Source organism: Pararhizobium arenae (assembly GCF_001931685.1).
GTDB classification, from domain to species: Bacteria; Pseudomonadota; Alphaproteobacteria; order Rhizobiales; family Rhizobiaceae; genus Pararhizobium; species Pararhizobium arenae.
Map to the genome: position 1 here is coordinate 337,899 of NZ_MOOY01000004.1, position 168,983 is coordinate 506,881.

Below are 168,983 nucleotides of genomic sequence, written 5' to 3' on the forward strand. Positions count from 1 at the left end.
CGCTCTCGATGTTTGCACGGGCTTTCACTTCGATGCAGGCCACCAGATCGCCCTTGCGGGCGATGATGTCGATCTCGCCGAGTTTGGTGCGATAGCGGAAGGCGGCGATGCGATAGCCCTTGAGCAGGAGAGCGAGCACAGCGCGATATTCGGCGATCGCGCCTTTGCGCAGCGCCCTGATCTTGCGGATATCGGCCGGCTCAGGCGCCATCGCGCGCCTTCAACTCCAAAAGCCGATCGTAAAGGTCCTTGCGGTTGAGGCCGGTTCGTTTTGCGGCTTCGGTGGCGGCCTTGCCGGTGGACATGTCTTTCGCGAGCGCAGAGAGGAGAGCGTCGACATCCTCTTCCTTCGGCGGCGCTGGTGCATCCGGCGGGGCGACGACGAAGACGATCTCGCCTTTCACGGTAGCGCCTTCGTCATAGAAGGTTTTCAGCTCGGCAAGCGTGCCGCGACGAAATTCCTCGAAGGTTTTCGTGAGTTCGCGGCAGACGCTGGCGCGGCGGGTTTCGCCGAGCACATCGCAAGCGGCCGCGACGGTGGCGGCGATGCGGTGCGGGGATTCGAAGAAGATGAGGGTTGCGGGTACGGTGGCGAGTTCGGCGAGGCGGTCGCGACGGGCCTTGTCCTTGGAGGGCAGGAAGCCGGCGAACAGGAAGGTGTCGTTGGAGAGGCCGGAACCGACAAGGGCGGCAAGCGGCGCCGAGGGGCCTGGGATCGGGATGACGCGGTGACCGGCTTCGATGGCCGCCTGGCCGAGGCGATAGCCGGGGTCCGACACGAGCGGCGTGCCGGCATCGGAGACGAGAGCCACGGATTTTCCGGCCTCAAGCGCCGCAATCAGGCGCGGCCCGGCCTCGTCGGCATTGTGCTCGTGATAGGCATAGGGGCGGTTGACGATGCCGTAGCGGTCGAGCAGGACGCGGGTGACGCGGGTGTCCTCGCAGGCCAGCACATCGGCGCCGGCCAGGGTTTCAAGGGCGCGGAGCGTGATGTCGGCGAGATTGCCGATGGGGGTGGCGACGAGATAAAGCGCCGGCTCCAGCGGGCGGGCGGGAACGGCGATGTTATGGATGCGATAGGTCTTTTGCCTGTCGCCGGGGGTGCCGTCTGCCTGATGTTCCAAGGTCATGGTCTTTCCGAGTGCTGTTGCCGGCCTTTATGGGCGAGCGGGGCGGTGGCGGCAAGGGCCGGCATGCCGGATTGCATCGAAGGTCGCGAAGCTGGCGGTGGCCGTCACCCGTCCGCGATCACTCTGCCGTGGGGCGGATGGATGAGCGCATCTTGGTAACCGTTGCCGGAGATGGTGCTGCAGAGCTCGAACCATTCGCAGCCGGCACAGGCTGTCCGGGTATCTCCTGCCGCGAAGCCGGCACGCATCCGCTCGATCAGGGACGGTCGGGGTTCGATCAGGGTGCCTGCCGAAAGGGCAAGATCGAGAATGCGGCCGACATCTTCGGCTGCCTTGATGTCGCGCCTGCCCACGCTCTCATGGTGGCAATGGGATTCTCTTTCATGAAGAAGCGGCGCGCAGATATCGTCCGGTCCATCGACAATCAGGATTTCTTCCCCGGCAGAAAGCCGCGCCGCGATCCGATCGTAGTTGGCGACGAAGGTGGGGGTATATCCCTTGCCGACATAGGTGAGCAGGCAGAGGAGGTGGTGCGCGCGCAGGCGAACGGTCATCTGTCGGGGGTACGCTGCCCGGGGCGGACGCTCGGGGCTGAGGTGTCAGGTTTGGCTTTCATCATGCCGCACAGATAATGAAGGATGGCGATCCCGTCGAGCGGGTGTTGCTGTGGGATACTGGGGACGAGCGCCCATTCCGGCCCCAAATCGTCCTTTCTTGCAGGCGATAGCGCTTGCTTTTGGCGGCTTCTTTCTGCCATTTTGCCCGTCCACATCTCTGTGGGCCCGATGGGGCGTCTAAGGTAAAGGCCGGGAGGCTTCTTCCGGTGTTCGTTGAAAGCGGTAGCATCCCATGCGTATTACGATCGAGCGGTCCAATCTCCTGAAGTCGCTGAACCACGTTCACCGCGTGGTCGAGCGTCGCAACACCATTCCGATCCTCTCGAACGTGCTGTTGCGTGCCGATGGCGCTAGCCTCGACATGAAGGCGACCGACCTCGATCTCGAAATCACCGAAGCGACGCCTGCCCAAGTGGAGCAACCCGGCGCGACGACGGTGCCGGCGCATCTGCTCTACGACATCGTGCGCAAGCTGTCCGATGGCTCCGAGGTTGCTCTTGCCACCAACACCGAAGGCACGGCGATGACGGTGCAATCGGGCCGCTCGAAATTCTCGTTGCAGTGCCTGCCGCAATCCGATTTTCCGGACCTTACGGCCGGCGCCTTCAGCCATACTTTCCGCATCAAGGCGACGGACCTGAAGATGCTGATCGATCGCACGCAGTTTGCGATCTCCACGGAAGAGACGCGCTATTACCTCAACGGCATCTATATCCACACGATCGAAAGCAAGGGCCAGCTGAAGCTGCGTGCCGTTGCAACCGACGGGCATCGTCTCGCCCGCGCCGATATCGAGGCGCCGTCGGGCTCGGAAGGCATGCCGGGTATCATCATTCCGCGCAAGACCGTCAGCGAATTGCAGAAGCTGGTCGACAACCCCGACGTCGTCGTGACCGTCGAAGTGTCGGACGCCAAGATCCGCCTCACCATCGGCTCGATCGTCATGACCTCGAAGCTGATCGACGGCACCTTCCCGGATTACCAGCGCGTCATCCCCGCCAACAACGAGAAGGAGCTGAAGATTGACTGCCAGTCCTTCGCCCAGGCCGTCGATCGCGTTTCCACCATTTCGTCCGAGCGCGGCCGCGCCGTAAAACTCTCGCTCACCGACGGGCAGCTGACGCTGACCGTCAACAACCCGGATTCGGGAAGTGCGACGGAAGAACTGCCGGTGGGCTATGAAAGCGACCCGCTGGAAATCGGCTTCAACGCCAAGTACCTGCTCGATATCACCGCTCAGCTTTCCGGCGACGAGGCCGTGTTCATGCTGGCCGATCCGGGCTCGCCGACGCTGGTGCGCGATCTTGCCGGCGATGATGCTTTGTACGTCCTGATGCCCATGCGCGTCTAGCATTCAGCCCAGGCTGGTCTGCACAGACTGCGGCGCGTCCTTCTCCCCGCGCGCGGGGAGAAGGTACCCGAAGGGCGGATGAGGGGCCAAAGCCGCAAGGTTTTCGGAGGAGGACAGTTTCGCCCCTCACCCTCTCCCCGCATGCGGGGAGAGGGGACTACTGTCGTTGCCGTTTGCCCTTTTAGCCGGCGAAGCAGATTTACGGAATTCCCGACATTTAACGACGCGGAAAGACTTGTTTTTGTCGCAAAGCACGTCAAATATTCGGTACGTCGAATACGCTGCATGAGGGCGGCGGGTTCTGCGGGGCTCAATGGCTCGCGGGGAGAAAAATGAATTTTCGTCTGAAGCAGCGTTTCGAACAGAAATTTGACGAGGAAATCCGGTTCTTCAAGGGCTGGAAGCAGAACATGAAGGCGGTCGGCTCGATTATCCCGACCTCCGGCGTGACCGCCCGGCGCATGGCGAGCGTCGTCAATCCCCATTCGGGCCTGCCGGTTCTCGAGCTCGGCCCCGGAACCGGCGTGATCACCAAGGCAATCCTCGAAAAGGGCGTGAAGCCGGAAAACCTGTTCTCGGTCGAGTTCTCGACGGATTTCTACGAGCATCTGATCGGCCGCTTCCCCGAGGTGAATTTCATCAACGGCGATGCCTTCGATCTCTCCACGACGCTCGGCGAACACAGGGACCGGCAGTTCGACTGCGTGATCTCGGCGGTACCGCTTCTGAATTTCCCGATGTATCGCCGCGTGGCGCTGATCGAGGACCTGTTGAAGCGAATCCCTGTCGGCCGTCCGGTCATCCAGATTTCCTACGGGCCGCTTTCGCCGATCGTCGCGCTGCCGGATCGCTACCAGATCTCCCATTATGATTTTGTCGTGCGCAATATTCCGCCAGCGCAGCTCTGGATCTACCGCAAGGCGCATTGACGGCCCATGTTTGCCGTTTACATCACCCACCCGCAGGTGCGGATAGACCCTGCCGTTGCGGTGCCGCAATGGGGGCTGTCCGAGCTTGGCGTCGCGCGGGCGCGGCAGACGGCCGGGCATGGCTGGGTGCGTGACATAGGCCGGTTTTTGTCGAGCGATGAGGTGAAGGCCAAGGAGACGGCGGCGATCCTTGCAGACGGGCGGCCTGTCGAAATTCTTGAGCACTCCGGGGAGAACGACCGCTCGGCGACGGGCTTTCTGAAGCCCGATGCCTTCGAGGACGCGGCGGACTGGTTCTTTGCCAACCCCACGGAAAGCTTTCGCGGCTGGGAAAGGGCGGTGGATGCGCAGGCGCGGATCGTATCGGCGGTTTTCGGCGCGCTGGAGACGCATGATCCAGCCGTTCCGGTCGCTTTCGTTGGGCATGGCGGGGTCGGCACGCTCTTGAAATGCCATCTGGCCGGTGTGCCGATCGCGCGCCACGACCAGCCGGCGGGCGGCGGCAATCTCTTTGCATTTTCCCTTGCGGATCGAGCGCTCGCATGCGACTGGACCCCCATCGAAACATGGCGGGGATGGATGGCATGACAAGTGCACGCGACAGGCTGATCGTTGGTCTCGATATTCCGACAATCGGCGAAGCGGAAAAGATCGTGGCCACGATCGGCGACGAGGCGATCTTCTACAAGATCGGCTACCAGCTGGTCTTCGCCGGTGGTCTGGAATTCGCTAGCGATCTCGCCAAGAGCGGGAAAAACGTCTTCCTCGACATGAAGCTGCTCGACATCGACAACACGGTGGCCAAGGGCGTGGAAAACATCGCCAGGATGGGCATGTCGATGCTGACGATGCACGCCTATCCCAAGGCGATGAAGGCGGCGGTCGAGGCGGCGAAAGGCTCCGGCCTTTGCCTGCTCGGCGTGACCGTCCTGACCTCGATGGATGCCGCGGATGTGAAAGATGCGGGTTACGCTCTTGATCCCAAGGCGCTGGTGCTCCGCCGCGCCGAACAGGCACGCGACGCCGGCATGGGCGGCATCGTTTGCTCGGCAGAGGAAGCGGCTGCGGTGCGCGGCATCGTCGGGCCGGATATGGCTGTCGTGACGCCGGGCATCCGGCCGACAGGCAGCGACCACGGCGACCAGAAGCGGGTGATGACACCGGGCGATGCGCTGGCCGCCGGATCGAGCCACCTCGTCGTCGGCCGCCCGATCGTCAAGGCCGCCGACCCGCTGGCGGCGGTGAAAGCGATTGTCGCGGAGATGGATGCGGCGTTGAAGGGGTAAGTATGAGGTGGGATGCCTTTGGGCGTCTTGCTCCTTATGACGGAAAATATCCGCTTTGAGACACGTTCGGGTGCTGTGGAATGGCTGCGCCAACGCGGTTACAGCCTTTCCAGATCATCGTCCGGCCGAACAGCGTTGCTTTAGCGCCAGTCTTGGCTCGACGGTCCGAAGCGATCAGCTCTGCGATATTCTCTCGATGGGTTATGCGGTCTGACGATTAGGGTGCGTCTACTGGAATAGCTTCTCCCAAGATCAGATATGATGGTCAAATCGCATTGAATTTTCCTTGGATCGATTATGGCGAGGCGCACAATGGCGTCCGCGAGCCAGCTGAGCGGCATCGCATTCGATGCCATCATTCTTAGAACAGTGGTTTTATAAAACTTTGATGCGAGTTCGAACGGCCCATTCTCTGGCGGATTGATGTCGCTTGCCAAATGTAACTCAATTTGATGCTGTTCCATCCGCTCAAGGAACGATCGATATTGGCCCAAGGCCCAGTACCCGTCGAGATCATTATACCTGCTGACAAACGTCTCAAGAACATCATGGGAGATACCCCGAAACTGGCTTCGGCGCGCCATTTTATGCTATCCGTTAAATTGAACGATCTGCACGTTTCAGCGGTGCAAAAGGACCATCATAAAGGTTACTCGGATTCTGTTCATAGAGTACCTCTTCGGTAAGATTCAAGAACCTGATGATGCGCTGAATGGGTGAACGCCAGGCTCGCCTTGGTTTCAAGCCTTTCGCAGCGCTGACAGGTCGCCTTCCGTCAGGGCGACCAGATTGGCTTCGATCTTGTCCAGCGGCCAATCCCACCAGGCGATTTCGAGAAGTTCCGCGATGACTTCTTGCGGATAGCGCATCCGGAGGACGGTTGCCGGATTTCCGCCGACAACGGCATAGGGCGGGACGTTTCGGGCAACGACCGAAGCCGCGGCAACAATCGCGCCGGTACCAATCTGCACGCCCGGCATGATCGCGGCGACATGGCCGATCCAGACATCGTGGCCGACAATCGTATCCCTTACCGGCAAGTCCTTGTAGCCGAAGGTTTCTGGCTTGAAGATGCGGAAGGGATAGGTGCTGAAGCCGCTCATCGGGTGATTGGCCGAGCTGGTAATGAAGTAGCTGCCCCGCGCGATTTGTACGAATTTGCCGATCACAAGCCGTTCCCGACAGCCGTGGCCGAGGTACGGGGCGAGTATTTGGGCTGTGTCTTCAGGCTTTTCGGAATGCGTGAAATAGCTGTAATCGCCCACTTCGATGCGCGGATGGTCGATGACGTTCTTCAGGTGGACGGTATCGCGATAGACAGTGCCATCCGGCAGGACAATCGGATGAATGGCGTCTGCGTCGAGAAGTGGCATGGAACTCCCTTCCGTGAAACGGCAGCCTGATCTTGGTCAGAAGCCTACTGTCTGGCATCGCCGGGATCGATGGCTTCAGACAAATGCTTTCATGAAATATCTGAATGGAAGCAGCGACCGGGATCGACCGGCAATGCTTCCATCTCGGGCACAGCGACAGCAAGCTTTCAAAGCCTTGATGTGCTGTTACGATGCGGCGTATCGCAACACTGGCTGGGCCCATCACTGATGCTTACCGAAAAACAGCGCGGGGTCTTGAGGGGTATGATGGGCGGCCTGATCGCCGCCTTGCTCGCCCTTTCGCTCGCGATCATTCTCGCGCCAGACGCTTTTCTTCCGGATGACGAGACGGCCCTGTCGGCAATTTTACATGCCCTTCGGTGGGATGCCCTCGTGGTAGTGTGGCTTGCCGCGAGCATAGCGGCTCTGGCGCGGCACCGGTTCTTCAATCCTTCGGATATCGATGGCGGGGGGCTCACCGAGGGTACGTCTACCGCAAAGGTTCTCCAGTCGATGCTTCAGAATACGCTGGAACAGGTGGTGCTGGCACTTGCGACCCATCTTCTATGGGCAGCCGTCATGCCATGGCGGTGGCAAGCGGCAATTCCCGTGGCGGTAATGCTGTTCTTTCTTGGTCGTGCCCTTTTCTGGCGGGGCTATGGGCATGGGGCACCGGCCCGTGCACTCGGCTTCGCCCTGACTTTTTATCCCACGGTCGTCATGCTTTTTGGCGTCGTCGTGAACCTCGTCTGGATGGCAATCACCGGCTAATCACCGGGGCCTTAGCTCAGATCCCCGAGCCGTCGAGTTCCTCGTCGTCCTTGCCTGCCCAGGCGGGCGGCATTGTCATCTGGTCGAGGTTGGCCGAGGGCATCGGCATCCAGCATTTCAGTTCCGGCTCCGCATATTCAATGATCCGGCCGGGGGCGGAATCGGAGGAGCGCCAGGCTTCGCCGCCGTATCGATCGCCATGCGACCAGTAGGCGACATCGACAGCACCCGGTCCCTGTTCGGTCGCGCGGATCGTGACCAGGATACGGCTGCCGTCTCTCGGCGCGGTTCGCATCTGTCGCCAGGGGCCCAGGTTTTCCATCGTCGTCTCCTCCGTCCGAGATGATCAAGTGTCGCCTTGCGCAGAGGTACGGTCAACTCGTTGTTTTCAGAACAAGGCGGTGTCGATTGCCCGGCGTCCCGTTCGGGCCCGCGGACGCACGACATTCGCCCGTCCGGTCCCATCGCAACCGGGCCATCCTATTCCGCTGTGTTGCCCTTGACCGTGTTCGTTCGGTCATCGTCGCGGATCAGCGAGAGAGCGCCGCCCTTCAGCGTGTTGCCGGAGACCGTGTTGTTGTCTGCAAAATCCCTGGCGCTCAATCCGCTGCCGAAGGGGGCGGAGGGGGCTGTCAGGCAATAGAGGCGGGCGCCGTTGCGGGAGTTGAGCCAGACGGCAGGCTCGGCGTCGCGGCTGCCTTTCGGATAGGAGAAGATATTGCCGGCGATCTCGTTGCGCTGCGGTTTCTGGTGGCGGATGGTGCCGCCTTCGCCGCAGTTGCGATAGACGAAGATGCCGCCGTTCATCGGGTTGTTGAAGCTGTTGCCGACAATTCGGTTATGGGCCGAGCCGTCGATGGCGATCTGCTCGCGGTGGTCGGTGCGGACGGAAAAGCTGTTGTCGAGGATGGCGTTCTCAGCAGATTCCGAATCCAGATAGAGCGCGGTGCCGTCGCTTTTGCCTTGAAACCGGGAATTTCTGACAGTCAGGCCGGTGATGCCAGGGCCGGCATAGAGGGGGATCTGGCCATCGGCGACGAACGTCATTGCTTCGAGAACGATGTTTTTCGGGGCGGCTTGCTGGGCGTTTTTCGTGTGGTCGGCTTTCAGGGATGAGAGGCGAACCTCTTCGGTCTGGCCGTTTCGACCAAGGCCCTGAAGGCGAATGGCGCCTTTGACGACGCAGTTCCTGACGGTGATGTCGGTGGGAACGCTCCAGCGGCCATCCTTGGTCTTTGTCGAGCGGATCTGGACCGTCGGCCGGCCGTAATTGACCGTGCCGCGGGAGGTGTCGAGTGTGGCGCCAGCGCAGTCTATGGTAATGCCGGATGCCCGTTCGCCGGAGAGGATCAGTCGCTTGCTGATGACGTCGGCTTTGTCGAGCGTGAGCGAGCAGCGGATTTCGACGGCGGCCTTTTCCTTCGAGGCGGGCTCGCGCAGGGCGGCGTACTGTTTTGGAGAGCAGGCGGCGATGGCGGGTTTCGTCTCTGCGCGTGCCGAGAGGACGGCGGCTGGCAGAACGGCGGCAAGCGTCAGGATTGCGATCGATAAAGCCGATGTTTTCCGCATGTTATGCAAGCCTGCCATTATAAGTTTTCCGATTGGTCGGTGCTTGACCGCACCCGTGATTTGCCGGATCACAGTAATCCCATGCTTGCGGCGATAAAGAGGAGAAGGCAATGGCAAAGGGATACTGGATTGCGCGCGTCGATGTTCGCGATGCCGAACGCTACAAGGATTATGTCGCAGCCGCCAAGCCGGCCTTTGAAAAATACGGGGCCAATTTCCTGGCGCGTGGCGGGGAATATGAGCGGCTGGAAGGGCAGGTCCGGGCACGCAATGTGGTGATCGAGTTTCCCTCGCTGAAGGCGGCGCATGACTGCTATCACTCGCCTGAGTACCAGATCGCGGCGGCCATCCGGCAACAGGTTGCCGATGCCGAGATGGTGATCGTCGAAGGCGTGTGATCGATCTTAACAAGCCGCGTCTTTTCGCGGCGCAAAACCCTGTCGGATAAGCCTTCACCTTGGCTGGCGATTGGGCTATGTAGCCGTAAGTTACCAAGCAACGCGCCCGCGCGATTTTCAGGAGTGCCTGTGCCATGACCTTGTCCAATATTCCGCCGCTCGTCACGGTTTTCGGTGGGTCTGGCTTTGTCGGGCGTCATGTGGTGCGCGCGCTTGCCCGTCGCGGCTATCGCATCCGCGTTGCGGTGCGCCGCCCGGATCTCGCCGGCTTCCTGCTGCCGCTCGGCAATGTCGGCCAGATTTCGCTGGTTCAGGCCAATCTGCGCTATCGCGCCTCGGTCGATGCCGCCGTCCAGGGCGCAAGCCATGTCGTCAACTGCGTCGGCGTTCTGTTCGAAGCCGGCCGCAACACGTTCGACGCCACCCAGGATTTTGGCGCGCGCGCGGTTGCCGAAGCGGCGCGCGCGGTTGGCGCCAAACTCGTGCATATCTCGGCGATCGGCGCCGACGTGAAGAGCGAATCGCTCTATGCCCGCTCCAAGGGGCGTGGCGAAAAGGCGGTCTTCGACACGCTTCCCGATGCCATCGTGCTGCGTCCTTCCGTCGTCTTCGGTCCGGAAGACCAGTTCTTCAACAAATTTGCCGAGATGGCCCGCTTCTCGCCTGTGCTGCCGCTGGTCGGCGGTGGCGAAACGGTGTTCCAGCCGGTTTATGTGACCGATCTCGCGGAAGCGGTCGCCGGCGCGATCGACGGCAAGGTCGAGGGCGGCAAGGTCTATGAGATCGGTGGCCCTGATGTGCTGACCTTCCGCGCCTGTCTCGAGATCATGCTGAAACAGATCAACCGCAAGCGCACGCTGCTGCCGCTACCCTTCGGTGTCGCCTCGCTGATCGGCTCTGTCGCATCGCTCGTGCCGTTCATCCAGCCGCCGCTGACGGCCGATCAGGTTATCTTGCTCAAGTCCGACAACGTGGTTTCGGATGCGGCCGGCAATGAAGGTCGTACGCTGCAGGCCTTCGGCATCGAGCCGACCTCCGTGGAAGCCATCCTGCCGTCCTATATCGTGCGCTACCGCCCGCAGGGCCAGTTTTCGCGCGGATTGGCGTAAGCAGTCTCTTTTCTGAAGGTGGGGTGACCCAGGATCGGGTCGTCCCCTCTCCCCGCATGCCGGGAGAGGGCTAGGGTGAGGGGCAATTCTTACCCTTGATGCTGCCGAGGCTTTCGCCCCTCATCCGCCCTTCGGGCACCTTCTCCCCGCAAGCAGGGAGAAGGACCGGGCCGCCGCATTACCGCCTTTGTATCTTCCCACCCAGCCCAAACGTTGCACTTCTGCCTCACTCGTTTTGAGGTTTCGCATTTACCTTGGATTCAACATGCTGCCGTATTGATAACGGCAGTCGCAACGCTTAGACAGCAGCCGCGCTGAGCCTTGCAAATCTTCAAGGCGCGGCACGTCAATTCCTATCGAGAGGCAGACAGTTCATGGGCAAGTCGATCGCAATCTTTTTTGCGTGCGCGGCACTCGTCATCGTGGCCGGTTCCTTCGCAGCGCCGAAGACCGTTGCGGGACATCACGGCGATTGCTCGCCGGCCTATGGCGTCGACCCGTGCACCACGGCCTCGATCGGCAAGCTTTCCGAAAACTGAGTTCTAAATCGTACTCTGAAAAGAGTACGTGACGTTTATGGCGGGGGCCAGGAACCGCGTGCAGCTTTCTATGGGAGCTGCGCGCGGTTTTCGTTTTTCGGTCGATCAGCCGAAGATGAAAAGGCCGATAATGCCGGCGGTGCCGACGACGATGCGCCAGATGGCGAAGGGTGCGAAGCCCCGGTTTGAAACAAAGTTGAGCAGCGAGCGCACGACGAAGAGCGCGGAGACGAAGGCGGCGATGAAGCCGATCGAAATGACCGTCACGTCGTTGAAATCAAGGGCGTTGCGGTTCTTGTAGAGATCGAGCGTGAAGGCGCCGAGCATGGTCGGCATGGCGAGGAAGAAGGAAAATTCCGCCGCCGAACGCTTGTCGGTGCCCATCAGCAGCGCGCCGGCAATGGTCGCGCCGGAGCGCGAGGTGCCCGGGATCATGGCAAGGCACTGGCAGAGACCGATTTTCAGAGCGAGCGAGGGTGGATAATCCATGACGTCGCGGTATTTCGGTTGCAGCGGCAGCTTGTCGATCGCGTAAAGGATGACGCCGCCGACGATCAGCACGATGCAGATCAGCATCGGCGTTTCGAAGAGCACGGACTTGATGAAATCGTGGGCGATGGCGCCGATGATGGCGGCCGGCAGGAAGGCGATGAGCACCGACAGCACGAAGCCGCGGGCCTTGGCGCTCGAGGGAAGAGCAAGCGCAATCGACAGCAGCCGCTGGAAATAGACGAGCAGGATCGCGAGGATGGCGCCGAGCTGGATGAGGACGGCAAAGGTATTGCCCGGGGATTTGAAGCCGAGAAAATGGCCGGCGAGCAGCACATGGGCGGTGGAGGAAACGGGAATGAACTCTGTCAGGCCTTCAATGAGGCCAAGGATAAGCGCGCTGATGATCGATTGATCCGCCATAAGTTAAGTATCCTTGAAGTTTTAATGATTAGCCTGAGCGCCGAAGAGGCATTGGCTGATTCGCTTGAGTTTGAGGCTGCAAATTTCTATAGCTTTTTCCGGTCCGCCACGGAACGGCCGGTTTCAGGCAATAGCACGCGGCCTTTACCCGACAGATAAGACCCGGACGTTGCCCTGATGGCCGTCCTCTCCTGATAGAACCGACGAAGTTCCTTATGCCGACATTGTATCATCACCCCATGTCCACCTCGTCTCGCTTCGTCCGGCTGATATTGTCCGAATACGGCTATCAGACGGAACTTGCGGAAGAGCAGCCCTGGGAAAAGCGCCGCGACTTTCTGGCGCTCAATCCTGCCGGCACATTGCCTGTTTATGTCGACGACAGCATGCGGGCGCTGTGCGGCGCGATGGTGATTTCCGAATATCTGGACGAAACCAACGGCGTTTTGAAGCGCGATCGCCGGCTGCTGGCGGAAGACCCCTTCCAGCGCGCGGAAATCCGCCGGCTGGTCGAATGGTTCCTGCAGAAGATGGAAGCCGATGTGACGCGGCCCCTGGTGCGCGAACGCATCTTCAAGCTGCAAATGACGCCGGATCAGGGCGGTGGCGCGCCGGATTCGAAGGCGCTGCGCACCTCGCGGGCGAATATCCGCCAGCACATGAAATATCTGTCGTGGCTTGCGGGCTCGCGCACCTATCTGGCGGGCGACCGGCTTTCCTATGCCGACCTCGCGGCGGCGTCTGCCGTTTCGGTGCTGGACTATCTCGGCGAGATCGACTGGACGGAATCGCCGATGGCCAAGGACTGGTATCAGCGGCTGAAATCGCGACCGTCCTTCCGGCCGCTGCTGGCCGAGAAGGTGCGTGGACTGACGCCTGTTTCGCATTACGCGGATCTGGATTTTTAAAGGGTAGGTTCCATGACCGGCGGCCTTCCATCGCAGGACAGGCAGGACGCCAGACGCTTGAAACTGACGGCGTTCCTGAGGCAAGAAGCGCGCGACAAGGGGTTCGACCTCTGTCGCGTGACGCTGCCGGATTCCATTCCCGAAGCCCCGGGGAGGCTCCGGCAGTTCATTGCCGAAGGCCAGCACGGGACGATGGAATGGATGGCCGAGACGGCGGATCGGCGTGGCGATCCCCGGGTGCTCTGGAGCGATGTGCGCTCGGTCGTTGTCTTCGGCATGAATTACGGGCCGGAGCACGATCCGCGCGATGTCCTGTCGATGCCGGATCGCGGGGCAATCTCCGTCTATGCGCAAAACCGCGATTATCACGACATTGTAAAGGGCAAGCTCAAGGAAGTCGCGACCCGCTTTGCGGCGCGGGCGGGCGAGGATGTGAAAGTCTTTGTCGATACCGCGCCCGTCATGGAAAAGCCGCTGGCGGAGCAGGCCGGGCTTGGCTGGCAGGGCAAGCACACCAATCTCGTCAGCCGCGACTTCGGCTCCTGGCTGTTTCTGGGCAGCATGTTCACGACGGCCGATCTCGAAGTCGATGCGCCGGAGGTCGATCATTGCGGCTCGTGTCGGGCCTGTCTTTCCGCCTGTCCGACCGACGCCTTTCCGGCGCCCTACCGTATCGATGCGCGGCGCTGCATTTCCTATCTGACGATCGAGCACAAGGGGCCGATCGATCCCGCGCTTCGGCCGTTGATCGGCAACCGCATCTATGGCTGCGACGACTGTCTGGCGGCCTGTCCATGGAACAAGTTTGCCGCGACCGCCTCCGAGATCAAGCTGAAGGCGCGCGACGAGCTAAAGGCACCGAAGCTTGCGGAACTGATGGCGCTCGACGATCCGGCATTCCGGGCGATGTTTTCGGGCTCGCCGGTCAAGCGCATCGGGCGGGATCGCTTCGTGCGCAATGTGCTGATGGCGGCGGGGAATTCCGGGGATCGGGAGATGATCGCCTCCTGTCTCGCGCTGAGCGAAGATGCCTCGCCGGTGGTGCGGGGCATGGCCGTCTGGGCGCTGTCGCGTCTGATGACCTCTGGCGAATTTTCCGAATTTGCGGCAAGACGGAAAGATGAGACCGATCCGGATGTGATCGGGGAATGGACGTATGCAGGAGTGATATGATGCGCGTTTTGATCCTGGGGGCCGGGTATTCCGGCAAGGCGATTGCCAGGGAACTGTTACCTCTGGCCTCCCGCATCACAGGTACGACGCGCTCTCTTGAAAAACGGGCTGCACTGACGGCAATCGGCATCGAGGCGCTTGTTTATGACGGCAACGAAATTTCGCCGGAACTGGCCGCCGAGATGGCGCGGGCGACCCACCTCATCCAGTCGATCGCGCCGGGACGTGAGGGCGATCCGATCATCCGGCTCGGTTTCACCCGCATGCGGGACCTGATGCCGGCGCTGGAATGGGTCGGCTATCTCTCGACGGTCGGCGTCTATGGCGACCACAAGGGCGGCTGGGTGGACGAGGAGAGCGAATGCAAGCCCGTGTCGCAGCGCTCGCGGGAGCGGGTCGAGGCGGAGGACGGCTGGATGGCGTTCGGTGAAGCGTCAGGCATACCTGTTGCCGTTCTGCGGCTTGCCGGCATCTATGGGCCGGGTCGCAATACCTTCCGCAATCTGGAAGAGGGAACGGCCAAACGGCTGATCAAGCCGGACCAGGTGTTCAACCGCATCCGTGTGGAGGATATTGCCGGCGCGACGGCGTTGCTGATCGATAAGCACGCCGATGGTATCTTCAACATCACCGACAACGAGCCGGCACCGCCGCAGGATCTGGTTTCGATGGCAGCCGATATGATGGGTGTCGAGCCGCCGCCGGAAGTCGCCTTCGAAAGCGCCGAGCTGACGCCGATGGCGCGCTCTTTCTACGGCGAGAACAAACGGGTCTCCAACAGGAAGCTGCGGGACGCGGGTTACGTCATGCGATTTACAGACTACCGGGCGTCGCTCGCCGACCTCTGGGAGGCAGGACGCTGGCGCGGATAGACAGGCTTTCGATGGTCTCCAGCACTGCCACATTTTGAGGGTTGAGTACAATCAAAGCGAGAGTAGAAGATTTTCTAGCCTGTGGATTGGTGCCTTCAGAGGCATCTAAAAAAATTTAATCCCGTTTTTATTCGATAACCGCATTAAACTTCCACGTTTGAGGCAGGTTTTTGCTTCGGCTTTGAATCTAAACGGAATCTTCTCGAATGGTGCGCAAATTCAATTTTTGACAATCTTTAAAACCCCCAGAAATGCCGGAAATCCTAACGGAGGGTAAAAGGTTGAGGCACGTTTTCGCCACTTTTGCCCCTGAAAAGCCGAGCCTTCGTAAGACTTGACTAAATTTCAGGCCTAGGGGTTCACGTTTGGCTAACCGAAAATTCTCGGCAATTGCAGGTGCAATTGTCTTTGCCTTGGGGGCAACTCTCACAACGACAACGACGGCGGAAGCCAAGAGTGCAGCCTGTGGCGGCGCATCCTGGTATGCGCTGGGATCGCGCACCGCGTCTGGCGAGCGCATGAACGCTGCCAAGCTCACCGCTGCCCACCGCAGCCTGAAGTTCGGCACCAAGGTTCAGGTCACCAACAAGCGCAACGGCAAGAGCGTTGTCGTTCGCATCAACGATCGTGGCCCCTTCATTCGCGGCCGAGTCCTCGATCTCTCCAAGGGCGCGGCCTCCCAGATCGGCATGATCCGTTCTGGTACCGCCAGCATCTGTTATCAGGTCATCGGCTAGAACCGAACGGCATTCAGCCCATGCCGGTCTGCAAATGGTGCCTTCCCGCGCTTCCGGTGCTCACGTACCGAAAGTACGCTGCGCTCCGGCTCACGGAAAATCACCATTTTCGACTCGTCCTGAACTGAATGCCGATCGGTTCTTGATCATACGGAAAGGCGAACGGACCTGACCGGAAAAGGTTCCGGGAAGGGTTAGACGGTTGGAGAGCATCGCTCTCTGACACTCGGAGCCGAATAAGGCTCCAACCCGCTGCCAATGCCGATGGCGGCTTGCTCTTCGGGCTCATCGCCGCTACCACGGCGGAAAATGGAGTGATGAAGATGCGATTGGGTGGCAGGCTTGCCGGCGCCGTTGAAGTTCTGGCCGATATCGAAGCGCGCAAACGTCCGGTGGCCGATGCCCTGAAGGATTGGGGCCTGGCGCACCGCTTTGCCGGATCCGGCGACCGCGCCGCGATCGGCAACATCGTCTATGACGCGCTGCGCATGAAACTCTCCCACGCATTTCTGATGGACAGCGACAGCGCGACCGCGCTCGGCCATGCCGTGATGTTCCGCCAGTGGGGTGTTTCGCCCGAGCAACTGGCTGCCGAACTGGAAGGCGACAAGTTTGCGCCCGAGCCGCTGACGGATGCAATGAAGGCCGCCTTTGCCAGCCGCAAGCTGGAAGACGCGCCGCTGCATGTGCAGGGCGATATCCCCGAGTGGCTGCAGCCGTCCTTCGAGGACAATTTCGAGGACGAGTGGCTGGCGGAAGCGCAGGCGCTGGCCGGGCGTCCCTCGCTCGACCTGCGCGCCAACACGCTGAAGGCGAGCCGCGACAAGGTTTTGAAGGCACTGGAGCGCAGCGGCGTCGAGCCGACGGTGATTGCCCGCAATGGCGTGCGCGTGAAGGCTGGCGAAGGTCCGTCGCGGCTGCCGAACGTCACGGCGGAACTCTCCTTCCAGAAGGGCTGGTTCGAGGTGCAGGACGAGGGCTCGCAGATCGTCGCCGATCTCGTCTATCCGCAGGAAGGCGATCAGGTTCTCGACTATTGCGCCGGCGGTGGCGGCAAGACGCTGGCCATGTCGGCAGCCATGAACAACAAGGGCCAGATCCACGCCTATGACACCGACCGCAAGCGGCTCGCGCCGATCATCGAGCGCCTGAAACGCGCCGGCACCCGCAATGTGCAGGTGCATGACCGGTTTGAAGAGCTTGCCCAGTTCATGGGCCGTTTCGACAAGGTGCTGGTTGACGCGCCTTGCACGGGTACGGGCACATGGCGGCGTCGCCCGGACACCAAATGGCGGCTGACACAGAAGAGCCTGGAAGAGCGCATGGGCCAGCAGCAGGAAGCGCTGATGAGCGCGGCGAATTTCGTGAAGCCCGGCGGCCAGCTCGTTTACGTTACCTGTTCCGTGCTGCCGGAGGAAAACGAGGCGCAGGTCTACGCCTTCTGCGAGGCCAATCCCGATTTCGAGATGATCTCGGTTGCCGATCGCTGGGCCGAGCTGTTCGGTGAGGACAAGCCGCAGCCGTGGTCCGCCGACATGATGAGCGTGACCCTGACGCCGGCCGCGACCGATACGGACGGCTTCTTCTTCTGCGTGATGGAAAAGGCGTCCTGATACAGATGATCGCCGCGATGGAAGCCACGCGGCGATCAGCACATATCAACCCGCTTAGATGACGATAAAGTCGGCGTAGGTCAGGGACAGGTTCTTCGACAGCGTGGCGAAATGCACCGAGCCGCCGGAAGCACTGCCGTTGGAATCGTAGAAAAGCTTGCCGGTGTCGGTTTCATAGATGATGCGGTCATTGGCATCATGCGCCTTGCCGGAGGTGCTGGCGTAGAAGGCGGACGAGGCAAGCGGGCCCGCCTTCGTCAGCTTGGTGAAGACACCGTTTTCCAGATGGATCGTGTCATCCTTCACATTGAAGTCGGTAATCGTATCGATATTGGTGGTGGCGCTCAGGGCGGTATCGAAGATGAACGTGTCCTTGCCCGTGCCCCCGGTCAGTTTGTCGTTTCCGGCCTGAGCGCGCAGGAAGTCGTTACCTGTTCCGCCGTTTAGCGTATCGTTTCCGGTTCCGCCGTCCAGCCAGTCATTGCCGTCCTGACCGTAAACGACGTCGTTGCCGCTGTCGCCGTCGAGATCGTCATTGCCCTTGCCCCCAGAGAGCGTGTCGTTGCCCTTGTCGCCCCAGATCATGTCGGCATAAGCGGTGCCGGTGATGGTGTCGCTGCCGGACAGCAGGGCGGCGAGGAATTTTGCCGAGCTGCCGCTGTCGATGGCCGCGTTGAGCGTTTTGGCAGAAAGAGACAGTCCGGTCTCATTGATGATCGTGAGGCCGTCGGCGACGATCTTGAACGAGGTCAGTGTTCCCCCGGTGATCCCGTAGATTTCGCCGTTGACGAACTTGTAGGTCAGGTTGGTGCCGGTGAACTGCATGTAGTTCTTGGCGTCGTCCTTCAGGAGGATGCCGGTCTTGGTGAACTTTTCGGTGTCGTAATCCATGATGTCGTCGAGTTCTTCACTGAGAAAATCCTCGAAACTCAATCCCCGGGTTTTGACGAATCCGCCAACTGTAATTTTTGCCATCGTGCGCGCTCCTTGCGATATTCCCCCGCGGATTGGCTAGCATGGCGAAACGGCTGGTTCAATTTGGGAACGATCGCGCTACTGCTGATTGTTGAAACAAGGTTATCCGTGCATTAAACCCTTTATTTTCAATATTCTTATACACGCTTCGGTGATGGATCGGCCGATACCGCCGAGACAGGTGTCAGGCGCCCGCGCGCCCGGGTTTCGCACGTCGCGAGACCAAGTTGGAACCTTGAAAACGTTCTAAACTATACTCTTTGACACCAGTTTGCTTTTGGTTCATGAAAGCCGGGTTGTGAGAGCGGTGCCTTATGAACGGCGCCGGGGGCTGCCCGCCGGGTCCGCGACGGGCGGTGGGGATACCGAAGATCATTCGGAAAAAGACATCAGGAGAGGTCATGACCACATCATTCCTTCGCAGCGCCATGCTGGCGCTGGTGACCGCGACGTCCGTGCTGGCGATCACGCCGGCCAGCGCCGCGACCGATGCTGCCGCCGTGGTAAAACACTATGCAGAGGTGGCCCACGCCAAGTTCGAAGATGCGCTGACCACGGCGCAGGCGCTCGACAAGGCCGTGGACGCGCTGATCGCCACCCCGAGCGAGGCGACGCTGAAGGCGGCCCGCGAAGCCTGGTTTGCCGCCCGCAATCCCTATCAGGAAACCGAGGTCTACCGCTTCGGCAACCCGATCGTCGATGAATGGGAAGGCAAGGTGAACGCCTGGCCGCTCGACGAGGGCCTGATCGACTATGTCGACCCGAGCTACGGCACGGAAAGCGATGAAAACGCGCTGTTCACCGCCAATGTGATCGCCAACAAGACGATCAAGATCGACGGCAAGGATGTTGACGCCACCAACATCACGCCGGAATTCCTTTCCGGCACCCTGCAGGAAGCAGGCGGCATCGAGGCGAACGTTGCGACCGGCTACCACGCCATCGAATTCCTGCTCTGGGGCCAGGACCTGAACGGCAACGGCCCGGGCGCCGGCAACCGTCCCTACACCGACTACGACAAGGCCAATTGCACCAATGGTAATTGCGACCGCCGCGCCGCCTATCTGAAAGCGGCAACTCAGCTGCTCGTTTCCGACCTCACGGAAATGGTTGCCAACTGGACGCCGGATGGCGCCGCCACCAAGAACGTGGAAGCCGACCCGAAGGCTGGCCTCGTTGCCATCCTGACGGGCATGGGCTCGCTGTCTTACGGCGAACTGGCTGGCGAGCGCATGAAGCTCGGCCTTTTGCTGCACGATCCGGAAGAAGAGCATGATTGCTTCTCCGACAACACCTACAATTCGCACCTGCACGATGCGATCGGCGTTCAGGCCGCCTATCTCGGTGATTACACCCGCACCGACGGCACGAAGCTTTCCGGCCCGTCGCTCTCGGAAATCGTGGCTGCCAAGGACCCGGCGCTCGACAAGGAAATGAAGGAAAAGCTGGCCGCCACCATCACCGCGATGGAAGCGATGGCCAAGCGCGGCGAGACGGTCGAGAAATACGACCAGATGATCGCCGAGGGCAATGCCGAGGGCAACGCCGCCGTGCAGGCCGCGATCGATGGGCTCGTTGCCCAGGCCAAGACCGTGGAGCGTGTGATTGCCGCGCTCGATCTCGGCACGATCGAGCTTGAAGGTTCCGACAGCCTGGATAATCCTAACGCTGTCTTCCAATAAGAGAAAAGGCGGGCGGCAGCTTTTGGCAGTCGCCCTGTTTTCGCGCATGCGTTTCTTGATGGTTCGCCGTCTCCTTCTGCCGTCCGTTGCCGCCCTGATGCTGGCGACGGGCGGTTTTTCCGTTTTGGCGGGATTTGCGTATTCATCCGCACTTTCACAGGTCGCCGCAGTACCCCCCTCTGTCCCTTCGGGACATCTCCCCCTCAAGGGGGGAGATCGGGAGCAAGCGGTTTTTTCCGGCGATACGGTGAACTGCCATCATTGCGGCAGACCGATCTCCCCCCTTGAGGGGGAGATGTCCGTCAGGACAGAGGGGGGTGAAGCCCCGATCTCCGTACCCGTTACTGTTCACGCGGAATCGTTTGGCAAACCTCAAAAGATCGACGCGGCCACCGAACCATCCGCCAGCCTTTCCGAGCCGCGCACCGATCTCTCGGACGCCGATCGTACCCGCGTAAAAACCGTCACCCGGCCAACATCCGATTTTTCCAAGGCTGAAAACTTCGAAGCCATGTCGGCAGGCGCCGCGACCTCCATCGCGCCGGTCAATCAGGACAGCTTTTCGCAATTCTCCGGCAATCTCAGCTTCGATGAAGAGGGCAGCTTCAGGCTCGGCAAGGCGCTGTTTCAGAAGCTCTGGGTCTCCTCGCCCTCCTCGACGCAGGCATCGGATGGTCTCGGGCCGCTCTACAATGCGCGGGCCTGCCAGACCTGCCATATCCGTGACGGGCGAGGTCATCCGCCGGACGGCAAGGCGGATGCGACCTCGATGTTCCTGCGGCTGGCGCGGGCGCCGAAGACGGACGCCGAGAAGGCTGCGATTGCGGCCCATGATGTTCTGAATTTTCCCGATCCCGTCTATGGGCGGCAATTGCAGGACAGCGCCGTGGTGGGGCTTCCGGCCGAGGGGCGGATGGTGATCTCCTACACGGAAGAGCCCGTGACGCTGAAGGGGGGCGACGTCGTTTCGCTCCGGCGGCCGTCCTATAGCGTTGCCGATCTAGGCTATGGGCCGCTCGGGACCGACACGACGATCTCGCCGCGGGTCACGCAGGCGATGACGGGGCTGGGGCTGATCGAGGCGATCCACCCCGGCGATATCCTTGCCCATGCCGATCCGGATGACCGGGATGGCGACGGCATCAGCGGGCGGGCGGCGATCGTGCGCGACCCAGTGACCGGCGAAAAAGTGCTCGGGCGATTCGGCTGGAAGGCGCAGAGCGCCACCGTGCGCCAGCAGAGCGCCGATGCCTTTGTGACCGATATCGGCATTTCGACGCCGCTCTCGAAGAACAGCCATGGCGATTGTACGCAGGCGCAAACGGCCTGTCTTGGCATGGCCGATGGCGTGCAGGCGCGGCTGGGCGATACCGAAGCGCCTGATCCGGTGCTTGATCTCGTGACCTTCTACGCCGAAAACCTTGCGGTGCCGGCGCGGCGAAAGGCGAGTTTTTCCGATATCTTGGCCGGAAAGAAGCTGTTTTACGAAACGGGCTGCATTGCCTGCCACACTCCTAAATTCGTGACCCGCCGCGACGCCGCCAACAAGGCCCATGCCTTCCAGCTGATCTGGCCCTATTCCGATTTCCTGCTGCACGACATGGGCGAGGGGCTTGCCGATGGGCAGGGTGTTGGAGAAGCCTCGGGGAGGGAATGGCGCACGCCGCCGCTTTGGGGTATCGGTTTGACGAAGACCGTCAGCGGGCACACGTTTTTCCTGCATGACGGCCGCGCCCGGAACCTTACCGAAGCCATCCTCTGGCACGGCGGCGAGGGGCAGACAGCACGCGACCGCTTTGCCGACCTTGAAAAAGCCGACAGGCAGGCCCTCGTCACCTTTCTGGAGTCTCTTTGATGCGTCTATTAACGCTTGTCACTCTCGGATTTTCACTGCTCGCGACCGTTGCCGTCGCGCAGGATTCGAACGGGATGACGCCACGGGTGGTGAACGAGGCGGCGGTGCCGGCGGTTCTGGCAAAGGCCGTGGATGACTTCATCCGGCCGGGCTATCTCGATCTGATGGAGACGACGGCCGCCCTTTCCGAGGCAAGCCATCTCTTCTGCGAAGAACCTTCGGAAGAAAGCCTCGGCAACCTGCAACTCGTCTTTGACGACACGGTGCAGAAATGGTCGACCATCGAGATCGTGCGGGTCGGGCCGGTGCTCGAGCAGAACCGGTTCGAGCGTTTCCTGTTCTTTCCGGATCGTAAAAGCACCGGCCTGAAGCAGGTGCAGCGGATCATCGCGACCAAGGACGAGACGGCGACCAAGCCGGAAACGCTGAAGATCAAGAGCGTCGCCGTGCAGGGCCTGGGCGCGCTGGAATATGTGCTTTATGGCACGGGCTCGGAGGAACTGCCGAACGAGGCGAACGGGTTCCGTTGCCGCTATGGCGCAGCGATTGCCGATAACCTCGCGGAGGTGGCAGCCGAACTGCACGATGCCTGGGAAAAGCCGGATGGCGTGCAGGCCGAGTGGAAGAAGCCGGGGCCAGACAATCCGTCCTTCCGTGACAACAAGGAAGTGGTAACGGGGCTGCTCGGTATTCTCGTGCATGGCGTGGAGACCGTGAAGGACCAGCGCATCCGGCCGTTCTACGCCGGCATCGTCGATGGCGTTCCCGACAGGGGACATCCGAAGCTTGCCGTCTACTGGCGCTCCGGCAACACCATGCCGTCGCTGTATGCGAACTTCACGGCGCTTGAGACGCTGTTCAACATCTCCGACATGCGCTCGCTTTTGCCTGCGGATAGCAAATCGGTGGCGGGATCGGCGAATTTCGTCTTCAAGTCGCTGGTGCGGGTGAGCGAAGAGATCGACCTGCCGATCGACGAGGCGATCGCCGATGACGAGCAGCGGGCAAAACTCGATTTCATCGTGCTCAACGCCGACGATCTTCTGCAGCGGCTGAACAAGGATTTCGGCGGGGCGATCGGCCTCAGCGCCGGCTTCTCCTTCGCGGACGGGGATTGATGGCTGGCGCTTCCAAATCGGCGCGCGCGGCGGGTTCCCTCTTCTCCCCAGCGGGGAGAAGGTGGCGCTTAGCGCCGGATGAGAGGGCGGCTGGCTCTGAATTTGCGGCAAAGCCCCCCTCATCTGCCCTTCGGGCATCTTCTCCCCGAGGGGAGAAGGGGGAAATCGCGGCAATGTCCTTTGCACGAACAGCGCCGCTGATCGAGCGTCGCTCGTTCCTGAAGATGGCGGGTGCCGCCTGGGCGGCAACGCTTGCGCCGGGATCGGCCTTTGCGCTGGCGCGTACCGATGCCGTCTATGCCTCCGGCTTCATGGCGCCGGATGGCTCCTATGGCATCGCCACGGTGACGGAACAGGGCGAGATCGTCGAGAAAGTCGCATTGCCGGCGCGGGCGCATGGCATGGCCTATTCGGTCGCGACGGGAAAGAGCGTCGCCTTTTCCCGCCGGCCCGGCACCTATGCGATGATCTTCGATCCGGCCGGGCGTTCCGAGCCGATCGTGATCAGTGCGATCGAGGGGCGGCATTTCTTCGGCCATGGCTGCTTTTCGGCGGACGGACGGCTGCTCTATGCGACCGAAAACGATTTCGCGGCCAATCGCGGCATGGTCGGGATTTACGATGGCACGAATGTTTTTGCGCGGATCGGCGAGTTTCCAACCTATGGCATCGGCCCGCACGATATGACGCTGTCGCCAGACGGCAAGCTGCTGGTGATCGCCAATGGCGGCATCGAGACCCATCCGGATTTCGGCCGCACCAAGCTCAATCTCGACCATATGGAACCCTCGCTGGCGCTGGTCGATACAGAGACCGGGGCGCTGGTCGAGCGTCACACCATGCCCGACCGCTGGCGCCAGCTTTCCACCCGGCATGTCGATATCGATGCGAAGGGGCGCATCTGGTTTGCCTGCCAGTATGAGGGGCCGCGCAACGACCTGCCGCCGCTCGCCGGCTCCTTTGCGCCGGGCGAGGATATCCGCTTCGTCGATCTGCCGGAGGAGGCGACAATTGCTCTGGCGAATTATGTCGGCGCGATCGCGGTCAACCGGGCCGAGGGGCTTGTCTGCCTGACCTCGCCGAAGGAGGGCGTGGCCGTGACGCTGGATGCGGTGACGGGTAAGCTCATCCGGCAGGAAACGATTTTGGATGCGGCCGGCGTCGCCGCCTCGCCAAAAGCTTTTGCGGTTTCCAGCTATGACGGCGATTTTGCTGGCCGGCACAGCGACGTCGCCTGGGACCAGCATATCGTGCGGATCGGCCGCGTTTAATCAGATCTCTGCTAGTTCCACGAGGTTTGGCCAGAGATAGGCGAGTTGCTCATAGTCCCTGTTGCCAACGTGGACAGAACCTTTGGCCACAACTTTAGCGCCCAGCCGTTCGTAGAAGCCGCGATTGGGATTGTCTGACAGGACCCAAGCGAACAGGCCGTTCGCACCTTGGCTCCGGCAATCCTGTGCGACAGCCTTGACCAGCGCCTTGCCGAGGCCAGCGCCTTGCGCTGCGGGGCGGATATAGAGCGCATACAGCTCCATGACGCCGGCGATGGCGGGGCCGCGGGCCGTGCCGTAATTAGCAAAGCCGATCAACCCATCGGCATCGACACCCGCCTGATAGGCAACGCCCGGCGTGCCCATGCGCCGGGTATGGCGGAGCGCCTGATCGTCCTCGCTCATGCCGGCGAGATAGGCATCCTCAATGATGCCGCGAAACGCATGCCGCCATGTCTCGACGAGAATTTCGCCGATCATGGGCAGGTCCTCGGCGTCGGCGGGGCGGATGCGGAAGGCTTGGTGCATGAGGGGGATATGGGGTGAGCGAGGAAGGGTTGGAAGAGCGCTGCCGGAGCACTCGTCTCCTGCGATGCCGCTGTAAGGTCAGACCTCCTTCAGCGACATCGATCCGCTGATGTTGTCGATCAGGGTGGTGCTCGCCTGGTTCAACCCGAGGACATCGGGGATTATGCCGTGGGCTTTGAACCGTTCCACGACTTTGTCGAGAGCCGCAACGGCCGTGATGTCCCAGAAGTGAGCCTGCGATACGTCGATCGTGACGGTCATCCCGGTCGTTTCCTCGATATCGAAGGCGTCGATGAAGATATCGGCTGACGCGAAGAAGACCTGACCGGAAACCTGATATGTCAAGTGCGTTCCCTTGTCGTCGATTTCGGTTTTCACGCGCAACAGCCTCGCGACCTTGAACGTGAAAAACACGCCGCTCAGGAGAACGCCGACGGTGACGCCGAGCGCGAGATTGGCGCTGAACACCGTTACGATCACGGTCACGACCATGACAGCGCTCGACATCTTGGGATGGATGGCTACCGTCTTCAGCGACGACCAGTCGAATGTGTCGATGGAAACCATCACCATGATGGCGACCAGCGCCGCCACGGGAACCTCAGAAACCCACGGCTTGAGCAGCACCATCAGGACCAGCAGGAACGCACCGGCAAACAGGGTGGAAAGCCGCCCGCGTCCACCGTATTTCACGTTGCTGACGGTCTGTCCGATCATGCCGCAGCCGGCGATGCCGCCGAACAGGCTGGCGGCAGCATTGGCGATGCCGAGACCGGTGGCTTCCCGGTTTTTCGAGCTTGGCGTTCCCGTCAGGTCATCAACCACGCTGGCTGTCATCATGGATTCCAGAAGGCCGACCATGGCGATGGCAAGCGCCGGGCCTGCAATGATCTTCAGGGTTTCCAACGTCAGCGGAACGGCGGGCCAGCCAAAGATGGGGAGGGAATCCGGCAGCTTGCCGAGATCGGCAATGGTCGCGACAGGGAGCTGAAACGCCATGGATGCCGTTGTCAGAACCAGGATGCAGATCAGGGGCGAGGGTACGGTGGTCGTGATTTTGGGGGCGAGATAGATGACCGCCAGTCCGGCCGCCAGCATACCATAGGCCAGCCAGTCGCCGCCGATGATATGGGGCAGCTGGGCGGAGAAGATGAGGATTGCGAGTGCGTTGACGAAACCGGTGCGGACAGATTTCGAAACGAAGCGCATAAGCACGCCGAGGCGCAGCAGACCGAAAACAATCTGAAAGAGGCCGGCCAGCAATCCGGCCGCCAGCAGATAGGCAAGCCCGTGGGCGTGCACCAGAGGTGCTGCAACAAGCGCCACCGACCCGGCGGCAGCCGAGATCATCGCCGGCCGTCCGCCCGTAAAGGCGATGACGATGCCAATGACGAAGGACGCAAAGAGGCCGACCTCAGGATCGACACCCGCCACGAAGGAAAAGGCAATGACTTCAGGAATGAGGGCAAAGGTAGCGACGGCTCCGGCGAGCATTTCGCGCATGGGATTGGCTGACCAATCCCGACGGAAGGAAGAAAATTGCATGGGTAAATCTCGCAAAGCATGATGACCACGCTCTGTTGAGCGGTCACGAAAGGACATGCAGGTTTTGCGTGGTCTGGCGGATCGGCGGCCAGAAGAGCCACCCGGAGTTTCACCGGGTCCGTGGTGAGTGGCTTTTCTTTACCGGATTCATTCGGCAATGCAACATGAAAGCCCGCTTTCCTCGCTGAGCCTGGTGTTCCGGATCCTGTATCTCGATCGCTGCAACTGGGCTGGACGCAGCATCCCTCCGCGCTATTTCAAGCTCCATGTCAAAAGCTCTCGTCTACATCCTCTTCATCATCCTCGTCGTCGGCTGCGGCCTTTTGATCGGCATCAACAATGTGCCCGGCGAATGGTATCAGGCGCTGGCGAAACCGTCGTTCAATCCGCCGAACTGGATTTTCGCGCCGGTCTGGACGGCGCTTTATGTGATCATCGGTTTCGTCGGGGCACGGGCCTTTCTTCATCATCGTGAGACGCCGATGATGCGATGGTGGGTCACCCAGATGGTGTTCAATTTCGCGTGGTCGCCGCTGTTCTTCGGGTTTCAGGAGATCGCGCTAGCGCTGATCGTCATTCTGGCTCTTCTGATCTCGATCATCGGCTTTGTGGTCGCAAGCTTCGGGCGGGATCGGCTGTCGTTCCTGCTGTTTCTTCCCTATCTTGCCTGGGTCGCCTTCGCGTCGCTGCTCATCCTTTCGATTTTCCTCATGAATTGAGCTTGCCGGGTCAGGTCGTGCATGCCAGTGTCGGCACCGAAGACGACTGAGAACGGGATTGCGACCAACGCCATGCAGGACGACAGGCCGACGGATTTTCGGAACCGGATCCGCAAGAGTTTCGACAGGCAGGCGGCGATGCGTACGATAGGGGCGGAGCTGACGCGGGTCGAGCAGGGGACTGTCGAGATCGAGCTTCCCTTTGACGAGAAGCTGACCCAGCAGCACGGCTTCCTGCATGCCGGCATTATCTCTGCGGCACTCGATGCGGCCGGCACCTATGCCGCCTATTCGGTGCTCGATCCGGATGCCTCGATCCTGACCATCGAGTTCAAGGTCAACCTGATGTCGCCGGGGCGCGGCGAACGCTTCTTGTTTCGCGGCGAGGTGACGAAGCCGGGCACGACGATCATCGTGTCCGACGGGCGCGGCTACGCGATCTCGCCGGACGGCCCTGCCAAGCTGATCGCCTCCATGACCGGCACGATGATGGTGATCCGCGGACGCGAGGGGATCGAGGGATGAGTTTCGAGCTGAAACCGGTCGCGGACAAGACGCTGCTCTATGTGATGGCGGCGGATGCCGAATATGGCGCGCATCTACGGGCCCGCATCCTGCCCCTGATGACCGGCGTCGGGCCGGTCGAGGCGGCGGTGGTGCTGACGCGCACGCTGGCGGAACTGAACGGCCAGGGCGTTCTGCCCGATCTCGTGGTGTCGCTCGGGTCGGCGGGCTCGGCGAAGCTGGAGCAGGCGGAGGTCTATCAGGCGACATCCGTTGCCTATCGCGACATGGATGCCTCGGCGTTCGGTTTCGAGAAGGGAGCGACGCCGTTTCTCGATCTGCCCGTCGTCGTCGATCTGCCGCTGAGGATACCGGGCGTGCCGGAGGCAAGTCTTTCGACCGGGGCCAATGTCGTCTCCGGTGCCGCCTATGATGGGATCGCGGCTGATATGGTGGAGATGGAGACCTTTGCCGTGCTGCGGGCCTGCCAGTCGTTCGCCATCCCGCTGATCGGGCTGCGCGGGATTTCCGATGGCAAGGCCGAGGTCAGCCATATCCATGACTGGACCCAGTATCTCCACATCATCGACGAGAAGCTGGCTGCCGCCGTCGATGCGCTGGAAGAAGGGGTAGAGTCGGGGGCGATAGCGCTTTAGCCGCGATCTCCCCCTTCTCCCCGCGCGCGGGGAGAAGGTGCCCGAAGGGCGGATGAGGGGCACACCCGGCAATATCGAGGAGGAGAGTTTGCCCCTCACCCTAGCCCTCTCCCCGCAGGCGGGGAGAGGGGACGACAGCGCCCGGAAATTGTGCGGGTGCAATGTAATCGTTGCACTTCAGCGAGGCTTTAATTAAAGGCTCGCCATGATCCCGCTTGCTGAAAGATCCCCCATGACCCAGACAGCGCATCCCGATACCGTCCTCATCATCGATTTTGGCAGTCAGGTCACCCAGCTGATCGCGCGCCGCGTTCGTGAAGCCGGCGTCTATTGCGAAATCGTGCCGTTCCAGTCCGCAGAAGAAGGGTTTCACCGGCTGCAGCCGAAGGCCATCATCCTTTCGGGCAGCCCCGCCTCGACGCTGGAGATCGGCTCGCCGCGGGCGCCGCAGATCGTCTTCGATTGCGGCCTGCCGGTGCTCGGCATCTGCTATGGCCAGCAGACCATGTGCGAACAGCTCGGCGGCAAGGTCGAGGCCGGCCATCATCGCGAGTTCGGTCGCGCCTTCTTGGAAATCAACAAGGACTGCGCCCTTTTTGACGGCATCTGGCCGGTCGGCTCGCGCCATCAGGTCTGGATGAGCCACGGTGACCGCGTGACCGCGATCCCCGAAGGCTTCGAGGTCGTCGCGACCTCGGCCAACGCGCCGTTTGCCTTTATCGCCAACGAGAAGCGTCGCTTCTACGCCGTGCAGTTCCACCCGGAAGTGGTGCATACGCCGGATGGCGCGAAGCTTCTCTCCAATTTCGTGCACAAGGTTGCCGGCCTCAAGGGCGACTGGACGATGGCGGCCTACCGCGAGCAGGCGGTTGAGCAGATCCGCAAGCAGGTTGGCGACAAGCGGGTGATCTGCGGCCTCTCCGGCGGAGTGGACTCGTCCGTTGCGGCGCTGCTGATCCATGAAGCCATCGGCGACCAGCTGACCTGCATCCTCGTCGACCATGGCCTGATGCGCAAGAACGAGGCGGCGGATGTCGTTGCCATGTTCAAGGAACATTACGAAATCAAGCTCGTGCATGTGGATGCGGCCGACCTGTTCATCAATGCGCTGGAAGGCGAAAGCGATCCGGAAAAGAAGCGCAAGACCATCGGCAAGCTGTTCATCGATGTGTTCGAGGCGGAAGCCAGGAAGCTCGGCGGCGCGGATTTCCTCGCCCAAGGCACGCTCTATCCGGACGTCATTGAAAGCGTGTCGTTTACGGGCGGTCCTTCTGTCACCATCAAGTCTCACCACAATGTCGGCGGCCTGCCCGAGCGCATGAACATGAAGCTGGTCGAGCCGCTGCGCGAGCTGTTCAAGGACGAGGTTCGCGTTCTTGGCAAGGAACTTGGCCTGCCGGATTCGTTTATCGGCCGCCATCCGTTCCCCGGTCCGGGCCTTGCGATCCGCTGCCCCGGCGGCATCACCCGCGAGAAGCTGGAAATCCTGCGCGAGGCGGACGCCGTCTATCTCGACGAAATCCGCAAGGCGGGTCTCTATGATGCAATCTGGCAGGCCTTTGCCGTGCTGCTGCCGGTGCAGACCGTCGGCGTCATGGGTGATGGCCGCACCTACGAATTCGTCTGCGCGCTGCGCGCCGTGACCTCGGTCGATGGCATGACGGCGGATTTCTATCACTACGACATGGAATTCCTCGGCCGCGCGGCGACCCGCATCATCAACGAAGTCCGCGGCATCAACCGCGTCGTCTACGACGTGACCTCGAAGCCGCCGGGCACGATCGAGTGGGAATAAGGTTTATCCGCCGACGCTTGTCCGGCGGGGCCTCTCCAATGACAGACAACAGTGACAGACGAGGCTGCCGTTATGACCTGACGGCGGCCTTGTCTCGTTTTGCGAGAGAAATGATCTGAACTGTCAGGCCGACGATCAGCATCACCAGAAGGGCGCCCTGTGCGCCGAGCAGCAGCGGCGAATTCAGATCGGTGACGAAGGGATGGCCATCGGGTACGCGCCGAAGCGTCTCGGTGACCGTCGGGACCATCAGGAAAAAGACGCTGAGGCTCAGACAGATCGTTTCGATGTATCTCACCTTGCGCGTCGGCCCAAGCAGGCGCTCTGCGCCATAGCCGGCGAATAGAAACAGGATCGTCAAGATGGCGATGACGTAGCCCAGCGGCTCATGGGCGACGAGAAACACCGTGATGGCGCCGATCATCATCGACACGAAGTAGACTTTGCCGGGTCGCGAGCGCGGCACGATGCGGCCGTGCCGGGCCAGCATGTAGATGGCGAGCGGGATGGCCGGCAGGCTGCCGAGCGTGTGTATCCAGCCGAGGGGAGAGATTCCGAACATGAGCATTGCCTTTCAAAGCGATGACGGGGCGATTTAGCTATCTACTAGTTGATAGGTATTATGGTACGCGTTTACGAGTATTAGGCTTCTGGTCAAGCGGTCATGCGGTTGAGCAATGGCGCCGTGACCGCCCCGAAGGCGGCGGCATTGCCGTAGGCCCGTGCCGAGAGCATGGCGCCATGGACGGTTGCCATAAAAGTTTCTGCTGTTTCCCGAGCGGTTCCCGTCAGCTTGACGCTGCCTTCGGCAGCACCGCGTTCGAAGGCAGCGGTGAGCCAATCCGACAGTTGGCGGAAATGAGCGCGCACCTCGACGACCACGTCCTCGGGCAGGACCGGGATTTCACCGGCCAGCAGGGCGCAAACGCAGAACGGATGCGAGGCGTCGGAGATGCAAGTTTCCCAGTATCCGACATAGGCGCGGAGCTGTTCGTGGGGATCCGGTATATGGCTTTCCAGTGCCGTAAGAGCCGCTGCCGCCTCCTGCCGGTACTGGGCAACGACCGCACGGACGAGATCGGATTTCGCGGGGAAATGATGGTGAATGCTTGCCTTGCGAATACCCACCACATCCGAAATATCCGCGTAGCTGAAGCTGTTGTAGCCCCCTTTGATGATCAGGGAGCGGGCACAGCGCAGGATGTCGTCGGCAGTGGTAGAGGAACTGGACATAAGTTCGTCTACCAACTGGTAGGTAGCTTGTCAAGGCGGGCGTAAACTTGGCTTGTCTGGTCAATGTCATCGGCCAGGCGGGAACTGATAAAAAAATTGCAAAAGCCTGTCGATTCCGGAAACTCCCGTTCGTCGTTTGGGTGCGAGGTCATTCAGGCCTTCTGAACAGGGAGACGGACGATGCGTGTGATGGTGCTTGTGAAGGCGACTGCAGAGAGCGAAAAGGGCTTTTCGCCCACGCCGGAAACCATGGACATGATGGAGGCGATGGGGCGGTTCAACGACGAACTGGAAAAGGCCGGCATCCTCGTGACTGCCGATGGCCTGAAACCCTCTTCCGAGGGCAAGCGGGTCGCATTCGATGGTACCGGCCGCACCGTCATCGACGGGCCTTTTGCCGAAACGCGTGAGCTGGTGGCCGGTTTCTGGCTCTGGAACGTCAAGGATATGGACGAGGCGGTGGCCTGGGTGAAACGTTGCCCGAACCCGATGCCGGGGCCGAGCGAGATCGAAATCCGGCCGCTCTACGAGATGTCGGACTGGCAGTGATGGCCGGCGGTTCCCGGCAAGAGGCGTTTTTCATCCGGTGTTGTGCTGCGGGTCCGGGAAAAATCTGCGCGTTGGACGAGGGTGGTTCTCAGCGAGGTGGTCGGCTTCAGGACGCCTTGTGTAGCCACTCTCCGTGCGCTTCCAGTGGTGGTTTCGATGCCCGAAGCTGTTGCCTTAAAAGACTGCTGGAAGATCAATGAAATAGGAATAAATTCGCATAAGTTCCTATTTTGTTCTTGATGGAATCACGCGATCCGATATACTCCGGGCATCAATCGAGAGAGGAATTTACGATGCTTGGACAGTCCGGGAAAGAAGACGTGCGCCCTCGGCAGGGTTCGCTTTGGGATGCTTCGCCGCAGCTTGGCAAGGCTCGCCGTTACGGGGAACAGACGCGCTCCAATATGTTTCTGGCGGTCATGCCGGATCAGGCGGCCGCAATGCAGGCATCCGAGATCGGCCGTCGCCTGTTGCATGCGCGGGGTGTTGCCGCCTGTCTGAGGCCGCTTGACACCCTGCATGTGGCGCTCAATCCGGTCGGCTCCTATCTGAAACTCTCCGAGGCGGATGTGTTTGCGGTTTCGGAGATGATGTCATCGATCCGGGCCGCGCCCTTCGAGGTCAGTCTCGATCGCGCCTCCAGCTTTTCCCATGGCGAGCGCAAGCTGATGGTTCTGAGCAATGCCATTCGCAGCGAGGAACTGATGGATCTGCATGTGCAGCTTGCCAAGGAGATGTGGGGTGCGGGCATGATCTTCACCTACAATCCGCGGTTCATGCCCCACATGACGCTGAGCTATGGCGAAGCGGACATCGCCGAAACGGTGCTTGCCGAGCCGGTGCGCTGGATGGCGCGAGAGGTGGTGTTGATCCACAGCCTCGTGGGCGAAAGCCGTTACGAATATCTCGGCCGCTGGCCGCTGGCGGACGATGGCGTGGCTGCAAGCCTCGGATAATGAGGGTATCGGGACCCTGGTCGCCGGTCCCGATGTCACCGCGTTTGGGTGATTGGCGCGCAATAGCAGCTTTGCGCGTCTTGCGCGGCGGGGAGACAATGCCCTAGATCATCGCCGGAATTCTTTGAAAGGCGATACATCAGTGCAGATATCCGAGATCGTGATTGCCGGCGATACGCCCGGTCTTGAGTGGCGGCTTCCGGTCATTCGGTTCCAAGGTGGAAAACGCGGGGCGCCGTCCGTCTATATACAGGCGGCGCTGCATGCAAACGAGCTTCCGGGAACGGCACTTCTGCATTTCCTCTGCGCGCGACTGCGCAAGGCGGATGCCGAGGGCGCGATCCTCGGCGATATCACCATCGTTCCGCAGGCCAACCCGATCGGCGCGGCGCAATCGCATTTCGGCGACATGCAGGGCCGTTTCGATCTGGCGTCGCGCATCAATTTCAATCGCGAATTTCCGCTGATTGCGCTCGATGATCGCGACAGTCTCAGGGAGGGTATCGAGACGCAGACCGCGGTCAACCGGCTGAAGCGCGAATTGCTGCACATGGCTGTCGACGCCGACCTGATGCTCGACCTGCATTGCGACGACCAATCGCTGCAATATGCCTATATCGACGATGCCTTCTGGCCGGAAGCGGCCGATCTTGCCGCGGCATTGAAAATGGAAGCCGTTTTCCTCTCGGATGGCGAAAGCTCGGCCTTCGAGGAAGCCGTCGGATACGCCTGGAAGCATCAGGGCAGGGGCGCCAGGAAGACCAAGCTGCCTGGACGACTTGCCGTAACGGTGGAACTGCGCGGACGCTGCGATGTCTATCCGGGCATGGCGAGCGCGGATGCGGAGGGGCTCTGGGCTTTTCTTGCCGGGCGCGGCGTCGTTGCCGATACCGCCGCAGGGCCGCTGGTGTACGAAGGGCCGGCCTTTGCGCTCGACAATATCGAGATGATCCGGGCGCCTGAGGCGGGGACGGTGCTGTTCCATCGCGATATCGGCGAGCATGTGAAGGAAGGCGACCTGCTCGCGACGCTGCTTACGCGGCCGGGCATGGCGGACGGCGATATCGAAATCCGTGCGCCGCAGGATGGCCTGATTGCCACTCGGACGTCCACCCGCTTCGCGCGCCGCCGGGACGACCTGATGAAAATTGCCTGCGCCGGGCCGAGCAAGGCCAAGCGCAAGGCCGGAACACTGGAAGACTGAGCATGACGATCAGAATCTACGGCATCAAGAACTGCGATACCATGAAAAAGGCGCGGACGTGGCTCGAGAGCCACGGCGTTGCTTATACCTTTCATGATTACAAGAGCGAGGGCATCGATCGCCATACGCTGGCGGCATGGTGCGAGGCGCTGGGATGGGAAACGGTGCTGAACAAGGCCGGGACGACCTTTCGGGCGCTGCCCGAGGCGGACCGGGAGAATCTCAATCAGGACAAGGCGATTGCGCTCATGCTGGCGCAGCCGTCGATGATCAAGCGGCCGTTGCTCGACCGTGACGGGCATTTCACCGCGGGCTTCAAGCCGGAACGTTACGCGGCGGAATTCAAGGTCTGAGAGCGAGGGAGCGAAGCCATGTCGAAGACGACGCGTGCGACACAGTTTCTGAGCAAAGCCGGCGTGGCCTTCAGCGTTCATGCCTATGACTACGATCCGTCGGTTGATCGTATCGGCATGGCGGCGGCGGACGCGTTGGGCGAGGCGCCGCAGCGGGTGTTGAAGACGCTGATGGCGGAAGTCGATGGCAAGCCGGTCTGCGTCGTCGTGCCGTCCGATCACGAGGTCAGCATGAAGAAGCTGGCGGCGGCTTTCTCGGGAAAATCGGCCAATATGATGAAGCCTGCCGATGCCGAGCGCCTGACCGGCTACCATGTCGGCGGCATCAGCCCTTTCGGCCAGAAGAAGCTGGTGCCGACGGCGATCGAGGAAGCGGCGCTATCCGAGCCGCATGTGTTCATCAATGGCGGCCAGCGCGGGCTGCAGGTACGACTGGCGCCGGCGGATGCGAAAGCGGCGCTGAAGGCGGTCGCGGCACCGCTGGTGGCGTGAGAGGACGGCTGCTTTTCGGGTGTTATCTAGCCGCAACGTCGGGCGATCAATAAAACAGCTCGGGAAAAAGGGTCGCTACGGCACCCCCAAAGAGAAACGCCAATAAAGAGGCGATCAACCCGAAAGTGCCCGCGTTATCACCCATGTCGAACTGACCAAACATTCGGTAACGAAGGTACATGCCGCCACCGGCGGCCGCCATCAACATGATCAAAAGAACGATCTTCTGGCCAAATGTCATGCGGTCTCACATTGCCGGCTCTCGCGCTCGCGAACCGCAATGCGGGGCGTTCTTTCGTGCGACAGTTCGGTATTTCCGATGAATGGAGGGAGACGTCCGCCTCCCTCTGATACAATGGCTACGCTTGACCGGCGGCTAAGCTCTACCGGCAGGGCGCTTCGTAGCGGCGGCCGTAGCGGTCGCGGTAGATGCAGTAGCCTTGACGCTCCTGGGAGTTGCCGATCGCAGCACCGATAGCGCCGCCGGCTACGGCACCGATGGCCGCGCCGCCCCAGCTGTCGCTGACGAGGCCGCCGATGATGGCGCCGGACCCTGCGCCGATGGCCGCGCCCTTTTCAGTCTGTGTGCAAGCGGAGAGGGTGGCAATCATTCCAATCAAAACAATGAGCTTACGCATGATTTTGCCTCTTTGCATACGCGGGATGACGATGCAGCATCTACGCAATGGTTGCATTTGTCGAGAGCGTCGATCTCGCTTTCTTTGCGGATGGCTCTTGCTGCACTGCGAGACCATTTGAGCATTGAGATCAATGGTGTGCGCGGATGCCCAGTAAGATGGCGGAGAGTGGGCCGTGTTGACGCAGGAACGTTTGACGCGGTTACGACGATGGTTTCACGCGGTAGGCCATTCCAAGGGATTTCGGCGCCGTTTCCACAAAACCAAATTGCTCGTAGAGCCTGTTTGCGGGCACGTCCGCGATCAGGCTGACATAGGCGGAGGCCGGGAGCTTTTCGTTCACATGCTGCATCAGCGCCGTCATGATTGCCCTGCCGAGGCCGCGCCCCTGATGTGCCGGATCGACAGCAATGTCGGTGACCTGGAAGAAGCAGCCGCCGTCTCCGATCACGCGACCCATGCCGATGGTGGAGCCTTCATGCACAACCTGAACCGCGAAAACTGAGCGCGGCAGCCCGATTTCGGCGGCCTCGCGTGAGAAGGGGCTCAGGCCGCACACGGCGCGCAGCCGCAGGTAATCCTCGACCGACGGCGTTTCGGCCACGACCGAATAGGTGGGGTCAATCATGTGGGCGTCTCCGGTTTTGTGGTCCGCGCACGTGGTCTACCATGACATGCGGCTTTGCCGGCCCTCGCCGCCAACCGGAGAGGACATTGTCCACAGATCGGTTTCGGCTTCTGTTTTGTCCGTGGCCGGGCTAGAACTGGCCATCGCAAATGAAGCAGGAGCAATCCATGGACGCGACCCTGACCAAAACCATCATCGATCCCGTCAAGCTCGAAAAGCTCGCCGAAGTTGCCGTCAAGGTCGGCCTTCGGCTGGAGCGCGGGCAGGATCTTATCATCACGGCGCCAATCGCTGCCCTGCCTCTGGTGCGGCTGATTACCAAACATGCCTATATGGCGGGCGCCGGTCTGGTCTCGACCTTTTATTCCGACGAAGAAACGACGTTGGCGCGCTACGAGTATGCACCGGACGACAGCTTCGACCGCGCGTCCGGATGGCTCTATGACGGCATGGCGAAAGCCTATGACGCAAATGCGGCCCGACTGGCAATCTCCGGCGACAATCCGATGATGCTGGCGGCGCAGGACCCGGCCAAGGTCGCCCGCGCCAACAAGGCAAACTCGATTGCCTACAAGCCGGCACTGGAGAAGATCTCCAACTTCGACATCAACTGGAACATCATCTCCTACCCAAACCCGGCCTGGGCGAAGCAGATGTTTCCGGATTTGCCGGAGGACGCGGCGGTTGCCAAGCTGGCGGAGGCGATCTTTACGGCGTCACGCATCAACACGCCCGATCCGGTGGCGGCCTGGGCCGAGCACAACGCCAACCTGCACAAGCGTTCCGCCTGGCTGAACGGCGAGCGGTTCTCCGCCCTGCATTTTACCGGTCCGGGCACCGACCTGACGGTTGGCCTTGCGGATGGACACGAGTGGCATGGCGGCGCCTCCACCGCCAAGAACGGCATCACCTGCAATCCGAATATCCCGACCGAAGAAGTGTTCACCACGCCGCATGCCCTGCGTGTGGAAGGCCATGTCTCAAGCACCAAGCCGCTGTCGCATCAAGGCACGCTGATCGACGAGATCCAGGTGCTTTTCGAAGGCGGCCGCATAGTCGAGGCAAAGGCCTCGAAGGGCGAAGAGGTGTTGAACAAGGTGCTGGATACGGACGAGGGCGCGCGTCGTCTTGGGGAAGTGGCACTGGTGCCGCACTCCTCGCCGATCTCCGCCAGTGGCATCCTGTTCTACAACACGCTGTTTGACGAGAACGCCTCCTGCCACATCGCGCTGGGGCAATGCTACTCCAAATGCTTCCTCGATGGTGCGTCGCTGAGTCAGGAGCAGATCAGGGCACAGGGCGGCAATTCCAGCCTCATTCACATCGACTGGATGATCGGTTCCGACAAGGTGGATATCGACGGCATCCTGTCGAATGGCGGCAAGGTTGCCGTCATGCGCAAGGGTGAATGGGCTTGATACGGTATCGCTGCGCCAGCAGATTGGCGCGGCTCCCCCTCAAAGATCGAGACTGCCGATCGCCCTTACAATATCCGGCGTGTTGAACGGCTTCGTCAGAAGCGCGGTGTTGGACGGATCGCTCATCGGCGGCGCTTCGTTGTGGCCGGTGGCGAAGATGATGCCGATGTGCGGGTAGCGCTCCCGCACCAGCCGCGCCAGATCGGTGCCCGACATGCCGGGCAGGCCGAGATCGGTGATGAGGACGGTGATCGGCTGCGTTTGCAGGATCGCGAGCGCCTGCTCCGCGGTCGTTGCCTCGTCCACCACATGGCCGAGGTCGGCGAGCATGTCGGCGGTTGACATGCGAATCAGGAAATCGTCCTCGACAAGCAGCACGCGCAGGCTGGTCTGGCCCGGCGCCGGCTCAGCCGGCGCCGTTTCTGTGTGTGTTGTTGCCACAGGCTCCATGCCTTTCGAGCGGTCGAGCGCCTGCAGGCGCTGCCGGTGGTTGTTGAGCACATGGCGGATTTTCCGCGCGAGAGCCTCGCGGGTGTAGGGCTTGGTCAGGAGTTCCACGCCCTCGTCCAGGCGTCCGCCGTGAACGATCGAATTTTCGGTATAGCCGGAGGTGAAGAGCACGGCGATTTCCGGCGAACGCTCGCGCACCTTCCGGACGAGTTCCGTGCTGCGCAGCGGTCCGGGCATCACGACATCGGTAAAGAGAAGATCGATGGACGCGCCGCTTTCGATGATCGTCAGCGCGCCGGCGGCATCCTTTGCTTTCAATATGCTGTAGCCGAGATCGCCGAGAAGCTCGACCACGGTGTTGCGCACCTGGTCGTCATCTTCGGCCACAAGAATGGTCTCCGTGCCGCCGGTCGCGGGGCCGAAATCCCCTTCCACGATAACGTCTTCAGTCTGAAGGATACGGGGAAAATAAAGCTTGATGGTCGTGCCCTGGCCGACCGCGCTGTAAATCTTCACATGGCCGCCGGATTGCTTGACGAAGCCATAGACCATGGAAAGGCCAAGGCCCGTGCCCTTGTCCATCGGCTTGGTTGAGAAGAATGGTTCGAAGACCTGGGCAAGAACCTCCGGGGTCATGCCGCTGCCGGTATCGGTGACCGCCAGCATCACATATTGGCCGGGCTGCACATCGTCGTTCTGGCGGGCATAGGCGGCGTCAAGATAGGCGTTGGCGACCTCTATGGTGAGTTTTCCCGCGCCTTCCATGGCATCGCGGGAATTGATGGCGAGGTTCAGCAGGGCGTTTTCGATCTGGGTCGGATCAACCAGGGCGTTCCAGAGACCGCCCGACTGGATGGTCTCGATCTCGATGGCCTCGCCCAGCGTTCGTCTCAGCATGTCCTCGATGCCGCCGACGAAACGGCCGATGTTGATCGCCTTGGGTTCCAGAGGCTGGCGGCGACCAAAGGCGAGCAACTGGCTGGCGAGCTTGGAGCCGCGGCTGACGCCGGCAAGGGCATTCTCTATGCGTTTCTGGGCGCGCTCGTTGCCCTGAATGTCGCCGGTCAGGAGCTGGAGATTGCCGGACACGACCTGCAGCAGATTGTTGAAATCATGGGCGACGCCGCCGGTCAGCTGGCCGAGCGCCTCCATCTTCTGCGACTGGCGCAGGGTTTCCTCCATACGCAGGCGCTCGGTGATCTCGTCGGCCACGCGCTGTTCCAGGTTGTTGTTGACCCGCAGAAGCGCCTCTTCGGCGCGTTTGCGCTCGGTGAGTTCCCTTTCCAGCGCCTGAAAAAGCCGGGCATTGTCCATGCCGATGGCGGCGAGCCCCGCGGCGCTGATCACCAGATCCTCGTGCTCCTGCTTGAAGATGCCGGGCTCCGGATGGCCGAAGAACAGGCCGCCGATGACCTCGCCAGAGCGCGAGACGACCGGCACGGCGAGATAGCTGCGCACCGGCAGATGACCCGTCGGCATGCCGCGATAGGGCCCGCTCTTGCCATAGCGGGGATCCCTCTGGATATCGTCCGAGCGGATGACGCCTTCGCCCTTGAAGGTGGGTTGGAAAACCTCCGTCGCACGCGGCATGGGAAAGCCGGCAAAGCTTTCCCGGGAGATGCCGGAAAGCGAATACAGCATGTAGCTCTCGCCGTCCTCGTCCAACACATTGTAGAAAAAGGCGCCGAATTTCGCGCCGGTCATGGCAACGCCGGCATCGGTGATCATCTGCACGACCTTGTCGAGATCGCGCTCGGCGGCGAGATCGGCTCCCAGCTTGTTCAGCACGCCGAGAACACTGGTTTCGTGGCGAAGCGCAAGTTCCGCCCTTTTCTGCTCGGTGACATCGCTGCCCTGAACAAAAATGCCGATATGGTTGCGCTCCTCGTCAACGATCGGCTGATAGATGAAATCGAGATAGCGCTCCTCGACGATGCCGGCGCGTTGCAGCAAGACCGCTGTCGACTTGCCGACATAGGCTTCGCCGCTTTCCGCCACGCGGTCGAGCAGGCTTTCGAAACCCTGACCTTTCAATTCGGGCAGCGCCTCAAGCAAAGGCTGTCCGATAATATCACGCCCGCCGATCAGGTGCAGGTAGGCTTCATTGGCCATTTCGAAACGATGATCGCTGCCGGTCAGCATCGCCATGAAGCCCGGCGCCTGTTCAAACATGCGCTTCAGTCGCTTTCGCTCGCCTTTGAGCGCCTTCTCGGCCTTCACGCGGCGGGTGGTCTCCACCACGATGGCCATGACGGCAGCGGGTTTGCCGTCCTCGCCGATGATCGGCGAATAATCCAGGTTCATCCAGACCGGCTCGAGCTGGCCGCGCCGCTGCAATGCCAGTTCCTGATCCTTGTAGGCAAGCGTGCCGCCGGCCAGCCCCACCTTCATGACGTTGTCGTTAAAATCGGCGACTTCCGGCCAGCCCTCGCGCACTTTGGAACCGAAGAGCTGCGGGTGACGGCCGCCCGCGAAGACCGAGTAGGCATCATTGTAGATCATGATGCCGTCTTCGCCCCAAAGCGTGACGATCGGCACCGGCGACTGCAAGATCAGCGCGACCGTCGTCTTCAGGCTCTGGGGCCATTGCGTGACGCAGCCCAGCGGCGTCGATGGCCAATCATAGGCCCTGATCAGCCGGGCGAGTTCCCCGTTATGGGCGAGAAAGGCAAAGTCGTCATGACGCATGGGAAGCGAAAGCCATGTTGGGGAATATGAAGCCCTTATCTAGGCGCGAAGGTCACGCCGGAAAGAGGGGAGGACCCGCTTTCCGGCTGGAAAACCACTTAATTTTCAGGAGTGTTGCGGTGTAGACTGCAAGCAGTCAGCAGGCGAGATCCGCAACCACGGCATCGAGGATCAGCATGCCCGCAGGCGTGCAGCGCAGGCGGGAATTTCCGAGCCGCTCGATGAAGCCGTGCTCGATCAGGAACTGTTCGCGCTCCGGGTCCGGTTCGCGGCCCGAAAGGCTTTGCCAGCGCACGAGATCGATGCCTTCCTTCAGGCGCAGGCCCATGAGCAGAAGTTCGTCGGCCTGCTCGTCATAACCCAGGATTTCCTGATCGATCATGCCGTGGCCGTTTTCTTCCACCAGCTTTAGCCACTCTTCCGGCTTGCGCTCGGTGGCGGTGGCGATCTTGCTCGCCCCCATCGTCAGGCGGCCATGGGCGCCGGGGCCGATGCCGGCGTAGTCGCCATAGCGCCAGTAGGTGAGGTTGTGGCGGCTCTCAGCACCGGGGGCGGCGTGGTTCGAAACCTCGTAGGCCGGCATTCCGATGGCGGCCGTGATGTCCTGCGTTGCCTCGTAGAGCACGGCGGATTGCTCTCCATCGGGCACGATCAGCTTGCCGGCCTTGTGCAGGCCGTAGAAGGGCGTGCCTTCCTCGATCGTCAGCTGGTAAAGCGACAGGTGATCGACGGCGTAGGAGACGGCTTCCTTCAGTTCTCTTTCCCATTCCTCGACTGTCTGTTTCGGACGGGCATAGATGAGATCGAAGGACATGCGCGGAAAGATGTCGCGGGCGAGCTTGATCGCCTTCAGGGCATCCTCGACGTTGTGGAGGCGACCAAGGAATTTGAGGTCAGCGTCGTTCAGCGCCTGGACGCCGAGCGACACACGGTTGACGCCGGCGGCGCGGTAGCCACGAAAGCGGGTCGCCTCGACGCTGGAGGGGTTTGCCTCCATGGTGATCTCGATGCCGTCAGGCACATGCCATTCTTTCGCAATGCCGTTCAGCACGGCTTCGACGGTCGCCGGGTCCATCAGCGAGGGCGTGCCGCCGCCCATGAAGATGCTGGTAACGGTGCGCGGGCCGGAGAGGCGACGGGCCTCCGCCATCTCTTTCAAGAAGGCTTCGACGAAGCGCGGCTGGTCCACCGGCTGGTGGCGGACGTGGCTGTTGAAATCACAGTAGGGGCATTTGGCGGCGCAGAAGGGCCAATGCACATAGACCCCGAAGCCGGGGTCCGTGTGGTCGCCGATGGAAGTGAAAGTGGCCATTCCGTTCGTTTCTTCGGACATCAGTCCGTTTGTAATTGCTTAGACGCCCTTGGGCGCGTCAAGGCAGGTTTCGGCAAAGAGCTTGAAGGCGCGGGCACGGTGCGAGAGCGCATGGGCGTCGCCCGGTTTCCAGCCGTGTTTTTCCTCGGCGGTCATTTCGCCGAATGTGGTGTTGTAGCCGTCCGGTTGAAAGACCGGATCATAGCCGAAACCGCTTGTTCCCCGGGGCGGCCAGACCAGCTTGCCGGCAACTTCACCGCGGAAGAGCTCGACATGCCCATCCGGCCAGGCAAGGCAGAGCACCGAGACGAAGCGGGCGGTGCGGGCGTCCGGCGTGGTCGCGCCCTTTTCCTGCAGCGCCGTTTCGACCTTCTGCATGGCCATGGCGAAATCGCGGGTGCCATCAGCGGTTTCCGCCCAATTTGCCGTATAGACGCCCGGCGCGCCATCCAGCGCATCGACGACGATGCCGCTGTCATCAGAGAGGGCCGGCAGACCGGAGGCGTGGGCCGAGGCCAGCGCCTTGATCGTGGCGTTTTCCTCGAAGGTGGTGCCGGTTTCGTCCGGCTCGATGAAGTTGAGGTCGGCGGCGGACTTGGCGGAGAAGCCGAGCGGGCCAATGAGATCGCGGATTTCCTGGATCTTGCCGGCATTGTGGCTGGCGACAATCAGGGTCTTGTCTTCAAGCTTGCGCATGGGTTTCTCTCTCAGTCGATGTTCCAGAGGCCGGGTTCGGCGCATTCGAGGCTGTTGCCGGCGGGGTCGCGGAAATAGAAGGAGCGCGCGCCCGTCGGCCAGCGGATGTCGGCCTCGATGGAGATGCCGGCGGATGTCAATTTTTCGGCCCAGAGGTCGAGGTTTTTCGCCGCGACGCGGAAGCAGGCGTGGCCGTGGCCCGTGGTACCGTGAGGCGGGACGGGCAAGCTGCCTTCATGGGGCGGCTTCACCGTCTCTTCCGGGTTGAAGATTAGGAGCACGCCCGGGCCGCAGCGGAAGAAGACGTGGCGGTTGGCGACGCGGGTGATTTTTTCGAGACCCAGGATGGTGGCGTAGAAATGTTCGGCGGCGTCGAGGTCTTCGGCGTAGAGGGCGGTTTCGAGGATGCCTTCGAGGGGGCTAGGCATAGGCAAGCACTCCTCGATGTTTGGAATATGCCGCCTCACCCCCCTCTGTCAGCCTTGCTGACATCTCCCCCTCAAGGGGGGAGGTCGGGAGCGAGAGGCGACCCCCAACTGATCTCCCCCCTTGAGGGGGAGATGCCCGACAGGGCAGAGGGGGGTAGGCGGATTGCTCAGTCTTCGACAGGACGCACCAAATCTTCCCTCGCGAGAGGGGGAGATTGAGGGGCAATCCTGTCGTCAAATTCGCCATAGGTCCTAAAAATCAGCCTGCGACGGCCTGCTTCTGCAGCGTCACCAGTTCGGCGATACCGTTCTTGGCGAGGCCCATCAGGGTTGAAAACTCATCTTCCGAGAAGGGCTTGCCTTCGGCCGTGCCCTGGATTTCGACGATGCCGCCGGAGCCGGTCATGACGAAGTTGGCGTCGGTCTCGGCAGCGGAATCCTCGAGGTAATCGAGGTCGATGACCGGCTGGTCGGCGAAGATGCCGCAGGAGATCGCGGCGATATGGTCCTTCAGCACCTTCTCCACCTTGATCATGTTGCGGGCTTCCATCCACTTCAGGCAGTCGTGAAGGGCGATCCATGCGCCGGTGATCGAGGCCGTGCGGGTGCCGCCATCGGCCTGGATGACGTCGCAGTCGATCGAGATCTGGCGTTCGCCGAGTGCCTGCAGGTCGACGACAGCACGCAGGGAGCGCCCGATAAGGCGCTGTATTTCCTGGGTGCGGCCGCTCTGCTTGCCGGTGGCGGCTTCGCGCTTCATGCGCTCGCCGGTGGCGCGCGGCAGCATGCCGTATTCGGCGGTGACCCAGCCCTTGCCGCTGTTGCGCAGCCACGGCGGCGTCTTGTCTTCGAGGCTTGCGGTGCAGAGAACGTGGGTATCTCCGAACTTGACCAGACAGGAGCCTTCGGCATGCTTGGAAACATTGCGCTCGAAGGAAACCTTGCGCATCTGGTCGGTTTTTCTGCCGGAGGGCCGCATCATGAAACTCCATGTGATGTTTGTGCAGCCTTCTATCCTATCGCGAGGAGAAGGGAAATCTTTTCGGCAGCGTGTGTCGAAAGGGTTCCCGGCGCATTTTCCGTTTTGCACTCGCGCACGGGATCACTATATTTTCCGTAGGCGAAACAGCGTGGAATTTGCAGCGTAAATGGTGATCAACAGATCTGGGATGCGTGACGCGCCCTCTTCGCTCGATGAGCGCTCGGGGGAAATCTTCCGCCGGATCGTCGAGAGCTATCTCGATAGCGGCGAGCCGCTCGGTTCGCGCAGTCTTTCGCGCCTTCTGCCGATGTCGCTGTCGCCGGCGTCCGTTCGCAATGTCATGAGCGATCTCGAGGATCTGGGTCTCATCTATTCGCCGCACACCTCCGCCGGTCGCCTGCCGACCCAGGTGGGGCTGCGGTTCTTTGTCGATGCTTTCATGCAGGTGGGCGACCTCTCGGCGGAAGACCGTGCATCGATCGACCGGCACGTGCGCCGCGACGGCCCCGTGCAGCCGGTGGAAACGCTGCTTTCCGAGGCGAGCCAGATGCTCTCGGGCATGTCGCGTGGGGCAGGGCTGGTGATCACGGCGAAATCCGATCCCGTCCTGAAGCACGTCGAATTTATGCGGCTGGCGCCGAGCAAGGCGCTGGCGGTTCTCGTCGGCGAACATGATCAGGTTGAAAACCGCATCATCGAGCTGCCGAGCGGCATCACCAGTTCGCAGCTGACCGAAGCGGCCAACTTTCTCAACGCCCATCTTGCCGGCCGCACCCTGAACGAGGCGCGCGGCGAGATGCAGAAGGTCAAGGACGCCGTTCGTTCCGAACTGGATGCACTCTCGCAGGATCTGGTGGAACGCGGGCTTGCCATCTGGTCGGGCAATGCGTCGGACGACAAGTCGACGCAGCTCATCGTCCACGGCCGGGCCAATCTGCTGGAAGGGCTGGCCGGCGCGGAGGATATCGACCGGCTGCGCATGCTGTTCGACGATCTCGAAAAGAAGGATAGCCTGATCGAAATTCTCAATCTGGCGGAGACGGGATCGGGCGTTCGCATCTTTATCGGATCGGAAAACAAGCTGTTTTCGCTTTCCGGCTCGTCGCTGATCGTCGCGCCCTATAAGGACAGCGACGAGAAGATCATCGGTGCTGTCGGGGTCATCGGACCGACGCGCCTCAACTATTCCCGCATCGTGCCTATGGTGGATTACACAGCACAGGTAATGTCGCGACTTTCCCGCCGGACTTAGGGCCACTTACGCCCTTGATTTTTGAGCCTTGAAGCTCGATATCGGCACCATCTAGACTTTCCGGAGACCGGTATGACCGAAGACACCAACAAACACGGCCCCGAGGCCTACACCGAAGAAGAAGCCCGCGCCGCAGAAGCCTCCGCCGAAGCCGATGCGCAGGCTGCTGCCGAAGAGGCCCGACCCGACCCGCTTGAAGCCGCACGCGCCGAAGCTGCCGAGATGCGCGACCGCTATCTGCGCCTTGCCGCCGAAATGGACAACCTGCGCCGCCGCACCGAGCGCGATGTGAAGGATGCCAAGTCCTATTCCGTCGCGGGCTTTGCCCGCGACATGCTGGCCGTTTCCGACAACCTGCGCCGCGCGCTGGACGCCATCCCGGCCGAAGCCCGCGCGGCCGGCGAAGCCGGTCTCAATGCGCTGATCGAAGGCGTCGAGATGACCGAGCGCTCGATGCTGTCGGCCCTGGAGCGTCACGGCGTGAAGAAGCTGGAGCCGGAAGGCCAGAAGTTCGACCCGAACTTCCATCAGGCAATGTTCGAGGTTCCAAACCCGGATGTGCCGAACAACACCGTGGTTCAGGTGGTTCAGGCAGGCTACACGATCGGCGACCGCGTGCTGCGGCCGGCCATGGTCGGCGTCGCCAAGGGCGGCCCGAAGATCGCGATCGTCGAAGGCGAGACGCCGGCGGCGTAAGGCTGCTGTAGTTTCCTTCTCCCCGCCTGCGGGGAGAAGGTGCCCGAAGGGCGGATGAGGGGCGGTTTTCGCCCCTTTTTCTTTTGTGGCTTTGCCCCTCACCCTAACCCTCTCCCCGCAGGCGGGGAGAGGGGACGATCGAGTTTGCTGCGGCTTTCCTCTTCTCCCCAGTGGGGAGAAGGTGGCGCGGAGCGCCGGATGAGGGGGCGGCTTGCTCCGAATACGCGGCGAAGACCCCCTCATCTGCCCTTCGGGCATCTTCTCCCCGCTGGGGAGAAGAGGGAGTTTGCCGCACCTTTTATCCAAACAACTGCTTCAGGTGGTTGTTGAGAAAACGGCCTTCCGGGTCGAGCTTGTTACGCAGTGCCTTGAAATCCCCCGCGCGCGGATAGAGCGCCGTCAAGTCGTCCGCGCCGAGGAAGTGGAGCTTGCCCCAGTGTGGGCGCGAGCCGAACTGGCGCAGGATATCGTCCACGTCCTTCAGGTAGTTCCAGTAATCCGTGCCAGGCTCGCCCGAGACCGACAGCGTGATCGAATCCTGCTCGAAGAACGGGCTGATCCAGCCGGGATCGCCGGCGGTGAAGCGGTATTCGATCGGGTAGATGCAGGTCGGATGCTTTTCCAGCATCAGCTTGCGCACCTCCATGCAGGCCTGCTTGCCGTAGCGCAGCGGCAAGGCATATTCCAGTTCGTGGAAATTCGGCACGTATTCGATCGGATAGATTTCCGAGGAATAGGCGATTTTCTCGAAACCGCGCTCCATCGGCGCTTCGGTGGTGATGTCGATGGTCTTCATCTCGCAGACATCCGAGAGGCTGTCGGTGGTCGAGACGGAGGAGGTGTCCGGCAGGCAATAGCAATGGCGGCTTTCCGGCACGGGGCACCAGAAAAAGCCGAAATGGCGGTGGTTGGCGGCGAGATCGTCGTGTTGCTCCATGCACTCGTCGAAGGTGCAGCGCCAGAGCCTTTCATGGAGATTGTAGCTCTCCATGGTCTGCAGGGTGATTTCCGAGATCACGCCCAGCATGCCGACGGAGACACGGGCGGCGTTCAGGAGATCTGGTTGGCTTTCATCAACGACGAGGATACTGCCGTCCGGCTGGACGAGCCGCATGCCGACGATCTGCGAGGCCATGTTGCCGAGCTTGATGCCGGTGCCGTGGGTCCCGGTGGTCAAGGCGCCGGCCAGCGCCTGGCTGTCTATGTCACCCTGGTTGATCAGCGAGAGGCCCGCTTCCTTCAGTGCCTTGCCGAGCGTGTTGATGGTGGTGCCGGCATGGACCGAGACCCGCTTGCGGGTCGTGTCGATATGGGTGATGCCCTGTAACCCGGAAAGGGTGAGGTGCAGGCCGCTGGTGAGCGCGACCGGGGTGAAGGAGTGACCCGAACCGGCGCAGCGCACGTTCAAGCCGTTCGATGTCGCCTCCCGCACCATCTCGGCCAAGGCCGCCTCGCTGCTCGGTGCGCCTCTGTGTCTGACGATGCACGACTGGTTTCCGACCCAGTTGCGCCAGTGTCCGCCTGCTTCCATCATATCTCTGCCTTCCTTGCTCAGACTGCGGTGAAGCAGTTGTCGACGAAAAGATGGGTGCCGTTGACGAAGCTGGATTCATCGCTGGCGAGGAAAAGGGCGGCCTGCGCCACTTCCATCGGATCGCACATGCGGCCCTGCTGGGCGGCGATTGCGGCATCGGAGACATCGACGCCGTATTTGGCAAGGCCGACCAGTTCACGCTTGCCGTGGTCGGTGGCGATGAAGCCGGGGCAGACGGCATTGGAACGAATGCCGCGGTCGCGGAATTCCACGGCGATGGCGCGGGCGAACATATGGCAGGCGCCCTTGGTCGTGTCGTAGAGCACTTCCATCGGGGTTGCGGCGACGGCTGAGATCGAGGACGTCGAGACGATGCTGCCGCCACCGGCCGCCAGCATGCCGGGCAGCACGGCCTTGGTCATCAGGAACATCGAGCGGACATTGACGGCCATCAGGCGGTCCCACTCGTCTTCTTCCGTTTCAAGGAAGGGGCCGACGGCGAGAATGCCGGCGTGGTTGAAGAGCACCGTGATGGCGCCGAAAGCTTCTTCCACGGCCTTTACGGCTGATTTGACCTCGGAGGAAACGGAAACGTCGGCTGGTGCGAAGATCGCCTCGCCACCTTCAGCGCGGATTGCGGCTGCAACTTCCTCACCCTTGCTGCGTGGCAGGTCGACGATGCCGACGCGTGCGCCTTCGCGGGCAAAAAGCTGGGACGCGGCAAGTCCGCAGCCCCCCGCGCCGCCGCTGATCAGGGCGGTTTTTCCCGAAAGTCTGCCTGGCATGCGGTTCTCCTCGTCTTGTTGTTGCGAGGATATTATCGACAAAACAAAAGCTGTCGATATCCGGGATACCGACAGCTTTTGAGATCAAGCAGGTAAGGGAGATCAGGCCGCGTTGGAGGCTTGGTCGTCGCTGAGGAAGGCGTAGATGGCCGAGGCCGAATCCGTGGCGCGCAGTTTTGCCACCATGTCCGGGTCACGCAGCACGCGGGCGATGCGCGACAGCGCCTTCAGGTGATCGGCACCCGCACCTTCCGGGGCGAGAAGCAGGAAGACGAGATCGACCGGCTGGTCATCCAGCGCCTCGAAATCGACCGGGGATTCGAGCCGCGCAAAGATGCCGATGATCGAGCCGAGATGGGACAGCTTGCCATGCGGAATGGCGATGCCATTGCCGACACCCGTCGAGCCCAAGCGCTCCCGCTGGAGAATGACATCGAAAATTTCCCGCTCGGGAAGTCCGGTGATCTTGGATGCCTTGGCCGCCAGCTCCTGAAGCAGCTGCTTCTTGGAGTTGGCCTTCATGGCCGGGATTATTGCATTCTGTTGCAGCAAGCCTGCCAATGCCATTCTTGTTATCCTCGTTGCCCCGGTAGAGTTTAGCGCCCGGCGACGTGCCGGTCAAAGCCCTACGGATCGTCTGTCAACGGTTTCGACGGACCGGTCTAGGTCCGCATCACCGCCAGGAAGGCAGGGCGCGGGAGCGGCTTTCACCGTCCCCGCGCTCGTCTGCTCAGCCCTTGATATTGGCGGCGTCGATCCAGCCAATATTTCCATCGTTGCGTCGATAGACGATATTCAGATGCTCATTGCCTGGGCTACGGAACATGAAGACGGGTTCATCGGTCATGTCGAGCGCCATCACGGCGGTTGCGACAGACATCGTCTTCAGCTGTTTCGAACTTTCCGCGACGATCGTCGGTGCGTAATCCTCCGGAAGCTCATCGTCTTCGTCGGGTACGGAATCCATCACGGTATACGCTACTTCGGCAAATCCAGCATGGCCATTGCCATTGTGGTGATCCTTGAGCTTGCGCTTGTAGCGGCGGATGCGCTTTGCAATGCGATCCGACGCGGCATCGAACGCCGCTTGCGGGTCATTCGCTTCGCCGCTTGCCTGCAAGGCAGCCCCGCTATCGAGGTGAATCTTGCAATCGGCATTGAAACGAGATCCGGATTTTTCCACAGTGACTTGGCTTGAATATCCTCCGTCAAAATATTTCGTAACGGCTTGCTCTATCTGGTCTTCAATCCGCAGACGGAAGCTTTCGCCGATTTCCATATGTTTACCGGATACACGCACACTCATGGAGTTTCCTCTCTTTTCGTGATTTGCGTAGCCAGTCTATTCCAACCGCACCCGTCATCCAAGCATTTCACGCACGCAAAGAAATTTTGCGCCGATCAGCTTGAAATGTACGGGATCGCTCTATTGCCGGGTCTCAAACCCTGCCTTTAGCGGCGGCCTATTACAGGCGATGTCGCGGGAAGTCAAGCCAATGGTTAAAAAGCGACTAATCGTGAGGACGAGCCTTGAAGGTCCAAAGAGGACGTTGAAAGGCCGGGTCAGGCCGATACCTTGGCCATCGCGCGTTTTTCACGGCGGCGCTGCACCGATGAGGGGATGTTCATCGCCTCCCGGTATTTGGCAACCGTGCGGCGGGCGATGTCGATGCCGCCCTTCTTCAGGAGATCGACGATATCGTCATCCGAAAGCACGGCATCCGGGCTCTCCAGGGTGATCATGTTGCGGATGCGGTGACGGACGGATTCCGCCGAATGCGCATCGCCGCCCTCCGCCGAGCCGATCGATACCGTGAAGAAGTATTTGAGCTCGAAAAGGCCTCGTGGTGTCAGCATGTATTTGTTCGACGTCACGCGGCTGACGGTGGATTCGTGCATCTTGATCGCATCGGCCACGGTCTTCAGGTTCAGCGGCCGCAGGTGATCGACGCCGTGGACCAGAAAGGCGTCCTGCTGGCGCACGATCTCGGTCGCAACCTTCATGATGGTGCGGGCGCGCTGATCAAGGCTGCGGGTCAGCCAGTTCGCCGTTTGCAGGCATTCCGAAAGAAAGGCATGGTCCTCGCTGTTCTTCGGCGTATGGCGGCAAACGGTCGTGTAGTAGCTCTGGTTGACGAGCACGCGCGGCAAGGTTTCCGGATTGAGCTCGATTGCCCAGCTGCCATCGGCCGCCGCGCGCACCACGATATCGGGAATGATCGACTCGGACGTGCCGGCCTCGAAGCCGGTGCCGGGCTTGGGATCGAGCCGATCACGCTGGCGCAGCTGGATTGCAAGGCATTCGCTCAGGTTTCTGGCGAATACGCCGGGAGGATCGAGCTGCTGCAGGTTTTCCAGCACCCGGGCGACATCGGCCCGCGTGGTGCCGAGGCGGTCGGCGATTTCGCCGATATCCGCATGCAGGTAGCCGGCATCATCGAGGTGGTCGGCAAGCTGCTGAGCGATCAGGCGATCTGTCGGGCCGTGAACGCAGAAAGGAATCTGGGTATCGAGAAAGTCGCGCAGCGTTGTCTGGTTGGCGACGAAATCCTCAAGATCGTAGCCTTCCTCGCCGCCGCTGCCCGGCATGGATTTCCACTGCCCCAGCAGTTCGGGCGCATCCGCGCGTTGCGGCCCCATGTCGTCGGGAAAGACGTTTTCGAAATTGGAATCCAGCTGCTCGCTCATCCGCTCGCTGGTTGTCGCGGTGGTGCTGTCGTAGACGTCGCCGAGCGCCTCGAAGGCGGGCGCGCCGTCGTTTGCCGATCCGTCCTCGGAGGCGTGAAAGTCCTCCTTGCCGTGCCGGTCGCCACCCAAGGACTCATCGCCGGATACGAACTCCAGCAGGGGGTTTTTCTCGACTTCCTGTTCGATGAAATGGGTCAGCTCCAGATGCGTCATCTGCAAGAGCTGGATCGACTGCATCAGTTGCGGCGTCATGGCCAGTGTCTGGCTCTGGCGCAGGAAGAGGCTGGCTGACAATGCCATTCGGACGCGAAACTCCCCTCGAATTTAAGGGCGTAACGACGCTTGGCATGCGTTGGCCAGCGGTCGATCCCTCAACTGGCCCAAAAATTGCTTATTCCAAAGGTTTGGTCAAGCGCCCGTCGTAAATAAGATGAAACGGGTCGAAAATCGTTCGCAATATTGCGCTTGACGTCCTGACTTGCGTAATTTCGTTTCAGAGCGCCGTTTTGTCAAAAACCGCACCTCGTCCTCAAAGGCTGAAATTATCGCCAAGATAAAGGCGTCGGACATCGGGGTTCGTCACGATGTCGTTCGCCCGGCCATGGGTCAAGACTTCACCGGCATGAATGATGTAGGCGCGGTCGATCAGGCCCAGCGTCTCGCGAACATTGTGATCGGTGATCAGAACGCCAATTCCGCGGGATGTGAGATGGCGGACGAGCGCCTGGATGTCCGCGACCGAAATCGGATCGACGCCCGCAAAGGGTTCGTCGAGCAGCATGAAGGTGGGGTCGGTCGCCAGCGCGCGGGCGATTTCAAGGCGCCGGCGCTCACCGCCCGACAGGGCAACGGCCGGCGATTTGCGCAGGTGGGAAATGTTGAACTCGCCCAGCAGCTCGTTCAGCTTGCTCTCGCGTCGCTCGCGGTTCTTGTCGTGAAGCTCGAGAACGGCGCGGATGTTTTCCTCGACCGTCAGCCCGCGAAAGATCGAGGCTTCCTGCGGGAGGTAGCCGACACCGAGGCGGGCGCGGCGATACATCGGCATCGTCGTCACGTCGTTGCCGTTGATTTCGATCGAGCCTTCATCGACAGGCACGAGGCCGGTGATCATGTAGAAGCAGGTCGTCTTGCCGGCTCCGTTCGGACCGAGCAGGCCGACCGATTCACCGCGGCGCACGACCAGCGAAACGCCGCCCACGACACGACGGCCGCGATAGGATTTGGTAAGACCGCGCGCGATCAGCGTTCCGTCGTAACGGGCCTTGTCCGTTGCCGGTTTTGCCGATGCCGCAGCCGCGGTTTTGGCGCGTTTGCGCTTGTGGAGAAAAGGAATATTCACGGGGGCCGCGTCAGTTGGTCTTCTGGGATTTCGGGTCCAGCTGAATCTGGACACGACCGCCACAGGCCTGAAGCTGTGCCTCGCCGGTGTTCATCTGGACATTCAGCTGGCAGCCGGTGAAGACGTTCTTGCCCTCAGACAGCACGACCTGCTTGCCCTTCAAGACAAGCGTCTGGGCCGTCATGTTGAACTCGCCGTTATCGGCGGTCGCCTGCTGGGTGCCGGACTGGAGGAAAACCTTGTCGTTGACCTCGATACGGTCGATATCGGCATTGCCGCTGGAGATCGCGCCGCCGCCCTTTTTGTAGAAAACGACCATGCTGCCGGCTTGCAGGGTGGTGGTGCCCTGAACAACCTTGACGTTGCCGGTGAAGATCGCCTTGCTCTCGGGATCCTTGATCTCCAGCTTGTCGCTTTCGATCTGGATTGGGGCGTCGTTGGAGAGCTCCAGGCCCTTCATTCTGCTCTGGGTTTCCTGCGCAAGCGCGGGCGTGGCGACAATCGGGGCTACGCCGAGAAAAAGGACTGCTGCAGCGACGCGGAATGCTGAAAAGGAATGGGCCGACATGGGTGCACCGGTTTTCTAGTTGGCTGTCTTGCGGATGGCGCTGGGGTCGACAACGACCTTCACCATGCCCTCGAATGTAACAATGCGTCCCTTATCCGTCATTCTCAGCTGCTGTGCAACAATGGAACCACCGTTGATGCTGATCGCGACGGGCTTGGTGGTGTTCATTTCGCCGGCATTGATATCGAGATAGGCGGAGCGGAAATCGGCGACCATGCCGTTGTTCATCGTTATGCTGAAAGGCGCGTTCATGTCGAGCGTGTTCTTGCCGCGATCATAGACGCCGCTCTGGGCCTCGACTGTCGCCTTCAGGGTATCGTTGACCGGCATTTCCGCATGGATGGTTTCCAGCGTGATGATGTCGGGATTGGCGATATCCTGCAGGGCGCGGGCCGCTTTCATGGAGTAGCTGATATCCTGCTTGTTGCGGCCGGAGATCGCAGGGTTCTGCATCACGATCTTGCCGTTTTCGATCGTGGCGTTTTCGATCTGCAGCTCTTCCGGCAAAAATGCGCGAACGACGGAGACGGCGATGAACATGATTGCGATCACCGTTGCGAGCAGAGGCAACAGGATTTTCAATCGAGTGACCCGGCGCGAATGGCGCACGGCCTCGGAATAGGGGTCCGGCAGAAGCGCTCCGGAGTTGGCAAGCGCCCCGGTAAAAGGCATTTCGTTCATAAAGAAACCTGTCGTCGCCGCGTCGGGTTCCACGATGCGCAGCCGGCTTAATCACAAATTCAAATATATGACTTGCGGGGAATATGGAGATTTTTTTGACCTTGTACAAGGAAGGCTCGAAAAACTTCAAAATCAGGTTACATCCGTCTCGCTCGACGCTATGGATTGCGGGACGAAAACGCGAGGAAAGACTTATGGATCAGCTGGCTATCGCCGACCGGCGGCAACTGCGGCGCAAACTCGGATTTTGGCGCATCCTGTGCATTCTCCTCATTCTTGTGGCTGCCATCGGCACCTATGTCGCGATCAACGCGCAATCGGCCGGATTGGCCGCGCGTCCGCAGATCGCCCGCGTCGCGATCTCGGGTATTGTCCAGGATGACCGTGAGCTTCTGGACCGGCTTGAGCGCATCGCCAATGCAGATGCGGTCAAGGGGCTGGTGGTGACGATCGAATCGCCCGGCGGCACGACTTATGGCGGCGAGACCATCTACAAGGCGATCCGCAAGGTGGCCGAGAAGAAGCCCGTGGTGTCCGATGTGCGCACGCTGGCTGCCTCCGCCGGTTACATGATCGCCATTGCCGGCGACCAGATCGTCGCGGGCGAGACCTCGATCACCGGCTCGATCGGCGTGCTGTTCCAGTATCCGCAGATCAAGACGCTAATGGACCGGCTGGGCGTATCGCTGGAAACCATCAAGTCTGCGCCGCTGAAGGCCGAGCCGAACCCGTTCAATCCGCCGAGCGAGGAGGCAAAGGCCGTCATTCAATCCATGATCAATGACAGTTTCGACTGGTTCGTCGATCTGGTGGCCGAGCGCCGCAAGCTTGCAAGGCCGGAGGCGCTGCGCCTTGCCGATGGTCGCATTTTCACCGGCCGTCAGGCATTGAAAGAGAAGCTGGTTGACGTGCTCGGCGGCGAGGAGGAGATCAAGGCCTACTTCAAGAGCCGGAAGGTCGATGCCGACCTGCCGGTCGTCGACTGGAAGGCGCCGGACAATTCCTGGGGCTTTGGCCTCGGGTCGATTGCCTCGGAATGGGTCAAATCATTGGGATATGAGGTTTTTCCTGCCCTTGGAGGGCTCGAAAAGTTGGGTGGAGACAAGTTGTTTCTTGACGGTCTTCTCTCGGTTTGGCAGGTTGGCAACAACTGAAAGCCGACCGGGAGGCGGTGAAGGCTCCTCCCGATGGTTCTGCAAAGACCTTTCCGGCCCAAGGGTTGAATCCCGTACCGCCTGCTATACGTAAAATACGAAGAACAAACGATAAAACCGAGAGGGGGCAACAGTGATCAAGTCAGAGCTGGTGCAGATTGTCGCGGCCCGCAATCCGCATCTCTATCACCGTGACGTCGAGAATATCGTCAACGCGGTGCTCGACGAGATCACCGACGCACTCGCTGCCGGAAATCGTGTGGAATTGCGCGGCTTTGGTGCTTTCTCGGTGAAGAATCGTCCGTCGCGCTCGGGCCGCAACCCGCGTACCGGCGATTCCGTCTTCGTCGAGGAAAAATGGGTGCCGTTCTTCAAGACCGGCAAGGAACTGCGCGAGCGGCTGAACCCCGGTTCGGACGATCAGGACGACGAATAGTCGTTTCCCGTGAAGACAGCGGTCCATCGCCCGCCGCTTCGCAGCCGCCGATCTGCCGTGACGGCCAACCGTGATCCGCGCGCATCGGAGTGCATCATAAAATGAAGAAGATCATCAATTTCGTCGTCTTGATCCCGATCGGGATCATCCTGATCGTGCTTTCGGTTGCCAACCGACAGAGCGTGCGGCTTGCGCTGAACCCCTTCAATCCGGATGACAGCGTACTCTCTGTTTCGGCGCCGTTCTTCGTCTTCCTGTTTCTGGCGGTGATTTTCGGGCTTGTCGTCGGGTCTTTCGCGACCTGGGTCAGCCAGCACAAATACCGCAAGCGTGCCCGCAACGAGGCACACGAGGCGGTGAAGTGGCATACGGAAGCTGAAAAGCAGCGGGTGCGGGCGGAGAATATTGCGTCGCAGGCGCTTGTTCCGTCCCGGTCGGTTTGATCAGGTTGAGCTGATCATGCTCCGGCGCGCTCGCTGACAGCGGCGTTGAAGTCGTCGAAGAAGCGTTGGGCGAGTTTGCCGACAGTTGAATCGATCAGTTTGCCGCCCATCTGCGCGAGCTTGCCTTCGACATCGGCCTTTGCGTCGTAGGTCAGAAGCGTTTCGTCCCCCTCCGGGATCATCATCACATCGGCGCTGCCCCGCGCAAAACCGGCGAGACCGCCCTGACCTTCGGCCGAGATCGTGTAGCTGTCGGGTGCGTGGATGTTGCTGAGCAGAATCTTGCCGGCGAAGGTGGCGGAGAAGAAGCCGAACTTGACCTTGACGGTGGCCAGCGTTTCCGTCTCGGAAAGGCGCTCCATCGACTGGCAGCCGGGGATCAGGTCTTTCAGAAATTCGGGGTCGTTGAGCGCCTCCCAGACGATCTGCGGCGGTGCTGCAATCCTGACGTCGCCTCTCATGTCGCTGACATCGTTCCTTTTCCGTGCGTGTCCGTCCTATATGCGAGGGCAAAACCGCTTTGCCAAGTGCGGGAGCGGTGCTATTTGCTCGCAGCAAGAGATTGAGAGATCGTGAACGGATGACGGCGTGAAAGACAAGGGCTCCAAGGGAAAAGGCAGTGGCAAGGGCGGCGTGGGCAAGCCTGCGGGACGTTCTTCCGCGTCAGCGCCATTGCGGGCCGGCGCCAACCGCGTTGCTGGCCGCCCGGCACCAAAGCCGCGCGTGCAGGCCGAGGAGCGGAGTTTTCGCCCCGGCAATGTTCAGCCCGCGAAAGCCCGTGCCGAAAAGCCCCGCCTCGCGAAAAATGCCGAGCGATCGGCAGCGGCGGAGAGCGAACAGCGCCCGCCTCTTCCCCTGCGGGATGGCGAAAAGCCCGGCGAACGCATCCCGATCATTCTCGAAACCAAGGGTTCTAGCGATTATCACCTGATCGACAGCGGTCATGGGCTGAAGATCGAGCAATACGGGCCTTACCGGATCGTGCGGCCGGAGGCACAAGCGCTGTGGCCGCCGGCTTTGCCCACCCATGTCTGGGAAAAGGCCGATGCGATCTTTACTGGCGATACGGACGAAGACGGCATCGGACGCTGGCGGTTTCCGAGGGAGGCGCTCGGCGAGAGCTGGCCGATGCGCATTCTGGATGCGGATTTCTATGGCCGGTTCACCGCTTTCCGCCATGTCGGCGTGTTTCCCGAGCAGCTGGCACACTGGAGCTGGATGAAGGAACAGATCGAGACAGCGGGGCGCCCGCTGAAGGTTCTGAACCTCTTCGGCTATACCGGCGTTGCCTCGTTGATTGCGGCGAAGGCCGGCGCGGAAGTGACCCATGTGGATGCGTCGAAGAAGGCGATCGGCTGGGCCCGGGAAAACCAGACGCTGGGCCGGGCGGAAAGCCTGCCGATCCGCTGGATCTGCGAAGACGCCATGAAGTTCATCCAGCGCGAGGCGCGTCGCGGCAGCCAATACGACATCATCCTTACCGATCCGCCGAAGTTCGGGCGTGGTCCCAACGGGGAAGTCTGGCAGCTGTTCGATCATCTGGCCGAGATGCTCGACATCTGCCGCGAAATCCTGTCGCCCAAGGCACACGGCCTCGTGCTGACGGCCTATTCCATCCGGGCGAGCTTTTATTCGATCCACGAGCTGATGCGCGACACCATGCGTGGGCGCGGCGGCGTGGTTGAATCGGGCGAGCTTATCCTGCGCGAAGGCGGCCTTGACGGCACGACGCCGGCGCGCGCGCTTTCCACCTCCCTCTTCAGCCGATGGGTACCGAAATGAGCCATGACAACCACCACCACGATGGCGGCCCCCGCCGTGTCGGCCAGGTGAAGGAGGTCACCAGCCTCACCAACCCGATCATCAAGGACATCAAGGCACTCGCCCAGAAGAAGAGCCGCGACGAGACCCGTAGCTTTATGGCAGAGGGCCTGAAGCTGGTGATCGACGCACTGGAACTCGGCTGGACGATCAAGACACTTGTTTACGCCAAGGCTGCCAAGGGCAAGACGCAGGTGGAGCAGGTCGCATTGAAGACGGTTTCGACCGGCGGGCTGGTGCTGGAAGTCAGCGAAAAGGTTCTGTCCTCGATCACCCGGCGGGACAACCCGCAGATGGTCGTCGGTATTTTCGAGCAGCGCTACAGGAGCCTGCGGGATGTTAAGCCGGCGGCAGGCGAAACCTATGTCGCCCTCGACCGGGTGCGCGATCCCGGCAATCTCGGCACCATTATCCGCACCGCCGATGCAGCCGGAGCTTCCGGCGTTATCCTGCTTGGCGATACGACCGATCCGTTTTCGCTCGAAACCGTGCGCGCCACCATGGGCTCGGTCTTCGCCATGCCGGTGATCCGCGCCAGCAATGCGGACTTTATCAAGTGGCATAAGTCTGCGGGCGTCCGGGTCGTCGCCACGCATCTGGCCGGCGCTGTCGACTATCGCACCATCGATTACCGCTCCAAGCCTGTCGTTATCCTGATGGGCAACGAGCAGGCCGGTTTGCCGGACGAACTGGCGAAAGAGGCCGATGCACTCGCCCGTATCCCACAGCAGGGCAGGGCGGATTCGCTGAACCTCGGCATCGCCACCGGCATCATGCTGTTCGAAGCACGCCGCCACCTTTTAGACCTGGACGCCAAGGCATGAGCGAACGCGTGGCACTTTTTTCCCGGCCGCTGCCGATTGCGGTCTTCATCATTCTTGCCGTCGTTCTCGATCAGCTGGTTAAGGTGGCGGTCGAGATGTGGCTGCCCTTCGGGGAGGATGTGGCGCTGCTGCCTGTTCTGGCGCTGCACCGCATCTACAATTACGGCGTCGCCTTCTCGATGCTCGATCATATGGAGGGCTGGTTCATCGTTGGCATGCGGCTGATCGTCGTGGCCTTCGTGCTTTGGCTGTGGCGACGCACGCCGGGCGACCGGACCTTTGCCCATTTCGGCTATGCGATGATCATCGCGGGTGCCATTGGCAACCTGATCGACCGGCTGTTGTTCGGTTACGTCATCGATTACATCCGCTTCCACACGGAAACTTGGTCCTTCGCCGTATTCAATCTGGCCGACAGTTTTATCACCATCGGTGCCGGCGCGATCATTCTCGACGAGCTGCTGCAGTCGAAAAAGAAAGTTCCTTAAAAGTTTAAGGATCGCCAAAAGGCAATCGGAACCCTTGCCGTGCTAGGCCTCTATTCCGGAAAAGCTCTGGATTGAGAGGAGGGGGTGTGCGTGGTCTTCGCCCGCGGCCCCAAGGACGACATGGGCGAATTGTCGAACCTTCACCAACGTCTGTCGCGCGAACTCGTCGCGCAGAACCGCTTGTCAGGCGCTCGCTACCGGATGCACGAGCATGCGGACGACGAAGCCGATGATATAGACGCCGCAGAAGACACGACGCCGGTATCGGAACGTTACGCGGTTCTCAAGCCCGCGGTCGCCGGCGCGGGTCTGCTTTGCTCAGCGGCGATCCTTGGTACCGGCGCGGATGCGGGTCTCGAACTCCTGTCCGGCGGGCTTGCCTTTGCCGGTGCAGCAGGCGCGGCTGTTCTTCTGGCAGACTGGTATCGTTCGTTGAAATCCCGCTCCGTTGCTCTTGAGGTCGCGCCGAATGAGCGGGCGAGCGATCGCAAATGGGAGCGCAGCGAAGCCTCCGGGCTGCTCTCGACCATTCACGATGCACTGGGCGATATCGCTCTCGTGCGCGAGCCCGGCGGCAGGATCGTTGAGGCCAACAGGGTTTTTCGCCGTGTGACAGGCCAATCGCGCCCGGAAGGCATGACCTGTGAAGCGCTGGGCATAGATTTCGAACCGATGCCGGAGCCCGATCACTACCGCGTGCGCATCGCCGGTGCGACGGGGCCACGCATTTTCGACTGGCACGACGTCATGGCCCGCCAGTCGGGCAGCGGTGCGCTGATGATGCACAGCATCGCCCGCGATATCACCGAGGAAAGTCGTGCCGCCCGCGAAAGCGAAAACGCCCGCCGCCGCGCCGAACAGGCAAGCCAGGCAAAATCCCGGCTGCTGGCGACCGTCAGTCACGAAATCCGCACGCCGCTTTCCGGCATTCTGGGCATGAGCCATCTCATCAGCCAGACCAGATTGACGGGCGAGCAGAAGAACTATCTTGCCGGCATGCGCCAATCGGGCCACGCGCTGGTGCAACTGGTGGACGACCTGCTCGACTTTTCCTCGATCGAGGCTGGACGTTTCCAGCTGCGCCCATCGGAGGAAGCCGTGCGCGACACGATCGAAAGCGTTGTCGAGATGCTGTCGAGCCGGGCGCACGAAAAGGGCATCGAGATCGGCGCGACGGTTGCGGCCGCGGTTCCCGGCCTCATGGAGTTCGATGCGGCCCGCCTGCGCCAGGTGCTGTTCAACGTCATCGGCAATGCGGTGAAGTTCACGCACAAGGGCGGCGTCTTCGTCAGCGTCGATCTCTCCGGCAAGGCGCTATTCGTGCGCGTGGAGGACACCGGCCCCGGTATGACGGCAGAGGAACAGGCCCGTATTTTCGACGAGTTCGAGCAGGCGGGCGACAATGTGCAGCGCAGCGGCGGTTCGGGCCTTGGGCTTGCCATTTCCCGCCACATCATGGAGCAGGTCGGTGGCAGCCTGACGCTCACCAGCGAGCTCGGCAAGGGTACGACCTTCGAAATCCGTTTCCCGGTCTGCATCGAAAATCTGTCGGCGTCTGCCCGCAGCCGGCGGGGTACGCTGGAAGGATCGCGGGTGTTGGTCATGGCGCCAAAGGGGCCGGCTGCACGCGCGCTTATGGAAACGGTGACGACGCTAGGCGGGCATTGCGTTCTGGCGGACACGTTTGCCGAGGCGCGAATCCATGCTGGACGGGCGGCCAGCGGCAAGGCTCCCCTGACCGATATCGTCGTCGACCATCGCCATGCGGCGCAGTTCCGGCGGCTGATCGCCGATCTGCCCGGCCTCGCGCAACTGAAAATCCGCCGCATCTATCTGGTGAACCCGGAAGAGCGCAACGGACGACCGATGAACCAGATCGACGGATACCAGGCCTGGCTGATCCGTCCGCTGCGCGAGCGCTCGCTTGTCGAGGTTTTGCGCGGCCGCATGAAAGGCATGGAAGTGAGAGACGCGATCAACGACAACCGGCCCATGCTGCGCGAAGTGCCGACCATCCGCTCGGAGTCCCTGCGCAAGGGTATTCTTCTTGCCGAGGATGATCCGGTCAACGCGCTGATCGTTCGCTCGGTGCTGGAAAAGTCCGGGCATACGGTGCGGCCGGTCAGCGATTTCTCGGCGCTCGGGAAGCTGCTGTTCGATGCGCCGAAGGACGAGCGCATGACGCCGGAACTGATTGTCAGCGACCTCAACATGCCGGGCGGCGACGGGCTGAGCATGATCATACGGCTGCGCAAGGAAGAGCGCGGCAACGGCAGGCGACCCGTTCCCGTCATCGTGCTGACGTCGGATACGCGCCCCGAAACGAGCGAAGAGTTGCTGAAGGCCGGCGCCTCTGCCGTGCTTGCCAAGCCTGTCGATCCGGCCCGGCTGATGGCTGAGGTGAACCGCCTGCTGGGCCTGTAGCCACAATCAATCCGGGCTGTTTTGCGCTGTCGATCATGTCACTATGCTGTCGCAGAAACATGGTTTAAGCCCGGCAGAACGAAGTGGTCAGGATCACCAGCGATGACGATAGAAATCTTGGATCGGGCGGGGTTGATTGAGCAGCCACAAACGCGCATCCGGACGACTGTTGCACCGGCTTCCGATGTGCTGGGTCGCATCGGCACGCTGGAGACCCGGTTGGCGCGCACCGCGTCTGAAATCGATGCCGCCCAGGCCGTTCGCTACCGGGTTTTCTACGAGGAAATGAAGGCTCAGGCCACCGCTGATATCGAGCGGCGTCGGCGCGACATCGACGCCTGGGATGCCGTCTGCGACCATCTTCTGGTGCTCGACACAGCGATCGAGGGCGATGCCGAGGAACAGATCGTCGGCACGTACCGTCTGCTACGCCAGGATGTCGCCCGCCAGACCGGCGGCTTCTATTCGGCTTCCGAATTCGGGGTCGATGCGTTGATCGAGCGTCATCCAAACAAGAAGTTCATGGAACTCGGCCGCTCCTGCGTGCTGCCGGAGTATCGCACCAAGCGCACGGTCGAACTGCTCTGGCAGGGCAACTGGGCCTATGCGCTGAAGCACGGTATCGACGCCATGTTCGGTTGCGGCTCTTTCCCGGGCCGGATCCCTGCGGAACACGCGCTTGCCCTGTCCTTCCTGCACCATACGGTGCGGGTGACGGACGAGTGGCAGGTGTCGGCCCGACCGGAGCTTTTCCGGACCATGGACCTCATGCCCTCGGAAGCGATCAATGCGCGCAAGGCGCTGGCAGCACTGCCGCCGCTGATCAAAGGATACATGCGTCTCGGCGCGATGGTCGGCGAAGGGGCCGTCGTCGATCATGCCTTTAATACAACTGATGTTTTGATTGTTCTGCCGATCAACAACATCTCCGGCCGCTACATCAACTACTATGGCGCGGATGCAACACGCTTCGCAAGTTAAAATGCTGCAGTGCAAAATGTCTTGACGCATCGCAATAATTTTGGTTCAATTTCAGCCGTGAGTAGCAGCTTTTGATCATCGACTGGTAATGCGTGCCTTTTATTGAGGGACATTACGTCCCATTATTTTGATCAAGATCAGCATTTCGCATGAAAAAGCCCGCGCCGGATTTCCGGGCGGGCTTTTTTCGTTTTTTATCGTTGGAGATGTTTTACATGCCGGCGTTGTGCGCCGCCAGTGCTGCCATGTTGACGATGTCACTGTCCTTTGCGGTCATCGATACGATCTGCACGGATTTGTCGAGACCGACGAGCAACGGGCCGATGACGGTCGCATTGCCCAGCTCCTGCAGCATCTTGGTCGAGATCGAGGCCGAGTGGAAGGCCGGCATGACCAGCACGTTTGCGGGGCCGGAGAGGCGGCAGAACGGATATTGCTCCATCACCTTGGGATTGAGCGCGACATCAGCCCCCATCTCGCCGTCGTATTCGAAATCGACGCGGCGCTTGTCGAGGATGCTGACGGCCTCGCGTACTCTCTCCGAGCGCTCGCCGGACGGATGGCCGAAAGTGGAGTAGGCGAGCATGGCGACGCGCGGCAGGTAACCCAAGCGGCGGGCGAGGCCGGCTGCTTCCTCCGCGATATCGGCAAGCTCTTCCGCCGACGGCATGTCGTGCACGGCGGTATCGGCAACGAGCACTGTACGGCCACGGCACAGCGCAATCGAGACGCCGATGACACGGTGCCCCGGCTTTGCGTCGATGCAGCGGCGGACGTCGTCAAGCGCCGTCGAGTAGTTGCGGGTGATGCCGGTGACCATGCCGTCCGCATCGCCCATCGCCACCATGCAGGCGGCGAAGTGGTTGCGGTCGTTGTTGATCAGGCGCTGGGCATCGCGGAAGAGATAGCCCTTTCGCTGCAGCCGGGCGTAGAGATAGTCGGTGTATGCGCCGGTGCGCTTCGAGAGCCTTGCGTTGACCAGCTGGATGCCGGGACGATCCAGGTCGATACCTTCCTTCTCGGCGGTTTCGCGCATGCGGTCCTCGCGACCCAGCAGCAAGGCGGTGCCGAGTTCCTGGTTGGCATAGGCAAGCGCCGAGCGCATCATCTGCACTTCCTCGCCCTCGGCGAACACGATCCTCTTCGGCTGGCGGCGGACGCGCTCGTAGATGCGCTGCAGGGTGGAGGCGATCGGGTCGCGCCGGGCGGAAAGCTGGCGGCCATAGGCGGCAAGATCGGGAATGGGCTTGCGGGCGACGCCGCTTTCCATCGCGGCCTTGGCGACGGCGACGGGAATGGCCGAGATCAGGCGGGGATCGAAGGGCACGGGGATGATGTATTGTGGGCCGAAGCGGGGCCGGTTGCCCTGATAGGCGGCAGCGACGTCGTCCGGCACGTCTTCCTTGGCAAGGCTTGCCAGCGCCTGTGCGGCGGCGATCTTCATCTCCTCGTTGATCGTGCTGGCATGCACATCAAGCGCGCCGCGGAAGATGTAGGGGAAGCCAAGGACATTGTTGACCTGGTTCGGATAGTCGGAGCGGCCGGTGGCAACGATGGCGTCGTCGCGGATGTCGGCCACTTCTTCCGGCGTGATTTCCGGATCGGGATTGGCCATGGCAAAGATGATGGGACGCGGTGCCATCGAGCGGATCATGTCCTGCGACAGCGTGCCCTTGCCAGAGAGGCCGAACACCACATCCGCGCCGTCCATGGCTTCGACCAGCGTGCGCTTGTCGGTCTTGATGGCGTGGGCGGATTTCCACTGGTTCATGCCCTCGCTGCGGCCTTGGTAGATGATGCCCTTGGTGTCGCAAAGCGTGATGTTTTCGGGTGCAAAGCCCATGGACTTGATCAGCTCGACGCAGGCGATGGCAGCAGCGCCTGCGCCGTTGCAGACGAGCTTCGTCGTCTTGAAATCGCGGCCGGTAAGCGTCAGCGCGTTGATCAGGCCGGCGGCGGCGATGATCGCGGTGCCGTGCTGGTCGTCGTGGAACACTGGAATGTCCATGACCTCACGCAGCTTCTGTTCGATGATGAAACAGTCCGGTGCCTTGATGTCTTCGAGATTGATGCCGCCGAAGGAGGGGCCGAGGAAACGCACGCAGTTGATGAACTCGTCGACATTTTCGGTATCGACTTCGAGATCGATGGAATCGACGTCGGCAAAGCGCTTGAACAGTACCGACTTGCCTTCCATGACCGGCTTGGAGGCGAGTGCGCCGAGATTGCCGAGGCCGAGAATGGCAGTGCCGTTGGATATGACGGCGACCATGTTGCCGCGGGTCGTGTAATCATAGGCGGTGGCAGGATTGGCGGCGATCGCCTTCACAGGTACGGCAACGCCGGGCGAATAGGCCAGCGACAGGTCGCGCTGGGTGGCCATCGGCTTTGTCGGGGAAATCTCAAGTTTGCCGGGACGGCCCTGGGAGTGGAAGTCCAGCGCCTCCTGATCGGTGACGCTGCGCGCATTGCGGTTGGCTTTGCCGTCTTCGGCCATGAAACCTCCTCCAAGTCCTGTGGGCGAAGGCTCCTCCCCGCCGCTTTACAGTTGTCTTCTATAAACGCGCGTGAATAGTGTGGCACCTGTTTTCTGGGGCAAAAATGACTTTTCTGACCAACGCCACGAACCAAGATTCCGACGTGCTTTCCGCAGCCCAACTGGCGACGGAAGAGAGCCGCTCCTCGGCGACGCCGATGATGGAGCAATATATCGAGATCAAGGCGAACAACCCGGATTCGCTGCTGTTCTATCGCATGGGCGATTTCTACGAGCTGTTCTTCCAGGATGCGGTGGAAGCCTCGCGTGCGCTCGGTATCACCCTGACGAAGCGCGGCCAGCATCTGGGGCAGGATATTCCGATGTGCGGCGTGCCGGTGCATGCCGCCGACGATTATCTGCAGAAGCTCATTGTGCGCGGTTTTCGCGTGGCGGTCTGCGAGCAGGTGGAAGATCCTGCCGAGGCAAAGAAGCGCGGTTCAAAATCGGTGGTGAAGCGGGATGTCGTGCGGCTGGTGACGCCGGGCACGATTACCGAAGACAAGCTGCTGTCGCCGTCCGAAACCAACTACCTGATGACGCTCGCCCGGATCAGGAGCGGCAGCGAGCCGTTGCTGGCACTGGCATGGATCGATATTTCGACCGGCGTCTTCCGGCTGGCAGAAACGACGGAAAGCCGGCTGCTTGCCGATATCCTGCGCATCGAGCCACGCGAGTTGATCCTGGCCGATACGGTTTTCCACGATCCTGAGATGCGTGCGGTCGTTGACGTGCTTGGCCGGGTGGCGGTGCCGCAGCCATCCGTGCTGTTTGACAGCGCCACGGCCGAAGATCGTATCAGCCGATATTACGGCGTGAAGACGCTCGACGGTTTCGGTGGTTTTTCCCGGGCGGAAATGGCCGCCGCGTCTGCGGCAATCGCCTACGTCGAGAAGACCCAGTTTTCCGAGCGCCCGCCGCTCGGCATTCCCGAGCGCGAAAGCGGCGCCTCGACACTGTTCATCGATCCTGCGACGCGCACCAATCTCGAGCTGGTGAAGACACAATCGGGCGACCGCAACGGCACCCTGTTGAAAGCGCTTGACCGCACCGTGACGGGTGGCGGCGCGCGGCTTCTGGCCGAGCGGCTGATGTCACCGCTGACGGACCCGGAACGTATCGTCGAACGGCTGGATTCGATCACCGCACTTCTCGACCAGCCGCAGCTTTCGGCTGATCTACGGCAGGCCTTGAAGCATGTACCGGATATGCCGCGGGCGCTTTCACGCCTTTCGCTCGGCCGCGGTGGGCCGCGCGATCTTGGCGCCATTCTTTCCGGAACGGCGGCTGCAGGCGAAATTCTGCGTCTGCTGAAATCCGGTAATCTGTCGGAGGAATTGAGGCTCGCGCTCGATTCCATCGCCGGCTTACCGGGCCAGATTTTGGAGCGCCTTTCATCGACGCTGTCCGATGAACTGCCGCTTTTGAAGCGGGATGGCGGCTTCGTTCGGGAAGGGGCGAGCGCCGAGCTGGACGAGTTCAGGGCACTGCGCGACCAGTCGCGCCGGGTGATCGCCGGCTTGCAACTGAACTATGCCGAGGAAACCGGCATCAAGTCGCTGAAGATCAAGTACAACAACGTGCTCGGCTATTTCATCGAGGTCACGGCCGGCAATGCCGGGCCGATGACCGACAGCGACGCGGCCCGCGCGCGCTATATTCACCGCCAGACCATGGCAAACGCCATGCGCTTCACCACCACCGAGCTTGCCGATCTGGAATCCAAGATCGCCAATGCGGCGGACAAGGCTCTCTCGATCGAACTCGAAGCCTTCGACGCACTGACGGCGCTTGTCGTTCGCGAGGCTGAAGCGATCAAGGCGGCTGCTTTTGCGCTGTCGATCATCGATGTTTCTGTCGGACTCGCATCCCTCGCGGAAGAGCAGAACTATTGCCGGCCTGTCGTCGATGGCTCAAAAATGTTTGCCATTGATGGTGGCCGGCACCCTGTTGTCGAGCAGGCGCTGCGGCGCCAGTCGGCAACGGCCTTCGTTGCCAACAGCTGCAATCTCTCGCCCCATGATGGCGAGGGAGATGGTGCGATCTGGCTGCTGACCGGTCCGAACATGGGCGGTAAGTCGACGTTCCTGCGCCAGAACGCGCTGATCGCGATCATGGCGCAGATGGGCTCCTTCGTGCCGGCGGCATCCGCCCATATCGGCATCGTAGACCGTCTGTTCTCCCGCGTTGGTGCCTCCGACGATCTGGCGCGTGGGCGCTCGACCTTCATGGTTGAGATGGTCGAAACGGCCGCGATCCTCAATCAGGCGACGGATCGCTCTCTCGTTATCCTCGATGAAATCGGCCGTGGCACGGCGACGTTCGACGGCCTGTCGATTGCCTGGGCGGCTGTCGAGCATCTGCATGAGGGCAACCGCTGCCGCGGGCTGTTCGCCACCCATTTCCATGAGCTGACGGTGCTCTCCGAAAAGCTCGGCCGGCTTTCCAACGCCACGATGCGCGTCAAGGAATGGGATGGCGACGTCATCTTCCTGCACGAGGTTGGACCGGGTGCCGCCGATCGCTCCTATGGTATCCAGGTGGCGCGTCTGGCCGGTCTGCCGGCTTCCGTCGTTGCGCGGGCTAAGGACGTTCTCGCCAAGCTCGAGGACGCAGACCGCAAGAACCCGGCAAGCCAGCTGATCGACGATCTGCCGCTGTTCCAGGTGGCGATCCGCCGCGAGGAGATCGCCAGGGCCGGCCCGTCGAAGGTCGAGGAAGCGTTAAAAAGCCTCAATCCGGATGATATGACCCCCCGCGAGGCCATGGAAGCGCTCTATGCGTTGAAGAAACAACTTGGCAATGCTTGAACGCTACAGTCCTCGCCCATCCCGGTACTGTCCATTTCCGGGCGAAAGGTCTAAAGCATGCAGCAGCAACAGCGGCGCGCTGATATCGCCGGCCATCAAGACGAACGGCAAGCGATGAGCAGGAACGATCTCGATTTTTCCGACATTCTCAATGTTCCGGCATTGCGGGCGAAATGCGATTTCATTGCGTCTGCCTATGCCGAGCAGCGCGATCCGATGCGGCAGGCGCTTCTGGCGGCCTTTCGCGAAGCCAATCTCAAAGGTCGTGAGCGGGCGCGAGAGCTCTTGAATATCGATGGCAGCGGTCTCAACTGCGCCATGCGGATATCCTGGCTTCAGGACCAGCTGATCACCGTTCTCTATGACTTCGCGCTGAACGAGGTTTTCGACGCCGCCCAAACGCCCGCGGCCTCGCGGCTCGCGGTTGCGGCTGTCGGTGGATATGGCCGCGGAACGCTGGCGCCGGGGTCGGATATCGATCTGCTCTTCATCCTGCCGGAGAAGAAGGCCGTCTGGAGCGAACCGGCGATCGAGTTCCTGCTTTATATTCTCTGGGATCTCGGCTTCAAGGTCGGTCATGCGACGCGCTCGATCGAGGACTGCATTCGCCTTTCGCGCAGCGACATGACGATCCGCACGGCCATTCTCGAGGCGCGCTATATCTGCGGTTCGCGGATGCTTGTGGATGAGCTTTCCCACCGCTTCGATGAGGAAATCGTCAAGAACACCGGCCCCGCGTTCATTGCCGCAAAGCTTGCCGAACGCGACGAGCGCCATCGCAAGGCCGGCGATACGCGCTATCTGGTGGAGCCCAACGTCAAGGAAGGCAAGGGCGGTCTTCGTGACCTGCACACGCTGTTTTGGATCGCCAAATATTTCTACCGCGTCAAGGATCAGGCCGATCTTGTCAAGGTTGGCGTTCTGTCGCGGCAGGAGCTTAAGCTTTTCGAAAAATCGGACGATTTTCTCTGGGCGGTGCGCTGCCACATGCACTTCCTGACCGGCAAGGCGGAAGAGCGCCTGTCTTTCGATATCCAGCGCGAAATTGCCGAGTGCCTCGGCTATCACGACCATCCCGGCATGACGGCGGTCGAGCGCTTCATGAAGCATTATTTCCTCGTCGCGAAGGATGTCGGCGATCTCACTCGCATCTTCTGTGCGGCTCTCGAGGACCAGCAGGCCAAGCAGCTTCCGGGTTTTACCGCAGCGCTTTCGCGCTTTACCCATCGGGTGCGAAAGATCGCGGGATCTCTGGAGTTTGTCGATGATGGCGGGCGCATTGCGCTGGCAAGCCCGGATGTCTTCAAGAAGGACCCGGTCAATCTGATTCGCATCTTCCATGTGGCCGATATCAACGAACTGGAATTCCACCCGGCGGCGTTGAAGCAGGTTACACGCTCGCTGGCGCTGATTGGTCCCTCGGTGCGCGACAACGAGGAAGCCAATCGTCTCTTCATCTCGATCCTGACCTCGAAGCGCAAGCCGGAACTGATCCTGCGACGCATGAACGAGGCCGGCGTGCTCGGTCGCTTCATTCCCGAATTCGGCAAGATCGTCTCGCTGATGCAGTTCAATATGTACCACCACTATACGGTGGACGAGCATCTGTTGCGCACGGTGGATATCCTCTCCAGCATCGACCAGGGACGTGACGACGACGTGCACCCGCTGGCCGTCAAGCTGATGCCGGGCATCGAGGATCGCACCGCGCTGTTCGTGGCGGTTCTCCTCCACGATGTGGCCAAGGGGCGGCCGGAGGACCATTCGACGGCCGGCGCCAAGGTGGCAAGAAAACTTTGCCCGCGTTTCGGCCTGACGCCGAAGCAGACGGAAACGGTGGCCTGGCTGATCCAGGAGCATCTGACGATGTCGATGGTCGCCCAGACGCGCGACCTGAACGACCGCAAGACGATCATCGATTTTGCCGATCGCGTGCAGTCGCTCGACCGGCTGAAGATGCTGCTGATCCTGACGGTCTGCGATATCCGTGCCGTCGGCCCCGGCGTGTGGAACGGCTGGAAGGGGCAGCTTCTGCGCACGCTCTACTACGAGACCGAGCTCCTGCTCTCCGGCGGCTTTTCGGAAATGCCGCGCAAGGAGCGGGCGGCCCACGCGGCTGATGTGCTCTACGAAGCGTTGTCGGACTGGAGCCAGAAGGATCGCAAGACCTATACCAAGCTGCACTACCAGCCGTATCTGCTCTCCGTGCCGCTGGAAGACCAGATCCGCCACGCGAAATTCATCCGCGAGGCCGATAAGGCGGGCAAGGCGCTGGCGACCATGGTGCGCACGCATCAGTTTCACGCCATCACCGAAATCACCGTGCTGTCGCCGGACCATCCGCGCCTTGTCGCCGTCATCGCCGGCGCCTGCGCTGCGGCGGGGGCAAACATCGTCGATGCGCAGATCTTCACGACCTCGGACGGGCGCGCGCTGGATACGATCCTGGTCAACCGCGAATTCTCAAACGACGAAGACGAGATGCGCCGGGCGGCCAATATTGGCAAACTGATCGAGGACGTGCTGTCCGGCAGGAAGCGCCTGCCGGAGGTGATCGCCAGCCGCACCAGGAGCCGCAAGCGCACCAAGGCGTTCACCGTCACGCCGGCCGTGACGATCAGCAACACGCTGTCCAACAAGTTCACCGTCATCGAGGTGGAGTGCCTCGACCGCACCGGCCTGCTCTCGGAAATGACGGAAGTCCTGGCCGATCTTTCTCTCGATATCGCCTCGGCCCATATCACCACCTTCGGCGAAAAGGTCATCGATACCTTTTACGTGACCGATCTCGTGGGGCAGAAGATTGTCAACGAGAACCGCCACAGCCATATCGCCGCGCGGTTGAAGGCCGTGATGTCGGATGAGGCGGATGAGGTGCGCGATCGCATGCCGGCTGGCATCATTGCACCCCAGAATACGGCGCGTGCTACCGCGCCGCGTAAAGCCAAGGCCGAATAAACATGAGTCTCGTTCGCAAATTCGCAACCGTCGGCGGCGCCACGCTCGGCAGCCGTGTGCTCGGCTTTGCGCGCGAAACGCTGATGGCGGCCGCCCTTGGTACAGGGCCGATGGCGGACGCCTTCTATGCGGCGTTCCGGTTTCCGAACCTGTTTCGCCGGCTCTTTGCCGAAGGTGCCTTCAACGCCGCCTTCGTCCCGCTGTTTGCCAAGGAGATCGAAGCGAACGGCGTCGAGGGCGCCAAGCGGTTTTCGGAAGAGGTGCTGGGCGTTCTCTTTACGGTGCTGCTGCTGATCACCATCGTCATGGAACTGGCGATGCCCTGGCTGGTGTCCTGGATCATCGCGCCGGGCTTCGAGGTCGGCACCGAGAAATACGATGTTACCGTCAAGCTGGCGGCCGTGATGTTTCCGTATCTGATGTGCATGTCGCTGACGGCGATGCTGTCGGGCATGCTGAATTCGCTGCATCATTATTTCGCGGCGGCGATTGCGCCGGTTTTCCTGAACGTGGCACTGATTGCGGCTCTCGGCTATGGGCTCTGGACGGGTGCCGATCCGCTGGCGACGGCCTGGTATCTTTCCTGGGGTGTACTGGTTGCCGGCTTGTTGCAGATGGCGGTGCTTTATGTCGGGGTACTGCATGCCGGCATGCGCTTCGGTCTGCGCCGTCCGCGTTTCACGCCGAATGTGAAACGGCTTTTGTGGCTGGCGCTGCCAGCTGCCGTCACCGGCGGCATCACGCAGATCAACCAGATCATCGGCCAGATGATTGCCTCGACCAAGGATGGCGCAATCGCGGTGCTGCAATATGCCGACCGCGTCTATCAGCTGCCGCTCGGTGTCGTCGGCATTGCTGTCGGCGTGGTGCTTCTGCCGGAACTGTCGCGGGCGTTGCGCGGCGGGCATGAGCGGGAAGCGGCAAACCTGCAGAACCGCTCGCTGGAATTCGTGCTGTTCCTGACGCTACCGGCGGCCGGCGCGCTTTGGGTGATTTCCGACGAGATCGTGCGGGTGCTTTACGAGCGTGGGGCGTTTTCGGCGGAGACGACCGGCACCGTTGCGGCGACGCTGGCGATCTATGGTTTGGGACTTCCGGCCTTCGTGATGATCAAGGCGCTTACCCCAGGCTTCTTCGCCCGCGAGGATACCAAGACGCCGATGCGGATCACCGGGCTTTCGGTGGCCGTCAACTGCGCTCTCGCCGTCTCGCTCTTCCCGCTCTTCGCAGAACGTGGCATTGCCACGGCCGAGGCAACCTCAGGCTGGCTGACTGCGACGCTGCTGTTCGTAACACTTGTCTGGCGTGGACACTGGAACTGGGAAAATGCGCTGGCCTTCCGGGTTCTGCGGCTGCTGATCGCGACGGTCATCATGGCGGTCTCGCTGAATTACGCATCGATCGCGCTGTCCGACTGGCTGGCACCTGAAAGTCCGCTGCTGATCCAGCTCACGGCCCTGATGATGCTGATTGGCCTGGCGATGGTCGTGTATTTCGCCATTGCCTTCCTGATCGGTGGCGCGGATGCCTCGATGATCCGCCGCAACATCAAGCGCAAGGCCAGCACACCACCACCGATAGAGCCGTGAGATCTGTCCCATGAAGCAAATGATTGCGCGTATCGCTCTCGTCGTGCCGGACTATGACGAAGGCATTGCATTCTATTGCGGCAAGCTCGGCTTTGAGCTGCTCGAAGACGTTGATATGGGCGACGGCAAACGCTGGGTCGTCCTTCGCCCGAAAGGCGCGACAGAGACGGCGCTCTTGCTCGCCAAGGCCGATGGCGAACGTCAGCAGGCGGCGATCGGCAACCAGACGGGCGGCCGGGTCGGCTTCTTCTTGTTCACGGATGATTTCGCCCGTGATTACGAGGCAATGCTGGCTGCCGGGGTCACATTCCTCGAACAACCTCGTCACGAAGTCTATGGCAGTGTCGTGGTCTTCACCGACCCGTTCGGCAACACCTGGGACCTGTTGCAGCCGGCGGGCTGAGCCCTGAACGCAATTCCGCTTGATCGCATTCGATGCCTTGTGCATAAGCGCGGCCATCTTCAACAGAGCCAGAGCAATCTAGGCCCTCCACAAGCCTGATCGAGGACACGATGTCAGAATTCAAGCCGCTCGTCTTTTCCGGCGTTCAGCCGACGGGCAATCTCCATCTCGGCAATTATCTCGGTGCCATCAGAAAGTTCGTGGCGCTGCAGGAAAACAATGACTGCATCTATTGCGTCGTCGATCTGCATGCGATCACCAACCAGCTGGTGCATGAGGATATGCCGGGCCAGATCCGTTCGATTGCGGCGGCCTTCATTGCCTCGGGCATCGATCCGAAGAAGCACATCGTCTTCAACCAGTCGGCCGTGCCGCAGCATGCCGAGCTTGCCTGGATCTTCAACTGCGTGGCGCGCATCGGCTGGATGGAGCGCATGACCCAGTTCAAGGACAAGACCGGCGGCAAGAATGCCGAACAGGCCTCGCTCGGCCTGCTCGCCTATCCGAGCCTGATGGCGGCTGACATCCTTGTCTACCGCGCCACCCATGTTCCGGTCGGCGACGACCAGAAGCAGCATCTGGAGCTGGCCCGCGATATCGCCATGAAGTTCAACATCGACTTCAAGGAGCATATCGCCCGCACCAGCTACGGTATCGATATCAAGGTCGGCGAAGAGCCGGTGCATGCCTATTTCCCGATGGTCGAGCCGCTGATCGGCGGCCCGGCGCCGCGCGTCATGAGCCTGCGCGACGGCACCAAGAAGATGTCGAAGTCGGATGCGTCCGATCTCTCGCGCGTCAACCTGATGGACGATGCCGAGACGATCTCGAAGAAAATCCGCAAGGCCAAGACCGATCCGGATGCGCTTCCAAGCGAGACCGACGGCCTGAAGGGTCGCGCAGAAGCGGAAAACCTCGTCGGCATCTATGCGGCGCTGTCCGACAAGACCAAGCAGCAGGTGCTGGACGACTTCGGTGGCCAGCAGTTTTCGACGTTCAAGCCAGCTCTGGTCGATCTTGCGGTCAACGTTCTCTCGCCGATCACGCAGGAAATGCGCCGCCTGATGGACGATACGAGCCACATCGACGCTATCCTGCGGGATGGTGGCGAGCGGGCGCGGGCACGGGCGGAAGTCACCATGAAGGAAGTTCGCGAGATCATCGGCTTCCTGCAGTAAGTCGGAAAAAGGCCTCTTGCAGCCGTTCGGAACGAGTGTAAGAGTCCGGCCATGGTTTCGACACGACTCTCACGACTGGAAGGTCACCGCCGTAAATTCATGGCGGTGATCGACGACACCCCCGAATGCGGCCGCGCCGTCCACTATGCGGGCATGCGCGCCAAAAACTCCAATGGCGGCCTGGTTCTGCTCTATGTCATCGCCGACGGCGATTTCCAGCAATGGCTGGGGGTCGAGGCGGTGATGCGGGCGGAAGCGCGGGCGGAAGCGGAGGCGACACTCGCCAAAATCGCCCAGACGGTGCGCGAAACGATCGGCATCGAGCCGGAAATGGTGATCCGCGAGGGTAGCGCCACCGAGCAGATCTACGGGCTGATCGAGGAAGACCGCGATATCGCCATTCTGGTTCTGGCAGCCGGATCCGCCAAGGATGGTCCGGGGCCGCTGGTCTCGTCTATTGCCGGGAAGACGGCAGCTTTCCCCATCCCCGTCACTGTCATTCCCGATATCCTCACGGATGAGGAGATCGATGCCCTGAGCTGATGCCAGCATCAGGCGATTTGATCCTTCGGCCAGGTAAATGCAGCCCGGTGCATCTTGAAGCGCTCCGGCAAACAGATTATATTCTTTTGAATAATTCTAAACAGGCTGGTTGAACGCGATCCCGGCCGACGCGGAGAAAACGATGTTCATTCAGACCGAAGCGACGCCGAACCCGGCAACCCTGAAATTCCTGCCGGGCAAGGTGGTCTTGGAAAATGGCACAGCCGAGTTCCGTGACAGCGAAGAAGCCGCTGCCGGCTCCTCGCTGGCTGCCCGTCTGTTCATGATCCCGGGCGTGACCGGCGTTTATTTCGGCTACGACTTCATCACCGTCACCAAGTCGGATCAGGAGTGGCAGCACCTGAAGCCCGCCATTCTCGGCTCGATCATGGAGCACTTTATGTCCGGTCAGCCGGTCATGGCGATCCATAACCGTGCGGAAGAAAGCGATCAGGAAGGCGAGTTCTTCGACGAAGGCGACGAGACCATCGTCGCGACCATCAAGGAACTGCTGGAGACGCGCGTACGTCCGGCCGTGGCCCAGGATGGCGGCGATATCACCTTCAAGGGTTTCCGCGATGGCACCGTCTTCCTCAACATGAAGGGTGCCTGCTCGGGCTGCCCGTCTTCGACGGCAACGCTCAAGCATGGCGTCCAGAACCTGCTTCACCACTTCGTGCCGGAGGTTCAGGCGGTCGAAGCCGTCTGATTTGACCTCCATGCAGGTGTCCCGCGTCCCATGATCGTTCTCGCTTTCGATACGGCCGGAACGGGCTGCTTTGCTGCACTGTATGACAGCGCGGAAGACCGTGTGCTCGCCTCTGCCGGTGCCGATATTGGCCGTGGCCATGCCGAGCAGCTGATGGCGTTCGTTGACGAGGCGCTGGACGTCTCCGGCAAGTCGCTTTCCGATGTTGACCGGGTTGCCGTGACGATCGGTCCAGGCTCGTTTACCGGTATTCGTGTCGGCGTTGCCGCGGCCCGTGGTTTTGCGCTGTCGCTCGGCGTGCCCGCCGTCGGCGTTTCGCGGCTTGCAGCGCTTGCTGCTGCTGCTGCACGCGACAATCCAGGGCGTCCGGTTGCGGTTGTCATGGATGCCAAGCGGGAAGAAGTCTATGCGCAGATGTTTTCAGCCGGGCTTGTCGAACTGACGCCGCCGCAAGCACTGGATATTGCCGAAGCCGCGTCCCGGTTCCAAGGCTATGACGGCATCGTCTGCGGTTCCGGGGCGTCGCTTGTCTCGCCCATGCCCAATGTCAGCGACCTGACCGAGATCGGCATCGTTGCGAAACTCGGCGCTTACGCTGATCCAGCCCAGGGCAAGCCGAAGCCGCTTTACTTGCGAGGTCCCGACGTGAAGCCGCAGGCCGGCTTTGCCGTTGCCCGAGCGTGAGTGTGGCCCATGGCCTTTACCGACTATTTTGTCCGCAAACCTGAATTTGATGTGTTCGCTTTTGAGGCCGAGCATCTGTCTCAGGCTGCCGCCATTCATAAGCAGAGATTTACGCATTCCTGGAGCGATGGCGAACTGCATCGTCTTCTGGTGCAGGATACGGTTTTCGGTTTCGTTGCCGGCCAGACCAATGCGTCGAAGCCCGGGATCGGTGGTTTCGTTCTGGCGCGGGTTGCGGCCGGCGAGGCGGAAATTCTGACGATCGGCGTCGATCCGCGTTATGGGCGTAGCGGCCTCGGCTGGCGGTTGATGCGGGCGGCGCTGCGCGAGGCGCGGGATCGGTCGGCGGAAAGTATGTTCCTTGAAGTGGATGAAACCAATCTCGCGGCCATCGGCCTTTATCGCAAGCTGGGCTTTGCCAAGGTCGGCGAGCGGCGCGCCTATTATCAGAACGCTGATGGTGTTCGCACGGCAGCGCTTGTCATGCGGCTTGATCTTCTTTAGGGCCAACCGATATTCAGCCCGTTCGATAACGGTTGGGAAAGCTGAGACGCCCTTGCAGAGTTCAATCATCCCCGCGTTCTTCCCTTGCTTGAAGGCATGTGCGCCGTGAGGTTTGATCCCGGAGCCGCGCTCAACTGGCTGCGCATCGTCGTGTGCCTCGCGATCTTGGTTGCCGTCACGGCGGTTCTGGCGCCGGTTCAGGTGGTGCTTCTTTGGCTGGACTGGCCGCTTCGACGCCGCTTGCCCCGGTATTGGCATCGGCTCGCCTGCCGTATGATCGGTGTTCGTGTCACCGTGCATGGCGAGCCGGACAGGCAGCGCCCGTTGATGCTCGTTTCCAATCATGCGAGCTGGAAGGATATTCTCGTTCTTGGCTCGATTGCGGATGTGGTCTTCGTTGCCAAATCGGATGTGAAGTCCTGGCCGGTCTTCGGCCTTCTGGCGCGACTGCAGGCCACCATTTTCGTGCGGCGGGAAGAGAAGCGGACCACGGGAAACCAGGTGAACGAAATCGGGCAGCGGCTGGCGGCTGGCGAAATCGTCGTTCTCTTTCCAGAGGGCACGACCTCGGACGGCAACCGGCTGCTGGAGATCAAGACCTCGCTCTTCGGCGCTGCGGCTGCCGCGGTGCCGCTGTCGCCGACGGGGATCGTCCATGTGCAGCCATTGGCGATCGCCTATACCGGCGTGCATGGCATGCCGATGGGGCGGTATCATCGGCCGATTGCCGCATGGCCGGGCGATATTCCCATGCTGCCGCATCTGCTGGGTATTCTGAGGGAAGGGGCCGTGGATGTCGATGTCATCTTCGGCGAACAGATCACCTATACCGCCGACAGCAATCGCAAGCAGGTCAGCCGAGGGATCGAAAAGCGGATGCGGGATATGCTGTCCCTGAAGCTGCGCGGCCGCTAGCGCTGATCGACATTCAGCCCACGCCGGCCTGCAAATGGCGCTTTCCCGTGCTTTCGGTGCTCACGTACCAAAAGTACGCTCCGCTCCGGGTCCCGGAAAAACACCATTTTCGGCTCGGCCTGAACTGAATGTCGATCAGCCCTAACCCTAAAAACGCTTCAAATCCGGGCTTTCATGCTCTATGGAAGCCGCATGACCGACGAAATTGCAACGCTCTCAAGCGCGCCGGACGCGCCCATCGCTCACCAGAACACCCGCAAGGTCTTCATCAAGACCTACGGCTGTCAGATGAACGTCTATGATTCCGATCGCATGCAGGATGCGCTGGCCAAGGACGGCTATGTCGCGACCGACGTGATGGAGGACGCCGATCTCGTCCTGCTCAACACCTGTCATATCCGCGAGAAGGCAGCCGAGAAGGTCTATTCCGCGCTTGGCCGTCTGCGTGAGCTGAAAAAGAAGAAGGCCGGTGAGGGCCGCGAGATGATGATCGGCGTTGCCGGCTGCGTCGCGCAGGCGGAAGGCGACGAGATCCTGCGCCGGGCACCGGCTGTCGATCTGGTCATCGGCCCGCAGACCTATCACCGCCTGCCGCAAGCCCTTGAGCGGGTGAAGCGCGGCGAGCGCGTGCTTGAGACCGATTATGCGATCGAGGACAAGTTCGAGCATCTGCCGGCTCCGGAAAAGGCGAAGACCCGCGCCCGCGGCGTCACCGCGTTTCTCACCGTGCAGGAAGGCTGCGACAAGTTCTGCAGCTTCTGCGTCGTGCCCTATACGCGCGGTTCGGAAGTGTCGCGTCCCGTCGAGCAGATCGTCGCGGAAGCCCGCAAGCTGGTCGAGGGCGGCGTGCGCGAGCTGACGCTGCTCGGTCAGAACGTCAATGCCTGGCATGGTGCCGGCCCGGATGGCGTCGAATGGGGCCTGGGCGAGCTTCTGCACCATCTGGCCGGGATCGAGGGTCTTGCCCGGCTGCGCTATACGACCAGCCATCCGCGGGACATGGATGACGGCCTCATTGCCGCCCATCGTGACTTGCCTCAGCTCATGCCTTACCTGCATCTGCCGGTGCAATCGGGCTCGGACCGTATCCTAAAGGCCATGAACAGGCGCCATACGGCGGCCGAATATCTGGCGTTGATCGAGCGCATCAAGAAGGCGCGGCCCGATCTCGCCCTGTCGGGCGATTTCATCGTCGGTTTCCCCGGCGAGACCGACGAGGACTTCGAAGACACGCTGAAGCTTGTGGAAGCCGTGGGTTATGCACAGGCGTTTTCGTTCAAATATTCGACCCGTCCGGGAACGCCGGGCGCGGATCTGAAAGATCAGGTCCCGGAAGACGTAAAGGCCAAGCGATTGGAAAGATTGCAGGCTTTGCTCCTGAAACAGCAGCATGCCTTCAACGAAATGTGCATCGGGCGCGAAATTGACCTGCTTCTGGAGAAGCCCGGCCGCATGCCCGGCCAGCTGATCGGTCGCTCGCCCTGGCTGCAGTCTGTGAATGTTGATGCAAAGTCATCGCAAATCGGTGACATTATAAGGGTACGAATCACAGGCACCGGCCCTAACAGTTTGTTTGCCGAAGTGGCAAGCTGAGGGCTGAACCTTTAGGGAGCTTTGCCGCTTGAACGGACACGAATTGGTTTCTTCTTCGCCGCGCCAGTCGAAAACATCCGCGACAGACGTTAATCACTTCGTGCTTACTTTCGAGAACAATCGCTTCGCCAGCGAACTGTTCGGTCAGTTCGATCAAAACCTCAAATTGCTGGAGCAGCTGCTGAAGATCGACGCCCGCCCGCGTGGCAATTCGGTGTCTATCTCAGGCGATGTGCTGGCCACCAATCAGGCCCGCCGGGCGCTCGACTTTCTCTACGGACGCATCCAGAGCGGTGGCAGCGTTGAAGCTTCCGATGTCGAAGGCGCGGTGCGCATGGCGCTTGCCGCCGACGATCAGTTGCAGCTGCCGACCATGGAAAAGAAGGCCAAGCTGAACCTCGCGCAGATTTCCACACGCAAGAAGACCATCGTCGCGCGCACGCCGACGCAGGACGCCTACATGCGGGCGCTGGAGCGCTCCGAGCTCGTCTTCGGCGTTGGCCCGGCCGGCACCGGCAAGACCTATCTCGCCGTTGCCCATGCGGCCCAGCTTCTGGAACGTGGTGCGGTCGATCGGATCATTCTTTCCCGTCCGGCGGTGGAAGCCGGTGAGCGTCTGGGCTTCCTGCCCGGCGACATGAAGGAAAAGGTCGATCCCTATCTTCGCCCACTCTATGACGCGCTGTACGACATGATGCCCGGCGACAAGGTGGAGCGGGCGATCACCGCTGGCGTCATTGAAATCGCGCCGCTCGCCTTCATGCGCGGCCGCACGCTCGCCAATGCCGCTGTCATTCTCGACGAGGCGCAGAACACCACCTCCATGCAGATGAAGATGTTCCTCACCCGTCTCGGCGAAAAGGGTCGTATGATCGTTACCGGCGACCCGAGCCAGGTGGATCTGCCGCGCGGCGTCAAATCCGGTCTGGTCGAGGCGCTGCAGATCCTGAAGGGCGTCGAGGGCGTGTCGGTCGTGCGCTTCAAGGATGTCGATGTCGTGCGCCATCCGATGGTGGCGCGCATCGTCCGGGCCTATGAGGCCCAGACGGCCGTACAGGACGAAAGCGAGCAGAGCGACCGCTGAGGCGGTCGGCTGAAGATCTTATGACCAGTCTCGATATCCAGATCAGCGTCGAGGAGGGCGAGTGGCCATCCGAGGATGCTCTCCAGCCGTTTTGCGAAGGTGTGCTTGAAAAGGCCGCCGCGTTTATCGCGCAGGAAGAAAAGCAGCCTTTTCCCGAGATGCCGACCGAGGTGTCGCTGGTGTTTACCGACGACGCCTCGATCCGCGAAATCAACGCGGAATGGCGCAGCATCGACAAGCCGACCAACGTGCTTTCCTTCCCCGCATTTCCGGTTTTGCCGGGAAAAATGCCGGGCCCGATGCTCGGCGACATCATCCTTGCCCGCGAGACGATCGAGCGCGAATCAGTCGATCTCGGCAAGCCTTTCGACGAGCATCTGACCCATCTTCTCGTCCACGGATTCCTGCATCTTTTTGGCTACGACCACATTGATGAAGGCGACGCGGAAAGAATGGAGGGGTTGGAGACTCGCATTTTGGCCCATCTTGGGTTATCTGATCCCTATGGGGACAGCGATCCCGTATGATAGTTTGGAACGATGAGCGATTTTAAAGCACAGCCGGCCGTGGCTGTAAGAGACGAGGCGGAAGCCTCCAGTTCGGACGAGGCGGGCAGTAGTAGCGCCGCCGCGCAGAAACCTGAGAGCGGCAAATCACCTTCCTTCTGGAGCCGGGCGGCGCGTATTTTTCGCGGTGCAAACGGTGCAAGTCTTCGCGAGGATCTCGCGGACGCACTCATGACCGACAGCGGCTCGGACACGGCCTTTTCGCCCGGCGAAAAGGCAATGCTCAACAACATTCTGCGCTTTCGCGAAGTGCGCGTCGAAGACGTGATGGTGCCGCGCGCCGATATCGAGGCCGTTGACCAGAGCATTACCGTGGGCGAACTCATGGTGATCTTCGAGGAATCCGGCCGCTCCCGCATGCCGGTCTACAGCGAAAGCCTCGATGACCCGCGCGGCATGGTGCACATCCGCGACCTTCTGTCCTACGTGACGAAACAGGCCCGCAACAAGCGTCGTACCGGCACGCGTGCTGCGGCACCGGCCACGACTGCAGAGAAGATCGAAAAGCCGGCGCGTCAGCCCAAGGCGATGTTCGATCTCGGCCGCGTCGATCTGTCCAAGACCGTGGAAGAGGCCGGCATCATCCGTCAGGTGCTCTTCGTGCCGCCGTCGATGCATGCGTCTGACCTGATGCAGCGTATGCAGGCCGCCCGCATTCAGATGGCGCTCGTCATCGACGAATACGGCGGCACTGATGGTCTGGCGTCGCTGGAAGATATCGTTGAAATGGTTGTCGGCGATATCGAGGACGAACATGACGACGAAGAAGTCATGTTCGCCAAGACCTCGGACGACGTGTTCGTCGCCGATGCCCGCGTTGAACTGGAAGAAATCGCCGAGGCGATCGGTCCCGATTTCGACGTGCGCGAGCAGCTCGAGGATGTCGATACGCTCGGAGGGCTCGTCTTCGCGTCGCTCGGCCGCATTCCGGCGCGTGGCGAGGTGGTGCAGGCCATCCCCGGTTTCGAATTCCAGGTTCTGGATGCTGATCCGCGTCGGGTGAAGCGCGTGCGCATCGTGCGAAAGCGCGCCGCCGCCATTCGTCGACGCCCCCTGCAAAAAGGGGAAGAGGACAACGACATGGAGGTTATCGCCACGCCGGAAGCAAACCCGCTGCGCGAAACCGGCTGAGCGACGCAATCGACCCTGTGACAACAAACGCCCGCCACCGACGGCGGGCGTTTGCGTTTGCGCAGCGCTTTCCGCCTGCCGAAAAATGATGTCCCCGCCCGCACGACAAGATCATGCTTTTTTGGAAGACTGGCCGCACATTGATTCGGCCATCACAGGCGGTTGAGACGAACGCGGAGGGGCGCGAACGTTTTCAGCTCGGTGGCTTTCGGCAAGCTCAAGCGGCAAGGGGAATGATATGGAATGGCTCTCTGGCAGGATCATGCTGTTGTCGGGAGGGCGCAGGGCCTTTCTTGCTTTTTTCGCTGGTCTGCTGACGGTCCTCGCCTTGCCGCCTTTCGGCATATTCGCAGCCCCGTTTCTTTCCTTTCCGGTTCTGGTCTGGCTGATGGATGGCGCATCCGGAAATCCGGATCACGGCCGGATACGCCGTGCTTTCCCGGCCTTTGTCATCGGCTGGTGTTTCGGCTTCGGCTATCTGCTTGGCGGCTTGTGGTGGCTGGGCAACGCGCTTCTGGTCGAGGCCGACGAATTTGCCTGGGCGCTGCCGCTGGCCGTGATCGGCTTGCCTGCCTTTCTCGCGATCTACTACGGCCTTGCGACAGCGATCGCACGCGTACTGTGGTCGGATGGCATAGGAAGGATCGCGGCGCTCGCGCTTGCCTTCGGAATCTGCGAGTGGCTGCGGGGAACGTTGATGACCGGCTTTCCCTGGAACGCCATCGGCTACGCGGCGATGCCCGTGCCGCTGATGATGCAATCGGCCGTCGTCTTCGGTCTCGCGGGCATGAATATGCTTGCTGTTTTCGCTTTTTCGGCCCCGGCCCTGATCGGAACCCGAAAAGGCGCGGTGCCGGGTTTGGTTCTCGCCGGCCTGCTGGTGGTCGCTCATTTCGGTTATGGCTATTGGCGGCTGAACGACCAGCCGGCGGCGCTTGCTGACGGGACAACATCCGTCCGGCTTGTCCAGCCGGTGATCGATCAGGCCCTGAAGCTCGATGACGCGGCGCGCGCCGATATCTTCACGAGCCATCTGGAACTCACGACCGCGGCTCCGGCGGAAGGAGCCAAGCGCCCGGATATTGTCGTCTGGCCCGAAACCTCGATCCCGTTCCTGCTGACCGACAATCCGGATGGCCTGCTCAGCATTGCCGATGCCCTGCAGGAAGGACAGATCCTGATCGCCGGCGCGGTTCGGGCCGAAAATGCCGGCGCGGGCCTGCCGCCGCGATACTATAATTCGGTTTACGTTATCGACGACCAGGGCCAGATCGTCGGAGCGGCGGACAAGCTGCACCTGGTTCCGTTTGGCGAATATCTGCCGTTCGAGAACGTGCTGAACTCGTTCGGGCTGAAATCCATTGCCGCGGCGATGCCGGGCGGGTTTTCGGCCGCCGCGACGCGCACGCCGCTCACACTGCCCAAAGGCAAGGTTCTTTATCCGCTGATTTGTTACGAGGCGATCTTTCCGGGCGAGATCGGCAATGTCGCCCTGTCGACGGACGCGCTTCTGAATGTCACCAATGACGCCTGGTTTGGAGACACGCCCGGCCCCTACCAGCACTTTCAGCAAGCTCAACTCAGGGCTGTAGAAACGGGCGTCCCGCTCATCCGAGGAGCCAATAGCGGTATTTCAGCTGTCGTGAATGGACTGGGGGAGGTTGTGTCTGGAGCATCTTTCAACGTCAGGGGTGTGGTAGACACAATCTTGCCGGGAAAGTCCCGCATACCTTTCGAGCCCGATCAGCAGAAACGAAACGCGCTGATTGTTGCTGCAATGTTTCTGGCGGTTGCGTTATTTTCACGTCCTAGTTTTATTCTAAGGGCGAATTGACCAAAAACCCCTAAAATTGCATAGTAGCAAACGCCATAGACTAAAACCTATGGTCGGAGGGTTTCCGCCCGGACTGCACATCGTGGCGTGCAGCCTGCTCTCTGGCAGCATTCAAATTAGTGGATGCTGATTTTTTGTGTATTAGGAAACCATGATGATTGAAAACAAGAAGAAGCCGAATCCGATCGACATCCATGTCGGCAGCCGGATTCGTCTTCGCCGCACCATGCTGGGCATGAGCCAGGAAAAGCTCGGAGAAGCTCTGGGGATCACGTTCCAGCAGATTCAGAAGTATGAAAAAGGAACCAACCGCGTCGGCGCCAGCCGTCTTCAGAACATTTCAGCGATCCTGAATGTTCCGGTTTCCTTCTTTTTCGAGGATGCTCCGGGTGACAATTCCTCCGGCGTTTCCGGAATGGCGGAAGCTTCCAGTTCGAACTACGTCGTTGACTTCCTGTCTTCCTCGGAAGGCCTGCAACTCAACCGCGCTTTCGTGAAGATCAGCGATCCCAAGGTTCGCCGTAAACTGGTCGATCTGGTCAAGGCGTTGGCTGCCGAGTCGGAAGCCGAATAACGTTTCTCTGGACCCAATGCAAAAAAAGCGGCCGCAAAGTGCCGCTTTTTTTGTGTCTTCGATACCACCCTCGAAGGATATCGTTTTCCCGCGCCTGCCGTCGGCGCGCAAACTTTTCGTGACTTTGACATAAAGATATATTTATATCCTTGTGTCATTGTCATTTGCTGTCAGAATCGCAACGACAGCAGTCGTCTTTCTTTGAGGGGTTCCCCGCATGCGTGCCAATTACCTGTTTACAAGCGAGTCCGTGGCTGAAGGCCATCCGGACAAGGTCTGCGACCGGATTTCCGATGAGATCGTGGATCTCGTCTACCGGGAAGCCAACAAGACCGGCGTGGACCCGTGGAGCGTCCGTATCGCTTGTGAGACGCTTGCGACCACCAACCGCGTCGTGATCGCTGGTGAGGTGCGTCTGCCGCCGAGCCTTCTGAAAACCGACAAGAACGGCAATTCCGTCATCAATCCGGCAAAGTTCAAATCCGCGGCCCGCAAGGCCATCCGCGAGATCGGCTATGAACAGGACGGCTTCCACTGGAAGACGGCGAAGATCGACGTTCTCCTACACTCCCAGTCGGCCGACATTGCGCAGGGCGTGGACAACGCAGCCGACAAGCAGGGCGACGAGGGCGCGGGCGATCAGGGCATCATGTTCGGCTATGCCTGCCGCGAAACCGAAGACCTCATGCCGGCGCCGATCTATTATTCGCATCGCATCCTCCATCTGCTTGCCGCTGCCCGCAAGAAGGGCGAGGGCGATGCCGGCAAGCTTGGCCCGGATGCGAAGAGCCAGGTGACGGTTCGCTACGTCGATGGCAAGCCTTCGGAAGTTGCCTCGATCGTCTTGTCGACTCAGCACCTCGATGACAGCTGGGATTCGGAAAAGGTGCGCGCGGTCGTCGAGCCCTATATCCGCGAAGCACTGCACGACATCAAGATTGCCGACGATTGCGCCTGGTACATCAATCCCACCGGCAAGTTCGTGATCGGCGGGCCGGATGGCGACGCAGGCCTCACCGGCCGCAAGATCATCGTCGACACCTATGGCGGTGCAGCTCCCCATGGCGGCGGCGCATTCTCCGGCAAGGACACGACCAAGGTCGACCGTTCGGCGGCCTATGTCGCTCGTTATCTCGCCAAGAATGTGGTCGCTGCCGGTCTTTCCGACCGTTGCACGATCCAGCTTTCCTACGCCATCGGCGTTGCCCAGCCGCTGTCGATCTATGTCGATCTGCACGGCACCGGCAAGGTGACCGAGGACGAGGTCGAAGCCGCAATCCGCAAAACGATCGATCTGTCGCCGTCTGGCATTCGCCGCCATCTCGATCTCAACAAGCCGATCTATGCCAAGACGTCGGCTTATGGTCACTTCGGCCGCAAGGCAGGTCGCGACGGATCCTTCTCCTGGGAGAAGCTCGATCTCGTGAAGCCGCTCAAGGATGCTTTGAAGGAAAACGGCCTGAAAGCGGCGTGATCCGGCCTCTGGACGGACAACGGCATTAAACAGTAAAGAGCGGGTGTCTCCTTGGAGGCGCCCGCTTTTTCTATAACCGAAAGACGCACACATGACTGAACAGCACCCCAGCCGCTCGACCGAAGCTTTCTTCGGGCGCCGAAAGGGCAAGCCGCTTCGCACGCAGCAGGCCGGCTATCTGGAAACCGTGCTGCCGCTGCTCAAGCTCGATCTCACGCAGCCCGCTCCGGCAGACCTGAAAACGCTGTTTCGTCACCCGGTCGATCATGTGCGGCTGGAAATCGGTTTCGGTGGCGGCGAGCACCTGATCCATCGTGCAGTCGAAAATCCGACGACCGGCTTCATCGGCGTCGAGCCCTTCGTCAATTCCATGGCGAAGCTGATCGGGCATATCGAGGAAAAGAAAGCGGAGAATATCCGGCTTTATGACGATGACGCGACGCAGGTGCTGGACTGGATGCCGGCAGCCTCGGTTGATCATATCGACCTGCTTTATCCCGATCCGTGGCCCAAGCGGAAGCACTGGAAGCGCCGCTTCGTGTCGAAGGTCAATCTTGATCGCTTCGCGCGCGTGCTAAAGCCGGGCGGAGTTTTCTGCTTCGCCTCCGATATCGACACCTACGTCAACTGGACGCTGCAGAAGTGCCGCGATCATGCGGACTTCGAGTGGGCGGCCGAAAACGCCTCAGACTGGCTGACGCCCTATGCCGGTTGGCCAAGCACCCGCTATGAGGCCAAAGCCAGGCGCGAAGGCCGCAGCTCGGCCTATCTTACCTTCAAGCGCACCTGACTCGACTGAGCGCGAGCTGATCGTCCGTCTTAATGCAGGCTGACGGTCTTCAGATCGTCTTCGGCGGCCTTGAAAAAGGTGCTCGACCGATTGTCGGTCAGAAGGATCGGGGTACCGTCGGCGCCGAAGAGGGCCCAGAGATCAAGGCCGGGATCCATATCGGGAGCTTCCGGAAAGCAGCGCGAAACCTCATCCGAACGCATTTTTCTGATGTAGCCGACTTCACCGGCGCCAAGATGAGCAAGATCGTTTTTCGAGAGTGGCGTGCTGACGTGTTTCAGTCCCATAGTCGTACTCCGTGGCTTTACGGCCGGGCATGCGAGATGCACCGATTCGCAAGACTTGACTTCCTTCCGGAGCCAGGAAAACCGGGAGGTCCGGGCCTGTTTCGGTCGGTAAAGGCAGGCGGTCGATCCACCCGCAATCCTAGTCTGGGACGAAAATGTTAATTTTCTTTACCATGCGGACCGGCTCGGGCCTCACGAGATCAATGGAGAGGAGCCCGTTGCGCAAATCGGCCTTCAGCACGGTCAATCCATCCGCGAGCATGAAGGTTCGCTGGAACTGACGGGCGGCAATGCCGCGGTGCAGGTAGTCCCGTTCGACCGTTTCGGTCTGCCGGCCACGGATCACCAACTGGTTGTTTTCGGAGGTCACGTCGAGATCGTCCTCGGAAAAACCGGCGACGGCGAGCGTGATGCGAAGCCGCTCCGGTTCACCGCTCGCCTCATCCCGGTGGACGCGCTCGATATTGTAGGGCGGGTAACCGTCGTTTCCCTTGGCGACGCGCTTCAGGGTGTTTTCCATCGCATCGAACCCCAGCATCAGCGGGCTCGCAAAAGGCGGCAAACGGTTCATTTCCTCGTCCTTGTGAGCAAGCGACTTCGGTTCGGCGGGTGTCGAATGGCAGAGTCCGCGCAGGCAGCACCCCGGACCCGGAATATGGTAGCTGTGCGCAATCAGTACAAGATCAATATTAGGCGCTTGCGCGGGCGTTGCGGGCAAACCATAGTCCGCACCGAAAATCGCAAGGAGTGCAGTCCATGGCCGAGCCCAGGAAAATCATCATCGACACAGACCCGGGCCAGGACGACGCCGCGGCCATCATGCTGGCTCTCGGCAGCCCTGATGAGCTTGACGTGCTGGGCATCACCACCGTTGCCGGAAATGTGCCGCTGGCTTTGACCTCGCGCAACGCCCGCGTCGTCTGCGAACTGTGCGACCGCCGCGACGTGAAGGTATATGAGGGCGCCGAGCGACCGCTGCTGCGCCAGCTGGTCACCGCCGAGCATGTGCATGGAAAGACCGGCCTCGATGGTCCGGTGGTCGATGAACCGACCATGCAGGTCGAGGCGCAGCACGCCGTCGATTTCATCATCGAGACGATCCGCGCGCATGAGGCGGGAACCGTGACGCTCTGCACGCTTGGCGCCTTGACCAATATTGCGCATGCGCTGCAGAAGGCACCGGAAATCGCACCGCGGGTGCGCGAACTGGTGATGATGGGCGGTGGCTTCTTCGAAGGCGGCAACATCACGCCGGCCGCCGAATTCAACATCTATGTCGATCCCGATGCCGCCAAGATCATCTTTGCTTCGGGCATTCCGATCGTGATGATGCCGCTCGATGTAACGCACAAGGTTCTGACCTATAAAAGCCGGGTTGAGAAAATCCGCGCGATCGGCTCGCGCCCGGCCGTCGCCATGGCTGAAATGCTGGATTTCTTCGAGCGTTTCGACATCGAGAAATACGGGTCCGACGGTGGGCCGCTGCATGATCCGACGGTGATCGCCTATCTCCTGCGCCCGGAACTTTTCAAGGGACGCGACTGCAACGTCGAGATCGAAACCGCATCTGAACTGACGGTCGGCATGACCGTGGTCGACTGGTGGCAGGTGACCGATCGCAAGCACAATGCCAAGGTGATGCGCGAGGTCGATGATCAGGGTTTCTTCGATCTCCTGACGGAGCGGCTTGCCCGTCTTTGACATTCCAACACCTCAAAATGAAAACGGCGCCCGCGGGGCGCCGTTTCCGTTCATGTCTCGATCGTCATGCGATCAGAACTCTTCCCAGTTGTCTTCCGCCAGCGCATTGGCGCCGGACGTCTGCGGCATCGCCTTGGCCGGTGCCGTGTAGCGGGCAGGGGCGGGCTTGGCAGGCGTGTAGGCGGCCGGAGCAGCCCTTGTGGGGGCGACAGGCGCACGCATGCGCTCGGCAGTGCCGCGCAGCATGTCGGCCGAAGACTGAGCCTGACGGCCGACCTGGAAGCGGGAAACGAGCGAGCTCAGCGTGCGGGCCTCTTCGTTAAGGGCGACGCTGGCTGCCGTGGTTTCTTCCACCATAGCGGCGTTCTGCTGGGTCACCTGATCCATCTGGTTGACGGCGGTGTTGATTTCCTTGAGGCCGACGGCCTGTTCTGAAGCGGACGACGAGATCTGGCGGATAAGGCCGTTGATCTGCACGACCTGATCGGCGATTTTCTGAAGGGCGCTGCCGGTCTGGCCGACAAGGTCCACACCTTCGCGGACCTGTTCGGCAGACGTATTGATCAGCGCCTTGATTTCCTTCGCCGCATTTGCGGAGCGCTGGGCAAGCTCCCGGACTTCCTGGGCGACGACGGCAAAACCCTTGCCGGCTTCACCCGCACGGGCGGCTTCGACACCGGCGTTCAGCGCCAAGAGGTTGGTCTGGAAGGCGATCTCGTCGATGACGCCGATGATGCGGCTGACTTCGCCCGAGGACTGTTCGATGCCCTTCATCGCCGAAATTGCCTTCTGGACGACTTCGCCTGACTTCTCGGCATCGCCGCTCGCCGATTCCACCGACTTAGCGGCGATCTTGGCGTTGTCGGCGCTGGCGTTGACCTGCGAGGTCAGCTCATCGAGGGCGGCTGCCGTTTCTTCGAGGCTTGCTGCCTGCTGTTCCGTGCGGTGCGACAGATCATTGGCGGCGGACGAAATCTCGCCGGTGCCGTTGCCGATATTCTGAACCGAGTTGTTGACCGTCTGGATGGTTTCTTCAAGGCTCTGCATTGCGGCGTTGAAGTCGATCTTCAGCTGCGCGTACTCGCCCGGGAAATCGTCGGCGATGCGGTAGGAGAGATCGCCCGCAGACAGATGCGACAGGCTCTTGCCAAGGCGGGCGACGATATCACGCTGCAAGGCGGTAGACTGGGCCCGTTCGGCCTCGCTCTGGCTGCGCTGTTCCTCGGACTGGCGACGCTCCATCTGAGCCTCGGCTTCCAGGCGCTTGGTATCGGCCAGCTGGTGGCGGAAGCCTTCCAGCGCCTTTGCGACGGAGCCGGTTTCATCGGTGCGCTCCTGGCCCGAGATCGGCTTGGTGTACTGGCCCTGGCCAAGCATCTCGACATCGGCGACAAGGCTGGCGAGCGGCTTCTGGACGAAGCGGCGAACGGCGAAGTAGAGGCCGAGCATGACGGCTGCGAGGACCGCGAGACCGCCGATGATCATCATATAGGTCTGGGCGTTGACCGGGGCGGCGATGGCGCTGCGCGGCACGTCGACGAGAACCACCCAGGTCGTGTTGATGTCAGGCAGGGCAAAGGGATAGACGATGCGATCGAAGGCTTCGAATTCGTCGAACTTGAGGTTCGGAATGATACCCATCGTGGACGTTGCGAGCGCTTCCTTGACCACCTCGTTGCCGGTGCTGTCATAGGGCTTCATCAGCAGATCCGGAACCGGGGGAACGAGCCAGTTGCCGTTCTGGGCAAGCAGGGTCACGCGGCCGGTGCCGAAGGGTTGCAGCTTCATGACCTTTTCGGCCAGTGAATTCAAAGCGACGTCCACGCCGCTGACACCGATCAGCTTGCCGTTGGACATGACCGGATAGGCGATGGAGGCCATCGAGACGCTTTCGCCGGTCGTGGTTTCAGCGTAAGGCGCCGACATGGCACCCTTGCCGGTCTTGGCGGCGAGCGAATACCACTGTCCTTCGTAATCGGATTCGAATGCGGAGAACGAGATGCCGCCGGTCTTCTTCTTGGTCCAGTAGGGGTTGAATGCGCCCGTCTTGCTGCCCGCGAATTCCGTCTTCTCGATGTAGTCCTCAGCCTTGCCGTCGAAGGCGGCGTTCGGCGCTTCCGCGAACCAGCTGCCAAAGGCGAAGGCATTCTGCTCGACGTTGGCCTGCAGCATATTGATGATGGCCTTGCGGTCGAGGAAATTGTTCTGATGACCAAGGCCGATGGAGCCGGCCATGGCGCGAGCGGCGCCGGCAAGCTCGCCGATATCGCTGGCGATGCCCGAGGCGATCGCCTTGGCTTCAACTTCAGCCTGGTCGCGCACCAGCGTTTCGACGCGGGTCTGGGTCTGAGAAATCAACACAAAATTGGATGCGAGCAGGACGAGCGCAATCGTGCCGCCCGTTACTGCTATGAGCTTTGTCGCCAGGGACTTGGCTTGGAACTTGAGCATGAAAATCCCCTTGGGATAAGAGACTGGCGGTCGGGAGGCCGCAACGGGACGCTTACAGATGTTGGGAAATGCTCCATCATGGAGCGCCAGATGTCTTTAAGACATCGCAACGCAAGTGCTTCCCGGCGGGGCGCGGCTTGCTGCACAGGGTTCTGAATAGCCGAAAATTTATTAAAATTAGAACAACGTGAAAGGAGAAAAGGCTGGTTTTAAAGGCGGTTCGGCCTTTTCTCCCGGTTTGCGACGTTTGCTATTTGAAATGCGAAGCGCCGTGTCTCCGATCGCCGCAACCCTGATTTGCGCAGGGCTGCCGGGATCGCGCAATGCTGCCACAAACGTTTTTAAAGGCTTGCTTCCACCTCGGCGGCAAGGGGAATGGCCGGCTGGGCGCCGGGCTTCAGGCAGGCGAGCGAACCGGCAACGGCGGCGCGGCGGAGCGCCTTTTCGAAATCGAGGCCGGCATCGAGGCTGGCGGCCAGATAACCGCAGAAGGTGTCGCCGGCACCGACCGTATCGACCGGCTCGATCTTCAGGCCCTTGGCGGTATGCAGTGTTCCGTCACGCAGCGCGACAACCCCTTCAGCGCCGAGCGTGACGATAATCGTCTGGCCTGTTTCATCATGAAGGCGGCGCATCTCGGCAATACGGTCTTCGCTGGCAAGCCCGCTTTTTCCGGCCAGAAGTTCGAACTCCGTCTCGTTGGCAACGACGATATCGGCCATGCGGCCGAGACGGGCGGCATCTGACGTCAGTGGCGCGATATTGATGATCGAACGGATGCCGGCTTTCTTCGCGGCAGAGAGCGCCGCCTCGATGGACGGCGCGGGGACTTCGAGCTGCAGGACGAGCGTATCGTCCTTCTCCATGGCGGCGACCGCCGCGAGTGCATCCTCTGTCGAGACCTTGCCGTTCGCGCTCGCGACGACGATGATGACGTTCTCGCCATCGCCACCGACGAGGATATGGGCGGTGCCGGTCGCATCATCGACAACTTTTACTGCGGACAGATCGGTGCCGGCGTCCTTCATGAGAGCCAACGCATCAGTTGCAAAAGCATCGGAGCCGACGGCGCCGGCCATGCGCACCGTGGCGCCGGCCCGGGTCGCGGCGAGCGCCTGATTGGCGCCCTTGCCGCCGGCGGCGGTGGTGAAACCGGTCCCGGCCAGCGTTTCACCGGGCTTGGGCAGGCGCGGGGTGGTGGCAATCAGGTCCATGTTGATGGAACCGAATACAGTGATCATGAAAAGCCTCCCCGGCATGTTGGCGCGCGGCGCTGGGGCCGCTGGCGGTTTTGGCGGGACACTGCCCGAGAGGATCAGTCCTCGTCAACCACCCTCAGCTTCAGCTGGCCAAATCTGTTTTCGCCAGTGGATCGCGGTTCCGGGGAGGCCGGAGCGCCGTTTTCGAGTTCCAGTGCCTCGATGCGTGCGCCGCGCCGCTTCAGCTTGTCGGAGGAGATCAGGATATCGTCGACATCCTTCTGCGTCGCAGTGAAATGGCCGTGGAGTTTGCGGATGCGTTCGTCAAGGCGACCGAGGTCTTCCATCAGGCGGATCACCTCGCCCTGGATGAGATGTGCCTGTTCGCGCATGCGGGCGTCGCGCAGGATCGACTGGATGACCTGGATCGACAGGAGCAAAAGAGACGGCGAGACGATGACGATTCGCGCGCGATGCGCTTTCTGTACGATCGCTTCGAAATGCTCGTGGATATCGGCGAAGATCGATTCGGAGGGCACAAAGAGGAAAGCAGTGTCCTGGGTTTCGCCCTGGATGAGGTATTTTCCGGCGATATCGCGGATATGCACGTCCATGTCGCGACGGAATTGCTGGCCGGCAAGCCGGACTGCCTCGCTGTTGGCGCCAGCGTTTCGAATGGCGTTCCAGCTTTCCAGCGGAAACTTGGCATCAATGACCAGCACCGGCTGATCGTTGGGCATGCGGATGGTGCAATCCGGCCGCGCGCCGTTGGAAAGCGTGGCCTGGAAGGCATAGGCGCCGATCGGCAGCCCATCGGCAATGATCGTCTCCATCCGGGACTGGCCGAAGGCGCCGCGGGTCTGTTTGTTGGACAGGATTTGCTGCAGCCCGGCCATGTCCTTGGCCAGCGACTGGATATTGGTCTGGGCCGTGTCGATGACGGCGAGGCGTTCCTGCAGGCGGCGCAGGTTTTCGTGGGTCGCCCGGGTCTGCTCCGATATCGAGGCACCGATGCGCTGCGTCATGCCATCAATGCGCTGGTTGATCGACTGGTTGAGCTCCGACTGCCGTGCGCCGAAAACCTCGGTCATGGCGGCGATCCGGCCCTGCATTTCCGTCTGGGCGGAGAGGAGCATGGCCATGCACTCATTGGCTTCTTCGGCGCGGTGTCTTTGCCGGCGGGCGCTGGAAAGGAAAAGCAGGACGGCGAGCGCAAGGACAACGGCGATCGCCGCCAGAAGCTGCGTCGGGCCGACAGGATAAGTGCCGAGATGGAAGAGGATGGGATCGGGAGCGACTGAATTCATGGCGCGAGGCTAACAGATTTTCGTCGGTTTTCCAGATCAAAACAAGAACATTGATTGCGACGAGGCGTCGGGTGGCGTTCCAACTCCAAAATTCTTCGCCGGGAGAATTCCATCCGCCTTTAAGATCGGTTATGGGAGCCCATGACCATCAAGCCGCTCATTATCCTGCCCGATCCGGTTCTTCGTGAGGTTTCCAGGCCTATCGAGACCGTCAACGACGATATCCGCCGTCTGGCCGACGACATGCTGGAAACCATGTACGATGCGCCGGGCATAGGACTGGCGGCGATCCAGATCGGCGTGCCGCGCCGCATGTTGGTGATCGACGTTTCCAAGGAGGGTGAGGAGAAGGCGCCTCTGGTCTTCATCAACCCGGAAATCGTGCGCACCTCGGACGAGCGCTCCGTCTACGAGGAAGGCTGCCTTTCGATTCCGGATTATTATGCCGAGGTCGAGCGTCCGGCAGCCCTGACGGTCAATTACGTTGATCGCGATGGCAAGGCGCAGAGCGTGGATGCCGATGGCCTGCTCGCCACCTGCCTGCAGCATGAGATCGACCATCTGAACGGCACGCTGTTCATCGATCATATCTCCAAGCTGAAGCGCGAGATGGTGATCCGCAAATTTACCAAGGCCGCGAAGGTTCGCGGCGCAAAGGCCATCTGACGGCTTCGCGTCGAACGATGCCCTATCATGCGCTGCGATCGTGGCGCCCTGCGCCCCTCCGGGGTTGCCTCCTATGAAGGAAACACGCCGTGTCGCTTCGTATCGTCTTTATGGGAACACCGGAATTTTCCGTGCCGACGCTGTCGGTGCTGGCGCAGGCCGGCCATAAGATCGTTACCGTCTATACCCAGCCGCCACGGCCGGGCGGTCGCCGTGGTCTTGATCTGCAAAAATCGCCTGTGCATCAGGCGGCGGAACTGCTCGGCATTCCCGTGCGCACGCCGCTCAATTTCAAGCAGGAAGAAGACCGCGCCGAATTCCGGGCACTGGATGCCGATGTCGCCGTCGTCGTCGCCTACGGCCTGCTGCTCCCCGAAGCTATCCTCACCGGCACGCGGCTCGGCTGCTATAACGGCCACGCCTCGCTCCTGCCGCGCTGGCGCGGTGCAGCCCCGATCCAAAGGGCAATCATGGCCGGCGATCATGAGACCGGCATGATGGTGATGAAGATGGATATCGGGCTCGATACGGGGCCGGTCGCGCTGACCAAGGCCGTTGCCATCGGGCCGGATATGACGGCGGGCGAGTTGCACGACAAGCTGATGCTGGTCGGCGCAAGCCTGATGCGTGATGCCATGGAAAAGCTGGAAGCCGGTGATCTGCCGCTGACGCCACAATCGGATGACGGCGTGCTCTATGCCGCCAAGATTTCGAAAGCCGAGACGCGTATCGATTTTTCAAAGCCTGCCGCTGAAGTGCACAACCATATTCGCGGGCTTTCGCCCTTTCCCGGCGCATGGTTCGAAGCTGAGATCGGCGGCAAGGTCGAGCGGATCAAGGTGCTTGCGAGCACGGTCGAAGCCACAGGCGGCATGCCGGGGACGGTCCTTTCCGACGATCTGACGATTGCCTGCGGCGAGGGCTCGGTGCGGCTGATGCGGCTGCAAAAAGCGGGCGGCAAGGTGCTCGGTGCAGACGAGTTCCGGCGCGGCACATGCATTTCCGCCGGCACAAGGCTAGACTGATGCCGCGTTTTCGCCTGATCATCGAGTATGACGGCTCGTCCTATGTCGGCTGGCAGCGGCAGGACAATGGGCCTTCCGTGCAGGGTGCCATCGAGAAGGCAATCCTGAGCCTGACCGGCGAGACGGTGTCCATTCGCGGTGCCGGGCGCACCGATTCCGGCGTGCATGCCCGCGGGCAGGTTGCTCATGCCGATCTTCAGCGCAGCTGGAAGGGCGAGACGCTGCGCAATGCGCTCAACGCCCATCTCGGCCAGAATGGCGAGCAGGTGGCTATTCTCGACGCGGCCGAAGTGCCTGATGAATTCGATGCCCGCTTTTCGGCGCTGCGACGTCACTATCTTTACCGGATCATCTGCCGGCGCTCGCCGCTGGCGCTGGAAGCCAGGCGCGCGTGGTGGGTGGTAAAGCCGCTCGATCACGAGACGATGCATGCCGCGGCGCAGATGCTGGTGGGAAAGCATGATTTCACCACTTTCCGTTCAGCCCATTGCCAGGCCAACAGCCCCGTCAGAACCATCGACCGGCTGGATGTGACCCGCGATGGCGAGCTGATCGAGATACGGGCCACGGCCCAGAGTTTTCTGCACAACCAGATCCGTTCCTTCGCTGGCACGCTGAAACTGGCGGGCGAGGGCAAGTGGACGCCGGATGACGTGCGCGTTGCCCTGGAAGCGAGGGATCGCAAGGCCTGCGGGCCCGTGGCCCCGCCCGACGGGCTCTACTTCATGCAGGTCGATTACTGATTTCAGCCCGGAAACAGGCCCAGCGCCCGCTGCAGCAGTTCGCCGATGATCAGCGGCGGCAGGATGGAGAGTGCTGTGAGAGCAGAGGCGAGCAACGTATGCTCTGCGATGGCCTTCATCAGCCGGAAGATCGCCGTAAAGGAAACGATCAGGGCAAGCAGGGAAAGTAGCGCGGCCAGCTCCCCGCTTCCCGGCACGACCAGCCGGATCGCGGACGGAATGGCCATGGCATACAGGATCGGCATCGACAGCCAGTTCGAGGCGACAATGACATCCGCCAGGATCTCGCCATAGGCGAGCGGCTTTGCCAGAACGGCGATCAGAACCAGCGGCAGAACCCAGGCGGCGATATCGATCATGGCTAGCTTGAGGATAAAGGAAAGGCCGGCCGTCGTGCCTTCCGGCATGGTTTGCAGATAATAAAGGCGCCATGCGGCCCAGTTGACCGCCATTGCCGGCAGGCACCAGAGGATCGCCGCAAACGAACGCCATACGCCAGATGCCGACAGATCAAGATAGTCGAAGCCGCGCTTGTCGCCCTTGAGAAGCAGCCAGATGCCTTTCAGGTAATGGATGATTTCCTCAAGCTGCGGCATTGCTGAACCAACGGTCGATGAAGGTCTCGTAAATCTGCGTCAGGGTCTCCAGATCGGCGACCGAAACCCGTTCATCCACCATATGCATGGTCTGGCCGACAAGGCCGAATTCGACCACCGGGCAATAATCCTTGATGAAGCGGGCATCCGAGGTGCCGCCTGTCGTGGAAAGCTTCGGTTTGCGGCCGATCGCCACTTCGATGGCGGATGAAAGTGACGAGATCAGCGCCTCGTTGTGGGTGAGGAAGACATGGCTCGGGCGCTCTGCCCACACGATCTCGTACTTCACCGGCTCGCGGCCGGAGCGAAGCGGACTTTCCTTCGCCGCGCGCTCCAGCCGCGCGATGATTTCGGATTGCAGGCTCTCGGCGGTCCAGGTGTCGTTGAAGCGGATATTGAAGCTTGCCGTCGCCCGGGCCGGGATGACGTTGACGGCGGTGTTGCCGACATCGATGGTCGTCACTTCGAGATTGGACGGCTGGAAATTTTCGGTCCCGGCATCGAAGGGCGGATCCATCAGGGCGCTGGTCAAAGCGAGAACGCCGCGCACCGGATTGTCGGCCAGATGCGGGTAGGCGGCATGACCCTGAACGCCATGAACGGTTATCTTTCCCGAGACCGAGCCACGACGACCGATCTTGATCATGTCGCCAAGCTGGTCAGGATTGGTCGGCTCGCCGACGAGGCAGGCATCCCAGCGCTCTCCTTTGTCAGCGGCCCACTGCAAAAGCTTCGTGGTGCCGTTGATGGCCGGGCCTTCCTCGTCTCCAGTGATCAGGAACGAGATCGAGCCTTTGGGTGCGCCCTTCTTCTCGATGTGGCGTGCAACCGCTGCAACGAAGCAGGCAACGCCACCCTTCATATCGACCGCGCCGCGACCGTACATCTCGCCATCGGCGATTTCCGCGGCAAAGGGCGGGTGAGACCAGTCGGCGTCGTTTCCAACCGGAACGACATCGGTATGCCCGGCAAACATGAGATGCGGGCCATCCGTGCCGAGGCGGGCATAGAGGTTCTCGATATCCGGCGTTGCCTCATCCTTTGCGGTGATCCGTTCGACCTTGAAGCCGAGGGGAGACAGCATGGCATCGAGCGCCGAAAGCGCGCCGCCTTCAGCGGGCGTAACGGACGGGCAACGGATGAGGGTGGCGAGATTGGCGATCGGATCGGTAGAGGACATGAAGCACGCCTGTTTGTTTTTCGCCGATTGTTTATCCGATCGGTGGCGGCCTGTCACCGCCCTGCCATGACCTTCGTGGATACGCCGGCTCCGAGTTCGGCACTTTGCCTCTTGAATTGGTTTTAATCTAGGCGCCGCTTTGCGGCTCATTGGTTCTTGCGCCATAGCCATTGGGGCCGGCATTGCCGGGCCAGAAACAGAGCGCGAAAAACATGAGCGGGCTGATAACCGGCAGGAAAAGAAACAGCGCGAACATACCCTGCTGGCCGATATCGTGCAGCCGCTTGATCGTCAGCAGGAATGTGGAGGCCGTGGCGGCGATGCCGCAGACGAGGGTAAGCACCGTCCAGAGCATCAGTGTGCCCTGTTCATCCTCATTGGCGAGAACGCGGGTGAGCGCGAAGCTCATGATCACCAGCCAGAACAGCCAGCCCAGGACGTAGGGCTGGCGACTGATGCGGCCGGAGGGGCTGAAGAACAGCCACTGCATGGACTTTTCCGATGCGGCGGCTGCCATCACATCAATCCCGAAGCAGTTCGTTGATGCCGGTCTTGGAGCGGGTCTTCTCGTCGACGCGCTTGACGATGACGGCGCAATAGAGGTTCGGCGCCGGCTGGCCGTTGCCCATGAGGTTGCCGGACGCGAGCGAGCCTGCGACGACAACGGAGTAGGGCGGGACTTCGCCATAGGTGATTTCACCGGTCGCGCGATCGACAATCTTGGTCGACTTGCCGATGAACACGCCCATGCCGAGAACCGAGCCTTCACGCACGATGCAGCCTTCGACGACTTCCGAGCGGGCGCCGATGAAGCAGTTGTCCTCAATGATCGTCGGGCCGGCCTGCAGTGGCTCCAGAACGCCGCCGATGCCGACGCCGCCGGAAAGGTGAACGTGGCTGCCGATCTGTGCGCAGGATCCGACCGTTGCCCAGGTGTCGACCATCGTGCCTTCGCCGACATAGGCGCCGAGATTGACGAAGGACGGCATCAGGATGGCATTCGGCGCGATATAGGCCGAGCGGCGCACGACAGCGTTCGGCACGGCGCGGAAGCCTGCTTCGCGAAAACGGTTTTCACCCCAGCCATCGAACTTCGACGGCACCTTGTCCCACCAGGTCGAGCCGCCGGGCCCGCCTTCGACGATTGCCATGTCGTTCAGGCGGAAGGAGAGCAAAACGGCCTTCTTCAGCCACTGATGAACGGTCCAGCTGCCGTCGCTGCCACGCTCGGCGACGCGCAGCTCGCCCTTGTCGAGCAGATCAAGCGCCGTTTCCACGGCGTCGCGGACTTCGCCCTTGGTGGCGGTGTTGATCGCATCGCGATTGTCGAACGCGGTTTCGATGGTCTGCGACAGGGCGGCATGGGTCGTCATCGGAATTCCTTAAGCTTCGGCGGATATCGTGAAATTGCTGTAGAGCATGATCCCGAAAAGTTGAAGCGGTTTTCGGTTGCAGTCAGCTTCAGGCAGGCCCTATGTCGCGAAATGGTCGCCGGTGATTTGCATTGGCGGTATCTGCGACATCCAGTGGGCATGCCATCGCCATGTAAGGCGCTTGGCGTGGGTTAAGGAAAGTTCAGCATGGCAAGAATGAAGAAGCGTAATCTGCGTCGCAAGGACGGGGTCTGGGACCCCCTTGTCGATAGTCAGCAGGCCAAGCACCGCGCCGCCGGCGTGCCACCGACACCGCAATCCATGTCACCCTCCTACCGGCTCGCCTACGTCGACGACGACTTTCTGAGCCGTGAGGAACTGCGCCCCGTTCGGCTGCAACTCGAGCTTCTGAAAACCGAGATGATGCTGGCCGAGCGCGGCATCACATCCACCGTCGTGATGTTCGGCGGGGCGCGCATTCCCGAGCCCGGCGGCGATGCCTGGGCGGCGAAGAACGAGATCCAGCGCAAGAACCTGACGGAAGCTTCTGCCTATTACGAGGAAGCCCGCAAATTCGCGCGGCTGTGTTCGGAGCATTCGGCCCAGTCCGACTACAAGGAGTTCGTGGTCGTGACCGGCGGTGGGCCGGGCGTGATGGAGGCGGGCAATCGCGGCGCAATGGACGTGGGCGCCCCTTCGATCGGCCTTAACATCGTGTTGCCGCACGAGCAGGCACCCAACCGTTACGTTACGCCGGACTTGAGCTTCAACTTCCACTATTTTGCGATCCGCAAGATGCACTTCCTCGTGCGCGCCAAGGCCGTGACGGTTTTTCCCGGCGGTTTCGGCACCCTGGATGAGCTATTCGAGACGATGACGCTGATGCAGACCGGCCGCATGGCGCTGGTGCCGCTGATCCTGTTCGGGGAAAAATTCTGGCGCTCGATCATCAATTTCGACGCACTTGCCGAATTTGGCACGATTGCGCCGGACGACATCAATCTCGTGCAATTCGTCGAAACGGCGGATGAAGCCTGGAAAATCATTTCCGATTTCTACGAAAAAGTCGATCCGACCGCGGTGCCCATTGCTTCCGGCGCGCGTTAAATTCTGTCGCCTTGAACTATCCGGCCTTCCCGGCGTTTCCTACCGCTGACAACCATCAGGAGGAAACGATGAGCGACCGCAGCCTGCCGGAAATTTCCAAGAAGATGCGCGAGATCGACATCGCCATGCTCTCGACCCATACGGAAGGTGGCGAGATCGCCGGCCGGCCGATGAGCAACAATGGCGACGTCGAGTATGACGGCGATTCCTATTATTTCACTTGGGAAGATTCCCGCATGGTGGATGACATCAAGCGCAACAAGAAAGTGGCGCTATCCTTCCAGGGCGAGAAAGCTTTTCTGGTGGCGGTGGAAGGCGAGGCCGAACTGATCCGTGATCGCGAAATCTTCAGGCAGCATTGGACACCGGAACTCGATGAATGGTTCAAGGATGGCGTCGATACCGAAGGCGTCGTGCTGATCAAGGTGCATGCCACGCGCGCCCATTACTGGGATGGCGAGGACGAGGGCGAAGTGCGGCTCAACAGCTAGGCTCATGGAGCAGCCCAGCCCGGCGTTGTGTCGCCGGGCTGGGTTTCTGGTTTAAATCTTGCGGGTGAAATCAGCGGCGTCGATGAAGCCGTCGCCATTCGTATCACGGCGCTTGAACATCTTGCCGGCCTGTTCTGTCACTTCGGCAAGGCTGAGCGAACCGTTGTTGTCCGCGTCTACTCGCTTGAATGCCTTGGGCCGCATGCCGGGCAGCATGGCCGGGCGGATGTCCTTCATCTTCTCACGGAATTCGGCGCGGGCTTCTTCCGTCTTGCCGGATTCGCGCCATTCCTTGCGGGCCTCGCGGAATGCTTGGCGCTTGGCCTTCATTTCATCTTGCGAAACCTGGCCGTTGCCGTCCGTGTCGAACGCCTTGAAGGCAATCTCGGTGCGGGCCCTGACCTCATCGAGCGAAACCTTGCCGTCCTTGTTGGCATCGAGCCGCTTGATCATGAACTCGGCCCGCTGTTCGCGGGTTGGCTTTTCACGGGCGGCAAGGCTTGGCGAGACGGCGCCGGTCACCGCGATCGTCGCGGCAACGAAGCCGAGAAGAAGTGTCTTGGTCGTCATGGCATGTCCTTTCAGAGTTCGTCCCTGAAAGAAAGGATAGCCGAGACCGCCCGACAGACCAGTTAAACTTTGGTAATTCAGATATTTGGCGAAAGCGCGGCTTTTTCGCGGCGCTTATTTTCAGCCGATCAGCCTTGTCAGGAAGCCCGTCAGGTCTTCGGTCACGTAATCGATCTGATCGTCTTCGTCCGACGTCTTTTCCCATGCTTCGGCAAATTCGTACTCGAGGTTGCGCGGCACGAGCAGCACCGTCTTCATGCCAAGCGCGCGCGGCACCAGCAGATTGCGCGGCAGGTCCTCGAACATGGCGGCGTTTTTGGTATCGACCCGGTGCAACTGCATGAATTTATGATAGGTATCGCCCGCAGGTTTCGGAACATAGTCGGCCGCGACGATATCGAAGATGTCGTCGAAGTTTTCGAGAATGCCAAGCGCCCGCGCGGTCATTTCCGCATGGCGCACGCTGCCATTGGTGAAGATGAACTTGCGGCCCGGCAGCGCCTTGATGGCTTCGCCGAGGGCTGGATCCGCCGGCACGACGGAATAGTCGATCGCATGGGCCTTTTCGAGAAAGTCGTTGGGATCGATGCCATGATGGATCATAAGGCCCTGCAGTGTCGTGCCGTGGTCGCGGTAGTATTGCTTCTGCAGCGCCTTGGCCTCCACGGGTTCCAGCGTCAGCAATGTGGACACATAGGCCGTCATGTTGCGGTCGATCTGCGAAAACAGATTGACGTGATGCGGATAGAGCGTGTTGTCGAGATCGAAGACCCAGTCGGTAACGTGGGCGAAATCGGCTTTGGTCGGCTGTCGGTCGAGCTTGTTCATGGGCGCTCTTATGGCACGGGGCAGGCGGGAAGCAAAAAGGAATTTGTGCGCCCACATGCCTCTATACGATGGATTTCGGCGGGAGCGCGTGATAGCCGGCTTACATGGAAGCCTGGATCGTCATCACCATCGCCGCGGCGTTTCTCCAGAACCTGCGGTCTGCCCTTCAAAAGCATCTGCAGACGTCGCTCGGCACCACCGGCGCGAGTTTCGTGCGCTTTGGTTACGGCTTTCCGCTGGCTATCCTATACGTCATCTGCCTGCATTATGTGGCGCGCTACAGTCTGCCGGCGCTGAACGGCACCTTCTGGCTCTGGGCGATCATCGGCGGCCTCGCTCAGATCTTCGCGACGATGATGCTGGTCTATCTGTTTTCCTTGCGCAATTTCGCGGTCGGAACCGCCTATTCCAAGACCGAGCCGGTGCAGGCGGCGATCTTCGGGCTGATCCTGCTCGGGGAAAAGCTGACGCCGGGCGCAATCGCGGCAATCATCGTCGGCGTCTTCGGCGTAATGATGATCTCGGTCGCACGCATGCCGTTGTCATGGCGCAACCTGCTTGTCGCGATGACCAGCCGCACGGCGCTTGTCGGCATCGCCTCCGGCGCGGTCTTCGGCATCTCGGCCGTCGCCTATCGTTCAGCCGCGCTTTCGCTAGACGGCCCGAACCCCATCATGCAGGCGGCGGTGACGCTTGCCTGCGTGACGACGTTCCAGACCGCGTTCATGCTGGCCTGGATGCTGATCAAGGACAAAGGCGAGATCCTTCAGGTGGCGCGCTCCTGGCGCTCGTCGTCGCTCGTCGGCATAGCCGGCGTTACGGGCTCCGCCTGCTGGTTTACGGCAATGGCGATGCAGCAGGTCGCCTATGTCCGCGCCCTTGGCCAGATCGAACTGGTGTTTACCTTCATGGCCTCGATCTTCCTTTTTCGCGAGCGCGTTACCAAGATGGAAGCGGCAGGCTGCGTGCTGATCGTCGCCGGCATTTTGTTGCTGCTGATGTGGACGTGATCGAGGCGCGGCGCCGAAGGCGTTAGCGGCTGATGACGAAGCCGTGATGGATCCGGAAAGGCAACTCTCGCGTTGCTGCTGCAAACGATCGAACGATTTTGCAGGAGTGTGAAAGATGAAGAAGATCGCAGTCGTCTTCGTAGCCTTGGCTACAGCCTTTACCGGCGTCGTGCCGGCCCATGCGTTTCCAGGCGTTCCAGCCATTTCGGCGCCGCAGGCCAAAATGCCGGGCGTGGAAGAGGTGCGGGACCGTCGGTATGTTCGCAGACACCACCGTCATGATCGGCGGTACGACCGCCGCTGGCGCCATGGACGCCACCACTATCACCACCGTTATCACCACCGCCGAAACTATGCAGGTGCCATCATCGGTGGACTAGCGGCCGGCGCAATCATCGGCGGGATCGTGAACGCCCAGCCGCGTCGCTACTACGCCGGAAACTCCCATGCGTCCTGGTGCTACAACCGCTACCGTTCGTATAGGGCTTACGACAACACGTATCAGCCCTACAACGGTCCGCGACGTCAGTGCGTATCGCCGTACTGATAAACGTCTGCAGCAGGCATGGCGATGCTGCCATGCCTGAGGCGTTAAATCTATAATTGCTGAAAAAGAAATGGCGCACCCGAAGAGATTCGAACTCCTGACCCCCAGATTCGTAGTCTGGTGCTCTATCCAGCTGAGCTACGGGTGCGTGTCGCTGCGGCGTCAACCGCTTGCGTGGCGATCCTCTAAAACGTCCGTTCCGCGAATGCAAGCGAATTTCCGGAGAAATTTTGCTTTTTGCCTGTAGATAAAAGCTATGATTTTGAAATCAAAGGAAAATTATAGACAGGACGCGCGGCGCTGCGACATGCGACCGTCGGGGCATTGTTTCGCCGACGAACGGTTGTCCACGTTTTCCAGCGGATGCTCTAGCGCCGTGCCCTTGAGCGAAAGACATCGAGCGGCACGGCCCTGTCAGGGAGTTCGATCTGGAATAGGGTGCCCGGAGACGGTTTTTCCACAAGGGCAATTGTTCCACCGTGGGCAAGCACGAGTTCACGCGCAATGACCAGCCCAAGCCCTGTCCCGCCCGAACGCGCCGAGCCACGGAAGGCCGAGAACAGGTTCTCCCGGGCTTTCAGCGGCATGCCGGGGCCTGTGTCATCCACGCTGATGCTAACGACGCTGCCGGTGCGCACGGCAGACACCGTAATCACGCCGAGGCCATCGCCTTCGGTGTCGTTCATCAGCGCCTGCACGGCGTTTCGGCAAATATTGTGAACGACGCGGAAAAGCTGTTCGCTGTCGGCGTCCACCTGCAGGTCTTCGGGAACGAGGTTGCGGAAGTCGATGCCGGACGCGGGATCGATCGAGAGGATCTCTGCCACATCGGCCACAAGCGGACGGAGCGCCAGGAACCGACGGTGAGGCTCCTGTTCTGTGGTGCGGCCATAGGAGAGAACTTCGGTCGTATAGCCGACGGCGCGGTCGATGGTGCGCAATAGCGTTGGCGCGAACCGCTTGACGATGGGATCGTCGACATCCGCCAGTCGGTCGGAAATCAGCTGCGCGGACGACAGGATATTGCGCATGTCGTGGTTGATCTTCGAGACGGCAAGCCCGAGATCAGCGAGATTTTTCTGGTTTTTCAGGGTCTTCTGGAGCTGCTGCTGCATCGATGCCAGATGCTGGCCGGCAACCGAAAGCTCATCCTGCCCCGATGACGGCGTGAGCACCCGCGCCGGGTCGGCGGGGTCTTCGGAAAACGCCCGCATACTCGCGGTCATGCGGCGAATCGGCACGATCATGATACGGTTGATCGCAAGGAAAATCAGCGTCGCGGTAAACAGCGAGAGCCCGATCGACAGGAAGAAAACGTTGCGCGCATAGACGAGCATGGCCTTGTGCAGATTTCGATCCGACATGACAAGCTCGATCACCGCGTCGCTTTCCCCGAGCGGGCCATAGACGCGCATGATTTCGTCGCCCCCGAACAACAGCGTGTGAAAGGCGTCGCTGATCGCCTCGACGGGCGTTACATCCGAAAGATCATACTGCGCATCGACCTCCGGCGGCATATCGACGGCGGCGATGAGCCGTGATTCGTCCTTGCGGCGGATGGCGATCGCCTTCGTGTCGGTGGCCATCAAGGTCTCGTCTTGCAGCGGGCGGGGAAGCTCGACGTTATCAAGGCCATCGACAACAACACCGGCGGCGGCGGCGGTGTTCAGGCGGTCCTCGAGCCAGCGAAGGCGCATGTTGGCCACGGAAGGCACGAAGATCAGCACCTCCGCAAGCATAACGGAGACAATCGTCAGCAGCAGCAGCCTGCCGGACAGGCCCTGAAGCAGGCCGACCTTCGGCTGGGAAGGTTCTTGCGATCCCGTGGCTGGTTGTCGGTTGGTCATCTGCGATTTGCCCGCGCTGCTATTACGCCCGTTGCTTACCCTATACGGAATGTTCGTGCGCGTGGTTTCATACTAAAAAGGTATATTAGAAAGCCCAGTTGAATTTCCAGCCAGCGAAGCGGAATCTGCCTGCCACATCAAGGTGCTATAGCCTGTGCGGCAAAAATGTGTCGCGGTTTCGAGAAACGTGCCCGGTGGTGGAGAAATTCCCGTTTCTGCAATGACCGGCATGAAAAACCCCGCGGAGATGAGCCGCGGGGCTGCTTGGATCGGGTTGTCGGGTGGGATGATCAGAATTCTTCCCAGTTGTCCTTGGCCACGGCAGCGCTTGCAGAGCCGCCACCGAAGGCGCGCGCGACCGAGCCCATCATCTTGCGGGCAGGCGAGGCGACGGGGCGAGCCGTATCCCGGACGGCGGCAGGTGCGGACACCTGGCGGGCGCTCTCATCCACCTTGAAGTGCGAAACGAGGTTCGCCAGGCCATCGGCTTCCGCCGACAGCTTGTGGGTGGCGGCGTTTGCTTCCTCGACCATGGCCGCGTTCTGCTGGGTCACCTGGTCCATCTGGTTGATGGCGGTCGAGACTTCGCTGAGGCCCGTGGACTGTTCGCGGGCCGCGGTGGCGATCGAGTGGATGTGATCGTTGATCTTCAGGACACGGCTTTCGATCTGCCCGAGCACCTCGCCGGTTTCCTGGACCAGCTGCACGCCGGTTGCCACTTCTGCGCCGGACTTGCTGATCAGGGCCTTGATGTCCTTGGCGGCGCTGGCGGCGCGCTGGGCCAACTCGCGAACTTCCTGGGCGACAACCGCGAAACCCTTGCCGGCATCCCCGGCGCGGGCCGCTTCCACGCCAGCGTTGAGGGCCAGCAGGTTGGTCTGGAAGGCGATTTCGTCGATGACGTTGGTGATCTGGCCGATTTCGCTGGAAGCCTGCTCGATGCGGCCCATGGCATCGACGGCGTTGCGCACGACCGTTGCGGACTGGGCAGCACTCTGCTTGGCCCCGGTGACCATGACGGTCGCTTCCTGGGCGCGGTCCGTGGAGTTGCGCACCGCAACGGTGATCTCGTCGAGCGCTGCCGACGTCTGCTCGAGTGCAGCTGCCTGCTGTTCCGTCCGGCGCGACAGGTCATCCGTGGCCGAGCGCAGTTCGGACGAGTTGCCGTTGATGCTGTCGGTGGTGGCACGCACCTCGCGCATGGTTTTCTGCAGAATGGCGAAGGTGTCGTTCACATTGCTCTGCAATTCCGCAAAAGCGCCCTGGAACTGACCGTTCATCGACTGGGTCAGGTCGCCGGCCGAAAGGCTTGCGACAACGCGGCGGGTTTCGCTGATGCCGGTGTCGACACCAGAAACCAGCTCGTTGACGCTGCCGGCAAAGCGGTTGAGGTCTGCGTTGCCGTAATCCTTGCTGATGCGCTTGGTAAAGTCGCCTGCTGCTGCGGCGGAAACCACAACGGCGATGCTCGACTGCAGATCGGCACTCTTTTCGCGCAGTGCGTTTTCCTGGGCGTTGAGTTCTCGCACATCGAGGCTTTTGTGCTTGAAGACCTCGACGGCAGCTGCCATTTCGCCGATTTCATCCTTTCGTCCGGCGAACGGAACCTCGGTTTCGAGGTCGCCAGAAGCTAAGCTCTTCATCGAGTCCGTCAACTTGAGGATCGGGCGGCTGAGCTGGTTGGTGCCGATGTAGAAAGCAGTTCCTGTGCCGATCGCAAGACCGATACCCGCAGTCAAAAGCACCAGGAACGTCATCTGATATTCGATGGAGTTGATTTCTTCCTGAATGACGTCCAATGCAGCAAGATCGGTCGCGACCACGGCGTCGATTTCAGCCTGGAAGGCCTTCCGGTTCGCGCGGTTCAGTTCGTTGTTGCCCTGTTCGTTGGCGGCCTGGGGCGAAACTTCCTGGCTGAGACGGGCCGTTTCCGTGCGGAAGGTTCGGAACTCGGCGGCTCTGCCGACGACTGCATCGAAGGCAGGGAGTTGCTCGGCAGGCACCAGCGGGCGCCATTTCGTGAGCAGGTCGTCGATCTTGTCGAGGTTCTTTGCAATGCCTTCCGCAAAGGGGGCGGCCTTTTCGACCGTCGGAGCGGCGTAGATGCCGCGCGCTTCCATAACCACCGCTGTCACAAGCCGGTTCAGATGAGCGCCGTTGAAGGCGCGGTCCGAGGCTACGTCAAAAGCGCGAAGGTGGGCGTTGTACTGGCTGACGACGGTCAGGGCGATGCCGGTAACCACGACGGTTATCATACTCATGATACCGACGATCAGATAAATCTTGCCACGAATTTTCATAATGCAGGGTCCTCAACGGTGGATGTGACCCCGAAAGTCGCAGCTTACGGCTCACACATGTGCGGACCCTAAGTCCGCCTTGGTTAACGAACGTTTTCAAGGGTATGGAGTATTTTAGGGATTGCTCGTTAACGAAATCTTCAGTTGATTTAGGTAGCTCTTGTGCTATCTCAATTAAAGATTGCAGATTAAATTAATACCCTCTTATATTCGGCAGTGCTGATTTGGCACGCGAACACCGGAAATCCAGCATTTCTCGTGGCCGCGATTGACTCGCGCGCTCTTTTGCACTTATAAGCCGCGCACGTCTGGACAAGCCCACTTGCCCTGTGGCAACGCCGTGTCCTGACGATAACGCTCCTTGCTAAAAAGCAAACTTAAGAAGGGCCGCACACCGCGGTATTAAAATAAATGACGAAGCGTACCTACCAACCGTCCAAGCTTGTTCGCAAGCGCCGTCACGGTTTCCGTGCACGTATCGCCACCAAGGGTGGCCGCAAGGTTATCGTTGCCCGCCGGGCACGTGGCCGTAAGCGTCTGTCGGCCTAAGGCCTGCCGGCGCATGGGCGTCCTCCGTTTCATCGAACCGGAATACGCCCTGCGCGGCTTTTCGGCAGCTTTTTGGTCCTGTCTTGCAGGGCATAGGTCAGCTGTCGAAGAAAAGGGCGTTGGCATATGACGGCTAACGACCGGAAAATACCTGCGGAGCGGCTTAAAACCCGCCCGCAGTTTCTCAAAGTCCGCGAAGGTGAAAAGCGCAAAGGTCCGCTGTTCCTTCTCGAAGTTCTGGATCGCAAGGAACCGAAGAGCGCCGCGCGCGTCGGTTTTACGGTGACCAAGAAACACGGCAACGCCGTTGAGCGCAACCGGATGCGCCGCCGCCTGAAAGAGGCCGTGCGACTTTCCGCCGGATTTGCAATGAAGCCCGGACACGACTATGTGATTGTCGCCAGACGCGAGCTTTTGACTGCCCCTTTCGAGCGGCTGACGAAGGGGCTCTGCGACCGCATTGAAAGCAAGCAGAATATTCACGGCCGCCGACCGGCTCCAGGAAAGAATGATGGAAAATAACCGCAACTACTTCGTGGCGATCGCCCTCTCAGTGGTGATCCTGATCGCCTGGCAGTTCCTCTACATCAATCCCAAGATGGAGAAGGAGCGGATCGCCGCGGAACAGGCCGAGCTCGCGAAGCCCCAGACGACGCCGGCCACTGGCGAGGCAACGGCACTGCCGGGCTCGACCAACAATGCCGCGGTTCCCGGCACGGGCGAAAGCCGCGACCAGTCGCTCGCCAAGTCTGCGCGCGTGGCCATCGACACCCCGGCGCTCAGCGGCTCCATCAACCTCACCGGCGCCCGTTTCGACGACCTGAAGCTCAAGGAATATCACGAGACGGTCGACGACAAGAGCCCGATCATCACGCTCCTAAGCCCCGCCGAGACCAAGGATGGTTACTTTACCGAGCTTGGCTATGTCGGCAACGAATCCTCCGGTTCGGCCCCCGGCCCGCAGACGGTCTGGACGCTGAAGAGCGGCACGCAGCTGACGCACTCCACCCCTGTCACGCTGACCTACACCAACGAGAAGGGGGTCACCTTCGACCGTACCATCTCCGTCGATGAACACTTCATGTTCCAGGTGGACGACAAGATCACCAATGCCGGCGCAGAGCCCGTGTCGCTATCCAGCTATGGCCGCGTCACCCGTTTCTCCAAGCCGACGACCCCCAGTGTTTACGTTTTGCATGAAGGCTTTATCGGCGTCATCGGCGAGCACGGCCTGCAGGAAATCAAGTACGACAAGGTTGAAAACGAAGCGCCGGTCGAGCCGGGCAAGGCAACGACCGGCTGGCTCGGTATCACCGACAAGTATTGGGCGACCACGATCGTCCCGCCCCAGGCGACGCCGTACGAATCCCGCTATTCGCACTTCACCGACGGTCGCGAGCGCTTCCAGACGGACTACAAGCAGGACCCGATCACGATCGCTGCCGGTCAGAGCGCGGATGTCAAGAACCTTGTTTTTGCTGGCGCCAAGCAGGTGCCGCTGGTCGATGGCTATGAGGCAAGCTACGGTATTCCGCAGTTCGACCTGCTGATCGACTGGGGCTGGTTCTACTTCATTACCAAGCCGATGTTCAAACTGATGGACTTCTTCTTCCGCTACTTCGGCAATTTCGGCGTGGCGATCCTGATGACGACCATCGTCGTCAAGGCGATTTTCTTCCCGCTCGCCAGCAAGCAGTATGCTTCGATGGCGAACATGAAGAAGGTTCAGCCGAAGATGGAGGAACTCAAGAAGAAGTTCGGCGACGACCGCATGGGCCTGCAGCAGGCGATGATGCAGCTTTACAAGGACGAGAAGATCAATCCGGTTGCCGGCTGCTGGCCGATCCTCTTGCAGATTCCGGTGTTCTTCGCGCTCTACAAGGTGATCTACGTCACCATCGAAATGCGCCATGCACCGTTCTTCGGCTGGATTCAGGACCTGTCCGCGCCTGATCCGACCTCGATCTTCAACCTGTTCGGTCTTCTTCCGTTCGAAGTGCCGCACATGCTGCTCATCGGTGTCTGGCCGCTGGTCATGGGCGTCACCATGTTCCTGCAGATGCGCATGAACCCGACCCCGCCGGATCCGACCCAGGCGATGCTGTTCACCTGGATGCCCGTTGTCTTCACCTTCATGCTGGCAAGCTTCCCGGCCGGCCTGGTGATCTACTGGGCCTGGAACAACACGCTGTCGATCATCCAGCAGGCCTACATCATGAAGCGCCACGGCGCCAAGATCGAGCTGTTCGACAATCTGAAGGGATTGTTCTCCAAGAAGCCGAAACCCGCGGAATAGGGCGGGTGTGACGTACAGTCCTCGTCGGTAGTCCTTCAGGCGTTACAGTTGAAACCGGGCGTCGGCTTGAGCCGACGCCCGGTTTTTTGTTGCTGCAAGGCTGCTGGGGCGAAGCTGGATGTGCTGGTGGCGAAGGCTGCCCGCGGCGGATTGTTTCGGCCGCCAGCATCATCGCAGCCAAGCCGGACCGTGTTGTCGATCATTTATCCGATAGAGCATTTCGCCCGTATGGGCAGCGGATTACGCACACAAAAAAAACCGGGCGCTGTGCTCCAGCGCCCGGTTCTGTCGATAAAAGCAGTTCTATCAGGCGCGGCGAGCGTCGATCGAGAGCGAGCCAGGGCCGTACGCTGCGAGAACCAGGAAACCGCCAGCCATGGCGAGGTTCTTCTGGAAGCTGATAAGCTGCATCTGGTCGGCGAAGTTGAAGTGGCCGATGAATGCCGTGGCAACGCAGAACGCCGCGAGCACGTAAGACACGATGCGGGTCTGGAAGCCAACGAGGATGGCGATGCCTCCGAGAAGTTCAACGAGAGCGACGACGACGGCCGTTACCATCGGAACCGGCAGGCCGATGCTGCCGAAATAGCCGGCGGTGCCGCCGAGAGCGGTGATCTTGCCGAAGCCGGCGAAGATGAAGAGGATCGAAAGAAGGATGCGTCCAACGAGGACGATGGTGCTCTGCTGCATGGAAGTGATCTCCGGTGGGGTTCGTGATGGCGCTAGATGTATCAGCAATCCCGAATTCTGCCAGACGGGCCGCAGGAGACAGATCGTTCACGAATTGAAAACGATCGGCCGATGTCGTCAACCGCGGCTGCTGTACTTTGGCGGCGATGAATTATAGCGTGCTTAAAGCCTTGCTTTTGTTCATTGCCTGTTGCAACGGGGAAAGACTCCGGAAAGTATTGCCAAGGTAACGCGCGAGGAATCTGCATGAGTGAAATCAACAAGAGCCCGGCCTTCTGGCGTTCGTTTCCGATTTTCGAAGAGTTCGATAAGGATGCGATCGAGACGCTTGCTTCTCTTGCTTCCCACCGCAAATGGGCGCCCGGCACGGTGATCTTCCAGCGCGGCGACGAAGGCAACTATATGATCGTGGTGGTGTCCGGTCGCATCAAGCTTTCACTCATCACGCCGCAAGGGCGCGAACTCCTGCTGCGGCACATCGAGGCGGGCGCGCTCTTCGGGGAGATGGCGGTGCTGGATGGTCATCCGCGTTCGGCCGACGCGACGGCGATATCGGCGACCGAAGGCTACGTCATCAGCAAGAAAGCCTTTATGGAGTTCATCACGCACCGCCCGCCGGCCGCCGAAGCCATTATGCGTTACCTCTGTACATTGGTGCGCGATACCACCGAGCGTCTGGAGACGATCGCGCTTTACGATCTCAATGCACGTGTCGCCCGCTTCTTCATTGCAACGCTGAAGCAGATCCACGGCGACGACCTGCCGGAAAGCGCGAACCTGCGCCTGATGCTTAGCCAGTCGGATATCGCCGGCATCCTTGGCGCCAGCCGACCCAAGGTCAACCGCGCCATTCTTGCGCTGGAGGAAAGCCACGCCATCAAGCGCTCCGATGGTGTCATCACCTGCCATGTCGAGCGGCTGCAGAGAATTGCAGAGCCCGAGGAGGACTAGCTCTTGAAGAGCTTTCGCCTGTCGCGCATCAGACCCGTCTATGCCGGCATTGCGGCAAGCTTGCTCATGGCTGCCGGGCTCTTCTGGGCGGGGGAGGCCGTTCTCGAAACCCAGCGAGAGCAGTTTTTCGACGGCATGACCCAGTGGGTTGCGAGCCCCCGTTCGCCTGATATCGTCGTTGTCGATGTCGATCGGCAGACACAGCAGGCGATGGACGACAGGACATGGGACCGGGCGGACATGGCCCGATTGATCGCCGCGCTGGGGCAGGCGAAAGCCGGAACGGTTGCGGTGGATTTCGTGTTCAGCGGCAATTGCAGCGAAAGCGACCCCGGCAACGCCGCGCTTGCCACAGCCATAGGCTCGGCGCCGACCGTCCTCGGTTTTCTCATTGGCGATGTTGTCGGCGAGCGTCCGGCGCCCGTGCCGCCTGTCGCCGTGCGCCGCCCGGTGGCGATCCCGGAGCTGTGGTTCATCGATGGCGCTGAAACCTCCTGCGGGTTTCTTCAGGCAAATGCCCGCTCGGCGGCCGCCGGATTTCTGGTCGGCGACGAGGATGCGCGCGTCAGACGGGTGCAGGCCTATTCCGTCCTCGGCAATGATGCCTATCCGGCCTTTGGCATCGAAGCCGCGCGGCTTGCGCTTGGCAACGGAACGCCGATCCTCGGTGGCGAGCCTCCCTGGCTGAAGCTGGAAACACGGCTCTTGCAGTTCGACGGGAGCGGCTCGATGCGTTTCGTTGCGGGTTCCGAAGAACGAATTGGCGAGCGCACCGTGTCGGCAGGCGAGGTTCTTTCAGGCCGGATCGCGCCGGAGCGACTGGCGGGCAAAGTCGTGATGATCGGCAGCAGCCTGCCGACCCTTGGAGGCTTGCGCCCGACAGCCTCGATGCCGCTTGAGCCATCGGTGCAGGTGCATGCCGACATCGCCAACGCGGTGCTGACCGGTTTCATCCCCCATCGCGATGCCGGGCAGCGGCCTTTCGAAGCGGCCATCGCTGCAATCGGCGGCATTCTGCTGGCCTTGATCGCGACACGCTTGCGGCCGATTACGTCTGCCCTGCTTGGCCTGCTTGCGGTCCTCTCGACCGTCGCAGCCGCCACCATGCTCTATCGTGTAGACGCCCTGCTTTTCGATGCGCCCGGCATCAGCCTGGCCCTGATCGTCGTTTTGACCGTCACCACAACCCTGCAATTCGCCAAGGTGCGTCGCTCGGAATCGACTGCGCGGGCCAAGTTTTCCCAATATCTGCCGCAGTCCGTCGTGGAGCGTTACATCGACAACCCGGATGACAATCCCGCCTCCAGCGAGGAGCGTCCGGTGACGGCACTGTTTACGGATATCGAGGGGTTCTCCACCTTGACGCACAAGCTGCCGCCCCGCGAACTGGTTGCGCTGCTCGATACTTACTACGCGGAGGTCAACGCACTGGTCGCAATCCACGGCGGCATGGTGGACAAGGTGGTGGGCGATGCCGTGCATGCCTTCTTCAACGCGCCGGAGGATCTGGAAGATCACGTCAACAAAGCGATCGACTGCGCCGAGGCGATCCATGTGCTGACGGAAGAGATGCGCACGCGGCCCGGCTTCGTTGAGTATGAATTTGGCCGCACGCGCATCGGCATCGAGACCGGTATTGCTGTTCTCGGAGAAGTGGGGGCTGGCGGCAAGCTGGACTATACCGCCCATGGCGACGCCATCAATCTGGCGGCGCGTCTGCAGGAGGCAAACAAGTTTCTCGGAACCGCCATCTGCATCGGGCCGGAAGCCTGCGTGCAGAGCGGCCGTCCGCTGCGGTCGCTCGGCATGCATGAGATACGTGGCTTCGGCGAGATGGAACTTTTCACCACGCCCGCGTGATTGCACCTACCGCGTGAGGCCGACGCTCGCATAGGCTTCGACGATGCGCGGCTCCTTCCAGAGCACGGGCTTGTTTGGCGCGTCGCCGGGTTTGGCGATCTCGACGCCTTCGCCGGGGCCGACCAGCTCGGTAACGCCGCCGCCCTCGACGGCGACCTGCCCGTGTTCAACGAAGACCCCGAAAACCCCGCGGGTCGGGCCGCAGAAGAATTTCGTGCCGCGCACACCGATCATGCCGAATGTCGTGCGCAAGGCGAGATCGACCTTGGGCAGGCCTTCGGGACGATCAAAAACCATCTGGCCCATGCCAAGTTCCAGCGTGCCGCCCTGGTTGGCGATGAAGCTGTCGAGCAGAAGTTCGGTCTGGTTGCCGAGCAGGATGCGCGTATCGCCTTCCAGTTTCAGATCGGCAAAGCCGTCCGCCCCGGTCGCTACCAGGTCCTTTTCCATGATCTCCGCGCCGGTTGCGAGGCCTTCGGCCGATTGCTGGCGTTTCCGCTGAACCCCGCCGCGAATGTCGGATGCGGTGCCGATAACCGTGCCCGCGCGGGTGGGAAGTGCGAACAACCCGCCGGCTGCGACAATGCTGCCCGCGAGGAATATGCGACGGCCGATCGGAAGTGGCGAAAGGGCATTCTTCGTCATTCTCTACTCCTTCACAAAGGGGCCGATGTCAGAAAGCCAGGCAGACGTTTCTGGCGGTGCCCCGCTTTTCTTCCGTTGTCGTCTCTTCCGGGGCAAGCGGCTGTTTCCGCGGGAACAGGCAATCCTGTTCATGCGGCATAAGGTGGCACGAAAGAAAGGGAGAAAGCCATGAAAAAGGTTGCCGCAAAACACATTTCGCTGATCAACGCGCTGCTGCTTGCCGTCGTCAGTGCGGTATCGGTTGCCGCGATCGCGATCCCCTCGGCACGCGCGACGACAATGATGCCTGCAGATCAGTGCGACCTGGAGGCCGGCAGCAGATACGATTTGCAGCGCAACCTTTCCTTTCGCCCCGTCGAGACCGAAGACATCAACATCGGCGTTGCCCTTTCCGCCTGCCGCGAGGCTTACAAGCAGAACGCCGGCGCCAGGCAGACATTCCAGCTCGCCCGCGTGCTTCACAAAGCCGGACAGCGCACCCAAGCCATGGCGATGCTCAAGGAAGCGTCCGAAAAAGGCCATGCGCTTGCGATGGTGAACTACGGCGTGCTGCTGGGCGAAAACGGCGACCATCAGAATGCCTTTGCCCTTTTTGAAAAATCCGCCGCAACCGGCAACACGCTGGCCGCCTACAATCTCGGCGTCGCTTATCGCGATGGCGTCGGCACGGTGGCGGATGCCGCCCTTGCCGCCCGCTGGTTCGAGCGCGCATCGAAGGCCAAGGACGATCTCGGTGCCTTCAACCTTGCCGTCATGTTCGATGAAGGAAAGCTGGTGCCGGAGGACAATGCAAAGGCGGCAAAGTTTTATGCCCTTGCAGCCGCGCGCGGCAATGTCGATGCCATGGTCAATCTGGCGATCATGCTGCAGACCGGCGAGGGTGTGGCGCGCGATACGGCTGCCGCCCACGACCTTCTGGCGAGAGCTGCCATTGCCGGCGACGAATTTGCGATCGCCGCGCTTGCCGCCCAGCCGGAAGAGCCTGTCAATATGGCGATGATCGACGACAGCGTGACGGGCAGCATCGCTACCATGCCGGCTCTCAAGAAGACGGCTCGCCTGAAGTAGCCGGCGGGCCGCATGCCTTTTTAGCGGATATTGCCCGCTTCCGGCCCCCAGGTATCCGTCAGCGCAAAACCTTCCGCCAGCGGATCGAAGGGATCGAGCGCGACCTGATGCAGGCCGAAGGTCCAGCCGCGGCCGGAGATGGTGGGGATGATCGCCGGCTTGCCCGCAACTTCCGTCACCGCCTGCAGGCCGACCTTGAATTCCGAACCGATGATCGAGCGCGAGGTAAAGACATCGCCGACCTTGGCGAGGCCGCGGGCATGCAGGGTCGCGAGGTTGGCGGAACTGCCGGTGCCGCATGGCGAGCGATCGACGCGCCCCGGCCACATCGTCGTGCAGGTGCGCACTGCGCCATCCGCTTCCGTATCGCGGAACATGACATAGGCAACGCCCCTGATCTCGGGGATTTCCGGATGCACGACGGACATTGTGCGATTGACCAGCTCCTTCAGCTTCATGCCGGCCTCGACCAGCGTGCGGGCATTGGCCTTGTCGATCGTGGTGCCGATCTGTGAAACGTCCACCAGCGCATAGAAGATGCCGCCATAGCAGAGATCGAGCTTGATGCGGCCCCAATCCGGCGTATCCACCTCGACATCCAGCTCATGCACGAAGGAGGGCGTCATGGTCAGCGTCACGCGCTCGCAGCGTCCGTCCTTGCAGGTCGCCGTCGCCTTGACGAGGCCGGCGGCGGTATCGAGCATCACAATCGTTTCCGGCTCTTTCATTTCGACGATGCCGGATTCGAGCAGCGCGGTCGTCACGCAAATCGAGTTGGACCCGGACATGGCATGGGCCTGATCGGCCTGCAGGATGATGAAGCCCGCATCCGCCTCCGGCCGCTTCGGCGGCACCAGCAGGTTGACGGAGCCGATGGATGCTGCGCGGGGCTCGAGGCAGAGGAAGCGGCGCAGGCTGTCATCGACGGTGTTGATGTAGTTAAGCTGCTCGGCGATGGAGTTGCCGGGGATTTTCGGAACGCCGCCAATCGCCACTTTGCCGATCTCGCCCTCGGCGTGAACATCCAGCAGCTGGATCGTGCGTTTCCATCTCATGGCGATACTCCTGGTGCTTTGGCGGCGGCGGCCGATTCCGTGTCTGGCGGTGATATCGCAGGAAAACGGCCTTGCCTACGGGCGGCCGCACGGATTTCGTGTGGCGCAAATGTCCCGCTCTTCGCACTCCCGGCTTTACCCCAATTATTGCTCTTGACCCTTCCGCCGCGGTGAAGTCTTTTCGGTTACGTCCAGTCCTAAAGAGTCCCTCCATGACAAAACTCATCCTTTTCACAGACTTGCACATGGTGCCCGAAGGGGAGACCATCATCGGCCTCGACCCGGCCAAGCGCCTCGCCGCCGGTATCGCGCATGTCAACCGCTACCATGCGGATGCCGATCAGGTGATCGTCATGGGCGATCTCGCCCACTGGGCCGACAAGGATTCGTATGTGCGCTTAAAGGGCGAGCTGGATAAGCTTGTGCCGCCGCTGGCGATCACCATCGGCAATCATGATCGGCGCGAAATCTTCATTGACGTCTTTACCAATGCGGTAACGGACGAGAATGGCTTCGTTCAGCGCGTGATCGATTTCGACGACTGTCGTTGCCTCCTGCTCGATACATTGTTTGCCCCGCCCTACGACTATCCCAACAGCCATGCCGGCCTGCTCTGCGATAAGCGGATGGCATGGCTGGATCGGCAGCTGCAAACGGCGGGCGACAAGCCGGTACTGCTCTTCATGCACCACCCGCCGCATGCCACCGGTTTTACTGGCATGGACCTGATCCGCCTCACCAATGAAGTAGAGTTCTACGATCTGGTGAAGCGGCACGGCAATGTGCTGCATATCTTCGCCGGCCATGTGCATCGCACGATCTCCGGCTCCAGCCGCGGCATTCCCTTCTCGGTGTTCAAGAGCACTTGCCACCAGCAACCGATGCCCTTCGAAGCGCCGGATGCCTCGATGTCGGTCGATGAGCCCGCTGCTTACGGCATCGCCGTGATGACCGACACCGGTATCCTCGTGCACACCGAAGACTACGAGATCGCAAAGCGCGAAGCTGCGGTTGCCTGACGTGCGAAAATCGCTTGCCCGCAGTTGAGAGTTACCGGCGAAAGGGGATTGTGGTAGCGTTGGTCATGACCACATCTCCTGAAACCTTTGACTGTCAAAGCTGCGGCGCATGCTGCGCCTATTCCGCCGATTGGCCGCGTTTTTCGCTGGAAACCGATGCGGAGATCGACCGTATACCCGCGGAATACGTCTCCGAGGATCTGGGCGGCATGCGCTGTTCGAACGATCGCTGCGATGCGCTGGAAGGCAAGCTCGGTATCCATGTCGGCTGCCGCATCTATGCCGCTCGCCCTCACGTCTGTCGAACCTGCATGCCCGGCGATGACGAATGCCTCATGGCCCGTCACCGGCACCGCGATATTCTAGCCGCCGGTGCTTTTCAGCATTCTTCGGCAGAATAAACTATGAGCCGCATAAATCGCTAATTTAAAAGCTTTATGTAGCTATAAAATCTACAATGTTGCAATTTGACTGGATGGATATACGGAAGAAGCAGTCGTATTTTCGCGCCCGATAATGAAGATGCCGTAGCGCGCCTTGATGGGGATGAACGATGAGCCAGCCGCAACCGATCGCAGACGAAATCATAACCCCCTTCGCCAATTTTGCGCCGCCGATTTCGGCACCGACGCCGCTGCGTCAGGCAATCACCGCCGCCTACCGTATCCCCGAGACAGAAGCCGTTCCGCGCCTGCTTGAGCAGGCCACGCTGCCGGACGACATCCGCGCCCGCGCCAAGGAAACCGCCCGCACGCTGATCACGGCGCTGCGCGCCAAGCACAAGGGCTCCGGCGTCGAAGGGCTGGTGCAGGAATATTCGCTGTCGAGCCAGGAAGGCGTGGCGCTGATGTGCCTTGCCGAAGCGTTGCTGCGCATTCCCGACACTGCCACCCGCGACGCCCTCATTCGCGACAAGATCTCCGAAGGCGACTGGAAGTCTCATATCGGCGGCGGCAAGTCGCTGTTCGTCAATGCCGCGACCTGGGGCCTCGTCGTCACCGGCAAGCTCACCTCCACCGTCAACGACCGCAGCCTTTCGGCAGCGCTGACCCGCCTCATCGCCCGCGCCGGCGAGCCGGTCATCCGCCGCGGTGTCGATATGGCGATGCGCATGATGGGCGAGCAGTTCGTCACCGGCGAAACCATCGAGGAGGCGCTGAAGCGCTCCCGCCCGCTCGAAGCCCGCGGCTTCCGCTATTCCTACGACATGCTCGGCGAGGCCGCGACGACGGCCGCCGATGCCAAGCGCTATTATGCCGATTACGAAAACGCCATCCATGCCATCGGCAAGGCATCCGCCGGCCGCGGCATCTATGAAGGCCCCGGCATCTCCATCAAGCTTTCCGCGTTGCATCCGCGCTATGTCCGGGCCCAAGCTGCGCGCGTCATGGGCGAACTGCTGCCGAAGGTGAAGGCGCTGGCGCTGATCGCCAAGAGCTACGACATCGGCCTCAACATTGATGCCGAGGAAGCCGACCGGCTGGAACTGTCGCTCGACCTGCTCGAAGCCCTGCGTCTCGATCCCGATCTGTCCGGCTGGAACGGTGTCGGCTTCGTCGTGCAGGCCTATGGCAAGCGCTGCCCCTTCGTGCTCGATTTCATCATCGATCTCGCCCGCCGCTCCGGCCATCGCATGATGGTGCGCCTCGTCAAGGGCGCCTATTGGGATGCCGAGATCAAGCGCGCCCAGCTTGACGGCCTCGACGGCTTCCCGGTCTATACCCGCAAGGTCTATACGGACGTTTCCTACATCGCCTGCGCCAGGAAGCTGCTTGCCGCCCGCGACGTGATCTTCCCGCAGTTTGCCACCCACAATGCTCAATCGCTGGCGACGATCTACGAACTGGCCGGCCCCGACTTCAAGGTCGGCGACTATGAGTTCCAGTGCCTTCATGGTATGGGCGAACCGCTCTATGACGAAGTCGTCGGCAAGGACAAGCTCGACCGCCCGGCCCGCATCTACGCCCCGGTCGGCACCCATGAGACGCTGCTCGCCTATCTCGTGCGCCGCCTGCTCGAAAACGGTGCCAACTCTTCCTTCGTCAACCGCATCGCCGATCCGGCCGTCTCGGTGGATGATCTGATCGCCGATCCGGTGGATATCGTCCGTGCCATGCCGGTTCCCGGCGCCCAGCACGACAAGATCAAGCTGCCGGAAGCGCTCTATAGCGGTCGCCCCAACTCCAGGGGATTCGACCTCTCCAACGAAAACACGCTCTCGATGCTCGACGACGCGCTGCTCGCAACGACGAAGATCGACTGGCAGTCGGCCCCGCTGATCGGCGGCAAGGTCGCTGAAGGCGATAGCCGCCCAGTCCTCAACCCCGGCGATCTCGGTGATCGCGTCGGTACCGTCGCGGAAACCCGCGAGGCGGATGTCGGCAAGGCAGTTTCGATCGCGACGGCGACTGCCAACGAATGGGCCAAGGTTTCACCGGCCGACCGCGCCAGCCGCCTCGTCCGTGCTGCGGATCTGATGCAGGAGCGCATGCCGTCGCTGCTCGGCCTCATCATCCGCGAAGCCGGCAAGTCGCTACCCAACGCCATCGCCGAAGTCCGCGAAGCCATCGACTTCCTGCGCTACTACGCCGAACAGGCCAGCCGCACGCTCGGCCCGGCGCATACGCCGCTTGGGCCCATCGTCTGCATCAGCCCGTGGAACTTCCCGCTCGCCATCTTCGCCGGCCAGATCGCTGCGGCCCTTGTTGCCGGCAACCCGGTGCTGGCGAAGCCCGCAGAAGAAACGCCGCTGATCGCCGCCGAAGGTGTACGCATCCTTCATGAAGGCGGTATTCCCGGCGACGTACTGCAGCTTCTGCCGGGCGACGGCCGCATCGGTGCGGCGCTTGTCGGTTCCGAGGGCATTGCCGGCGTGATGTTCACCGGCTCGACCGAAGTCGCCCGCCTCATCCAGGCCCAACTCGCCGGCCGTCTGTCCAAGATCGGCAAGCCGATCCCGCTGATCGCCGAAACCGGCGGCCAGAACGCCATGATCGTCGACAGCTCGGCACTGGCCGAGCAGGTCGTTGGCGATGTCATCGCATCGGCCTTCGACAGCGCCGGACAGCGCTGCTCGGCGCTCCGCGTTCTTTGCCTGCAGGAAGACGTGGCCGAGCGCGTGCTGACCATGCTCAAGGGCGCGCTGCACGAACTGGAAATCGGCCGCACCGACCGTCTTTCCGTTGATGTCGGCCCGGTCATCACCGCCGAGGCCCAGGGCATCATCGAAAAGCATATCGAGACGATGCGTGGCATTGGCGCAAAGATCGAGCGCATCGCCCCCGGCGAAACCGCAGCCAAGGGCACCTTCGTCGCCCCGACGATCATCGAACTTCAGCAGCTTTCCGACCTGAAGCGCGAAGTCTTCGGCCCGGTGCTGCATGTGCTGCGCTACCAGCGCGACGACCTCGACCGGCTGATCGACGACGTCAACGCCACCGGCTATGGCCTCACCTTCGGCCTGCACACCCGCCTCGACGAGACGATTGCCCACGTCACCTCGCGGGTGAAGGCCGGCAATCTCTACGTCAACCGCAACATCATCGGCGCGGTCGTCGGCGTGCAGCCCTTTGGTGGCCGTGGCCTTTCCGGCACCGGCCCGAAGGCCGGCGGCCCGCTCTATCTCGGCCGCCTCGTCTCGACGCCGCCGGTGCCGCCGCAGCACAGCTCCGTTCATACCGATCCGGTGCTGCTCGATTTCGCCAAGTGGCTGGATGGCAAGGGCCTGAAGAACGAGGCGTCTGCCACCCGCGAAACCGGCAGCGTCTCGGCGCTCGGCCTTGTCAGTGAGCTTGCTGGCCCAGTCGGGGAACGCAACCTCTATGCGCTGCATCCGCGCGGCCGCGTCCTCGCTGTGCCGCAGACTGAAGCAGGCCTATACCGCCAGCTGGCGGCCGCCCTTGCGACCGGCAACACGGTCGTTATCGATGCTGCTTCCGGCCTTCAGGAAAAGCTGCCCGGCCTGCCGGCCTCTGTTTTGGCCCGTGTCTCCTGGTCGAAGAACTGGAAGACGGATAGCCCGTTTGCCGGCGCGCTGGTCGAAGGCGATGCGGATCGAATCGTTGCCGTCAACAAGGAGATTGCAGGGCTTCCCGGCCCGCTTGTTCTCGTGCAGGCCGCTACTACGACTGAGCTGGACCAGAACCCGGATGCCTATTGCCTCAACTGGCTGCTGGAAGAAGTCTCGACCAGCATCAACACAGCCGCGGCGGGCGGCAATGCCAGCCTGATGTCGATCGGTTGATCACTCTCCTCCGTCATGCTCGGGCCTGTCCCGAGCATCTTCCAGCCTCTCCACGTATGAGGACAATCTGAAAGATCCTCGGCACGAGGCCGAGGATGACAATCGGGCATGAGGGCTTGCCGATCAGCCGATGTGCCCCATGGGTGCTGTCATGAACAACATCCAGATCGCCATGGCGATCATCATCAGGTTTTCCGTGAGCGATACGAATCCGAGCGGCACATTACTGCCGCCGCCGACGCAGGCGCATTTGAGTTCCCGCTTGTCGATATAGACGGCCTTGAACACCGAGACCGCACCGATCGTTCCGATGAACAGCGCGACCGGGATGGAAATCCAGTTCAGGGCGCCCGCGATCATCAGGATGCCGGCGCCAGCCTCAGCAAAGGGATAGACATAGCCGTACCGCACCCATCGCTTGGCAAGCAGGTCATAGTTCAGGAACATCGTCGAAAAGCTCTCGATATCCTGCAGTTTCAACATCGCGAGGATCGCCATGCTGAAGGCGATGAACCATTCGCCGGCCCGGATGGTCAGCACCGTGCCAAAGCTGGCATAGCTCGTCGCCAGCGCCATCAGCGCGGCAATTGCGAAAACCGCCAGCACGGGGCTGTATGTAACAGCCTTCGGATCACGCACCGTCTTGCCAAAAAATCGCCGGGTATCGTCATAGCCGCCAACCCGGTTTCCATCGATAAAGACCTGCGGCGTCGTCCTGACGCCATGCTCGGCCTTGAACGCATCCGTTTCCTCGCGGGTTTTCAGCCAGTGATCCTCGACCTCATAGCCCTCACGCTCCAGAAGGTCTTTCGCCTTCAGCCCGTAGGGGCAGGTGTGCTTGGGCATCACCATCCGGTAGAGGATGGCCTTGCGGCTCGTGGCATTCAACATGATGCATGTCTTTCATGACTTGGGTGTTGACCGACTGCACCCAATATAGGTTCCGTACCATAGTACGGAGTCAAGAATGTCAACCATGACAATTGCAAGGCTTGCGCGCGAGGGCGGCGTGGGCGTGGAAACGGTCAGATATTACCAGCGTCGCGGCCTTCTGGACCTGCCGGATCGCCCGGCCGGAAGCGGGTTGCGCGGCAATGTCCGCCGCTATGGCGATGAGGATATCCGTCGCCTGCGCTTTATCCGATCCGCCCAGGCGGCCGGTTTCACATTGGAGCAGATCGGCGAACTGATCGAACTCGACGCAACGGAAGACAGGTCGCGCGCCCGCGAACTCGCCAATCAGCGGATCGAAGCCTTGGACCAGAAGATTGCCGAATTGCAGGCAGCTCGCAAATCGCTGCATCGGCTGGCGCATGATTGCGCCCATGGCAAGGCCGGCCCATGCCCGATCCTGACGGCCTTCGATGGCGATTGAGGCGATTGCCGGGATGGCGCAGCTCAGCTACATCAGCGCGACACGGAAATAGCCACTCGTCATGTTGACCCTTCGCGCCACCGAAACCTTCACCCAGGACATCAAGAAGAGCCGCTTCATCGCGATCTACGGCCCCGTGTCCGATGAACAGGAAGCCAAGGATTTCCTCGCGACACATTCCGACCTGGCCGCAAACCACAATTGCTGGGCCTGGCGCATCGGCCAGGTCTATCGCTTCAACGATGACGGCGAGCCCAGCGGCACCGCCGGCAAGCCCATCCTGCAGGCGATCGACGGGCAGGGACTGGATCATGTCGCCGTCGTCGTCATCCGCTGGTTCGGCGGTATCCTGCTCGGCAGCGGCGGACTGATCCGCGCCTATGGCGGCACGGCGGCCATGGGGCTTCGGGCGGCGGAAAAGGCCGAGGTGATCGAGACGGACGGGGCAACGATTGTCTGCGATTTTTCCGATCTTGCCATCGTCAAGGCCCGGTTGTTGTCGAACGGCGTGACCATCCCGACGGAAAGTTTCACCGGCACCGGGGCGATCCTCGAGGTGCAGATGGCCAAGCCCCTGCGCGAGGCGATCCGGGCCATGGTCCGCGATCTCACGCGAGGCCGCGCCGAAATGCGCTTTGATGATGAATAGGCTTTCGGCTTCGTCATAATCGGCTTAGAAAGCCCAGCTAAACAAATTCAATTTCAACACGATAGGCGAGGAAACCACCCATGAAGACCAGAAAACTCGGCCGCACCGGCGCCACCATTTCCGAAATCGGCTTCGGCGCCTGGCAGATCGGCGGCGCCTGGGGCGATGTTTCCGAGGAAGACGGCAAGCGCGCGCTCAACGCCGCGCTCGATGCCGGTGTCACCTTCATCGATACCGCCGATGTCTATGGCGACGGCCGCTCGGAAAAGATCATCGCGTCCGTCCTCAAGGAGCGCGGCGGTGAAAAGCCCTTCGTCGCCACCAAGGCCGGCCGCCGACTGAACCCGCATGTCGCGGATGGTTACACCGGCGCCAATATCGAGGCCTTCATTGATCGTAGCCTGACCAATCTCGGCGTCGAAACGCTCGATCTCGTCCAACTGCATTGCCCGCCGACGGACGTCTACTACCGTCCGGAAATGTTTGGCGCGCTGGATGATCTCGTCGTCAAGGGCAAGATCCGCGCCTACGGCGTTTCCGTCGAGCGCGTCGAGGAGGCCCTGAAGGCGATCGAATATCCGGGCGTCGCGACGATCCAGATCATCTACAACATCTTCCGCCAGCGCCCGCAGGACCTGTTCTTCGCCGAAGCGATCAAGAAGAATGTCGGCGTTATCGTGCGCGTGCCGCTCGCTTCCGGCCTGCTCTCGGGCAAGATCACGGCGGACACCACATTCGCCGATGACGATCACCGCAAGTTCAACCGCCATGGCGAGTTCTTCGATGTGGGCGAAACCTTTGCCGGCGTGCCCTTCGATGTGGCGCTCGAAGCCGTCGAGCAGGTCCGTCCGCTGGTACCGGAGGGCGTGACCATGGCACAGTTCGCACTCGCCTGGATCTTGCAAAGCAAGGCCGTCTCCGTCGTCATCCCCGGCGCGCGCAATGAAGCGCAGGCCAAGGGCAATGCAGCGGCAAGCGACGTTGCAGCGTTTTCCGCAGAAACCCTGCAGGCTCTCGCTGATGTCTACGAGCGCCTGATCAAGGTGCATGTTCACCAGAAGTGGTAAGTTCGGCCTGAACCGGTCATCGCCTGTCGCGTTGACCATCAATGCGACAGGAGGAGATGATGCCGGACAACCTTCAACGTTTCGTCGATGCGCAGGTGGCGACCTACGATACCGCGCTTGCGGAATTGCGGGATGGGCATAAGCGAACCCACTGGATGTGGTTCATCTTCCCGCAGATCGCCGGCCTTGGCCATTCAGCCATGGCCCAGCGCTACGCGATTTCGGGATTGGAAGAAGCGAAGGCTTATCTGGCCCATGCGCTGCTGGGCACTCGGCTCAGGGAATGCACCGCGGCAGTCAATACGCATACGGATCGCAGCGCCCATGCGATCTTCGGTTCACCGGATGATATCAAGTTCCGGTCGTCCATGACGCTCTTTGCGGCAGCGGCCCCGCAGGAGGTGTCGTTTCGCAAGGCCATCGATCATTTCTACGGAAGCGACGATCCGGCGACGCTGGAGCGGCCGGATCGCTGAAACCCGGCGGCCGGAGAGCCGCCGGAAGTATGCTTTCAGGGCACGATCAGCGTACCGGCGCCATGCTCGGTGAAAATTTCGAGCAGGACGGAATGGGCCGTCTTGCCGTTCAGGATGACCACACCCTGAACGCCGGCGTCGATCGCCTCGATGCAGGTTTCGACCTTCGGGATCATGCCGCCGGAAATCGTACCGTCCTTGATCAGCGCGCGGGCTTCCGCAACAGAAAGCTCCTTGATCAGTTCGCCCTGCTTGTTGAGCACGCCCGGAACGTCCGTGAGGAACAGGAGGCGGGTGGCATTGAGCGCGCCGGCAATCGCACCGGCAAAGGTATCGGCGTTGATGTTGTAGGTCGCACCATCACGGCCGGGAGCGACCGGGGCGATGACCGGGATCATCTCGGAGCGGGCCAGCAGGTCGAGCAGCGTGCGGTCGACTTCGACGACTTCGCCGACGAAGCCCAGATCCAGCACGCGCTCGATGTTGCTGTCGGGATCGACAACCGTCTTCTTCGCCTTTTCGGCAAAGACCATGTTGCCGTCCTTGCCGCAAAGACCGATCGCCCATTCGCCCGTCTGGTTGATGAGCGCGACGATCTCCTTGTTGATCGAGCCGGCCAGAACCATCTCGACGATCTCGACGGTCTTGGCGTCGGTGACGCGGAGCCCGCCTTCGAATTTGGATTCGATCCCCATCTTGGTGAGCATCGCCCCGATCTGCGGGCCGCCGCCGTGGACGACGATCGGGTTGACGCCGGACTGCTTCAGAAGTGCGATGTCGCTTGCGAAAGCCTTGCCGAGTTCGGCATTGCCCATGGCGTGGCCACCATATTTCACAACGATGGTCTTGTTTTCGTAACGCTGCATATAGGGCAGCGCCTGCGCAAGAAGACGTGCCTGGGTTTCGCTTTCGGATGGGGTCATGGGGGAGGAACCTTCAAAAAATGCCGGATGCTGTTTAGCGCAAGTTTTTCGCGGATGGAATGATCCGTTGTTAAGATAACGCTGTGGTGACGGTAGGGCGGCGGAATACGAGGATTATCCCTCTATAAGACAGAAATTCGAGCCGAGAATGGTTCTCGACCGCGAGGAACAGACATGGGATGAATAAGGCTCCATCAGCGGAAAACCTGGTGGCAAACGCAGTCAATGGTGCGTATATTTCAACGATTCCTTCAGTGCATCTGAGCGTGCCCGTGCGGCCGGGGCTGTGGAGGATGTATCTGCTTTGAAAACGCGATGGAACCATGAGCACACAGATCCCCAAACGCGGTGATTCACGACGCGACGAAGTCATCGCCGGGGAATATGTGCTGGGCGCACTTTCGGTCGACGATCGCCGCAAGGTTGAAGCCCGCATGATGCTCGACAGCAATTTTGCAGCCATGGTCAATCGTTGGCAGACAAACCTCTCTTCCCTCGATAGCCTTTATGATCCCATCGTATCGACCAGACCCTATCCGACCGTCGAGCGGCGATCGTTGGAGGCACCGGTTCAAGGGGAGCCAACAGGGCTTTGGAATTCGCTCGGATTCTGGCGCTTTCTGACCGGGCTGGCCGTCGCGGGATTGACCGTCATCGCGGTTCTGGAGGCTGCGACCCCGAACGCAACGCCCTCAAGCCTGCCGGTCCTTGCCGAACTTTCCGGCGAGGAAAGCGCGATGGGTTTGATCGCGCGTTACGATGCAGCTGGCAACAAGCTCGTCTTGACGCCTGTCGCCGCGTCGCAGGAGATGCCGCGTTCCCTCGAAGTCTGGATGATCGAAGAAGGGGCAACTCCGAAGTCGCTGGGCGTGCTGCCGCAAACAGGTGGAGGCGAGATCCGGCTGCCTCCGGAATTTGCCGCAGACATGAAAACCGGCGTGACCCTCGCGGTCAGTGTCGAGCCGGCCGGAGGCTCAACCGACGAAGCGGCGATCGGCACGATCATCGCTTCCGGCAAGGCCGTCTTTCCGGATTGAATTTTCAACCCCAAATCAGGTTCCGCAATCTTTCCCCGACGCGACAACAATCACGCCTGTCGCCGGGTTGCGCATTTTTTTGGCAGGTGACTGCGTTTTTTCGTGCAGAGAGCTGAAACTCTTTCCGAACGCCGCTCGTCTTCTGGTTTGTCTCTGCGCAGAGAACATTGAAACGGGAGAAAGCCCTCCGGGCTAAACGAGATCAACGGAAGGATTACCAATGTTCAAGTCCCTGCTGCGTACCACGACGGTCGTATCGGTCATGATTGCCGGCACGTTTGCCGCGCATGCGGAGAACCCCATGGTCGGTGGTGCTCCCATGTATGAAAACAAGACAATCGTCGAGAATGCGGTCAATTCCAAGGATCACACGACACTGGTCGCTGCCGTGCAGGCTGCCGGTCTGGCTGAGACGCTTTCCGGCGCGGGCCCCTTCACGGTGTTCGCCCCCACGAACGCTGCTTTCGAAGCTCTTCCTGCCGGCACGGTCGATACTCTGCTGAAGCCGGAGAATAAGGAGCAGCTGACGAAGGTGCTGACCTGCCATGTTGTCGGCGTCAGCGCCCTGTCCGACGCCATCAGCAAGATGGTTGCCGATGACGGCGGCACCCACGACGTTAAGACTGTCGGTGGCTGCGTCCTGAAAGCCAAGGCCGATGGCGGCAAGATCACGCTGACCGATGAGACCGGTGGCGTGGCAACCGTTACGATTGCCGACGTGAAGCAGTCCAACGGCGTGATCCATGTGATCGACAAGGTGCTTCTGCCGAAGAGCTGACCCGCCGGGTTTAAGGGTCGGATTTAGTGCCGACCTGCGCATGGCCTCTCGTGAATGGGAGGTCATGCGCATTTTGGTTCAGCGGGTCTGTTGTGCCGGAGCCTTGAGGAGTGCTCATCACATATGGTTTACGCCCATGTGTTTTGCGGATTGCTGGCACGCGCACTAAGATGCGTCATCAAGCCTCAGGAGAAGACCATGCCAAGCCGCCGTATTTTTTTGCTGTCGGGCGTCGGTGCCCTTGCGCTTTCGGTTCTCAGACCTGGCGGCAGCCGGGCCGATGAAACGTTCGAGGTGATGCGCACGGATGCGGAATGGAAGGCGATGCTTACCGAAGAGCAGTATCGCGTGCTTCGCCATGAGGATACGGAACGTCCGTTTACCAGCGCGCTGAATACCGAGAAGCGCAAGGGCATCTTTCACTGCGCCGGCTGCGATCTGCCTGTCTATTCCTCCGAGGCCAAATATGACAGTGGCACCGGATGGCCGAGTTTCTGGGAATCGCTGCCGAACGCCATCGGGCTTCGCGAGGATACCACGTTTGGGATGGTACGGACGGAGTGCCATTGCCGGCGTTGCGGCGGGCATCTCGGCCATGTCTTTGACGACGGGCCGCAGCCCACCGGAAAGCGGCATTGTATCAATGGCATCGCCATGACCTTTGTCGCCGGCACCTCTTCGTAAGGCGCCGGCAGGCGGTGAACGATCAGAGCGCGCCGGCTTCCGGTGCCGTGATCTGTCCGCCGGAAAGCGCGGCCTGAAGCTTTTGCTCCTGATCGGGCGAAAGCGATGTCTTCAAGACGCGACCGCGCAAGCCTTCCAACTCCGCCATCACCTTTTCAGGCTGGACCTTGCGGACCAGAATGAAAAGGGCCGATGAGTTGTTGGGGATGGTCTCGCTCAGCGACTTTATGAAGTTGTCATCGATGCCGTAATCGGCAAGCGAGCCGGAGAGCGCGCCCGTACCCGCGCCAATGGCGCCGCCGATGGCAAACCCGGCAAGCGGATTTAGGAACAGCAGTCCGACAAGCCCACCCCAGATCGACCCCGAAAGCAGCCCGGATGTCGCGCCGATCGCCGTGAGGTTAAGGCTTTGCTTCAGGTGAACCTTGCCGGCTTCGTCGCGCACGACGACGACGGCGTCTTCCAGGTCGATCAGATATTCCTTCTTCAAGCCGTTCAATTTCACGAGAACGCGATCGGCCTCCTCGGTGTTGTCAAAACCAATGACGATCAGGTCGGACATGATGTGCTCCTTCTCCCTCGGGCGCGGAAATTCGCGCGACAACGGGTAGCTAGGGCAAAGTCCATGTCAGGCTAGTGACACCACGCGCTGAAGCAGGCGGATATTACTGCGTGATGACCGTCTCGATAGCGCCGCGCAGATCATCCAGGCCCGCGGATTTTTCAGATGAGGTCGCCAGCACTTCCGGAAAGGCAGCCGGATGCTTCTTGATCTTCTCAAGCGTCTCCGCGATCAGCCGCGGCACGGCCGGCTCCTTGATCTTGTCGGTCTTGGTCAGGACGATCTGATAGGAGACCGCTGCCTTGTCCAGCAGGGAAAGCACTTCGTCGTCATTCTTCTTTATGCCGTGGCGGCTGTCGATCAGAACATAGACGCGCTTGAGGGTCGAGCGCCCGCGCAGATAGTCGAAGACGAGTTTCGTCCAGGCATCGACCATTTCCTTTGGAGCCTGGGCGTACCCGTACCCCGGCATATCCACCAGCGCCATCGGCGGCAGGTCTCCTGCTTCTCCGGAAAAGCCGTCGGGCACGAAATAATTGAGCTCTTGGGTGCGGCCCGGCGTGTTCGAGGTTCGGGCCAATCCCTTTTGCCCCACGAGGGCGTTGATCAACGAAGATTTCCCGACATTCGAGCGGCCGGCAAATGCGATTTCGGCGGGGCCTTCCGGCGGCAGGAATTTCATCGAAGGCACGCCGCGAATGAAAATCCACGGACGGCCGAACAGCGGCTTGTCGTCCTGGGGCTTTTTATCCGTCATGGCATGTTCCTTCCAAAGCTGCGGTCGCAGTCGTTCTAGCGGCTTTGCGGTTTTGGCGGATATTGTCAAGGCCGGGGCATGATTGTGTGCCCGCGTCAGCACGCTTACGCGACCGGTTTGCGGGCCAGCCCCTGCTGGCGAAAAAGCTCGACGGTCAGGTAACAGAGAAGGGCGGCAAGCACCACCGACCCGCCAATGATCGTGGTGAGGCTCGGGATTTCTCCGTGGATGAGGGCCACCCAGACAGGAGCGAGCACGGTTTCGGCGGTTCCGAACAAGGCCGCAAGCGCGGAGGGTACGAAACGTGCGCCCGTCACGAAGAGCGCCAGGCCCAAACCGAAATTGAACGCGCCGAAGATGATGAGAATGCCGAGTTCCGGCAGGGTGACGGCAAAGCCTGTCGCCTGGGATGCTGCCAAGGTTCCGGCGATGATCGTTCCGAGAAAGACGGCTGGCGTCATGCGGACATGGGCATACTTCCGGGTAATCACGGTCGCCAGAGCAAAAGCGAAGGCGATCAACAGCGCAAGCGCATCGCCGATGGGGGAGACTGCGCCGCTGAGCGAATCCGAAACCATGATCAGGACGCCGCAGATCACGGCGGCGATCGCCAGCCAGGTCGCAAGCGGGACGTTTTCACGAAAGACGATCCAGCCGATCAAGGCGGCGATCAATGGCACACCCGCCTGAATGAGCACGATGTTGGCGACGGTCGTGTAGCCGAGCGCAAGGATGAAACTCGTTGATGCCGTTGCAAAGCAGATGCCGACGGCAAGGCCCGGCAAGCCCATTCCGCGAAAAAGCCCCAGCGTGCCTTTGACGCCATCGCGCAGCAGCATGAAGCAGAGAAGAAAAAGGGCGGCGAAAAGCGAGCGCCAGAAGACGATCGTCCAACTGTCCGGTATATCAAGAAACCGCGCAAGCGTGCCGCCGAAACTCCAGACCACAGCGGAACCCAGAACCAGAAAGATGCCTGTCGTCTGGCTGAGTGGTCTGTCGGAGAGCGGTTTCGGAGGAGGCAATGACATGGGGTGGTCCGCTTCTGCTAGGGGCAGTAACTGACACTCCGGGCGTCAAGTTCTCCCACACGTCTGTCTTAGACCGATTCCCGGGACAAGGGCGCAGATGACAACGACATCGGTCGGTCGCAAATTCGTTTTCGGGCCGTGCGCGACAGATGCGCTCTCATCGATCTATGGATAGATGACGCCCTTGCGCAAGATGACGTTGCCATAGAGGCGCGGCTCGCTGGTCTGCACGACCGTATGGGCGGCGCGAACACGCGGATAAAAATCGGGCCCTAGCAGCGGCATGACCTTTCGATCCGGCTCATGCCGGGCACAGCAGGCGATGATATCCTGATGAACCGGATCGAGCGCATCCAGATCCTGCTTTACGGTCGCGCGAAAAATTGCGGCGGGTACGAAATCGTCGATCGGCAGGACGCTGAGGATCGCATCCAGAACCGGGATCAGCGCATGGCCGTCAAGTCGGATCAACCGGCGGCCATGCTCTTCGCCGGGATAGTTGCCGTCAACCAGCGCGATCTCGTCGCCATGGCCCATGGCCCGAAGGGTCGCGAGAAGCTCAGGGCTCAAAAGCGGGTTCAATCCCTTGAGCATCAGGCGGTCTCCTTGAAAAGGACATTGGTATCGGTGAGGTAGCGGGCGAAAAGCGGCAGGCTGGCGCCGCCGATCGCGCGGGCATGGGGGCCGACAGCGCCTTCGATGATCTCCGGCAGGAACACGCCTTCGAGGTCAAGCTTGAGGGCCGCCGTGCGGGTGGCGGTGACGATGCGCTCGCGAACCCATCCGGGGAAGCCGCCGTCGATGACGGCCGCGCCGAAATCGACGATGGAGACGGCCGAGACGATTGCCTGGGCGAGCGCGGCGGCTGTCAGCTGGATCCAGTTTTCCAGCGGTTCGCCGAAATCGATCCATTCATCGGCGGCGTACCACAGCGGCTTGGGGTCGATACCGGCGTCGCGCAGCATGTTTTCCAGGACATAGATCGACGCGATCTTCAAGAGCTGTTGCGGCTTGCCGTTCCTGTCGGAGACCTGCAAGGGGCCGACCGCGCCGGCCGTTCCCGTTCGGCCGGAAAACAGCGCCGAGTTCAGGACGATGCCGCCGCCGATGAAGGAGCCGATATAGAAATAGATGAAATCCGGATAGCTTGCGCCGACGCCGAACACCAGTTCCGCGCCGCAGGCGCTGGTGGCATCATTCTGCATGAAAACAGGATGATGGGTGCGAGCCGCGATTTCCTGCTGTAGATCGAAGCCACGCCAGGCTTCCATCTCTTCCTTCGGGGCGCCAGTTTCCTCCGCCCAGCTCCAGAGCTGGAAGGGCGTGGCGACGCCGATGCCGGCGATGCGTTCGCGCTGTTCGCTGGTCAGCATCTTCTCAAGCTTCGGCACGCCCTCGGTAATGAAGGCGAGCAGATCCTGCGGCATCGGATAGGAATGGGTCTTGTGCAGTTGCAGGCGAATATTGCCGACAAAATCCATGAGCACGAGATCGGCGCTGCGCCGGCCAATCTTGACGCCATAGGAATAGACGGCTTCGGGGTTGAGCCGCATGGGGATGGAGGGTTGACCCACTCGGCCGCGCATCGGCTCGCCGCGAATGAGAAGGCCTTCCTTCTCCAGCGCGCGCATGATCACTGTCACCGTCTGCGCGGAAAGGCCGGAGCGACGGGCGATATCGGCCTTCGACAGGCTGCCATGCAGGCGCACAAGCGACATGACGAGGCGTTCGTTGTAGGCGCGCACACGCGTCAGGTTCGCACCGCCGCCGGGGTCGATGACCTCGGGCGCCGGCGCTGGAGCGCCCGCTTCGGCTGGTGATGTCATTCCCGATCTCCTCCATCGGCATTGTTTGCCCCGGCTCTGCGGCCGGTTTCGTTTGCGCGACGATTATATCGGTACCCGACGTCGGCGCGATCCTGCCTGCTGCACTCTTCCGGACCTATGCCCAGAAAAAATCGGTAGCCTGTCTGATGGGGCTCCGCGCGTCCTCCTCGCGGATATGGCTGCACCAAATACAGGCTGCTTGCTCGATTTTCGCTCAGAGCATCGCACATATTTTTAATAATTCAATTTGATTTATTTATTGACAGACTGAAAGATTAGATGTTTCTTGCTCACCGGAAGCGCCGTTTGGAAGGCAAAGGAGTGCCCCTCTCGACGCGGCCTGACGTGCCGGTTCGCCGGGACTGTTTTTCATCCTTGGGAGGATATTCATGAAGAAGACTATTGTTTCCGCCGCTCTCGGCGCGCTGGCGCTTGGCGTCGCATTCTCTGCCCCCGCGCAGGCCGCCGACGTTTCGGCCTGCCTGATCACCAAGACCGATACCAACCCCTTCTTCGTCAAGATGAAGGAAGGTGCCGAAGCCAAGGCCAAAGAACTCGGCGTCGAGTTGAAGGCTTATGCCGGCAAGGTCGACGGCGACCATGACAGCCAGGTTGCCGCCATCGAAAGCTGCATCGCCGACGGTGCCAAGGGTATCCTGATTGCCGCCTCCGACACCAAGGCGATCGTTGACCAGGTGAAGAAGGCGCAGGACGCGGGCATTCTCGTCATCGCGCTCGACACGCCGCTCGATCCGGCAACGGCCGCCGATGCGACCTTTGCGACCGACAACCTCCAGGCCGGCAAGCTGATCGGCGCGTGGGCTGCCGCGACGCTGGGTGACAAGGCAAAGGACGCCAAGATCGGCTTCCTCGATCTCGTTCCCTCGCAGCCGACAGTCGATGTTCTGCGTGACCAGGGCTTCATGATCGGCTTCGGTATCGATCCGAAGGACCCGAACAAGATCGGCGACGAGGATGATCCGCGCATCGTCGGCCATGACGTCACCAACGGCAACGAGGAAGGCGGCCGCACCGCCATGGAAAACCTTCTCCAGAAGGACCCGGATATCAACGTGATCCACACGATCAACGAGCCGGCCGCTGTTGGCGCTTACGAAGCGCTGAAGGCCGTCGGCAAGGAAAAGGACGTGCTGATCGTGTCGGTTGACGGCGGTTGCCCCGGCGTGAAGTCGGTTGGCGAAGGCGTGATCGGCGCCACCTCTCAGCAGTATCCGCTGCTGATGGCCTCGCTCGGCATCGAAGCCATTGCCCAGTACGCCAAGGACGGCACCAAGCCGAAGCCGACGGAAGGCAAGGACTTCTTCGACACCGGCGTCGCCCTCGTCACGGACAAGCCGGCTGCCGGCGTCGAGTCCATCGACGTCAAGACCGGCACGGACAAGTGCTGGGGTTGATACCGCGAACCTAGAGGTTCACTATCTCACCCGAAGGGCGGTCACGGCCGCCCTTTTTTTGAAGTCATAGCGCCGGCATCCACCGCCGGAACCCTTGGGAGGGGGTAGCCATGGCCAGTATCCAGGAATTCGAAAAAGTTCTCGACAAGAGCGATACCGCTGTCGCCAGTTTTGAAGATCGCTCGACGCTGAGGCGTGTTCAACACTTCCTGCACTCGACCCCGGCGGCGGTTCCCGCCATCGTGCTTGTTCTGTCCATCATCGTCTTCGGCGTGCTCAAAGGCGAAAGGTTCTTTTCGGCCAACACCTTGACGCTCATCCTGCAGCAGATCGCCGTCGTCGGCATTCTGGGTGCTGCCCAGACGCTGGTCATCCTGACGGCCGGTATCGATCTTTCCATCGGCGTCATCATGGTCATTTCCGCGGTTGCCATGGGCAATTTCGCCGTAACCTATGGCTTGCCTTCGCCGATTGCCATCGGGATGGGTCTCGGTGTCGGCGCCGCCTGCGGCCTGCTGAACGGCCTGCTGGTCGCCAAACTCAAGCTGCCGCCCTTCATTGTGACGCTCGGCACCTGGTATATCGTCATGGCGACGAATTTTATCTATTCCGCCAATGAGACGATCCGCCGTGCCGATATCGAAACGGCCGCTCCGTTCCTTGGCTTCTTCGGCCAGAGTTTCAAGATCGGTTCGGCGGTCTTTACCTTCGGCGTCATCGCCATGGTGCTGCTGGTTCTCGTTCTCTGGTACGCGCTCAATCACACGGCGTGGGGCCGCCATCTCTACGCGGTGGGCGACGATCCTGAAGCGGCGAAGCTCTCCGGTATCCGCGTCGATCGCGTGCTGATCGGCACCTACGCATTGGCCGGTCTGATCGCAGCGATCGCTGCCTGGGTCTCGATCGGCCGCAATGGCTCGATCTCTCCCTCCTGGGCCGTCACCGACTACAACCTGCAGGCCATCACGGCGGCGGTCATCGGCGGCATCTCGCTCTTCGGCGGGCGCGGTTCGATCCTTGGCACACTGATCGGCGCGATGATCGTCGGCGTTGTCTCCATGGGGCTCAACATGATGGGGGCCGATCCCCAGTGGAAGGTCTTCCTCACCGGCGTCCTGATCATCACCGCCGTTGCGATCGACCAGTGGATCAGAAAGGTAGCAGGCTGATGGAACCGATCCTCACCGCACGCGGTCTCGTGAAACGCTACGGCCGCGTGACCGCCCTCGACAACGCCGATTTCGATCTCTATCCGGGCGAAATCCTCGCCGTCATCGGCGATAACGGCGCCGGCAAGTCCTCGCTGATCAAGGCCATCTCCGGCGCCATTAGGCCCGACGAAGGCGAAATTCGCCTCGAGGGGAAGCCCGTCAGCTTCTCCTCGCCGATGGAGGCGCGCGAAGCCGGCATCGAGACCGTCTACCAGAACCTCGCACTATCGCCGGCGCTTTCCATCGCCGACAACATGTTCCTCGGTCGCGAAATCCGAAGGAGCGGGCCGCTCGGCCAGTTTTTCCGCATGCTCGATCGGCCGAAAATGGAAAAGATCGCCCGCGAGAAGCTCTCGGAACTCGGTTTGATGACCATCCAGAACATCAATCAGGCGGTGGAAACGCTTTCGGGTGGCCAGCGGCAGGGTGTTGCAGTCGCGCGGGCAGCCGCCTTCGGCTCCAAGCTCGTTATCATGGACGAACCGACGGCGGCCCTTGGCGTCAAGGAATCGCGCAAGGTTCTTGAACTGATCCTCGACGTTCGTCGCCGAGGCCTCCCGATCGTGCTGATCTCGCACAACATGCCGCATGTGTTCGAGGTGGCCGATCGCATCCATATCCACCGGCTGGGAAAAAGGCTCTGCGTCATCAATCCGAAGGATTACACGATGTCGGATGCCGTCGCCTTCATGACCGGCGCGAAGGTGCCGCCGGAGGCCATGGCAGCAGCATGAGCATGACGCCGGCTGCGATAGCCGATCGCATTCTGGAACAGGCGGCCAATGCCTGCCGGTTCCTCGTCGCCATTGCCGGCCCTCCCGGGGCCGGCAAATCCACCCTTGCCGATGCGCTGGACGTCGAGCTGATGGGGCGCGGCGAACGTTCCGTCGTCCTGCCGATGGATGGCTTTCACATGGACAACGGCCTTCTCGAAGAGCGCGGGCTGCTGGCCCGCAAGGGCGCGCCGGAAACCTTCGATGTCCGGGCCTTCGATGACATCGTCCGAGCCGTCAGAAAAGGTGACGAAGAGGTGCTCGTGCCGGTCTTCGACCGCAGCCGGGAACTGGCGATCGCCTCCGCGCGCGCCATTCCGGTCGAGACGCGGATCATTCTTATCGAAGGCAATTACCTGCTTCTCGATGAGGCGCCGTGGTCGCGGCTGGCCGGCCTCTTCGATCTGTCGATTTTCGTCGGCCCTTCGGTGGAGGTGCTGGAAGAGCGGCTTCGCGCGCGCTGGGTTCATTACGGGCTCGATGAAACCGGCATCCAGTGGAAGCTGCATGGCAACGACCTGCCCAATGGCCGGCGCATCATCGAAAATTCCCGCCCTGCCGACATCTCACTTGAAATCTTCTCCATGGATTGAGCAGGGCAGGTTGTTTTTCGTCTGACAATGATGGTATCGGAACCTCCGGCCAGAGGCCGGCTTATCGCCTCTGGATTTCGATTTTTCGAGCGTTGTTTGCAACGCTCCAGCGCCCGGAGAGCTCCATGACCGCCCCCCGCCTGACGATCCGCCGCCCTGATGACTGGCATCTGCATCTGCGTGATGGCGGCATGCTCAAGGGGGTGATCGGAGACACCGCGCGTGATTTCGCCCGTGCCATCATCATGCCCAACCTCGTCCCGCCGGTTGTCACGACGACGGACGCCAAGGCCTATCGCGACCGCATTCTCGCGGCGCTGAAGCCCGGCGATCGGTTCGAGCCGCTGATGACGCTTTATCTGACCGAGGGCACGAACCCGGATGATGTCGAAGAGGGCAAAAAGTCTGGCCTGATCACGGCGGTCAAACTCTACCCGGCCGGCGCGACAACCAATTCGCATGGCGGCGTGCGCAATATCGACAATGCCATGCCGGTGCTGGAGCGCATGGCGAAGATCGGCCTGCCGCTCTGCGTGCATGGCGAGGTGACGACGCCGGAGGTCGATATCTTCGACCGCGAAGCCGTGTTCATCGAAACCGTGCTCGATCCGCTGCGCAAGCGCCTGCCGGAACTGAAGGTGACGATGGAACACGTCACCACCAAGGACGGCATCGATTATATCAAGGGCTCGAAGGCCAATCTCGCCGGCTCGATCACCACCCATCACCTGATCATCAACCGCAATGCCATTCTTGTGGGCGGCATCAGGCCGCATTATTACTGCCTGCCTGTCGCCAAGCGTGAAAGCCACCGGCTGGCCTTGAGGGCGGCGGCGGTTTCGGGCGATGCCCGTTTCTTTCTTGGCACAGACAGCGCGCCGCATGTCGATCCGCTGAAAGAATGCGCCTGCGGCTGCGCCGGCATTTATACCTCGATCAACACGATGAGCTGCCTTGCCCATGTGTTCGAGGAGGACGGCGCGCTCGACAAGCTGGAAGCCTTCACCTCGCTGAACGGCCCGGCCTGGTACGGCCTTGCGGCAAACGAAGAGACGATCACGCTGGAGAAAAACGTTGAGCCGGTTAGCTTTCCCGCCAAGATCGAAACCGAAGCAGGTCCGGTAACCGTGTTCGATCCGATGTTCCCGCTGCATTGGGATGTCGTTCGCTAAAAACAACCTGCGGGAACGTCCTTGAAATAGCGCTTTTCGCGCGCACAGATTGTGCATAATCTGGCGTGAGCCGGAGCTTTTGGGGAAAGGCGAAGTCACTTGCGCCTGCGAGCCTCGGCATCCTGGAGGAGCTTGTGATGACCTTTGGCGATGCTGCTTCCACTGCGTTTTCGAAATATGCCGTGTTTTCCGGTCGCGCCAGCCGATCGGAGTTCTGGTGGTTCACGCTTTTCAATTTTCTGGTGAATATCGTGGCCTCGCTTGTCGATTTGCTGATTGGTACAGAGTTCATCAGCGCCATCAGTGCGCTCGTGCTTCTGCTTCCTGCTCTGGCCGTTGGCGTGCGGCGGCTGCACGACACGGATCGTTCGGGCTGGTGGATTTTGCTCGGACTCGTCCCGCTGATCGGTATCATCGTACTGATCGTCTGGTATGCGACGGAAGGCACGCGCGGCGACAATCGCTTCGGGCCGATCCCGGCCGATCTGGCGCTTCAGCCGACCGTCTGAAATCCCTTGAAAATGCCGGCGCGGCGGCCTATGCCGCGCCAGTTTCTCTGGCTTTAAGTGCCTCTAGCTGCTATGCGCGGATAACGAAAAACCGACGCCGCAGGAGCCTTGCCCATGATCCAGACATCCTTCACCGACAAGGCCGTGATGGCGGAACTCGTTGCCAAGATGCTGTGGGAAATCAAGGCGGTGCATTTCCGTGCCGATCAGCCCTACAAGCTCGCCTCGGGCATGGCGAGCCCGGTTTACATCGATTGCCGCAAGCTCATTTCCTATCCGCGTATTCGCTCCACCGTCATGGATTTTGCCGCCGCAACCATCCTGCGCGATGCTGGCTTCGAGCAGTTCGATGTCGTCGCCGGCGGCGAGACTGCGGGCATTCCGTTTGCCGCCATGCTCGCCGAACGCCTTGCGCTGCCGATGATCTATGTACGCAAGGCACCGAAGGGCCATGGCCGTAACGCCCAGATCGAGGGTCACATGCCGGAAGGTGCCCGCGTGCTGGTCATCGAAGACCTGACCACGGCCGGCGGCTCGATGTTCAAGTTCATCGACGCAATCCGCGCAGCCGGCGGCATCGTCGATCACGGTATTGCCCTGTTCTATTATGATATCTTCCCGGAAGCGCGCGGTCAGATGAAGGACAAGGGCGTGACGCTGCACAACATCGCCACCTGGCGCAATGTTCTCGCCGTCGCAAAAGAGCAGAAGCTGTTCGACGAAAAGACGCTGTCGGAGGTCGAGGCTTTCCTCAATGCGCCGCTCGAATGGTCGGGCCGCAATGGTGGCGTGAGCGCCTTGGCAAGCGCCTGATTGTAGCTTCCGGAAAGGCTCTGGCCTTTTCGGACGGCATGTACTAAATCGATTGAAATTATGGCTCGGGAGGAAGTGCTGTCATGATCGTTTGCTGCGGGGAAGCCCTGATCGATATGCTGCCGCGGCAGACGGAATCCGGTGAGGCGGCGTTTTCGCCCTATGCCGGCGGCGCGATTTTCAACACAGCGATTGCGCTTGGGCGGCTCGGTATACCGACCGGCTTTTTCACGGGTCTCTCGGACGATATGTTCGGCGATATCCTGCGCGAGACGCTGAAGGGCAGCAATGTCGATTTCGCCCCCTGCGCCACGCTGTCGCTGCACACGACGCTCGCCTTCGTCAAACTCGTGAACGGCTCGGCAACCTACGCCTTCTTCGACGAAAACACGGCGGGCCGGATGATCACGCAGGCGCACCTGCCGGCGCTCGGCGATTTCTGCGAGGCGCTGCATTTCGGCGCGATCAGCCTTATTCCCGAGCCCTGCGGCTCGACCTACGAGGCCTTGATGGCGCGCGAGTACGAAAAGCGTGTCATCTCGTTCGACCCGAACATCCGACCCGGCTTCATCAAGGATGCGGAGGCCCACAAGGCCCGTATGCTGCGCATGGCGGCGATGTCGGATATCGTCAAGTTCTCGGACGAAGACCTCGACTGGTTCGGCGAGGATGGCAGCCATGACGAACTCGTCGCGAAATGGCTGGCGCGCGGACCGAAGCTCGTGGTCATCACCAAGGGCAAGGACGGTGCCGATGGCTACACGGCGCGCGGTAAGGTTTCCGTGCCGGGCGAGAGCGTCACCGTCGTCGATACGGTCGGTGCTGGCGATACCTTCGATGCGGGCATCCTTGCCTCGCTGAAGCTGAATGGCCTCCTGACCAAGGATGCGGTCGCTTCCCTTAGTGACGAAGCTGTTCGTGCGGCGCTCACGCTCGGCGCCAAGGCTGCGGCTGTGACGGTTTCCCGCGCCGGCGCCAATCCGCCCTGGGCGCATGAGATCGGGATGTAAGCTGGATGTCCGTCACGGTTCCGAGGCGACACCCCTAACTCTGCTAACACCTCAGTCCCCTTCATCCGCGTGTCATCCTGACGTGTTCAAAGACCCGAGGACGCGCCAGGCACCTTGATTCCCTTGGTTTCAAGCGCGGTTTCCGGGATTTCGTCGGTTGCGGCGGAGGTTAATATGGACACGACTATTCTTGTCGTCAGCGATGCCTGGCATCCGCAGGTCAATGGTGTTGTCAGGACACTGGATGAGTTGTCGCGAACCGTGGCGGAGCAGGGGGCGAAAATCCACTTCCTGACGCCGGATCGTTTCACCACCATCCCTTTGCCGTTTTATCCCGATATCCGGCTTGCCTTGCCGACGCGGCGACAGGTCGCCGATGTCATCGACGCCGTCGAGCCCGACTATATCCATATCGCAACGGAGGGCCCTCTCGGGCTCGTCGCCCGCCGCATCTGCCTGCAGCGCGGCCTTCCCTTTACCACCAGCTATCACACCCGCTTCCCGGAATTTGTCAGCGCTCGCTTACCCATACCGGAGAGCTGGAGCTACTGGTGGCTGCGACAGTTCCACAATTCCGGCGATGGCATGATGGTGGCGACGGCGACGCTCGGAACCGAGATGGCCGCCCGTGGCTTCCGCAACATCAAACGATGGACGCGCGGCATCGATACCGCTCTGTTCAATCCATCACGGCGCCGTGACGAGTGGTTGCCGCGACCAATCTTTCTGAATGTCGGCCGGGTGGCCGTTGAAAAAAACCTGCCGGCTTTCCTTGATCTCGATCTTCCTGGCACCAAGGTTGTTGTCGGCGACGGTCCGGATCTGGCAGCCCTCAAGCAGCGCTACCCGGACGTTCATTTCTTGGGACGACAGACGGGTACCGATCTTGCGGCCATCTACGCATCGGCAGATGTCTTCGTCTTCCCGAGTAAGACGGATACGTTCGGTAATGTCATCCTTGAGGCGCTCGCAAGCGGCTGTCCGGTCGCCGCCTTCCCGGTGACAGGCCCGCGTGACATTCTGGCGGATGGAGGCGGAACGTTGTCAAACGATCTGCAGCAGGCGGCTTTGAGTGCCCTTGATGTGTCGCGGCAACAGGCGCGTGAGAAAGCATTGAGTTACAGTTGGGCCGAATGCGGGCGCCAGTTTCTCTCCAATCTCACGCGCGTCCCGAAAAACGCCTTTGCCGGGCGGCGCGGGCGACGGCTTGGAAGCTACTCAAGACCGCATCGCATCACCTGACAAGAAAAAGGCCGGCTTGGAAATCCAAACCGGCCTTTGTCATTCCTGCGGGCTGCGTTACTTCGCGGCCTTTAGCAGTGCGGCGACAAGGCCCGCGGTCGAGCTGTCGTGACCGGCAGCACTTTCCTTGCCTTCGACGACGGGCAGAAGGCCTGTCGCCAGTTCTTTGCCGAGCTCGACGCCCCACTGATCGAAGGAGTTGATGTCGAAGAGCGCGCCCTCGACAAAAACGCGGTGTTCATAGAGTGCAATAAGGCTGCCGAGGCGGTAAGGCGTCAGCTTGTCGTAGACGAAGGTCAGCGACGGGCGGTTGCCGGTGAAGACGCGGTGCGGTGCGATCTTGTCGATCGAGGCGGCATCCATGCCCTTGGCGGACATCTGTGCCTTAGCTTCCTCCAGGCTGCGGCCTTTCATCAGCGCTTCCGACTGGGCAAGGCAGTTGGCCATCAGGAGCTGGTGCTGGTGGCGTAGTTCAGGCTCGTGGCCGTTGGCGGCAATCAGGAATTCGGCCGGAATGACGCTCGTGCCCTGATGGATGAGCTGGTAGAAGGCGTGCTGGCCATTAGTGCCGGGCTCTCCCCAGACGACCGGGCCGGAGTTGCCGTCGACCGGCTTGCCGTTGAGGGTCACGCCCTTGCCGTTCGATTCCATGTCGAGCTGCTGCAGATAGGCCGGAAAACGCGACAGGCGCTGGTCGTAGGGCAGGATCGCGCGGGTGGCGTAACCCAGCACGTTGCGATGGTAGAAGCCGAGAAGGCCAAGCAGCATCGGGATGTTCTGGCGCAGCGGCGCGGACTTGAAATGCTCGTCGATGGCATGGGCGCCGGCGAGGAACTCGCCGAACTTTTGCCTGCCGATCGCGATCATCAGCGGCAGGCCGATGGCCGACCAGATCGAGTAGCGACCGCCGACCCAATCCCAGAAGCCGAAGACGCGCTCGGAACCGATGCCGAACGCAGCGACCTTGTCGAGCGCGGTAGAAACGGCGCAGAAGTGGTTGGCGACGGCGGCATCGCCCAGCGTGTCGGCGATGAACTTGCGCGCGGTCGCGGCGTTGGTCATCGTCTCGATCGTCGTGAAGGTCTTCGATGCGACGATGAACAGCGAAGTTTCGGCGTCGAGCAGCTTCAGCGTATCGGCGATATGGGCACCGTCGATATTGGAGACGAAATGCAGGCGCGGGCCATCGTGGTCTGGAGCAAGCGCCAGCGTCGCCATGACCGGGCCGAGATCCGAACCGCCGATGCCGATATTGATGACATCGGTGATCTTCTTGCCGGTCGCACCTGTCAGCGTGCCGGAACGGATACCATCGGAAAACACGCCCATGGCATCCAGCACGCCGTTGACATCAGGCATGACATCCTTGCCATCGACCAGAACCGGCGTGTTGGCGCGGTTGCGAAGTGCTGTGTGCAGAACGGCGCGGCCCTCGGTGAAGTTGATAGGCTCGCCGGCAAACATCGCGTCGCGCTTCTTCACGACGCCGGCTTCGTCGGCCAAGGCTTCAAGGCCGTCGAGAATACGGTCGTTGACGGCGCATTTCGAGTAATCGAACAGCAGATCCCCCAGCGTGACGCTGTATTTGGAGAAGCGGGCGGGATCGGCCGCAAAGGCGGCCCGGATATCCGTCGCCCTGGTCTCGGAAACTGTGGATTTCAGCTGTTCGACACGCGCGTTCATGGGAGCTCCTTGCGTCGCATAGGGATGCGCTAGCTAGTCGCTTTAGCCTGTCTAAATCAAGCCCGCCGAGGCCACGAAACGGATTTTCGCCGCGTGAAAAAGCCAATCGATCCGCGCTGCTTGCAAGCGCGGATCGATCTGACCTGAAATCAGCCGCGCAGATCCTTGCGCAGAATTTTGCCGACGTTGGATTTCGGCAGTTCGGTGCGAAACTCGATGAATTTCGGCCGCTTGTAATTCGTGAGCTGCTCGGCGCAGAAGGCTTTCACGTCCGCTTCCGTCAGGTCGGGGTCGCGACGCACGATGAAGAGCTTGACGGCCTCGCCGGAATGGCTGTCCGGCACGCCGATCGCGGCGCATTCGAGGATGCCCGGCATGGTCATCGCCACTTCCTCGACCTCGTTGGGGAAAACATTGAAGCCGGAAACAAGGATCATGTCCTTCTTGCGATCGACGATCTTCACGAGACCCTCCGGGTTCATGAAGCCGATGTCGCCGGTGCGGAAGAAACCGTCGCTGGAGATGGCCTTGGCCGTCTCCTCCGGATTGTTCCAGTAGCCAAGCATGACTTGCGGACCGCGGATGCAGATTTCGCCGATTTCGCCCAGCGCCAGCGTCCTGCCATCGTCATCGCGGATTTCGACATCGGTGGACGGCAGCGGCAGGCCGATCGTGCCGGTGAAGGCTTCGCTGTCGAGGCGGTTGGCGGTGGCGACCGGGGAGGTTTCCGAGAGACCGTAGCCCTCGGCGATCGGGCATCCCGTCATCTTGTGCCAACGCTCGGCGACCGGCCGCTGCACGGCCATGCCGCCGCCGAAGGTCAGCGCCAGCGAGGAGAAGTCCAGCTTCTGGAAGTCGGCATTGTTCATCAGCGCGTTGAAGAGCGTGTTGAGGCCGGGGAAGATGTTGATCCTGTACTTGGCGATTTCCTTGACGAAGGCCGGGATATCGCGCGGGTTCGGTATCAGGATGTTTTCGCCGCCGGTGCTTAAGCCCATGAGGCCGTTCACGGTCAGTGCGAAGATATGGTAGAGCGGCAGGGCGCAAAGGAACACCAGCCGCTCCGGTCGCGGCCTGCGCAGGAATGCGGTTTCGAGCCAGAGACCCATCTGGGCCATGTTGGACAAGAGATTGGCGTGGGTGAGCGTCGCACCCTTGGAAACGCCTGTCGTGCCGCCGGTATATTGTAGGAAGGCAACGTCTTCCTGTTTGACGCCGGTGTCTGTGATCGACTTGTTGCTGCCGGCTGCAAGCACGTTTTTGAACGAAATATGTCCCGGCAGGGACCAGGCGGGTACCAGCTTCTTCACGCGGCGCACCACGAGATTGACGATAACACCCTTCAGACCCAGCATGTCGCCCATCGTGGTCACGACGATATGTTTCAATTGCGTGCGGGCGGCCACCTGCTCGACGGTATGGGCGAAGTTCTCGAGAACGAAAATCGCCTTGGCCCCGGAATCGTTCAGCTGGTACTCCAGCTCGCGAGGCGTATAGAGCGGGTTGACGTTGACGACGGTGAAGCCTGCCCGCAGAATCGCAAAGACGATGACCGGGTTCTGCAGAACGTTCGGCATCATCACAGCAACGCGGTCGCCCTTCTGGAGACCGAGCGATTGCAGCCAGGCGCCAACCTTGCGGCTCTCGGTTTCCAGCCCTGTGAAGCTTAAGGATTTGCCCATGCAGGTAAAGGCAGGGCGATCGCCGTATTTCGCGCAGGATTGCTCGAAAAGTTCGCCGATCGAATTGTGCGTAGGCCGGGCGATTTCGGCTGGCATGCCGGGTGGGTAGGAAGCAAGCCAGGGTTTTGCCGCAGCTTGGCTGTTCGTCTGTGTCTGGATGTCCGGCATGTCTCTCTCCCGCGCAACGTTCTTCTGGCTCTCGGTCGCCGCGTCATTCGATCCTCTTGCGAAATTTGCAAGGCGATCGCGACGGCTCCGCTGACTTTGTGGTGGAAACCTCCCAAATTTCCACATTTGCAGCATGCCGTGTTTGTTGCGGCTCCTCAAGCGCATTCCCGAAGTATATAACCTTAACGTAAACGTCAATATATGGGCGGCGCAATGGCGTTCGCTGGCTAGATTTAGCGGGTTCTGTTGCGCCGCAAACACTTTGCCGCTGAGGCACTTGCGGATATATTGCGACGCAGCAGGCTCCGTGATTCCTCCCAAGCGTTGCGAGCCGATTATTCGAACATCCATTTCAATTTTCACCATTCGGGCGCACCCGCGCCGCTTCAGGTTTCGCCATGTCCGATGACGCACTGTCCCACGCCCCCGACCGGGCCGCCCTGCCGGCTGCCCGTTTGGGCGGTTACTCCATCGCCGAGTTGGCACTTGCCGTCGGCAGCTTTGGCATCGGCACCGGTGAATTCGCAATCATGGGTCTCCTGCCGCAGGTTGCTGATACATTTGCGGTGAGCGTTCCCGATGCCGGCGTTGTGATCAGCGCCTATGCGATCGGTGTCGTGGTCGGTGCGCCGTTGATCGCCGTGATGGCTGCCCGCTCGTCGCGCCGCACCTTGCTCTTGGCTTTGATGGCACTTTTTGCGCTTGGCAACCTTGCGAGCGCGATCGCGGGCAGCTTCGGTCTGCTGGTGGCCGCTCGTTTCCTCGCCGGCCTGCCCCATGGCGCCTATTTCGGCGTGGCTGCGCTCGTGGCGGCCGGCATGGCGCCGCCGCATCAGCAGGCCCGCGCCATTGGTCGGGTGATGATGGGCCTGACGGTCGCCACCCTCCTCGGCACGCCGCTTGCCGCATGGTTTGGTCAGGCACTTGGTTGGCGGGCTGCCTTCGGCATCGTCGGCGGCATTGCCGTGCTGACGGTGGCGCTGGTCTTTATGCATGTTCCAAAGGACAGGGCCAATCCTGCTGCAAGCCCGCTCAAGGAACTCGGCGCACTCGCCCGCGCTCAGGTTTGGCTCACGCTCGGCATCTGTGCCATCGGCTGCGGCGGTATGTTCGCGGTTTTCACCTATATCACCCCGGCGCTGACGCAATCCGCGGGCGTGCCGCTCTCCAGCGTACCGATGATGCTGTCGGTCTTCGGTGCTGGCATGATTGCCGGCAATATCGTCGGTTCCCGCCTTGCCGACTGGGCGCTGATGCCTGCGATCGGGATCGCGCTCGTCTTCAATCTGGTTGCCTTCATTCTGTTTTACTTCACTATGTCGTCGCCATGGCTTGCCGTCATCAACGTCTTCCTGATCGGCGGCGGCTTCACAGTCGTTCCCGGCATTCAGATGCGGCTCATCAAAGTAGCGGGTGAGGCGCAGACGCTGGCCGCTGCCCTCAGCCACTCCGCCTTCAATATCGCCAATGCCATCGGTGCCTGGCTTGGCGGGGTTTCCATCGCCGCCGGTTACGGCTGGACATCCACCGGCGTCGTCGGTGCCATCATGGGCGTGGCGGGCATCGCCATTTTCCTCGTATCGATCCTAATCGACCGCTCGGGTGAGGAAAAATCCACCGCCTGACGACACCGGCATGACAAGATGCCGTATTATTTCTCCTTTGAAACAAAATGCGGCGTCCCGCCCTTGTCATTGTCCCTCTGACATCATTACTTGTGCCGGCATGTGCTATAGGCCCGTCTGACATGGCAAGGCGACTGGTCGTATCGTTGTTTTGCTGGCATCCTAGAGGTCCGACGAGGAGGAAATTTCGTGGCGCTTGGCCAATTTGAAGGGGATAGCCTGCCACAGCAGGAGCCGCGGCTTTTCGGTCGCCCTGCCTCCGAACGCGCTGCGCTCATCGGGCCGATCTCGGCGGCACGATGGCTGCTGGTTTTCGTTCTTCTGGCCGGCGTTTACTTCTTCCATGGTTTTCTCGTGCCGGTTCTGGCGGCTCTGGTCATCGGTTTTGCCAGCTGGCCGATCTATCGTCGGCTGCTGGCCGCAATCGGCGGCAATCGCACCCTCGGCGCAACGATCGCCATTCTGTGTGTCGTGGCCTTCATCGTCGTTCCGATCACCGTGGCCGCCATGTATGCCGTGGAAGAGCTCCGCGGCTGGTTGCTCTGGGCCATCGAGACCAACGAGGTTGGTGCGCCGGTGCCGCCTTGGTTTGCCGATGTTCCCGGTATCGGAGCGTGGCTGACGGCGCAGTGGGCCAAATACGTGGGTCACCCCAAGGCGCTCGGCGAGCTTGTGCAGCTGATCAGCGGCTCCAATATCGGCAATATCTATCGCGGCGTACTGGTTGTCGGCGCGTCCGCCGCCCAGTCTCTGCTGACGCTGCTGTTCATGCTGATCTCGCTGTTCTTCGTCTATCGGGATGGCGAATCCTTCGTCGCGCAAATCGACAAGCTCGGCGAACGTATCCTGCCGATGCGCTGGGAGCGCGTTTCCCGCATCGTGCCGCTCACCATCAGCTCGACGGTCACAGGCATGGGCATCATCGCCATAGGCGAGGGCATCGTACTCGGCATTGCCTATTGGCTGGCGGGCGTTCCATCACCCGTCACGCTCGGCATCATCACCGGTGTCATGGCGATGATCCCCGGTGGTGCGCCGTTGTCGTTTACGCTGGTGTCCATCTATCTTGCCGCCAGCGGCTCCCCGGTCAATGGCCTGGCACTGTTTATCTGGGGTTCGGTCGAGCTGTTCATCGTCGACAAGACGCTACGCCCGAAGCTCGTCGGCGGCCCGATCAAGCTTCCGTTTCTTCCGACGTTCTTCGGTCTCGTGGGTGGCGTGAAGACCATGGGCTTCCTCGGCCTCTTCGTGGGGCCGGTTCTCATGGCGCTGCTGGTGGCCATCTGGCGCGAGTGGTTGCGCGAGGTCACGTCGCATCCTGTGCCGCAAAACGTGATTATCCGCGAATAGTCGATATCTCTTGATCGTCATTATCTTGACGCTGTGCGTTATCACGACAGTTCGCTTTCGCGTTATTCTTCGCGAAACGAACTTGTTGTAGTCTATGGCAGATTAAGGGCATGTCCTTTGCGAACGCAGAGAGTTTTTGGCACGGCCTGTGGAAACTATAAGCTGAGGCATTGGGCGAATCCGGGGGGATTGCGAGAGCTTCGGGAATGAGGGTTTGGTAATGTATCGCGCTCTGACCCGCGACATTGAGGTGACGGTCGAACCGTATTATCTGGAGGAGCAGTCCGATCCGGATGACAGCCGCTATGTCTGGGGTTATCGGATCCTGATCTCGAACAAGTCGGGCAAGACCGTGCGCCTGATGTCACGCTACTGGAATATCACGGATGAAAACGGGCAGGTGGATGAGGTCAACGGCCCGGGTGTCATTGGTGAGCAACCGGTTCTGAACCCCGGTGAAACCTACGAGTATTCATCCGGCTGCCCGCTGGATACCCCGTCGGGCATGATGTACGGCTATTATTCGATGGAAACGCCGGAGGGCGAGAGTTTCCAGGTCGCCATCCCTGCATTCTCGCTGGATTCTCCGGGCCAAGTCCGTACCCTGAACTGACGCCGGCCTGCAAAGCACCAAACAGAAAGCCCCCACGGGATGCACGGGGGCTTTGTCGTTTTATTGGGGCCGGACTTCCGTTGCCTCGAAGCGATAGGTCGTGGAACAGAACTCGCAGGTCACGCTGACATATCCGTCCTCGACAGTGTGGTCGATCTCTTCCTGGCTGAAGCTTGCCAGCACATCACGGATCTTTTCGCGAGAGCAGTTGCAGCGGTCGAACACGGCCTGCGGCGGGTAGACCCTGACACCGCGCTCATGGAAGAGCCGATAAAGCAGTCGTTCCGTGCCGACAGTCGGATCGGTCAGTTCATCGGCATCGATCGTTTCGACCATGACAACGGCCTCGTCCCACAGATCGTCGGCTTCGAAATCCTCGCTTGGATCAGACCCGTCGCCACCCGGCAGATCCGCCTGGCGCATGCGCTCCGGAGCCTCTGGCAAGAACTGCGCGACCATGCCGCCGGCCCGCCAGCGATGGCGGGGCTTGCCGTTTTCGTCCCGGTCGAGAAGCTCGGCCACGCCAAGGCGAACCTTGGTCGGGATTTGCTCCGACTGGCGGAAATAGACGCCGGCAATCTCTTCCAGCGACGCGCCATCCAGCGGCACGATGCCCTGATAGCGTTGTGTATGGGCGCCCTGATCGATGGTGAAGGCGAGAATGCCTTCGCCCAGCAGTTCCTGCGGCTGGATCGAACCGTTCTTCTCCGCTTCGGCCAGAGCCTCCGCATCGTAACGGGCATAGGCGCGGACGCGATCGGGCGTCGAAAAATCTGCGACAACCAGATCGACCGGACCATTGCTCTTGGTTTGCACAATCAGCTTGCCGTCGAATTTCAACGAGGTGCCGAGCAGAACCGTCAGCACCACCGTTTCCGCCACGAGCCGTGCGACGGGCAGAGGGTAGTTGTGGCGCTCAAGGATAGCATCCAGCATCGGACCGAGCTGGACCGCGCGACCGCGTACGTCGAGGCCCTCGACCTGAAAGGGTACGACATGATCATCGCCGGCAAAATCGAATTGGCCGAGGCCGGGCAGGGTATCCGTCATCGTCTTGCTCCTCGCATGCACTGCTTCCGGCCGCACGGTGTTACATGCAGGCACAAACGCGCGCTATGCTCTATTGATCCGATGTCCTCGGTCTTTGTCCAGATGGATATGACGGCTCGGTACATCGGCAGGCCTTGACGCTGAGAGCGCGCGGGCCGGATGGATTACATTGAAAACGTGCCGGCGTCACTGGTGGCGCCGGCGTTCTGGACGCTTAGATTGGGTCGCGCAGCGCAAATTTCAATATGACCTGATGGCAGGCATCAGAGGGCGCCGAGGCACCAGGCCAGAATCGATTTCTGGGCGTGCAGGCGGTTCTCCGCCTCGTCAAACACCACGGATTGCTTGCCATCGATGACGGCGTCCGTAACCTCCTCGCCACGATGGGCCGGCAGGCAATGCATGAACAGGGCGTTCTTGGCAGCCTTCTCCATCAGCGCTTCGTTGACCTGGAAGGGCTGGAAGACATTGTGGCCGCGGGCTCGATGCTCCTGGTTCATCGAAACCCAGGTATCGGTCACGACGCAATCGACATCCTTCACCGCAACATCGGCATCGTGGCAGAGCATGATGTTGCCGCCATTGTTGCGCGCCCAGTTCAGGATCTTGTCGTCCGGCTCCGAGCCGAGCGGCGTTGCCATATTCAGGTTGTAGCCGAAGCGGGCCGAGCCTTCGATGAAGGAGTGCAGCACGTTGTTGCCGTCGCCGCTCCAGGCGATGGTCTTGCCCTTCACGGGGCCATTGTGCTCCTCGAAGGTCATGATGTCGGCCATGATCTGGCAGGGATGCGTCAGGTCCGTCAGCGCGTTGATGACGGGCACGGTCGCGTGCTCGGCAAGCTCCAGAAGGCGGGAATGATCCGTGGTGCGGATCATGATCGCATCGACGTAACGCGACAGCACCTTGGCCGTATCACCGATGGTTTCGGCGCGGCCAAGCTGCATTTCGGTGCCCGAGAGAAACAGGGTTTCGCCGCCGAGCTGTCGCATGCCGACATCGAAGGACACACGGGTTCGGGTCGACGGCTTCTCGAAAATCATCGCCAGCATCTTGCCGGCGAGCGGCTTGTCCGCAGTGCCGGCCTTTGTGGCGGTCTTTCGCACGCGGGCATCGTCGATGATGGTGCGAAGGTCGCCCGCCGTCATGGCGGAGAGATCGAGAAAGTGTCTGGCCATACTGTCGAAGTCCTGCTGTTGTCTGGCGCTCAAGCGCCTATCGTTTAGGCGCCCTGTCGTTTAGGCGCTTGCCTTGAGATTTGCTGCTCTGACGCTTTCGGCAGCGCGCTCGATACGGGCCATGCCGTCGCGCGCCTCCTCAGCCGTCACGGTGAGCGGCGGCAGCAGGCGAATGACATTTTCGCCGGCCGGAACGGCCAGAAGCTGTTCTGCGCGGATCGCCTGCAGCAGTTCCGCCGAAGGCACCTTGGCCTTGAGGCCAAGCATCAGGCCATCGCCGCGAATGCTCTCGACAACGTCGGGGAAACGGTCGGCAATGGAAGCAAGCCCCTGACGGAAGACAAGCGCGACGTCACGCACATGCTCAAGGAAGCCGTCTGCGAGCACGACGTCGAGCACGGCATTGCCGACGGCCATGGCCAGCGGGTTGCCGCCATAGGTCGAGCCGTGGGTGCCGGCGATCATACCCGAGGCTGCCTCTGCCGTTGCAAGGCAGGCCCCAAGCGGGAAGCCGCCGCCGATGCCCTTGGCGACAGCCATGATATCCGGCGTGATGCCGGTCCATTCATGAGCAAAAAGCTTGCCGGTTCGACCGATGCCGCACTGGACTTCGTCGAAGATCAGCAACAGGCCGTATTCGTCGCAGAGTGCGCGAAGTTCTTCGAGGAACTCCTTCGGCACGACGCGAATACCGCCTTCGCCCTGGATCGGCTCGATCAGGATCGCAGCCGTCTCTTCCGAAATGGCGTTCTTCACGGCGGTCATGTCGCCGAACGGCACCTGATAAAAGCCGGGGGCCTTGGGGCCGAAGCCTTCAAGATACTTTTCCTGTCCGCCGGCGGCGATGGTCGCCAGTGTGCGGCCATGGAACGCGCCTTCGAAGGTGATGATGTGGAACTTCTCCGGGTGCCCCTTGGAGAACTGGTAACGCCGCGCCGTCTTGATTGCGCATTCGAGTGCTTCCGCACCCGAATTGGTGAAGAATACCTTGTCGGCAAAAGTGGCCTGCGTCAGCCGATCGGCAAGCTTCTCCTGGCCCGGAGCCTGATAAAGGTTCGAGACGTGCCAGACCTTTTCGGCCTGATCCTTCAGGGCCTGGACCAGATGCGGATGGGCATGGCCCAGCGAATTGACGGCAACGCCGGCTGCGAAATCGAGATAACGTCGGCCATCCTCAGCAATCAGCCAGACGCCTTCCCCGCGCTCGAACCGCAAGGGTGCGCGCATGTAAGTGTCATAGAGCGGCTTGGCTTCGGCCATGGCGCGGTATCTCCTTTGATCGTCGGTGTCATCGACCCGCTATCCTTGCCGGAACCGGGGTCGAGAAATTAAAAATGCCGCCTCGCGGCGGCAGCCGCACTATCAGCACTTCGCATTGCAATGTCAACAAAATGCCCGGATTTTCGGGACTTTGAGAGCGTCTGCTGCCGCGCAATTTTTTCGGTCGCCGATACTTGCAAAAATGCCACGCCTCGGCAGCAAGTTGGGGAAAACTCAGAAATCGATTCGCTCGGATTCCGGTGACTCTTGTCACGGAGTCACCCTGTCTCTACGTTAATAAGCAATTACTAGACGCATGCGGCGGAACTAGTCACCGAAAGTATTATCGCGTTTCAGCTTCGGCGCATGGCCGGGGCGTGGTGATGGATTCTGTCCATGCCGACGCTGGAATGGAGGCGAGAGCATGAACTGGACAGACGAGCGCGTAGAAAAACTGAAGAAGTTGTGGTCCGAAGGCTTGAGCGCCAGCCAGATCGCCGCGCAGCTTGGGGGCGTAAGCCGAAACGCCGTGATCGGCAAGGTTCACCGGCTGTCGCTTCCGGGCCGCGCGAAGGCTGGCGGAACGGCGGCAACCCCGACCCGCGCCAAGCGTCCTGTCGCTGCTCCCCGTCCTGCCACGTATTCTGCGGCCCGCGCCACCGTTGCGCCGACGCGGACAGTTTCCCGACCGGCCGGTTCTGCTGCGGTCAAGGAAGATATCGAACTGGACGTAATGGAAGAGCAAGAGGTTCGCAGCACCGGCGGCAACGTCGTCGTGCCCATGTCTCGACGCCTCGGCCTGACCCAGTTGACCGACCGCACCTGCAAGTGGCCGATCGGTGACCCGATGAAGGAAGAATTCCACTTCTGCGGCAACGATAGCCCGGATACGTCGCCCTACTGCACATTCCATGCAAAGCTGGCCTACCAGCCGTCTGCTGAGCGCCGTCGCGCTCGCTGAGGTCCCGACCCGTCAATTAAAAGCCGCCCTTCCTTTCGGTGAGGCGGCTTTTTTCTTTTCATGAGATCCTGACGAACCACGGTTTCCAGAGCGTATCGGGCACGCCGCCCTGGCGATCGTAAAACCGCATGGCGGGCTCGTTTCCATCGAGCACCGTCCAGGCGACTTTGGATGCCCCGATATCGCGTGCGTAGGCCGTCAGCCGATGGAACAGGGCTTCGCCGGCACCAATCCCTCTCGCCTCTTCCGCAACGAATAGCTCTTTCAGCACCACAACGGGTTTCAGATCGAAAGTCCATGGGATCTGGTAGTGGACTGCGATGCCGATCACTTTGCCGGCAAGCACGGCGACGAACACGCCGAAGCGGGGCGAGGGGCCAAGGCCGTGTTCTACAAGATCGGCCTCAGTAACCCGGAAATCGTCTATATAGCCTTCGAAAACCGCGAGGCCACGCATGAGGGCCAGGACGTCGCTGACATCCTTCTGTTCAAAAGCCCGGATTTCCAGGTCACTCATTGCGATATCCTACTCTGCCGCCACAGGAAGGGCATTGATGTCGCCGGGCTCCGGTCCCTTGGCGAAAGGCAGGCCTTCGTCGGCCCAGCCGGTAATGCCGCCGATCATGATCTTAACAGGCCGGCCCAATCGCGCCAGCTTGAGAGCGGCCTGGTCGGCACCGTTGCAATGGGGGCCGGCGCAATAGACCACGAAGATCGTCTCCGTCGGCCAGGAGGCCAACCGCTCGGCGCTGATCTCGCGGTGCGGCAGGTGGAGAGCACCGGGCACATGACGGCGGGCATAGGCTTCCGGGGAGCCGACGGAATGCAGGAGCACGAAATCCGGCTCGCCGGAGCGCAGAACGGCGGACACGTCGGCGCAATCGGTTTCGACGGAAAGCCGTTGCAGGAAATGGGCGATGGCGATGTCCGCGGACGCCGGCGGGTAATCGGTGACGAAGCTCATGATGGTCTCCTTCAGTTGCTGTCGTCTCTTGGATATGCCGGTAAGAGTGGGATTGGCAGATGGCAGGTTTGCCATATAGTGTGAAGATCATGCCAGAATTGAACCGACATCCAAAACCACGCAATCCTCTCGTCGTTGCAATTGCCTACGACGGGCTCTGCACCTTCGAATTCGGCGTTGCCGTCGAAGCCTTCGGGCTGCCGCGGCCGGAAATGGGGGACGACTGGTATCGCTTCGCCGTGGTCGGCATCGACGCCGGCGAAATGCGGGCGGCGGGTGGCGTGCGCATCGTTGCAGACGGCGGTCTCGATATGGTGGCGGAAGCCGGGACGATCATTGTTCCCGGCTGGCGCGGCATCGATGCCCCGGTTCCGGATGCGCTGTGCGAGGCCTTGGCTGCAGCCCATCGCCGCGGCGCGCGCATTCTGTCGATCTGCTCCGGCGTCTTCGTGCTTGCGGCGGCAGGCCTGCTTTCAGGACGGCGTGCCACGACCCACTGGCGCTATACCGATGCACTGAAGCAGCGTTATCCGGATATCGACGTGCAGCCCGACGTTCTCTATGTCGACGAGGGAGCCGTGCTGACGTCGGCGGGAAGCGCTGCCGGCATCGATCTCTGCCTTCATCTCATTCGCCGTGACTACGGCATGGTGGCCGCCAACATGGTTGCAAGGCGTCTCGTCGTACCGCCCCACAGGGATGGCGGGCAGGCGCAATACATCGAGCGTGCTGTGCCTCTGCCGCACGAAAGCGCCCGGCTCGGACCGCTTCTCGATCATATCCGGGAAAATCTCGGCGCCGATCACAGCGTTGCCCTGCTGGCAAGGATGTCGGGTATGAGCAGCCGCACGTTTCTACGGCGTTTCGAGGCCGCGACCGGTACGACGCCGGCGCGCTGGGTTTTGCTCGAACGCTTGACGCGGGCGCGCGACCTGCTCGAAAACTCCGCGATCCCGATCGACAGGATCGCCGAGATGGCAGGCTTCGGAGCTGCCGCAACGTTGCGCCACCATTTCAAGCGACAGTATGCGACGACGCCCGCAGCCTATCGCGAGACCTTCGCCGGTCCCGCGACGACCGGAGCTGGATGATCAGCTCTCCAGCGAGTATCCCGCGCCGCGAACGGTGCGGATAACATCCTGCATGTTTGAGAAGTTCAGCGCCTTGCGCAGCCGGCCGACATGGACGTCCACCGTGCGCTCGTCAACGTAGATATCGTGGCCCCAGACCCCATCAAGCAGCTGCGAGCGGGAGAAGACCCGGCCTGGCGAGGCCATGAAAAATTCCAGTAGCCGGAACTCCGTCGGGCCGAGCCTCACTTCGCGGGTCTTGCGATGCACGCGGTGGGTTTCGCGATCAAGCTCGATATCGCCACACTTGAGCAGCGTGGACAGCACCTCCGGCTTGGCGCGACGCAGCATCGCCTTGACGCGGGCCATCAGTTCCGGGGTCGAGAAGGGTTTCACGACGTAATCGTCGGCGCCTGTGGAGAGGCCGCGAACACGCTCGCTTTCCTCGCCACGGGCCGTCAGCATGATGATCGGCAGGCGCTCGGTGTCAGCACGCTGGCGCAGGCGCCGGCAGAGTTCGATGCCGGAGACGCCGGGCAGCATCCAGTCGAGAATGAGCAGGTCCGGCAGACGCTCCTGCAGGCGGATCTCGGCTTCGTCGCCGCGATTGATGGTATCGACGTCAAAACCTTCGGCTTCCAGATTGTAGCGGAGAAGTACGCTGAGGGCTTCCTCATCTTCCACGACGGCAATTCTTGGCTGCATGATCAACTCCTTGGCGCTCGATAAAAGAAGAGCGCTCGCCGGATCCTTCGCGATCCGGCGTTCGATTGGTGCATTTCAAACATGGGGTTGCGTTACAGCGATCAGCTGTTGATCGCACCCACGGTATTGGCGGTGTCGTCCTTGGGACGCTCGCCGACGGGGGCTGCGCCCGTTGCCATGTAGTAGATCGTTTCGGCGATGTTGGTCGCGTGATCGCCGATACGCTCGATGTTCTTCGCGCAGAACAGAAGATGCGTGCAGGGGGTGATGTTGCGCGGATCTTCCATCATGTACGTGAGCAGTTCGCGGAACAGCGAGGTGTAGATCGCATCGATCTCGCTGTCGCGCTCGCGGATGCTGTTGGCCTTTTCCGGCGAGCGGGAGGCGTAGACATCAAGCACTTCCTTGAGCTGCATCAATGCAAGCTCGGCCAGGTGCTCGAGACCACGGGCGAGCTGGCGGGGCAGGCTGGCGCTGGCAACCGCGATGACGCGCTTTGCCGTGTTCTTGCCGAGGTCGCCGACGCGTTCGAGATCGGCCGCGATGCGGATCGAGCCCATGATTTCGCGCAGGTCCGATGCCATCGGCTGGCGCTTGGCGATCGTCACGATCGCCTTTTCGCCGATCTGCTTTTCAGCCTCGTCGAGCACGACGTCGTCGGAGATGACCTTCTGGGCCAGAGACAGGTCGGCATTCACGAGCGCGCGCACGGAATCGGCCACCATCTGTTCGGCCAGGCCGCCCATTTCGGAGATCCGTCGCGACAGGTACTTCAGGTCCTCGTCGTAGACGGAAACAATATGTGTAGAGCTCATCGTTGTTCCTTCGGATCACATTCAGGTTTCAAAGCAGGTGCCGCCTCCGGCGAAGGACGCGGCCAGCTACAATCAATCAGCCGAAGCGGCCCATGATGTAATCCTGCGTGCGCTGGTCGTCCGGGTTGGTGAACATCTTGTCGGTGTCGTTCTCCTCGACGAGATTGCCGAGGTGGAACATGGCGGTGCGCTGCGAAACGCGGGCTGCCTGCTGCATCGAGTGCGTCACGATGACGATCGTGAAATTGGTCCGCAGTTCGTGGATCAGTTCCTCGACCTTTGCGGTCGCGATCGGGTCGAGGGCCGAGCAGGGCTCGTCCATCAGGATCACTTCCGGGCTGACTGCAACGGCGCGCGCGATGCACAGGCGCTGCTGCTGACCACCGGAAAGCCCGGTGCCCGGCTCATGAAGGCGGTCCTTCACCTCGTTCCACAGGCCGGCCTTCTGAAGGCTCTGCTCGACGATCTGGTCCAGTTCCGCCTTGGCGCGGGCAAGGCCGTGGATCTTCGGGCCGTAGGTCACGTTTTCGTAGATCGACTTCGGGAAAGGGTTCGGCTTCTGAAAAACCATGCCGACACGGGCACGCAGTTCCACCACGTCGATCTTCGCGTCGTAGATATCGCCGTCATCGAGCGTGATCTTGCCGGTGACGCGGCAATTGTCGATCGTGTCGTTCATGCGGTTCAAGGTGCGCAGGAAGGTCGACTTGCCGCAGCCGGAAGGGCCGATCAATGCGGTTACGGTATTTTCGCGAACGTTGAGGTTCACATCGAAAAGAGCGCGTTTGTCGCCGTAATAGACGGAAACATCCTTGCCGATCATCTTGTAGGGTACGGTGGTCATCTTCTGATCGAGAGCCTTTTCGACTGCTGCTTCGGACATCATGTTCATGTTCTTACCTCACTACCAGCGACGCTCAAAGCGACGCCGCAACAGGATTGCGCCAAGGTTCATCAAGACGAGGAAGACCAGGAGGATCATGATCGCCCCCGATGTCCGTTCGACAAATGCACGTTCTGCTTCATTGGCCCACATGTAGATCTGCACGGGCAGGGCAGTGGAGGGTTCCATCGGCGAACCCGGGTAGTCGACGACGAAGGCGACCATGCCGATCAAGAGCAAAGGTGCGGTTTCGCCGAGCGCGTGGGCAAGGCCGATGATGGTACCGGTCAGGACGCCCGGCATGGCGAGCGGCAGGACATGGTGGAAGATCGTCTGCATCTTCGAAGCGCCGAGGCCGAGGGCAGCCGATCGGATCGACGGCGGTACGGCCTTCAGCGCGGCGCGGGTCGCGATGATGATCGTCGGAAGCGTCATCAGCGTCAGCACCAGGCCGCCGACCAGGGCCGCAGAACGCGGCATTCCGGCGAAGTTGATGAAGACGGCGAGGCCGAGCAGACCGTAGACGATCGAGGGAACAGCCGCGAGGTTGTTGATGTTGACTTCGATCAGATCGGTCAGTTTGTTTTTCGGTGCGAACTCTTCGAGATAGATCGACGCGCAGACGCCGATGGGCAGGGAGAGAACGAGCACGATCAGCATCATGTAGAGCGAGCCGACGGCAGCGACGCCGATACCGGCTGCCTCGGGACGGCTCGATGCGCCGAAGGTGAACAGGCCGGTGTTGAAGTTCTTGGTCATCGCACCGGTTTCGGTGAGCGTCTTCATCCAGCCAAGCTGTGTGTCCTTCACCTTGCGGTTGGCTTCGGCGACATTCAGATCGATCTGGCCCTTGTTGGCGCTGTCGATATTGCCTTCCGCCAGAAGCGCAACGTTCTGGGTCGTGCCGATCACCGACTGGTTGTTCACGACGATGTCACGCAGCTGGGTGCGGGCGCTTGCCGAAACCATGTCGGTCGCCTGCTTGACGAGTGCACGGTTCGAAGGATCGATGTTCAGCGCCTTGATCAGGGCGTCGCGGACGAGAAGCGGATAGTTCGCCGTCATCAGCTTCGCCGGATTGTCGGCGCGTTCGTTCTTCGGGTCGATGACCTGTTCCGAAAACTCGATCGGAAGGGTGATCGTCGTTTGCAGGAACGCGGTGTAACCGTTGGAAATAACCGTCCAGAGCAGCACGAACAGGAAGAACAGGCCGGTCAGGATGGCTGCCATGCCGTAGGCGCGAAAGCGTCGTTCGGCACGGTAGCGTTTCTTGATGCCGATGTCGCGGCGGGCTTGTGCAGGACGGGTGAAGGTCGCAGGTGCGGAAGCGGTGATCTCGGTCATTCGTACTGCTCCCGGTATTTGCGCACGATGTAGAGCGCGTAGATGTTGAGGCAAAGCGTGATCGCAAACAGGGTGATGCCGAGCGCGAAGGCGACAAGGGTCTGCGGCGAGTTGAACTCGAGGTCGCCGGTCAGCTGGTTGACGATCTTGACGGTGACGGTCGTCATCGCTTCGAAGGGATTGAGCTGCATGCGGGCCGCAACGCCTGCGGCAAGCACCACGATCATGGTTTCGCCGACAGCACGCGAGGCGGTCAGCAGAAGGGCGCCGACGATGCCGGGAAGGGCGGCGGGAAGCACGACCTTCTTGATCGTTTCCGAGCGGGTCGCACCAAGTCCGAGCGAGCCATCGCGCAGCGAACGCGGTACCTGGGTAATAATGTCGTCGGAGAGCGATGACACGAACGGGATCAGCATGATGCCCATGACGATACCGGCCGTTAGAACGCTCTGCGCCTGAATGAAGTTCACGTAGTTGCCGGTCACCAGCCCGTTGAGCTGGGCGGATACGTCACGCAGGAACGGGCCGACCGTGATCAGCGCGAAGAAGCCGTAGACGATGGTCGGAATGCCCGCGAGGATTTCGAGCAGCGGCTTTGCGATGCTGCGAACCGAAGGACGTGCATACTCGGCCATGTAGATGGCCGCGAAAAGACCGACCGGAACTGCGAAGAGCATGGCGACGAAGGCGATGTAAAGCGTGCCGGCGAGAAGCGGCAGCAGGCCGAACTGGCCTTCCGACCCACCGCTGCCGGCCGCCGCGAAACGCGGGTCCCACACCGTGCCGAAGAAGAACGTGCTGGGCGACACCGACTGGAAGAAGCGGATCGCTTCGGACAGCATCGAGCCGATGATGCCGACCGTGGTGAGGATCGCAATGGAGGACGCCAGCAGGAGCGCGCCCAGGATGACCTGTTCGACGCGATTGCGTGCGCGGAAAGGAGCGGAAATGCCGCGCAGCGCGAAAACGGCGCCGGCGATCGAAAGGATGATCACCACGGCCGCCATAGCGAGCTGGCTGGTATCCTTCAGGGCATTATAGTCCTGGGCCGATGCCAGCAGGTAGGTCGCTGCTTCGCTTGCCATGGGGACGCCCTTGGCAGCCAACGTTTCACGCAAGGTTGCGCTGCCGCTGGTCACGGTCGCCAGCTCGTCATCGCTGAGCAGCCGCAGGCCGTTGGCGACGGAGATAACCTGACCAAGCGCCAGCTCGGTCGGTGCAGAACCCTGGCTGGTCACCGTCTCGGGAAGCTCGGCGCGAATTGTTTTCTCGATCAGCATCGGGCTGGCGATAAGCCAGACGCCGAGCACGACGAGCGCGGGCAAGGTCGCCCAGATCGCTGCATAGGTACCGTGATAGCCGGGAAGAGAATGGAGCACGGAAAGCTTGCCGTTGGCGCTGGTGACGGCTCGCGATCTCGCGACAAAATAGGCTGCGAGGCCTATTATCAAAACAATCAAAAAAATCAGAGAGGTGTTCATCAATAGGTCCCCCCGGCCTTATCAATCATTGAAAGCCGGCATTGCGAACAAGGGAAATGCGGCACGGCAAACGAATGCCGTGCCGCTCGTCTGATGTTTATATCAGAGCATGTTGCCGGCAGAGAAGGCCTTGCGGACTTCTTCGCGTTCTGCATCCGGAGCCGGAACCAGGCCGTAGGAAGCGAGCGGGCTGTCGGGGCCGATCATCTGGTCGTCGAGGAAGAACTCAACATATTCCTTGAGACCCGGGATAACGCCGAGGTGAGCCTTCTTGACGTAGAAGAACAGCGGGCGCGAAACTGGATATTCGCCGGAAGCAACGGTTTCAACCGAAGGAGCAACACCGCTCATGGTGGCGACCTTCAGCTTGTCGGCGTTGTTTTCGTAGAACGAAAGGCCGAAAACGCCGATGCCGTTCTTGTTGGAGTCGATGCGGGCAAGCGTTTCGGTGTAGTCGCCGTCGATGTCGATGGCCAGACCGTCCTTACGAACGGCGATGCACTTGGCGGCAGCTTCCTTTTCGTCGGCGACGAGGCCCTTGATGGCGTCGGCAGCGCCGGCTTCCTTGCAGCCTTCAGCGAGTACCTTTTCGTCGAAGACTTCGCGGGTGCCGTGCTTTTCGCCGGGGATGTAAGCGGCGATTTCAACGTCCGGCAGGTCCTTGTTGACTTCCGACCACTTCTTGTAGGGGTTGGCAACGATCTTGCCGTCGACAACAACTTCAGCGGCGAGAGCGAGGTACAGGTCCTTCGGGACCAGCTTCAGGTCGGCATTGCTGGCGTCGGTTGCGAAGACGATACCGTCATAGCCGAACTTCACTTCCTGAACTTCGGTAACGCCGTTTGCCTTGCAGGTTTCCAGCTCACTGGACTTGATAGCGCGCGAGGAGTTGGCGATGTCGATGGTGTCCGGGCCAACGCCCTTGCAGAATTCCTTCAGGCCAGCGCCCGAACCGCCAGACTCAACAACCGGCGTCTTGAAGTCAGGGAAGGTTTCGCCGAAGGTTTCGGCAACGATCTTCGCGTAGGGAAGAACGGTGGAGGAGCCGGCGACCTGGATCTGGTCACGGGCGGCAGCAGCGCCTGCGAAGGCAACCGATGCAACCAGGGCAGCAGCAGTGAGTTTCAAAACGTTCATCGAAGTTCTCCCGGAATTGGGCTTGTGTTGTTGCGCCTTTATGGCGGGCGCTCGCGTTGGCCGTCTGATCGGCTGCCTTTAACTAGACCCCGATGACCTCATCTTTTATGTCAGTTCGATGAAACATTTGTGACAATTTAAGTCTTTGAAAAATATATATTAATTAAATCTGTCGCGTGTATTGTGCGACATATATGTCAGAAGCGGACGGTAAAGACCGTGCCCTTGCCAACTTCCGATTGAACGATCAGCCGTGCCCGGTGGCGCGTGAGGATATGCTTGACGATGGCAAGGCCGAGCCCGGTGCCCTTTTTCGTTCGGCTCGCTTCCACATTGACGCGGTAAAATCGTTCGGTAATGCGCGGAACGTGCTCGGCTGGAATGCCCGGTCCGTGGTCGCGCACGGAGACCTCGATGGGGCCATCGCCGTCGCCGCCGGTGAGGCGCACTTCGACCTTCTTGCCCTCCTGGCCATACTTGCAGGCATTTTCTATCAGGTTTTCGAAAACCTCGATCAGTTCATCGCGGTCGCCGCGGACCGTGACCGCTTTCGTCGGAAAATCGAGGCTGATATCCACGTTCAGTTCCTGCGCAAGCGGCGCCAGACTGTCGCGGACGTGGCCGAGGAGGGGAGCGAGATCGATGGTCTCATCGGGGGCGATGTGGGATTTCAGCTCAAGACGGGATAGGGAAAGCAGGTCATCGACAAGCCGGCTCATGCGTGTCGCCTGCTCGTGCATGATCCCCAGAAACCGCTCATGCGCCTTCGGATCGCCGCGCGCCGGCCCTTGCAACGTTTCGATGAAACCGCGCAGCGAGGCCAGCGGCGTTCTCAGTTCGTGGCTGGCATTGGCCACGAAGTCAGAACGCATTCTGTCGATCCGGCGTGCCTGCGAGATGTCGCGGAAGGAAAGCACAAAAAGCCGCTCGCCGGTTTCCGTCACATTGTCGGCCGCGGCAATCCTGACGATGTAGACCGCATCCGATGGCAGCCGCTCGGAATGCTCGATCTGGTTGGGCTTTCCCGTGGCGATCGTCTCCCTGACCATGTCGAGGATACCCGGAGAGCGCACGCGCGCGGAAAGATCGGTGTTTGCCGGTATGGCGCCGAACGCTTTTTCCGCGGTCTCGTTCTGAAGCCTGACCGTTTCATCCGCCGAGATAACCAGGATCGGCATGTCGAGCGCGTTGAAGGCGGCAACCAGCACGCTGAGGTCCGGGGTAAGCGGTGTGGCGGCGGGATGGGCCGCGGTCGCAGGTGCAGGAGCCTCGCCCCTTGGGTTGAGCAGCGCGATCATCAGAACCAGCCAGAAAAAGATGACAGCCATGAGATGAACGCCGGCGGCGATCAGCGCCGCGCCGATGAACAGCGAGAGGAGAACCACCCAATACCTGTCACGCAGGGTGTCGATCGTCCTCTTTGCTATCAGTCGTGGCGTCTGCAAAAGCATGTCTTTCGTTTGAAAACTTCGCTGCTGATATCGCGCTTTCATGACATGGATTTCACGACATGCTTGAATTCGCAATGTGTTTGTGGCCTGCTCCCCGAAAAAGCACGAAAGATCAGTGGAGGCGGGAATTGGCAAACGTGAACCTTGGACTGGTGAGGAACGAGCCGGTCGAACTTGAAATCGACGGCACCAAACGGCTGTGGGATATCGATGATCCGCAGCTGCCGGACTGGATCGAAACGGGTTCCTTCTCTTCCGGAGGCTTTCCCTATGAAAAAAAGCTGAAACGCGAGGATTTCGAGCCTGAGCTGGAAAAACTGCAGATCGAACTGGTGAAGGCCCAGTTCTGGATGCAAGCCAAGGGAAAGCGCGTCCTGGCTCTGTTCGAGGGGCGTGATGCCGCGGGCAAGGGCGGAACGATCTTCGCCACGCATTCCTACATGAATCCGCGCAGCGCCCGTATCGTTGCCTTGACCAAGCCCACGGAGACCGAGGCTGGCCAGTGGTACTACCAGCGTTACATCCATCATTTCCCTACCGCGGGCGAGTTCGTGATGTTTGACCGTTCCTGGTACAATCGCGCAGGGGTCGAGCCTGTTATGGGCTTCTGCACTCCGGAGCAATACGAAACCTTCTTCCGTCAAACCCCGCGCTTCGAGGAACTTATCGTCGATGACGGTATCTTCTTCTTCAAATTCTGGCTCGATATCGGCCGGAAGATGCAGCTCAAGCGTTTTCACGACCGCCGTCACGATCCGCTGAAGATCTGGAAGCTCTCACCGATGGATATCGCCGCGCTCGGCAAGTGGGACGATTATTCCAAGAAACGCGACCGCATGCTCAAGGAAACCCACACGAAGGATGCTCCCTGGACGCTCGTGCGTGCCAACGACAAGCGCCGCGCCCGGCTGAACGTCATCCGGCATATCTTGAATACGCTGGATTACTACGGAAAGGACAAGGATGCCATCGGCAAGATCGATGACAAGATCCTCGGTTTTGGCCCCGATTTCCTGAAGTAAAGCCGACTGCCCGGTTATTGGCCGGGCAGTACCCGAACCGCGTAGAGATTGAGGCTCGCCCCCTTGCCGCTGACGTCGCTGCTGATGATGACGGCGCCGGGATCGCTTGGCGCCAGGCTGCGGTCGAAGGTGACCTTGAACAGCATGTCGACCTTTTCGTCGTTGACGGTAAAGCGATGCCGGCCGCATTCGCCCAGCGTGCTGAAATCGCACTCCACGGAAAACTGGGTGGTTTTGCCCATGTCCGCCTGCACCGTCAGCGCCAGCGTGGATGTCTTGCCGGAAAGTTGTTCCAGAACGGAGGCAGGAATCTGAAGGCGGACGTCGCCATTGGCGTCCGGGCTACCGGAGGTGATGCGCAGGTGCTGGCCGGCCTCGTCGCTGACGACGTCCGCCTTGGACTGCGGGCCGGCAACGGCCGTCGCGCCATTCCCGGGTGCATAGACCTCGATCCAGTCGCTGTTGAAGCCCGACTGGGTGTTGAGAGTCGAGAGGCCGGTTTCGCCATCGAAATCCTCGGAATTGACGGTAGCGGGCGGATTGGCGACGCTCGTGTCGCGCTCGTCAGCCGTTTGCAGAAGTCCGCTCGACATGACCCACCAGCCGGCAGTGCCGAAAGTGGCGAGCAGAACGGTAAGGACCATGAGCAAGGAGAAGAAACGTCCCCGGCGGCGCCTGTTCTTCGGCGGAAATTCCGCAGCGCGGCCGCGCTTTCCTTTGGCTGAAGGCTCCGCGCGCAGGTATTCGGCGGCAGATGGCGTGCGCTTTTCATTAAGATCGGCAGAAAAGTCGCCGGACGGGATCGCACCGCCGTCGCGGCGTTCGGCACGCAGCTCGCCAAAAGCATTGTCGTTACCGGCCGTTTCGGGCGGTGTCCCCCGGCGGTCAGGCGCGATATCCAGGCTTTCGTCTACCGGCGCTGCCTGGCTGTCCTTGTCGTTCGTGCGGGGCTGCGTTTCTACTGGCGGCTCGACGACTGCCGCTTCTTCTGCCTGCTTCCTGAGGTTGGCCCGTTCTTCATTCTCGATAGCATGGATCAAGACCTCGAGCCTGTGGCGCTGCTGGGCGATGACCTCGGTATCATGGACATCCTGCTTGCGCAGACCGGCCTCAAGCGCATTGCGTGCCGACTGGTAGATACGCGCGCGCATCTCCGGGCTCGTCCGGTCCGAGCGCTCCAGCGCCTGTCTTATGGCCGTTTCCAGTCCGCTCACGATCTTCCCTTCGCCTTGGCTGCCGGCGAACCTGTGTCCGCCTTCCATGCCTTGAAGTTTCTCTTGACGAAAAGCTGTCCTCTTCTCGCAACGCCGGTTGAGGTTTCCATCAAGAGCGAGTTCATTAACGATTGGGTAACTGTTGCGGCTTGAGATCGCAAGGCTGCCGTCCGTCAAGCAGGCACAAGACCGCGACAATCCCCGGCATTTCTCGTCGGGCTCGCTTATGTCTTCGCGGCGTGTGAATCCCGCCTGGCGGAGTTCGAGCCACGCTTCCCCTGTTTTTCCTGGTTTTCTTCTGTCTATTTCGGAAAGCCGGCTCCCACTTTTCCCTGACAAACTCTAGGCAAAGCTCCCGGTCGCTGCTACAAAAGCTTACGTTTACGCAAACGTCAAAATCGATGAGGAGGAAACCCGATGTCCCTGCCAGCCATTCTCAACGGAACAACACGCCTGCCCGTGGTTGCCGCCCCTCTCTTCATCATTTCCCATCCTGCCTTGACGCTGGCGCAATGCAAGGCCGGCGTCGTCGGCTCCTTTCCGGCTCTGAACGCGCGCCCTCATTCGCAACTCGATGAGTGGCTTGCCGAGATCACGGAAGATCTGGCGGCTTACAATGCAAAGAACCCGACCCGCCCGGCCGCACCCTTCGCCGTCAATCAGATCGTGCACAAGTCGAATGCGCGTCTGGAACAGGATTTGATGCTGTGCGTCAAATACAAGGTTCCGATCGTCATTTCCTCGCTCGGCGCGGTGCCGGAGGTCAACGCGGCGATCCATTCCTATGGCGGTATCGTGTTGCATGACGTCATCAACAATCGCCATGCAAATTCCGCCATTCGCAAGGGCGCCGATGGCCTGATCGCGGTTGCGGCCGGTGCAGGCGGCCATGCCGGCACGCTTTCGCCTTTCGCGCTTGTCCAGGAGATCCGCGCTTGGTTCGATGGCCCGCTTCTCTTGTCAGGCGCGATCGCGAACGGCGGCGCCGTTCTGGCCGCTCAGGCCATGGGCGCGGACATGGCCTATATCGGCACCCCCTTCATTGCCACCAACGAGGCCCGCGCCAGCGACGGCTACAAGCAGATGATCGTCGATAGCAGTTCTGCCGATATCGTCTATTCCAACTATTTCACGGGCATTCACGGCAATTACCTCAAGGGTTCCATCGTTGCGGCCGGCATGGATCCGGCGGCCCTGCCGGAGGCCGATCCCTCGAAGATGGATTTCGAGACCGCGACCAGCGGCGCCAAGGCCTGGAAAGACATCTGGGGCAGCGGTCAGGGCATAGGCGCCGTCAACGCCGTCACCCCGGTTGCAACGCTGGTCGATCGGCTGGAGCAGGAATACCACGCCGCCCGCCAGCGCCTTGCCCTCTGACGATAAGGCGTTTTTCGTGAGGCAATGATGGCAAGGTGTGAAATCCGGGCTTGAAATCCGGAAAGTTTGCTTGTATCAGCCCCTCACACTCGTTCGCGGCCTGGTTCGCGAGCGCATGTGCCGCTTTAGCTCAGGTGGTAGAGCACATCATTCGTAATGATGGGGTCGCAGGTTCGAGTCCTGCAAGCGGCACCATTCTTTTCGCCACAACTTGTCTCCGAAGGTTGCCTCTGGAATAGCTGCGACATTTCCGAGGGTTAGCGGACCATAGGCGGCTATTGTCTGCTCAATCATCTCGAAAGGCGGCTTAAGTTTCCGCCAGACGGGAATACTTCTCAGAAGGCCGGACCTGTCAGCCCCAAGTCTTCAACTTGGGGAGGCTATTTTTCGAGACTGTATTCGCATTGACCGATACTGCGAGGCTTTGTCGAGTTCGGATTGCCCGCGGAACGAGCAGGGCTGCCTGAAAGGCAGCCGATGTAAGCCCTGAAGGGATAGGAGCTAGAGGTCGATCAGCTTGTGATGGTCGGTCCATTCGGTCGAGACATCGGACATACGAGTCAGCCTCGCAATGGTTATAGCTGGCGACTGACGCCCTGTTAAAATCGCTTCTGTTACTTTCGGCGATAGAAAAGCCATTGGCAACAGGCGACTGACGTCGGGACCGCTGATGTTAAAGCGCTTGCCAATCTCGGCGATGCTGGTCTCGCAACCGTCCGTCAGGGCTTCAAGATAGAGATGTGCCTTCGCTAGCATTGCAATGAGCAGCGGATCTGGCTGCGGCGTGTGTGTGTTCCCCTGCAGAACAATGCGTTCTTCATTTCCCCGCCGCTTCATCCGCATCGGAATCGAGATAGCTGCAATTTCCTCAATGCCATTTGCAGGCACTTTGCTTTCATCACCTACGCGCGTGTTTAGAAGTGACAGCAGCGATGCGACCCGGATCTCGAATGTGATGGAGTTCGCGTCAATCAGAATGCGCCTGTAGATTTGCCTCAGAATATGATGTCGAGTTTTCGGATCTTCCTGCTCACGGTAGCGACGTGCGATGGCCGCAGCGTTTTCTATGCTACGGCCGAGGTCGGCGGCACATCGATGAGCATCTAGCCATCGTGCAAGCTGAGATTTGTCCGCCAACAAGCTATGCAAATGCTGCTCAACGATAGGCTCGATCAACGATATAGGAAGCCGCCATCCGACCAGACGCTTCTTGGCGGTGCTCGACCTATCAGTGTCCGCTCGCGATACGTAGTAGCGATACCGCTTCCCATGGGTTTGGCTATGGGCAGTCAGGAGTGTCTGTCCGTTTGCGTCGCATAGAATGCCTCCAAGATGACGATCGGGAATGTTGCTCCCTATACGTCTCGTTGGCGCCTGTGTGGCGAGCAGTGACTGAACTTGCTCAAACATCTCAGTATCTAGGATTGCTTCGTGCTCACCATCGTAGATCGCGTCTTTGTGGCGGATTTTGCCGAGGTAGATTGGATTCGTCAGGAGATGTCGCATCTTGCCGCGGGTTAAGGAAGCCACCGCCGCTCGGGCCGGCGGTCCCCAATAAAGACCTTCAGCCTGAGCCGCAGCCGACAAGTCGTTCAACGACTTGAGGTCAAGATATCGACTGAATAACCACTTTATAGTTTTAGCGCCCTCAGGATCGACTATAAGTTTGCGTTCATTGACTCGGTACCCGAGTGGCACCGGCCCTCCCATCCACATGCCCTTCTTCTTCGAGGCGGCAACCTTGTCGCGGATGCGCTCAGCGGTCACCTCCCGTTCGAACTGGGCAAAGGACAGAAGGACGTTCAGCGTCAATCGCCCCATCGATGTGGTGGTGTTAAACTGTTGGGTAATCGAAACGAACGAGACGCCGTGGCCATCAAAGACTTCGACGATACGGGAAAAATCCATCAGTGAGCGGGTGAGGCGATCGATCTTGTAGACGACAACCACGTCAATCTTCTTGTCCTTGATGTCGCGAAGCAAGCGTTGGAGAGCAGGGCGCTCCATAGTGCCGCCAGAGATGCCGCCATCGTCATAAAGCTCGGGCAGAACCTTCCAACCAAGAGAAGCCTGCGAGGCGATATAGGCTTCACAGGCCTCGCGCTGGGCATCAAGCGAGTTGAAGGCCTGATCGAGACCTTCTTCGGAAGATTTGCGGGTATAGATGGCGCAGCGCAGTTTGGTAATCGTGCTCATAGGCCAAAGAACCTCGGCCCGGACCAGTTGGTGCCGGTGATCTCACCGGCAATCTTCGAGAGCGACCGGTAGCGTTTGCCGGCATAGATGAAGCCTCCTCGCCCAAGTAATCGGTTCGGCCCCCGGATTATGGGGGCCAACCGTTGTCTCTGCTTCAGCGCGAGCTGGCCTCGGAGTCATCGCTGGCAAGCAAGCGCGCCATCGCTTCGGTGATGGTCAGGTCATCGTAGGGCTTGGGGAAGAAGCGACTGCCGCCGGGCAGCATGCTTTCTTCGACGATGGCCGCACCGGAGGCGACGATC

The 168,983-nt window shown here is 60.9% G+C and carries 165 protein-coding genes, 2 tRNA genes, 1 pseudogene and 1 other annotated feature (1 of these 169 only partly in view); of the genes and pseudogenes, 96 read left to right on the top strand and 72 right to left on the bottom strand.

Going from position 1 to position 168,983, the window contains the following annotated elements:
* From BLX89_RS10970 to BLX89_RS10980, 3 genes are all read right to left on the bottom strand, one after another.
* Positions 1–211: the 5' portion of a YraN family protein gene (locus BLX89_RS10970; RefSeq protein ID WP_075290933.1), read on the bottom strand. 158 nt of this gene lie to the left of the window's left edge; the window shows 211 of its 369 coding nt (coding positions 1–211); the start codon lies at positions 209–211; the stop codon falls past the left edge of the window.
* Entirely contained in the window at positions 201–1,130 is a 930-nt protein-coding gene (rsmI, locus tag BLX89_RS10975) for a 16S rRNA (cytidine(1402)-2'-O)-methyltransferase (RefSeq protein ID WP_075290934.1), read from the bottom strand. The genes BLX89_RS10970 and rsmI overlap by 11 nt, the downstream gene beginning before the upstream one ends.
* Positions 1,131–1,234: 104 nt before the next feature.
* Positions 1,235–1,684: a DUF1284 domain-containing protein gene (locus tag BLX89_RS10980; RefSeq protein WP_075290935.1), complete on the bottom strand. Its 450-nt coding sequence runs from the start codon at positions 1,682–1,684 to the stop codon at positions 1,235–1,237.
* 295 nt (positions 1,685–1,979) lie between these two features.
* Between BLX89_RS10980 and dnaN the strand changes: the two genes are divergently transcribed.
* From dnaN to pyrF, 4 genes are all read left to right on the top strand, one after another.
* Positions 1,980–3,098, top strand: coding sequence for a DNA polymerase III subunit beta (gene dnaN, locus BLX89_RS10985; RefSeq protein ID WP_075290936.1), 1,119 nt, complete (start codon positions 1,980–1,982; stop codon positions 3,096–3,098).
* Between the two features lie 332 nt (positions 3,099–3,430).
* Complete coding sequence (pmtA, locus tag BLX89_RS10990) at positions 3,431–4,027, top strand: phospholipid N-methyltransferase PmtA (protein ID WP_075290937.1); 597 nt, start codon at positions 3,431–3,433, stop codon at positions 4,025–4,027.
* 6 nt (positions 4,028–4,033) lie between these two features.
* Complete coding sequence (locus BLX89_RS10995) at positions 4,034–4,615, top strand: histidine phosphatase family protein (protein ID WP_075290938.1); 582 nt, start codon at positions 4,034–4,036, stop codon at positions 4,613–4,615.
* Positions 4,612–5,313, top strand: coding sequence for an orotidine-5'-phosphate decarboxylase (gene pyrF, locus BLX89_RS11000; RefSeq protein ID WP_075291104.1), 702 nt, complete (start codon positions 4,612–4,614; stop codon positions 5,311–5,313). Before BLX89_RS10995 ends, pyrF begins: the two co-directional genes overlap by 4 nt.
* 740 nt (positions 5,314–6,053) lie before the next feature.
* Here pyrF and BLX89_RS11010 read toward each other — a convergent pair.
* Entirely contained in the window at positions 6,054–6,686 is a 633-nt protein-coding gene (locus tag BLX89_RS11010; RefSeq protein ID WP_075290940.1) for a CatB-related O-acetyltransferase, read from the bottom strand.
* Positions 6,687–6,914: 228 nt separating this feature from the next.
* On the opposite strand from BLX89_RS11010, the gene BLX89_RS11015 reads away from it, so the two are divergent.
* On the top strand, positions 6,915–7,457 hold the full coding sequence (locus tag BLX89_RS11015; RefSeq protein ID WP_075290941.1) for an MAPEG family protein: 543 nt from the start codon (positions 6,915–6,917) through the stop codon (positions 7,455–7,457).
* Between the two features lie 16 nt (positions 7,458–7,473).
* On the opposite strand, the gene BLX89_RS11020 is transcribed toward BLX89_RS11015, so the two are convergent.
* Entirely contained in the window at positions 7,474–7,779 is a 306-nt protein-coding gene (locus BLX89_RS11020; protein WP_075290942.1) for a hypothetical protein, read from the bottom strand.
* A gap of 158 nt (positions 7,780–7,937) precedes the next feature.
* The gene (locus BLX89_RS11025; protein WP_245292806.1) at positions 7,938–9,044 is read right to left on the bottom strand and encodes a right-handed parallel beta-helix repeat-containing protein; all 1,107 of its coding nucleotides are present in this window, start codon (positions 9,042–9,044) and stop codon (positions 7,938–7,940) included.
* Between the two features lie 92 nt (positions 9,045–9,136).
* On the opposite strand from BLX89_RS11025, the gene BLX89_RS11030 reads away from it, so the two are divergent.
* The 3 genes from BLX89_RS11030 (at position 9,137) to BLX89_RS24245 (ending at position 11,072) form a co-directional block, all read left to right on the top strand.
* Entirely contained in the window at positions 9,137–9,424 is a 288-nt protein-coding gene (locus BLX89_RS11030; protein WP_075290943.1) for a DUF1330 domain-containing protein, read from the top strand.
* A 134-nt stretch (positions 9,425–9,558) separates the two neighbouring features.
* On the top strand, positions 9,559–10,533 hold the full coding sequence (locus BLX89_RS11035; protein WP_075290944.1) for a complex I NDUFA9 subunit family protein: 975 nt from the start codon (positions 9,559–9,561) through the stop codon (positions 10,531–10,533).
* A 374-nt stretch (positions 10,534–10,907) separates the two neighbouring features.
* Positions 10,908–11,072, top strand: coding sequence for a hypothetical protein (locus BLX89_RS24245; RefSeq protein ID WP_143523581.1), 165 nt, complete (start codon positions 10,908–10,910; stop codon positions 11,070–11,072).
* Positions 11,073–11,177: 105 nt separating this feature from the next.
* On the opposite strand, the gene BLX89_RS11040 is transcribed toward BLX89_RS24245, so the two are convergent.
* On the bottom strand, positions 11,178–11,984 hold the full coding sequence (locus BLX89_RS11040) for an undecaprenyl-diphosphate phosphatase (protein ID WP_075290945.1): 807 nt from the start codon (positions 11,982–11,984) through the stop codon (positions 11,178–11,180).
* Between the two features lie 215 nt (positions 11,985–12,199).
* Between BLX89_RS11040 and BLX89_RS11045 the strand changes: the two genes are divergently transcribed.
* The 5 genes from BLX89_RS11045 (at position 12,200) to BLX89_RS11065 (ending at position 17,287) form a co-directional block, all read left to right on the top strand.
* Positions 12,200–12,892 (top strand): glutathione S-transferase family protein, encoded by a 693-nt coding sequence (locus BLX89_RS11045; RefSeq protein ID WP_075290946.1) that lies wholly within the window; start codon positions 12,200–12,202, stop codon positions 12,890–12,892.
* Between the two features lie 12 nt (positions 12,893–12,904).
* Positions 12,905–14,065 (top strand): tRNA epoxyqueuosine(34) reductase QueG, encoded by a 1,161-nt coding sequence (gene queG / locus BLX89_RS11050; protein WP_075290947.1) that lies wholly within the window; start codon positions 12,905–12,907, stop codon positions 14,063–14,065.
* Positions 14,065–14,937: an SDR family oxidoreductase gene (locus tag BLX89_RS11055; RefSeq protein WP_075291106.1), complete on the top strand. Its 873-nt coding sequence runs from the start codon at positions 14,065–14,067 to the stop codon at positions 14,935–14,937. The genes queG and BLX89_RS11055 overlap by 1 nt, the downstream gene beginning before the upstream one ends.
* A 413-nt stretch (positions 14,938–15,350) precedes the next feature.
* On the top strand, positions 15,351–15,674 hold the full coding sequence (locus BLX89_RS11060; RefSeq protein ID WP_245292815.1) for a septal ring lytic transglycosylase RlpA family protein: 324 nt from the start codon (positions 15,351–15,353) through the stop codon (positions 15,672–15,674).
* Positions 15,675–15,997: 323 nt separating this feature from the next.
* A complete protein-coding gene (locus BLX89_RS11065) occupies positions 15,998–17,287 on the top strand; it encodes an RsmB/NOP family class I SAM-dependent RNA methyltransferase (RefSeq protein WP_075291108.1) in 1,290 nt (429 codons plus the stop codon).
* Positions 17,288–17,341: 54 nt separating this feature from the next.
* Here the strand turns inward: BLX89_RS11065 and BLX89_RS25335 are convergent, their stop codons facing one another.
* Complete coding sequence (locus tag BLX89_RS25335) at positions 17,342–18,262, bottom strand: calcium-binding protein (protein ID WP_075290948.1); 921 nt, start codon at positions 18,260–18,262, stop codon at positions 17,342–17,344.
* A gap of 401 nt (positions 18,263–18,663) precedes the next feature.
* Here BLX89_RS25335 and BLX89_RS11075 point away from each other — a divergent pair, with 401 nt between their 5' ends.
* The 4 genes from BLX89_RS11075 (at position 18,664) to BLX89_RS11090 (ending at position 24,188) form a co-directional block, all read left to right on the top strand.
* Positions 18,664–19,944 carry an imelysin family protein gene (locus tag BLX89_RS11075; protein ID WP_075290949.1) on the top strand — a complete coding sequence of 427 codons (1,281 nt, stop codon included), beginning with the start codon at positions 18,664–18,666 and terminating at the stop codon, positions 19,942–19,944.
* Between the two features lie 295 nt (positions 19,945–20,239).
* Positions 20,240–21,799 (top strand): di-heme oxidoreductase family protein, encoded by a 1,560-nt coding sequence (locus BLX89_RS11080; RefSeq protein WP_245292807.1) that lies wholly within the window; start codon positions 20,240–20,242, stop codon positions 21,797–21,799.
* Entirely contained in the window at positions 21,799–22,917 is a 1,119-nt protein-coding gene (locus BLX89_RS11085; RefSeq protein ID WP_075290950.1) for an imelysin family protein, read from the top strand. Before BLX89_RS11080 ends, BLX89_RS11085 begins: the two co-directional genes overlap by 1 nt.
* Positions 22,918–23,090: 173 nt before the next feature.
* Positions 23,091–24,188 carry a DUF1513 domain-containing protein gene (locus tag BLX89_RS11090; protein ID WP_075290951.1) on the top strand — a complete coding sequence of 366 codons (1,098 nt, stop codon included), beginning with the start codon at positions 23,091–23,093 and terminating at the stop codon, positions 24,186–24,188.
* Here BLX89_RS11090 and BLX89_RS11095 read toward each other — a convergent pair whose 3' ends face one another.
* Together BLX89_RS11095 and BLX89_RS11100 are read right to left on the bottom strand one after the other, a co-directional pair.
* A complete protein-coding gene (locus BLX89_RS11095) occupies positions 24,189–24,668 on the bottom strand; it encodes a GNAT family N-acetyltransferase (protein ID WP_245292808.1) in 480 nt (159 codons plus the stop codon).
* Between the two features lie 126 nt (positions 24,669–24,794).
* Positions 24,795–26,261, bottom strand: a complete 1,467-nt coding sequence (locus tag BLX89_RS11100) for a SulP family inorganic anion transporter (protein ID WP_075290953.1) — start codon at positions 26,259–26,261, stop codon at positions 24,795–24,797.
* Positions 26,262–26,328: 67 nt separating this feature from the next.
* Positions 26,329–26,384, bottom strand: a sequence feature (sul1 is cis-regulatory element that is thought to sense ions involved in sulfur or methionine metabolism; They are found in Alphaproteobacteria).
* Between the two features lie 143 nt (positions 26,385–26,527).
* Here BLX89_RS11100 and BLX89_RS11105 point away from each other — a divergent pair.
* The 4 genes from BLX89_RS11105 to guaA all read left to right on the top strand — a co-directional run bounded on the left by BLX89_RS11105 (position 26,528) and on the right by guaA (position 29,935).
* Positions 26,528–26,980 (top strand): TspO/MBR family protein, encoded by a 453-nt coding sequence (locus BLX89_RS11105; protein WP_075290954.1) that lies wholly within the window; start codon positions 26,528–26,530, stop codon positions 26,978–26,980.
* A gap of 72 nt (positions 26,981–27,052) precedes the next feature.
* A complete protein-coding gene (locus BLX89_RS11110; protein WP_075290955.1) occupies positions 27,053–27,505 on the top strand; it encodes a PaaI family thioesterase in 453 nt (150 codons plus the stop codon).
* Positions 27,502–28,140, top strand: a complete 639-nt coding sequence (locus BLX89_RS11115) for a 5'-methylthioadenosine/S-adenosylhomocysteine nucleosidase (RefSeq protein WP_075290956.1) — start codon at positions 27,502–27,504, stop codon at positions 28,138–28,140. Before BLX89_RS11110 ends, BLX89_RS11115 begins: the two co-directional genes overlap by 4 nt.
* Positions 28,141–28,372: 232 nt before the next feature.
* Positions 28,373–29,935 (top strand): glutamine-hydrolyzing GMP synthase, encoded by a 1,563-nt coding sequence (gene guaA / locus BLX89_RS11120; protein WP_075290957.1) that lies wholly within the window; start codon positions 28,373–28,375, stop codon positions 29,933–29,935.
* A gap of 70 nt (positions 29,936–30,005) precedes the next feature.
* Here guaA and BLX89_RS11125 read toward each other — a convergent pair whose 3' ends face one another.
* Together BLX89_RS11125 and BLX89_RS11130 are read right to left on the bottom strand one after the other, a co-directional pair.
* Entirely contained in the window at positions 30,006–30,497 is a 492-nt protein-coding gene (locus BLX89_RS11125; protein WP_075291110.1) for a hypothetical protein, read from the bottom strand.
* A 92-nt stretch (positions 30,498–30,589) separates the two neighbouring features.
* A complete protein-coding gene (locus BLX89_RS11130) occupies positions 30,590–31,168 on the bottom strand; it encodes a TetR/AcrR family transcriptional regulator (protein WP_075290958.1) in 579 nt (192 codons plus the stop codon).
* A gap of 180 nt (positions 31,169–31,348) precedes the next feature.
* On the opposite strand from BLX89_RS11130, the gene BLX89_RS11135 reads away from it, so the two are divergent.
* From BLX89_RS11135 to ybaK, 5 genes are all read left to right on the top strand, one after another.
* On the top strand, positions 31,349–31,717 hold the full coding sequence (locus tag BLX89_RS11135) for a YciI family protein (protein ID WP_075290959.1): 369 nt from the start codon (positions 31,349–31,351) through the stop codon (positions 31,715–31,717).
* A gap of 293 nt (positions 31,718–32,010) precedes the next feature.
* A complete protein-coding gene (locus BLX89_RS11140) occupies positions 32,011–32,673 on the top strand; it encodes a 2'-5' RNA ligase family protein (protein ID WP_158025952.1) in 663 nt (220 codons plus the stop codon).
* Positions 32,674–32,815: 142 nt separating this feature from the next.
* A complete protein-coding gene (locus BLX89_RS11145) occupies positions 32,816–33,877 on the top strand; it encodes a M14 family zinc carboxypeptidase (RefSeq protein WP_075290961.1) in 1,062 nt (353 codons plus the stop codon).
* Positions 33,878–33,879: 2 nt separating this feature from the next.
* Positions 33,880–34,230, top strand: coding sequence for an ArsC family reductase (locus BLX89_RS11150; RefSeq protein WP_075290962.1), 351 nt, complete (start codon positions 33,880–33,882; stop codon positions 34,228–34,230).
* 18 nt (positions 34,231–34,248) lie between these two features.
* Entirely contained in the window at positions 34,249–34,722 is a 474-nt protein-coding gene (gene ybaK, locus BLX89_RS11155) for a Cys-tRNA(Pro) deacylase (protein WP_075290963.1), read from the top strand.
* A gap of 46 nt (positions 34,723–34,768) precedes the next feature.
* On the opposite strand, the gene BLX89_RS11160 is transcribed toward ybaK, so the two are convergent.
* The 3 genes from BLX89_RS11160 to BLX89_RS11170 form a co-directional block, all read right to left on the bottom strand.
* The gene (locus BLX89_RS11160; protein ID WP_075290964.1) at positions 34,769–34,963 is read right to left on the bottom strand and encodes a hypothetical protein; all 195 of its coding nucleotides are present in this window, start codon (positions 34,961–34,963) and stop codon (positions 34,769–34,771) included.
* 142 nt (positions 34,964–35,105) lie between these two features.
* Entirely contained in the window at positions 35,106–35,360 is a 255-nt protein-coding gene (locus BLX89_RS11165; RefSeq protein ID WP_075290965.1) for a YMGG-like glycine zipper-containing protein, read from the bottom strand.
* 202 nt (positions 35,361–35,562) lie between these two features.
* The gene (locus tag BLX89_RS11170) at positions 35,563–35,988 is read right to left on the bottom strand and encodes a GNAT family N-acetyltransferase (RefSeq protein WP_075290966.1); all 426 of its coding nucleotides are present in this window, start codon (positions 35,986–35,988) and stop codon (positions 35,563–35,565) included.
* Between the two features lie 167 nt (positions 35,989–36,155).
* On the opposite strand from BLX89_RS11170, the gene BLX89_RS11175 reads away from it, so the two are divergent.
* A complete protein-coding gene (locus tag BLX89_RS11175) occupies positions 36,156–37,406 on the top strand; it encodes an aminopeptidase (RefSeq protein WP_075290967.1) in 1,251 nt (416 codons plus the stop codon).
* Between the two features lie 39 nt (positions 37,407–37,445).
* Here BLX89_RS11175 and BLX89_RS11180 read toward each other — a convergent pair whose 3' ends face one another.
* The 5 genes from BLX89_RS11180 to rph all read right to left on the bottom strand — a co-directional run bounded on the left by BLX89_RS11180 (position 37,446) and on the right by rph (position 43,959).
* The gene (locus BLX89_RS11180) at positions 37,446–40,544 is read right to left on the bottom strand and encodes a hybrid sensor histidine kinase/response regulator (protein ID WP_245292809.1); all 3,099 of its coding nucleotides are present in this window, start codon (positions 40,542–40,544) and stop codon (positions 37,446–37,448) included.
* Between the two features lie 136 nt (positions 40,545–40,680).
* Positions 40,681–41,856: a radical SAM family heme chaperone HemW gene (gene hemW / locus BLX89_RS11185; RefSeq protein ID WP_075291112.1), complete on the bottom strand. Its 1,176-nt coding sequence runs from the start codon at positions 41,854–41,856 to the stop codon at positions 40,681–40,683.
* Positions 41,857–41,895: 39 nt separating this feature from the next.
* Positions 41,896–42,552, bottom strand: coding sequence for an RdgB/HAM1 family non-canonical purine NTP pyrophosphatase (rdgB, locus tag BLX89_RS11190; protein WP_075290968.1), 657 nt, complete (start codon positions 42,550–42,552; stop codon positions 41,896–41,898).
* Positions 42,553–42,563: 11 nt separating this feature from the next.
* Positions 42,564–42,980, bottom strand: coding sequence for a VOC family protein (locus BLX89_RS11195; RefSeq protein WP_075290969.1), 417 nt, complete (start codon positions 42,978–42,980; stop codon positions 42,564–42,566).
* Between the two features lie 259 nt (positions 42,981–43,239).
* On the bottom strand, positions 43,240–43,959 hold the full coding sequence (gene rph / locus BLX89_RS11200) for a ribonuclease PH (RefSeq protein ID WP_075290970.1): 720 nt from the start codon (positions 43,957–43,959) through the stop codon (positions 43,240–43,242).
* Positions 43,960–44,149: 190 nt separating this feature from the next.
* Between rph and hrcA the strand changes: the two genes are divergently transcribed.
* Together hrcA and grpE are read left to right on the top strand one after the other, a co-directional pair.
* The gene (hrcA, locus tag BLX89_RS11205) at positions 44,150–45,214 is read left to right on the top strand and encodes a heat-inducible transcriptional repressor HrcA (RefSeq protein ID WP_198935142.1); all 1,065 of its coding nucleotides are present in this window, start codon (positions 44,150–44,152) and stop codon (positions 45,212–45,214) included.
* Between the two features lie 72 nt (positions 45,215–45,286).
* Entirely contained in the window at positions 45,287–45,910 is a 624-nt protein-coding gene (grpE, locus tag BLX89_RS11210) for a nucleotide exchange factor GrpE (RefSeq protein ID WP_075290972.1), read from the top strand.
* Positions 45,911–46,208: 298 nt separating this feature from the next.
* Here the strand turns inward: grpE and BLX89_RS11215 are convergent, their stop codons facing one another.
* The 8 genes from BLX89_RS11215 to lptC form a co-directional block, all read right to left on the bottom strand.
* Positions 46,209–47,444 carry a D-arabinono-1,4-lactone oxidase gene (locus BLX89_RS11215; protein ID WP_075290973.1) on the bottom strand — a complete coding sequence of 412 codons (1,236 nt, stop codon included), beginning with the start codon at positions 47,442–47,444 and terminating at the stop codon, positions 46,209–46,211.
* 17 nt (positions 47,445–47,461) lie between these two features.
* The gene (locus tag BLX89_RS11220; protein WP_075290974.1) at positions 47,462–48,229 is read right to left on the bottom strand and encodes an SDR family NAD(P)-dependent oxidoreductase; all 768 of its coding nucleotides are present in this window, start codon (positions 48,227–48,229) and stop codon (positions 47,462–47,464) included.
* A gap of 102 nt (positions 48,230–48,331) precedes the next feature.
* Positions 48,332–48,796 (bottom strand): PTS IIA-like nitrogen regulatory protein PtsN, encoded by a 465-nt coding sequence (gene ptsN / locus BLX89_RS11225; RefSeq protein ID WP_075290975.1) that lies wholly within the window; start codon positions 48,794–48,796, stop codon positions 48,332–48,334.
* Between the two features lie 163 nt (positions 48,797–48,959).
* On the bottom strand, positions 48,960–49,535 hold the full coding sequence (gene hpf / locus BLX89_RS11230; protein WP_075290976.1) for a ribosome hibernation-promoting factor, HPF/YfiA family: 576 nt from the start codon (positions 49,533–49,535) through the stop codon (positions 48,960–48,962).
* Between the two features lie 257 nt (positions 49,536–49,792).
* Positions 49,793–51,217: an RNA polymerase factor sigma-54 gene (locus BLX89_RS11235; protein ID WP_075290977.1), complete on the bottom strand. Its 1,425-nt coding sequence runs from the start codon at positions 51,215–51,217 to the stop codon at positions 49,793–49,795.
* Positions 51,218–51,446: 229 nt separating this feature from the next.
* Positions 51,447–52,256 carry an LPS export ABC transporter ATP-binding protein gene (gene lptB, locus BLX89_RS11240; protein WP_143523583.1) on the bottom strand — a complete coding sequence of 270 codons (810 nt, stop codon included), beginning with the start codon at positions 52,254–52,256 and terminating at the stop codon, positions 51,447–51,449.
* 10 nt (positions 52,257–52,266) lie between these two features.
* Positions 52,267–52,824 carry an LptA/OstA family protein gene (locus BLX89_RS11245; RefSeq protein ID WP_075290978.1) on the bottom strand — a complete coding sequence of 186 codons (558 nt, stop codon included), beginning with the start codon at positions 52,822–52,824 and terminating at the stop codon, positions 52,267–52,269.
* 15 nt (positions 52,825–52,839) lie between these two features.
* Entirely contained in the window at positions 52,840–53,505 is a 666-nt protein-coding gene (lptC, locus tag BLX89_RS11250) for an LPS export ABC transporter periplasmic protein LptC (protein ID WP_075290979.1), read from the bottom strand.
* 194 nt (positions 53,506–53,699) lie between these two features.
* Here lptC and sppA point away from each other — a divergent pair, with 194 nt between their 5' ends.
* From sppA to BLX89_RS11265, 3 genes are all read left to right on the top strand, one after another.
* Positions 53,700–54,659 (top strand): signal peptide peptidase SppA, encoded by a 960-nt coding sequence (gene sppA / locus BLX89_RS11255; protein WP_075290980.1) that lies wholly within the window; start codon positions 53,700–53,702, stop codon positions 54,657–54,659.
* 133 nt (positions 54,660–54,792) lie between these two features.
* Entirely contained in the window at positions 54,793–55,095 is a 303-nt protein-coding gene (locus tag BLX89_RS11260) for an integration host factor subunit beta (protein ID WP_075290981.1), read from the top strand.
* Positions 55,096–55,196: 101 nt separating this feature from the next.
* Positions 55,197–55,538 (top strand): DUF1049 domain-containing protein, encoded by a 342-nt coding sequence (locus tag BLX89_RS11265; protein ID WP_075290982.1) that lies wholly within the window; start codon positions 55,197–55,199, stop codon positions 55,536–55,538.
* 14 nt (positions 55,539–55,552) lie between these two features.
* Here the strand turns inward: BLX89_RS11265 and BLX89_RS11270 are convergent, their stop codons facing one another.
* Positions 55,553–55,999: an SRPBCC family protein gene (locus BLX89_RS11270; RefSeq protein WP_075290983.1), complete on the bottom strand. Its 447-nt coding sequence runs from the start codon at positions 55,997–55,999 to the stop codon at positions 55,553–55,555.
* 127 nt (positions 56,000–56,126) lie between these two features.
* On the opposite strand from BLX89_RS11270, the gene BLX89_RS11275 reads away from it, so the two are divergent.
* From BLX89_RS11275 to olsB, 5 genes are all read left to right on the top strand, one after another.
* Positions 56,127–57,320, top strand: coding sequence for an RsmD family RNA methyltransferase (locus BLX89_RS11275; protein WP_245292810.1), 1,194 nt, complete (start codon positions 56,127–56,129; stop codon positions 57,318–57,320).
* Entirely contained in the window at positions 57,317–58,183 is an 867-nt protein-coding gene (locus tag BLX89_RS11280; protein WP_075291115.1) for a TrmH family RNA methyltransferase, read from the top strand. The genes BLX89_RS11275 and BLX89_RS11280 overlap by 4 nt, the downstream gene beginning before the upstream one ends.
* On the top strand, positions 58,180–58,671 hold the full coding sequence (lspA, locus tag BLX89_RS11285; RefSeq protein WP_075290984.1) for a signal peptidase II: 492 nt from the start codon (positions 58,180–58,182) through the stop codon (positions 58,669–58,671). The genes BLX89_RS11280 and lspA overlap by 4 nt, the downstream gene beginning before the upstream one ends.
* A gap of 90 nt (positions 58,672–58,761) precedes the next feature.
* On the top strand, positions 58,762–61,095 hold the full coding sequence (locus BLX89_RS11290) for a hybrid sensor histidine kinase/response regulator (RefSeq protein WP_342587594.1): 2,334 nt from the start codon (positions 58,762–58,764) through the stop codon (positions 61,093–61,095).
* A gap of 102 nt (positions 61,096–61,197) precedes the next feature.
* Positions 61,198–62,076, top strand: a complete 879-nt coding sequence (gene olsB / locus BLX89_RS11295) for a l-ornithine N(alpha)-acyltransferase (protein WP_075290985.1) — start codon at positions 61,198–61,200, stop codon at positions 62,074–62,076.
* 211 nt (positions 62,077–62,287) lie between these two features.
* On the opposite strand, the gene BLX89_RS11300 is transcribed toward olsB, so the two are convergent.
* Positions 62,288–64,573 (bottom strand): NADP-dependent malic enzyme, encoded by a 2,286-nt coding sequence (locus BLX89_RS11300; protein WP_075290986.1) that lies wholly within the window; start codon positions 64,571–64,573, stop codon positions 62,288–62,290.
* Between the two features lie 104 nt (positions 64,574–64,677).
* Between BLX89_RS11300 and mutS the strand changes: the two genes are divergently transcribed.
* The 18 genes from mutS to trmB all read left to right on the top strand — a co-directional run bounded on the left by mutS (position 64,678) and on the right by trmB (position 85,951).
* Positions 64,678–67,422 (top strand): DNA mismatch repair protein MutS, encoded by a 2,745-nt coding sequence (gene mutS, locus BLX89_RS11305; protein ID WP_075290987.1) that lies wholly within the window; start codon positions 64,678–64,680, stop codon positions 67,420–67,422.
* Positions 67,423–67,479: 57 nt separating this feature from the next.
* Entirely contained in the window at positions 67,480–70,380 is a 2,901-nt protein-coding gene (locus BLX89_RS11310; RefSeq protein ID WP_075290988.1) for a [protein-PII] uridylyltransferase, read from the top strand.
* Between the two features lie 2 nt (positions 70,381–70,382).
* Entirely contained in the window at positions 70,383–71,969 is a 1,587-nt protein-coding gene (gene murJ, locus BLX89_RS11315) for a murein biosynthesis integral membrane protein MurJ (RefSeq protein ID WP_075290989.1), read from the top strand.
* Positions 71,970–71,979: 10 nt separating this feature from the next.
* A complete protein-coding gene (locus BLX89_RS11320; protein WP_075290990.1) occupies positions 71,980–72,372 on the top strand; it encodes a VOC family protein in 393 nt (130 codons plus the stop codon).
* 110 nt (positions 72,373–72,482) lie between these two features.
* Positions 72,483–73,550, top strand: coding sequence for a tryptophan--tRNA ligase (gene trpS, locus BLX89_RS11325; protein ID WP_075290991.1), 1,068 nt, complete (start codon positions 72,483–72,485; stop codon positions 73,548–73,550).
* A gap of 51 nt (positions 73,551–73,601) precedes the next feature.
* On the top strand, positions 73,602–74,093 hold the full coding sequence (locus tag BLX89_RS11330) for a universal stress protein (protein ID WP_075290992.1): 492 nt from the start codon (positions 73,602–73,604) through the stop codon (positions 74,091–74,093).
* A gap of 142 nt (positions 74,094–74,235) precedes the next feature.
* Complete coding sequence (locus BLX89_RS11335; RefSeq protein ID WP_075290993.1) at positions 74,236–74,802, top strand: NifU family protein; 567 nt, start codon at positions 74,236–74,238, stop codon at positions 74,800–74,802.
* Between the two features lie 30 nt (positions 74,803–74,832).
* Positions 74,833–75,486, top strand: coding sequence for a tRNA (adenosine(37)-N6)-threonylcarbamoyltransferase complex dimerization subunit type 1 TsaB (gene tsaB / locus BLX89_RS11340; protein ID WP_075290994.1), 654 nt, complete (start codon positions 74,833–74,835; stop codon positions 75,484–75,486).
* Positions 75,487–75,495: 9 nt separating this feature from the next.
* Positions 75,496–75,990, top strand: a complete 495-nt coding sequence (locus tag BLX89_RS11345; protein WP_075290995.1) for a GNAT family N-acetyltransferase — start codon at positions 75,496–75,498, stop codon at positions 75,988–75,990.
* A gap of 105 nt (positions 75,991–76,095) precedes the next feature.
* Positions 76,096–76,905 (top strand): lyso-ornithine lipid O-acyltransferase, encoded by an 810-nt coding sequence (gene olsA / locus BLX89_RS11350; RefSeq protein ID WP_245292811.1) that lies wholly within the window; start codon positions 76,096–76,098, stop codon positions 76,903–76,905.
* 192 nt (positions 76,906–77,097) lie between these two features.
* Positions 77,098–78,498: a tRNA (N6-isopentenyl adenosine(37)-C2)-methylthiotransferase MiaB gene (gene miaB, locus BLX89_RS11355; protein ID WP_075291117.1), complete on the top strand. Its 1,401-nt coding sequence runs from the start codon at positions 77,098–77,100 to the stop codon at positions 78,496–78,498.
* Between the two features lie 28 nt (positions 78,499–78,526).
* Entirely contained in the window at positions 78,527–79,582 is a 1,056-nt protein-coding gene (locus BLX89_RS11360; RefSeq protein ID WP_075290997.1) for a PhoH family protein, read from the top strand.
* 20 nt (positions 79,583–79,602) lie between these two features.
* Positions 79,603–80,109, top strand: a complete 507-nt coding sequence (gene ybeY, locus BLX89_RS11365) for an rRNA maturation RNase YbeY (RefSeq protein ID WP_075290998.1) — start codon at positions 79,603–79,605, stop codon at positions 80,107–80,109.
* Between the two features lie 12 nt (positions 80,110–80,121).
* The gene (locus tag BLX89_RS11370; protein WP_075290999.1) at positions 80,122–81,279 is read left to right on the top strand and encodes a transporter associated domain-containing protein; all 1,158 of its coding nucleotides are present in this window, start codon (positions 80,122–80,124) and stop codon (positions 81,277–81,279) included.
* 238 nt (positions 81,280–81,517) lie between these two features.
* Entirely contained in the window at positions 81,518–83,113 is a 1,596-nt protein-coding gene (gene lnt / locus BLX89_RS11375; RefSeq protein ID WP_075291000.1) for an apolipoprotein N-acyltransferase, read from the top strand.
* 154 nt (positions 83,114–83,267) lie between these two features.
* Positions 83,268–83,687, top strand: coding sequence for a helix-turn-helix domain-containing protein (locus BLX89_RS11380; protein ID WP_075291001.1), 420 nt, complete (start codon positions 83,268–83,270; stop codon positions 83,685–83,687).
* 217 nt (positions 83,688–83,904) lie between these two features.
* Positions 83,905–85,161: a methionine adenosyltransferase gene (gene metK, locus BLX89_RS11385; protein ID WP_075291002.1), complete on the top strand. Its 1,257-nt coding sequence runs from the start codon at positions 83,905–83,907 to the stop codon at positions 85,159–85,161.
* A 91-nt stretch (positions 85,162–85,252) separates the two neighbouring features.
* Positions 85,253–85,951, top strand: a complete 699-nt coding sequence (gene trmB / locus BLX89_RS11390; protein WP_075291003.1) for a tRNA (guanosine(46)-N7)-methyltransferase TrmB — start codon at positions 85,253–85,255, stop codon at positions 85,949–85,951.
* Between the two features lie 29 nt (positions 85,952–85,980).
* Here trmB and BLX89_RS11395 read toward each other — a convergent pair whose 3' ends face one another.
* Complete coding sequence (locus tag BLX89_RS11395; protein WP_075291004.1) at positions 85,981–86,238, bottom strand: BQ00720 family protein; 258 nt, start codon at positions 86,236–86,238, stop codon at positions 85,981–85,983.
* Positions 86,239–86,377: 139 nt separating this feature from the next.
* The gene (locus BLX89_RS11400; protein WP_075291005.1) at positions 86,378–86,809 is read right to left on the bottom strand and encodes an Hsp20 family protein; all 432 of its coding nucleotides are present in this window, start codon (positions 86,807–86,809) and stop codon (positions 86,378–86,380) included.
* 185 nt (positions 86,810–86,994) lie between these two features.
* Here BLX89_RS11400 and BLX89_RS11405 point away from each other — a divergent pair, with 185 nt between their 5' ends.
* Positions 86,995–87,939 (top strand): nucleoside hydrolase, encoded by a 945-nt coding sequence (locus tag BLX89_RS11405; protein WP_075291006.1) that lies wholly within the window; start codon positions 86,995–86,997, stop codon positions 87,937–87,939.
* Between the two features lie 72 nt (positions 87,940–88,011).
* Here BLX89_RS11405 and BLX89_RS11410 read toward each other — a convergent pair whose 3' ends face one another.
* The 3 genes from BLX89_RS11410 to BLX89_RS11420 all read right to left on the bottom strand — a co-directional run bounded on the left by BLX89_RS11410 (position 88,012) and on the right by BLX89_RS11420 (position 92,896).
* Positions 88,012–90,390 carry a methyl-accepting chemotaxis protein gene (locus BLX89_RS11410; protein WP_075291007.1) on the bottom strand — a complete coding sequence of 793 codons (2,379 nt, stop codon included), beginning with the start codon at positions 90,388–90,390 and terminating at the stop codon, positions 88,012–88,014.
* A gap of 341 nt (positions 90,391–90,731) precedes the next feature.
* On the bottom strand, positions 90,732–91,631 hold the full coding sequence (locus BLX89_RS11415; protein ID WP_075291008.1) for a ribokinase: 900 nt from the start codon (positions 91,629–91,631) through the stop codon (positions 90,732–90,734).
* Between the two features lie 74 nt (positions 91,632–91,705).
* Complete coding sequence (locus BLX89_RS11420; RefSeq protein ID WP_083637424.1) at positions 91,706–92,896, bottom strand: DNA recombination protein RmuC; 1,191 nt, start codon at positions 92,894–92,896, stop codon at positions 91,706–91,708.
* Positions 92,897–93,037: 141 nt separating this feature from the next.
* Between BLX89_RS11420 and def the strand changes: the two genes are divergently transcribed.
* The 3 genes from def (at position 93,038) to truA (ending at position 95,330) form a co-directional block, all read left to right on the top strand.
* The gene (gene def, locus BLX89_RS11425; RefSeq protein ID WP_075291009.1) at positions 93,038–93,562 is read left to right on the top strand and encodes a peptide deformylase; all 525 of its coding nucleotides are present in this window, start codon (positions 93,038–93,040) and stop codon (positions 93,560–93,562) included.
* Positions 93,563–93,651: 89 nt separating this feature from the next.
* On the top strand, positions 93,652–94,587 hold the full coding sequence (gene fmt / locus BLX89_RS11430; RefSeq protein WP_075291010.1) for a methionyl-tRNA formyltransferase: 936 nt from the start codon (positions 93,652–93,654) through the stop codon (positions 94,585–94,587).
* The gene (gene truA, locus BLX89_RS11435) at positions 94,587–95,330 is read left to right on the top strand and encodes a tRNA pseudouridine(38-40) synthase TruA (protein WP_075291011.1); all 744 of its coding nucleotides are present in this window, start codon (positions 94,587–94,589) and stop codon (positions 95,328–95,330) included. The genes fmt and truA overlap by 1 nt, the downstream gene beginning before the upstream one ends.
* A 2-nt stretch (positions 95,331–95,332) precedes the next feature.
* Here truA and BLX89_RS11440 read toward each other — a convergent pair whose 3' ends face one another.
* From BLX89_RS11440 to dapD, 4 genes are all read right to left on the bottom strand, one after another.
* The gene (locus BLX89_RS11440) at positions 95,333–95,926 is read right to left on the bottom strand and encodes a hypothetical protein (protein ID WP_075291012.1); all 594 of its coding nucleotides are present in this window, start codon (positions 95,924–95,926) and stop codon (positions 95,333–95,335) included.
* Positions 95,913–97,106 carry a succinyl-diaminopimelate desuccinylase gene (gene dapE / locus BLX89_RS11445; RefSeq protein WP_075291013.1) on the bottom strand — a complete coding sequence of 398 codons (1,194 nt, stop codon included), beginning with the start codon at positions 97,104–97,106 and terminating at the stop codon, positions 95,913–95,915. Before dapE ends, BLX89_RS11440 begins: the two co-directional genes overlap by 14 nt.
* 127 nt (positions 97,107–97,233) lie before the next feature.
* Complete coding sequence (locus BLX89_RS11450) at positions 97,234–97,623, bottom strand: DUF805 domain-containing protein (RefSeq protein WP_075291014.1); 390 nt, start codon at positions 97,621–97,623, stop codon at positions 97,234–97,236.
* 4 nt (positions 97,624–97,627) lie between these two features.
* Positions 97,628–98,479, bottom strand: coding sequence for a 2,3,4,5-tetrahydropyridine-2,6-dicarboxylate N-succinyltransferase (gene dapD / locus BLX89_RS11455; RefSeq protein WP_075291015.1), 852 nt, complete (start codon positions 98,477–98,479; stop codon positions 97,628–97,630).
* 207 nt (positions 98,480–98,686) lie between these two features.
* Between dapD and BLX89_RS11460 the strand changes: the two genes are divergently transcribed.
* Complete coding sequence (locus BLX89_RS11460; RefSeq protein ID WP_075291016.1) at positions 98,687–99,586, top strand: LOG family protein; 900 nt, start codon at positions 98,687–98,689, stop codon at positions 99,584–99,586.
* Positions 99,587–99,654: 68 nt separating this feature from the next.
* Entirely contained in the window at positions 99,655–100,077 is a 423-nt protein-coding gene (locus BLX89_RS11465) for a pyridoxamine 5'-phosphate oxidase family protein (protein ID WP_075291017.1), read from the top strand.
* Positions 100,078–100,128: 51 nt separating this feature from the next.
* Here BLX89_RS11465 and BLX89_RS11470 read toward each other — a convergent pair whose 3' ends face one another.
* Together BLX89_RS11470 and BLX89_RS11475 are read right to left on the bottom strand one after the other, a co-directional pair.
* Positions 100,129–100,647: an EF-hand domain-containing protein gene (locus BLX89_RS11470; protein ID WP_075291018.1), complete on the bottom strand. Its 519-nt coding sequence runs from the start codon at positions 100,645–100,647 to the stop codon at positions 100,129–100,131.
* A gap of 120 nt (positions 100,648–100,767) precedes the next feature.
* Complete coding sequence (locus tag BLX89_RS11475) at positions 100,768–101,475, bottom strand: pyrimidine 5'-nucleotidase (RefSeq protein ID WP_083637427.1); 708 nt, start codon at positions 101,473–101,475, stop codon at positions 100,768–100,770.
* Positions 101,476–101,579: 104 nt separating this feature from the next.
* On the opposite strand from BLX89_RS11475, the gene BLX89_RS11480 reads away from it, so the two are divergent.
* Positions 101,580–102,485, top strand: coding sequence for a DMT family transporter (locus tag BLX89_RS11480; RefSeq protein WP_075291020.1), 906 nt, complete (start codon positions 101,580–101,582; stop codon positions 102,483–102,485).
* Positions 102,486–102,600: 115 nt separating this feature from the next.
* Positions 102,601–103,032, top strand: a complete 432-nt coding sequence (locus BLX89_RS11485; RefSeq protein WP_075291021.1) for a BA14K family protein — start codon at positions 102,601–102,603, stop codon at positions 103,030–103,032.
* Positions 103,033–103,103: 71 nt separating this feature from the next.
* On the opposite strand, the gene BLX89_RS11490 is transcribed toward BLX89_RS11485, so the two are convergent.
* The 3 genes from BLX89_RS11490 to BLX89_RS11500 form a co-directional block, all read right to left on the bottom strand.
* Positions 103,104–103,180 (bottom strand) — tRNA-Arg (locus BLX89_RS11490).
* A 220-nt stretch (positions 103,181–103,400) separates the two neighbouring features.
* Positions 103,401–104,879, bottom strand: coding sequence for a sensor histidine kinase (locus BLX89_RS11495; protein WP_075291022.1), 1,479 nt, complete (start codon positions 104,877–104,879; stop codon positions 103,401–103,403).
* A 290-nt stretch (positions 104,880–105,169) separates the two neighbouring features.
* Positions 105,170–107,179 carry a methyl-accepting chemotaxis protein gene (locus BLX89_RS11500; RefSeq protein ID WP_075291023.1) on the bottom strand — a complete coding sequence of 670 codons (2,010 nt, stop codon included), beginning with the start codon at positions 107,177–107,179 and terminating at the stop codon, positions 105,170–105,172.
* A 411-nt stretch (positions 107,180–107,590) separates the two neighbouring features.
* Between BLX89_RS11500 and rpmH the strand changes: the two genes are divergently transcribed.
* From rpmH to yidC, 3 genes are all read left to right on the top strand, one after another.
* Positions 107,591–107,728, top strand: coding sequence for a 50S ribosomal protein L34 (rpmH, locus tag BLX89_RS11505; protein WP_037104763.1), 138 nt, complete (start codon positions 107,591–107,593; stop codon positions 107,726–107,728).
* Positions 107,729–107,854: 126 nt separating this feature from the next.
* Entirely contained in the window at positions 107,855–108,250 is a 396-nt protein-coding gene (rnpA, locus tag BLX89_RS11510; RefSeq protein ID WP_075291024.1) for a ribonuclease P protein component, read from the top strand.
* Complete coding sequence (gene yidC / locus BLX89_RS11515) at positions 108,240–110,024, top strand: membrane protein insertase YidC (RefSeq protein WP_075291025.1); 1,785 nt, start codon at positions 108,240–108,242, stop codon at positions 110,022–110,024. The genes rnpA and yidC overlap by 11 nt, the downstream gene beginning before the upstream one ends.
* Before the next feature lie 35 nt (positions 110,025–110,059).
* On the opposite strand, the gene BLX89_RS24645 is transcribed toward yidC, so the two are convergent.
* The gene (locus BLX89_RS24645) at positions 110,060–110,227 is read right to left on the bottom strand and encodes a hypothetical protein (RefSeq protein WP_158025953.1); all 168 of its coding nucleotides are present in this window, start codon (positions 110,225–110,227) and stop codon (positions 110,060–110,062) included.
* 103 nt (positions 110,228–110,330) lie between these two features.
* Complete coding sequence (locus BLX89_RS11520) at positions 110,331–110,714, bottom strand: DoxX family protein (protein ID WP_075291026.1); 384 nt, start codon at positions 110,712–110,714, stop codon at positions 110,331–110,333.
* A gap of 246 nt (positions 110,715–110,960) precedes the next feature.
* Between BLX89_RS11520 and BLX89_RS11525 the strand changes: the two genes are divergently transcribed.
* Together BLX89_RS11525 and BLX89_RS11530 are read left to right on the top strand one after the other, a co-directional pair.
* Complete coding sequence (locus BLX89_RS11525; protein WP_075291027.1) at positions 110,961–111,665, top strand: Crp/Fnr family transcriptional regulator; 705 nt, start codon at positions 110,961–110,963, stop codon at positions 111,663–111,665.
* Positions 111,666–111,731: 66 nt separating this feature from the next.
* Positions 111,732–113,525, top strand: coding sequence for a CHASE2 domain-containing protein (locus BLX89_RS11530; protein WP_075291119.1), 1,794 nt, complete (start codon positions 111,732–111,734; stop codon positions 113,523–113,525).
* 6 nt (positions 113,526–113,531) lie between these two features.
* Here BLX89_RS11530 and BLX89_RS11535 read toward each other — a convergent pair whose 3' ends face one another.
* Positions 113,532–114,170 (bottom strand): FecR family protein, encoded by a 639-nt coding sequence (locus BLX89_RS11535; protein ID WP_075291028.1) that lies wholly within the window; start codon positions 114,168–114,170, stop codon positions 113,532–113,534.
* Between the two features lie 168 nt (positions 114,171–114,338).
* Here BLX89_RS11535 and BLX89_RS11540 point away from each other — a divergent pair, with 168 nt between their 5' ends.
* Complete coding sequence (locus BLX89_RS11540) at positions 114,339–115,238, top strand: tetratricopeptide repeat protein (protein ID WP_075291029.1); 900 nt, start codon at positions 114,339–114,341, stop codon at positions 115,236–115,238.
* Between the two features lie 20 nt (positions 115,239–115,258).
* Here BLX89_RS11540 and BLX89_RS11545 read toward each other — a convergent pair whose 3' ends face one another.
* A complete protein-coding gene (locus tag BLX89_RS11545) occupies positions 115,259–116,293 on the bottom strand; it encodes a proline racemase family protein (RefSeq protein WP_075291030.1) in 1,035 nt (344 codons plus the stop codon).
* Positions 116,294–116,505: 212 nt separating this feature from the next.
* Between BLX89_RS11545 and spdA the strand changes: the two genes are divergently transcribed.
* From spdA to putA, 3 genes are all read left to right on the top strand, one after another.
* Complete coding sequence (gene spdA / locus BLX89_RS11550) at positions 116,506–117,312, top strand: 2', 3'cyclic nucleotide phosphodiesterase SpdA (protein WP_075291031.1); 807 nt, start codon at positions 116,506–116,508, stop codon at positions 117,310–117,312.
* Positions 117,313–117,377: 65 nt separating this feature from the next.
* Positions 117,378–117,713 (top strand): YkgJ family cysteine cluster protein, encoded by a 336-nt coding sequence (locus tag BLX89_RS11555; protein ID WP_075291032.1) that lies wholly within the window; start codon positions 117,378–117,380, stop codon positions 117,711–117,713.
* 152 nt (positions 117,714–117,865) lie between these two features.
* Positions 117,866–121,555, top strand: a complete 3,690-nt coding sequence (gene putA, locus BLX89_RS11560; protein WP_075291033.1) for a trifunctional transcriptional regulator/proline dehydrogenase/L-glutamate gamma-semialdehyde dehydrogenase — start codon at positions 117,866–117,868, stop codon at positions 121,553–121,555.
* Between the two features lie 123 nt (positions 121,556–121,678).
* On the opposite strand, the gene BLX89_RS11565 is transcribed toward putA, so the two are convergent.
* Positions 121,679–122,446, bottom strand: coding sequence for a MauE/DoxX family redox-associated membrane protein (locus BLX89_RS11565; protein ID WP_075291034.1), 768 nt, complete (start codon positions 122,444–122,446; stop codon positions 121,679–121,681).
* Between the two features lie 76 nt (positions 122,447–122,522).
* Here BLX89_RS11565 and BLX89_RS11570 point away from each other — a divergent pair, with 76 nt between their 5' ends.
* The 4 genes from BLX89_RS11570 to BLX89_RS11585 all read left to right on the top strand — a co-directional run bounded on the left by BLX89_RS11570 (position 122,523) and on the right by BLX89_RS11585 (position 125,122).
* Positions 122,523–122,930 carry a MerR family transcriptional regulator gene (locus tag BLX89_RS11570; RefSeq protein ID WP_075291035.1) on the top strand — a complete coding sequence of 136 codons (408 nt, stop codon included), beginning with the start codon at positions 122,523–122,525 and terminating at the stop codon, positions 122,928–122,930.
* A gap of 61 nt (positions 122,931–122,991) precedes the next feature.
* Positions 122,992–123,579, top strand: coding sequence for an IMPACT family protein (locus BLX89_RS11575; protein ID WP_075291036.1), 588 nt, complete (start codon positions 122,992–122,994; stop codon positions 123,577–123,579).
* 80 nt (positions 123,580–123,659) lie between these two features.
* Complete coding sequence (locus BLX89_RS11580) at positions 123,660–124,646, top strand: aldo/keto reductase (protein WP_075291037.1); 987 nt, start codon at positions 123,660–123,662, stop codon at positions 124,644–124,646.
* A 59-nt stretch (positions 124,647–124,705) separates the two neighbouring features.
* A complete protein-coding gene (locus tag BLX89_RS11585; RefSeq protein WP_075291120.1) occupies positions 124,706–125,122 on the top strand; it encodes a DUF1810 domain-containing protein in 417 nt (138 codons plus the stop codon).
* A gap of 35 nt (positions 125,123–125,157) precedes the next feature.
* Here BLX89_RS11585 and argB read toward each other — a convergent pair whose 3' ends face one another.
* Positions 125,158–126,045 carry an acetylglutamate kinase gene (gene argB / locus BLX89_RS11590; protein ID WP_075291038.1) on the bottom strand — a complete coding sequence of 296 codons (888 nt, stop codon included), beginning with the start codon at positions 126,043–126,045 and terminating at the stop codon, positions 125,158–125,160.
* 323 nt (positions 126,046–126,368) lie between these two features.
* On the opposite strand from argB, the gene BLX89_RS11595 reads away from it, so the two are divergent.
* The 3 genes from BLX89_RS11595 (at position 126,369) to msrB (ending at position 128,544) form a co-directional block, all read left to right on the top strand.
* Entirely contained in the window at positions 126,369–127,082 is a 714-nt protein-coding gene (locus tag BLX89_RS11595) for an anti-sigma factor (protein WP_075291039.1), read from the top strand.
* Positions 127,083–127,302: 220 nt separating this feature from the next.
* Complete coding sequence (locus BLX89_RS11600) at positions 127,303–127,860, top strand: fasciclin domain-containing protein (protein WP_075291040.1); 558 nt, start codon at positions 127,303–127,305, stop codon at positions 127,858–127,860.
* Positions 127,861–128,058: 198 nt separating this feature from the next.
* Complete coding sequence (gene msrB / locus BLX89_RS11605) at positions 128,059–128,544, top strand: peptide-methionine (R)-S-oxide reductase MsrB (protein ID WP_075291041.1); 486 nt, start codon at positions 128,059–128,061, stop codon at positions 128,542–128,544.
* Positions 128,545–128,566: 22 nt separating this feature from the next.
* Here msrB and BLX89_RS11610 read toward each other — a convergent pair whose 3' ends face one another.
* From BLX89_RS11610 to BLX89_RS11630, 5 genes are all read right to left on the bottom strand, one after another.
* Positions 128,567–129,106, bottom strand: a complete 540-nt coding sequence (locus tag BLX89_RS11610) for a DUF1269 domain-containing protein (RefSeq protein WP_075291042.1) — start codon at positions 129,104–129,106, stop codon at positions 128,567–128,569.
* A gap of 103 nt (positions 129,107–129,209) precedes the next feature.
* Positions 129,210–129,863, bottom strand: coding sequence for a ribosome biogenesis GTP-binding protein YihA/YsxC (gene yihA, locus BLX89_RS11615; RefSeq protein WP_075291043.1), 654 nt, complete (start codon positions 129,861–129,863; stop codon positions 129,210–129,212).
* 104 nt (positions 129,864–129,967) lie between these two features.
* Positions 129,968–130,891: a DMT family transporter gene (locus tag BLX89_RS11620; RefSeq protein ID WP_075291044.1), complete on the bottom strand. Its 924-nt coding sequence runs from the start codon at positions 130,889–130,891 to the stop codon at positions 129,968–129,970.
* 165 nt (positions 130,892–131,056) lie between these two features.
* Positions 131,057–131,485 carry an RbsD/FucU family protein gene (locus tag BLX89_RS11625; RefSeq protein ID WP_075291045.1) on the bottom strand — a complete coding sequence of 143 codons (429 nt, stop codon included), beginning with the start codon at positions 131,483–131,485 and terminating at the stop codon, positions 131,057–131,059.
* Entirely contained in the window at positions 131,485–132,717 is a 1,233-nt protein-coding gene (locus BLX89_RS11630; protein WP_075291046.1) for an ROK family transcriptional regulator, read from the bottom strand. The genes BLX89_RS11625 and BLX89_RS11630 overlap by 1 nt, the downstream gene beginning before the upstream one ends.
* A gap of 389 nt (positions 132,718–133,106) precedes the next feature.
* On the opposite strand from BLX89_RS11630, the gene BLX89_RS11635 reads away from it, so the two are divergent.
* The 9 genes from BLX89_RS11635 to BLX89_RS11675 all read left to right on the top strand — a co-directional run bounded on the left by BLX89_RS11635 (position 133,107) and on the right by BLX89_RS11675 (position 141,455).
* Positions 133,107–134,132, top strand: a complete 1,026-nt coding sequence (locus BLX89_RS11635) for a sugar ABC transporter substrate-binding protein (protein WP_075291047.1) — start codon at positions 133,107–133,109, stop codon at positions 134,130–134,132.
* Between the two features lie 110 nt (positions 134,133–134,242).
* The gene (locus BLX89_RS11640; protein WP_075291048.1) at positions 134,243–135,301 is read left to right on the top strand and encodes an ABC transporter permease; all 1,059 of its coding nucleotides are present in this window, start codon (positions 134,243–134,245) and stop codon (positions 135,299–135,301) included.
* Positions 135,301–136,077, top strand: coding sequence for an ATP-binding cassette domain-containing protein (locus BLX89_RS11645; RefSeq protein WP_075291049.1), 777 nt, complete (start codon positions 135,301–135,303; stop codon positions 136,075–136,077). The genes BLX89_RS11640 and BLX89_RS11645 overlap by 1 nt, the downstream gene beginning before the upstream one ends.
* A gap of 2 nt (positions 136,078–136,079) precedes the next feature.
* Positions 136,080–136,709, top strand: a complete 630-nt coding sequence (locus BLX89_RS11650) for a nucleoside triphosphate hydrolase (protein ID WP_425348608.1) — start codon at positions 136,080–136,082, stop codon at positions 136,707–136,709.
* A gap of 125 nt (positions 136,710–136,834) precedes the next feature.
* A complete protein-coding gene (pyrC, locus tag BLX89_RS11655; protein WP_075291051.1) occupies positions 136,835–137,881 on the top strand; it encodes a dihydroorotase in 1,047 nt (348 codons plus the stop codon).
* 137 nt (positions 137,882–138,018) lie between these two features.
* Complete coding sequence (locus BLX89_RS11660; protein ID WP_075291052.1) at positions 138,019–138,390, top strand: DUF805 domain-containing protein; 372 nt, start codon at positions 138,019–138,021, stop codon at positions 138,388–138,390.
* A 114-nt stretch (positions 138,391–138,504) separates the two neighbouring features.
* Entirely contained in the window at positions 138,505–139,203 is a 699-nt protein-coding gene (locus BLX89_RS11665; protein WP_075291053.1) for an orotate phosphoribosyltransferase, read from the top strand.
* 83 nt (positions 139,204–139,286) lie between these two features.
* Complete coding sequence (locus tag BLX89_RS11670) at positions 139,287–140,213, top strand: carbohydrate kinase family protein (RefSeq protein WP_075291054.1); 927 nt, start codon at positions 139,287–139,289, stop codon at positions 140,211–140,213.
* A gap of 174 nt (positions 140,214–140,387) precedes the next feature.
* Positions 140,388–141,455, top strand: a complete 1,068-nt coding sequence (locus BLX89_RS11675; protein ID WP_075291055.1) for a glycosyltransferase family 4 protein — start codon at positions 140,388–140,390, stop codon at positions 141,453–141,455.
* Between the two features lie 57 nt (positions 141,456–141,512).
* On the opposite strand, the gene pgi is transcribed toward BLX89_RS11675, so the two are convergent.
* Together pgi and BLX89_RS11685 are read right to left on the bottom strand one after the other, a co-directional pair.
* Positions 141,513–143,138 carry a glucose-6-phosphate isomerase gene (pgi, locus tag BLX89_RS11680; RefSeq protein ID WP_075291056.1) on the bottom strand — a complete coding sequence of 542 codons (1,626 nt, stop codon included), beginning with the start codon at positions 143,136–143,138 and terminating at the stop codon, positions 141,513–141,515.
* Between the two features lie 149 nt (positions 143,139–143,287).
* Positions 143,288–145,114: a long-chain fatty acid--CoA ligase gene (locus tag BLX89_RS11685; protein ID WP_425348609.1), complete on the bottom strand. Its 1,827-nt coding sequence runs from the start codon at positions 145,112–145,114 to the stop codon at positions 143,288–143,290.
* Between the two features lie 272 nt (positions 145,115–145,386).
* Between BLX89_RS11685 and BLX89_RS11690 the strand changes: the two genes are divergently transcribed.
* The 3 genes from BLX89_RS11690 to apaG all read left to right on the top strand — a co-directional run bounded on the left by BLX89_RS11690 (position 145,387) and on the right by apaG (position 148,576).
* The gene (locus BLX89_RS11690; protein ID WP_075291058.1) at positions 145,387–146,613 is read left to right on the top strand and encodes an MFS transporter; all 1,227 of its coding nucleotides are present in this window, start codon (positions 145,387–145,389) and stop codon (positions 146,611–146,613) included.
* A gap of 189 nt (positions 146,614–146,802) precedes the next feature.
* The gene (locus BLX89_RS11695; protein ID WP_075291059.1) at positions 146,803–147,963 is read left to right on the top strand and encodes an AI-2E family transporter; all 1,161 of its coding nucleotides are present in this window, start codon (positions 146,803–146,805) and stop codon (positions 147,961–147,963) included.
* Between the two features lie 220 nt (positions 147,964–148,183).
* Positions 148,184–148,576 (top strand): Co2+/Mg2+ efflux protein ApaG, encoded by a 393-nt coding sequence (apaG, locus tag BLX89_RS11700; RefSeq protein WP_075291060.1) that lies wholly within the window; start codon positions 148,184–148,186, stop codon positions 148,574–148,576.
* A 60-nt stretch (positions 148,577–148,636) separates the two neighbouring features.
* Here the strand turns inward: apaG and BLX89_RS11705 are convergent, their stop codons facing one another.
* The 3 genes from BLX89_RS11705 to BLX89_RS11715 all read right to left on the bottom strand — a co-directional run bounded on the left by BLX89_RS11705 (position 148,637) and on the right by BLX89_RS11715 (position 152,061).
* Positions 148,637–149,626 (bottom strand): Hsp33 family molecular chaperone, encoded by a 990-nt coding sequence (locus tag BLX89_RS11705; protein WP_075291061.1) that lies wholly within the window; start codon positions 149,624–149,626, stop codon positions 148,637–148,639.
* Positions 149,627–149,889: 263 nt separating this feature from the next.
* Entirely contained in the window at positions 149,890–150,801 is a 912-nt protein-coding gene (gene argF, locus BLX89_RS11710) for an ornithine carbamoyltransferase (protein ID WP_075291062.1), read from the bottom strand.
* Positions 150,802–150,861: 60 nt separating this feature from the next.
* On the bottom strand, positions 150,862–152,061 hold the full coding sequence (locus BLX89_RS11715) for an aspartate aminotransferase family protein (RefSeq protein WP_075291063.1): 1,200 nt from the start codon (positions 152,059–152,061) through the stop codon (positions 150,862–150,864).
* Positions 152,062–152,485: 424 nt separating this feature from the next.
* Here BLX89_RS11715 and BLX89_RS11720 point away from each other — a divergent pair, with 424 nt between their 5' ends.
* Positions 152,486–153,022, top strand: coding sequence for a GcrA family cell cycle regulator (locus BLX89_RS11720; protein WP_075291064.1), 537 nt, complete (start codon positions 152,486–152,488; stop codon positions 153,020–153,022).
* A 58-nt stretch (positions 153,023–153,080) separates the two neighbouring features.
* On the opposite strand, the gene BLX89_RS11725 is transcribed toward BLX89_RS11720, so the two are convergent.
* The gene (locus BLX89_RS11725; RefSeq protein WP_075291065.1) at positions 153,081–153,539 is read right to left on the bottom strand and encodes a GNAT family N-acetyltransferase; all 459 of its coding nucleotides are present in this window, start codon (positions 153,537–153,539) and stop codon (positions 153,081–153,083) included.
* A gap of 9 nt (positions 153,540–153,548) precedes the next feature.
* Positions 153,549–153,986, bottom strand: a complete 438-nt coding sequence (locus BLX89_RS11730) for a rhodanese-like domain-containing protein (RefSeq protein ID WP_075291066.1) — start codon at positions 153,984–153,986, stop codon at positions 153,549–153,551.
* Between the two features lie 59 nt (positions 153,987–154,045).
* On the opposite strand from BLX89_RS11730, the gene ftrA reads away from it, so the two are divergent.
* On the top strand, positions 154,046–155,077 hold the full coding sequence (gene ftrA / locus BLX89_RS11735) for a transcriptional regulator FtrA (RefSeq protein ID WP_143523586.1): 1,032 nt from the start codon (positions 154,046–154,048) through the stop codon (positions 155,075–155,077).
* Here ftrA and phoB read toward each other — a convergent pair whose 3' ends face one another.
* The 7 genes from phoB to phoR all read right to left on the bottom strand — a co-directional run bounded on the left by phoB (position 155,078) and on the right by phoR (position 162,872).
* Positions 155,078–155,761 carry a phosphate regulon transcriptional regulator PhoB gene (gene phoB / locus BLX89_RS11740; protein ID WP_075291068.1) on the bottom strand — a complete coding sequence of 228 codons (684 nt, stop codon included), beginning with the start codon at positions 155,759–155,761 and terminating at the stop codon, positions 155,078–155,080.
* 101 nt (positions 155,762–155,862) lie between these two features.
* The gene (gene phoU, locus BLX89_RS11745; protein ID WP_075291069.1) at positions 155,863–156,576 is read right to left on the bottom strand and encodes a phosphate signaling complex protein PhoU; all 714 of its coding nucleotides are present in this window, start codon (positions 156,574–156,576) and stop codon (positions 155,863–155,865) included.
* 76 nt (positions 156,577–156,652) lie between these two features.
* Entirely contained in the window at positions 156,653–157,468 is an 816-nt protein-coding gene (pstB, locus tag BLX89_RS11750; protein WP_075291070.1) for a phosphate ABC transporter ATP-binding protein PstB, read from the bottom strand.
* Positions 157,469–157,480: 12 nt separating this feature from the next.
* Positions 157,481–158,803, bottom strand: a complete 1,323-nt coding sequence (pstA, locus tag BLX89_RS11755) for a phosphate ABC transporter permease PstA (RefSeq protein WP_075291071.1) — start codon at positions 158,801–158,803, stop codon at positions 157,481–157,483.
* Positions 158,800–160,284, bottom strand: a complete 1,485-nt coding sequence (gene pstC / locus BLX89_RS11760; protein ID WP_075291072.1) for a phosphate ABC transporter permease subunit PstC — start codon at positions 160,282–160,284, stop codon at positions 158,800–158,802. The genes pstA and pstC overlap by 4 nt, the downstream gene beginning before the upstream one ends.
* A 102-nt stretch (positions 160,285–160,386) precedes the next feature.
* Entirely contained in the window at positions 160,387–161,421 is a 1,035-nt protein-coding gene (locus BLX89_RS11765; RefSeq protein WP_075291073.1) for a PstS family phosphate ABC transporter substrate-binding protein, read from the bottom strand.
* Positions 161,422–161,618: 197 nt separating this feature from the next.
* Complete coding sequence (gene phoR, locus BLX89_RS11770; RefSeq protein ID WP_075291121.1) at positions 161,619–162,872, bottom strand: phosphate regulon sensor histidine kinase PhoR; 1,254 nt, start codon at positions 162,870–162,872, stop codon at positions 161,619–161,621.
* Positions 162,873–163,000: 128 nt separating this feature from the next.
* Between phoR and ppk2 the strand changes: the two genes are divergently transcribed.
* Positions 163,001–163,894: a polyphosphate kinase 2 gene (gene ppk2, locus BLX89_RS11775; RefSeq protein WP_425348606.1), complete on the top strand. Its 894-nt coding sequence runs from the start codon at positions 163,001–163,003 to the stop codon at positions 163,892–163,894.
* Positions 163,895–163,908: 14 nt separating this feature from the next.
* On the opposite strand, the gene BLX89_RS11780 is transcribed toward ppk2, so the two are convergent.
* Positions 163,909–165,108 (bottom strand): biotin transporter BioY, encoded by a 1,200-nt coding sequence (locus BLX89_RS11780; RefSeq protein ID WP_075291122.1) that lies wholly within the window; start codon positions 165,106–165,108, stop codon positions 163,909–163,911.
* A gap of 417 nt (positions 165,109–165,525) precedes the next feature.
* Between BLX89_RS11780 and BLX89_RS11785 the strand changes: the two genes are divergently transcribed.
* Both BLX89_RS11785 and BLX89_RS11790 read left to right on the top strand, forming a co-directional pair.
* Complete coding sequence (locus tag BLX89_RS11785; protein WP_075291075.1) at positions 165,526–166,485, top strand: NAD(P)H-dependent flavin oxidoreductase; 960 nt, start codon at positions 165,526–165,528, stop codon at positions 166,483–166,485.
* A gap of 119 nt (positions 166,486–166,604) precedes the next feature.
* A tRNA-Thr gene (locus tag BLX89_RS11790) sits at positions 166,605–166,680 on the top strand.
* 306 nt (positions 166,681–166,986) lie between these two features.
* On the opposite strand, the gene BLX89_RS11795 is transcribed toward BLX89_RS11790, so the two are convergent.
* A complete protein-coding gene (locus BLX89_RS11795; RefSeq protein ID WP_075291076.1) occupies positions 166,987–168,681 on the bottom strand; it encodes a recombinase family protein in 1,695 nt (564 codons plus the stop codon).
* A pseudogene (locus tag BLX89_RS25020) lies at positions 168,678–168,767 on the bottom strand (DUF2924 domain-containing protein); the annotation flags it as partial. The gene BLX89_RS11795 and the pseudogene BLX89_RS25020, both read right to left, overlap by 4 nt.
* Positions 168,768–168,983: the final 216 nt, after the last annotated feature.

Coding starts and splice junctions, on each gene's coding strand:
- rsmI (WP_075290934.1), bottom strand. CDS start 1,130: ATGACCTTGGAACATCAGGCAGACGGCACCCCCGGCGACAGGCAAAAG.
- BLX89_RS10980 (WP_075290935.1), bottom strand. CDS start 1,684: ATGACCGTTCGCCTGCGCGCGCACCACCTCCTCTGCCTGCTCACCTAT.
- dnaN (WP_075290936.1), top strand. CDS start 1,980: ATGCGTATTACGATCGAGCGGTCCAATCTCCTGAAGTCGCTGAACCAC.
- pmtA (WP_075290937.1), top strand. CDS start 3,431: ATGAATTTTCGTCTGAAGCAGCGTTTCGAACAGAAATTTGACGAGGAA.
- BLX89_RS10995 (WP_075290938.1), top strand. CDS start 4,034: ATGTTTGCCGTTTACATCACCCACCCGCAGGTGCGGATAGACCCTGCC.
- pyrF (WP_075291104.1), top strand. CDS start 4,612: ATGACAAGTGCACGCGACAGGCTGATCGTTGGTCTCGATATTCCGACA.
- BLX89_RS11010 (WP_075290940.1), bottom strand. CDS start 6,686: ATGCCACTTCTCGACGCAGACGCCATTCATCCGATTGTCCTGCCGGAT.
- BLX89_RS11015 (WP_075290941.1), top strand. CDS start 6,915: ATGCTTACCGAAAAACAGCGCGGGGTCTTGAGGGGTATGATGGGCGGC.
- BLX89_RS11020 (WP_075290942.1), bottom strand. CDS start 7,779: ATGGAAAACCTGGGCCCCTGGCGACAGATGCGAACCGCGCCGAGAGAC.
- BLX89_RS11025 (WP_245292806.1), bottom strand. CDS start 9,044: ATGGCAGGCTTGCATAACATGCGGAAAACATCGGCTTTATCGATCGCA.
- BLX89_RS11030 (WP_075290943.1), top strand. CDS start 9,137: ATGGCAAAGGGATACTGGATTGCGCGCGTCGATGTTCGCGATGCCGAA.
- BLX89_RS11035 (WP_075290944.1), top strand. CDS start 9,559: ATGACCTTGTCCAATATTCCGCCGCTCGTCACGGTTTTCGGTGGGTCT.
- BLX89_RS24245 (WP_143523581.1), top strand. CDS start 10,908: ATGGGCAAGTCGATCGCAATCTTTTTTGCGTGCGCGGCACTCGTCATC.
- BLX89_RS11040 (WP_075290945.1), bottom strand. CDS start 11,984: ATGGCGGATCAATCGATCATCAGCGCGCTTATCCTTGGCCTCATTGAA.
- BLX89_RS11045 (WP_075290946.1), top strand. CDS start 12,200: ATGCCGACATTGTATCATCACCCCATGTCCACCTCGTCTCGCTTCGTC.
- queG (WP_075290947.1), top strand. CDS start 12,905: ATGACCGGCGGCCTTCCATCGCAGGACAGGCAGGACGCCAGACGCTTG.
- BLX89_RS11055 (WP_075291106.1), top strand. CDS start 14,065: ATGCGCGTTTTGATCCTGGGGGCCGGGTATTCCGGCAAGGCGATTGCC.
- BLX89_RS11065 (WP_075291108.1), top strand. CDS start 15,998: ATGCGATTGGGTGGCAGGCTTGCCGGCGCCGTTGAAGTTCTGGCCGAT.
- BLX89_RS25335 (WP_075290948.1), bottom strand. CDS start 18,262: ATGGCAAAAATTACAGTTGGCGGATTCGTCAAAACCCGGGGATTGAGT.
- BLX89_RS11075 (WP_075290949.1), top strand. CDS start 18,664: ATGACCACATCATTCCTTCGCAGCGCCATGCTGGCGCTGGTGACCGCG.
- BLX89_RS11080 (WP_245292807.1), top strand. CDS start 20,240: ATGTCCGTCAGGACAGAGGGGGGTGAAGCCCCGATCTCCGTACCCGTT.
- BLX89_RS11085 (WP_075290950.1), top strand. CDS start 21,799: ATGCGTCTATTAACGCTTGTCACTCTCGGATTTTCACTGCTCGCGACC.
- BLX89_RS11090 (WP_075290951.1), top strand. CDS start 23,091: ATGTCCTTTGCACGAACAGCGCCGCTGATCGAGCGTCGCTCGTTCCTG.
- BLX89_RS11095 (WP_245292808.1), bottom strand. CDS start 24,668: ATGATCGGCGAAATTCTCGTCGAGACATGGCGGCATGCGTTTCGCGGC.
- BLX89_RS11100 (WP_075290953.1), bottom strand. CDS start 26,261: ATGCAATTTTCTTCCTTCCGTCGGGATTGGTCAGCCAATCCCATGCGC.
- BLX89_RS11105 (WP_075290954.1), top strand. CDS start 26,528: ATGTCAAAAGCTCTCGTCTACATCCTCTTCATCATCCTCGTCGTCGGC.
- BLX89_RS11110 (WP_075290955.1), top strand. CDS start 27,053: ATGCAGGACGACAGGCCGACGGATTTTCGGAACCGGATCCGCAAGAGT.
- BLX89_RS11115 (WP_075290956.1), top strand. CDS start 27,502: ATGAGTTTCGAGCTGAAACCGGTCGCGGACAAGACGCTGCTCTATGTG.
- guaA (WP_075290957.1), top strand. CDS start 28,373: ATGACCCAGACAGCGCATCCCGATACCGTCCTCATCATCGATTTTGGC.
- BLX89_RS11125 (WP_075291110.1), bottom strand. CDS start 30,497: ATGTTCGGAATCTCTCCCCTCGGCTGGATACACACGCTCGGCAGCCTG.
- BLX89_RS11130 (WP_075290958.1), bottom strand. CDS start 31,168: ATGTCCAGTTCCTCTACCACTGCCGACGACATCCTGCGCTGTGCCCGC.
- BLX89_RS11135 (WP_075290959.1), top strand. CDS start 31,349: ATGCGTGTGATGGTGCTTGTGAAGGCGACTGCAGAGAGCGAAAAGGGC.
- BLX89_RS11140 (WP_158025952.1), top strand. CDS start 32,011: ATGCTTGGACAGTCCGGGAAAGAAGACGTGCGCCCTCGGCAGGGTTCG.
- BLX89_RS11150 (WP_075290962.1), top strand. CDS start 33,880: ATGACGATCAGAATCTACGGCATCAAGAACTGCGATACCATGAAAAAG.
- ybaK (WP_075290963.1), top strand. CDS start 34,249: ATGTCGAAGACGACGCGTGCGACACAGTTTCTGAGCAAAGCCGGCGTG.
- BLX89_RS11160 (WP_075290964.1), bottom strand. CDS start 34,963: ATGACATTTGGCCAGAAGATCGTTCTTTTGATCATGTTGATGGCGGCC.
- BLX89_RS11165 (WP_075290965.1), bottom strand. CDS start 35,360: ATGCGTAAGCTCATTGTTTTGATTGGAATGATTGCCACCCTCTCCGCT.
- BLX89_RS11170 (WP_075290966.1), bottom strand. CDS start 35,988: ATGATTGACCCCACCTATTCGGTCGTGGCCGAAACGCCGTCGGTCGAG.
- BLX89_RS11175 (WP_075290967.1), top strand. CDS start 36,156: ATGGACGCGACCCTGACCAAAACCATCATCGATCCCGTCAAGCTCGAA.
- BLX89_RS11180 (WP_245292809.1), bottom strand. CDS start 40,544: ATGCGTCATGACGACTTTGCCTTTCTCGCCCATAACGGGGAACTCGCC.
- hemW (WP_075291112.1), bottom strand. CDS start 41,856: ATGGCCACTTTCACTTCCATCGGCGACCACACGGACCCCGGCTTCGGG.
- rdgB (WP_075290968.1), bottom strand. CDS start 42,552: ATGCGCAAGCTTGAAGACAAGACCCTGATTGTCGCCAGCCACAATGCC.
- BLX89_RS11195 (WP_075290969.1), bottom strand. CDS start 42,980: ATGCCTAGCCCCCTCGAAGGCATCCTCGAAACCGCCCTCTACGCCGAA.
- rph (WP_075290970.1), bottom strand. CDS start 43,959: ATGCGGCCCTCCGGCAGAAAAACCGACCAGATGCGCAAGGTTTCCTTC.
- hrcA (WP_198935142.1), top strand. CDS start 44,150: ATGCGTGACGCGCCCTCTTCGCTCGATGAGCGCTCGGGGGAAATCTTC.
- grpE (WP_075290972.1), top strand. CDS start 45,287: ATGACCGAAGACACCAACAAACACGGCCCCGAGGCCTACACCGAAGAA.
- BLX89_RS11215 (WP_075290973.1), bottom strand. CDS start 47,444: ATGATGGAAGCAGGCGGACACTGGCGCAACTGGGTCGGAAACCAGTCG.
- BLX89_RS11220 (WP_075290974.1), bottom strand. CDS start 48,229: ATGCCAGGCAGACTTTCGGGAAAAACCGCCCTGATCAGCGGCGGCGCG.
- ptsN (WP_075290975.1), bottom strand. CDS start 48,796: ATGGCATTGGCAGGCTTGCTGCAACAGAATGCAATAATCCCGGCCATG.
- hpf (WP_075290976.1), bottom strand. CDS start 49,535: ATGAGTGTGCGTGTATCCGGTAAACATATGGAAATCGGCGAAAGCTTC.
- BLX89_RS11235 (WP_075290977.1), bottom strand. CDS start 51,217: ATGGCATTGTCAGCCAGCCTCTTCCTGCGCCAGAGCCAGACACTGGCC.
- BLX89_RS11245 (WP_075290978.1), bottom strand. CDS start 52,824: ATGTCGGCCCATTCCTTTTCAGCATTCCGCGTCGCTGCAGCAGTCCTT.
- lptC (WP_075290979.1), bottom strand. CDS start 53,505: ATGAACGAAATGCCTTTTACCGGGGCGCTTGCCAACTCCGGAGCGCTT.
- sppA (WP_075290980.1), top strand. CDS start 53,700: ATGGATCAGCTGGCTATCGCCGACCGGCGGCAACTGCGGCGCAAACTC.
- BLX89_RS11265 (WP_075290982.1), top strand. CDS start 55,197: ATGAAGAAGATCATCAATTTCGTCGTCTTGATCCCGATCGGGATCATC.
- BLX89_RS11270 (WP_075290983.1), bottom strand. CDS start 55,999: ATGAGAGGCGACGTCAGGATTGCAGCACCGCCGCAGATCGTCTGGGAG.
- BLX89_RS11280 (WP_075291115.1), top strand. CDS start 57,317: ATGAGCCATGACAACCACCACCACGATGGCGGCCCCCGCCGTGTCGGC.
- lspA (WP_075290984.1), top strand. CDS start 58,180: ATGAGCGAACGCGTGGCACTTTTTTCCCGGCCGCTGCCGATTGCGGTC.
- olsB (WP_075290985.1), top strand. CDS start 61,198: ATGACGATAGAAATCTTGGATCGGGCGGGGTTGATTGAGCAGCCACAA.
- BLX89_RS11300 (WP_075290986.1), bottom strand. CDS start 64,573: ATGGCCGAAGACGGCAAAGCCAACCGCAATGCGCGCAGCGTCACCGAT.
- mutS (WP_075290987.1), top strand. CDS start 64,678: ATGACTTTTCTGACCAACGCCACGAACCAAGATTCCGACGTGCTTTCC.
- BLX89_RS11310 (WP_075290988.1), top strand. CDS start 67,480: ATGCAGCAGCAACAGCGGCGCGCTGATATCGCCGGCCATCAAGACGAA.
- murJ (WP_075290989.1), top strand. CDS start 70,383: ATGAGTCTCGTTCGCAAATTCGCAACCGTCGGCGGCGCCACGCTCGGC.
- BLX89_RS11320 (WP_075290990.1), top strand. CDS start 71,980: ATGAAGCAAATGATTGCGCGTATCGCTCTCGTCGTGCCGGACTATGAC.
- trpS (WP_075290991.1), top strand. CDS start 72,483: ATGTCAGAATTCAAGCCGCTCGTCTTTTCCGGCGTTCAGCCGACGGGC.
- BLX89_RS11330 (WP_075290992.1), top strand. CDS start 73,602: ATGGTTTCGACACGACTCTCACGACTGGAAGGTCACCGCCGTAAATTC.
- BLX89_RS11335 (WP_075290993.1), top strand. CDS start 74,236: ATGTTCATTCAGACCGAAGCGACGCCGAACCCGGCAACCCTGAAATTC.
- tsaB (WP_075290994.1), top strand. CDS start 74,833: ATGATCGTTCTCGCTTTCGATACGGCCGGAACGGGCTGCTTTGCTGCA.
- BLX89_RS11345 (WP_075290995.1), top strand. CDS start 75,496: ATGGCCTTTACCGACTATTTTGTCCGCAAACCTGAATTTGATGTGTTC.
- miaB (WP_075291117.1), top strand. CDS start 77,098: ATGACCGACGAAATTGCAACGCTCTCAAGCGCGCCGGACGCGCCCATC.
- ybeY (WP_075290998.1), top strand. CDS start 79,603: ATGACCAGTCTCGATATCCAGATCAGCGTCGAGGAGGGCGAGTGGCCA.
- BLX89_RS11370 (WP_075290999.1), top strand. CDS start 80,122: ATGAGCGATTTTAAAGCACAGCCGGCCGTGGCTGTAAGAGACGAGGCG.
- lnt (WP_075291000.1), top strand. CDS start 81,518: ATGGAATGGCTCTCTGGCAGGATCATGCTGTTGTCGGGAGGGCGCAGG.
- BLX89_RS11380 (WP_075291001.1), top strand. CDS start 83,268: ATGATTGAAAACAAGAAGAAGCCGAATCCGATCGACATCCATGTCGGC.
- metK (WP_075291002.1), top strand. CDS start 83,905: ATGCGTGCCAATTACCTGTTTACAAGCGAGTCCGTGGCTGAAGGCCAT.
- trmB (WP_075291003.1), top strand. CDS start 85,253: ATGACTGAACAGCACCCCAGCCGCTCGACCGAAGCTTTCTTCGGGCGC.
- BLX89_RS11395 (WP_075291004.1), bottom strand. CDS start 86,238: ATGGGACTGAAACACGTCAGCACGCCACTCTCGAAAAACGATCTTGCT.
- BLX89_RS11400 (WP_075291005.1), bottom strand. CDS start 86,809: ATGAACCGTTTGCCGCCTTTTGCGAGCCCGCTGATGCTGGGGTTCGAT.
- BLX89_RS11405 (WP_075291006.1), top strand. CDS start 86,995: ATGGCCGAGCCCAGGAAAATCATCATCGACACAGACCCGGGCCAGGAC.
- BLX89_RS11410 (WP_075291007.1), bottom strand. CDS start 90,390: ATGCTCAAGTTCCAAGCCAAGTCCCTGGCGACAAAGCTCATAGCAGTA.
- BLX89_RS11415 (WP_075291008.1), bottom strand. CDS start 91,631: ATGATCACTGTATTCGGTTCCATCAACATGGACCTGATTGCCACCACC.
- BLX89_RS11420 (WP_083637424.1), bottom strand. CDS start 92,896: ATGAATTCAGTCGCTCCCGATCCCATCCTCTTCCATCTCGGCACTTAT.
- def (WP_075291009.1), top strand. CDS start 93,038: ATGACCATCAAGCCGCTCATTATCCTGCCCGATCCGGTTCTTCGTGAG.
- truA (WP_075291011.1), top strand. CDS start 94,587: ATGCCGCGTTTTCGCCTGATCATCGAGTATGACGGCTCGTCCTATGTC.
- BLX89_RS11440 (WP_075291012.1), bottom strand. CDS start 95,926: ATGCCGCAGCTTGAGGAAATCATCCATTACCTGAAAGGCATCTGGCTG.
- dapE (WP_075291013.1), bottom strand. CDS start 97,106: ATGTCCTCTACCGATCCGATCGCCAATCTCGCCACCCTCATCCGTTGC.
- BLX89_RS11450 (WP_075291014.1), bottom strand. CDS start 97,623: ATGGCAGCCGCCGCATCGGAAAAGTCCATGCAGTGGCTGTTCTTCAGC.
- dapD (WP_075291015.1), bottom strand. CDS start 98,479: ATGACGACCCATGCCGCCCTGTCGCAGACCATCGAAACCGCGTTCGAC.
- BLX89_RS11460 (WP_075291016.1), top strand. CDS start 98,687: ATGGCAAGAATGAAGAAGCGTAATCTGCGTCGCAAGGACGGGGTCTGG.
- BLX89_RS11465 (WP_075291017.1), top strand. CDS start 99,655: ATGAGCGACCGCAGCCTGCCGGAAATTTCCAAGAAGATGCGCGAGATC.
- BLX89_RS11470 (WP_075291018.1), bottom strand. CDS start 100,647: ATGACGACCAAGACACTTCTTCTCGGCTTCGTTGCCGCGACGATCGCG.
- BLX89_RS11475 (WP_083637427.1), bottom strand. CDS start 101,475: ATGAACAAGCTCGACCGACAGCCGACCAAAGCCGATTTCGCCCACGTT.
- BLX89_RS11480 (WP_075291020.1), top strand. CDS start 101,580: ATGGAAGCCTGGATCGTCATCACCATCGCCGCGGCGTTTCTCCAGAAC.
- BLX89_RS11485 (WP_075291021.1), top strand. CDS start 102,601: ATGAAGAAGATCGCAGTCGTCTTCGTAGCCTTGGCTACAGCCTTTACC.
- BLX89_RS11495 (WP_075291022.1), bottom strand. CDS start 104,879: ATGACCAACCGACAACCAGCCACGGGATCGCAAGAACCTTCCCAGCCG.
- BLX89_RS11500 (WP_075291023.1), bottom strand. CDS start 107,179: ATGAAAATTCGTGGCAAGATTTATCTGATCGTCGGTATCATGAGTATG.
- rpmH (WP_037104763.1), top strand. CDS start 107,591: ATGACGAAGCGTACCTACCAACCGTCCAAGCTTGTTCGCAAGCGCCGT.
- rnpA (WP_075291024.1), top strand. CDS start 107,855: ATGACGGCTAACGACCGGAAAATACCTGCGGAGCGGCTTAAAACCCGC.
- yidC (WP_075291025.1), top strand. CDS start 108,240: ATGGAAAATAACCGCAACTACTTCGTGGCGATCGCCCTCTCAGTGGTG.
- BLX89_RS24645 (WP_158025953.1), bottom strand. CDS start 110,227: ATGATCGACAACACGGTCCGGCTTGGCTGCGATGATGCTGGCGGCCGA.
- BLX89_RS11520 (WP_075291026.1), bottom strand. CDS start 110,714: ATGCAGCAGAGCACCATCGTCCTCGTTGGACGCATCCTTCTTTCGATC.
- BLX89_RS11525 (WP_075291027.1), top strand. CDS start 110,961: ATGAGTGAAATCAACAAGAGCCCGGCCTTCTGGCGTTCGTTTCCGATT.
- BLX89_RS11530 (WP_075291119.1), top strand. CDS start 111,732: ATGGCTGCCGGGCTCTTCTGGGCGGGGGAGGCCGTTCTCGAAACCCAG.
- BLX89_RS11535 (WP_075291028.1), bottom strand. CDS start 114,170: ATGACGAAGAATGCCCTTTCGCCACTTCCGATCGGCCGTCGCATATTC.
- BLX89_RS11540 (WP_075291029.1), top strand. CDS start 114,339: ATGAAAAAGGTTGCCGCAAAACACATTTCGCTGATCAACGCGCTGCTG.
- BLX89_RS11545 (WP_075291030.1), bottom strand. CDS start 116,293: ATGAGATGGAAACGCACGATCCAGCTGCTGGATGTTCACGCCGAGGGC.
- spdA (WP_075291031.1), top strand. CDS start 116,506: ATGACAAAACTCATCCTTTTCACAGACTTGCACATGGTGCCCGAAGGG.
- BLX89_RS11555 (WP_075291032.1), top strand. CDS start 117,378: ATGACCACATCTCCTGAAACCTTTGACTGTCAAAGCTGCGGCGCATGC.
- putA (WP_075291033.1), top strand. CDS start 117,866: ATGAGCCAGCCGCAACCGATCGCAGACGAAATCATAACCCCCTTCGCC.
- BLX89_RS11565 (WP_075291034.1), bottom strand. CDS start 122,446: ATGTTGAATGCCACGAGCCGCAAGGCCATCCTCTACCGGATGGTGATG.
- BLX89_RS11570 (WP_075291035.1), top strand. CDS start 122,523: ATGTCAACCATGACAATTGCAAGGCTTGCGCGCGAGGGCGGCGTGGGC.
- BLX89_RS11575 (WP_075291036.1), top strand. CDS start 122,992: ATGTTGACCCTTCGCGCCACCGAAACCTTCACCCAGGACATCAAGAAG.
- BLX89_RS11580 (WP_075291037.1), top strand. CDS start 123,660: ATGAAGACCAGAAAACTCGGCCGCACCGGCGCCACCATTTCCGAAATC.
- BLX89_RS11585 (WP_075291120.1), top strand. CDS start 124,706: ATGCCGGACAACCTTCAACGTTTCGTCGATGCGCAGGTGGCGACCTAC.
- argB (WP_075291038.1), bottom strand. CDS start 126,045: ATGACCCCATCCGAAAGCGAAACCCAGGCACGTCTTCTTGCGCAGGCG.
- BLX89_RS11595 (WP_075291039.1), top strand. CDS start 126,369: ATGAGCACACAGATCCCCAAACGCGGTGATTCACGACGCGACGAAGTC.
- BLX89_RS11600 (WP_075291040.1), top strand. CDS start 127,303: ATGTTCAAGTCCCTGCTGCGTACCACGACGGTCGTATCGGTCATGATT.
- msrB (WP_075291041.1), top strand. CDS start 128,059: ATGCCAAGCCGCCGTATTTTTTTGCTGTCGGGCGTCGGTGCCCTTGCG.
- BLX89_RS11610 (WP_075291042.1), bottom strand. CDS start 129,106: ATGTCCGACCTGATCGTCATTGGTTTTGACAACACCGAGGAGGCCGAT.
- yihA (WP_075291043.1), bottom strand. CDS start 129,863: ATGACGGATAAAAAGCCCCAGGACGACAAGCCGCTGTTCGGCCGTCCG.
- BLX89_RS11620 (WP_075291044.1), bottom strand. CDS start 130,891: ATGTCATTGCCTCCTCCGAAACCGCTCTCCGACAGACCACTCAGCCAG.
- BLX89_RS11625 (WP_075291045.1), bottom strand. CDS start 131,485: ATGCTCAAGGGATTGAACCCGCTTTTGAGCCCTGAGCTTCTCGCGACC.
- BLX89_RS11630 (WP_075291046.1), bottom strand. CDS start 132,717: ATGACATCACCAGCCGAAGCGGGCGCTCCAGCGCCGGCGCCCGAGGTC.
- BLX89_RS11635 (WP_075291047.1), top strand. CDS start 133,107: ATGAAGAAGACTATTGTTTCCGCCGCTCTCGGCGCGCTGGCGCTTGGC.
- BLX89_RS11640 (WP_075291048.1), top strand. CDS start 134,243: ATGGCCAGTATCCAGGAATTCGAAAAAGTTCTCGACAAGAGCGATACC.
- BLX89_RS11645 (WP_075291049.1), top strand. CDS start 135,301: ATGGAACCGATCCTCACCGCACGCGGTCTCGTGAAACGCTACGGCCGC.
- BLX89_RS11650 (WP_425348608.1), top strand. CDS start 136,080: ATGACGCCGGCTGCGATAGCCGATCGCATTCTGGAACAGGCGGCCAAT.
- pyrC (WP_075291051.1), top strand. CDS start 136,835: ATGACCGCCCCCCGCCTGACGATCCGCCGCCCTGATGACTGGCATCTG.
- BLX89_RS11660 (WP_075291052.1), top strand. CDS start 138,019: ATGACCTTTGGCGATGCTGCTTCCACTGCGTTTTCGAAATATGCCGTG.
- BLX89_RS11665 (WP_075291053.1), top strand. CDS start 138,505: ATGATCCAGACATCCTTCACCGACAAGGCCGTGATGGCGGAACTCGTT.
- BLX89_RS11670 (WP_075291054.1), top strand. CDS start 139,287: ATGATCGTTTGCTGCGGGGAAGCCCTGATCGATATGCTGCCGCGGCAG.
- BLX89_RS11675 (WP_075291055.1), top strand. CDS start 140,388: ATGGACACGACTATTCTTGTCGTCAGCGATGCCTGGCATCCGCAGGTC.
- pgi (WP_075291056.1), bottom strand. CDS start 143,138: ATGAACGCGCGTGTCGAACAGCTGAAATCCACAGTTTCCGAGACCAGG.
- BLX89_RS11685 (WP_425348609.1), bottom strand. CDS start 145,114: ATGTGGAAATTTGGGAGGTTTCCACCACAAAGTCAGCGGAGCCGTCGC.
- BLX89_RS11690 (WP_075291058.1), top strand. CDS start 145,387: ATGTCCGATGACGCACTGTCCCACGCCCCCGACCGGGCCGCCCTGCCG.
- apaG (WP_075291060.1), top strand. CDS start 148,184: ATGTATCGCGCTCTGACCCGCGACATTGAGGTGACGGTCGAACCGTAT.
- BLX89_RS11705 (WP_075291061.1), bottom strand. CDS start 149,626: ATGACGGATACCCTGCCCGGCCTCGGCCAATTCGATTTTGCCGGCGAT.
- argF (WP_075291062.1), bottom strand. CDS start 150,801: ATGGCCAGACACTTTCTCGATCTCTCCGCCATGACGGCGGGCGACCTT.
- BLX89_RS11715 (WP_075291063.1), bottom strand. CDS start 152,061: ATGGCCGAAGCCAAGCCGCTCTATGACACTTACATGCGCGCACCCTTG.
- BLX89_RS11720 (WP_075291064.1), top strand. CDS start 152,486: ATGAACTGGACAGACGAGCGCGTAGAAAAACTGAAGAAGTTGTGGTCC.
- BLX89_RS11725 (WP_075291065.1), bottom strand. CDS start 153,539: ATGAGTGACCTGGAAATCCGGGCTTTTGAACAGAAGGATGTCAGCGAC.
- BLX89_RS11730 (WP_075291066.1), bottom strand. CDS start 153,986: ATGAGCTTCGTCACCGATTACCCGCCGGCGTCCGCGGACATCGCCATC.
- ftrA (WP_143523586.1), top strand. CDS start 154,046: ATGGCAGGTTTGCCATATAGTGTGAAGATCATGCCAGAATTGAACCGA.
- phoB (WP_075291068.1), bottom strand. CDS start 155,761: ATGCAGCCAAGAATTGCCGTCGTGGAAGATGAGGAAGCCCTCAGCGTA.
- phoU (WP_075291069.1), bottom strand. CDS start 156,576: ATGAGCTCTACACATATTGTTTCCGTCTACGACGAGGACCTGAAGTAC.
- pstB (WP_075291070.1), bottom strand. CDS start 157,468: ATGAACATGATGTCCGAAGCAGCAGTCGAAAAGGCTCTCGATCAGAAG.
- pstA (WP_075291071.1), bottom strand. CDS start 158,803: ATGACCGAGATCACCGCTTCCGCACCTGCGACCTTCACCCGTCCTGCA.
- pstC (WP_075291072.1), bottom strand. CDS start 160,284: ATGAACACCTCTCTGATTTTTTTGATTGTTTTGATAATAGGCCTCGCA.
- BLX89_RS11765 (WP_075291073.1), bottom strand. CDS start 161,421: ATGAACGTTTTGAAACTCACTGCTGCTGCCCTGGTTGCATCGGTTGCC.
- phoR (WP_075291121.1), bottom strand. CDS start 162,872: ATGCTTTTGCAGACGCCACGACTGATAGCAAAGAGGACGATCGACACC.
- BLX89_RS11785 (WP_075291075.1), top strand. CDS start 165,526: ATGTCCCTGCCAGCCATTCTCAACGGAACAACACGCCTGCCCGTGGTT.
- BLX89_RS11795 (WP_075291076.1), bottom strand. CDS start 168,681: ATGAGCACGATTACCAAACTGCGCTGCGCCATCTATACCCGCAAATCT.